This window comes from Pseudoalteromonas sp. GCY, assembly GCF_016695175.1.
Taxonomy (GTDB): Bacteria; Pseudomonadota; Gammaproteobacteria; order Enterobacterales; family Alteromonadaceae; genus Pseudoalteromonas.
Genome location: NZ_CP068022.1, coordinates 420,001 through 650,686, shown reverse-complemented (window position 1 = coordinate 650,686; position 230,686 = coordinate 420,001). Strand labels below are relative to the sequence as shown.

At 43.5% G+C, this 230,686-nt stretch carries 138 protein-coding genes, 1 tRNA gene and 4 pseudogenes (1 of these 143 cut by a window edge); 79 read left to right on the top strand and 64 right to left on the bottom strand.

Features of this window, described 5'->3' with window-relative positions; genetic code table 11:
* The 9 genes and pseudogenes from JJQ94_RS02430 to JJQ94_RS02390 all read right to left on the bottom strand — a co-directional run.
* Nucleotides 1-25 carry the 5' end (the start) of a PKD domain-containing protein gene (locus JJQ94_RS02430; protein ID WP_099030792.1) on the bottom strand. It extends 3,653 nt beyond the left edge of the window, so only the first 25 of its 3,678 coding nucleotides appear in the window; the start codon lies at nt 23-25; the stop codon falls past the left edge of the window.
* Between the two features lie 507 nt (nt 26-532).
* Nucleotides 533-1,069, bottom strand: coding sequence for a hypothetical protein (locus tag JJQ94_RS02425; protein WP_099030793.1), 537 nt, complete (start codon nt 1,067-1,069; stop codon nt 533-535).
* A gap of 304 nt (nt 1,070-1,373) precedes the next feature.
* Nucleotides 1,374-2,609 carry an ABC transporter permease gene (locus JJQ94_RS02420; protein WP_010377904.1) on the bottom strand — a complete coding sequence of 412 codons (1,236 nt, stop codon included), beginning with the start codon at nt 2,607-2,609 and terminating at the stop codon, nt 1,374-1,376.
* Nucleotides 2,609-3,799 (bottom strand): efflux RND transporter periplasmic adaptor subunit, encoded by a 1,191-nt coding sequence (locus tag JJQ94_RS02415; protein WP_099030794.1) that lies wholly within the window; start codon nt 3,797-3,799, stop codon nt 2,609-2,611. Before JJQ94_RS02415 ends, JJQ94_RS02420 begins: the two co-directional genes overlap by 1 nt.
* Nucleotides 3,796-4,950 (bottom strand): efflux RND transporter periplasmic adaptor subunit, encoded by a 1,155-nt coding sequence (locus tag JJQ94_RS02410; RefSeq protein ID WP_099030795.1) that lies wholly within the window; start codon nt 4,948-4,950, stop codon nt 3,796-3,798. The genes JJQ94_RS02415 and JJQ94_RS02410 overlap by 4 nt, the downstream gene beginning before the upstream one ends.
* Complete coding sequence (locus JJQ94_RS02405) at nt 4,940-5,890, bottom strand: HlyD family secretion protein (protein ID WP_099030796.1); 951 nt, start codon at nt 5,888-5,890, stop codon at nt 4,940-4,942. Before JJQ94_RS02405 ends, JJQ94_RS02410 begins: the two co-directional genes overlap by 11 nt.
* Entirely contained in the window at nt 5,872-6,558 is a 687-nt protein-coding gene (locus JJQ94_RS02400; protein ID WP_099030797.1) for an ABC transporter ATP-binding protein, read from the bottom strand. Before JJQ94_RS02400 ends, JJQ94_RS02405 begins: the two co-directional genes overlap by 19 nt.
* A 226-nt stretch (nt 6,559-6,784) precedes the next feature.
* Nucleotides 6,785-7,237 (bottom strand): NfeD family protein, encoded by a 453-nt coding sequence (locus tag JJQ94_RS02395; protein WP_099030798.1) that lies wholly within the window; start codon nt 7,235-7,237, stop codon nt 6,785-6,787.
* A gap of 5 nt (nt 7,238-7,242) precedes the next feature.
* A pseudogene (locus tag JJQ94_RS02390) lies at nt 7,243-8,178 on the bottom strand (SPFH domain-containing protein).
* Nucleotides 8,179-8,314: 136 nt separating this feature from the next.
* Here JJQ94_RS02390 and JJQ94_RS02385 point away from each other — a divergent pair.
* Nucleotides 8,315-9,602, top strand: a pseudogene (locus tag JJQ94_RS02385) (IS5 family transposase).
* Between the two features lie 282 nt (nt 9,603-9,884).
* Here the strand turns inward: JJQ94_RS02385 and JJQ94_RS02380 are convergent.
* The 5 genes and pseudogenes from JJQ94_RS02380 to JJQ94_RS02360 all read right to left on the bottom strand — a co-directional run bounded on the left by JJQ94_RS02380 (nt 9,885) and on the right by JJQ94_RS02360 (nt 17,210).
* Nucleotides 9,885-11,195 (bottom strand): sensor histidine kinase, encoded by a 1,311-nt coding sequence (locus JJQ94_RS02380; protein WP_099030801.1) that lies wholly within the window; start codon nt 11,193-11,195, stop codon nt 9,885-9,887.
* Nucleotides 11,188-12,544, bottom strand: a pseudogene (locus JJQ94_RS02375) (sigma-54-dependent transcriptional regulator). The gene JJQ94_RS02380 and the pseudogene JJQ94_RS02375 overlap by 8 nt, the downstream one beginning before the upstream one ends.
* A gap of 238 nt (nt 12,545-12,782) precedes the next feature.
* A complete protein-coding gene (locus tag JJQ94_RS02370; RefSeq protein ID WP_099030802.1) occupies nt 12,783-15,221 on the bottom strand; it encodes an ABC transporter permease in 2,439 nt (812 codons plus the stop codon).
* Complete coding sequence (locus tag JJQ94_RS02365; RefSeq protein WP_099030803.1) at nt 15,221-15,946, bottom strand: ABC transporter ATP-binding protein; 726 nt, start codon at nt 15,944-15,946, stop codon at nt 15,221-15,223. Before JJQ94_RS02365 ends, JJQ94_RS02370 begins: the two co-directional genes overlap by 1 nt.
* A gap of 16 nt (nt 15,947-15,962) precedes the next feature.
* Nucleotides 15,963-17,210 carry an efflux RND transporter periplasmic adaptor subunit gene (locus JJQ94_RS02360; protein WP_099030804.1) on the bottom strand — a complete coding sequence of 416 codons (1,248 nt, stop codon included), beginning with the start codon at nt 17,208-17,210 and terminating at the stop codon, nt 15,963-15,965.
* Between the two features lie 358 nt (nt 17,211-17,568).
* Between JJQ94_RS02360 and JJQ94_RS02355 the strand changes: the two genes are divergently transcribed.
* Both JJQ94_RS02355 and JJQ94_RS02350 read left to right on the top strand, forming a co-directional pair.
* A complete protein-coding gene (locus JJQ94_RS02355) occupies nt 17,569-18,669 on the top strand; it encodes an ISAs1 family transposase (RefSeq protein ID WP_099030805.1) in 1,101 nt (366 codons plus the stop codon).
* Nucleotides 18,670-18,748: 79 nt separating this feature from the next.
* Nucleotides 18,749-18,985, top strand: coding sequence for a hypothetical protein (locus JJQ94_RS02350; RefSeq protein ID WP_099030806.1), 237 nt, complete (start codon nt 18,749-18,751; stop codon nt 18,983-18,985).
* A gap of 972 nt (nt 18,986-19,957) precedes the next feature.
* Here the strand turns inward: JJQ94_RS02350 and JJQ94_RS24065 are convergent.
* From JJQ94_RS24065 to JJQ94_RS02325, 4 genes and pseudogenes are all read right to left on the bottom strand, one after another.
* A pseudogene (locus JJQ94_RS24065) lies at nt 19,958-20,395 on the bottom strand (ISAs1 family transposase); the annotation flags it as partial.
* A 129-nt stretch (nt 20,396-20,524) separates the two neighbouring features.
* On the bottom strand, nt 20,525-23,056 hold the full coding sequence (locus tag JJQ94_RS02335; RefSeq protein WP_099030809.1) for a penicillin acylase family protein: 2,532 nt from the start codon (nt 23,054-23,056) through the stop codon (nt 20,525-20,527).
* Between the two features lie 40 nt (nt 23,057-23,096).
* Nucleotides 23,097-24,755 carry a cyclic peptide export ABC transporter gene (locus JJQ94_RS02330; protein WP_172439951.1) on the bottom strand — a complete coding sequence of 553 codons (1,659 nt, stop codon included), beginning with the start codon at nt 24,753-24,755 and terminating at the stop codon, nt 23,097-23,099.
* Between the two features lie 28 nt (nt 24,756-24,783).
* Nucleotides 24,784-26,391 carry an MBL fold metallo-hydrolase gene (locus JJQ94_RS02325; RefSeq protein ID WP_099030811.1) on the bottom strand — a complete coding sequence of 536 codons (1,608 nt, stop codon included), beginning with the start codon at nt 26,389-26,391 and terminating at the stop codon, nt 24,784-24,786.
* Between the two features lie 411 nt (nt 26,392-26,802).
* Between JJQ94_RS02325 and JJQ94_RS02320 the strand changes: the two genes are divergently transcribed.
* The 14 genes from JJQ94_RS02320 to JJQ94_RS02255 all read left to right on the top strand — a co-directional run bounded on the left by JJQ94_RS02320 (nt 26,803) and on the right by JJQ94_RS02255 (nt 77,030).
* Nucleotides 26,803-29,988 carry a non-ribosomal peptide synthetase gene (locus JJQ94_RS02320; protein ID WP_099030812.1) on the top strand — a complete coding sequence of 1,062 codons (3,186 nt, stop codon included), beginning with the start codon at nt 26,803-26,805 and terminating at the stop codon, nt 29,986-29,988.
* Nucleotides 29,981-35,395 (top strand): type I polyketide synthase, encoded by a 5,415-nt coding sequence (locus JJQ94_RS02315; RefSeq protein WP_099030813.1) that lies wholly within the window; start codon nt 29,981-29,983, stop codon nt 35,393-35,395. Before JJQ94_RS02320 ends, JJQ94_RS02315 begins: the two co-directional genes overlap by 8 nt.
* Before the next feature lie 55 nt (nt 35,396-35,450).
* On the top strand, nt 35,451-36,476 hold the full coding sequence (locus JJQ94_RS02310) for a phytanoyl-CoA dioxygenase family protein (protein WP_099030814.1): 1,026 nt from the start codon (nt 35,451-35,453) through the stop codon (nt 36,474-36,476).
* 17 nt (nt 36,477-36,493) lie between these two features.
* The gene (locus tag JJQ94_RS02305) at nt 36,494-39,730 is read left to right on the top strand and encodes a type I polyketide synthase (RefSeq protein ID WP_099030815.1); all 3,237 of its coding nucleotides are present in this window, start codon (nt 36,494-36,496) and stop codon (nt 39,728-39,730) included.
* Nucleotides 39,727-46,233 carry a non-ribosomal peptide synthetase gene (locus tag JJQ94_RS02300; protein WP_099030816.1) on the top strand — a complete coding sequence of 2,169 codons (6,507 nt, stop codon included), beginning with the start codon at nt 39,727-39,729 and terminating at the stop codon, nt 46,231-46,233. Before JJQ94_RS02305 ends, JJQ94_RS02300 begins: the two co-directional genes overlap by 4 nt.
* Before the next feature lie 63 nt (nt 46,234-46,296).
* Nucleotides 46,297-47,760 (top strand): hypothetical protein, encoded by a 1,464-nt coding sequence (locus JJQ94_RS02295; protein ID WP_099030817.1) that lies wholly within the window; start codon nt 46,297-46,299, stop codon nt 47,758-47,760.
* A 15-nt stretch (nt 47,761-47,775) separates the two neighbouring features.
* The gene (locus JJQ94_RS02290) at nt 47,776-51,186 is read left to right on the top strand and encodes a non-ribosomal peptide synthetase (RefSeq protein WP_099030818.1); all 3,411 of its coding nucleotides are present in this window, start codon (nt 47,776-47,778) and stop codon (nt 51,184-51,186) included.
* Nucleotides 51,183-54,593 (top strand): non-ribosomal peptide synthetase, encoded by a 3,411-nt coding sequence (locus tag JJQ94_RS02285; RefSeq protein WP_099030819.1) that lies wholly within the window; start codon nt 51,183-51,185, stop codon nt 54,591-54,593. The genes JJQ94_RS02290 and JJQ94_RS02285 overlap by 4 nt, the downstream gene beginning before the upstream one ends.
* A 3-nt stretch (nt 54,594-54,596) precedes the next feature.
* Nucleotides 54,597-61,103, top strand: coding sequence for a non-ribosomal peptide synthetase (locus JJQ94_RS02280; protein WP_099030820.1), 6,507 nt, complete (start codon nt 54,597-54,599; stop codon nt 61,101-61,103).
* Nucleotides 61,100-67,696, top strand: a complete 6,597-nt coding sequence (locus JJQ94_RS02275; RefSeq protein WP_099030821.1) for a non-ribosomal peptide synthetase — start codon at nt 61,100-61,102, stop codon at nt 67,694-67,696. Before JJQ94_RS02280 ends, JJQ94_RS02275 begins: the two co-directional genes overlap by 4 nt.
* Entirely contained in the window at nt 67,693-69,504 is a 1,812-nt protein-coding gene (locus JJQ94_RS02270) for a non-ribosomal peptide synthetase (RefSeq protein WP_099030822.1), read from the top strand. Before JJQ94_RS02275 ends, JJQ94_RS02270 begins: the two co-directional genes overlap by 4 nt.
* Nucleotides 69,501-73,625, top strand: a complete 4,125-nt coding sequence (locus JJQ94_RS02265; RefSeq protein ID WP_172439952.1) for a non-ribosomal peptide synthetase — start codon at nt 69,501-69,503, stop codon at nt 73,623-73,625. Before JJQ94_RS02270 ends, JJQ94_RS02265 begins: the two co-directional genes overlap by 4 nt.
* A gap of 645 nt (nt 73,626-74,270) precedes the next feature.
* Nucleotides 74,271-75,632, top strand: coding sequence for a hypothetical protein (locus tag JJQ94_RS02260; protein ID WP_099030824.1), 1,362 nt, complete (start codon nt 74,271-74,273; stop codon nt 75,630-75,632).
* 972 nt (nt 75,633-76,604) lie between these two features.
* Nucleotides 76,605-77,030, top strand: a complete 426-nt coding sequence (locus JJQ94_RS02255) for a hypothetical protein (protein ID WP_141557614.1) — start codon at nt 76,605-76,607, stop codon at nt 77,028-77,030.
* A gap of 90 nt (nt 77,031-77,120) precedes the next feature.
* Here JJQ94_RS02255 and JJQ94_RS02250 read toward each other — a convergent pair whose 3' ends face one another.
* Together JJQ94_RS02250 and nudB are read right to left on the bottom strand one after the other, a co-directional pair.
* Nucleotides 77,121-78,242: an alanine racemase gene (locus tag JJQ94_RS02250; RefSeq protein WP_099030826.1), complete on the bottom strand. Its 1,122-nt coding sequence runs from the start codon at nt 78,240-78,242 to the stop codon at nt 77,121-77,123.
* 7 nt (nt 78,243-78,249) lie between these two features.
* Entirely contained in the window at nt 78,250-78,690 is a 441-nt protein-coding gene (nudB, locus tag JJQ94_RS02245) for a dihydroneopterin triphosphate diphosphatase (RefSeq protein WP_039491786.1), read from the bottom strand.
* A gap of 510 nt (nt 78,691-79,200) precedes the next feature.
* On the opposite strand from nudB, the gene JJQ94_RS02240 reads away from it, so the two are divergent.
* Both JJQ94_RS02240 and JJQ94_RS02235 read left to right on the top strand, forming a co-directional pair.
* The gene (locus JJQ94_RS02240) at nt 79,201-81,108 is read left to right on the top strand and encodes a M6 family metalloprotease domain-containing protein (RefSeq protein WP_099030827.1); all 1,908 of its coding nucleotides are present in this window, start codon (nt 79,201-79,203) and stop codon (nt 81,106-81,108) included.
* 197 nt (nt 81,109-81,305) lie between these two features.
* Nucleotides 81,306-82,604, top strand: a complete 1,299-nt coding sequence (locus JJQ94_RS02235) for a methyl-accepting chemotaxis protein (protein ID WP_099030828.1) — start codon at nt 81,306-81,308, stop codon at nt 82,602-82,604.
* Between the two features lie 523 nt (nt 82,605-83,127).
* On the opposite strand, the gene JJQ94_RS02230 is transcribed toward JJQ94_RS02235, so the two are convergent.
* Nucleotides 83,128-84,975 carry a choice-of-anchor I family protein gene (locus tag JJQ94_RS02230; protein ID WP_099030830.1) on the bottom strand — a complete coding sequence of 616 codons (1,848 nt, stop codon included), beginning with the start codon at nt 84,973-84,975 and terminating at the stop codon, nt 83,128-83,130.
* Nucleotides 84,976-85,293: 318 nt separating this feature from the next.
* Between JJQ94_RS02230 and JJQ94_RS02225 the strand changes: the two genes are divergently transcribed.
* The 4 genes from JJQ94_RS02225 (at nt 85,294) to JJQ94_RS02210 (ending at nt 92,352) form a co-directional block, all read left to right on the top strand.
* Nucleotides 85,294-87,210: a CHRD domain-containing protein gene (locus JJQ94_RS02225; protein ID WP_201435424.1), complete on the top strand. Its 1,917-nt coding sequence runs from the start codon at nt 85,294-85,296 to the stop codon at nt 87,208-87,210.
* Nucleotides 87,211-87,407: 197 nt separating this feature from the next.
* A complete protein-coding gene (locus JJQ94_RS02220) occupies nt 87,408-88,784 on the top strand; it encodes a glycerophosphodiester phosphodiesterase family protein (protein ID WP_099032053.1) in 1,377 nt (458 codons plus the stop codon).
* Between the two features lie 517 nt (nt 88,785-89,301).
* Nucleotides 89,302-91,047: a methyl-accepting chemotaxis protein gene (locus JJQ94_RS02215; protein ID WP_099032054.1), complete on the top strand. Its 1,746-nt coding sequence runs from the start codon at nt 89,302-89,304 to the stop codon at nt 91,045-91,047.
* Nucleotides 91,048-91,320: 273 nt separating this feature from the next.
* Complete coding sequence (locus JJQ94_RS02210; RefSeq protein WP_201435420.1) at nt 91,321-92,352, top strand: IS110 family transposase; 1,032 nt, start codon at nt 91,321-91,323, stop codon at nt 92,350-92,352.
* A gap of 347 nt (nt 92,353-92,699) precedes the next feature.
* Here JJQ94_RS02210 and dgt read toward each other — a convergent pair whose 3' ends face one another.
* Nucleotides 92,700-94,223, bottom strand: a complete 1,524-nt coding sequence (dgt, locus tag JJQ94_RS02205; protein WP_099032044.1) for a dGTPase — start codon at nt 94,221-94,223, stop codon at nt 92,700-92,702.
* A gap of 605 nt (nt 94,224-94,828) precedes the next feature.
* Between dgt and JJQ94_RS02200 the strand changes: the two genes are divergently transcribed.
* The 4 genes from JJQ94_RS02200 (at nt 94,829) to JJQ94_RS02185 (ending at nt 100,345) form a co-directional block, all read left to right on the top strand.
* Nucleotides 94,829-95,431 (top strand): class I SAM-dependent methyltransferase, encoded by a 603-nt coding sequence (locus tag JJQ94_RS02200; protein WP_099032045.1) that lies wholly within the window; start codon nt 94,829-94,831, stop codon nt 95,429-95,431.
* Between the two features lie 4 nt (nt 95,432-95,435).
* Entirely contained in the window at nt 95,436-98,414 is a 2,979-nt protein-coding gene (locus JJQ94_RS02195; protein ID WP_099032046.1) for a DEAD/DEAH box helicase family protein, read from the top strand.
* A gap of 28 nt (nt 98,415-98,442) precedes the next feature.
* Complete coding sequence (locus tag JJQ94_RS02190) at nt 98,443-99,201, top strand: hypothetical protein (RefSeq protein ID WP_099032047.1); 759 nt, start codon at nt 98,443-98,445, stop codon at nt 99,199-99,201.
* 65 nt (nt 99,202-99,266) lie between these two features.
* Nucleotides 99,267-100,345 (top strand): IS3 family transposase gene (locus JJQ94_RS02185; RefSeq protein ID WP_201435418.1). Its coding sequence is split into 2 segments (ribosomal slippage): nt 99,267-99,519 and nt 99,519-100,345, totalling 1,080 coding nucleotides; the frame shifts between segments, so codons are not numbered across the junction.
* A 35-nt stretch (nt 100,346-100,380) separates the two neighbouring features.
* Here the strand turns inward: JJQ94_RS02185 and JJQ94_RS02180 are convergent.
* A complete protein-coding gene (locus JJQ94_RS02180) occupies nt 100,381-100,896 on the bottom strand; it encodes an IS110 family transposase (protein ID WP_201435423.1) in 516 nt (171 codons plus the stop codon).
* 486 nt (nt 100,897-101,382) lie between these two features.
* Here JJQ94_RS02180 and JJQ94_RS02175 point away from each other — a divergent pair, with 486 nt between their 5' ends.
* Complete coding sequence (locus JJQ94_RS02175) at nt 101,383-102,624, top strand: UPF0149 family protein (protein ID WP_099030696.1); 1,242 nt, start codon at nt 101,383-101,385, stop codon at nt 102,622-102,624.
* An 87-nt stretch (nt 102,625-102,711) separates the two neighbouring features.
* On the opposite strand, the gene JJQ94_RS02170 is transcribed toward JJQ94_RS02175, so the two are convergent.
* The gene (locus tag JJQ94_RS02170) at nt 102,712-104,403 is read right to left on the bottom strand and encodes a hemolysin D (protein WP_099030695.1); all 1,692 of its coding nucleotides are present in this window, start codon (nt 104,401-104,403) and stop codon (nt 102,712-102,714) included.
* Nucleotides 104,404-104,789: 386 nt separating this feature from the next.
* On the opposite strand from JJQ94_RS02170, the gene lodA reads away from it, so the two are divergent.
* Together lodA and lodB are read left to right on the top strand one after the other, a co-directional pair.
* Entirely contained in the window at nt 104,790-106,874 is a 2,085-nt protein-coding gene (gene lodA / locus JJQ94_RS02165; protein ID WP_099030694.1) for a CTQ-dependent lysine 6-oxidase LodA, read from the top strand.
* Nucleotides 106,875-106,879: 5 nt separating this feature from the next.
* On the top strand, nt 106,880-108,010 hold the full coding sequence (lodB, locus tag JJQ94_RS02160; RefSeq protein WP_236596478.1) for a lysine-epsilon-oxidase maturase LodB: 1,131 nt from the start codon (nt 106,880-106,882) through the stop codon (nt 108,008-108,010).
* 72 nt (nt 108,011-108,082) lie between these two features.
* Here the strand turns inward: lodB and JJQ94_RS02155 are convergent, their stop codons facing one another.
* Nucleotides 108,083-108,388: a hypothetical protein gene (locus tag JJQ94_RS02155; protein WP_099030692.1), complete on the bottom strand. Its 306-nt coding sequence runs from the start codon at nt 108,386-108,388 to the stop codon at nt 108,083-108,085.
* 112 nt (nt 108,389-108,500) lie between these two features.
* Between JJQ94_RS02155 and JJQ94_RS02150 the strand changes: the two genes are divergently transcribed.
* On the top strand, nt 108,501-109,382 hold the full coding sequence (locus JJQ94_RS02150) for a LysR substrate-binding domain-containing protein (RefSeq protein ID WP_099030691.1): 882 nt from the start codon (nt 108,501-108,503) through the stop codon (nt 109,380-109,382).
* A gap of 119 nt (nt 109,383-109,501) precedes the next feature.
* Here the strand turns inward: JJQ94_RS02150 and JJQ94_RS02145 are convergent, their stop codons facing one another.
* The gene (locus JJQ94_RS02145) at nt 109,502-111,412 is read right to left on the bottom strand and encodes a S9 family peptidase (RefSeq protein WP_099030690.1); all 1,911 of its coding nucleotides are present in this window, start codon (nt 111,410-111,412) and stop codon (nt 109,502-109,504) included.
* A gap of 169 nt (nt 111,413-111,581) precedes the next feature.
* The gene (gene katG / locus JJQ94_RS02140) at nt 111,582-113,768 is read right to left on the bottom strand and encodes a catalase/peroxidase HPI (protein WP_099030689.1); all 2,187 of its coding nucleotides are present in this window, start codon (nt 113,766-113,768) and stop codon (nt 111,582-111,584) included.
* Nucleotides 113,769-114,281: 513 nt separating this feature from the next.
* On the opposite strand from katG, the gene JJQ94_RS02135 reads away from it, so the two are divergent.
* Nucleotides 114,282-117,107, top strand: a complete 2,826-nt coding sequence (locus JJQ94_RS02135; protein WP_099030688.1) for a TonB-dependent receptor plug domain-containing protein — start codon at nt 114,282-114,284, stop codon at nt 117,105-117,107.
* A 78-nt stretch (nt 117,108-117,185) separates the two neighbouring features.
* Here the strand turns inward: JJQ94_RS02135 and JJQ94_RS02130 are convergent, their stop codons facing one another.
* The 4 genes from JJQ94_RS02130 to aroQ all read right to left on the bottom strand — a co-directional run bounded on the left by JJQ94_RS02130 (nt 117,186) and on the right by aroQ (nt 121,537).
* Nucleotides 117,186-118,781 carry a PepSY-associated TM helix domain-containing protein gene (locus JJQ94_RS02130; RefSeq protein WP_099030687.1) on the bottom strand — a complete coding sequence of 532 codons (1,596 nt, stop codon included), beginning with the start codon at nt 118,779-118,781 and terminating at the stop codon, nt 117,186-117,188.
* A gap of 3 nt (nt 118,782-118,784) precedes the next feature.
* Nucleotides 118,785-119,039, bottom strand: coding sequence for a hypothetical protein (locus tag JJQ94_RS02125; RefSeq protein ID WP_099030686.1), 255 nt, complete (start codon nt 119,037-119,039; stop codon nt 118,785-118,787).
* A 531-nt stretch (nt 119,040-119,570) separates the two neighbouring features.
* A complete protein-coding gene (gene azu, locus JJQ94_RS02120) occupies nt 119,571-120,026 on the bottom strand; it encodes an azurin (RefSeq protein ID WP_099030685.1) in 456 nt (151 codons plus the stop codon).
* A gap of 305 nt (nt 120,027-120,331) precedes the next feature.
* Nucleotides 120,332-121,537, bottom strand: coding sequence for a gamma subclass chorismate mutase AroQ (aroQ, locus tag JJQ94_RS02115; protein WP_236596477.1), 1,206 nt, complete (start codon nt 121,535-121,537; stop codon nt 120,332-120,334).
* A gap of 217 nt (nt 121,538-121,754) precedes the next feature.
* Between aroQ and JJQ94_RS02110 the strand changes: the two genes are divergently transcribed.
* From JJQ94_RS02110 to JJQ94_RS02095, 4 genes are all read left to right on the top strand, one after another.
* On the top strand, nt 121,755-124,202 hold the full coding sequence (locus JJQ94_RS02110; protein ID WP_099030683.1) for a tetratricopeptide repeat protein: 2,448 nt from the start codon (nt 121,755-121,757) through the stop codon (nt 124,200-124,202).
* Entirely contained in the window at nt 124,186-125,007 is an 822-nt protein-coding gene (locus JJQ94_RS02105) for a carboxypeptidase-like regulatory domain-containing protein (RefSeq protein WP_099030682.1), read from the top strand. The genes JJQ94_RS02110 and JJQ94_RS02105 overlap by 17 nt, the downstream gene beginning before the upstream one ends.
* Nucleotides 125,008-125,297: 290 nt before the next feature.
* Nucleotides 125,298-125,972 carry a TorF family putative porin gene (locus JJQ94_RS02100; RefSeq protein ID WP_099030681.1) on the top strand — a complete coding sequence of 225 codons (675 nt, stop codon included), beginning with the start codon at nt 125,298-125,300 and terminating at the stop codon, nt 125,970-125,972.
* A 136-nt stretch (nt 125,973-126,108) separates the two neighbouring features.
* On the top strand, nt 126,109-126,558 hold the full coding sequence (locus tag JJQ94_RS02095) for a DUF4920 domain-containing protein (RefSeq protein WP_099030680.1): 450 nt from the start codon (nt 126,109-126,111) through the stop codon (nt 126,556-126,558).
* On the opposite strand, the gene JJQ94_RS02090 is transcribed toward JJQ94_RS02095, so the two are convergent.
* The 4 genes from JJQ94_RS02090 to JJQ94_RS02075 all read right to left on the bottom strand — a co-directional run bounded on the left by JJQ94_RS02090 (nt 126,532) and on the right by JJQ94_RS02075 (nt 128,885).
* A complete protein-coding gene (locus tag JJQ94_RS02090; protein ID WP_099030679.1) occupies nt 126,532-126,831 on the bottom strand; it encodes an AzlD domain-containing protein in 300 nt (99 codons plus the stop codon). The genes JJQ94_RS02095 and JJQ94_RS02090 overlap by 27 nt on opposite strands.
* Complete coding sequence (locus tag JJQ94_RS02085; protein ID WP_010607477.1) at nt 126,828-127,511, bottom strand: AzlC family ABC transporter permease; 684 nt, start codon at nt 127,509-127,511, stop codon at nt 126,828-126,830. Before JJQ94_RS02085 ends, JJQ94_RS02090 begins: the two co-directional genes overlap by 4 nt.
* Nucleotide 127,512: 1 nt before the next feature.
* Complete coding sequence (locus tag JJQ94_RS02080) at nt 127,513-128,313, bottom strand: AraC family transcriptional regulator (protein ID WP_099030678.1); 801 nt, start codon at nt 128,311-128,313, stop codon at nt 127,513-127,515.
* Between the two features lie 98 nt (nt 128,314-128,411).
* Nucleotides 128,412-128,885, bottom strand: a complete 474-nt coding sequence (locus tag JJQ94_RS02075; protein WP_099030677.1) for a nuclear transport factor 2 family protein — start codon at nt 128,883-128,885, stop codon at nt 128,412-128,414.
* Nucleotides 128,886-129,338: 453 nt separating this feature from the next.
* Between JJQ94_RS02075 and JJQ94_RS02070 the strand changes: the two genes are divergently transcribed.
* From JJQ94_RS02070 to JJQ94_RS02060, 3 genes are all read left to right on the top strand, one after another.
* Nucleotides 129,339-131,993: a glycoside hydrolase family 16 protein gene (locus JJQ94_RS02070; protein ID WP_099030676.1), complete on the top strand. Its 2,655-nt coding sequence runs from the start codon at nt 129,339-129,341 to the stop codon at nt 131,991-131,993.
* A 70-nt stretch (nt 131,994-132,063) separates the two neighbouring features.
* Nucleotides 132,064-135,015: a TonB-dependent receptor gene (locus JJQ94_RS02065; protein ID WP_099030675.1), complete on the top strand. Its 2,952-nt coding sequence runs from the start codon at nt 132,064-132,066 to the stop codon at nt 135,013-135,015.
* A 325-nt stretch (nt 135,016-135,340) separates the two neighbouring features.
* Nucleotides 135,341-135,919, top strand: a complete 579-nt coding sequence (locus JJQ94_RS02060) for a LysE family translocator (RefSeq protein ID WP_236596476.1) — start codon at nt 135,341-135,343, stop codon at nt 135,917-135,919.
* Nucleotides 135,920-136,191: 272 nt separating this feature from the next.
* Here the strand turns inward: JJQ94_RS02060 and JJQ94_RS02055 are convergent, their stop codons facing one another.
* The 4 genes from JJQ94_RS02055 to JJQ94_RS02040 all read right to left on the bottom strand — a co-directional run bounded on the left by JJQ94_RS02055 (nt 136,192) and on the right by JJQ94_RS02040 (nt 141,451).
* Nucleotides 136,192-136,731 (bottom strand): YqcI/YcgG family protein, encoded by a 540-nt coding sequence (locus JJQ94_RS02055; RefSeq protein ID WP_099030674.1) that lies wholly within the window; start codon nt 136,729-136,731, stop codon nt 136,192-136,194.
* 270 nt (nt 136,732-137,001) lie between these two features.
* Nucleotides 137,002-137,406, bottom strand: coding sequence for a DUF1801 domain-containing protein (locus JJQ94_RS02050; protein ID WP_010375302.1), 405 nt, complete (start codon nt 137,404-137,406; stop codon nt 137,002-137,004).
* 250 nt (nt 137,407-137,656) lie between these two features.
* Nucleotides 137,657-140,197 (bottom strand): glycoside hydrolase family 3 protein, encoded by a 2,541-nt coding sequence (locus tag JJQ94_RS02045; protein ID WP_099030673.1) that lies wholly within the window; start codon nt 140,195-140,197, stop codon nt 137,657-137,659.
* A 3-nt stretch (nt 140,198-140,200) separates the two neighbouring features.
* Nucleotides 140,201-141,451: a sugar MFS transporter gene (locus tag JJQ94_RS02040; protein WP_099030672.1), complete on the bottom strand. Its 1,251-nt coding sequence runs from the start codon at nt 141,449-141,451 to the stop codon at nt 140,201-140,203.
* 185 nt (nt 141,452-141,636) lie between these two features.
* On the opposite strand from JJQ94_RS02040, the gene JJQ94_RS02035 reads away from it, so the two are divergent.
* From JJQ94_RS02035 to ltaE, 5 genes are all read left to right on the top strand, one after another.
* Complete coding sequence (locus JJQ94_RS02035; RefSeq protein WP_099030671.1) at nt 141,637-142,980, top strand: GH1 family beta-glucosidase; 1,344 nt, start codon at nt 141,637-141,639, stop codon at nt 142,978-142,980.
* 69 nt (nt 142,981-143,049) lie between these two features.
* Nucleotides 143,050-144,057 (top strand): LacI family DNA-binding transcriptional regulator, encoded by a 1,008-nt coding sequence (locus JJQ94_RS02030; RefSeq protein WP_099030670.1) that lies wholly within the window; start codon nt 143,050-143,052, stop codon nt 144,055-144,057.
* A 6-nt stretch (nt 144,058-144,063) separates the two neighbouring features.
* Entirely contained in the window at nt 144,064-145,650 is a 1,587-nt protein-coding gene (locus JJQ94_RS02025) for a sugar porter family MFS transporter (protein WP_099030669.1), read from the top strand.
* A gap of 114 nt (nt 145,651-145,764) precedes the next feature.
* Nucleotides 145,765-147,513 (top strand): hemopexin repeat-containing protein, encoded by a 1,749-nt coding sequence (locus tag JJQ94_RS02020; RefSeq protein ID WP_099030668.1) that lies wholly within the window; start codon nt 145,765-145,767, stop codon nt 147,511-147,513.
* A gap of 120 nt (nt 147,514-147,633) precedes the next feature.
* Entirely contained in the window at nt 147,634-148,647 is a 1,014-nt protein-coding gene (gene ltaE / locus JJQ94_RS02015; protein WP_099030667.1) for a low-specificity L-threonine aldolase, read from the top strand.
* A 364-nt stretch (nt 148,648-149,011) separates the two neighbouring features.
* Here ltaE and JJQ94_RS02010 read toward each other — a convergent pair whose 3' ends face one another.
* The 3 genes from JJQ94_RS02010 to JJQ94_RS02000 form a co-directional block, all read right to left on the bottom strand.
* Nucleotides 149,012-151,174 (bottom strand): TonB-dependent siderophore receptor, encoded by a 2,163-nt coding sequence (locus tag JJQ94_RS02010; protein WP_099030666.1) that lies wholly within the window; start codon nt 151,172-151,174, stop codon nt 149,012-149,014.
* Nucleotides 151,175-151,290: 116 nt separating this feature from the next.
* Complete coding sequence (locus JJQ94_RS02005) at nt 151,291-151,452, bottom strand: DUF2256 domain-containing protein (RefSeq protein ID WP_099030665.1); 162 nt, start codon at nt 151,450-151,452, stop codon at nt 151,291-151,293.
* Between the two features lie 268 nt (nt 151,453-151,720).
* On the bottom strand, nt 151,721-153,988 hold the full coding sequence (locus JJQ94_RS02000) for an aminotransferase class V-fold PLP-dependent enzyme (RefSeq protein ID WP_099030664.1): 2,268 nt from the start codon (nt 153,986-153,988) through the stop codon (nt 151,721-151,723).
* A 255-nt stretch (nt 153,989-154,243) separates the two neighbouring features.
* Here JJQ94_RS02000 and JJQ94_RS01995 point away from each other — a divergent pair, with 255 nt between their 5' ends.
* Together JJQ94_RS01995 and JJQ94_RS01990 are read left to right on the top strand one after the other, a co-directional pair.
* A complete protein-coding gene (locus tag JJQ94_RS01995; RefSeq protein ID WP_099030698.1) occupies nt 154,244-155,146 on the top strand; it encodes a sulfite exporter TauE/SafE family protein in 903 nt (300 codons plus the stop codon).
* Nucleotides 155,147-155,415: 269 nt separating this feature from the next.
* On the top strand, nt 155,416-157,827 hold the full coding sequence (locus JJQ94_RS01990) for a TonB-dependent receptor (RefSeq protein WP_099030663.1): 2,412 nt from the start codon (nt 155,416-155,418) through the stop codon (nt 157,825-157,827).
* A 105-nt stretch (nt 157,828-157,932) separates the two neighbouring features.
* Here JJQ94_RS01990 and JJQ94_RS01985 read toward each other — a convergent pair whose 3' ends face one another.
* From JJQ94_RS01985 to JJQ94_RS01970, 4 genes are all read right to left on the bottom strand, one after another.
* A complete protein-coding gene (locus tag JJQ94_RS01985) occupies nt 157,933-158,808 on the bottom strand; it encodes an AraC family transcriptional regulator (RefSeq protein ID WP_099030662.1) in 876 nt (291 codons plus the stop codon).
* Nucleotides 158,809-158,929: 121 nt separating this feature from the next.
* The gene (locus tag JJQ94_RS01980) at nt 158,930-160,132 is read right to left on the bottom strand and encodes a response regulator (RefSeq protein ID WP_099030661.1); all 1,203 of its coding nucleotides are present in this window, start codon (nt 160,130-160,132) and stop codon (nt 158,930-158,932) included.
* 46 nt (nt 160,133-160,178) lie between these two features.
* Nucleotides 160,179-161,384 carry an EAL domain-containing response regulator gene (locus tag JJQ94_RS01975; protein WP_099030660.1) on the bottom strand — a complete coding sequence of 402 codons (1,206 nt, stop codon included), beginning with the start codon at nt 161,382-161,384 and terminating at the stop codon, nt 160,179-160,181.
* A 29-nt stretch (nt 161,385-161,413) separates the two neighbouring features.
* Entirely contained in the window at nt 161,414-166,012 is a 4,599-nt protein-coding gene (locus JJQ94_RS01970) for an ATP-binding protein (protein ID WP_236596474.1), read from the bottom strand.
* 166 nt (nt 166,013-166,178) lie between these two features.
* On the opposite strand from JJQ94_RS01970, the gene JJQ94_RS01965 reads away from it, so the two are divergent.
* The 3 genes from JJQ94_RS01965 (at nt 166,179) to JJQ94_RS01955 (ending at nt 170,961) form a co-directional block, all read left to right on the top strand.
* Nucleotides 166,179-166,664 (top strand): GAF domain-containing protein, encoded by a 486-nt coding sequence (locus JJQ94_RS01965; protein WP_099030658.1) that lies wholly within the window; start codon nt 166,179-166,181, stop codon nt 166,662-166,664.
* A gap of 504 nt (nt 166,665-167,168) precedes the next feature.
* Nucleotides 167,169-168,059 carry a cation diffusion facilitator family transporter gene (locus JJQ94_RS01960; RefSeq protein WP_010375246.1) on the top strand — a complete coding sequence of 297 codons (891 nt, stop codon included), beginning with the start codon at nt 167,169-167,171 and terminating at the stop codon, nt 168,057-168,059.
* A gap of 118 nt (nt 168,060-168,177) precedes the next feature.
* The gene (locus JJQ94_RS01955) at nt 168,178-170,961 is read left to right on the top strand and encodes a hybrid sensor histidine kinase/response regulator (RefSeq protein WP_099030657.1); all 2,784 of its coding nucleotides are present in this window, start codon (nt 168,178-168,180) and stop codon (nt 170,959-170,961) included.
* Nucleotides 170,962-171,005: 44 nt separating this feature from the next.
* Here JJQ94_RS01955 and JJQ94_RS01950 read toward each other — a convergent pair whose 3' ends face one another.
* The gene (locus tag JJQ94_RS01950) at nt 171,006-175,493 is read right to left on the bottom strand and encodes an EAL domain-containing protein (RefSeq protein WP_099030656.1); all 4,488 of its coding nucleotides are present in this window, start codon (nt 175,491-175,493) and stop codon (nt 171,006-171,008) included.
* A 481-nt stretch (nt 175,494-175,974) separates the two neighbouring features.
* Here JJQ94_RS01950 and JJQ94_RS01945 point away from each other — a divergent pair, with 481 nt between their 5' ends.
* Entirely contained in the window at nt 175,975-176,169 is a 195-nt protein-coding gene (locus JJQ94_RS01945) for a (2Fe-2S)-binding protein (protein ID WP_099030655.1), read from the top strand.
* 32 nt (nt 176,170-176,201) lie between these two features.
* On the opposite strand, the gene bfr (JJQ94_RS01940) is transcribed toward JJQ94_RS01945, so the two are convergent.
* Both bfr (JJQ94_RS01940) and bfr (JJQ94_RS01935) read right to left on the bottom strand, forming a co-directional pair.
* Nucleotides 176,202-176,666 (bottom strand): bacterioferritin, encoded by a 465-nt coding sequence (gene bfr, locus JJQ94_RS01940; RefSeq protein ID WP_010375235.1) that lies wholly within the window; start codon nt 176,664-176,666, stop codon nt 176,202-176,204.
* Nucleotides 176,667-176,680: 14 nt separating this feature from the next.
* Complete coding sequence (bfr, locus tag JJQ94_RS01935) at nt 176,681-177,148, bottom strand: bacterioferritin (RefSeq protein WP_010607507.1); 468 nt, start codon at nt 177,146-177,148, stop codon at nt 176,681-176,683.
* A 284-nt stretch (nt 177,149-177,432) separates the two neighbouring features.
* Here bfr (JJQ94_RS01935) and JJQ94_RS01930 point away from each other — a divergent pair, with 284 nt between their 5' ends.
* From JJQ94_RS01930 to JJQ94_RS01850, 17 genes are all read left to right on the top strand, one after another.
* The gene (locus JJQ94_RS01930; RefSeq protein ID WP_099030654.1) at nt 177,433-177,759 is read left to right on the top strand and encodes a DUF2946 family protein; all 327 of its coding nucleotides are present in this window, start codon (nt 177,433-177,435) and stop codon (nt 177,757-177,759) included.
* Between the two features lie 383 nt (nt 177,760-178,142).
* Nucleotides 178,143-179,252 carry an efflux RND transporter periplasmic adaptor subunit gene (locus JJQ94_RS01925; protein WP_099030653.1) on the top strand — a complete coding sequence of 370 codons (1,110 nt, stop codon included), beginning with the start codon at nt 178,143-178,145 and terminating at the stop codon, nt 179,250-179,252.
* A gap of 13 nt (nt 179,253-179,265) precedes the next feature.
* On the top strand, nt 179,266-182,394 hold the full coding sequence (locus tag JJQ94_RS01920) for an efflux RND transporter permease subunit (RefSeq protein WP_099030652.1): 3,129 nt from the start codon (nt 179,266-179,268) through the stop codon (nt 182,392-182,394).
* A 57-nt stretch (nt 182,395-182,451) separates the two neighbouring features.
* Complete coding sequence (locus JJQ94_RS01915; protein WP_099030651.1) at nt 182,452-183,333, top strand: cation diffusion facilitator family transporter; 882 nt, start codon at nt 182,452-182,454, stop codon at nt 183,331-183,333.
* Between the two features lie 107 nt (nt 183,334-183,440).
* Nucleotides 183,441-183,959, top strand: a complete 519-nt coding sequence (locus JJQ94_RS01910; protein WP_099030650.1) for a hypothetical protein — start codon at nt 183,441-183,443, stop codon at nt 183,957-183,959.
* Between the two features lie 14 nt (nt 183,960-183,973).
* Nucleotides 183,974-184,585, top strand: coding sequence for a superoxide dismutase (locus JJQ94_RS01905; protein WP_099030649.1), 612 nt, complete (start codon nt 183,974-183,976; stop codon nt 184,583-184,585).
* Between the two features lie 334 nt (nt 184,586-184,919).
* Nucleotides 184,920-186,278: a DNA-3-methyladenine glycosylase 2 family protein gene (locus JJQ94_RS01900; protein ID WP_099030648.1), complete on the top strand. Its 1,359-nt coding sequence runs from the start codon at nt 184,920-184,922 to the stop codon at nt 186,276-186,278.
* Nucleotides 186,275-186,736, top strand: a complete 462-nt coding sequence (locus tag JJQ94_RS01895; RefSeq protein WP_099030647.1) for a methylated-DNA--[protein]-cysteine S-methyltransferase — start codon at nt 186,275-186,277, stop codon at nt 186,734-186,736. The genes JJQ94_RS01900 and JJQ94_RS01895 overlap by 4 nt, the downstream gene beginning before the upstream one ends.
* Before the next feature lie 104 nt (nt 186,737-186,840).
* The gene (locus JJQ94_RS01890; protein WP_236596473.1) at nt 186,841-187,566 is read left to right on the top strand and encodes an amino acid ABC transporter substrate-binding protein; all 726 of its coding nucleotides are present in this window, start codon (nt 186,841-186,843) and stop codon (nt 187,564-187,566) included.
* Between the two features lie 56 nt (nt 187,567-187,622).
* Nucleotides 187,623-188,201 carry a thymidine kinase gene (locus JJQ94_RS01885; protein WP_099030645.1) on the top strand — a complete coding sequence of 193 codons (579 nt, stop codon included), beginning with the start codon at nt 187,623-187,625 and terminating at the stop codon, nt 188,199-188,201.
* Nucleotides 188,202-188,382: 181 nt separating this feature from the next.
* Nucleotides 188,383-189,780 carry an ATP-binding protein gene (locus JJQ94_RS01880; RefSeq protein WP_099030644.1) on the top strand — a complete coding sequence of 466 codons (1,398 nt, stop codon included), beginning with the start codon at nt 188,383-188,385 and terminating at the stop codon, nt 189,778-189,780.
* Between the two features lie 400 nt (nt 189,781-190,180).
* Nucleotides 190,181-191,437 carry an efflux RND transporter periplasmic adaptor subunit gene (locus tag JJQ94_RS01875; protein WP_099030643.1) on the top strand — a complete coding sequence of 419 codons (1,257 nt, stop codon included), beginning with the start codon at nt 190,181-190,183 and terminating at the stop codon, nt 191,435-191,437.
* 14 nt (nt 191,438-191,451) lie between these two features.
* On the top strand, nt 191,452-192,174 hold the full coding sequence (locus tag JJQ94_RS01870; protein ID WP_099030642.1) for an ABC transporter ATP-binding protein: 723 nt from the start codon (nt 191,452-191,454) through the stop codon (nt 192,172-192,174).
* Between the two features lie 3 nt (nt 192,175-192,177).
* Nucleotides 192,178-193,491 (top strand): ABC transporter permease, encoded by a 1,314-nt coding sequence (locus JJQ94_RS01865; RefSeq protein WP_099030641.1) that lies wholly within the window; start codon nt 192,178-192,180, stop codon nt 193,489-193,491.
* Nucleotides 193,492-193,509: 18 nt separating this feature from the next.
* Entirely contained in the window at nt 193,510-194,712 is a 1,203-nt protein-coding gene (locus JJQ94_RS01860) for an ABC transporter permease (protein WP_099030640.1), read from the top strand.
* Between the two features lie 107 nt (nt 194,713-194,819).
* A complete protein-coding gene (locus JJQ94_RS01855) occupies nt 194,820-196,160 on the top strand; it encodes a sigma-54-dependent transcriptional regulator (protein ID WP_099030639.1) in 1,341 nt (446 codons plus the stop codon).
* A gap of 8 nt (nt 196,161-196,168) precedes the next feature.
* Nucleotides 196,169-197,458 carry a sensor histidine kinase gene (locus JJQ94_RS01850; RefSeq protein WP_099030638.1) on the top strand — a complete coding sequence of 430 codons (1,290 nt, stop codon included), beginning with the start codon at nt 196,169-196,171 and terminating at the stop codon, nt 197,456-197,458.
* A 49-nt stretch (nt 197,459-197,507) separates the two neighbouring features.
* On the opposite strand, the gene JJQ94_RS01845 is transcribed toward JJQ94_RS01850, so the two are convergent.
* The 5 genes from JJQ94_RS01845 to JJQ94_RS01825 all read right to left on the bottom strand — a co-directional run bounded on the left by JJQ94_RS01845 (nt 197,508) and on the right by JJQ94_RS01825 (nt 201,449).
* Complete coding sequence (locus tag JJQ94_RS01845; RefSeq protein WP_099030637.1) at nt 197,508-198,146, bottom strand: 2OG-Fe(II) oxygenase; 639 nt, start codon at nt 198,144-198,146, stop codon at nt 197,508-197,510.
* Between the two features lie 63 nt (nt 198,147-198,209).
* The gene (locus JJQ94_RS01840; RefSeq protein ID WP_099030636.1) at nt 198,210-198,683 is read right to left on the bottom strand and encodes a low molecular weight protein-tyrosine-phosphatase; all 474 of its coding nucleotides are present in this window, start codon (nt 198,681-198,683) and stop codon (nt 198,210-198,212) included.
* A 128-nt stretch (nt 198,684-198,811) separates the two neighbouring features.
* Nucleotides 198,812-199,981 (bottom strand): NO-inducible flavohemoprotein, encoded by a 1,170-nt coding sequence (hmpA, locus tag JJQ94_RS01835; protein WP_099030635.1) that lies wholly within the window; start codon nt 199,979-199,981, stop codon nt 198,812-198,814.
* A 25-nt stretch (nt 199,982-200,006) separates the two neighbouring features.
* Nucleotides 200,007-201,224 carry an NnrS family protein gene (locus tag JJQ94_RS01830; RefSeq protein WP_099030634.1) on the bottom strand — a complete coding sequence of 406 codons (1,218 nt, stop codon included), beginning with the start codon at nt 201,222-201,224 and terminating at the stop codon, nt 200,007-200,009.
* The gene (locus JJQ94_RS01825; RefSeq protein ID WP_010374807.1) at nt 201,225-201,449 is read right to left on the bottom strand and encodes a hypothetical protein; all 225 of its coding nucleotides are present in this window, start codon (nt 201,447-201,449) and stop codon (nt 201,225-201,227) included. It lies immediately after the preceding gene.
* A gap of 161 nt (nt 201,450-201,610) precedes the next feature.
* Between JJQ94_RS01825 and norR the strand changes: the two genes are divergently transcribed.
* The 8 genes from norR (at nt 201,611) to JJQ94_RS01785 (ending at nt 212,267) form a co-directional block, all read left to right on the top strand.
* The gene (norR, locus tag JJQ94_RS01820; RefSeq protein ID WP_099030633.1) at nt 201,611-203,173 is read left to right on the top strand and encodes a nitric oxide reductase transcriptional regulator NorR; all 1,563 of its coding nucleotides are present in this window, start codon (nt 201,611-201,613) and stop codon (nt 203,171-203,173) included.
* A 241-nt stretch (nt 203,174-203,414) separates the two neighbouring features.
* Nucleotides 203,415-203,885 carry a bacterioferritin gene (bfr, locus tag JJQ94_RS01815; RefSeq protein ID WP_099030632.1) on the top strand — a complete coding sequence of 157 codons (471 nt, stop codon included), beginning with the start codon at nt 203,415-203,417 and terminating at the stop codon, nt 203,883-203,885.
* Nucleotides 203,886-203,888: 3 nt separating this feature from the next.
* Nucleotides 203,889-204,371 carry a bacterioferritin gene (bfr, locus tag JJQ94_RS01810; RefSeq protein WP_099030631.1) on the top strand — a complete coding sequence of 161 codons (483 nt, stop codon included), beginning with the start codon at nt 203,889-203,891 and terminating at the stop codon, nt 204,369-204,371.
* Nucleotides 204,372-204,524: 153 nt separating this feature from the next.
* A complete protein-coding gene (locus JJQ94_RS01805) occupies nt 204,525-205,754 on the top strand; it encodes an ABC transporter substrate-binding protein (RefSeq protein ID WP_099030697.1) in 1,230 nt (409 codons plus the stop codon).
* On the top strand, nt 205,751-209,062 hold the full coding sequence (locus tag JJQ94_RS01800) for a response regulator (RefSeq protein ID WP_099030630.1): 3,312 nt from the start codon (nt 205,751-205,753) through the stop codon (nt 209,060-209,062). Before JJQ94_RS01805 ends, JJQ94_RS01800 begins: the two co-directional genes overlap by 4 nt.
* Nucleotides 209,063-209,140: 78 nt before the next feature.
* Nucleotides 209,141-211,294, top strand: a complete 2,154-nt coding sequence (locus tag JJQ94_RS01795; RefSeq protein WP_099030629.1) for an exonuclease domain-containing protein — start codon at nt 209,141-209,143, stop codon at nt 211,292-211,294.
* Between the two features lies 1 nt (nt 211,295).
* Entirely contained in the window at nt 211,296-211,664 is a 369-nt protein-coding gene (locus tag JJQ94_RS01790) for a DUF1294 domain-containing protein (RefSeq protein WP_099030628.1), read from the top strand.
* Nucleotides 211,665-211,754: 90 nt separating this feature from the next.
* Nucleotides 211,755-212,267 carry an Mpo1 family 2-hydroxy fatty acid dioxygenase gene (locus tag JJQ94_RS01785; RefSeq protein WP_099030627.1) on the top strand — a complete coding sequence of 171 codons (513 nt, stop codon included), beginning with the start codon at nt 211,755-211,757 and terminating at the stop codon, nt 212,265-212,267.
* Nucleotides 212,268-212,315: 48 nt separating this feature from the next.
* On the opposite strand, the gene JJQ94_RS01780 is transcribed toward JJQ94_RS01785, so the two are convergent.
* Nucleotides 212,316-213,272: an FHA domain-containing protein gene (locus JJQ94_RS01780; RefSeq protein WP_099030626.1), complete on the bottom strand. Its 957-nt coding sequence runs from the start codon at nt 213,270-213,272 to the stop codon at nt 212,316-212,318.
* A gap of 590 nt (nt 213,273-213,862) precedes the next feature.
* Between JJQ94_RS01780 and JJQ94_RS01775 the strand changes: the two genes are divergently transcribed.
* Nucleotides 213,863-214,450, top strand: coding sequence for a CBS domain-containing protein (locus JJQ94_RS01775; protein ID WP_039491599.1), 588 nt, complete (start codon nt 213,863-213,865; stop codon nt 214,448-214,450).
* Nucleotides 214,451-214,583: 133 nt separating this feature from the next.
* Here JJQ94_RS01775 and JJQ94_RS01770 read toward each other — a convergent pair whose 3' ends face one another.
* Nucleotides 214,584-215,501 carry a M14 family metallopeptidase gene (locus JJQ94_RS01770; RefSeq protein WP_099030625.1) on the bottom strand — a complete coding sequence of 306 codons (918 nt, stop codon included), beginning with the start codon at nt 215,499-215,501 and terminating at the stop codon, nt 214,584-214,586.
* A 91-nt stretch (nt 215,502-215,592) separates the two neighbouring features.
* Nucleotides 215,593-216,000 carry a hypothetical protein gene (locus JJQ94_RS01765; RefSeq protein ID WP_099030624.1) on the bottom strand — a complete coding sequence of 136 codons (408 nt, stop codon included), beginning with the start codon at nt 215,998-216,000 and terminating at the stop codon, nt 215,593-215,595.
* A gap of 426 nt (nt 216,001-216,426) precedes the next feature.
* On the opposite strand from JJQ94_RS01765, the gene JJQ94_RS01760 reads away from it, so the two are divergent.
* Nucleotides 216,427-216,819, top strand: coding sequence for a hypothetical protein (locus tag JJQ94_RS01760; protein WP_017218137.1), 393 nt, complete (start codon nt 216,427-216,429; stop codon nt 216,817-216,819).
* Between the two features lie 125 nt (nt 216,820-216,944).
* On the opposite strand, the gene JJQ94_RS01755 is transcribed toward JJQ94_RS01760, so the two are convergent.
* Nucleotides 216,945-218,489, bottom strand: a complete 1,545-nt coding sequence (locus tag JJQ94_RS01755) for a methyl-accepting chemotaxis protein (RefSeq protein ID WP_236596471.1) — start codon at nt 218,487-218,489, stop codon at nt 216,945-216,947.
* 357 nt (nt 218,490-218,846) lie between these two features.
* Between JJQ94_RS01755 and JJQ94_RS01750 the strand changes: the two genes are divergently transcribed.
* A complete protein-coding gene (locus JJQ94_RS01750) occupies nt 218,847-219,548 on the top strand; it encodes a MauE/DoxX family redox-associated membrane protein (RefSeq protein WP_099030622.1) in 702 nt (233 codons plus the stop codon).
* 92 nt (nt 219,549-219,640) lie between these two features.
* Here JJQ94_RS01750 and iadA read toward each other — a convergent pair whose 3' ends face one another.
* From iadA to JJQ94_RS01735, 3 genes are read right to left on the bottom strand one after another with little or no spacing between them, the layout of a single operon-like run.
* Nucleotides 219,641-220,807 carry a beta-aspartyl-peptidase gene (iadA, locus tag JJQ94_RS01745; RefSeq protein ID WP_099030621.1) on the bottom strand — a complete coding sequence of 389 codons (1,167 nt, stop codon included), beginning with the start codon at nt 220,805-220,807 and terminating at the stop codon, nt 219,641-219,643.
* A 4-nt stretch (nt 220,808-220,811) separates the two neighbouring features.
* Nucleotides 220,812-222,215, bottom strand: coding sequence for a putative basic amino acid antiporter YfcC (gene yfcC, locus JJQ94_RS01740; RefSeq protein ID WP_099030620.1), 1,404 nt, complete (start codon nt 222,213-222,215; stop codon nt 220,812-220,814).
* Between the two features lie 36 nt (nt 222,216-222,251).
* Nucleotides 222,252-225,176 carry a TonB-dependent receptor domain-containing protein gene (locus JJQ94_RS01735; RefSeq protein WP_099030619.1) on the bottom strand — a complete coding sequence of 975 codons (2,925 nt, stop codon included), beginning with the start codon at nt 225,174-225,176 and terminating at the stop codon, nt 222,252-222,254.
* Between the two features lie 489 nt (nt 225,177-225,665).
* On the opposite strand from JJQ94_RS01735, the gene JJQ94_RS01730 reads away from it, so the two are divergent.
* Entirely contained in the window at nt 225,666-227,294 is a 1,629-nt protein-coding gene (locus JJQ94_RS01730; RefSeq protein ID WP_099030618.1) for a cyanophycinase, read from the top strand.
* Between the two features lie 99 nt (nt 227,295-227,393).
* On the opposite strand, the gene JJQ94_RS01725 is transcribed toward JJQ94_RS01730, so the two are convergent.
* From JJQ94_RS01725 to JJQ94_RS01715, 3 genes are all read right to left on the bottom strand, one after another.
* Complete coding sequence (locus JJQ94_RS01725) at nt 227,394-228,161, bottom strand: DNA/RNA non-specific endonuclease (protein ID WP_099030617.1); 768 nt, start codon at nt 228,159-228,161, stop codon at nt 227,394-227,396.
* A gap of 694 nt (nt 228,162-228,855) precedes the next feature.
* Nucleotides 228,856-228,932 (bottom strand) — tRNA-Pro (locus tag JJQ94_RS01720).
* 164 nt (nt 228,933-229,096) lie between these two features.
* Nucleotides 229,097-230,515 carry an alanine/glycine:cation symporter family protein gene (locus JJQ94_RS01715; protein WP_099030616.1) on the bottom strand — a complete coding sequence of 473 codons (1,419 nt, stop codon included), beginning with the start codon at nt 230,513-230,515 and terminating at the stop codon, nt 229,097-229,099.
* Nucleotides 230,516-230,686 lie beyond the last annotated feature (171 nt).

Sequence of the window (230,686 nt, the reverse complement as noted above, 5' to 3'; positions counted from 1 at the left end):
CGCACAGAGACTTTAACCCTTGCATGTTAACTCCATAATTATTTTGAAGATTCCTTCCCACTAAAACGCAACTACTCAATACATGAGATAAAAGAGCGAATGAGTGCGGCTGATTATTAGTGCTATTACTTTGAGCACAAACTCTAAGGTAATAAAGAATTTCAAATAAATAAATAACAAAAAATAAACAAAATAATAACGTCATGTTTTCGTTGGAAATTTAGGGGGAGATTTTATTTTTTGTTATTTTTATCTAACTAATTATTATTGTTGAATAAATCTAAATTTTTTTAGAGCTGAGAAAAAACTAAGAACAGCTCAAACGCTAGGGAGAGTAGTCATCATTTTGTAATGTAAGATAAATTTAAATGCTGGCGGGTTTACTGTTTGTTCTTTTATTAGGAACTTTTATGCAATATTGATGAAATAAAATGAATAAGAAACGTCGTTTTGGGTTGCTTGATTAAAGAGGGAATTGGTCTGGTAAAAAGTACCTAGCTGCTTTACAAGTACTAGGTACTTTTTGTGATCTTTATTGAACGGTTACATTAATGTAGTTAGTAACAAAGGGCGATATCTCAATAGTTCCTGTCGCGTAAACATCTTTACCCACATCTTCACCTTCAATTTTTATATAGTATTGTCCGGCTGGGATAACGATATCAGTGTAGTAATGTGTACCAAAGTGAATTGAATCGCCTTTTACTAACCAGCCCTCGGGTGAAACTTCGTATAAATAGCCTTCGCACTTAATTTTACCGATCCGAGGGTGTTTGCATTCGTTAAATTTAAGTCTGGTTTTACCATCTGGGTTTTTTGCCGTTTTTACAAATGCCAATGAGCCATAATCTCGAGCCGTTTTCGTTGCTTGATGAGGCCATACTTTTTCTTTGTTGATTGAGTAATCATTACTAGAGCCACTACCTGTCGCCGAAACCACGGTGCTTGAGCTGCCAAAAATACCGTTGATGGCACCGTCAACACCGTCGTTAACTACACGATTGATATCATTACTTTTACATGCGGTAAGAGAGATAAGTGAAAGTGCGATAAGCGTTACTTTTTTCATTATTTGTCCTTGAAGTTCCATTCGCATCAGCATTTTTACTTGTGTTAGCTGTTTTCTTCAACGCTCAGTAAGTAATATATTTAATGACTTACTAAGCAGTAAAACCAACACAAAGCAATACGAGCATTCTTTGCTCATACAATGCTTCCAGTTATTTTTGAGTTAAATCGCATAAAAGTTTACCTTGTGGCGAAAAAAAGTCCAACAAAAAGCATGCTATTTAATGACTTTGGTCATTGAACAGCATGCGAAAAAGTATATTAGATTTGAAATACAAAGAAGGCGTTAGTGCCTCTTTTATTGGTTAGTCACTTTGCAGCGCTTCGATTGGGTCTAGCTTTGAAGCCTTAATGGCTGGATATACCCCAAATGTTAAACCGACTAAGGCACAAATACTAAAAGATAGGAAAATAGCACTTAGAGACCAAGACACCGCCCAATTTGAGTAAAATGCAATTATCTCTGACAGTAAAATACCAAACACCACACCGAGTAGTCCGCCTAATATCGAGATGGTAAAGCTCTCTGTAATAAACTGGACTTGAATATTTTTCCGAGTGGCGCCTATTGCGCGTAGTAAGCCGATTTCTTTGGTTCGTTCAAGTACGGTTGCGAGCATGATATTCATAATACCAATACCACCAACAAGGAGTGATATACCCGCAACGCAAGACATCACCATATTAAAAATAGCCTGTGTTTGTTTTTGCTGAGCAAGCAAAGCTGCGGGAATGGTTAGCCTATAGTCATCAATATCGCTATGGCGATTGGTTAATATGTTAGTGATAGCTTGAGATGCCAAAATTGGACTCTGAGATTTGTCGATAGCGAGTTTCAGTTCGGTAACCTCTGGTTCAAGTAATCCTTTATTAAAGCGATGAATGGCGGTCGTTAGCGGAACAAAAATACGGCTTTGTTCACCACCTAGAGCAACGCCTTGAAACTCCTTTTTGTTCAGGTGCGGTGCTTGCAAAATGCCAACAACCTCGAACCATAAATGGTTAATTTTTACTTGTTGCCCAACAGCGCTCCCGAGGGGAAAGAGGGTTTTTGCGGTATTTGCGCCGAGTAATGCAACCTGCCTATATTCTTTGCTATCTTCTGTATTTAGCAGGCGACCCGCCGCGAGTTCATAATGCGCAAGGCTAAAATAGTTTGCTGTTACGCCCGCGGCTTCTCCTTCAAAGCTGCCGAATTCGCTAAATATCTGGTAGGTATCCACCAATCGCTCTGCCGAAAAGTCGGTCACAAAGGGCAGGGCGTCGACAATCACTTGGCCGTCTAATAGATTAAGACCTTGCGAGTGTTTTCGTTGTTCTTTTAGGTCATTCTCTTCAATGTCTTTGGCGCTGACAATAACATTATTGATCCCCATAGAATCGATCATTTTAAGCGCTTCTCGTTCAGCACCTTCACCTATGTTTAACATAGCAATAACGGCACCCACACCAAAAATCATCCCGAGCAAGGTCAATAGGGTTCTGAGCTTATGTTGCTTTAATTGCACAATGGCGTCGGTAAATAAATCTAAATATTTCATTACAGTTCCTTATTCGCGACGAGTGCAATTTGTTGCTTGGGAGATAACCCTGCCAATACTTCAGTATGGCTTAGGTTGCTTTGGCCTAATTCCACTTTTACGCGTTTAAACTGGCTACCGTCTTTAACTTGAACAAAAAATGCGTTGTTATCATTGATCACGCTATGTTTAGGCACGAGTAACGCTTGTTTATTTTCTTGGACAAATACCGTAGCGAGTACTTTATTGCCCGGCTTGAAGTGGGCTGGAGTCTCATCAAGGCTCGCAATGATCTCATAGTATTTTTGTGGATCTCCACGACGAATAGATTGTGGGTAAGGTGATACTTTTGTGATTTTACCATCAAAGCGCTCATCGCTATTGGAGAGCAGGGTAAACTCAACCTTTTGGCCAATCGCAAGGCCAAGCGCTTCTTTTTCATGAACGAAAAGCTTAGCTTGCAGGGATGAAATATCTGGTAACCCCCCGATCTTTTGCCCAGGCCATAGCGCTTGGCCTGATTTGGGTTTCTCTCCACGCCAATCGGCACTGAGGGTAAGTAAGCCGTCATGTGGCGCGATGACTTCAAGACCCTCTAAGTTTGCATTGTACATCGCAATTTTGCTTTCATGCTGTTTTGACTGCAGCTTTAACAATTCCATTTCTCCAAGAGCAGAAGATGAAAACTGCTCTGTCTGCCAGCCAAAATAAGCTTCTTTTGCATTGAGATACTCAACATTTTGCATTTGATCTAAAATGTCTAGCTTTGAGCGGATCCGTTCATCGTCAACTGAAAAGGTTTCGGCAAAGTGTTTCTCTTCACTAACGATAACCTTGTCGCTATCCAAATGGGACTTTCTCGTGGTTAAATCGCTATCGGTGACCGTAATGTCTTGTGCGACTTTGCCTTTGTCGAATTCACTAAAGCGTTTTCGTCTTTCTAATTGGCTGCCATCGAATCGTGCAATAACATCGCCTTTTTTTACCTGAGTGTACTCAGGCATAATCCATGCGAGCGTCTGAGCCCCTCTTGCTGAGGTTGGGGCGGATATGACGGTTTCACTTGCCGCTTCCAATTCGCCTTCTGCCTCCACTGTGATCGAAAATGGCTTCGACTCTACGGTATATAGGAGTTGCGCTGGCTGCTCAGGTGCTTCTTGGCAGCCAAGTAACCATAGTGAGACAATGACTGCGAGTGATGTTTTTCTCATAGTTTTACCTCCGCGCCTTGACTAATTCCAGAAGTAACGATGGCAAGCGTCGGTGTGGTATACGAGACGGTTACCTCTTTCTCTCCACTATTTGTGTCTATAAACACTTTATCCGCACTTTGTTTTAACGCGTTTAATGGCACGGTTAAGGCGTTATCGAGTTGTGCTGTCACTATCTCTACACGAGCGCTCAAGCCTGGCCGCAGCTTTTCGGTATCGACTTTGTCCAGCTCAATAATAGCATCAACAATGCGGCTTTTATCTTGATGCGACTTTTCTCTAAAAGCTTTTCCTATTTCAACGAGTGTTCCGCCGATAACATAACCGTCGGCGCTGTCTATGGTAACTTTGACCTTTTGCCCCAATGTAATCCGTCCAAAATCGGCTTCTTTAATTTGTGCTTTTACTTGCATTTGTTCAATAACTGATAGCTCAACAACAGGTTGACCAAATTGCATGGATTCACCAACACTGGGCTTTTCACCTTCCCAGTTTGCTCGATATGCAACTAACCCATCCATTGGCGCTTTTACTTGTAAACGCTCTATATCACGTTTTAGCTCTTTTACTTCAGCATCCGTTCGTGCAACCTTGCTTCTTGCCATTTGAATACTCAGCTCTTTGTTGTCTAGATGAAAAGCGAGTTTACTGCGGGCAAGCTCTAAATCATTGGTTGCAATGGTGAAGTCGATTTGCGCTTTTTTACGATCGTTGTCTGAGCGTGAGTTATCTATGATCTCTGCGCGTCGTTTTGCCTTATCAAAGTTCATTTGCGCTTCAGCGAGTGCGAGTTTGTATTCTTCTTCTTGCTTCTCGACTTGAGCTTGCTTATTTTCCAGTTCTTTTTGCGCTTGGCTTAGCTTCGAATTGTATTCCATCAAGCGATCTCTAACGGTTTGATCGTCAAATGAAACAACAATTTGGCCTTTTTGGACCGTGGTATTTTCAGGCATTAACTGTTTTATTTTGTATTGCCACATACGCTTGATTGAAGGAGGGGCTATCAACGCTCGGCTTTTTGATTCCAATTCACCATTCGCTTCTACTGTGATAGTGATTGGCTGTGCCTTAACGATATGTATATCACTGGGGGCCTGACTGCAGCCAAGTAAATAGAGTGGAATAATTATTGCCAGTAACTTAACTTTCATTTTTCTCTCCTGGCAAAGTTATGCTTCCGCTCATGCCTGGCAGTAGTGGCAAATCGGTGTTGAATGTGAACTTAGCTCGGTAATACATGCCTTGGCCCCAGTCTTGGCGCTTTTCAGGTTGTGTTGATAGCTCAGTGAGCGTACCAGTCGTTGGTGATGAGCGAAAGGCGTCAAATTTTAAATCGGCGGTTTGACCCTCTTTAATGCCAATAGCATCTACTTCATGGATCCATGCTTCTAGATACAGACCCGCTGTAGAAGGGATTTCTGCTACTTTCCAACCCGGTTGTACTGTTGCGCCAGCAAACAACTTGTTGCCATTCCAAGGGTGATCCGTATACAGAATTGGGCCGCTGTTACTAGCCGTTAGACTCATTTTATCGAGCTGCTCTTGGTTGTGCGTGAGGCTTGCTTCTAGACGCTTTATCTCTAGTCGCTGTTTCTGAGTATTTGCCTTTGCTTCAGTTTCGGCCTTGCTTAAACTGATTTCGGCTTTATGGTTTTCGATAATCGCTTTTTCTAACGTCAGCTGGTATTGCTCGTAGTCGTAGGTGCTGATATTGGCCTTTGGCACGCTAGCATCTATCTTGGCTCTTTCGACGAGCAAAATGGTTTTTTTCAGCTGAAACTGAGCTTCTAGTACCTTTTGGGCGCCGTCTTGCTCAATTCGTTTGTACTCATCTTTTGCAGCATCGAGCGCTACTTTATCTTGGTCGATTGAGGTCGCGATAGAGCCTGAATCATAGACGACGACGATGTCACCCTTATTAGCAACTTCACCCTCGGGCAGCATCCATTGAATTTGAATCTTCCAAGAGTCGCTCATCGGTGCGTGAAAGACCTGAGTTTCACCTGCTTTAATAAGACCCGAGACGATAATTGGTTTGGCAAAAGCCTGCAAAGAGGTGAGTAGGGCGATGCTTATAATACAGCTGCGCATTGGCTATCCTCCACTTTCTCGCCATCTTTCATTCTGATGATACGCTCGGCATATGCTGCAATATCGTCTTCATGCGTTACCATTACAATAGTGTGGCCTTGCTGGTGTAGCTGACATAGTAATTCCATGATCTCATGCGAGGTTTTACTATCTAAGTTACCGGTTGGTTCATCGGCAAAAATAACTTTCGGCTCATTGATAAGAGCCCGAGCAATAGCAACACGTTGGCGTTGTCCGCCAGACATTTCGAAGGGTTTGTGATGTGCTCTGCTATCAAGACCTACCTTTTTTAGCATGGCAAGTCCGCGATTTTTTGCCTCTGATGGGGAAGTGTCAGTGTACCTTAGCGGTAAGATGACATTTTCCAGTGCGGTCAGGCGAGTAAGTAGGTGGAATGTTTGAAAGATAAAGCCAATTTTTTGATTTCTAATTTGTGATAAGGCTTCATCTTCCACGGCTTGAATTTCTTGATTAGCAAGATAGTAAGAGCCGGAGGTTGGAGAATCTAAGCAGCCAAGTATATTCATTAATGTAGACTTTCCAGAGCCAGAAGACCCCATCACTGCGACAAATTCACCTTCCCTTACTTCCAGAGAAACTGATTTTAGTGCATGCACTTGTGTCTCTCCGCTTCCGTAAACGCGGCTTAAGTTTTCGACCCGAATCATTGTAGATTATAAACCCTTGTTTTTATTATATTTTATTTGTGGTTCAGAGGTGTTTAACCTTGTACCTAAATTTGAGTGTAACTGTTGTGCAGGATAGAGTAAACCGAGAAGGTACTAGACGAAAAGAGAATAAGGTAAAAAGTTGTTTCTGAATAACGCTGATTACAGAAAGTGCCTAACAAAATTGGTTGCTAGGCACTTTGTTCGCAAGGCTATACCAATTTGCTTAATTAGGCTCAACCCAAAACGCTCCAACCTCTTTTTTAATCACTTTGACTTCTGTTCCTGCGGTAATAGGTTGTTTACTTTTTAGTTGCCACGCAATACCAGAATAGGTATGAAAAATACGGCTATCTGCATTCAAGTCCTTTTCTAAAGTAAAGGTAAGCTCAGCAAAATCACTGGTTACTTCTTTGTTGTCGGTGACATCTTGCATGCGTCTTAGTGGTTTCCATAAAAACACAGCCAGTAATGTCGTGACTAACGCATTAAACCAAAGTGCAGTCAGCCAAGTTTGGTCAAGCATGCCTGCGTACATTAGACCACCGCTGATCACCAACGACAGACCCAAAAAGAACGGTACAAAGGTCGCAAAACCAAGCACAGCAACCTCAACAATTAGGCAAGCAATTCCTAGTACTACTAAGGTTTGTGCTAAATGCTCAAGTAAAAAGGCCATAGGCGTTACCCTTGCTTTTTATTTAATGTATTAATAATAGACATGCCTTGTGCCACAAGCGAACTTGCATCTGTGCCATTGTCCGGTAGTAATACCACAGAAGATTCTTTGGCTATTGCTTCTTTTGCTGCAATGGCTTTTGTTGCTAAGTCAAGCTGGATGGCTTTTTTGACCTTCTTCGGTATTTGCGGCTTCACCGACTTTACGAAGGGCTTCGGCTTGTGCGTCTGCAACGGCAATAATCGCTTTTGCTTCACCTTCAGCTCTTAGGATCTGCTCTGCCTTTTCGGCTTCAGCTGCAAGCACCTGCGCTTGCTTCTTACCTTCCGCGACATTGATTGCGGCTTGACGGTCACCCTCAGACTCTAGTATTTGAGCTCGTTTCACACGCTCAGCCTTCATTTGTGCTTCCATTACTGAGTTTGGTGGTATACAATCTCGTAGCGCAGTACTTGAATGCCCCAAGGATCAGAAGCTGAGTTGATCGCGGCGACGATGTTGGTATTAAGTAAATCTCGCTCTTCAAAGGTTTTATCCAACTCCATTTTACCCAGTTCGCTACGCATGGTGGTTTGCGCGAGCTGAGTTACCGCGAAGATATAATCGTCAACACCGTAAGTCGCTTTATACGGATCTAAAACTCTAAAATAAAGTACACCATCAACAATCAATGAAATATTGTCTTTAGTTATGGCTGATTGAGATGGTACATCAACGGCTTGCTCCTTTAAGCTCCTATCGGAGGCTACGCGGTCGATAAATGGCAGAATAAAGTTTAGGCCGGCTTCTTTAGTGGATTGATACTTACCGAAACGTTCAATAATCCACGCACGGTTCTGCGGGACAAATTTGATACTCCCTTTTAGTACCACAATAACGAAAATCAATAAAAACGCTTGGATGGTAAAAAGGTAATCAAAAATAAGTGTGATTGGATCCATGTTAGCTCCTACTACATAGTCGCTCCTGAAACCAATTTAATTTATTGAATTACTTGAAGATCTAAACGATCTTACTACCCTCTAATTGCAGCTTTTTTGAATCACACAACCAAAACATTGCAATTTGAGTGTAAAAATGAAACCAAAACCAACCGCGCAAACACCACAAAAGCACCAGTTTCAAATCGAGCTTATTGATATTGTTTCACCCCGTCATGAGCTAGTGAAGCTAGCAAAACTCATTGATTGGCAGCGCCTAGAGGTTGAATTTAAACAGCATTATGGCGATAAAGGCGCTGGCGCCAAGCCTATCCGTTTACTTGCGGGCCTCGAATACCTGAAACAAATTCACAAATTGTCTGACGAAAATACGGTAGCCATGTGGTGCGAAAACCCGTATTGGCAATATTTTTGTGGCATGCAATTTTTTACGCATGAACCGCCTTGCTGCCCAAGTTCAATGACACGCTTTCGTAAGCGAATTGGCGAAGATGGGGTTGAGTTAATGCTGTCGTTAACTGTTGATGCGGGCCTTAAAAGTAATACCATCAAGCCTTCAAGCTTACGGGAAGTGGTTGTAGACAGCACCGTCATGGAGAAAAATATCGCCCATCCAACAGACAGTAAACTACTAGAAAAATGCCGTGATAAACTGGTTGGTTTCGCTAAGCAAGCCGGTATTCGGCTTAGACAAAGTTATGAACGAGTCGGCCCTAAGACCGCGCAAAAAGTAGCGCGCTATGCCCATGCCAAGCAATTTAAACGCATGAAGAAAACATTAAAAAAACAGAAAAACTATCTCAGACGAGCGATGAAAGACATCTTGAGAAAAATCACTGAGCAGCCAAGCCAGGCGTTTATCCATGCCCTAGAACAGGCCGAGCGGCTGTTAAAGCAAGAAAAAGCGAGTAAAAACAAACTCTATAGCCTACATGAACCCGATGTTGAATGTATCTCCAAGGGAAAAAGCGCGAAGCCGTATGAGTTTGGTGTCAAAGTGAGTGTCGCGACAACATTGAAAGAGCAGTTTGTGGTCTGCGCTCATGCAATGCACGGTAACCCCTACGATGGTGACACGTTATGGGAAACGTTGAGAATAGTAGAAAACGTCACAGATAAAAGGCCATACAGCTGTTTTGTAGATAGAGGTTATCGCGGGCATTTTGCAGAACGTTATGTGTGTATATTGCTGGGCAAAAGCGCGGTGTGACACCGAGCATTAAAAAGAAGCTCAAGCGACGCAATGCGATAGAGCCAATCATCGGGCACATGAAACAAGACGGTCACTTAGGGCTTAACCGCTTAAAAGGAAAGCTCGGTGACAAACTGTAGGCCAAAACTGCCGTAAAATCTTAGCCCAACTGCGGCTTTTTTATGTCTGGATTTTATATCAGCTATTAGCGGTAAAAAGCGCAGTGCAATAACAGAACTGTCGATAAAGATAATGCTCAGACTGGACTGATTACTGATATGGTTCAGCCAGTCTGAGCATAAAAACGTCAATATTCAGGACCGACTACATAAGAATTGTTCGCATCAAATGCATGTTCCCAATATAGATGAATAACGTAAGAATAGCTATTGGTTTGTTTTCTCCTCAGTGTATCTATGATTTTTTGACGAGTGACTATCAGGTGCGCTTCGATAGATGCTTACGCAAGCATGGGTGATGAGGGGACTTTAACCTCGTTTGCTCCCTTTTCTTATTACTTGGCGGTTGCTGGTAAAGTGATTACTGCTCTAGCCCCATGCCCATCCGGTTTATTGGTTAATGTCAGTTCACCACCATGGTTACGAATAATTTCTCTGCTTATTATTAAACCTATACCGGTTCCACCTTGTTTGGTTGAATAAAAAGGCACAAACAAGTTCGCCGTGTTGTCGATACCGCAGCCATGATCTTCCAGCGTTAAGACACAGGTTTGTTTAATCCGTTCGATGGCAAGCTGTATAGTACTTTTACCTCGCAGAGCATTTGCCTGCTGTGCATTGTTGAGTAGATTAATAAGTGCTTGCGTGAGTTGTTCTCCATCGCAGAGCAGTTGGCTATCCGTTGCAAGCGAGACTTGCAGCTCTGGGTACAATGTTTGCCAATGCTCAACCAATTGTTGAACAGGTTGAGCGGATAGGCTCAACTGTGGCAACTGGGCAATAGATGCGTAGCTGGAAATGAACTTTTGCAGATGGGTAGCCCGGCTCGCAATAACTTCTAGCATTGTGTCCCGCATATCTGATGAAATAACTGCTGTGTCAAACCTAAGAGATTGTGCCATCGAGCAGATTGGTGTCAGGGAATTTCGCACTTCATGATTCATGACAGTGATCAACTTTTGCCAGACGAATTTTTCATTTTCTCTAAGAATCTGCTCAAGTGTAACAAACACCAGTATTTCATACGTCCGGCTGCCTCGATGTAAATGATGTGTAGCAAGTGTGTATCTGGATGCTTGTTGTTTGATTTGCCAGCGATTTGACTGATTTTCCAAATTCAAGTCACTACAGTGTAACCCCTGCAATGTAACGCATTTGAACAAGTCATGTGCAGCAGTGTTGGCATGGTAAACATGTTGATGTGCATCTAGAATCACCACGGGCAGCGAGAGTTCAGAGATAAAATGGAAAACAAAAGATTCATTTTTGACATACTCTTGTCGTTTCTTATGTATACGTTTTGACATCTGTTTGATATCGCTCTTTAAAGCCGCAACACGGCCACTCTTGTATTGAGCAAGTTGCCAAATGTTGTATTCCTCTCCATTAATACTATCAAGTTGAGTTGAAATGGCGTTTAGGAGGTTAATGACTATATTGTAACACTTTGTTAGCGCCGCTAACGTAGGTGCCAAAAGTACCACAGCGATGGATAGTGAAGATAAAGTCGAAATACTTTGGGTGTGGACTATGTAGACCATTACACAAAGTAGGGAAATAACGGGAATAGAACACAATATCAGGAATTTGAATTCTAATGAGTGTGCCAGTTGTTTAGCGCGAAGTGCTTGCATTGGGTTAGCCATGCTCTGAAGCCTTCAGGGAGAGCCCATGCTTTTCAAGTCTGCGGTAAATTGCTGATTTACTGAGCCCCAGAAACTCCCCTGCAGCGATCACATTACCAGAAAAGTGCTGTATCGCATTTTCAATCATGCGCTTTTCAGCTTCTTCGAGGTTCATCAGGGGCACGTTAGATTCCTCGATAGTGTTATACTCGAGCTGAATATCTTCATCGTCTATAGCGCAGCCTTCTGATAATATAACCGCTCTTTCAAGAGCATGTGACAGTTCTCGAACATTGCCCGGCCAACTGTGTCTGGTTAACTTTTGCATGGCGGTAGTGGACAACGTGATGTGATTGGTAGAGGCTTGCTCTAATTGTGAAGCGCAGTGCCGATTGACATGTTTATTCACAAAGTAATTGGCCAGGACTGGAATTTCTTCCAGTCTCTCTCTTAGCGGAGGGATCGTGAGTACGATTGTATTGAGTCGATAGAGTAAATCCTGTCGAAAATTGCCTTTCTTTACGGCTTCAAACAAGTTGCTATTTGTTGCTGATATGACCCTTGCTTGATTAAACTCTGTATCTGACTTTCCCAATACTTCATATTCACCTGTTTCGAGAACTCTCAATAGTTTTGCTTGCAAGGGAAGTGGTAAGCTACCGATTTCATCTAAAAATAAAGTGCCATTACCAGCCATTTTAAATCGGCCAATACGGTGCTCTTTTGCATCTGTAAAAGCGCCCTTACAGTGGCCAAATAGCTCACTTTCAAAGAGCTCAGCAGGTATTGCAGCCATGTTAACGCTGGTTAAGTTATGGCGCTGAGCGCGCGCTGTGAGTATGCAAAAAGTGCGCAAGTAAGCTTTTTCCACTCCCGCTTTCACCCAAAATGAGTACATTGGCATCAGTTTTTGCGACCTTTTTGGCTCTTTGTAATATGTTTTTCATCGCAGTGCTTGCGTATATATACTCTGAGTCGGATGACGCTATTTGTAATTTAGAGGGCAGATAACGCTTAACGGTGTTGATCAGGCGTTTATTGTCCCAAGGCTTTTCTATTAAGTCACAGGCTCCTAGCTGCATTGCCTCTACAGCCAGTTCTATCCTTGCCCAGGCGGTAATTATGATGACAGGCAAAGTAAAGTTATTATGTCTCATCCAGGTTAAAAATTGTAACCCTTCCTTCCCAGAGGTTGTATCATGAGTGAAGTTCATATCTAGCAAAACAAGTGAGATGTCATGTTTGCTCAATAGTGATTTGGCAAGCTCTGGATGCTCGGCTTCGATGCACTGTAAGCCGTGACTTTGCAATACGATTTGAGCAGACATCCGCACATCAGGGTTGTCTTCGATTATTAAAACAGCTGTCAAAGTTGTTGCGCCTCCGCTATATGTGCGGCATGAATACCAATTGATTTAATTCTCCAATCAATTTGAAGGGGGCAAATACCATATTAGCTTCGTTAAAAATTTCTTATTTAGAACAACTGATTCTTATTTAGAACGACTGAATAGTAATTTTTTACCTTGCTATTTAAGCTAATTCCCCGCTTCACAATAGCTTAATTACTTAATGCAAATGGTATAAGCCGCCATATAGCTTTTGAATTTATTGTTGTCTGAGTACCTTCATTGGAGATGATTTTATCAGTTTTCGCATTGGATAGTAGGCAACAACATATGCAAAAAGCAATAATAATGTGATCACAGGCACAAGCCAACTGATTTTAACGGACATCCAGTCAGTAAGTGAGTCAGCAAAACCGAAGTATAGGCCTGTAACCATCAAGCATGCGGTACTAATTGCAGTTATGATGGGCCCCATGGTATCGCACGTGAGCAAGATATAGAGCTGCTTCTTCTTGGCTCCGAGTGCCATTCGCATGCCAAATTCATATTTTCTATTGTGAAAGCTATAACTTAACACACCGTATATTCCTACGCCACATAGCAACAATGTGAATCCACACAATGTGAAGCCCAATATTAAGGTCATACGCTCCAAATATGTAACTGAATTGTAGGCTTGGCTCAAATTGGTGAATCGCCAGATACCGGCATTTCCATGAACACTTCGAATGGCCTTGAGTACTTGCTCTCTGGTGAGAGGCTTGTCTTGATCCATTTTTACAATATAGGGGTAACCAAGTGGCAGTGCGGGCCACCAAATCATTTTCCCTTGATGTTTGTCAAATTCACTTGGATGATTAAAATTTTCACTTATACCAACGACCTCAGCTGGCACATCGGGGTTAAAGCCGAAATAGGAATCACCGATCATGCTGCCATCGGGCTTGAGTAGATCGTTAACCGCTTTCGTAACAATAACCTCTTCAGTATTGCCTCTAATTGCACTCTCACTGAAGTTACGCCCTTCAATTAGTTCAAGCCCTGTCAAGTCAAAATAATCTCGCCCAACATTGCCAATTGGCATGGTGGGAGTAAGCTGACCTGACATATCACGCATCGCAGAAATGCGTTGAGACTCTTGTAAAGGACTTTCACCGTGCGCAACACCTTGCACATTGGGAACTTTCATTAGTGCTTGTTTAAATAGTTCAATTTTACCGAAGCGTTCCGGAAAAGGTGTCTGATCATTGGGTATGTGTAGCATAACACTGTACATATTCTGGACTTCAGTCCCGACTGGACGTAGTAATGTGTCTGTGCTTTTACTCAGGATTAGAGAAGCCCCCAACACTAGTGAAGTGGTAAAAAACAATTGTATCGATATCAGCACTCTGGTAGCAGTTTGATTTAACTGATTAGTGCTGCCTTTACCTGAGGATTGGGCTCCATGGCGAAGTTGTTCGAAATTGATCATACGTGTCGTGATATATGCAAACAAGAAGGCCAAGCTTAAAGTCAAGGTAAGCGCGCTGATCATAACCGTTGCATCGAGTGAAAGCGCATCTACTAACGGTAAATATCCTTGTGTCAGTGACTTGACCAACTGGATCTCCCATGCTGCTAGAAATAGAGCGACGAGAACCGATGCGCCCGTAAGTATCAGAGATTCAAAAAGAATGTTGTTAAATAACAGTCGTCGCTTGGCACCGAGCATGGCTTGTAATGCAAGTTGTTTCTGTATAGCTTGAGATCGGGAAATAAATAAGTTGCTAACATTCAAGATAGCAATGAGCACTAGGCACGTGATGCTTATCATGACGATAATGGCCAACTTATCTTTGTCACCCACTTCAACCTCTCGGAAGCTGCGCACTATGGGTTCTATTCTTACTAGTTCTGGTTCCGCCGCTTTCCACTCGGTTTGTGTTGAGATTATTTGCTGCTGCAGCTTTTCGGTGATGTGTGAGAATTTGAGCTCTGGCTTGACGATTGCCAGCAGTTTAAGGTCTCTTTGTCGACTACTCCAAGCATCGTATTGTCCGCGTTGATCTCCAAAGTACCTTTCGTCCTCAGAAAACGGTAGCCACAACTGACTCTTTCCTTGATTCAAAAAGTGTGGATCGCGAAACTGCTGTGCAGTTACACCAACTATGGTATAAAATCGGCCTATGATGCTCAGGCTCTCCCCTAAGACAGATTGCTTACCTGAAAAATAGGTTTGCCATAGCTCGTAGGAAATAAGAACTTCGGAGTGTTTCTGATTGATTTCTTCTGTTGGGCTAATATGGCGGCCAATTGCAAGAGGCATTTTGATCATCGCATAGTAATCATTCGATGCAAATGTGATGTCCAGTTTGGGCTGGCCTGGCAAGTTATCTACAACATCTGAGAAACTGTTGATCAGTGCTCGTGTCTCAAATAGATCTTCTTCGCGGTACCAGTCGAGCATGGCCTGCATGCTTTGATATCCGGCACTACTATTTTCGGTAAATAGGTTGCGTTGTTCAACAACTGCAAAGTGCGACTCATTCTGTATGTTGAGTGGCTTGATAAAGTAGCTACTTAAAAGGCTCATTGCAACGAAGAAGCAGCTGAGCGTAATAGCTAACGTCAATATGAGAGTAATGCAAAAGCTAGGTACCTGTGATAAATTTTTTAAAGCCAAATGGCTTTGGCTTTTGAGTTGTCTTAGGTTCATCAGGTTGCCTCCGATAAGCTAACTTCTTTGGCGGAAGAGGATTGAGAAACCAATTTGCCGTCAAGTAACTGTATCTGCTGTTTAGCGTAACCGGCATAACGAATATCATGTGTAACCATACAAATGGTGGTTCCGTTTTCATTTAGCTCGCTAAGTAATGCCATTACTGCATCTCCATTTGCTGAATCTAAATTACCGGTGGGTTCGTCGACAAGTAGGATGCTGGGTGAGCCTGCTAAAGCCCTTGCTATCGCCACTCGTTGCTGCTGGCCACCTGATAGTTGGTTTGGCTTGTGATTTGCGCGATGTGTCATTTCTACTTGCGCTAAGGCCCGCTCGACTCTTTGTTTGATGTCACCGCTGCTGAGCGCCGGCTCGCGATACTCTAAAGGCAAGGCGACGTTGTCAAACACATTTAAACTATCTAATAAATTAAAAGACTGAAAGACAAATCCAATATGTCGATTACGAAGCTCTGCTTGTGTGTCAGCATCCAGTGTATGGGTGTCGGTATCATGCACCTTGTAGCTACCACTGGTAATATTATCTAGCAACCCCAGAATACTCAGTAATGTCGACTTTCCTGAGCCGGATGGACCACTGATAGAAAGGTAATCGCCTTCTCGGATTGTCAGGTTAATATCACTTAATGCATGTGTTTCGACATCTTTCGTTCTGTACACTTTACTAACCTTTTGCAAAGTTAGGATCGGGCTCTTTTCCATTGATGATTCCTTATAATTAATTTTTGATTGGTACGGTTTTTAAATGTTTTATTTCATCTATATCAGAAACAACCACCTGGTCTCCAACTTGCGCATCACTCAATATTTCAATGACATTACCTGCCATACTACCAAACTGAAACTTTTTCTGGACCAGCGAGTAGTTGGCTCTATTGAATACAAAAAGCTGTGCACTTTTATGGGCTGATGCAGCTTGTGGAGTCTGTACGAATAAGGCTTCGTGTTTGACTGTTGTAACAATTTTCCCCTCGATAGTGAGAGCGGGTCGTGCATTGGCTGGTAATTCCCCTAGGAGCTCCATTTCAATTTCAATTCTCCCTTCTCTGACAACGGGTACAATGCGGGTTACTCGCGCATCGACATAACCTGAGAAGGTATTAATTACACCTTTCTGACCAATTAAAATTTGGCTAGCATCACGTTCAGGGACCATTAAGTCCGCTAATAGGTGTTTTTCACTGCCTACCAAAGCTAGCAACTGGCCGCGCTCAATCGTTTGACCCTGGTCAACATGTAATTCCTGAAGCATTCCACTGATACCTGCCCGAACTTGTAATTGTTCGACTGCTTCCTGTGCAGCCAGATAACTGAGTTGGTATTCACTCAATAACTCCTGCTCAATTTGAACTCTGCGTACGTGTAAGGCTTTTTGTTGCTCGAAGCGTTGTTTAGAGAATGCCAGCCTTTGTTCAAGCTGGGATACTCTTAGCTGGGAGCTTTTATGATCTAACGCGGAGACAATTCCTTTTTTTACTAACTGTCTCTCAGCCTGCTCACGTAACCTAGCGCTTTCAAGTTCACTATGCAGTAATGTGATCTCGCCTTGGGTGGTCAGCTCATCATTTCTTTGACTGAGCTTTAATGCTTCTAAATTTGCTTTTTGTCGACCTAGAGCAAGCCGTTCCCGATTGAGCTGTTGTTCCAGTTCAGGGTTAGAAAGGCGCAAAATAATGGTTTCTTTTTCGACTCTGCTACCTGGTAAGTGCACGACTTCTGCAACCTGAGCTGAAAATCCGGTGGTGATTTGGCGACGGAATTTAGAGCGTAGTTGACCGTAGCCCGAAACGCTGAGCTCCAAGTCGCCTTTTTGAACTGTAGCAAGCCTCAATTCATCAAAATAGAGGTTCGGCTCTTTGTGCTGGATCAGGTAAATTACCAAGATGAAAACAATGCTGAGAGTCACATAAGGTAACCACTTTAATTTACGCTTTTTGCTTTTTTCTAAACTTGCTTTAATGTCCATAATCGCTACCGCCTATTTTCAAGGAGATAACTACTAGCTAATTTTATGCCAATGTTTTATGGCTTATTATAAGGTGTTTTTACTTATTTATGATGTAGGAATTCCCATTTGTGGGAAACTTCGAGTCTTTAATGGGAACTTTTTGTATCGTAATTTTTTAAGCGGAAGCTTTTTGAATTTTATAGTGGTTAATTTAATTATTATATAAATATAAACATAAACATAAAACACCCACCCTGAAACCAATTTAATTTATTGAATTACTTGAACCCTAATTCAACTCTGAAGTGCAGGGCGGGATCGCACTTTTAGCTAATTTATGATCAAATAGCGCCAATCCCATTGCTAGGCGCAACCTATGAATCTGATTGAACACCTTACAGTTGTAGAAGAAACTCGCTCTGATATTAACAAAAAGCACGACTTAGTTGATGTCATTTTCCTTGTTATTAGTGCCATCATGGCAGGTGCTGAAGGTTGGCAAGATATCCAGCTCCATGGCGAGTCGAAGGAAGATTGGTTGCGGCAGTATCGGCCGTTTAAAAACGGGATCCCAAAGCGCCATACCATCGCTCGGATCCTCAAATCTGTGGTGGCAGAGTCACTGCTGGAAGCGCTGTTAAACTGGGTCAACGAGCAGCGACAAACCGCAGGCAAACCAGTTATTGCACTCGACGGCAAAGTACTGCGTGGTTCATATCGCGGCGATAAAAAGGCGGCATTACAACTTGTTACTGCATACGATACAGAGTCAGGGTTAGTATTGTCACAACAGTCCACCGAAACCAAGCAAGGCGAGATAAGTGTTGTGCGGCAAATGCTTGAAGTGCTTGATATTAAGGGCAGTGTTATCACAGTGGATACGCTACATTGTCAACGGCAAACACTAGAAACGATTGCTGCGAAAAAAGCCGATGTTGTGGTACAGGTTACAAAGAATCAACCCAAGCTACACCAGGCTGTAACCGAGCAATTTCAACGCGTATTCGATGCTGGTAAAGAGCAAGTCGTAACCGAGGTAAAGCAGCAGGCACATGGTCGCACAGAGACGCGGATAGTGTATCAACTCAAGCCAAAATTAGACGAAACGTTAGCGGCGCGTTGGCCGACAATCCGCAGCATCATCGCGGTAGAACGGCACAGAGCCTGCGGCGGTAAAACCAGTATTGATACCAGCTACTACGTCAGCTCAATGTCACCAAAACATAAGATGCTAGGCCACTACATCCGCCAACACTGGCGTATAGAGAACGGTCAGCACTATGTATTAGATGTTGTTTTTAAAGAGGATGCATCAAGAATTTGTCTCGATGGTGCGGTGGAAAATATGGCCCTATTCAGGCGTTTTGTAATGAATATGCTCAAGCAGTGTGAGTGCGGCTTACCGAGTCAACGTAGCAAATTGAAAACTGCTGGCTGGAACGACAAATTTAGGGCACAGGTGTTCTTTGGCTTATAAGTAATCAAAGTATGCTCCGCCCCTGGGGTGGCACTCGCATAATCGCGTTTTTTCTGCGACCTCTTCATAGCAACTGCGTGTGTCATATGCACCATCACTTGATACTCTGTCTATATTTCTGCGAATTGGTGAGGATGGGGTTGAATTGATGTTTTCATTAACTGTTGATGCTGGCCTTAAAAGTAATACCATCAAGCCTTCAAGGTTGCGGGAAGTGGTCGTAGACAGCGATGCCATGGAGAAAAATGTTGCCTACTCAACAGACAGTAAACTACTAGAAAAATGCTGCGATAAACTAGTTGGTTTCGCTAAGTAAACGGGCATTATGCTTAGGTAAAGTGATGAGTGATTGGGCGCTAAGGCAACGCAAAAAGTAGCGTGTTATGCTCATGCCAAACAATTCAAATACATGAAGAAACACTGAAAAAGCAGAAAAACTATCTCAGACGAGCGTGAAAGACATCTTGCGGAAAATCACTGGGCAGCCGAGTCAGGAGTTTATCCATGTCCTACAACAGGCTGAGCGGCTGTTAAAGCAAGAAAAAACGAGTAAAACAAATTCTATAGCCTACATGAGCCGAGTGTTGAATGCATCTCCAAGGGAAAAAACGCAAAGCCATATGAGTTTGGTGCCAAAGGGATTGTCGCGGCAACATTAAAGAGCAGTTTGTAGTTTTCTCTCATGCAATGCATGGCAACCCCTATGACGGTGGCACGTTATGAGAAATGTTGAGAATAGTAGAAAACGTCACAGATAAAAGGCCGTACAGCTGTTTTGTAGATAGGGGTTATCGAGGACACTTAGCATTATGATGTGTATATTGCAGGGCAAAAGCGCGGAGTGACACCGAGCATTAAGAAAAAACTCAGGCGACGCAATGCGATAGAGCCAATCATCGGGCACATGAAACAGGACGGTCACTTGGGTCTTAACCGCTTGAAAGGAAAGCTCGGTGATAAGCTTAAGTAGGCCAAAACTGCCGTAAAATTCTAGCCCAACTGCGGCGTTTTTATGCCAGGATTTTATAGCAGCTATTAGCAGCGCGAAGTGTTCTATAATAACGTAGTTGTCAATAAAAATAATGCTTAGTCTGGACTGATTTTGTGCGGCCAGTCTAAGCATCAAAACGCCAATATTCAGAATTGACGACTTACAGTGTCTTTCGGCTGCGACCAGCGAAGTAAGTCCCGGCGCCCATGGCTACTGCTGACTTGTACATCATCAGGCAAAACATTCTCTTCTTCAAAGGCTATTTCAAAACATGAAGTGACTGCTTTATAAAGTGTTATCTGATTTACTTTCTACTGTACGCGGATACAAAGTTAAACCAGACTCACAATCAAAAGCGGACACCACGTGTAAGTTATTCTTACGTTTTTTGCTGGCTCCATGCAGGGTTTTACCATCAAACGAAATTATCGGATCACTAGAATGAGAGTGCTGTTGGTTGACCCAACTGAACAAGATAAAAGTCAGCGAATCAGCTTCCACTGTTTTAAGAATACGTGCAATGCTATGTCGCGTTGGAATACCGTGCTTAAATGCTCTGAACTGCCGGAGCTACGGTAGTTTACCATGCCCGAACACTTCGATATCTTTCCAGCCTTCACAACTGGATAAAAGCGCTGAGATGATAAGAAACAAAACATCAGTAAGATCATGATGTTGGTTAATGGAAGAACGCTTACCTTCAACAAGTTCAAGGTGGCTAAATAACGACCTAATTAACACGTAGATAGTGATAATGTGGGCGTTATTAGATCAGAAAAGAGCTGGGTGTTAAATCCTTTTTACAAAGTGTGATCCGCCGTGTTATGAGGAGTTACACCTTAACAGGTGCAACTCCTTCCTAAGCTATTTATCAACCTGGAGGTTTGACTCAGAAATCAGAGCTAAGCTTATGTCTGCCGAGTTAAAAATAATAGGTCTGAGTATTGGCTGCTCAGAGTATAAGTGTGTTTGGTCATCATAGTGTTCAGACTGAGGGTTTGTAGACTGAGAGTGAGTTAATAGACCACGCGCTATAGGCCCATTTTCGTCCCACGAAACGACCATTATCCAGCTAGAACCAAACCCAACCTGATAACCTTGGCTGCCGAGCCCGGTGACAAGTGGCTGTTGAGTTGCGACATTGATACTGGCAGGGTAAATCTTTTTCTGATAGCTAGAAGAATCAAACTGGTAGAAGCTTTCAAATGTGTTAAAACCACCTTCTATTTCGTGAGTACCAGCCCAAGGCAAGCGTGTTCGTTGCTCACTACCATCTACATTGACGTTTTCAACGAACTGAACATCCCCCAGTTTGGCATCCAGTGGCCATTGTGCTGTTTGTACGTTCAGCATCGCAACTGCTAGCCCCGCAAGTGCGGTGCCATCTGTGGTTAGCGAATTAGGCGTATTAACAGGATCCGCTGGATCAAATGGTACTGTTAAATGAGGGATGTAGTACGCTACTGATGCCAGCTCTCTGACTAAATGCCCTGCGATACTGTCCTTGTCCTGCTTCATATTCCAAGCTTGCAGGGCTTTACATCCAGGAGCAACACTGATTGACAAGCCCTCAGCTACGGGAATTGGCATATCTCCTGCGGCTTTACATTGCATAATGACCTGAGGTACAACGGTTTCACCAAAATAGATACGATTGGAGAACAACGCATCTTCCACTTCTTGTCCTGAAAATTTGTTGTCATCGCCACGGCTGTCTTGCAACATGGTGAGGCTCATTCTGGTACGAAGAGACAGTTGTGTTTTCTCCGGACCATACAAAGGTGAATAGCCCTCAAGTAAGTTATCCAGGTTTGTTGCCCAGTGACTGTCATTGGAGTTTTGTACATAATGACTGCTGGTTAGCTGAGGTGTTTTATCAAAAGGGACTGCTTGTGTATGGAAGACTGTGCTCGAAAAAGCAGGCACAACGGCAATACCATTGTTCACGAGAATATCGTTAAGTACCGGGCTTTCTTTGATGGTAGTTAGAACTACATCAGAGAGAGCTGGCACGTTAGTATCATCAATATAAAATGACTGTCCCGATTTATCTGCATAAACCGTATTTGTATAACCAACCCCGTCGAATTTTTTGAATGCTGCTTTAAACGAATCGAGATCTTGAGCTGTATTTACCGCAAGCCAGTGATCAAGTAATTCGTTATTATATAAATTTGTGTCGTTGACTATATACGCATTTTGATCATTCCAGGGGATAATTCCTTGGGCTTCAATAAGGGGTCCGTGGTCCGTAAAGTAGAAGTCTTTTTCTAGAGTGACGATGGTACCGTTGATCAAGGCATCAACTTTGATCCTTTCAACCTCAATCTTATGTTCCTTACCATCCATTAGGTAAGTAGTGCGGTCGCCCGGCTTGAGTTGCAATTGATAGAAAGCGCGTGTTGTGGCATCTGACAGTGTATGAGTCCAGGCAATGTTGTCATTAAATCCTATATTCACTATGCCGGGGATCCCCATCAGAGACGCACCGGAAACGTTGAGTACTCCTGGAATTTCCATATGAGCTTGCCAGAAGCGATATGCGCCGGAATGTGGGTAATGGGGGTTGGCTAGAAGTATCCCTTTGCCGTTTTCGGTCGCTTCTTTTCCTAAGCCCCAGGCATTAGAGCCAAAACCTGACTTAGGTTTGTCCATAATACTGGTTATGTTTTTTGTCCGTAATCCTGACACCCTCGCTTTCTCTTGAATCGGTCTGGGTTGCCACTCTAGTGTGTCCCCAGGATTGGCATATGCCAGTGAAAAAATGCTGCCGCCAAGACCCGTTGAAATTGCATTGGCGTAGAGATAGGTTAAGACATCGACCTCATTAATTTGGCGTAACCAAGGTGCCGTAGCGCATTGTTCTGGTAACGTTTGTTTACTTTTAGCCTCAGCAAAGTAGTGGTTGTATCCCTTCACATACCCTTTTATAAGTGCTTGCGACTCTTGGCTCAGTTGTGGCAAATTTTCTTGTGCTTTTTCTTTTAGTTTTAGAAATTTGTAAACAAAGTCAGTCATCAAGTTGATATTATCTTCAAATGTAGCTAAATCTGGGCCGTGGTACTTTGAGCGCTCAGAATTGACTCTGACAATTTCGTCGGAAATAAAACATATGTTATCTTCAGCCTGAGCATAGCCATTACCAAAAGCGGCGCTCTCTAAATTATTCGCTTTTATATGAGGTACCCCATAGGTGGTGCGCTTAATCTCTACCTTATATTGGGCACCCTCCTCAAAAATTTTATCGTCTTGGATAATATAGCTAATTTTCGGTTCTGCTGGTTCTTCCACGCCTTGGTCATCAGGTGGTAATATTACAGGATGTTTATCATCGTCAGAGCAGCCTGATAGGCAGGTAAGTGCAATCGCCGACAACGAAATTAGGGTTTTGTTCATTTACTATGACCTCGTATTTTAGTGTTTATCGTTTTAATTATTAGGTTGAGCTGGTATTTTGTGTTTGCTCAGTTAAAGATGTGCCATTTTGATGTTTTTGTGTAATGTGGCTAACCAACTTACCTTGATCAAACTTAAAAAGGTTGTCAGCGACATGAAAGTACTGCTCATCGTGACTAATCACAAGAACCGTTTTGTTTTTGCGTTTGAGCTCAGGTAGTAACGTTTTATAAAACAACTCTCTGAAGTATGGATCTTGGTCGGCGGCCCATTCGTCTAGGATGTAGTAGGGAGAATCTTCCAGAAATACCAACAGCAAAGCTAAGCGCTTTCTCTGGCCATGAGAGAGTTTGGTGGTAGATAAACGTCCCTGATCAACTTTTACTTTGTCAGTTAACTCTAGCTTTTCAATAAGCGCGTTGATTTGCTCGTCGTCGGCTGGGTTACCCTGGCTATTGAGTGCGGTATCAAACAAGTAAAAGTCCGAAAAAATAGTACTGAACAACGCCCTATAGGCTTGAACATTGTGTGATCTTAAGGACCACTCACCAATTTCAATTTTACCATCATGTGGTAAATATAAGCCATTGATAAGTTTGGCAAAGCTTGACTTTCCGCTACCGTTTCCACCACATATAAACGACACCTCATTGGCAGGGAGTTCCATCGTGACAGGGCCAATTTGAAATGAGTAGTCATCTTCTTTTTGTGGGTAGCTGTAAGTCAGATTGGTGATTTTGATTGTACTGGGTAAAGGTGAGGGCTGCTCATGTTGGGGTAGGTCTTGGCTGACGGCAATCTGCAAAGATTTAATTTTTGAATATGCAACCTTGCCTCGCGCCAAACCCTCAAAGCTATTCATGATGGAGGTCAAAGGTCCTATCAAGTAGGTAATGACCAGCAAAAAGGCACTGATGATTTCAATGTTAGTGGGTAACCAGGTTTTTGCACTCAGTACGACACTGGCGAGTGCAAAAAACAGCATTGCATTAGCCCAGTTTCTGCTTAAACTCCAATATTTTGCAGCTTTTACATCCGCGTGGTAGACATCTGCCATGCAGGGTAAAGCTTGCTTGTTCAGAAAGAAATCACTGCGTTTTGCTGATAAACTAAGCTCTCTCCCGCCATCTACAAGCTGCTGCACGAAGCCAAACAGAGAGTCTTCATGTTCCCGCAAAATAGAGAAATAACGATTTCCCAATCGCATCATAAACCACGTGACCGTGACCGCGACGACCAAAATCGACAGTAATAGGAGCAGATGAACGACTGACAAGTAGCCTAGGTACAGGAAACAGAGCAACAGGGTTGTCAGGTTGAAAAACAGCATTGGCGCCATAGTGAGCGCATGCGCAATGCTAGCAACATCAGAATTCAGGGTTGCTAAGAGTCGGTGGCCACCAATTGTATCGAGTGTACTAAATTCAGTGTTGATAATACGCTGGAACATACTCTCCCGGAGGCTTCTTACAACCTTCGCGCCCAAGAGCGAAAAGATGAATTGTGACAAAAAGCCTACAAGAAACATCATTATGATTAGTCCCAGTAAATAGAGTGCTTGCCAGGCATCACTAATATCTGTGGTGATAGCATCATTTATAGCAGCAAGCACTCCAATACCCGCAAACGAAGCGCAGGTGCTAAGTATGGTAGATAGTATTAGCTTGCTCTTATGAGCTTTTGCTATTTCAACGATCAAGTTTTTTCTCCCATCATGAGCAAAGTAATCAATTAGTGGGTAGGGTAATTACGTTTCTTTCAACTAATCGTTGACAGGGTATGTCTTTTGAATCGCAGGATTTTATCAACTTGTCGGACTGAATAATCTGCTCAGCATCATCATCGTAATCCAAGCCCATAAAATATTTGTACCAAGGTTCAATACCCAGTGCGTAAATATAAACTTGTTTAGGAGAGAAGGTTTCAATCATATGCACTGCTTGCTCAAAATCTGCGCCGTTCAGGCGCCTGGACTCTTTTACTTTCCGGCTTACAGTCTGTGTATAAAGTGCACCATATAACCATGTGTATGGTGCGCCTATACATTCCATGCCGATAGCAAGTAAATCCACATCGCCAACCGTGTTTTGAATGTGCTTGTACATGGCAGGATCTAGATTAGATGAATCGGCGCCAAAAAACATTTTCTGACCAGCGCTTTCAATGAGCCAGGCTGTTTTCGAGCGAATGTTGAGATCACCATGCTCACCCAGAAACGGGATCGCCCTAATGGAACCGTCAGCAAACGGGAGTAACTCCATATCTTCTACTTCCATTATCTTAAAACCTAACTGAGAGAGCAGGAGTTTCACTGATGGGTCGGCAAGGCTACCTCCATTGTTTTTAGGCGCCAGAACTAGATCTGTTTTATGTCTTAGCTGAAGTAGGGTTTCTAAAGAAATATGATCCTGATGGTTATGTGTAAGGCAAATGTAGTCAATTTTTTCCGGTAATTCGGCAAAGGAAACCATTTTGTCTCTAGTATCAGGTGTTGGTGATGCTATGCTAGGATCGATCAGGATGGCAGAATTTGGTGTTTCAATAAGAAAGCCAGCATGGCCGGTATACTTGAGACGGACACCTTCAGTTGGCGGCGTTGAAGTTCGATGGGGTGGTGTTTCGGTGAATAAGGCTCTCCAATCTAACCCGCCACTGGCGTTGTACTTTTCCAGAATTTCCTTAATTTCATGCCCATATATGGGGGTTGTCCGGCATGCAAATAGGGTATCTAGATCTTTGTTCGCAAATTGGATATCGAATTGGCAATGGTTGTCGTCAGGTAATCTGGGGGTGCTTAGAACAAAAGGTCTTTCTTCCACCTTTTCGAGTGAACCGAAGGAGACACTCTGTAGATGAGGCTTGTAATAAGTGCTGTTGTACAGCAGTGGTTCTATCAGACGGTATCCCGCGTTATGGTACATGTCCATCGTTAGTTCCACGTACCCTTTTAGTGGTTCTGGAACTTGAGCATATAAGTGCTCTACGGATTCTCCACTCGTGTGAGACAGCAATAGCTCATCCAATTCCTTTACAGCTTTGGAAAGGGAGACAACATCGCTCAATTCATTATCTATTTTTGCTATTAGCTTCTTGATATCTTCTATTTGTGCTTCAGAACAGTTTAAAAACTCACCGCCAGTAAGTGCTGACTGACCTTTTGCTAATAAGTGTAGTTGGTAATTATTAACAAACGAACTCATTATTCTTCTGTGAGTGTTTGTAGTATGGCGCGCGGATGTGATTGGAGGGATTAAGTATGGCCACGCATACCAGTTATTGAATAAAGGTTCGAAATATACGCTTTCCTTAAGGTAAAGTTTGTTTTTATTGTTCATAGTCTAATTCCTTTATTATTATTTTCTTTTTATCATTTCATATCGATATGGTGATTTCAATATGTGGTGTGTTTAATAGTTTGTTAAATTAATTTCTTATATAAAATTATATTGAAGTCAATGTCTTTATTGTTATTTTGTGGATTGATGTTTTTTTTGTCATTTCGTTTTTCGGTTTAAATTTTTTCTTTTTTTGATGGTTGGTAACATTTAGTTTTCAAAAAGTGTGTTTTTATTATCATTTTAGGTGTTTTTGTTGTTATCGTTGTTGCATTTTTTGTTTTTTATTTTTCTTTTCCTTTGCTGATTTTTAAATTTTTAGCTTGACTAATGTGGCCTTTTTTGACAGCTTTAAAATAAAAAATACTTTGCTTATTCGTTATATCTTAGCAAAGGTAAAGAGTATAAAAATTGAAAAACCTTAATTCTTCTCAGCTTGAGATCTATTTAGATCAGTTAAAATCAAAATGCTTCTCTAGATATAATATAGGTGGTTACTCTGAAGTTAAGGAGTACGTAGATACCTCATTGTTGAAGTCTTCTTTTGAGGCGCTTGTAAGAGAAAACCCCATTTTTAAAACCCAGATTAAGATTATTGATGGCAAGCCATATCAGGATATGGATGGAGAGGTGCCGAATTTTGAAGTGTACGATCTTAGTTCCAATAAATATGCACTTGAAAAAGCAAATAGTCTTATTCAGTCTATTTTATCTGAGCCTATTTCTTTGCACGGTGGTGCTTTAGCTCGTACAGGTGTGATTAGGCTGAGTTCAGAGTGCATATGGTATTTTGGTATTGCTCATCACATTATTTGTGATGGCTGGGGCTTTGCAAACTGGTTACGCAGAATATTTGAGTGGTATGCCGCGTTACGGGCAGGTGCTAAGCAACCTTCTGTGCCTGCGCTTCATCAGTTTGATGAAACATTGCAGGAGCAAAGAGCGTGGTTAGAGGGTGAAAAGTATCAGCTGGCCGGTAGTTATTGGTGTGAGAAGTTAAATGAATTGCCTGGACTAAATTTCCCTGAAGCGACACATAATGAGCCACGCAAAAGTGGTTTCCGACGAACTCCAATAGATGGTGATTGCTTTGAGCGCCTTTCAAGGTTGGCGAAATTATATAATTTATCAGTTCAACACTTTGTCATTGCCGCTCTTTACGCTTATTTTTTGCGGGTTGGGGGGGGGAATACAAATGTGTTTGGTCTGCCATCTCACAATCGTCGAGGTGTCAAACAGAAAAACCTGATCGGTACGTTATTAGGCTACACTCCATTGGTTATAACTGGAGGAGAGTCTGACTCATTGTTAGATATTGCCCAGCAGGCAAGTGCTACTTCTCGTCGGGGTTTTCGCCACCAAAGATTCCCCCTGAGCCATTTGCATGATCTACTAGGCTTACATCAAAAAGGCCTGGATAAGCTCTTTGATATTCAGTTTAACTATCAGCCAATTGACTTTGATCTTTCTGATCTGAACTTGAAGTCGCAAACATACTATTACACCGGAGGTTATGTTGCGACTCCTTTGGTTGTAACCATATGTGATTATGGCAAGCAGCAGCCTGTTTTTTTGCAACTAGACTATCAACTCGATGTCTTTTCACACCTCGGGGCTGAACTGTTTGAATCGCGTTTCTTTCATATTTTAAAGCAGATTGTTGAAAATCCACAGCAAAGTATTTCCCAATTGAAGGTTATTACTGAGCAAGACTCTTTACACATTGCCCGCTCTGCAGGTCCGCAAGTCGAACCGCCTGCGTTTCATCCATTAGCCCAACTTAATGCCGTTATTGACTGTACTCCGCAAGCAAATGCCATTTTTGACAGTAGGTGGTGGAGCTATGCAGAAATTGGGCAGAAAATAGATTTGCTCAGTGTTCGGTTACAGCAGATGGGGGTAAAAGAAGGTGACCGCATTGCTATTTGTACCAAGCGTAACCATGGTCTGATAGTCGCAATGGCCAGTATCTGGCTCTGTGGTGCTGCATTCGTGCCACTGGATAGTAGCTGGCCTGATGCCAGGTTAAATATGATGCTAGAGGATAGTAAAGTATCCCTGGTCTTAGTAGAAGATGCGACATTCACGCGTTTTGAAGGATATGTTTGCCCGCGGCTAAATATCAGCAATATGCAAAACTCAGTGGAGAACACTCATTGGGATTTGGCTCTTGTGCCGGACCAAATCGCATACATTTTATTTACTTCTGGATCTACGGGGCGTCCTAAAGGTGTAGAAGTTGGTATGACAGCATTCGCCAATTTTCTCAACGCAATGGCATGCAACCCAGGAATATCGGCCTCAGACCGAATGCTGGCGTTGACTACTGTTGCATTTGACATCTCGTTGCTTGAGCTGTGGTTGCCGTTGGTCACAGGGGCGAGTGTGGTTATTGCGGCTGAGAATGTTCAAAAGAACCCTGAATTATTGAGCGATACCCTGCAAACCCATGACATTACGCATATGCAAGCCACGCCAAGCGGCTGGCGGCTACTTTTGAGTACCCAGTGGCGTGGTAAACAAGGGCTGACTGGGTTTGTTGGGGGGGAAGCTCTGGAGCCGCAATTAGGCGCCAAACTGCAAAAATGCTGTGAGCGTGTGTTCAATCTCTACGGGCCAACCGAGACAACGATATGGTCGTCAGTTTATGAGTTAGGCTCTGAGGTAAATAGCGCCAAGCGAGTTTCAATAGGCTGCCCGATCAACAATACAAAATTCCACATTCTAGATGAGCAAGGCCGTCAATTGCCGCCTGGCGTAACCGGTGAATTGCATATCTCAGGCGCAGGTTTGGCTAAGGGGTACTTTGATGCACCGGACAAAACGGCTGAAAAGTTTGCAAGCCGGGCAATGCTCAAAGGTGAGCGTACTTATGCAACTGGCGATCTTGCTCGGTTACTCGATAATGGCCAATACGAAATCCTTGGGCGCATTGACAATCAAGTAAAACTGAATGGTTTTCGTATCGAATTAGATGATATTCGAAATCAAATTCAGGTCATGCCCGAAATCGTGGATGCGGTGGTTGGAGTTACAGAACAAAAGGGGCTGCAAACTGCACTTGTGGCCTGGTACAAAGTGTGTGAAGCGCTGACGCCCAACGATATACGGCAGCGTTTAAGGCAAACACTACCTGCCTACATGATCCCGCAAATTTATATGTCTGTTGATGATTTCCCCATGACTGCTAACGGCAAGAAGGATTTAAAGCGCTTGCCACAACCTTCCGGGGAAGACTTTCTTATTACGCAGAGCAGACTGCCTGAAGGTGATCTGGAACTCATTATTTCTAAGACCATATGTGATGTGACAGGGCTGACACATATCGGAGCAGAGGATAATTATTTCGATGTTGGTTTGTCCTCAATGTCCCTAGTCACTATTGCTCAACGCCTTAACCAAGCTTTGGCGGACCACGTAGAGCAGGAAGTCGATACAACGACTGTATTTAGTTATCCCAGTGTTGCCCAGCTTGCAGAGTTTCTGGCTGGCAAAACGACACCAAAAGCAGACGCAGAACAGAACATAAGGAAGCGACAATCTGGAAAAAACCGTCTGAATAAAATGCTTAAAAAAAGGAAAAATTTAAATGCCTGAATGTAACTCATTAACTGGATTAGAAGTTGCCGTGGTTGGTATCGCGGGTCGGTTCCCACAAGCCGATAATGTCAATGAGTATTGGCAAAATCTATTGTCGGACTCGCATTGCATTAGCCACTTTAGTGAAGATGCATTGCGTGACGCAGGATTAAGCCGCGATAAGTTAAACGATCCGGCTTTTGTGCCACATAAAGGCGTATTGAACCGCACTTATGAGTTCGATCCTGCATTCTTTGGTTATTCTGCTCGTGAAGCTGCATGTATGGATCCTCAACTGAGGGGGTTTCATGAGGTTGTATGGCACGCACTGGAAGATTCTGGTTATGTTGCAGGACAATATTCAGGGCAAGTCGGTTTGTTTGCTGGTTGTGGTAACAATACTTTCTGGATGAATCGTTTTATTGCACAAATGAGCAGCAGTTTTGCGCAAAATTATGAAGTCAGTTCATTAAACAGTCGTGATTTTTTGGCAACCAGAGTGGCTTATGCGCTTAATTTAACTGGACCTGCGATAACACTACAAACGGCGTGTTCGACTTCTTTGGTTGCGGTGCACCAGGCGGTTCAGTCCCTGTTGTCTGGTGAATGCGATCTGGCAATCGCCGGAGGTGCCGCTATTCATGCAAATGGTGTAGACGAGCGAGCTGATGTAGATGGTTATACCTTCCAGGAAGGAATGATCTTATCGCCAGATGGTGTGTGTCGTCCTTTTGATAGCCAAGCTCAGGGGACTGTTCAGGGAGACGGTATTGGTGCGGTTGCTTTGAAACGGCTAGATGACGCTGAAGCGGATGGTGATAGTATCTTAGCCGTCATTAAAGGCACTGGTGTCAACAACGATGGTAACAACAAAGTGGGCTATACCGCCCCAAGTCCGCTTCGTCAGGCTGACTTGATCCGCACTGTTCAGGAGCTGGCGGAGGTGCCTAGCCATACAATTAGTTTTATCGAAAATCATGGTACAGGAACACCACTTGGCGATCCGATTGAGTTAGAGGCGTTACGAGCTGTATTTGCAGAAGACCCGCTGAACCAAAGTCGCTCTCGGGCATGTTTGCTTGGGTCGGTAAAAAGTAATATCGGGCACCTAGATGCAGCAGCAGGAGTGGCTGGCTTCATCAAAGCCGTATTGGCTCTCAAACATCGGGTGTTGCCTGCAAGTTTACATGTTGAGACGGTAAACCCAAAGCTCAAGCTGGAAGGATCTCCATTCGAGGTTAACACACAACGGACTGAATTTGACGACTCAGAGCACTTACGTGCAAGTGTTAGTGCTTTTGGCATTGGTGGAACCAATGCACATGTGATCCTCGAAGAGTACAAGGCACCAGAGCAGCAAAAAGTTGCGCAGCCTAGTCTTTGTATTTTGCCGATTAGTGCGAAAAGTGAAACTGCAGCAAACCGCTACCTGGAAGTACTGAAAGATCACATAACTGGAACAGAGCCAGTAAATTTGCCTGACGTTGCCGCAACACTGGCTCACCACCGAACGCCTTTCCCCTGGCGGAATTATCTTGTCGCGACGCAGGACCATAGTGGTCAGATTCACGTTGAGCAAGGTGCGCATGCCAAACTTGTACCAAATGCTAAAAAGACTCTCGTGTGGGCTTTTCCTGGTCAGGGGAGCCAGTATTCAGCTATGGCGCAAAATTGTTACCGTACTTTAGAAGTATTTAAACACACGGTGGATAGATGTCTGAAATTGGTACATCAGGATCTTGCAGCGCAGCTCAGACAATATTGGCTGGAAGCTGATGAGCCGTCTGGACAGTTAGACGACACCGAACTGGCTCAGCCAGCTTTGTTTATCTGTCAGTATGCATTAGCCAAGCAGCTTAAAGCTTGGGGTATTCCGGCAACTTCATTTATAGGTCATAGCTTGGGCGAATATGTGGCTGCTACTTTAGCTGAAGTTTTCAGTCTGGAAGACGCCCTGAGATTGGTTGTTGCCCGTGGAGCTTTGATGGCGCAGGCGAGCCAGGGGGCAATGACTTCGGTTATAGCCTCTTTGGCTGAAGTGGAACCATTACTTGGGAAACACTGCCATGTCAGTGCGTTTAACAGTGCCACTAACATTGTGGTCGGGGGAGGCTTTGAAGCAATAGCGGAGTTTGAGATACGGCTCCAGCGTGCGTCATTGGCATTTACACGGTTAAGGACATCTCATGCATATCATACTGACATGATGCAGGAAGCTGCCGAGGCATTTCGAGAATATATTTCCAAAGCAGTAAAGCATGCTCCTACAACGTCGGTAATCAGTAATGTAACAGGGACCTGGCTTACAGCCGAACAGGCACAAAGTGATGACTATTGGGTAGAACACATTCTAGCGCCAGTACAGCTTGATCAGGGATGCAAAACCTTGTTGAGTAAAGGCGCGATGTGTGTAGTTGAAGTCGGGCCGGGAAAAAGCTTGTGTACGTTGATTTCAAGCCACGCTGACTGGAACGAGCACTGTGATGCTCTTGCTTTATTACCGGGCAAAAAGCAGGGTGATCAGGACCTGAGTTCTATTTTTAGCCGTATAGGGGAACTATTTCAACAGGATCTGTTAACAGGGTGGGAAAACATCTGTGACAGTGGTCGTCGTGTTTCTGTACCCGAATATCAATTTTCTCCGACAGCATTCGACCCACCGGCGCTATCGCAGAAAGTCGTGAGACACCAAGCATTTAATACAGGTTTAATGACCTGGGCTTGGCAATCAGAGCTTTTGCTTGCTTTGGCATCAGAAGTCAGCGAACCGGGCCTCATCTTATTGTTTGCAGAGCAGAATGATGACAGTAGGCAGCTACGAGATGTGTTAATTGAACGAGGGTACGAAGTGATCAGTGCTTTCCCTGGGCACAGCTATCAACTCGACCGAGATACCTATTCACTCGACTTTGCTCAGGAATTCCATTTTGAGCAGTTAATTAAGTCGCTAATCAACCAGGATAAGTTACCGTCTCAGATCGTTTGGGCTAATGGTCTGACTGACTGCGATAGCTTAGAGCAGGCACAAAACACATTATTTTTTGCCCCCATTTACTTTGCAAGGCAGTGGGACGCCTTGGCACCAGACATGCTGCTCAGGATTAACTTTATCACGCAGTATGGCATACAGGTTCAGGCTAGTGAGAAAATAGTGCCGCACAGCGCATTTATTTCTGGCCCATTACGTGTGATACCCCAGGAGCTGGACAAAGTATCTTGTAGACATTTGGATATCCAGCTGCCGTCAACACCAGTTAAGCTGAAAAAGGCACTACATAGTCTTTGTGAGCAAATCGAGTCATCCTCAACTACTGATGCATATGCAATTAGATACCCATATCTTTGGAAAGCGAGTGTGGAGCCGGTAGCCGAGATCCCTGATGCTCCATTTTCGCCTGCTGGTCACTATCTGGTTGTTGGGGCTACCAGTGGCATTGGTTCAACATTGACGAAACATCTTGCCAAGCATCAAAAGCTACGCCTGAGTTTGACTGGACGTAAAGAGGTGCAAGGATCACAAACTATTTCAGGATTCATAAATGCGCTTAAATCATCTCAATGTGAAGTAAGTTACCAACAACTGGATGTGTTGGATCGCGAAGCGTTTGCAGAGGTTGTGTCATGTGCAGTTGCACAATTTGGTCCACTAACTGGGGTAATTTATTGTCCGGGGGTGCCAGACGGCACGGCAATTCATCGTCTATCAGAGCGCACTGTCGAACCTGTATTTGCACCGAAAGTCAGAGGGGTGGAGAACTTGTTTCATGCTCTACAGGGCAAGTCTGTAGAACAGGTTGTTTTGTGCTCATCTATAACGGCTTTACTTGGCGGCTTTGGACAGGCTGCTTATACCGCGGCGAATGCCTTTGTGGATGCGTTTGCGCAAGATAAAGCGCAGTCATTTGATGGGCAAATCATTTGTCTGAATTGGGACACTTGGAAAGAAACCGGGATGGCAACAGGACGCAACGGGCTTAGCCAGTTTAGTGACCAACATGCACTTGGTGAGCTGATCTTTGAAGATAGTAGCTCTGTGCACTACAAAAGCACCCTTTCGGCGCAACAAGATTGGTTGCTTAACGAACACTGGATCATGGGTAAACCCACTCTTGCTGGCGCAACTTACCTAGAGTTGGTCCGGGAGGCTGTGAGCAGGCAGACAGGTCAGGATGCCATGGTATTTTCTGACGTCTACTTTATGACGCCATTAGTGGCGCAAGACGATGGCGTTGTTACACTCATCACAGAATTAGCTATAAAAAGCGATGGGTTTGAATTTACAGTGAAAAGTGGCGCAAGCAGACAAACGGTTCATGCTCGCGGAAGCGTGAGGCTTGTCGGCAATGCTGCAGCACAGCGTAAGCAGGTTGACCTGAACCTCTGGCGAAATGATTGCCGCGCACGAGAAATAGAAAATCTTTCTGATATGGGTGCGCTGGCACGTATTAATACAGTTGAAGAAAACGACATGTCTGCGGAAGTCGTTACTTTTGGCGCTCACTGGCAAAATATTCAGGCGATTTCTTTAGGTGAATCAACGGGGATCGCATCCATGGCATTACCCAGCTCTTTTATCGCAGAAGTTGACAAATACCGCATGCACCCAGCCATGTTGGACGTCGCAACGGCATTTTTGCGGCCTTTCCATAAAGAAGGCATCTTCATCCCTCTTAGTTATGGTTCTCTTACGCTCTTACAACCACTCCCTGCGACCTTTGAGGCGAAAGCGACGCTTAAATTGGTTGCCTATGAAGGTGATAGTGGAGCGCAAAAAGCTAGCCTGTGTTTTGATATTGTCATGGTCGATGAAGAAGGTAGACACCTGATAGAGGTTACAGATTTTGTGCTTCGGGAAATTGATTTAGCGAGTCTCGAACAGTCAGTGAATCAAGGACAAGGCTTGGATAATCCAATGTTTAAGCATAACGCCTTGTCTAATCAGGAAGCGTTAGCGCTGTTTGAACGAGCGACTATGCAGCCATTTAGCCAGTTGATCATATCGAACGAAGGCTTGGAAGAGCGGCGGCAGCAATTAGAGGCGAGCAAAGCACGGGCACAGCAACCGAAGAGTAGACAACCCAGACCAGATATTGCGACAGCTTATATTGAGCCGAAGACAGAAGTTGAAAAAACAATAGCTGCGTTGTGGCAGGAATTGCTGGCATTAGAGCAGGTTGGCAGCCAAGACGACTTTTTTGAATTAGGCGGCAACTCGTTGCTGCTGGTGCAATTTCACAAACGCCTCAAAGGCGAATTTGAGAACGCAATGCCTGTGGTTGACTTGTACACACACACCACAGTGGCAGCACAGGCTGAGTTGTTAACGCAATTGCTTGAGCCGCAAGAAGATACCAGTCATAAACAAATTTCAGAGCGCGCTATGCGACAAAAGGCTGCGAGAAGTCGTCGTCGCAGCAAAAGGTAAATAGCAAATATTGCCGAGAGACAGTTTAAAAAATAATAAAATAAAGGAGTTACCCATGAATAATAATAATGAATTACCTCTCAGCCAGCGAGAAGGAGCTTTGACTGAGCAGCAACTACGAGAGTTCTATCAGGATGGCTTTATTGGCCCATTTGATTCACCTTTATCCGCAGAAGTTATCGATGAGTTCCACAAAGTACTGTGGGAAAAAATTGATGGTAAACCGGAAAATCCTTTATACGGGCGCTTCTCAGTGCGTGATACACACCTATTGGAAGAGGACGTCTCGAAGCTGATCACTGATCCAAGAGTCAGTGTCAAGCTCGAACAAATTCTAGGAGAAAACCTGACGCTGTGGCGTTCCAAATTATTCCATAAGCGCCCCCAGGATGCTGCCATTGAATGGCATCAAGAGTGGGGTGCATTCAACGGCGAAGAGATTGGCAATGACAAACCGAGTCTAAAACCTGCTTCTGATGTTGGGCCTGATGACTACTGGAATCTCACTATCTGGTTTGCATTGCACGATGTACCTGTGGAGTTGGGGGCCATGCAGTTTATTCGTGGTTCTTATCGCCACCGCTACCCAATTGACATGATCCCAATGGTAGAGTCTGCTTTCTGGCAGGACCCATTTTTGGATATTCAAGATAAATTCCAGTTGGTTGAACTGTGTAAATCCTCAAAGCTCATTCTGGATATCGATAGCTCAAAATTCTTAGAAGGTGTTGATATAGAGAAAACCTCGTTTGAGGAATTAAAACGCCACATTTATATGTGCTTCGCTGATCTAAAAGCAGCCATTACTCTGGACTTTCCAATTCAGGATACTGACCTTGTCACTATGCCTATGAAAAAAGGGCAGTACGTTATTTTCCCTGAGCGTACTATGCACCGTTCCGTTGCCAACACTTCTGATCAGCACCGTTTAGCAATTAACTTTCGCGTGACGCGTTCAGACACGCTTATTTACCCTTCAAGGCTGGATGGGGATATGATTGATGGTTCCAACCTCGACATCAGCAAGCATCGTAATGTGCTTGTTTCTGGTAATTTGATTGATATTCGCAATGTCTATTAATTGGTAAGGATGTTGAGATGGAACAAGACTTTGAAAATGATATCGCAATAATTTCAATGGCAGGCCGTTTTCCGGGAGCTGGCGGTAATTTAGAGAAATTTTGGCAAAACCTTAGAGAGGGGGTTGAAAGCGTTCAGTTTTTTGACCGTGATCAGCTCGCTGCAATGGGCATTGATGCGCATTTGTTAAATAACCCTAAATTCGTCGCTGCTGATGCGGTGCTGGACGATATAGAGCTTTTTGATGCAGAGTTTTTTAACTTCTCTCCCAGAGAAGCTGAGATCTTAGACCCACAGCACCGCCTGTTTCTTGAAGCCAGTTGGGAAGCTATGGAGCGCGCGGGTTATACCGCTGACAAATATGACGGCAAAGTCGGTGTCTATGCTGGTTCTGCGATGAGCGGTTATATGGTGCGTAATCTGAAGTCAAATCCTGGTTTGATTGAGCAGGTGGGTACGTTCAAGACGATGCTGGCGAACGACAAAGACTTTTTGTCGACTCGAGTATCCTACAAAATGGGCTTCACAGGCGCCAGCGTTAATGTAAATACATTGTGTTCCTCGTCGGCCGTCGCAATCCACCTTGCTTGTGAAAGCTTACTGAACCATCAAAATGATCTGTGTCTTGCCGGTGGCGTATCGTTGCAATTGACACGCAATGAAGCCTTTTTCTATCAGGAAGGGAGTATCGGCTCTCCAGATGGCCATTGTCGGGCATTTGATGAAAAAGCTGGCGGTACCGTCAGCGGTAGTGGTTTGGGTATTCTTATACTGAAGCGGCTGGAAGACGCGGTGGCTGATAGAGATACCATTCTGGCGGTAATCAAAGGGACCGCCATCAATAACGATGGTGCCGACAAAGCCAGTTACACTGCACCTAACCCCAATGGACAGGCAGAATGTATCGCAGAAGCTTATGAGGTGGCGGGTGTTAACCCGTCAGATGTTACTTACATTGAAGCTCATGGCACAGGCACTTTACTAGGCGACCCAATCGAAATTGCTGGGCTGACGAAAGCATTTCGTTACCACACCGAAGAAAAACAATTCTGTGCCGTGGGGTCGGTAAAAACCAATATAGGCCACCTGGTTACGGCAGGTGGTATTGCTAGTGCGATCAAAACGATCCTCGCGCTCCATCACAGACAGCTACCACCCAGTCTGAACTTTGATAAACCCAATCCGAAGATTGATTTTGAGAACAGCCCGTTTTATGTCAACGATGCCTTGCAAGACTGGCAAAGTCCCAATGGGCCTCGTACTGCGGGTGTTAGCTCATTTGGTATTGGTGGCACAAATGCCCACATGGTTCTACAAGAGTTTGAACAGGTTACGCATAGTAATACACCTAGTTATAGTGCGTATCCTATCGTGTTATCTGCTCCAAACAGCACGGCGCTGTTCAGTATTCGACAGCAGTTGCTGCAATATGTAAAAGCGAATCCGCAGACAAGTCTCAAAGATCTTGCTTTTACCTTACAAATAGGCAGAAAAGATTTTGCTTATCGTCAATCACTGGTTAGCACAAATCTTGTGCAGTTAGAGGAACAGCTCGAGCAAGCTGGAGATCATGAGCATTACTTCGTCCAGAGTAAATCTCAGGTTGCAATGATGTTTACGGGGCAAGGGGCTCAATATAGTGGCATGGCATCGGATCTCTACGTGGAGCAGCCTGAGTTTGCAAAGGCTATTGATCTGCAGTGCGAGTTATTGGCAGATAAAGTTGAGTTTGACATAAAGGGGTTGTTGCTAAACGCAAGTGAAGATAATGACACACTGATGACACAAACCCACATCGCACAGGTTGCTTTATTTGTCTATGAATACGCGATGTCGCAGTTGCTTATGAGTTGGAAAATAAAACCCAAAGCTCTGATTGGTCATAGCATAGGTGAGTTTGTAGCAGCTTGTCTTGCCGGCGTATTTTCTTTGGAAAGTGCGTTGCAGCTGGTTGCACAGCGAGGCAAATTGATGGCGGCAATGGCACCGGGTGCGATGCTTAGTGTCAATGCGCCGGTCGATGCCATAAATGAGTTACTTCTCCCTGGTGTTGAAGTTGCTGCGTATAACGCGCCTGGCCTGTGTGTTGTGACGGGCACAGTGGAGAATATCGATGCAATGGCAGCAGACTTTGCGACACATAACATTCAGTGTCGTAAATTACATACGTCACATGCTTTTCATAGCCACATGATGGCCGAAGCTGCCGAATCGTTCATGGCATCGGTATCAAAACATAGCCTAAACGCTCCTCAAATTACAGTAATTGCCAATCTGACTGGCCAAAAATTGACAGATGAACAAGCACAGTCAGCGAAGTACTGGGCCGATCAGTTGCGTCATAGTGTGATGTTCAATGAGGGGGTAAACACGCTTCAGGAGCTGGATGAATTTTGCTTTGTTGAAATAGGCCCTGCGGCGGTGTTAAGTACTTTTGTGCGCTCAGCAGGTGCTGAACGAGTAGTTGCTATGGCCTCAGGCGCCAAACAGCGAGAGCAAGGAGCGAAGTGCTTTATTGAAGGTATTGCGGCCCTTTGGCGCTATGGTATCGCAGTTGACTGGAACGCAGTAAACGAGCACGTACCGGCGAGACGGATCCCATTACCAACCTATCCTTTTAACCGCAAGAAGTACTGGATAGACGAAAAACGTAACTACGGAGGATTTGCCGGAGATCTGAGCGTGGCATCAGTCGAAGACTTTAACTCGAAAGTGGATCCTCAGCGTGAAATAGCGGCTACTAATCTGAGTCTTGATGTTGATTTCTCTAGCGTCAATGGGGAGGTGAATACGGCGGCTATGGCGCGTTTAGTTGCACTACGCGAGGACATTCAGGCCTTATGTCAACAAGCATCTCATGACGTTGGCACTGAAGTGAAAGTGTCGGCATTGAACCTTAATTATAAGAAACAGGAAAACCTTAACGAAGTCAGTGCGCTTGCCAGAGACACATTAAACAGTCGTTATCGTGCGCCTGAAAACGAACTGCAACGTACTTTGGTTAAATATTGGCAGCAAATACTTGGCGTCGAGCGCGTTGGCCTGGACGACAACTTTTTCGAGTTGGGTGGACACTCCTTACTCGCTGCAGCGCTGGCCAATAATTTGCGTAGCGAGTTTGATTTGCAGATCCCTCTGGATGAATTACTGCTTAATCCAACTATTGCTCAGCTCAGCGAACTTGTAGAGTTGCATCGCTGGAACCAAGCTGAAGTGGACAGTGAAGCGGCAGATGTTGAAGAGGGGGAGTTATGAGTGCTCTAGCCTTACTTTCACATTTACGTGAAAAGCAAATCAAGCTATTCGTCGATGGTGGAAAGCTGAAGTTTCATGCGCCTAAAGGGGCACTAAACAATGAGCTAAAGGGTAAAATCAGCGCAGCTAAAGAAGAAATCATCGCACTCTTAACTAAGCTGCAAAATACCGGAAATGCGGCCCAGATTACACGCCATGAGCAGCTTGAATTCCCTTTGTCACATGCACAGAAACGACTGTGGTTAATAGATAATATTGATGGGGGATCCAGTCAGTACAACGTGACAGCTGCGCTCAAATTAACTGGTGTATTAAACCAGGCCGTGCTAGAGCGTGCCTTCTCTCAGCTTATCGAGCGCCATCATGTGTTGCGTACCACATATCATCAGAACGATTTGGGGGTCGTGCAGAGAGTTAATTCAGCACCGACGTTTTCTTTGCCTCTTGTTCAAGTGGACGATCAGGGGCAGGAAATTATCGCAGAGCAAAAAAGCTTACCTTTTGACCTGAGTCGGGATTTATTGATACGGGGACGATTATTAGAGCTTAGCGAGCAGAATTACCTGTTGGTAGTCACTATGCATCATATTGCCTCTGATGGCTGGTCAATTGGTATTCTTGCTGCAGAATTAAGTAAGTTGTATAACGCGGCACTCACAAATAGCGCTTCATGCCTGGACGAACTGGCTTTTCAATATGGAGACTTTGCAGTTTGGCAAGGTGAACAGGCGCAAGTGGAGCGGATCAACCATCAGCTCACATACTGGAAAAACCACTTACAAAACAGTGCCCCGCTCTTAGAGCTTCAGCAGGATAAGCTTCGTCCTGCCCAAGTATCTTCGCGCGGCGCATTGGTTCGTAAGTGCATCGAGCCGCAGCTTAGTAACGCCTTTAAAGAGCTCTGTAATTCCTATGGCGTGACCTTGTTTATGGGCCTTCAGGCTTTGCAGTCTTTACTGTTTTGTCGTCTCAGTGGTGAAAGGGAAATATTGCTGGGAACCCCCTATGCCAATCGCCAGCCAGAAGAAACGCAAAGCCTGATAGGTTTTTTTGTAAATACATTGGTGTTGAAAACCCCCGTGGATCTGCAAGCAGGGTTTAGTTCGTTATTAGAACAAGCGAAAAAAGTGTCGCTGGCTGCATTCAATCACAGTGAAGTGCCATTTGAGGTACTGATAGAGCAACTAGTGGAAGAGCGAGATTTGGGCTACTCTCCTTTGATCCAGCACCTCCTGGTCGTTCAAAACAATGATGTGAACGAGTCGAATCTCACAGAGCATGTTCACCTGGAAGGCTTGTCTGTTGAGTTGATGACTTTACCAACCAATACCTCTATTTACGATACTGTGACTGAATTTACAGAGACCAAGGATGGGCTGCATATTCGTCTAGAGTATAGTACGGATCTATTTGACGAGCAGCGCATAGGTGCGTGGTTACAGTCACTTGAGCTAATAATGTCGGCAGTTGTCCGCTCCCCTGATACACCAGTTGGTAGTCTTAATTTTGTGGATGAAGATGCTAGGAAGCAGGTAGAAAGATTCTCGCATGGTGACGAGTTAATACTGCCTTTGAATACCACTTTGAGTGGTCACTTTGAAGCTCAGGTAAATAAAACACCAAATGCCATTGCGCTTTGCCACCGCGGGCAAAATTGGAGCTATGCAACTTTAAATGCTGAGGCCAATCGGTTTGCACACTGGTTGTTATCTCAGGGGATCCTGCCAAGTTCAAGGGTCGGTATTTGCCAGCCCAGAGGGAAAGAGATGGTCGTTTCAGTGCTGGCCATTCTTAAACTTGGCTGTGCCTATGTGCCGATGGATGCGAGTTTGCCACAAAGGCGTATTATGAATATAGCTAATAGTGCCAAGCTTGCTATTACCCTTGCTACCGGGGCTTGTAGTGACAACTTTTCTGATGAATTACCCGTTGTTTTACTAGAAGATATCAGAGGTCAACTGGATACACAGCCTACAAACAATTTAACCATTGCTTTACCTGAAGATCCTCCGGCTTATATGTTGTATTCGTCTGGAACAACAGGTCGTCCAAAAGGGATTTTGATGGGGAATCAGGCATTGTGTAATTTGATTTTTGCCATGCAACATGACCACCCGGATATGGCTCGACCACAAATCAACATTCAATTAGCTTCAATTGGATTTGATATGAGCTTTAGTGACTTATGTAGTATGTTCCTGTGTGGTGGGAAGTGTGTGCTCATTGAGCAGGATGATGTTCATGAATTGCCCCGTTTGGTGAATTATATTCAGGACTATGGCGTAACAGTATTAAACCTGCCCTACGCAATGTTGCAATCTTTATGTGACTATGTAGTAGCAGAGCAAGTTATTTTGCCAACGTTAACAACGATTTTCTCAACGGCTGAAGCATTAAAAATTACACCTGCGATCAGGCGGTTTTTCAGTGCACACAGTGGTTGTCAATTATTTAATCACTATGGACCGACTGAAACGCATGTTGTTACTTCGCTCGCGCTAACTGGAGACCCTCAGTCATGGCCTGAAATACCTAGTATTGGGAAGCCATTGGCAAATGTGCAATGCCATATTCTGGATGACAATATGCAGCCGCTACCCATTGGTGTATCAGGAGAGTTGTATATCGGTGGCAAAGCCCTCGCGCATGGGTATTTCGAGCAACCTCAGCTCAATGAAGCAAAGTTCCTGGAAAAGCAATCAGTAATGGGACGTTTGTATCGCACGGGGGATTGGGCTACCTGGCAACAAGATGGAACAATTCGCTATGTTGGCCGTCGTGATGGCTTGATTAAGCTTCGAGGGTTTCGAATTGAGCTGGCGGAGATTGAACAATGCCTTAGCCAGCATGAAATGGTTACTGATGTTGTGGTTGTATGCCGGGGTGAGGGTGAAAGCAAGTATCTTGTGGCTTTTTATACGACTTCACCAGGTACCACCTTATGCTCTATTGAGTTGGCCAATAAGTTACGTAAGTCCCTGCCAAGCTATATGATACCGAGTAACTTTGTGCATCTAGACAAAATGCCACTCAACGTGAATGGGAAAGTGGATAAACGTGAACTACCTAATGTCAGTGCGCATTCTCAAGCAATAGCAGGGGAAGCCCCTGCCACTAATGCGGAAGCACAGCTATTAGAAATTTGGCAAAGGCTTATCAAGAACCCCGCAGTGGGAGTTACAGACAACTTCTTTATGGTGGGAGGCAATTCACTGTTGCTATCACAGCTGGTGCACAGTGTGCATCGAGAAGCTGGAATTGAATTGAGCGTTAAGGCCTTGTTTGAACAACAGAATATTCGAGATGTATTACAAAGTCAGTGCGAAGCACTGCCCAAAATTGAGATGTTGGCCCACGACTTACCAACAGAGCTGTCTTATGGACAATATCGTATCCTTATCATAGAACACTTAACAGGGCCCTCAACGGTACATAATATGCCTGGTGGTGCTCTTGTTAAAGGTGCAGTAGATCTATCTATTCTGAAAAAAGCGCTTAATGTACTGGCCAAGCGCCATCATATGTTAAACACAAGACTGTGTCGCAGCAGCCAAGCGGAGCAACTGCAGGAATATGATCCAGATTATCAGCACACCATTGCTTATCTGGACCTTAGCCTTCGTACGTCAGATACTGTTGATGCACAACGAAAAGCGCATGGCGAAACACTGTTTAATCTATACAAATTGCCTTTGTGTCAGTTCAGCCTTGTCAAGATGGCAGATCAAGAATATGAAATTTGGGTCAACTTTCACCATCTTATTTGTGATGGATGGTCAGTCAGGCTGTTTATTACTGAATGGCTAAACTGTTATGAGCAGCTTATTCAAGGAACTGAGCCTGAAATACATCGCCAAGTTCAATATCGAGATTATGCACAGTGGCAGCGACAACTTTTGACATCAAAACTGGCTGATGAGCAAAGGGCATTTTGGCGAAAGTACTTGGATGCAGCCCCTGCAAATTTGACGTTCCCATTTGAAAAGAGCTGCACAGCTGACAACCGCTTTATTGGCGGTGTCTATAATATGTCTGTGCCTAAGCAAACTTTGCAACAGTTGGAGCAACTTGCCAGTAGGCATGGTGGAACTTTGTTCAATGTACTTCATAGTGCATTGGTTGTGCTGTTTTCTCGCTTGACCACACAGCGGGATATTGTCATAGGTGTTCCGGTAACTGGCAGACATGTGCCAGGTGTAGAGCACTTATTGGGTATGTTACTCAACAATCTTCCGTTGCGATCACAGCTGTCATTAGATTGTTCGTTTGAGTCTTTGCTGGAGCAGCAAATTGATAATGCCCGGCAGGTATTTTCTGCACAAGATACTCCTTTTGAAATGATCCTGGAACAGGTTCAGATCGAACGTGATACGTCTACGACTCCACTGTTTCAGGTTATGCTGAATGTGCTGAACCTGCCGGAAGCCCAGCAACAATGCCCCTCCCTCCAGGTTGAGCAACTGGATTGGACACCAGAACAAAGCAAATTCAATATGAATTTCTATATGGAACCAACAGACCAAGGTCTGAACATTAAGCTCAGCTATAACAGCGCACGTTTTTCCGCCGGGGAAATTGAGCGTATGGTGCATCAGTACATCCACCTGCTGGTCCAAATAACTAAAGCTCCGCATGTTAAGTGTTGTGATATGGCGCTAAGTGATGCTTGCAACAATTTGCAGCTAGAGCAGCCTGCAGCATGGCCGGGCAGCATATGTGAGCAGTTATCGGAGCAGTGCTTGTTACGTCCAAAAGCGCATGCATTGGTTTGTGGCCCTGAGCGTCTGACCTACATTGAACTGCAACAGCGGATCAATGCCATGGTGAAGGGATTGAAACAACATGGTATTCAAAAGGGTGATGTCGTATCAGTGATCGCGACACGCGATATTAATTTCGTTGTAAGTTTGTTTTCAATATTGTATTCGGGCGCTGCGTTCCACCTCATTAATGACCGTTTTCCGATTGAGCGAGTTAAAGAGCAGCTTTGTGTGACAAATAGCAGGTTAATTGTAGGGCCAAGACCAGATATTTGGGATGATTCGTTGCCGACTGTAATCAATATGGCCGCTGATTGTCTCGGTGAAGCTCATATACCTGACATCAATGCTATCGACCAACATACCCTGGCTTATATTGCTTTTACATCAGGTACAGAAGGTAAACCGAAAGCTATTGAAGCCAGTCATGGCTCGTTGAATGGGGTACTTATGCCCCTGATCCAAGAGTATGCACTTGGCCCTGAAATGCGATTTGGTCAGCTGTCATCAATTACCCATGATCCGATACTCAGGGATATATTTATTCCGCTTAGCATTGGTGCGTGTCTTTACATCCCAACTGACACTCAGTATTCGCAAGAGCAACTATCAGACTGGTTACGTGAGCACAGTATCAACAGCATAAATGTGACACCGACGATGGCCAATTTGATTGCAAGCAATGCAGAATGTTTGCAAAACCTGCAACGCGTCTTTATCTGTGGTGAGCAAGTAACGGCAGCCATTATTGAACGGTTGGAACAGTGCGCCTCTGATGCCTGGCTAGTTAATTTGTACGGTGCAACCGAAACAGCCCGTGCAATCTGTCACTTTCTTGCGACGGAATCCAACACCCGTGACAACCACATTGTTCCTATTGGCAAGGGGCTGCCCGGTGTTTCAGCAATAGTACTTAATGAGCAGCTCAGACGTTGTGATGATGGTGAGGTCGGTCAGATTGCCATTTTTAGTCCGTATTTGAGTCTGGGGTATCGAGGTAATGAGCAAGATACGGCTCAAAAATTCGTTACGATAGAGGGGAGAAAAGCTTATCTGACAGGTGATTTGGGGCGTGTTGATATACATGGTGAGCTACATTGCTTGGGTCGTAAGGATAGACAGGTAAAAGTATCTGGATATCGCATAGAGCCTGGAGAAGTTGAAACGGCTGTGATGCGCTATAGGGACGTAACAGCGTGCGCTGTGATACTTATCAATGGTGATGGTCAACCGCCACATCTGGCTGCGGTTGTGCAAAGTGCCAATAGTGCGCTTCACGCAGACGATATCACGCTTTGGTTACGCAAACAGTTACCCTATTACATGGTACCCGCTCAGATAGTGGTTACAGAGAGATTACCTATCACGGTTAACGGAAAGACGGATCTGGCGGCGGCAATGGCGCTGTGTGATGCTTCGTTAGCGGTGCGTAAACCCGAGACAGAGACTGAGGGATCACTTGTGTTTATTTGTGCCCAATTATTGGGCTGTGAGCCAGATTCAATCAACCTCAACGCAAGCTTTTTTGCATTGGGTGGCCACTCTTTGCTTGCTACTAAATTGATAAACGAGGTTAAGGCTAATTTGGGGGTAGAGTTATCTATGCAAAGTTTCTTTTCCGCCAATAATTTGCACGCATTGGCCACGCAAATTGATGCCCTTTTTGTGCAATTAAGCGAAGAGCAGCAATTGTTACTAAGAGCGACAAACAAAAAAGAAGGAGCGGCGCTTATAACCCTGTAGGCGCCACTTACAGAACAATAAAATAAATGTGAGATACCCACGGGACTGGGTCTAGGAGCAACAATGACAGAGTCAACAATACCAGCGGAGATCTATGCGGATATGCATTATTACTCCGAGCAAAATACCAAATTACTCGATTTGATTATGCAGGACGAGGGAGTGCGGGTTAAAACCCCTGTATTCACTAAAGATGCAGAGATCTTAAAAATCTACCACCAATGTAATGACTTTCTAACAGATACCGATCCGACTAGTGCTCAGTACAAAGACTTTCCGCCTACATTGTGCAGTTGGCCGATATTCTTTGGTCCGGAGGCACGGCAAGACATCGAGGATTTTATGGCTATGATGCCAGAAGCCTTAACTGAGGTCGTGCTCAACTTCACGGATAATGCCGAACACTTTAGTCAATACTTTGGTGTTCCCGGATTTTTTCATTCCTTGCTTAAATCTATGCGTTTTGAGCCTAAACGGCTGACCATGCGCCATGACATGATCCGTTCAGAGGGCGTGTTTAAGCTGATAGAGACCAATGTGGGTACCAATGTCGGTGGATGGGATCTAGCCCTGTTTCAGGAAGATTATCAGTTGCTGTTGGAAGATATAGGCTTTATGGCGCGAGATGAATCGCGAGCATTTGAGCCAATGTCATTGATTTTTAAAGAGATATATTCCTTTGCAAAGGAATATTGTGGAGAGGGGTTTTTAGGTAATGTTTTGTTGGTTCATGGCGGTGATCAGCATACGATTAATCACTCTGATTCAGTGGTTAAATATTGCTCCGACTCCTTTCACAAAACGCTGCCCGAAGAAGAATCGGCAAATATTGAAGTTATAACAAGCTTGTCAAATGTCGGTTTTGATCCTTCAGGCAAAGTGACTTATAACGGAAAACTGTTTGATTTAATCATGCTGGCTGATGCAACTGGTGACGAAGCCAGTGCATTTATTATGCGTTTAACTTCTAGCCATATCGCCAAGAAAGTTTTTTTCCTGGATAACCCGGTTCATCAGGTCTTTGGCTCCAAAATGATTATGGCCGCTGCACACCAAATGGCCAGAGAGGGACGTCTGCTAGATAAACATGCTCAGTGGATTCAACGCCATATTCCTTTCACCGCCAGTCTTTCAGACGAATATTTTTATTTTAATAATGAAAAACTAGAACTTACCGAGTTTGCAAAAAAATACAAAGACCAGTTTGTGTTTAAAAAGGGAGATTCGGCTCAGGGGAAAGATGTCATCCTCGGAAAAAATGAGACTACTCAAAGTTGGTTGGAGATTATACTCAAAGAAGACAGAAGCAGTGGCTGGATCTTCCAAGAATACTGTCAGGCAGAAAAAATCATAAATACCCATAAAGAGCTTGGTCTGGCCGAGTTCGACTTAATATGGGGACTTTTTTCTGTAAATAGTCATTATTCTGGTGGGTTTGGACGAGTTAGTCCTAGTAAATCTTGTGACGGCGTGATTAACTCGTGCCGTGGAGCAAAAGAAATTGCCATATTAGAAATAGAAAAATAATAAAAAGGAATAACGATGGAATTAAAATTGATTTTGGCTGAATGTATCAGCCAAGGGGTTTCACTGTCTTTGCAAGAAGAGCAACTTGGCCTGCATTTTGAGCACTCTCCCACTGCTGAGTTAATTGCACTGTTAAAAGAAAATAAGCCTGTGCTTATCGAACATCTAAAGTCTTTGCAATCACGTGGTGAAATTTTCGAGATTAAGCAAAGAGATACAGCCTCATGTGAGGTGCCGATGGCATTGGCGCAACAACGCATCTGGTCTATTGCTAAGTTAGAAGACAGCCACAACCAATATAATATGGCTCAGGTATTTCGTGTTACTGGTTTGTTTGATGTATCGCGCGCACAGCGTGTCCTCACAAACCTGATTGAACGTCATCAAATCTTGCGTACAACTTATGATGAAAAGGGTGACCAACCGGTTCAAATAATCAATGACGAATTTGTGTTTGATATTGCCCAGTTTGATCTGTCACATGAAAATACAGAAGTTCAGGAAAGCAAAATTAAACAGCAGCTTAGCGAGTTTAGCCAAGCTTCGTTTGATCTCAGCAAAGATTTAATGGTGCGCGCTGCATACATTCGGCAAAGTGAGACAAATGGAGTTTTTGCGCTCGTGATCCATCATATTGCGTCGGATGGGTGGTCAGTCGGTTTAATGGTGAAGGAGTTTTTACAGGCTTATCGTGATGGCATTGAAAGTCTTGACCCTGTTTCCATCCAATTTTCTGACTATGCGCAATCGCAACGTGACTGGATAGCATCGGGAAACCTGAGCAAACAACTTGCTTACTGGCAAAAGCAATTAGCGGATGTTCCCGTGGTGCATCAATTACCGTTGAATTTTGTTCGACCAAAATATCAGAAGTATCATGGACAACAGCATCAGCAATTTCTAAATGAGTCGCTCACTAAAAAACTGAAAGCTTTGGCTGTACGTTACAAAGTTACACCATTCATGTTAATGCATAGTTTGTTTGCGTTGACCGTTTCGCGCTTTTCCAATGAACCTATTGTCTCAATAGGGACGCCCGTTGCGAACCGTCAGGCGAAAGGCTCTCAGGACATGCTGGGATTTTTTGCAAACACCCTCGTTTTAAAAACCGATATCTCAGGTAACCCAAGTTTTGCTGACTTCTTGCAGCAAGTACGTAATGTCAATTTAGCGATGCAAGAAAATCAGGATGTACCGTTTGATTTGCTTGTTGAGACTTTGAATCCATCTCGCAGTGCCAGCCACACTCCGCTTTGTCAGCTATTCATCAGCCAGGATAGCACGGAAAAACACGTTACACGTTTGGATGGCGTTCGTTTCGAACCATTTGAAATCGATCATCAAAGTACCAAATTTGATATTGAGTTGAAATTATCTGAAAAAGAAGACGAACTTGATTTGACATTAGAGTACTCGACCTCCGTCTTTACGCAAGCAGCAATAATGCGTATCAGTGATGCAATCGTTACTTTAGCAGAACATGTGTGTGATGCACCGCAAACTCCTGTGCTAAGTTTGCAAATTGTTCCGTCACAGAGTCGAGAATTAATTGAGTCTCATAGTCATGGTGATACAGAGCATTTCGCTGATAGCCACCTTTTAATCCACGAGCTGTTCATAAAGCAGGTTCTTGATACACCTGATGCGACGGCGGTCGAGGATGAAAAAGGCGCAATGAGTTATTTATCATTGTTCAATGCAGCGGACACATTATCCAAGCAAATTGGCGAACTTGCCAAGGATCAATTAGTAGGTGTTTTGCTGCCAAAGGGTCGCGAGCAGTTGATTGCTTGTCTGGCGGTCATGATGTCTGGTGGGGCATACCTCCCATTGGATCTGGAATGGCCAACAGATCGTATTGAAACAGTATTACAACAAGGTCAAGCGAATACTCTGATTGTAGATAGGCATACAGGCGAACCTTTTTCTCATTATCAACTCCATTATGTTGATGGGCAGAGCGAACCGAGCTTTGAACGTCAGCAAGCACTATTAAGCTGCGCAAAGTTTGTCAGCAGACAGAGCAATCAGGATTTAGCCTATGTGATTTTTACTTCAGGCTCAACAGGTGTACCGAAAGGCGTTGCAATTGAACACCGTAGTGCCGTTAATACTCTGCTGGATATTAATAACCGGTATCAGGTTGGCGCCAAGGATGCCGTATTGTGTGTCTCTTTGTTATCCTTTGATCTATCGGTATATGATTTCTTTGGGTTGCTTGCTGTCGGTGGGCGGATCGTTATCCCAGCTCAGCAAGATTTGAAGGCGCCTCACAAATGGCGTCAGCTTATCGAGCAACATAATATCTCAATTTGGGATACGGTGCCCGCATGTGCTGAGTTGTTAGTCAACCAGTGTGAAATTGAGAAAATCTCTGAGCAATCTTCTCTACGCTTGTTTATGCTTAGCGGAGACTGGATAAATCCGGCCTTGCCACGGCGTCTATTAGAGGTGTTTAAACAAGCAGAATTGCACAGCTTGGGAGGAGCGACAGAAGGATCAATCTGGTCCATCTCTTATCCAATCGACTCCGCGACTAACCAACAAGCGAGCATCCCTTACGGAAGACCACTATCCAATCAGAAGATCTTAATTCTTAATGAAGCTGCAGAGCTTGTGCCGACTGGTGTGTATGGTGAAATTCATATCGGTGGTGTTGGGGTTGCACGAGAGTATTTTAACGCACCAGAGATCACTCAGAAGAGTTTCTTTGAGCATCCCAAATATGGTCGTTTATATCGCACTGGCGACAGTGGCAAGTATCGTGATGATGGTGTGGTTATATTTGCGGGGCGCATGGATCACCAGGTTAAGCTCCGTGGCTACAGAGTTGAACTTGGTGAAGTTGAATCTGTACTGATGAAACACAATGATATTACCAAAGTGGTTGTAAAAACTTGCGCTAATCACCAAAACCTCTCGCTGGTTGCCTATGTAACCTGCAGAGCCGAGTTAGCGGTTTCGCCAAGTCAGGAAGAACTAAAGCAAGAAGTCGCTAAAGCGCTACCTAATTATATGGTGCCTAACCATATTATACTACTTGATGAGTTTCCTCTTAGCAGCAATGGTAAAGTGGATATTGCTCGTTTACCTGACCCGGAAGTAAATCAAGTTCAGCATGATGAAGCACTGAGTGAAACTGAGTCAAAGGTTGCAAATATGTGGGCTCAATTGCTCGAAGTTGATAACTCTCAAATCGGTAAGGATAGCAACTTTTTTGAATTGGGTGGGCAGTCTATGCTGGTTATTCAGTTGCTTAGTCTTATCCGTCATGAGTTTGCAGTTGAAATCGAACCATTTCAATTATTCGAAGTGCAATCGCTTGCTGAGTTAGCAACATTGGTAGAGCAGCATGTGATTGAATCTAGCGTAACCCAAAATAGGCATGCTCAGGTCCAAAAAGATGAAATGGAGGTTGTGTTATGAGCAACCTAACAGATTTGTTTCGTACATTGAGTGAGAAAAGTGTGCGCTTGGCATTGGGCGAGCAAGGTGAGCTAGTTGTGCGAAGCAACAAGCAGACTTTAACCCCTGAATTGGTGGCACAAATAAAGCAATTTAAGCCTGATATCTTGGCAAAACTTTCAGAAGAAAGTCAGCGTGTTAATTCTATCCCCCAGCAGCCTCGAAACCAATTCAACTACCCTCTATCAGCAACGCAGAGACGATTGTGGTTTATCGAAAAATACCAATCATTTGCTGCGAACTATGCGACAACTGCGGCATTGAAATTGACAGGTCCTTTCGACGTGTCAGTGGCCAATCAGGCATTTAATTATCTTGTCAACAGGCATGAGCCACTCCGTACTCGGTTTATTGAGGAAGCTGGAGAGCCAAGACAGGTGATAGATACGGAGGTCAGTTTTGCTATTGCAGAACATGATCTGCGTCATTTTAGTGGCGCTGAACAGGATGTCGTTGTTCAGGAGCACTTAAACGAAGCCGCTAAGACGCGTTTCGATTTGGAAAATGAGCTGATGTTAAAGGTGGTTTTCTTACGACTGTCAGAAAACCAGGGAGTTCTTATTTCCATCATCCACCACATTACGATGGATGCTTGGTCAATGAACTTGTTCAGTCAAGAGTTTGTGCAGGCTTATGAGGCTTATGCTAATCAGGTTGAACCACGCATGCCTGAACTGCCCATTCAATATCTTGATTATACTCTGTTTCATCAGTCGCTTCTTGAAAGAGCTGCGCCCAAGCAGCTTACTTATTGGTTGAATAAGTTGAAGTCAGCACCGGCTTTTCATAGTTTGCCAGTAGTGAATTTTGTAGGCAATGAGACGGATAATGAATGTGCTTATGAATATCGTTGGTACTCTAAAGAAACTGCAGCAGGGTTGAAAGCGTTAGCGGGCAGAAGCGGTGTGAGCATGTTTGTGATGATGCATGCCATTATGAGTCTTATGGTTGCAAGGTATTCAAATCAGGATAAAGTGCTGGTTGGCACGACATTTACCAATCGTCAGCAGGATGAATTAATGTCGTTGATTGGCTTTTTTGCCAACACAGTTGCACTGTATAGCGACATTTCTGACAATCCTGAGTTTCAGGTTTATCTTGAGCGTATGCGCAAGACTTATATTGAAGCGAATGCAAACCAGGATGTTCCATTTGACGCTGTAGTAGATGAGCTAAATCCACCCCGTAGGGCTGGGCGCTCACCACTCTTTCAGATCATATTTGAGTATGAGCAAGCAGAGCAATTAGAAGCGCAGATGAATGAGCTGCATTTGGAACCAATGTATGGTGATAAGCAGCATGTACATGCCAACTTTGACTTGACTATGCGCGCTGAAACCTCTGAACGAGGATTGTATGTTGGGTTTGAGTACAATGCAAAAGTTATAGAGACAGCAACCATCAATGCCATGCTTGCCACGCTAGAGCCTTTGATTGCAGCCATTCTCAACGATCCTAAATGCGCCGTTAAGTCTCTTGATATGGGTGGCGTGAACGTCATTTCATCTGAGCGGCAGATAGCTCTACCACAGCAGTGCTTACATCAGAGGTTTGAGCAACAAGTACTGAATACTCCTCAAAGTACCGCCGTTGTGTGTGATCAAGGTAGTTTTTCATACGCTGAACTTAACGAACGAGCCAATCAATTAGCGCATTGCTTGCGAGCACTTGGGGTAGGGCCTGGCAGTGCTTTGGGTGTTTGCATGCTGCCAGATATTGACTTGCCCCTGGCTATACTCTCAATACTTAAAGCTGGTGGTCGTTATATTCCTTTTGATGCCAAGTTGCCACAGGCACGGATTTTGGCTATGGCCGAAGACGCTCAGTTAACCATTATGCTGACGCAGCAATCACTGGCAGAGTTATTCGAAGGGCAGCTGAACGTTGTACTGAGCTTGGATGAAAGTGGTCTACAGAGTGCTTTACAGGGGTACTCAACGCAAAACCCAGCAGTGTCATGTTCTACAACCGACCTGGCATATCAAATCTATACGTCTGGCTCATCCGGTCAACCTAAAGGGGTTTTGGTAGAGCATGGTAGTGTCGTACATTATCTCGACCAGGTTGCGTTACACTATCAGCCTCCGCTGAATAGTATTGTGACCACGTCGATTGGATTCGATGCAACGGTTACTTCATTTTGGTACCCACTGTTGAACGGAGGGTCTTGTGAGTTCCCAACGGAAGACTCGGTGACTGAACAGATCCGTCACCACCTTGCCGGTGCTCCCAAGCTCTTTAAGCTCACTCCCGCGCACCTTGAGATATTTAGTAAAGCCACTAAGAAAGCCCAGTTCGATGCCGCGCATTGTATCGTTATTGGCGGAGAGTCATTGACAAATCAGGTGCTTGCGCCCTGGCAAGCGATGTTACCTAACGCCGTTTTTGTTAACGAATATGGGCCTACTGAGGCCACTGTCGGATGTATTAGTCACTGCATAACACCAGCGGAAAAAACAGGCCACACAATTGATATCGGTCTGCCGTTGGCTAATGTTGAAGCTGTACTGGTGAATGATTGTGGTGCTTATGTACCAAATGGCGGAATTGGAGAGTTGTACATCGGTGGCCCTGGCTTGGCAAAAGGCTATCTCCACGGCTCGCCTGAGCAAAACGAACGTTTTACAAAATTACCGGGACTATCAGGTCGATTTTACAAAACGGGTGATATGGTTTGCCAGAAACTGAATCTGGATGGGAACACCCGAACACTCGAATTCATAGGGCGGGTCGACGAGCAGGTAAAGTTACGAGGATTTAGGATTGAAGTGGCAGAAATCAATGCATTGATTTGTACACATGAAGCGGTTGAGTTGTCATATACCTGTGTTCTTAATTCTGAAAACAATGAAGCTCGTTTAACCTCCTATTTGGTTACAGAAGCATTGCCTGAGGCAGAGTTACGTGAAGTACTGTTTTCGTTGAAAGCTTCTTTACGCCAGCAATTGCCTGATTATATGCAGCCTGTTGATTACATCTTTGTCACGGAGCTGCCGTTAACCGTCAATGGTAAAGTTGACGTTGCTGCGCTACCGGGCGCGGAAAAAGCACTTGCAGATAGCCACTTTAGGGCACCAAAGACTGAAGTTGAAAAGACAGTGATTGAGATTTGGAGCGAGGTACTGGGGATCCCTGCTGATCGTATTGGGCTGGACGATAACTTTTTCTCCCTAGGCGGTCATTCCCTGCTGGTAGTAAAAGTATTGGCCACAATACGTGAAAAGATCTATGCCGATTTTAACCCAACTCAGCTATTCGACCGTTTAACCGTTGCAGACCTTGCGACGGCCTTGAACGCTGCAATGGCACAAAACTCAGTTGCCCAGGCGCTGAGTACGGTCAAAGAAGCAGAAGAGCTGGAGTGGTAGTATATGGTAGTCGAGCAGTTACTTGTTGAATTGGCTGAGCGTGGTGTTCAGGCCTTTGTGGACAATGGAAAGCTTAAAACACGTTCTCATCATGGGGCGATTGATGCTGAACTTGCGAGCCAGATCAAGGCGCATAAGTCACAACTAATTGAGGTGCTAAGTAGCGATCAGGTTGAGTTTCCAAAAGCCGATATGACGCGTCAATGGCATCCCGTATCCAGTGCACAACAACGGATGTTGATTATGGCAGAGTTAGGGGACAACGCTCAGTATAATGTATCAATGTCAATCAATCTGTCCGGCGTTATTTGTGCTGATACGCTTGAGCGGGCGATGCAAATACTCATAGAACATAACGCGGCATTAAGGGTTAATTTTGCGCGTGTTGGTGGGGAGTATCAGCAGCAGGTGAGGGCTGAGCATGGCTTCAGGCTCACCCGGTTGTGTGAAAGCGATGAGTCTCGAATTGCACAAATGGAGTATGACGAAGCCAACACTGGGTTCAATCTACAAAATGATTTACTGATCCGCGCAACCCTGATAAAGCAAAATACACAGCAGTATGTATTATTGCTGACTTTGCATCACCTCCTTACTGATGGTTGGTCTCAATCATTGCTACTTAAGCAATTCTTATATGTTTATGAGCAGTTGTTGTCTGGTAAGCCGGTTAACCTGAGTGAAGAAGTCAATTATCTGGATTATTGCCACTGGCAACAGACACACCTTGGCTCAAAAGGAATAAAAGAGCAGTTGTCATGGTGGCGGCAAAAGCTGGAGGGGCTTCCTAAACTACATAGCATTCCGACAGATCTGCCAAGACTTGCAAAGCTGAGTGATGAAGGTCACAGTTTGGGACGTCAAATTCCGGTGCAACTACACGAGGCCTTAACACAGCTCGCAGTGACGAATCAGGTTAGTATGAGCATGCTGATGCAAGCTATATTTACGCTTTGGCAAGCGCGCATTAGTGGCCAAAATGATGTGGTATTTGCAATCCCGGTTGCCAATCGAGACTTGCCAGGTAGTGACAGCATTATAGGTCTGTTTGTAAATACATTAGTCGCCAGAGAGACACTAGACTGGCAGGACTCTTTTTTAACTTTACTGGCACAAGTCAGGACATCTTCTAATGAGATGCAGGTACGCCAGTTGGTACCCTTTGAAGCCTTAGTGGAAGCACTTAAACCTGAGCGAACTCAGGCTTATAGTCCTTTGTGTCAAATCGCTTATAGCTTTGATGCCTTTGCTGAAGTGACAGAAGCGCTGCCCCAGCAGTGGCAGCCTCGTCAGGTTGCTGCAAATCGAGCTAAGTTTGAACTAACGTGTGGTTTTGCCCGAGATGAAAATCGGTTACTTCTTGAATTTGAATTCAATATTAATTTATTCAGTGAAGCGCAAATAAATACATTGCTTGATAGTTTGGTTGCCCTTATCGAGTCGGTATGTAGCGCACCCCAATCTAAATTGAGCGAGTTCGCAATCACGACGCCGGAGCAGCAAAATCAAGTATTAAACTGGGGTAATGGGGCGACGCCGTACGATGAGTCTGACAATATCGTGGCGTTGATGGAGCTAGCTTACCAGAAATATGCCAAATCTCAGGCATTGGTAGTGAATGAGCAAGCGGTGACCTTCGAACAGTTGCAGAGAAATGTCGATTTACTAGTTAGTCAATTAATGCCATTGAATTTAGCGGGGAAAGCGATTGCGTCTTGTATGCACAATGGAATTGAAGCTGTCATAGCGTTACTGGCAACGCTTAAGCTCAATGCTATCTATCTGCCTATTGACCCCGAATTTCCGGCACCGCGCGTTGAATTCATTCTCCAAGATGCTGAAGTCGAACTCTTGTTAGTTGGACCCGGTACCATGGAGCAGCAACATGGACTTGCAAGTCAGTTAGTGGGTTACGATCCTTTATGTGCGTCGGTGTCGGTCTTGCCGCAACGAAGCATCAACCCGCAAAGTACTGCGTACATGATTTATACGTCAGGAACAACGGGCACTCCAAAAGGTGTTGTACTGTCTAATGGTGGTCTAGCTGCACACTGCCAAGGCATGAAAGACTACTATGGCTACACACATGATGACAAAGTCTTGCCATTTTTCTCAATGAGTGTTGATGGTTCCTTAGAACAGTTGCTTGCAGGTTTGCTCGCAGGTGCGACAGTACATCTTCGCAATGGACCTGTTTGGTCCGTTGAAAAGTTTTACGATTATGTGAGTAAACACGGGATCACAGCAACGGATATGCCGCCGGCTTATTGCCTGGAGCTGTTGACTTGCCTGGAAGTGCAAAAGCGCGCCCAATTCTGGGAAACAACCTCTTTACGCAGTGTCGTTACGGGCGGAGATGCAATGTCTGCCTATATTCCCGGGCTATGGCGTCAGCTTGGTTTGTTTGGCCGGATCCGCCTAATGAATGCCTATGGACCAACAGAAACGACGATTACATCAAGCATTGCTGAACTGTCGGAACAAGAGGCGACACAGGCTCCAGCAATTGGTGGGCCAACACCTGGTACGAAACTTTATGTGTTGGATGCCAACAAACGGCTCCAGCCGCCAGGGGTGATAGGAGAGCTATATATTGGAGGTCAAGGTGTTGCGCTTGGCTATCATAATCGCCCAGAACTCAGTAACGAGCGTTTTATGCCTGATCATATTGAACACTCTGGAAGAGTTTATCAAACCGGTGATCTGGTACGTTGGCGTCACAATGGGCAGCTGCACTTTGTGGGCCGCCGAGATGAACAAATCCAGGTGCGCGGCTTCAGGGTGGAACTGGCTGAAATTAAGCAACACCTATTAGAAATTGAGTCAGTTCGAGATGCGTTAGTGGTGGCGACTGCAGATACTAAAGGTGTGACACAGTTGGTTGCATATGTCGTCCTTGAGGAAGGGGCAACACTCAACGAGAAAGTAATTCTAGAAAAACTGCGCCAGAGCGTGCCGAGTTATATGGTCCCGTCGGGTCTGGCAATATTGCCTCAGTTGCCAACCAATGTTTCTGGATGGGTTGAACGTAAGGACTTGCCTAAGATCACACTGAATTCACACAGTATTCCACAAAGGCCTTTGCGTACACATACTGAACGTACTTTGGCTCATATCTGGCAGTCTATATTGCAATTAGATGGTGACCAGTTGGGTGGTGAAAGCAACTTGTTTGACTTAGGTGGGCATTCTTTAGTGGTTATTCGGCTAGTGGATCATATTGAGCGTGAGTTTGGCAAGACACTATCAGTACAAGCGGTTTTTGATTCGCCGATTCTGGCAGAGCAAGCACAATTGATAGACCAAGCATCTGAGACGACTCTGTTGCCGAAAATTGAGCGGCTTGATGCAGGACAGCTGGCGCCATTGTCTTATGCTCAGCAGCGGATCTATTTTATAGATCAAATGCTGCAAGGAGCAACTCAGTACAACATGATAGCGACGTTCAAATGCACACAACCTCTGACACAAAGCGTGTTAGAGGCCATTATACAAGGCCTATTAGCACGTCACCCAAGCCTGCGTAGTACAGTGTTACTTAACCCGGATGGGCTGTATTTACAAGTGTTGAATGAATGGCCGTCTCCGCTTCAGTACCATGACTTGGTTGCTTACTCTCATAATGAGCAGCAAGCCACAATTAAACGCATTTTAAGTGAAGAAGGTGCACGCAAGTTTAACCTGAACTCGGATATTCCTTGCAAAGTACATGTGTGCGCGCTTACACATGACAATACACAGCTGATCTTTAACTTCCATCATATCGCAACTGATGGTTGGTCTATGAATATTCTGATGCGTGAGTTTGCTGTGCTACTTGAAGCACACATGAGCGGGGTATCCGCTAAGCTACAGGAACTAACGCATACCTATGGTGACTTCAGTGCATGGCAGAAGCAGGCCTTGTCGGGGTCATATTTGGAGACGTTGCAGGATTATTGGAACAAGCAATTGGACGGGCTGCCGGAATTACACAGCTTGCCACTCGACTATGTCAGACCAGCTACACAGACGTTCAGCGCGAACACTGTAAGTCAGGTGCTATCAGTTGCAGACGCAGCAAAGCTCAGCACACTCGCCAAACGAGAAAACACGACTTTATTTACACTCCTGATGTCTGTATTCACTAATACACTCAGTCATTTTAGTGGGCAACAGGATATTGTTATTGGCACACCTGTTGCGAACCGGGCGATGCGTGAAGTCCAGGGTGTGATTGGGTGCTTAGTCAATATGCTTGTATTAAGGCAGGATGTTCCAGTTAAAGGTACTTTCAGGGAGTTTTTGCACAAGACTAGACTGGTTCACACAAGCGCATTACAGCACCAGCATATGCCGTTCGACATGCTAGTTGAACTTCTTTCCCCTGTGAGAAGCCAAGCCTACTCCCCTTTGTTCCAAGTGTTGTTCACGATGGAGTCTGAACAAAGAACCAGTAGTGAGGAAGACGGACTGTTGGTGCCTGTGGGTACAGAGGCTCAGAGCATACAATATGATCTTACTTTGAAAGTGGATGAATCAGATGAGCGTGGTTTGGTCTTTACGCTGGATTACAATTGTGCGCTATTCAGAGTAGAAACTGTTCAAAGTATGCTTGAGGCAATGATGAGGCAATTGTCTGTGGTTATGGATAACCCTGAACTGTCATTAACGGCACTCAATCAAGCTGCATCGGGGCACCACACTTTGTCTGAATTGAAGGCTCCCGGCTTGTTACCGCGTATTGATGAGCAGATCAGCGAAACTGCCAAGCTGAGCGCATCAGACACTGCGGTTGTATGTGGTCAAGATTCTTTGAGTTATCAGGCGCTGGAGCAACAGGCAACCTTGCTGGCTGGACAGTTAATAGCAGCTGGTCTAACGGTCGGTGCTCATGTTGCTGTAGGTTTACCTCGAGGAGTCGATTATATCACTGCGATGTTGGCAGTATTTAAAGCCGGTGGGGTTTATGTACCTTTGGACTTAAGCTACCCGACCGCGCGTTTGGCCCAGATGTTGGAGATAGCTAAACCACAGTTCATGATCACTCTAAGCGATATAGCTTTAGGCACGGGGCAAACCCCAAGAATTGAGCTCGATAAGTTGGATCTTATCCCAGCTACACAACTTCCAGATACTGAGCAAGATGCATTGGCCTATTTGATCTTTACCTCAGGTTCAACAGGCAAACCCAAGGCGGTCATGGTAGGCCATCAGCAATTGACCCACTCAAATCAAAGTCGCATACAGTTTTATGGTAAGCAGCCATGCAACTTTGCAATGCTTTCTTCATTTGCGTTCGATTCCAGTATTGCCGGCATTATGTCTACTTTGAGTTGTGGTGGAAAGCTGGTATTGAACGAACAAAGTGAAGTGCCTCTGCTTTCTCAGTTGCCTCAGATGATCCGGGGCCACGCTATCACACATTTGTTGGCCATTCCGTCGCTTTATGAAGCGTTACTCAAAACAGACAGCTTGCTTCCGGAACACGTTATTTGTGCAGGTGAAGCCATGGCGGGAGCAATTGCATCATTGCATTTCTCTAAAAACCACACTGGATGTTTGTATAATGAGTACGGGCCTACCGAAGGAACGGTTTGGAGTACTGCATATCGCGTGAAAAAAGAAGATGTTTCTGGTAATGTCCCTATAGGTCAACCAGTTGCGCACGCTGGCGTGTTGGTTTTAGACAGTCAGCACAACCCAGTTGCACATGGCGCTGTTGGCGAGCTGTTTATCTATGGGCATGGTATTGCTCAGGGATATCTCGAACGACCCGAAGAAACTGAAAGCCGATTTATCGAGCTGACTGTTGGCTCAACGAAGGTTAAGGGCTACCTCAGTGGTGATCTGGTTCGGTATCGTCATGATGGTGAATTGTTGTTTTTAGGTCGAAATGACGACCAAATTAAACTTCGAGGGTTCAGAATTGAACTGACAGATATACAGTCAAGTATGATGACCCATCAGGACGTGGAGCATACAGAAGTACTACTCAGCAAAACCAAAGAGCCTTACCTGTCTGCTTTTTATCACGCAGCAGCAGAGATATCGGAATCCCAGTGGCGTCAATATCTTTCGCCGCTGTTGCCTGAACACATGATCCCAACCCGCTTTACGTATGTAGATCGGATCCCTCTGACCCCTAATGGCAAGGTAAATAAGGAGCTGTTACTTAAACAGGAATCTTTGCCCTCGGCAGAGGGGGAGGCTCCTCAGACAGACGTAGAAATCAAGTTAGCACGCTTGCTGTCTGAGTTATTAGGCATAAAAGGGCCCGTAACACGAGAAACTGACTTTTTCTCATTGGGAGGACATTCAATATTAATCATGCAGCTTATTACACACATAGAGGAAGTCTTTGGTGTTAAGTTGTCAATTAAAGATGTATTTGAAAAACCACAATTAAGCCAGTTGAGTGCCGTAATTGAAAGTCAACTGAGCAGCCAAGATGATACGGAGCGATATAGCAAGTTAAAAAAAGCTGAACAAGCAAATAATAATTATAATAGTAAGGATATAATCATATGACTTTAGAGGAACTAATCGATTGGTGTATCGATAATGATGTGACGATACAGCGCGATGGTGAAAATATTAAATTTTCAGGTAACACCGATGCGCTGAATACAACCATAGTTGCCACGATAAAATCAGTAAAAGAAGAGTTGGTGACATGGTTAAAGGAGCAGGAATACAAACAAAGCCTGGAAATTTCCGTCAGGAACTATGACGGCAATAATCTGGTACCAGCCTCATTTGCTCAGCAACGGCTATGGTTTACTCATAAGTTAGACAGTGACGGCAATAAATATAACCTGAACGAGGTAGTCGGGTTAGAGGGGACATTTGAACTCGCTGTGGCTAACCAGATATTCACTCATTTGATTGAGCGTCATGATACAGTTCGGACCGTATTTGTAGAGCAGGATGGTGAGCTCTACCAGCGGCTGCTAGACAAACCCACATTTAACATTGATTACATTGATTTACGCTCTGTTGAGCCGACCCGGCGTGAACAAACGATGCGAGAGCAGATCGAAGCCGAACTAAATCATGCATTTAAGCTTGATCAAGACCTGATGCTGCGGGTCAGTTATTATCATCTTGAAGAGGGTCGTGGAGTACTACACTGCGTGATCCATCATATAGCAGCTGATGGATGGTCGTTACAGTTGCTCATGAATGAGTTTCAGCAAAGCTATAGTGCTGCAATAACGGGTGTGCCCTATCAGCTGGAACCTTTACCAGTTTGTTACAGGGATTACGCGCTGTGGCAAAAGGAGTATTTAACGCAAACCCGGCTGTCACAAAGTCTGGAGTATTGGCGCCAACAATTGGAGGATGCACCAGCACAACATAGTATACCGCTGGATTTTGCCCGAGGTCAGTCAACTTCAGCAGAGGGAGCCGGTGTGAGCTTCCACGTACCGGAGCAGGTCACGAATGCACTGGAAAAAATTGCCAGTGAAAATGGCGCAAGTCTGTACATGGTACTTCACAGCGTGATTTCACTGCTCATTGCCCGTTATGGTGATAGTGATGAGGTCGTGATAGGTTCGCCACATGCCAATCGGGATAACGCTAATCTGGCAGGACTGGTAGGCTTTTTTGTTAACACCCTCGCCCTTCGAAGTGATTGTTCAGGTAATCCAAGCTTCCTGGAATTCTTGCTGAAAAACAGGGAAATGATCCTTGCTGCTCAATCTCACCATCATGTTCCTTTTGACGTACTGGTTGAGAAACTCAATCCTTCGCGAAGCACCACATTAACGCCATTCTTCCAAATTGCATTTGCAATGGAATTCAATAATTCACAGATGACGCAAAGTAATAGCGATACTCGTGCAGGTAGCTTGGGCTTGAATACCTTTGCAGTTGAACAAGAAAATAAGCTGGCCAGCTATGAGCTTACTTTCCGTGTCACACGAGGTGCCGATGGTTTGTTTGTCACCTTGGAATACAACACTGGCGTATTTACACAAGACACCATTGAGCAATTAGCCAGAGGGTTTGAAACCTTATTGTGTGCTCTGACACCTGAGTCGCTCTCACAATCTATTCGAACTTTGCCCATACTGAGTGAAGTTGATAAATCGAAAATAGAGTGCCTGATACAGGGTGATGGCGCCTCTGTTGTATCGGAACAATTGGTTCACGAGCAGTTTACGCGAGTAGTGAAGCAGTTTCCTGAAGCTGTCGCAATATCCGACGAAAGTGAGGAGCTTAGTTATCAGGTATTGGATAGCAAAGCCAATCAAATCGCTAACTTCCTGCGTAGTGTAGGCGTATCAAAGGGAGAGCACATAGCTATCTTCATGGAAAGAAGCTGCGAGATGGCACTGGCAAAACTGGCCGTACTTAAGTCTGGTGCCGCGTATCTGTCAATTGAGCCTAATTATCCAGAAGAGCGTAGACAACACATTTTGGCAGAGGCACAGCCTAAACTGGTTTTGACTCAGGAACACCTACAAGGAGAACTGGATGGTGTTCTGGCAATTTCGGTGAGTTGTGATTTTGACGGTAGTGTATTTGAAAGTGCCTCAGAAAGTGCGCCAGAAGTAGACATTGCACCTGAGGATACGGCCTATGTTATTTTTACATCCGGTTCCACGGGCAAGCCAAAAGGAGTCATAAATACACATCGTGGTTTAGCTAATCTTGTTAGTTGGCATAAGCAGCGTTACGACTTAGACAGCACTTGTCATGCAACTATGCTCGCGAGTATTGGTTTTGATGCAGCCGTTTGGGAATTATGGCCAAACTTGTGTTCTGGTGCTCAATTGCATTGTGTCAGTGACGTTTTGCGGGTGAGTGAAGGGTTATTCCTCGATTATCTGAGCGAGTACCAGATTACCCATAGCTTCCTACCCACCGCATTATATGAAGCAATTGCTGAAAAGGGGCTGTTTAACAGCACGAGCCTGAGATATGTTTTTGTGGGTGGTGAAGCGCTGACAAAAAGCTTCATACCACAGCAATGTCAGTTTAGTGTTGTGAACCATTATGGTCCAACAGAAGCTGCGGTTGTGACTACCTCTTGTGACGTTATAAAAGGGTCACGCCAGACGCCAGCTATCGGTCATGCCATTGATAATGTCATTACAGCGGTGATGGATGAGTATGGTGAATTAATGCCCCTAGGATGTACTGGAGAGTTGTACATCGGAGGCGCGGGATTAGCTTCAGGGTATCTTAATAATCAAGAACTAACGTCTCAGATGTTTGTTGATACGCCCTATGGACGTATGTACCGTAGCGGTGACTACGTACATTACGATAAGCATAAACAGCATGCGCTGCGATTTGACTATCGAAAAGATTCACAAGTCAAAATCCGAGGTGTGCGCATTGAGTTAAATGAAATTAACAATGTCCTTATTGATCACCTTGCTGTTTCTGCCGCTGTCACGATAATTCAGGAGACGCCGGATCTTGGTAAAGAGCTGGTCGCATATGTTGTTGCAAATGATTGCGATATCAGTCAGTCAATCTTGGCAAGCGTGCTTCGAAATGATCTAAAAGCTAAGCTGTCAGCACATATGCTGCCAAGCGTATTTATTAAACTGTCTGTGTTGCCTAAAACCCACCACGGCAAAATAGACTTCAGAGCTTTACCATTGCCCCAAGCGACTGACAGGGTTGCAGAATATCAAGCGGCGCAGGGTGATACCGAAAACGCGCTGGTGACTATTTGGTCTGAGTTGCTCAATCTGTCTGAATCACTGCTTGGCAGAAACGCACGCTTTTTTGATTTAGGGGGCCATTCATTACTGTCGATTCAAATGGTTAACCGGATTGAAGAAGCCTTAGGTAAGCGGATCACGGTGCAGGATATATTTGAGAGCGATTCACTGGCCACATTGGCCGAGGTCATTGACAAAGCTGAAGCGGGTGGCGAGTCTATTCCTGTTTGCTCGCGAGAGCTGAACGAATTTCCTTTGTCTTATGCTCAGCAGAGGCTCTGGTTTATCGAAGAGTCAGGGCAAGGTGGCATTCACTACAATATTCCGGTGGTATCACGCGTTGATGGTCAGTTGGACAAAGCCGTGTTTGATCAGGCATTTCAGATCCTTTTTGAGCGTCATGAGATCCTACGTATGACTTTCCACAATACCCCTGAAGGGCCGAGGCAAGTTATTCAACCACCGACAAAATTTTCAGTTGAACACGTCTGGCCGAGTGACGAGGAAGCTCTTAGCGACAAAGCATTGCGTAGATTGATCAATGAAACCATTGAACACACCTTTAATCTCAGTGAAGAGCTACCTATCAGGGTGAAGCTTATACACCTTAACCATACAAGCGCAGTGCTGGTAATGAACTTACATCACATAATCACTGATGGATGGTCAACAACTCAATTGCTGAAAGAGTTCATGTCACTATATAAAACGTTATCCAATGGTGACGCTCCTGAGCTACCTGAGATGGGAATTCAATATGTAGACTATGCAACATGGTTACGGGCGGAAAAAACCACAAATAACTTTGATGAACAGCTTGATTATTGGCGTGTCCAGCTCGATGGGATCCCCGCAAGTCATAGTATGCCTCTGGATTATAAGAGACCAACAGAGCAGACTTTTTCTGGTGGTTATACTGGCTTTGTTTTAGATAGGCCCGTAACGGATTCACTGTATAAGCTGGCGCAAAAAACCGATTCAAGCCTGTTTATGATCATGCACGCAGCGCTGAGCATTTTATTAGCAAAATACTCAAAGCAAACGGATATTGTTGTCGGAACATCATTTGCCAACCGGGATAATAAACAGCTAGAACCTTTGATCGGTTTCTTTGTTAATGAAGTAGTTCTACGCACGAAAGTTGATTGGACTCAGTCATTTTGCGATTTTCTGAAGAGTGTGAAACAAGTAAACAGTGAAGCTCAGAAAAATGCGGATGTACCGTTTGAGTACTTAGTTGAAAAGCTCAATCCTGCGCGAGATGCTTCGGTTTCTCCCCTGTTCCAAATTGCTTTGAATCTCAACAGCCAATCGTTACCTGACAGAGAACAGCAGAACATTAAGCTATCTAGACTTGATGATATGGTGCCTACCGCAAAGTTTGACCTGACTTTTAATGTTGACACCAATCACTCTGATCTGATGCTGGCTCTGGAGTTCAATACTGACCTGTTTAAACCCGAAACGATTGAATACCTTGCTCAGAGCTGGGGTGAGTTATTAGCATCCATTGCAAAAAACAGCGAGTGCAGTTTGGGGGAGTTAAACCTGGTAAATCAAGAAGAATACAGGCAGCTGACTGTTGGAGCGAACAACAGGTTTGTACCTCACCGTACAGGTATGACGATTCATCAACAGGTATCTTCCTGGAGTGTTAAAACGCCCAATAAAACAGCGGTGTGTGATGATAACTCTGCGATTACCTACCGCGAACTGGATGAGCAGAGTGACATTGTTGCGATGGGTATTGCCGCCAGAGGGATCAAACCTGGTAGTCGGGTTATCATTTCTATGTCACGTGGTGTGGAGTTGATAGTCGGTATCTTGGGGATCTTAAAAGCGGGCGCAATTTATGTGCCTGTAGATACCAACGCTCCTGCTCAACGAGTACAATATTTACTGCACAATAGCGGTGCTGAAGTGATAGTGACGGATAGAGCACACTCAGCGAATTTCGAAAACGCAGTTTGCGTAGAAATTGAAACGTTGCTTGCTGAATCCAGCGAGCCACAAAGCCGGGTTGTTCATGACGTTACGCCAGATAGTAGCGCGTATATCATTTATACATCGGGGTCGACTGGCAAACCAAAGGGCGTTGTACAGTCACACAATTGTGTTAGTAGTTTGATCTCCGCTACGCGTCAACAATTCCAATTCGACCCGTCGGATGTATGGAGTATGACGGCATCTTATGCCTTTGACGCAAGTGTATGGGAAATTTTTGGTGCGTTACTCAATGGTGCGACACTTGCTATTCCGACATTCGAGCAGGTACGAGATCCACAGGCATTCTTAGACTTTAGTACACGATACAAGGTTACTAACTGGTGCTTGACTGTCAGCTTATTCCGACTTGTATCTGATTACATGCTCACCTACAACCGTTTGCCGGAAACTCTGAACTATATAGTGTTATGTGGTGAAGCCACTCAGACACATAGTTTGCGTAAGTGGTGGAATACGTTCAGTGAAGATAAGCCTACCCTTATTAACATGTATGGTATTACCGAAACCACGGTGCACAGCACATTCAAACATCTGCGCCCGTCCAGTATTGGCCGCTCAAATATCGGAGTCGCATTAGCAGATCAGGTTATCTACCTGCTGGACGAGCAGCTCCAACCTGTCCCACGCGGGGCTGTTGGTGAGATCTTTGTTGCCGGAGCCAGGCTGGCTAAAGAGTACTGGAATAACGACCGCACCCGTAGCGTATTCATAGAAAACCCTTATGCCAGTGAGCAAATGCGTCAATTGGGCTATGACCGCATGTATAAATCTGGTGACTTAGCTCGCATACTGGAAAATGGTGAGCTGGATTACTGCGGAAGGCAAGATCAACAGATCAAGTTTAATGGCTTCAGAATTGAACTGGGCGAGGTCGAATCTGCAATGCTGAGTGTACCGGGGATCGATCAGGCTGTTGCATTTTTGTCGGATTTAAAAAATGGTGAAAAGCAGTTGGTTGCAGCCTACGTTTCCGCTTCTGGTACTGACAGCTTTCAGATCAGACAAGCACTCTTCGAATCGCTACCAGTTTACTTAATCCCTAATGTCTTTTTCAAACTGGGTGTGATCCCCAAGAATATCTCGGGCAAGGTGGATTTTGAACAGTTATCGGTACTGGCACCGAAAGAAGCTGCCAAAGAATACATCGCGCCGGAGGGGGAAATTGAACAGAGGGTAAGTGCCCTATGGTCACAACTTTTAGACATTACTCAGGATAAAATCAGCCGCTATGACAACTTCTTTGAACTGGGTGGCCATTCTATGTTGGCAATTCAATTGTTAGGAGAGATAAATAGTTACGCAAATATGCGATTAACGATACAGCATATTTTTCAATACCCTGTGTTGGTTGATTTTTGCCAGTTCCTTGAGGTTTCGGCTTCGCTCGAAGAGCCTGTTTCGGTACTGGAAGGGGAGGAAGAGTGGTTATGATGGCTGGTACTCCAAAATTTCTCAAGCAGTTTGCCGACCAAGTCATAACCAGAGGATCGCATGTTGCGATCCTGGATACAAACGTGAGCATGAGTTATGAAACGTTAGATACACAAGCAAATCAACTAGCACATTACCTGATATCACAGGGAGTGGAAAGTGGGCAAGTTGTTGCAGTCAGCCTGGTTAAATGCCCCATGCTGTTTGTGTCGTTGTTGGCGATCGTCAAATGTGGCGCTGCGTTTGTTGTGCTGGATACAGAGCAACCACAGTCGCGTCTCGCTCTTATTATGGCACAGCTAGACCAGCCATTTTTACTTACAGCAGATGCGCAAGGTGGCAAATCAACCACTCAATGTGCTAGGTGGATAAGACTAGATCAATGGGTTGCAGCCTCCTGGTCTGTTTCTACCCCTGAGGTGCAAATTAGTGAGCAAGATCTGGCTTACATCATGTTTACTTCTGGCTCTACAGGCACCCCAAAAGGGGTGAAATGTAGCTATGGGAGTCTCGACTATTACCTGTCTGAGCTGGTGCGCCAAATTGAGCTTAAAGAAACAGAGAGATACTTACATAGCGCGTCTTTTGGCTTTTCATCTGCGATTCGCCAATGGTGGCTACCACTTGTGCAGGGGGCGACCCTGGTTGTGGCTACACCTTTCCAAGTTCAGGACACACAGATATTACTGGGCTTGATCCATGGCAGAAAAGTGACGGTTGTCGATACGGTTGCTTCTGTCTGGCGAAGTATGCTGGCAAGTAAGCGGCATAACCTGTCAGACAGTTGCCTTACCAAAATAATACTGTCAGGCGGGTTATTTACGGCGCAATTGCTTGAAGCACTTCGTTTAAACAAACCCCAGAGTACTCAAATATACAATTTGTATGGTCAGACAGAAACGCTCGGTGTGAGCTTATTTTGTGTCTCGGAGGATTATCAACCTATTGGAGAGTATGTGGCTGTAGGGCGAGTTTATGCTGGTACCCAAATTGCCATTAAGGGCGCATCGGGAGAAACCCTGGTGGATGGTGTAGCGGGTGAGCTGTGGGTATCTGGTGAGCAAGTCATGAGAGGTTATACGTGCGAATCAGAAAATGTTCGTGTGATACATCGAGACTCAGACAATCGCCGTTGGTACAAAACCGGAGACATTGCTCAGCGTTTGTCGGAGTGTGCAGGTAGTTTGCAAATTCTGGGGCGCATGGATTATCAGGTGAAAATATTAGGAGTGCGAATAGAAACGGCGGAGGTAGAGCGAGCACTAGAAAGTTGTTCAGAAGTTTTACATGCTGTAGTGACCGGACAAAAAGACGCGACCAACGAGACTCGGCTGATTGCTTATATAGTCCCTGTAACAGAGCAAAAGCGCTTATCTGCAACATTGCGTCGTAAATTACGAAGCATGCTTCCGGAGTCGATGATCCCGGCACGATTTATTGCTTTAACAGCGCTACCTATGACCATCAACGGTAAGCTGGACTTTTCAGCGTTACCTGACGTGGTCTGGGAAAGCTCCAGCGAACAGTATGTTGCGCCAGTTTCAGAAATGGAATGTAGTGTCGTGAATGTGGTAGAGCAGACGCTTGGACTCAATAGGGTAGGGTTACGGGATAACTTTATTGAAATCGGCGGCAACTCATTGCTAGCCATGCAAGTTGTGACAAGGCTCAACGAGCAGTATAGGTGTGGTCTAAAGCTACATAATATGATTGAGCTCGATAGTATTGCCGACCTCGCGGGCTTTATTGCCTCTGTGATTGGTGAGGAGGTTGATTGTGCTACGGACGGTGAGGATGGATGGTTATGAGTGTTAGTGAGTTAATTCTAAATGCGAAGGAGCAGGGAGTACACCTGTTTGTCAGAGAAGGAAAGCTGGGTTTTAAGCTCATCGGAGCACTGTTTCCTGAGCAGTTAAAAGCGGATATTCAATCGCGTAAGGCTGAGGTTATCGCCTTTTTAACTGCGATTGAAGATGCAAAGCAGAACAAGCAGTTGGATGGTGAGAAGTTGTGTGCCATTGCGCGTACGGAACCTTGTTATCCACTGTCTTACAATCAAAGAAGTATGCTGTTTATTCAGACGCTGGACACAGAAAGCGTAACTTACAACTGTCCTGGCTCGATAAAAGTAGAAGGCCATTTTAGACCTGAGATAGCAGAGCAGGCATTTACCTATTTGCTTAATCGCCACGAGGTACTTAGAACTGTTTATCGCCAAACGGATCAAGGCGGTATGCAATTCGTGCTGGAAGCGTTCAATTTTTCGATGCCTGTACATGATATATCAGCTGAAAAGAATCAATCAGAGCTAGTTTATCAGTATCAATATCAAGACTTTATGAAACCGTTTAACTTGGCTGAAGACCTTATGTTTCGGGCACAGTTTTTGAGGTTATCTGATAATGTAGGGGTATTGTTGTATAACATCCATCATATAGCGACTGATGGATGGTCTATGAAGTTGTTGATAGCAGAGTTCTCTGAAGTTTATCAGGCTCTTTCTGAGGGCAAGCCCATCCAGCTTCCAGAGTTACCTCTGCAGTATATTGATTACGCCTGTTGGCAACAAAAGCACCTAAAAGGCCCTTTTCTAGAGCGGCAATTACAATATTGGGAGCGACAGCTGGCTGGGGCGCCACAGTATCACTCTTTGCCTGTTAAGTGCATAAAGGGCGGGCTTGGAGACATCTCATCGAATTGTATAGTTCGGAGCCTGAGCGCAGAGTTATCCGCGCAATCTAAGCACCTGGCTACTGAATGTTCGGCTACATTATTCATGCTACTGCACGCTGTGTTTTCTGTGACTTTAAGTCGCTTTTCTGGCATGCAAGATATCTCTGTGGGTACACCCATAGCGAATCGCAGCTATAAGAAACTAGAGAATACAGTTGGCTATTTCATTAATGCATTGGTGCTCAGAGTGCAGGTTGATGAAACGCTGACGATGAGAAAGTTTATTAATGACGTACGTCAGGTAAATATGTCTGCTCACGCCAACTCTGATATTCCCTTCGATCTGCTTGTTGATAAATTTTGCCCAGATCGTGGAGCGTCCACATCTCCATTGTTTCAGTTCATGTTAAAGATAGAAGATGCCGAAGAAGAGATGCTGAAACAAGAAAGCCTCGCTATCAGCAACTATGAGCAAGTAGACGATACGGCAAAGTTTGATATTGAATTGGTTGGTCATGAGTCTCACGGTGAAATCACTCTGAGCTTTAAATATAATACGGAGTTATTTAATACTGTTTTCATGACCCGCATTATTGATAGCTTCTGTCATTTGTTACGCTGTGTTGTTGAACTGCCCGATGAAGCGATTGGAACTTTTGCAGCTCTGCCTGTAGATGGCAATGCATCTATGTCTATCTTATCTAAGCCTTCAGCCGTTGCGACACTGGATGAAGAAAACTATTACTATCATTTCCTTAAGTCTGCGCAAAAGCATCCATCACATACCGCAGTTAGTCACCAAGGAAAGCGGTGGAGTTATTCCCAGCTGTTAGGGGCGGTTAACGGTATTGCACACTCAATGCTAGATGAAGGTGTGCAAGTCTCAGAACGAGTTGCGGTGATGATTGCGCCCGGATTTGATCTGGTTGCTGCTCAACTAGCAATTATGGCGATTGGTGCAGTGTATGTACCAATTGATGTGACTCACCCGAAGCATCGTATTGAAGCCATTATAGAGAATGCCGGTATTCAACGAATTGTAGTCAACCAGGCCGACAGTTGTTGGCTGGAGAGCGTGAAGATAATTGATTGTACTGATATTGCTCCTCACTCTGACATTGTCTTCAGAAAGGTGAGTGGTCGGGAGCTTGCCTATGTAATGTACACATCTGGTTCAACTGGCAAGCCCAAAGGGGTTGCCGTTGCTCATCAGCAACTTACGAAATTTGTATTTAATGTTAATCAGAGAGTGTGCATGGGGGATAGCGATATTGTTCCTGCGATTGTTAGTGCCACTTTTGATATTTCGGTATTTGAAGTGCTGGCATCCCTTGTTGCTGGTGCAGAGGTCAGGATGGTTGACTTAGCAGCCCTGACACAGCCTGAGCTACTCATTGAACAAACGTCGGATGCTACCATATTTCACGCTGTACCTAGTTTAATGAGTGCCATTCTTGAAGTGCTTGAGGGTTGCAAATCTGGTTACCCGCGTTTAAAAACGGTGATGTCTGGTGGAGATAAAGTACCTGTACAATTGCTGCGAAATTTACGCGACCGTTTTCCTGCTGCGAGAATCTTGGAAATATATGGGCCCACAGAAACAACGGTGTTTGCGAGTATATATGTAATTGAGCCTGGTGATGAGATATTACCTGCTTGTATAGGAGACGCTCTACCTGGTACTCATCTCAGCGTAAGAGATAAACATGCGAAGTTAGTTCCTGTGGGTGTCGTTGGAGAGTTGTATATCAGTGGAGATGGTGTGACTGATGGATACTTAAATAATGCCGAGCTCACGGCACAAAGCTTTGTGGAAATGGAAGGTGTACGCTACTACCGAAGCGGCGATTTGGTTCATCAAGATGAACGTGGGCTATTGAGGTACATCGGACGTAAGGACGATCAGATAAAGATCCGTGGTCAGCGAATCGAGCTGCGGGAAATTGAGCGTTGTCTATTGGAGTGTGCTTCAGTATGCCAGGCACAAGTTTTTGTGTCTCAAGGAGAGCAGCCAAAGATATTTGCATCGGTCCGTAGCGACAGTATCTCGCAATCGGATACAAATGGCATATTGAACGAATTACGCCAAAAACTGCCCAAATATATGATTCCATCAGCAATTTATGTAACTCAGCAGTGGCCGCTTAACATCAACGGTAAGATTGACAAGAAACAACTTATGTTGGCCTGCGAAGCAATTAATAAAAATGTGGAACTTCAGAGTGCAGAGCCCTTAACTACTCAAACTGAGAAAGATATTGCTCAGGCGTGGCAGGCAGTTCTGCAGTTATCAGAGAGAACATTTTACAAAAATCACAATTTTTTTGAGTTAGGTGGCCATTCTTTATTGGTATTTAAAGTCGTTAAAAGGCTGACTGAGCAAGGTTACAAGATCGAAGTAAAGGATGTGCTTGAAACTCAGGATATTGCAGAACTTGCAATTCGAATAATCGGAGATGGCGCTGCAAGAACGGAAACATCTCCTTACGCGGTTCGGCTTAATCAGGAAGGAAATCGAGTGCTATTCGCTATTCACCCATTTGGGGGGGGAGTGGATAACTATAAGTATTTAGCCAACGACCTGGACGGAAGATTGACATTAATTGGTATACAGGCACCTTATTTAGCTGAAATATCTTTTAGATTTAACACAATGAAGGAGTTGGCTGAACATTATGTTGAGCATATTCAGCTTGTGCAGCCGCAGGGACCATATGCGTTATTAGGGTGGTCTGGAGGTGGAGGACTCGCTTATTTAATGGCTTTGTGTTTATTGCGCCGTGGTGAGCAAGTCGATTATTTGGGTATGCTGGACTCCTATGCTCCACAAGCACATAAGCTGCCAGAAGATATTGCAAGTGCAGTCGAGAAAATTCAGACGGCATTTGATTTGAACCTTAGTGCTGAGGAGCTTGTTCCAATACATGATGAGTCTTCATTGCTCGACTTAGTAAGAGGCAAGGCTCGTCAGGGTAATAATGAATTTGCTCAATCTGAACTGCTAGAAATAGGTATTGCATTTGGGCTAGATTTCCTTAACTCGCCATTTGAAGGGGAGGTGCTTTGCGGTGTTACACGATGCGACAATTTTTATGCGACCAAAAACCCAAAGCATTTGCGTAATTTGGCCCACTGGCAAGCTTGGATAAATGCTATGGAAGTGGCTGTTGACTGTGATCATGTGGATATTGTTGACGAGCCAAATAGCACTATAATAAGTCGGGTTTTGCTATCCGCTTTGGATTCGATAGAGTAAAGTCATGAAGTTGCTTTCAGGGGTTCCAGCCTGAAAGCAGCCAATAATAAAAAATAAAGAGGAAATTTATAAAAATTAATAGTTAACCTGATCTTTCTAAAAACTAAAGTTGGCAAATTTTGTTCTTATTTCTTCACTTGAAACGTATAAATAATGAATTCCGCTATTAAGTTCGTCATAAATGAAATGTAGCTACGGTGCCTTGTTAGGTCTATGTATGTAATGATCTAGAGTATATTAAATACCATTTAAATAATTAAATGCTTTGATATTTATTAATGGTAATGCGATTATTTTCGGAGTGGTTGAGGTGCCAAAATGCATATGGATAACATATTTTTCTATGCTAAAAAATTGATGTTTTGTTAAGTAAAAAGTCGACGCTAATTAGAATTAAATAACTGTAATACATGAACTAATAGATATACTCAATGTGAGCGTTTTTTGGTTTTTATTAATAGTGTTAAGTGAAGTTATACGCGAAAGGGATGAGGGAAAATTAAATTTATTTTATTGTATTAAATTCTTGCCTTTACAATCTAGTTCGACAGCCTTGCTACCAAGGCTATCAGTCCCCCCGAAAGTCGTTATAAGGCAGTGGGCTATTTATTAAAAAGATAAAACTATAATTATATAAGTAAAGTAATGAAAAGTACCTACACTAAAAAATTGATTGATTATATTTGTTTTACAAAAGATAGAGTTACAAGTAATATAGTAAACCCATATGAAAAAGAACTGGATTTTCAGAGCTCAGAAAACTCTTATTTTATTTTAGACGAAGAAATCACTCAGTTTGAAAAGTTTTATAGTGGTTTGTTCAATTCGTTGCAAAGTAGCTTGGAAATTTGCGCAAAAGACCGAGATGTATTCTTAGACTACTACAGTGATCCTAGATTATACCAAATATTAACTCATAATAAATTTGATGTCTTTAGAGGGATCTTCCGCCATGATGTATTAGAAGTAAATGGTACATTAAAGTTGTTGGAAATAAATGGTGGAGCTAATATTGGTGGCTGGGAGCTTGATATGTTAGCCCCAATGCAACTGGAATATCTTAGGAAAGCTAACCTATTCTCTCAAGAAGTTATTTCGTACCGCTCTGTTGTTGCGAGTATGATTGACTCTCTTATTGTTCAAATGGCCAGTTTGGACAAAGAAAAGTTGAGTGGAAATATAGGTGTTTTTATCACAAAAATGGACTATATTAATATTAATAAGAGAAATTTTTACGCGAGTTTCTTTGATGATATCTACCGTAGTTCAGCGCAATATAAGGAAGGTCAGGTTCACTTAATTTGTGAGGAGCAGTCACTTCAAATATCGGAGGACGGCGCACTGTGTTTTGATGAAATACCAATAGATGCTCTTTTAATGATGGAGCATAATATAAGCAGGGAGCTACAAGAGAAATTGTTGGTTTCTCATTTAACAAAAAAAATATTTTGTACGGACACATTATTAAATAACTTAGTATCTGACAAATCAACTATGGCTTTACTTCATGATATACGAATCTTTGATCTACAACCACAGTCTATTAAACAATGGATAACACAAAATGTCCCTTGGACTATTCGATTAGATCGCTATCTTAACGGTTGCTTCGAACATAAATCCAGCATTGACATTATAAAAAATCAAGCTGACTTCGTGATAAAGAAATGTCGCTCTTTACAAGGTAAGGACGTTTATATTGGTAGATTTATGACAGCTGAAAAATGGCAGTCGTTAATATTAAATATTGACGAGACTCAAGATTGGATAGTACAGCAATATTTTGAAAGCGATTTACTTCCTTCTATTGATGCTGAATTAGAGCCGATCTCAGTCCCCTTTGTCTGGGGAGTTTTTGATTTTAATGGTCAATATGGAGGTTCATTGATCCGCTCTTTTATTTCCAGTCAAGTCAACGATGGAGTTATTAATGCCGCTAATGGTGCCGTTGTAGTCACGGTGTTTGAAGAGCTCCAGATTGATGACCAACTTACACTAATACTATAAGTGGTGAATTGAAATAACTTTCTTGCATGTCCACGGAAGTTAGCATGCTGTTATATGTAGTCGATTCTAAATATTGGTGTTTTGATGTTCAAACTGGCCGAACAAAACCAGTCCAGACTGAGCATTAGCTTTATCGAAAGTTCTGGTATTACACTGCGCGTCGCACTGCTAATAGCTGATATAAAATCCAAGCATAAAAAGCCGCAGTCGGGTTAGGATTTTACGGGAGTTTTGGCCTACTGTGCTAAGTCTGTCACCGGGTTTTCCTTTTAAACGGTTAAGACCCAGTGACTATCTTGTTTCATGTGCCTGATGATCGGCTCTATTGCATAGCGTCGCTTGAGCCTCTTCTTGTGTAGTGGCTGTAGATCGCTACATGGTTCAATTAGGCTTAGACTGACCTGTTATAAATAGTCCATCCTGAAGCTAATTTAATTTATTGAATTTTTTGAAGATTTAAACGATCTTACTACCCTCAAATTGCAGCTTTTTTGAATTACACAATTAAAACCAATTATGCAAACATCGCAAAAGCACCTGTTTAATTCGCACGGCGGGATCACACTTTGTAAAAAGGCTTTAACACTCGGTCTTTTTCTGATCTAATAACGCCCATATTATCACTATCTACTTGTTAAGTAGTCGCTCCTAAAACAGCACACAGGTCGTAAAGATTCGATACGTGGCAAGTGCGTTCGGGCCAGCTTTGACGATGAATTCAGGGCAGAGCTTATCGTCGGTTAATGGTCGTTAACGAAGTATGCTCTCACCCTGGTTTAATCCGAGTTCATTGATATAGTTTCACCGCGTCATGAACTCGTGAAACTGGCAAAACTCATCGACTGGTAGCGCCTAGAAGTCGAATTTAAACAGCGCTACGGTGATAAATACACTGGCGGCAAGCCTATCCGCGGGCCTCGAATACTGAAAACAAATTCACAAATTGTTTGACGAAAATACGGTGGTCATGTGATGCGAAAACCTAGGGTGCGATTCCACCGTGTGCTCCAAGCCCCAAGCAAAGCTGATGACCCAATTCCCTTTACAGTTGAAGTGGTTCCACTGGAGGCGGTTTTGGCTCGAATAGAAAAAGAGGCTGAGCGCGCGAGCTTGGCGATGGAGCAGCTCGCACCGGATAGCTCAGAATATTACCGTCAGAGTTCGTTTTTTGAAGAGGCTAGATACAGTTTAGGAACTTTGGTATCACAGCATATTTATTCCATAAAAACCTACTATTTACCAGTGCTTCCAAAAGAAATACAAAAAGCGGTGAGAGAGAAATATAACCCGATATTTAAAGAGTTATATTATCGCTATCCAGAAACCGATTGTTGGAATTCAGTAACCTGCCAAGAACAAATTAAAAAACCAAGAGTATACGAGTATAATGGATTGTAGGCCAAAGTGTATAATATGACTTGTTTATTCTACTCTTATTGAGGTCTCAAGAGAGCAGTGCACCAAAAGAGCGTTGTAAGCAAGGGAGTGTCACCACCCCCCAAATCTTGGCCAAAACTCGATGTCATCATGACTTAACACATGATAGCCCGAGTGCTGAGCGGCTGTTGCACATGCATGATTTGGTAAAATACGTAGTAGGTCACCATGTTTCACGTCTGGTAAGGTGAAGCCGGGTTCACATTCAATAACGCCATGTTCTTGATTTGCTGAGGTTACTTTGAGCCCAGGCAGCAAATTACCCGCTTGGTCACAAACGAGGCCATAGCCACAATCAAACGCTTGACTCGCAGTACCTCTGTCTCTTGAAAGCGCCATCCAGCCGGCATCTATAAAGAGCTTATTTTCACTACGCTTGATACCAGTGACACGTGTTAGCACGCTAAGTGCAATATCTTCGATGTCACATATGCCGATACCAGCCATAACAAGGTCGAAGAATGTATAGACCCCAGCTCGTACTTCTGTTATCCCATCGAGGTTTTGCGTTGACAGTGCCGTTGGGGTAGAGCCAATACTCAGCACTGTTGTGGTGATCCCAGCCTCTTCCAGCATGGACGCGGCAGCTACAACAGCTAAGCGCTCTTTCTCAGCAAACTGTATTAGCTGCTCAGCTGTGCTACACGCGTATGAGCCACCGGCATGCGTTAGTAAACCCCGATATAAACCACTGCTTTCCAGTATGGTTGCGATGGTCACGATTTCTTTGTTTTTAGGGTTAAGTCCTGCGCGATGTCCGTCGCAGTCTATTTCTATCAAGCAAGGAATCGTGCACTCATTTTCCGAGCAAAATTGAGAGACAAGCATGGCTTGTTCCATACTGTCTAGCAGTATGGTTAGATTGACACCTTGGTTGATCAGGGCAAGAACGCGTTGTAGCTTATCTTCTGTGATCCCCACCGCATAAGTGATATTAGTGTAACCTTGTGCAGCAAATGTTTCTGCTTCTTTTAGGGTGGAAACCGTACATCCCGCTTGTTTGTCGGCCAAAATATAGCTTGCGGCTGCAATGGATTTTACCGTTTTCAAATGTGGGCGAAGGGCCACATTAAAAGCATCAAGATGCTTTTCCATACGCGAAAGGTTATGTAAAAAAGCAATTTTATCAACAACTAAACATGGTGTTTGTAAAGATCCTAATGTCGTAAACATAGCTCAATCATACTCCTATGAGTTCTATTTCCTGTCGATTGCTTGGAGACCAGACGCGTTCACAAGCGTGTGTTTTGTTAAGCCAAATAAAGTCTGTATGTTCATCTTCAGCGAGTACCACACTGATCCCTGACGGTACTTGGATACTAAAAACATGCTCAGTGTTTATGGTAACACCCGGCTCATAACGATGGCGCCACTGTGGTCTTATAGTGTATTGATTCGTTTTATTATGCGAGTGGATGGTGATCCCAAGCGCCGCAGCGTCAATACCGGTCTCTTCTTTTAACTCTCGATACGCGGTAGTGATTGGAGTTTCACCGGGATCTACTCCCCCAGTGACTGATTGCCAAAAGTGTTTATCGTCTGCTCTTTGTAATAGCAAAAACTCATTATGCTCGTTGTATATTACGACCAATACCGAAACGGGTTTACGTAGTGCCGACATGGTTTACATCAAATCAGGAACATGTGCTTTGAGTTTAACCAGTTGAGTTGCACTCGGCAATTGGTATAAAGCTTAGATGGCGAATTTTGGACAAAAAAAAAGCAGGCCATCTGGCCTGCATAAAAACTCCAATAGCAACAAGCTGTGCCAAGGAAATCCCAATAATGCCAACATCCCAGTCGGCAAGCTCTACTTCTCGGGAGTTCAATTGTGACTTTAGGCACGCCTAGATACGCAGGTAAAAAGGTGCAGCCCCAAAGGAACGAGACCAATGCTAATGTAATGTTTAGTACTTGTAAACCAAAAATTGAAAAAAATAGTTTAAACGAGCTTTTTTTGCTCACTTTGAAATATAAATGCTTCTAAAACGATTGAATTACAACCAGTGTAACTATTTGTTATTTATCTAGTTGATGAATTTTGTACCTTAAATGGTCCGATGGTTGTTGCAATTTTGTATCTGTTCTGTATGTTAATGGGTTGTACAACATGTAACCTAGGAAAGGAAAAATGAAATTAACATCAGCAATTATTGCAACGTCATTATTGGCAACCAGTGTCGCAGTAAACGCGGCGATACCTTATAAAAATGAACAGTATCAATTTACCCAACCAAGTGGTGAGGTGATCACTCTTGTTCTTAATGGTAATACGTACTTTGCTCAGCAGCGTACACCTGACGGCGAGCTTGTGGTGTATGATACCTCGCTCAAAGGCATGGCTTACGCTCAGGTTTCAGCTGATGGTGAGCAGCTTATATCAACAGGTAAGCTTGTGACCAAACGCAGTAAGCGGGGCATGCAACGTCACTCAGTAGATGCTATGCAGCAAGGATTATCATCCGCTGCTATTGCAAAAAAAGTAAAAGCGGCACAGCAGGTAATGTTGGGTCAAAACCAAGCACCTGTCGACTTGGTACATACGCATCAGTTTGAACGCAATAACAATGAAACGGCGTTGAATGCTGAGATCAGCGGTCAAGTAAAAGGGTTAACTATCATCATTGATTTCCCAGATGAGCGCGGCACTATCACAAAAGCGCAAGTTGAGCGCTTTTTAAATGACCAAAATTACAATGAATTTGGTAACGCGCAGTCAGTAAGAGGGTATTTTTCGTCGGTCTCTGGAGGCAAGCTGGATTATACCAATACGGTAACGGCTTATTACACCGCAAAGAAAAACAAAGCGTATTATGCGGATAGCGCATTAAGCTCAACGGTACGCTCGCAGGAACTTATAAAAGAAGCGCTAAATTGGCTTGAATTTCAACAAGGATTTGATTTTAGTTCACTAACTACAAATAGTAGTGGGCAGATCCGAGGGTTAAATATTTTTTATGCTGGCAACTCTGATAGTGCATGGTCTAAAGGTCTGTGGCCACATATGGCAAGACTCAGTCCGCGTTTTTGTGCTGATGGCGTGTGTACCGATCGCTATCAAATCACGGATATGGGAAATAGCCTTGCAATTGGCACCTTTGTACATGAGTCAGGTCACTTAATCACAAATTGGCCCGATCTTTATGATTATGATGGCAGCTCAGAGGGCTCAGTCGCAAGTTTTGGTGTTATGGGATTTGGCGCGATTGGTGCTTCCAACCGTTTTAAGCCGACGCCACCTGTCGCACACTTTAGAGCAATAGCTGGTTGGGATACGGTAACTGAACTTAATCCAGCCGTAAATGCTAATGCCCCAACGGGAAGGCTCAGTCATATTTCGGGCGCTAATAGCTCATATAAATGGACCAACCCAAGTAACGCGAATGAAGCCTTTTACATTGAGGCTATTCATCAATCGGGACAAAACTCAGAGCAACTCGATTCAGGTTTGGCTATTTGGCACGTTGATTCTGCGGGCAATAACTCGAATGAATGGTATCCGTATATCCAAATGGAGCATGGTGATGCCAAACGAGATCCTGAAAATGGTCGCAACCGTGGGGATAATGGCGATTTATTTGATGTGGCAGGAGAGTTTAGTGCCACACTGCCGAATGCGTTGAGTAGCAAAGGGACGAATGCGCTATGGTGGAATGGAAGCGACTCAGGCTTGTCCATCAGCAATATTTCTGATCCCGCTGCAGAGATCCAATTTACAGTGAGCGGCAGTACAACCCCACCTCCAGCGGGAGATGTTTATACTGGATACTTAGCGGACAAGCAACAAGCTATACAACCTGACGGCAGTTGGTTTCAGTACAGCGGTGGTACAATAGCACTTACTTTAGAGGGACCGACGAACGCAGACTTCGATTTAAAACTCGAAGCTTGGCAAGGTGGTGCATGGCAACAAGTTGCCATTTCGGAGACGCCAACCTCACAAGAGTCAATTAACTATACGGCAAATTCAGGTTATTACCGCATCTTGATTTACTCATACAGCGGTGCGGGTGACTACCGTCTAACGGTACAGAAGTAGTTAACCAAAGCGCTGGCTAGTCAATACAATTGATATAATGCCAAGTCGCGCTGCTTGTGTAGTAAGCGCGCGGCTTGTTTTTATTTTGGTGGGTATGCTAGAACGCCAAATTCCACTTTCTTATCTATATTCCATACTTTATTACCAAAATTATGATAATAATGCAGTCATGCATATTGTTTGTTACGGAATAGCTTATGAACTTTTTTCGAAAGCCAAATCAAGAAGTTGAAAATTTGACCGCTGAACTTAACCGTGCTCGGGCATTACTTTCTGCGATTGATAAAGCGATCGCAAAAATTGAGTTTACACCCGATGGCCAAATAGCAGCGGTAAATCAACATTTTCTCGCTGTCGTGGGTTACACTGAGGCTGAAGTGATAGGGCAGCACCATCGTATTTTTTGCCATAAGGACTATGTAAACTCTTCAGAATATCGCAGTTTCTGGGCAAGCCTTAAGCGTGGCCAAGCTCAGTTTGGTAATTTTGAGCGCTTTACCAAAACAGGTGACATAGTTTGGCTTGATGCTACCTATTTTCCGGTTGAAGAAAATGGCAAAGTCACCCGTATTGTTAAAATTGCGAATGACATCACAGCAGAAAAACTCACCATAACAGCACAAGAAGCGATAGCTAACGCACTCAATAAATCCATGGCGACCATAGAGTTTACACCCGAGGGCGTTATTTTAGATGCGAATCCAAATTTCACGGCAACTGTGGGTTATAAACTCAGTGAGATTAAAGGTCAGCATCATCGAATGTTCTGTGACGACAGCTTTTATAAAGAGCAGCCACATTTTTGGCAAGAGCTGGCAAAAGGCCAGCATAAAAGTGGTCGCTTTCATCGCTTAGGTAAACATGGCGAAGATATTTGGATTGAAGCAACATATAACCCTATTTTTGATGAACATGGCAAAGTCATTAAAGTGATAAAGTTTGCAACAAATATCACGGCGCGTGTGCAAAAAGCGCATCGAGTCGCAAAAGCTGCTGAGGTTGCGCAGGTGACATCAGAGCAAACCGAGCAAATAGCGGCCCGTGCGAGTTTGCTGCTGCAAGAGTCTGTCAGTACCTCTGGACTTATTTCTAATCAAGTACAAAGTGCAATGGCCGCAATAGCACAGCTTAATGAACAGTCAAAAGGGATTTCGGCAATTGTGTCTACCATCAGTGCGATTGCAGAGCAAACTAACTTACTTGCGTTAAATGCAGCGATAGAAGCTGCCAGAGCGGGTGAGCAGGGAAGAGGGTTTGCGGTGGTAGCCGATGAAGTAAGAAGTTTAGCCGCACGTACTTCGCAGTCGACCAACGAAATCAATGATGTGGTAAATCAGAATGAAGTGTTAACTAAAGAAGCCACCGCACTGATGAATACGGTGTCTGAAAGCACCGAGCTCGGTCTTGCACAAATCGACGAAGTGAATAAAGTGATGAATGAAATAAAGCAAGGCGCAGAAAACCTCACAAATACGGTCAAAGGATTGTCAGAATAACCTAAAGCTCGCCGCGTAAAGCGGCTCCCACCAAGGGTTTGAATGTGTTGTGGGAGCGGGTTCACCCCGCGATCTTTTCATCAAGATCGGCGCGTCAAGCACCTCCCACCAAGGGCCTGAATATGTTGTGGGAGCGGGTTCACCCCGCGAGCTTTTCCCCATTAATCGCCGCATAAAGTGGCTCCCATCAAAGGCTTGAATATGTTGTAGGAGCGGATTCATCCCGCGATCTTTTTCCCAATAATCGGCGCGTAAAGCGCATCTCACCAAGAGCTTGAATATGTTGTAGGAGCGGATTCATCCCGCGATCTTTTTCCCAATAATCGGCGCGTAAAGCGCATCTCACCAAGAGCTTGAATGTGTTATGGGAGCGGGTTCACCCCGCGATCTTTTCCCCAATAATCGCCGCGTAAAGCACCTCCTACCAAGAGCTTGAATATGGTGTGGGAGCGGGTTTACCCCGCGATCTTTTCATCAAGATCGGCACATAGAGCGCCTCCCACTGCAACATAATGTGAATGATTTATTTTTCAGCGATTTGCCATACCGCAACTGAGCCGGAAATTTCATTACCGATCACCAATAAGGCTTCGCCAGTTGCACTTTTGTCGGCAGGAATAAATGCCATGCCCTCTGGGGCTAAGTCGCCACTGATTTCGGCATCTTCAACTAATCCGCGGTTGTAAAAATAATCTTCAAACTTAACATCGTAAGGGTTGGTGATATCGTAAACCATGATACTACCCATGCGCTCTAAGCCAACGAATGCAAAAGTGCGTTCACCAATTTGACCTAGCGCTAGTGCTTCCGGCTCTGGGCCTTTTGCATCGGAGCGCGTATCGCCTTCATTGGTATCTTCATCATTGTTAAATTGTGCGCCATGCACGGAGGCTGTGATCCGCTCGATTTGATCGCCAGAGTCAAACACCACAAGGCCGTTGCTATCCCAAATGGTGAATGAACGTGCACCATAGGTGTACAGCGCTTCATATTGGCCGTCATTATTTTCATCGCCTTTCACCGTTGTAACTTTAAGGCGACCAATGTCGTCATCGTCATTATTGAGATAGGCAAAGTTGCTTGCTAAGGTAAGATCTTCGGCACGGCTCTCATCAATGTACGCTAAACAGCCATCGTCTTTATCGTAATCTAGGCCACCTTTTGCGGTGCAGTCGGCTTCATCGGCAGCATCAAAAAAGTATTCTCTACCATCACCTTCATTAGCAGAGACAATAAAGTTAGCGCCTTTCCACGTGTAGCTGGAGATAGTGTCTGGCTGATACATGCCGTAAAGACCGGGATACTTTTTAAAATTGATCTTTTTATCTTTATCCGAGGCATCCATGGTGTAATTAGACCAGTCTTTGAATCCCAAACCGACTAAATTAAGGCTATTGTCATTTAGATCTACGATAGCGAGTGCGTTGTTTTCTTGGATTGAAACATATGCGAAGCGGTTGTCTTTAGAGATGGTGACATATTCCGGTTCTAAATCCATCGCAACTGTCGTATTAATAAGTTTGCCATTGATAGTGCGACCAGTTGGATTGGCGAAGACAATGCCTTGTGCTTCTAGCTCAGCTTGCTTGGTGTTAAATGCGCTAAAGTCTAATTGTGTTGCTGTATTTGCAACTACGCCGTTTGTAATGTTGATAATGCTGATGCTACCTTCAGGATCAACGCTGTAGTCACCTGCGGGTTCCCCTTCATTTGCGACCACGACTTTGCTGCCATCATGAGTAAAGGTAACCATATCAGGTAATGCACCCGCCGTTACATTTTTAACAAAGGTAGGGGTTGCACCTGAGATATCATAAAAAGCGATTTGTCCTGCGTCACCCGTAGTCTTGGCAGCCATTGCAACCGCCAATAGTTGGTTGTTTTCGTCAACTGCAATGCTGTTAGCGTCGCCGGGGGTATTGTCGTTTAAGTTGATTGTCATGGCTGATGTTAAATTTGTAGCGGTAATAACACCTTCATTATTTTTGACCAGAGCGGCCGTATCAAAGCTGGTTGCTGGAATAACTTCAACCACAGCGGCACTGCCTGAACTATTAATGGCATATATCCATTTTTTGGAAGCTTGGTAAGCGACAATTTCAGCGGCGCCTTCAGGGCTTTCTGCATTAAGTACTGCGCGTCCCACAAGACTTATTTCAAGCATGCTATTGGCGTTAGTGCCATTGGTTCCGTCTTGTCCGTTTGCTCCATCTTGGCCGTCGGAGCCATTTGTACCATTTTGTCCATCGTTACCATCTTGTCCGGCAACGCCTTGTTGCCCTTGCGAACCCGTGGCGCCATCGTCACCATCAAGTGAACAGCCAGTGAGAAGAGAAAGCAAAGAGAGCGCGATAAGTGAGTGCTTAAACATAAAATATCCTGATTATTATTGTTAAAGCTGCTACTTAATCACAAAAAGATGACTCTTATATGGCAATGAGGTTTCACAATTATTGTGAGAAATTCATTGATATCACTGAGCTGGATGTAATGCCATTCAAGCGTTAGTACCATAGGTATCAATAGATGATCAGGCAAAAGTTGGTATTGCGATTGGTGCAATTAGGTACAGACAAAATATATACAATAATTTTGCAAATTTGATGAACTTTTATTCAAACCTGTTCGTAAGGGTTAGCTATGGGTGACAAAAGTCATTCTTTTTAACCGAGTCTACAGGATGAGTATAATGAAAAAGTTTATAGTAAGTGCCAGCCTCATGCTTCTAATGGCATGTAGCGATAACGACGATAACGATACGGTTACACCTCCGCCACCGCCGCCAGTCCAAGAGTTTTCAGCGACTAAGACCTTTGAATTGATGTTATCAGGAAAGCAAGAAGTGCCGATGAATACGTCAATGCAAACCGCTTCCGCAACAGTTGAACTTGATGAAAATCTGATGCAATTCAGAGCAACACTCGACTACAGCAACGTCGAAGGTTTTAGTGCTGCACATATTCACGATGGTGATTTGGGGGCGAATGGCGATGTGGCATTCGCCTTTGAAGCATCAGATGACAATAAGGTGAGTATTCCAATCACAGATCTATCTGAGGATCTAATTGAGGATATGCTGGACGGTGATTGGTATATCAATCTACACACCGAGGCCTTTCCAAACGGCGAGTTACGAGCCCAGATCGTGCCTGACACGGTAAGCGTGATCACCTTCAAATTAGATGGCTCACAACAGGTGCCAATGAATGAAAGTAGTGCCACGGGGTATGGTTATGCGTCATACGACAGCGCTGATGGCGAGCTTTACCTTCGCGCGGTCACTATGGGCGTTGATGATGCCACTGCTGCACATATTCACACTGGCCGCATTGGTATGAACGGCGATGTACTTGTGGTGTTAGAGCAGGACGACGAAGTAATGACAGATTGGGTAACGCCCGATGACACGATGATCGACGAAGCGACGTTGAATGTTTTGCTCTCGGGTGGACACTACGTCAATGTTCACACGCCAGAGCAGCCAAATGGTGAGATCCGAGGCCAAATTCTGACTGACAATTACGCAGTTGCTACGTTTGACTTATCCGGCAAACAAGAAGTGCCAGCAGTAGCAACAATGGCATCCGGTGACGGCTATGCCCTTGTTAACACTGATAACTATGAAGTAGAACTCAGAGTTGTCACTAGCGGTGTTGAAGATGCAACGGCAGCACATATTCATACTGGTCGAATTGGCATGAATGGTGATGTTTTAGTTGGCCTTGAGCAAAGCACCGATGATATGAATGTGTGGATGACGCCAGACAACACCATGATCAATGCCGAGATTTTTGCGGTACTCGCATCGGGCGGCCACTATGTTAATGTCCATACCCCTAGCAATCCCAGTGGTGAGTTACGTGGCCAAATTCTTACCAGCAATTATGCACTCGCTACATTTGCGCTTTCAGGTCAGCAAGAGGTTCCTGCGGTATCGACAATGGCTTCAGGGGACGGCTATGCCCTTGTTAACACTGATAACTATGAAGTAGAACTCAGAGTTGTCACTAGCGGTGTTGAAGATGCAACGGCAGCACATATTCATACTGGTCGAATTGGCATGAATGGTGATGTTTTAGTTGGCCTTGAGCAAAGCACCGATGATATGAATGTGTGGATGACGCCAGACAACACCATGATCAATGCCGAGATTTTTGCGGTACTCGCATCAGGTGGTCACTATGTTAATGTGCATACACCAGCGAATGCGAGTGGTGAACTCCGTGGGCAGATCCTCACTGACAACTACACTTTGGTAGCGTTTCCATTGAGTGGCGAGCAAGAAGTCCCAGCCGTTACAACCACAGCCACTGGTAGTGGATATGCTTTGGTAAATCGAAATGGCTTTGACCTTGAATTACAAGTCCTCACCTCAGGTGTTGCCGATGCAACGGCTGCGCATATACATACTGGTATTACTGGTGAAAACGGCCCTGTTTTACTAACGTTAATGCAAGATAGTAGTGATGCCAATCGTTGGATGGCTCCGGCCAATGCAGCATTGACAGCGGAAATATTTGCGATTCTGGCAGGCGGTGGTCACTACGTGAATGTACATACACCAGCAAATCCAAGTGGTGAGTTAAGAGGCCAAATAGTTAATTAATCGCTTAGATAATTATCTCGCATCAAAGAGTCTGTTAAGTGCAGGCTCTTTTTCTTTATATTCCAATTACAACCATTATCCAGTCAGGGTAGTTATATTTAGTTAAAAAAATGTAACAAAAAAATCATGATTTGTTCCCATAATCGTAATGCAAAGCGTCTAGCGTAAGCCTTCTTTAAAATAACATTGGTATTACAATGAATAAGATAAGCGTTTGTTCTGCGCTCGTAGCTGCATTATTACTGAGTGCATGTGATGATGATTCTGTGGAGGTTGTACAGGTTGAAAAGCCGGTGATCACAACGGAGACTGAAATAAAAGTAGTTGAAGTTCCGGTAATTGTGGAAGTGCCAGCAGGTAGCGCAAGTGCCATGCAAGTGGGCACACGTCCTGATTTCTTAATTCAAGATATGGAAGACAGTGCACTCAAAACCAAGCTTGAGCAGTGTGCTAACGGGCCTTTTTATAAAACAGACTTTTCAATTGGACACCGTGGTGCGCCAATGCAGTTTCCTGAACACACCAAAGAATCTTATATTGCGGCCGCTAAAATGGGTGCTGGGATTTTAGAGTGTGACGTTGCCTTTACTAAAGACAAAGAGCTGGTTTGTCGCCACTCACAATGTGATTTACACACTACAACAAATATTTTAGCAACGGATTTAGGCCAAAAATGTACGACCCCATTTGTACCTGGCGATCCTGAAAATGGGATTGCAGCCCAAGCTATGTGTTGTACTAGCGACATTACTTTGGCCGAGTTTAAGACATTAAAAGGTAAAATGGATGCCGCGAACTCAATGGCGACAACCGTAGAGGAATATATGGATGGCACGGCAAATTGGCGCACTGACTTATATTCGAGCCGTGGCACCCTAATGACTCATGCTCAGAGCATCGAGTTATTTAAAAGTTTAGGCGTGAAAATGACGCCAGAGCTGAAGACTCCGTCTGTCGCTATGCCTTTTGACGGTTTTACACAAGAAGCCTACGCACAAAAAATGATAGACGAATATAAAGCTGCAAATGTAGATCCAAAAAATGTATGGGCGCAGTCATTTAATCGTGACGATGTCGTCTATTGGATAAAAGAAAATCCAGAGTTTGGCGCACAGGCTGTGTATTTGGACGACAGATACGAAGCGCAAGCAGTAGACAATGAAACCATGGTATCAGCAGAGCAAATCGTGCATAACCCGGAGCTATTGTCACCAACGATGGAAGAGCTTGCAGCGGATGGCGTTAACATTATCGCACCGCCACTTTGGATGTTATTAACCGAAGAAGGAGGAGAAATCGTACCCTCACCTTATGCCAAAGCTGCAAAAGCCGCAGGGCTTGGGATCATCACTTGGACACTAGAGCGCTCTGGCCACCTAGCCAGCGGCGGTGGTTGGTACTACCAAAGCATCAACGGCAGTCTGTCAGGTGCGGCGATGATAAATAATGATGGCGATACCTTTAAAGTGCTAGATGTATTGGCCAAAGAGGTTGGCGTAATCGGCGTATTCTCTGATTGGCCTGCAACGACCACCTATTATGCAAGCTGCATGGGCATGCCTGCCAGTATTTAAGCGGTGTTAATTGTGGTACGAGCGGGTTCAACCTGTGAGCTCGTCTCTAATGATCGCCGCCTAAAGCAGCTCCTACCAAGGGTTTGAGTATATGGTAGGAGCGGATTTACTCCGCGATCTTTTTTTAATTATCCCGCGATCTTGTCTCTAATGCTCGCCGCCTAAAGCGGCTCCCACCACGGGTTTGAGTATATGGTAGGAGCGGGTTCATCCCGTGAGCTCGTCTCTAATGATCGCCGCCTAAAGCAGCTCCCACCACGGATTTGAGTATGTGGTAGGAGCGGATTTACTCCGCGATCTTTTTTTAATTATCCCGCGATCTTGTCTCTAATGCTCGCCGCCTAAAGCGTCTCCTACCACGGGTTTGAGTATATGGTAGGAGCGGGTTCACCCCGCGATCTTTTGATTTGGTTCTCACTGTTATTATGTTAACTCCGTTTGTTCCTAATTCTATGCTAGAAGAATCTCAACCCCTGCACTAGTCTTTATTATGAACGCTTCAATAAAGGCTAGAATCATGAAGTTAAACTCTATCCGTATCCTCATGACCGCTATCTTCGGTGGTATTATTGTTTTTGTCGTTATCGTTACCCTTTTGGTTGTCAACATGTATAACGCGTTGCTTGATTTCGAACAAATGGCAGACAACCGTTATAAAGCCTATCAACTGGCCGACGAATTAAGACAAAGCTCCGACGATTTAACGCGATTGGGCAGAACCTATGCGGTAACTGGCAACGATAAATACGAAAAGATGTATATGGATGTATTAGCGATTCGTAATGGTGAAAAGCCAAGGCCTGAAGGCTACCATAAAATTTATTGGGATCTGGTGCTTAATTATGGCGAGAAACCAAAACCAGATGGTCAACGGGAGGTATTACTCGATGCCATGAAAGCGGCGGGTTTTAGCCAAAAGGAGCTCAACTACTTAAGTGAGGCACAAGCCAATTCCGATGGCCTTGTTGCATTAGAAGTTGAAGCCATGAACGCCGTAAAAGGTAAGTTTAAAGATAGTGCTGGTAAGTACACCATTCAAGGCGAGCCCGATTTGAACAAAGCGGTTAAGCTTACTCACAGTGATGATTATCATCGCTATAAAGCCAACATTATGAAGCCGGTTGAATCGTTTTTCACTGAACTTGAAAACCGCACCAAGCAAAACGTTGTGCAAGCCCACAGTGCTGTAGAGTCTTATGTTTTGTGGGCTATGGTGATGTTAGTGATAACCGTATGCTTCAGCTTATTCGGTGTGTATTTAGTTCGTCGTCGTATTGTGAAACCGATAGAGTTACTTGGTAGAACTTTTGAAGAAATAGGTAGTTCAAACGATCTCAGAAAAACGGTAGACGAAAGCGGCGCGACTGAGATTAAAGCGGTAGCCAGTGTCGTAAATCGTATGCTTAGTAGTTTTAAAAATACGGTAAAGAATATCGGCTCAGCTGGTGGCGCGATGTCACAATCTTCCAAAGAAGTGGCGCACTTTATTCGCAGTAATAAAGAGATAAGTGAAGAACAAAACGCCCGTCTTGAAACCATCGCCACGGCTGCGGAAGAAATGACCGCAACACTCAATGAGGTCACGTCCAGTACAGTGAGTACCGCAGATTATGCCAATCAGGTTGAACTTGAAGCACAGCGGGGGATGGAAGTGATGTCGCAAACCAGTCAGCAATTTAGTGATTTGTCAGTGCGCTTTGACGAAACTGCGAATATTATCTCTGAGTTGACTGAGCAAAGTGACCAAGTGTCAAATGTAGTGAGCGTGATCCAGGCTATTGCAGAGCAAACTAACCTGCTTGCATTAAATGCTGCCATCGAAGCGGCAAGGGCGGGAGAGCAAGGCCGCGGTTTTGCTGTTGTTGCAGATGAAGTAAGGACCCTTGCACAGAGAACCCAAAAATCCACAGAAGAAATTCGCGATATCATCAACCAGCTGCAAACCAAAGCGGGGAGTGCGAATACCGCTATTCAGCAAAGCCAGCATCAAGTGCAAGCGACGGAAGAGCAGGTGATGGTATCTTCCGAAGTGCTTGATAGCATCTTTGAAGCTGTAAGCAAAATCAAAGACTTGACTCAAGGTGTTGCCACTGCTTCACAAGAGCAGTTATCGGTAACCGAAGACATTAACACCAATATCAATGGTCTGAGTGATATTTCTAAAGAAGCGATTAAGCGGATGAATGAGTTTATGGCCATTGTTGAGCAGTTAGAGCAAACCAGCCACCGCCTCAACGACAATGCAAGGGAGTTTACCGTTTAGCACGTAGGAAGCACTTTACGCGGTGGTCTTTTTTCTAATGCTCGCCGCATAAAGCGGCTCCTACTAAGAGTTTGAATATGTAGTAGGAGCGGATTTACTCCGCGATCTTTTCAACAAAATCGTGGGGTAAACCCACTCCCACCGCATATCATTACCGCTGGATAACTCCTCAAATGTCACCGCTGGTAGGAGATGTATGGACTCCTCCCCCTTATCGGGAGAGTACGGTATAAAGATATTGCAAAACACTTTTACCAAATAAGGAGTCCATACATGACACAGTCTAATTTAATTGCTATCGACTTGGCAAAAAACATTTTCCAGGTGGCACAGCTGAAAGGCAATAAACTCAAGTTTAATAAGCCAATGAAACGCGAACCTATGCTTGAGTTGCTAGCAAAAACCGAGGGTTCAAAGGTCGTGATGGAAGCTTGTGGTAGCGCCCAGCATATTGCTCGCAAAGCACTGTCACTGGGGCACGACGTCATGTTGCTTCCCCCTAAGTTCGTAAAAGCGTTTAGGCAAGGCCAAAAAACCGATGCAAACGATGTCCTCGCCATTGCCAGTGCAAGCCAAGCATACAACGTGAAGCCCTGTAAAATCATGACAGTTGAAGAGCAAACGTTGCAGTCACTGAGCCAAGCGAGAACCTTAGTAGATAAACAAAAGACCCAGCTTTCAAATCAAATACGTGGATTGCTATTAGAGTTTGGTGTTGTCATTAATCAAGGCGATGCAGCGTTAACACAAGCGGTTCCAGATATTTTAGAAGATGCTGAAAATGCGCTCCCTATCGCATTAAAACAAGCACTCGCGGTGAGTTATGACCTATATAAAACACAAAGCAACGCTAAAGCACAGCTACATAAACAAGTTGAAGCGATAACCAAGCAAAATGACAGTTGCCAGCGTTTAATGGCATTAGAAGGCGTTGGCCCAATTACCGCGATAGAGCTGCTATCCTTTTTAGGCAATACTTCACAATTTAGTGATGCCAGAGGGGCTGCAGCATGTGCAGGTGTTACACCGACCCAGCACTCATCAGGCGGAAAAGCCAAGATAGGGCATATCCCCAAAAGACGAGGCAATACATTAAGGAAAAACCTGTTTCTCGGTGCAAGAACGGTAGTCAGCAGGCTAAAACATAAAGAAGCGACCACAGAGAAAGAACGCTGGATAAAAAACCTACTCGCCAAGAAAAGCGTGAAATGTGTTGCCATTGCATTGGCCAACAAAACGGTTAGAACTGCCTATGCCTTACTTAAAAACGGTTCAACATACGAGCCAAAAATCTTAGCGGCATAGCACTGAGTAACAGAAGAAAAAATCAAGATAAACAGAAAAAGAAAGCAAAAAGTATACTGAGATTACCCCCAGTATTGAACAAGCCAAGATAGAGCATTAAGCGGTGAGACCCACCCTTGAGAGCCTGTTAAACCGCAGGTGTATACAAATACCGCGTAGGAGATAAGGCACAAGGGCGCGAATACATCAAAGAGGCCGAGGTAGCACCTCATCAAGAGCCCGGATATAAGCACGCAATCACACTAATAATGCTAAAAATGGCTTGTACAATTGGAGGAGTCCATATAAGCCGCTTTACGCGGCGATCTTTTCAACAAAATCGGCGATCACTCCCTCAAACATCAACCTCAATCCAACGCGGTCAAGGCACGGTAGGTATCATAAGCAAATTGGTCAGTCATACCGCTAATAAAATCCTGAATAAGGCGGCAGCGATAATAAAACTCAAAAATCGGCTCGGCTTGCTCAGCCTCACTAAGCTGCGCGACCGTCTCGCGGTATACCGCAACATACTTTTTGGAAATTCGATTAATCAATCGCGACTCTATCGCAAAGTCATGGTCGCCACTTAATGCTGCGTGAAACTCGTCGGCGTGTAAATCAAGCACCCGCTGATATTCATTCAATATGCTGCTGGTGATCTTATAGCCTTGAAGCTCTAACTGCTCGACTTCTTTATTCGAGAATACCTTGTTGGCCGCCACCGTTTTCAACGACTTTACAATGGCATGGAGGTGGCTGTTATCCTCCAGTAACGAAGCGTTAAAACTCCCTTCGTAGATCGCATCAAGGTTGTCGATAAAACGCGTTTTGGCATGTTCTGCAAGCGGGTGCAACAACCCCACGCGGAGCCAAATAAAAAACTCATTATCAAAATTCGCCATATGCTTGCTGGCTTTGTCATTGGCATAGTGCAGCTTTTTACTCATAAGCTCTAACAGCTTGTCATCGGTGATCCCAAACCCAGCGGCGATATTTTGATATTCCTCTATTAAACAGCCCGTTAACTCATCTACGCTAATAATGCCTTTTTCTACAGCGTCTTCCATATCAGCAAGGCAATAAGCAATATCGTCAGCCGCCTCCATGATATAAGTCACAGGGTGGCGATTACCCACTTGGATCTGCAATTTGTCGCACAGCTCACTGACAAAACCACTTTCACTAAAATAGTATCCCGCTTTCTTTTGCAGATAAGACTTATCGATGGCCACGGTTGATTTAGGTGTAGTCGCGCAGCGGGTATACTTCATCACAGTGGCACATTGTGAATAGGTAAGATTAAGTCGAGAAAGCGTATGAATAACGCGAATGGCTTGGGCGTTACCCTCAAAACTACAAATATCGAGCAGTAACTCCATTTCTTGATTCAGCACCGCCAGATCCGACGCTTTGCTCTCCTTTGAGCCATACCTAAGCGCCGCCCGAGCACTTTTTGCAAACTGTTGATGCTGGCTCAAATAGCGCTTAAACCAATCATTGATAGCGGCCTCGCCAAAGTGACCAAACGCAGGGTTACCAATATCGTGCATCAAACAGGCCATTTCAGACAGAGTAATCAAACACTCAGACAAATCCACCTGCTGGCAGTTTTTATCTTCATATTGCAGCAAATTTTGCTTACCTTGCAGTCCCAGCGCATCAACAATTTTTTTAGCAATGTAACGGCCGTTTTGCTGCACCTCCAGCGAGTGCGTTAAGCGCGAACGCACAGCCGCATTACGCTCAAGCGGAAACACTTGGGTTTTTTGTTGCAGTCGTCTAAGCGCAGCACTGTTGATAATACGCCCACGGTCGCTCTCAAGGCTACTCGCCTCACTACCACCGGTATTATAAGAACGCTCGTTTGTTATTTTATTTTTGAAGTGCATGCCACTTTCCTGTTGAAACCCAAGCTACATTTCCAATGTAGGTGAATGTGGAAAAGTTGTAAACCGAATAGACACCTTGCACAGTCGCTCTAAAAGTAAAACATCATACAAAGTAAGGTAGCGCAGTACCTCTGCACCGAGCTAACAGCAGCCAAAACACCAGCTAAGCCAGCAAAGTGATAAAACTAGCTGTAATGCGTTGTAATAGGCTAGCTCATCTATATTTGTTACTTTTATGGGTTTGGTTTAACCCTTGTGTTAATAGTCTGGCAAAAAATATCTAACACTTTGGTGGTAAAAACACCTGGATTTGACGCAAATCACTACAAAACGCACGGATTTTCGGGTTTAATACTCTCAGCATTCGTTTACATCTAATTTCAAATGAATATATACAGCGGTTAAGGATGAAGTAACCGCTCACGAACAGGATCTTTATGCGTTTGAGCGTTTACCTAACCATTTAGATTAGCAAGATTAATTACAGTGGTTTCGCATTGGCAACGGACGGCAAACGCGAACTCGCAGAGTTTTAGTGATGACATGGAAATCATACTTATCGTCATTTACACTGCGCCACAAAATGAAGTTACTTTAGGTAAAAGATGTCCGAAATCACGCTCGCTTATTACGACCAACATGCAGATGAATTTGCAAACTCAACACTTAATGTGGACATGCAACCGCTTTATCAGGAGTTTCTTCCAGAATTCCCAAAGCGTGATAAACGTCATATTCACATTTTAGACGCCGGTTGTGGTAGTGGCCGCGACGCTGTCGCGTTCAAACAACTTGGCTATGAAGTCAGCGCAATGGATGCGTGCGAAAAACTAGTGAAGATTGCCGCTACACAACTAGGCCAACCAGTGAGACACCAATTCTTTGAAGAGATACAAGATATTGCTGCTTTTGATGGTATTTGGGCTTGTGCCAGTCTTTTACATGTTGCAGAGAAAGACCTGTCCAATGTTTTTGTGAAGTTACAAGACGCGCTTAAACATCATGGCGTGTTGTATGTTTCGTTCAAATATGGTGCTGGTGAACGAGAGCACAATGGTCGCAGATTTACAGATCTTAATGAAGACGGATTATCAAAAGTTATCACCGCATGCCCAAATCTCAACATCATCAAGCTATGGGTGACGGAAGATAGAAGACCCAACCGCGATAACGAGCTTTGGTTAAACGCTCTGCTTCGGAAGGATTAATCAGGTGAGCAGCAATAACCAAGGAGGAAAACTTGCGCTGTGCACGGATAAGCAACTTTATATTGGGGGCGATGACCCTTTATTGCCTGCACTGCTCCATGCCATAGAGCAAGCTGACGAGATTGAAATAACCGTTTCATTTATTCAGCGCTCTGGTCTTGATTTACTTTTTGATGCTTTGTATGACGCCTTAACAAACGGCACCACCTTAAAGTTACTTACGTCGGACTACCTAGATTTTACTTGCCCGTTCGCACTTAAAGAATTGATGACACTACAGACTTTAGGGGCTGATCTACGAGTATATGAAACTCGCGGAAATGAGAGTTTCCATATGAAGTCATACATTTTTACCAAAACCAAAGGTGAAGATGGTCAAATTTATGAGGGGAGTGCGTTTATTGGTTCAAACAATATAAGTGCAGTGGCGCTAACTCAAGGGTTAGAATGGTCTTTTCGGCATGATTTTATAGCTAGTCAGAGTGGTAATAACAAGGCAACGTTTTTGCAGTTTAAGGCTGCGTTTGCCAGTTTATTTACTCACCCTCAAACAACATGTTTAAGCTACCCGTGGATACAGCACTATCAAAAACGTCGTAAGAAGCCACAGTTCAAAACTGTTAGCAAGGTCGATGACGACATAGATATTGAGCCGATTGGCCCTAGACCTGAGCAGCAAGAAGCCTTAGAAAAACTGAATAACTCAAGAGCACAAAGCTATAAAAGAGGCTTAGTGGTATTAGCGACAGGAATGGGCAAAACTTGGCTTGCTGCTTTTGATGTTCAACAAGTAGGTGCTAAAAAAGTCCTATTTGTGGCACATAGAGAAGAAATCCTCAAGCAAGCGGCCAAGACGTTTACGCGATTAATTGATTGTACTGCAGGGTTTTATACCGGTAAGCAAAAACAAAGTGATGCCGACTTTTTGTTTGCCTCTGTACAGAGCATTGGTAAAACAGAGAGTTTGAGGCAGTTCACTGTCGATTATTTTGACTACATTATTGTTGATGAATTTCATCATGCGAGCAGTAAATTATACCGAAATTTGCTGTCTTACTTTGAGCCGCAATTCTTACTTGGTTTAACAGCTACACCAGAGCGAACGGACCAAGCCGATATTTTAAGCCTGTGTGACAACAACCTCGTTTATGAGCGGAATATGGTGCAGGGGATTGACGCCAAAACGCTCGCGCCGTTTCACTATTATGGTATTTGGGATGAAAGCGTTGACTATACCGCAATTCCTTGGCGTAACGGCAAGTTTGATCCAACCAGTCTAAACAACCAATTTGCGACAGAGCACAGAGCAAAACATGCTTTACAGCACTGGAAACAGTTAGCGCAAACACGCACGCTGGCTTTTTGTATTTCGACCACACACGCCGACTACATGGCAAACTACTTTAATAAAGCGGGAATTAAAGCGGCTTCAGTACATGGAAAGTCAAGCATAAAACGCAGTGAAGCACTCGCGCATTTAGCGTCTGGAAAACTACAAATTATTTTTAGTGTTGACCTGTTTAATGAGGGCACTGACTTACCCAGTATCGACACTGTGATGATGCTGAGGCCCAGTGAATCAAAGGTTTTATTCTTACAGCAATTAGGTCGTGGACTGAGAATCCATCAACAGAAAACGCATTTGGTGGTATTAGATTTTATTGGTAACCACCACAGTTTTTTGAACAAGCCTTATGCACTTTTTGGTACACATTCGCCTAGAGACTTAGTTGCTAAGTTCAGTAAAGACAACCAAGTAGTTCAGCTACCTGAAGGGTGTTTTGTAAATTACGACCTAGAAATTACTGACTTTTGGCAGCTACTCGCTAAAGAACAGCGAACCACGGCTCTTGATGATTATCAAAATCTAGCAGATCAGTTAGGTCATGCGCCTGATGCTTGTGAGTTTTTCCATGAGTATGGTGAGTTTAAGAAGATAAAACCCTATGGAAGTTGGTTTGAGCTCGTTGTAAAAGCAAAGAGCGTTAGTAGTATTTCAGCTAAGTGGCTTGCGCCCTACAAGGTGTTTTTAAAAGAGGCTGTCGAAGTGACCAGCATGACAAAATGCTTTAAAGCCATTTTGCTTGAAGCCTTTGTTCAGCTCGATGGTATAGCTTATCCTCCCACATTAAGAGCGCTGGCAGATAAGAGTTATGATGTGCTATTGCACTATCCTCAGTTAAGAAAGCTAGACATATCAGAAAAGGACAGAAGCAAAAGCAAAGGCGGTAAAGCTTGGTTCAACTATTGGTTTGATAATCCGATTAATGCTTTCACAGAAGCAAAAAAGCCTGCACATAAGCGCAAAACACACCACTGGTTTTCAATTGAACAAGCACCAAGTCAATCCATTGAAGAAGCACAGTTCAAACTAAACCTTAAAGTTGAAACGCAAGATATTGAACAACTGACCGATTGTATATTGGAGTTAAGCCGCTATCGCCTTGCTAGATATCTTCACACCAAACGTGACAGGCTAGCCGAACCCGAAAGTACACAGGCGGTGACAGATGATGCGATACCAAGCCAGCTACAAAGTACAGATGTTGCGGAAAACGTGGTACAGCTGCCATATTTTCCTAATTTGAAAATTGCTTGTGGTCACTTTAAAACAGGTGACAGCAGCGAAATGTCCTTCGTGCCTGCACCTCCGGGGTGTGGGAAAGTCGACCCTGAAAAACACTTCTTAGCTCATGCTAGTGGTAATTCTATGAACGGTGGGAAACACCCTATCTTCGATGGGGACTTGTTATTACTCGAGCGGATCACTTCTAGCAATGCAGGATCAATTACAAATACCACTATCGCCATCGAGCGCTTTGACGCAGCTGGCGACGAACAATTTTTACTACGAGATGTAAGAAAACAGATTGATGCGCAAGGTGAAGTAACCTACTTACTTGTGGCAAGAAACCCAGAGTATGCAGTAATGGAAGCCAACGATGAGTTTGTGACGTTTGCGCGGTTGAGAACGAGTTTATAACAAATATCTAGAAAGGAAACTGACTATTATGAGTAGAGATTTTGAACTATTTTTCGGCCTAGTGTCACCCATTGGTGTTAATGTGGATGGGGCAATTAAGACACTAAGCACTGCTTTGGTTGATTTTGGGTGTAGGGTTGAAGTTATTAATATTCAAAGTTTGACTGAATCCTTGAGTCACGAGAAGAGTATTTGCAGGAAAGAAATTGACTCTTTGGTGTCTTCAATGCCTCGCTTGCGAAAGTTAGTGGATGATGCAGCTATTCAAGGTGTTGATTATGAAGATATATATGCAAGACTTGCGGTCAATAAAATCAACGAATTAAGAAGTGGTAGCGATCTAAATTGTTACATTATTGAAGGTTTTAAACACCCCTCTGAAATTGAAACGTTTCGTAATATTTATGACAAGTCTTTTTATGCAATAGGTTTAACTTCCTCTGTGTCTGATAGGATTAGATACCAAATTGGACCAAGTGTTAATGAGAGTAGGAGTTTCCAAGCAGCAAGAGAAGTATATGAGGACTTCGATTTTCGTATAGAAAGTCGTACGTCCAAATATAAAAATAACACGGCAAAGGCATATCAACTTTCAGACTTTTTTATAAATCTGACAAGTAGCGAACATAGTGACTATTGTGTTGATAGTGAAATTCAAAGGATTGTTGACCTTATCTTCGGTGCTCCCACAATTACACCGCGCGAAGAAGAACATAGTATGTTTATGGCGTATATGTATTCCACGCGTTCAGCTGATTTGTCTAGGCAGGTTGGCGCTGTAATGTAACTCCCCCAAAAAATGAAACAGTTTATAAGTAGAATTTTCCATTAACTAAAATAGGAAAATTTATGATGAGAAAAAGCAAGTTCACCGAAACCCAAATTGTCAGCATGATCAAAGAAGCTGAGGCGGGTATTCCTGTTCCAGAAATCTGCCGCAAACATGGTATCGGCCAAAGTACGTTTTATAAATGGCGCTCAAAATATGGCGGGATGGAAGCTTCAGACGTTAAGCGACTTAAAGAGCTTGAAGAAGAAAACCGTAAGCTAAAAGATATGTTTGCAACGCTTAGCCTAAAGCACTCGATGCTTGAGGATATCATCGCAAAAAAGCTGTAAAAACAAGTAGGCGCAGAGCTTGGGTAGAGCATTTAAGAGCTCAATTTAACGTCAGCGTCGCATTTGCTTGTGAAGTGGCAGGGCTAAGCCGCTCAGTTTTTTATTACAAACATAAACGGCCGTCAGATGATGAAGTTATCGACGCATTACTTGCGCTGGTAGAGCGCCATCCTAGGTGGGGGCTGCCTAAGCTATTCAAAAGGCTTCGCAATAAAGGTAAGCCGTGGAATAAAAAGCGTGTTGAACGCGTTTACAACATGCTAAAACTAAACTTGAGACGTAAGGGGAAGCGCCGTGTTCCAACAAGAACACCTGAACCATTAAGTGCACCGACACAATATAATGAATCGTGGTCAATGGACTTTATGAGTGACGCATTAAGCTATGGACATCGTTTTAGAACACTGAATGTGCTGGATGATTTCAACCGACAAGCACTGGCGATTGAGGTCGATACAAGCTTAACTTCTGAACGAGTTATTAGAACGCTACAACAAATTATTGCTTGGCGAGGAAAACCAAAGCAGATTAGAGTGGATAATGGTCCAGAATTTACTTCAACGGCACTCGAAGATTGGGCAATGAAAAATGACATCAAGTTGGAATTTATAGAGCCAGGCAGTCCTTACCAAAATGGTTTTGTGGAAAGGTTTAATCGGAGTTACCGTGAAGAAGTGCTAGATTTATACTTGTTTGAGTCACTGCAAGAAGTACGTGAAATCACTGATGAGTGGTTAGATATTTATAATTATGAGCGACCTCATGATTCACTAGGTGATATGACACCGGTTGGTTACCTTGAGGCTGCATAAAATTCTACGAAATAGCTGTACTAAATTGGGTGGAGTTACACTCTGGCATCACTAAATTGTGAAGTATTGCCTAAAAAGGATAGCAGCTCTATCGCGGTAATTGGGCCAACGCCTTCTAATGCCATTAAACGCTGGCAACTGTCATTTTGCTTGGTTATCGCTTCAACTTGTTTATGTAGCTGTGCTTTAGCGTCGCATTGTGTTTTATTTTGTTTATCTATTAAGGCTCTCGCTTGACTCAATGATTGTAACGTTTGCTCTTCAACCGTCATGATTTTACAGGGCTTCACGTTGTATGCTTGGCTTGCACTGGCAATGGCGAGGACATCGTTTGCATCGGTTTTTTGGCCTTGCCTATACGCTTTTACGAACTTAGGGGGAAGCAACATGACGTCGTGCCCCAGTGACAGTGCTTTGCGAGCAATATGCTGGGCGCTACCACAAGCTTCCATCACGACCTTTGAACCCTCGGTTTTTGCTAGCAACTCAAGCATAGGTTCGCGTTTCATTGGCTTATTAAACTTGAGTTTATTGCCTTTCAGCTGTGCCACCTGGAAAATGTTTTTTTGCCAAGTCGATAGCAATTAAATTAGACTGTGTCATGTATGGACTCCTTATTTGGTAAAAGTGTTTTGCAATATCTTTATACCGTACTCTCCCGATAAGGGGGAGGAGTCCATACATCTCCTACCTGCGGGGGGCTAGTGTGGTGGGAGCGGATTTATTTCGCGATTTTTTAAGTAGAGATCGCCGCGTAAAGCGCCTCCTACCTGCGGGGGGCTAGTGTGGTGGGAGCGGATTTATTCCGCGATGTTTTATGTAGAGATCGCCGCGTAAAGCGCCTCCTACCAGCGGGGGCTAGTGTGGTGGGAGCGGATTTATTCCGCGATGTTTTAAGTAAAGATCGCCGCGTAAAGCGGCTCCTACCAGCGGGGGCTAGTGTGGTGGGGGTGGATTTATTTCGCGATTTTTTAAGTAGAGATCGCCGCGTGAAGAGGCTCCTACCTACTTATCCAATTGTTAAAGGAATATTCAATATGACTCCAAGTGCGTTACGCAAAGCAGTTAATGCCTTTTCTAAGGATACTCAGCATCAACCAGATTATTATTTTGTTGAAGGCTATTTGATTGGCAAAGTTGCCATTAATGATATTGCTGAAATACACGAGTGGTTGCCTGAGCTCTTTGGTGATTACACGGCTATTTACCGTGCTCAGTTAGAGGCCTTAATGGATTTGCATGAGCAGTGCGTTTCAAGCTTGGATGGAAAAACTTATAAGTTGCCAAAAGAGTGTGCGCTCTCTAAGCAAGACTTTGCAGCATCATTAGTAGAAGGTGCTCCGTTACCGAGCTTTTGTCTTGGTCTGCTTAAGGCCTTGGATAAAGTATCTATTGAGAACTTGTCACTAGAGCAGAAAGGTGCGGTAAGTGAATTACAACAACAGCTCACCGGATTTACTAGCTTAGATGCAGCAAAGGCAGCGTTTTCATACGCTGAGCCTATGATGCCTTTTGAGCGAGAGGCTCATGACGTAAAGCGTTATTTGGCAGGCGCGATTATGGAGTTAGGGGATACTTTAATTTGGGATCCTGAGTTAGACAACGAGCTCGGAGCGTTTGAATTTGACGAAGATTTTGATGAAGAACAAGAAGAAATAAGAAACTCACTGATTGAGAACTTACTCAAATTGACTCACATTGATTCAATCCCTTTACTTGACCAGTTTATTCATAATGAAGAACAAGACTTTATTACGCCTGATTTCATAAAGGAAAATCAAGGCAATTTTTGGCTTATCCACGAAACCAGACCTTATATGTTTATTCGTTACCATAAAGCGTGGATTTACTTTTGGGCAGGCAGAGTACAAGCGGCGGTTGATGAGTTAGACGTGCTGCTGCGACTTAATCCAAACGATAATCAGGCCTGTCGATACCTGTATGTGAACGGTTTAGTCATCTTAAAACAGTGGGATAAACTACAAGCTTGCCTTGATGAATATGAAGAAGAGAGTATTTTTATGCTATCTGCAGAGGCGCTGATGCGCTTTGCACAGGATGGCGAGAGCAAAGCTTTGAATGAGCTAAAAGCGACAATCAAAGGGTACAATAAGCACTTTATCAAGATGCTTACAGGTCAAGAAAAGACTAAGCAAAAAGAGATATATGGCTACACCTTGGGTTCAAAAGAAGAAGTCTTAAGTTATATAGATTGTGGTGGCAAAAAAGCCTGGTTAAGCGTTGAAGGAAGCCTCTTTTGGCTGCGCAAGAAAAGTTAATCGTACTTTGTTTCAGGCATGCTGAGTGAGTCTATTTAGGAAAAGGCCCTAAATGATAGGGCCTGCTGGTTGGGGGATTGTGTTAAGTTATATGCTTTCAATCATCCACTTAGCGGATAACTGGTCCGGCTCGCCATGGCGATTTAACTCAGGTTGGTTTTGCGCTTGGTTAAACCAAATATATTGCTGCCAAAATTGATTTTTGATATTCCAAACACCACCTTGATAAATCAACGAGTAGAGTGCTTGCTTAGGGGAGTCTACGAGCTTGAGATAACCTGCGCTTGTGCTGCTGTAACTTAAAAACAGTGAAGGGGCCTGAGTGGTTCTAAAATAGTGCTGACCCTCAGCATTGGTTACCTGAATTAAATCGATAGGCTCAGTTGGGCTAAAGGTAATTCGGGATTCATTGTTCAGGGTCTGTGCTGCTAAATACTGATTATTTACGGGCGACTTTATCGTGATTTGTGTGCCTGTATCTGCACTTAACTGCGGATATGCCCAGCCGCTTGGTGGCGTTTGCCAGGTTAGAGATTTCCAGCGCCAATTGTAGGGAATATCTAAGTGTGGGTCGTTAAGATCTTCAAAACCAGGTTCGGCTTCGATATTAAAAAGACATTGGTTTCGCTCTGCATCTAGCTGTGCAACACGCTCTGTTTGGCTAGTTGTGCCTACATTTAGCTCTGCCATACACGCTTCGAGCGACTTCCCTTTTCCTGACTCATTAGGGGCCAGTACATAAGTATGGTCACGTTTACTTTCGTCCTCATACCAAGCCAGCATAGCGGCCTCGTCAAACGACAACCAGTTTTGTACTAGTCGCTGTGCTTCTTGCTCGGCTACGCTAAGTCTTTGTGCTTTTGGTATTGCCATTGTGCGAATAAACGCAGCCCAAAGATCTTTACTGGCCTCCAGCGCGACAATCGCAACCGGTTTCATGCTACTAATACGATAAGACTGCCAACCAGACTCTAAGCGTGTATTCGCTTGCCAAATTACATCGCCACTGGTGAAGTTGAGCACATCTTTGGTGTCGTGCGAATGCTGCTCAGCACCCTCTGAGCAAAGATAAGCTTTTACTTGCCAAACCTTTTCGTAGTTGTCTTGTGGGAGCCTTACCGTATGTTCTGGACTAAATGAGTCTTGAAATAGGTGAACGGCACGGCCAAATAAAAAGTAATTATGATCTACTTCCGCAAGGGCGGCGTGGCCACCACCATCCCACACTTTGAGGCGCTTTTCCTCAGCCATGGCTGCATCAATAAAATGTTGAACAAAGCGTTTTTGTGCGCGATAAGCTGCATCTACACCACCTTGGCCTGCAATATCGTCATAACGGCGCATAAAGTGATCTAGCTGAATGTCAGCCGGTTCTTGCGAGACTGCGCTAAAACAGTTTGGGCCGGCAGGATCGGTACTGGCATTGGTGACGTTAAATCCAGCAATATCAACCCAACGCTCACCGACGATGGCGGAATTCACACTGTCGTATCTTGGTTCATAGAGCGGATTGTTGTTTAACTGGGACTGGAGTCGAGTAATTTCATCTTGTGCGGTATGTAGCGCGATGTTCTTTGCCAGACCATAGCGCCAAGCGTGTCTGGGGTCGTTGGGATCTGGTTCGATAATATGTTCGGCATCCAGCACCTCAAGTGCTGCGGTGCGGGTTAACCATTCATGTCCCATGGGCATGATCCCTTGTCCACCAAATTGAGTGAACGCTTGAACTGTGCTGCTTAATGCAAGTCCTAGTGCAAATGTGAGAGGCTTTATTTTCATATCTACTCCTTGAAAATTAAAAGCAAAAAATAATGTTTTTACTCAACTGAGGGACAAGGATTATAGTTTGTGAAATAAATGTTTCAATTAATTTTTGTTTGTAACGAATAAGTTTTCTAATTACCTGATTTATTTTTTGAGTGTTAGGTTCTTACATGGTTTAAAAAGATAAAAATATTTTTCATTTAATATCAAATTATTGTGGATTATTTTGTTCGTGTTGTATGTTCTGTAATGAAGTGAAATATGCACATTTTATTGCTGGTGCTACAGTTAGTCTACTTAGCTGGGACTCAATTTAAGCGAAAGTTAGCGCACACTTGAATATATTTTGTTAACAAGTGTGCTGTTTTGTGCCGTGATTACTATATCTAAAGGATATAAATATGAACTATTCACTTCACCCCTCTGTCGGCGTCGCAAGGCTCGGTAATAGCGATGGTCAGTTTTATTTAGCACCAGACAAAATAGGCGGTTTACCATTTGAATCCGATGAATGGGGCAATAAGATAGACAGTCCTGTCAGTCAGTTTAAAGATGCAGAAGGCCGGATCCGCAGACAGGGTCAACCCTTTAAAATCATTGACGAAAATAACAATGAGCTAACGTTATCGAGCGATAACGTTAAATCAATTAATTGGACCGTACACGTCGCTAATAAAAAGGCGGCATGGTATGAGTTTAATGAATTACAAGGCAACTTACTCTATGGTCAAGATAATAGTTATAGCAATCGCAACACGCCTTGGCGTAATGCGGATGCAACGGATCGCCGAAGCTTAATTATTGATCCAGGTCCAAGAACGATATCTGGCGCAAATGCAAAAGCTGAATTTGACGCCGCTAGTGCACCGGCAGGGTATCCGGTTAGTTTCCCTCCCAAACCGTGCCAGGGCAGAGAAATAAAGTCGCTCGGAGATATTTTAACCGATAACGAAGGCCGCTTAGTGGTACTTGGCGGTAAAGGGAATGCGGGTGGCAACCAGCCTCTTGAATCTTACGGTGGTGCGGACACATGGCATGATGATATTGCGGACGGGACTGTGTATTGCACGGTTACGTTTGACGATGGTAAAACCTTGCAACTCTCTGCTTGGGTAATTGTTGGCTCTCCGGACTTTGCACCGGAAATCGTTAATATCTCCAACCTCAGTGATACTATGTTTGACGTTGCGGTGCGTGAACAAAACTTATGTCCTGAGCTTTACAGCAATGGTGAGTATCAGTCTTCTTATCAGGCAAATTATTACCAAGATATTGAGCCGATTATCCAGCGTATCAGCCGTTATCAGTGGGTATCAAATGTCCAATCTATGTCGGCATTTGTGTCCAATATTTTTGATTTTAAAGACAATTCGGAAGATAACAAAGCCAATCGTCAGGCTTACTTTAAGTACTTTAGACAGCCAGTAGACCCTGCCACAGTGCAGCAAACTCCGCCAAACGAGCAAACCAATCAGCAACTCTTTGAGTATGGTATTGAGGGTAATTTACCACTGATGCCAATGAACTCTGGCAGTAACTCGGTGAGTAATGCCGAAGACAATATTGTCGATAAGTTTTTAACGTTAACGCAGACTCAATACTTCTTACTGAGCCAGTGGGCTGCTGGTAACTTTTCAAGTGCTAAACCTTCAGCGCCACAGAGCGCAGTCGATGAGTTTGGTGTATTTTACGCAGATCAAGGTAGCGTGGGTAATTGCGTTGGCTTACCTATGTGTCCAGGGATAGAAGTAACTTGGAGCTTACAAAATCCAGCAGTGTACGCTGCGCCTTATGTCATCAAAGATCAAAGCATGGGTAATGGCTTTCCAAGTGGTTTAGATGCTGAGCGTGATGAGTGTGAAGGTGGTGGATGTCAGCCGGGAGATTTAACCAAGCGCATGGCATGCCCGTGGCAAGCAGACTTTTTCAACTGTACCATTCAAAATGTGAACTTTACCGAGCCAACGGTGAATAAAGTGAACGTTGGCACGGAAGACGATCCGCAAATGGTGCCCGCCGCCCCAACTTACTATAGTTACTGGTGGCCGCCGCAAAGCCCTTGGGATGTATTGACAAATCAATTTGATGATCAATCACTTACCCACTTGCCTGCAGGCCAGCAAGTCAATTATGCACGTGGCATTAATAGCTTTGTACAAATGGTTGAGCATTGGTCGGCGCTTGGTTTTATTCGCAATCAAAATAGTGATGAACCGAATTTCCCGTACTTTACGGAAACCGAACGCAATCACCAATTGTTTGCTTATAAGGATGTGCCTGTTTCGGATATTACTGGAAATATTCAAGACGACGGAACAGATATTCCGGTGTTTTATATTCCTGATGACCTTAAAAATCACTTGTCTTGCGGGTGCTCTAAGGCCAAAGCAATATTAAAAGGGCTTGAAGACAAAATGGCTAAGCCAATTACGCAAAAACGAGCTGCGAAAAAAGTGCCTCGCAGCGGTACTCGAACAAGACGGTAATGGATATGAATGGTACTCACGAATGTGATGTGCTAGTAATTGGTGCTGGCCCTGCCGGGGCTAGCACCGCATTAAACTTGCTCAATCACACAGACCTATCGGTCATTTTAATCGAGCAGTCTGATTTACAAAAATTAAGAATTGGCGAAAGTGTATCTGCAAGTGTGTTTTCGGTATTGGACTATTTGCAGATAGACAGAGCGGATTTCGGTCTGCACTGTTTTACTCCAACTCAAGGTAACAGTGCGTTTTGGGGGAGTGATAAATCCGCTAATCGTCACGCGATTTTTGCACCAGACAGAGCAACCTATCAAATTAATCGCGAGATATTTGATCTAACCTTGCTCGAAAGCACGATCCAGCGCGGTGGTACGGTATTCCCTCGCACTAAAAGCAAAGCAATCACTCAGTTGCAAGACGGTCGTTATTCTGTGGGGGGGAGTCATCCTGACTATGGTCAGTTTACAATTATCTGCGAGTATCTTGTTGATGCGTCAGGGCGCAACTCGCCCATTGGCAAATCTCTAGGGGCGGCTGTCCAGCAATATGACAGACTCACAGGGGTTGGTGCTTTCTTTAAAGCAAAGCAAGGTGCGCTTGAGCAACTACAACTAATTGAAAGCGATGAATTTGGCTGGTGGTACAGTGCGGCACTTTCTAACGATATGTTAGTTGTAACGTATTTCAGTGATTTTGAATTGCTCTCAAAACAGCGCTTAAATCGTTTGGCGCAATGGCAAGTGCACCTAGATAGCAGTAAATATATGTCACGGCGGGTAGAGGCCGCAAAGATGATGGACGAAAACTTATGGATCCGACCTGCCGGAAGCCATTTTAGTAGCTTTGCTCATCTCAAGAATTATTTACCTGTGGGGGATGCGGCTTGTGCGTTTGACCCTATTTCCTCTATGGGATTAGGGTTTGCCATGACATCGGGGTGCCAAGCGGCAGCCATTATCGGCAATACCAAAACATCTCAAGCATTTATGCATAGCAGCAAGGTATATCAACAAGACTTAGCGCGTCAGTTTGATCATTATTTAGCGCTAAAGCAGCAGTTTTATAATAAGGAAAAACGTTGGTGTGATGCACCTTTTTGGTTCAAGCGGCAGCAACTTATCAATCAGGTTGCTTAGCTGAAACTAAAACTAGCCAAAGAATAACAACTGCTAGCGCAAGTTGTTATTCTGATTTCGGGTTAGTTTATATTAAAGCAAACTTAAAATGTGTTTGGCGTTTTGTCGGGCAAGACAGCCTTTGACGGGATCGGTTGAAAACGTTTTAGCCGATATTTCCATAGGCTCCCCTTCATGAAGTACATCACCGCTATAGACCTTAACTCGACAGGTCGTTTTGTTTTGCTCTTCTGAATAAACAAGCTCCACTTTTTCGGCCTTCATGATTAAGTTTTTGTAGGGGTATCCCGCATCGGTAAATACTTTTTCAGTTTGTACCTGCTCTGATGTTGATGCGAGTGCTGTTAGAGGAAATGCAAGAATAATTGCGTATTTCATGATAAAGACTCCTTCCGTCTCTGATTTCATTGCTAAGTATTGTGTGCATTCATAAAACTGACAAACTAGAAATTCTGACTTATAGTTAAGTTTTAATTAAGTAAGATGGCGAATGAAATCACCTCCACTCAAAGGACTTTGGTATTTTAAAACGGCAGCCGAACTAGGCAGTTTTAAGCAGGCGGCGGAAGCCTTATTCGTGACACAAGCCGCCGTCAGTCAACAGATAAGAACGCTTGAGCAACAGCTCGGCTGCATGTTGTTCGAGCGGCAAACAAGAAAGGTATTGCTAACTCAGCAAGGACAAGACTTGTTGCCATACTTACACAAGGCCTTTGGGCAAATGGAAATGGGTCTATCGACGTTAAAATCAGATCCTAACCCAAACACCATTAACCTGTCGGTTTTGCCTTCATTTGCTACTTGTTGGCTTTTGCCTAGATTGGCGAGCTTCAACAAAGCATTGCCAGACTTCCAGCTACGTATTGATCCCACCGAGCAACTCGCCGATTTTAACCACGACGATATCGATATTGGGATCCGCTTTGGATTTGGTAACTATCCGGGACTGAAAAGCGAACTCATCGCTGAAGATGAGTTAGTTCTTGCCTACCGTCCTGGATTAATTGACCCAAACAAACCGCTGCGAGAGCAGCTATCAAAGCTCAATTTTATTTATGACGAAGGTCGAGATAATCAACATGCGTGGCTGGAGCTAAACAAGCAGCTGGGTTTAAGTGGTCATACATTCAGTAATCTCAAAATTGATAATGCGGCATTGGTGCAGCAGGCAACGGTGGCAGGGCAGGGTTTTTCTTTGTTACGTAGACGTTTAGTGAATCAATCTTTAGAGCTTGGCCAGTTAGAAATCTATCCCGATTTTGCATGGTTATGTGAATATCGTTATTTCTTGGTCGCACCTGAGCGCCACTTTGCGTGGCCTAAATTAAAGGCGTTTCGGGATTGGATAGTTGCCGAGCTTAGATCGTGCTGAATTTTACTATTTAGCTTTATCCCACGGTATAATTTAGGTCAAAGTATAGTCATAAGTAAACAGTTCGGATCCGAGCTAAATAACCTGAAGTTAGATACTCGGATCCGATAGCCTATTTGTTAAAGGTGCTTTTTAAGAAAGTCGAGATAGGCTTGAGAGGCCTCAATACGGTTTTCCTTTTTCGAGAATCCATGCCCTTCATCGTCAAATAACACATATTTGACAGGCACATTGTTTGAGCGAACGGCTTCGACCAATTCATCACTCTCCACTTGAAGTACACGAGGATCGTTTGCACCTTGCACAACCATCAATGGCTTAGTGATATTTTTGGCATGGAAAAGTGGCGAGATACGATGCAAACGCTCCTTATCTGTAGCCGGATCGCCCAGCTCATCATATAGAGACTTCCTATATGCTTCCCACCATGGTGGAATAGACTCAAGGGTTCTTACCCAGTTAGTGACACCAAAGATATTGATCCCCAATTTGAACTCTTCCGGCTTAAATGCCAGTGCCGCTGCAGTCATATAGCCACCGTAGCTCCCGCCCATTATGCCGATACGATCAGCATCGACCCAGTCTAGCTGTTGGAGATATTTTTTACTCCAAACGATGTCTTGTAAATCATCCTCACCATGACGTTTGTCGTCTAAATGGAAGAAGGTTTTACCATAACCAGAGCTGCCTCGGTTGTTTACGGCGAAAATCGCATACCCTTGATTGACCAAGTGCTGAGTAAGTGCACTATAACCCGTCATGCTTTGGCCTCCGGGACCTCCGTGAACAAATACAAGCGCGGGCACTTTATTTGTCGAACTAGCAAGTTTTGGCTTGTAGAGTACGCCTGGCACCTCCAAACCATCAAAACTGTTAAAGCGAGCGATGGTGCTCTCGACCAAATGTTCGGTATTGATTTTGTCGCTCAAGGTTGAGGTCAACTGCTTAACTTCATCACTGCCAACACGCCATACATACAAGTTATTTGGCGAGGTGTCCGAATTTAAATAAAAAGCCATCAGCTTTTCGTCATCGGAGAAGTTAACGCTGTTGATACTACCTGCAGGGAGCTTAGGTAGTTTAATGTCCTTGCCTGTTTTAAGATCGGTGATCGTGACTTTTACGCTAGAGTCTTCGTTTACCCCTACAACACGATAGCGGTTGGAATCGGAGAAATATAAGAACCTCACGTCCCAGTTTTTTTCTATGTATGGCGTGTGTTTACCCGTCGCGATTTCATAGCGCCAATTTTGATAAAATTCACCATGGGCATCGGTCCCATAATATAAATATTTGTCGTCTTTAGAAAATGCTGAAGCCGAAAAGTTTGCTTCGTGCGCCACATTTGAGATCTCAACTAGTGGGGTATCTGGATTTAGTAAATCGAGTAAGAATAAGTCGCTGTCTTTATTACCTTGCGCATTGATAAGTGCAAGGTAGCGATCGGTTTCACTCACCTGTTGGACATTTAAATTCTTGTCATTTTTATAAATAAGTTCACTTTCGTAGGTGGCAGCATCAAAGCGATATAGATCCATAAAGCGCTCGTCACGCTGATTGCTTAACACGTAAAAGGCGTTGTTATCGTTAGTAAAACCGATAAAACCGGCTCTCACTTTTTCTCCTGGCGTGAGATCTTTAACGTGGCCATTTTCGTCACGGACAAAAACATGAAAGCGCTCATTCCCACCGTTGTCTCGCGTGAATAAGATGCGGGGGTCATTTGGAAAATATCCGATTGGGTAGGTTGAATCGGTGGCATCGGTTATTTGTGCTCTTTCACCGGTTTTGACGTCAACTTCATAGAGGTTATATATTCCCGATTCGTCAGACGTGACCAAAATTTTCTGTGCATCAGGGCGAAACGCGCTGCCTTGAATATTTGTGGTATCAAAAAAAGTTTCTGCTGAATAGGTTTTAAAGTCCGAGACAACTTGGTTGGTTTGCGGCTTATCAACTTGTTGAGTAGTTTGGTTACATGCACTTAGCGTGGCGAGCAAGGTGCATGCAATGAGTGATTTTTTAAACATAATTTCCCTGCATTCATTTTTATTATTGATTTCTAGCATATAACGATAGGAAACAATGGCAAGCATATGGATAGGGTTTTGTGTAAACCAATGTAGTGGTTAGGATGTGATTGTCTGTCAACGTAAAGAATAATCACATCCTGAAGTGGCCAAGCTTACTTTGAAGCAGTTATTTTAGGTCAAATCGGTCTGCATTCATTACTTTTGTCCATACGTCAACAAAGTCGCGGACAAACTTCTCTTTGCTATCATCTTGTGCGTACACTTCGGCGTAAGCGCGCAAAATAGAATTAGAACCAAAGACGAGATCAACGCGAGTCGCGGTCCATTTTACCGTGTTAGTGTCGCGCGTTCTGATCTCATATAAGTTCTCTCCAGCAGGTTCCCAGCGATATGCCATATCGGTCAAGTTGACGAAAAAGTCATTACTCAAGGTGCCGACGTTATCGGTAAATACGCCATGCGATGTTTGGCCGTGATTGGTGCCGAGTACGCGCATTCCGCCAATCAGCACGGTCATCTCCTTGGCTGTAAGCCCCATCAGTTGGGCTCTATCAAGCAGCATTTCTTCTGGTTTTACGCTGTAGTGCTGTTTTTGCCAATTGCGAAAACCATCATGTACAGGTTCTAATACGTTAAATGACTCAATATCGGTTTGCTCGTCTGTGGCATCGCCCCGCCCAGCGGTAAAAGGCACTTGGATTGATACACCGGCATTTTTAGCCGCTTGTTCAACGGCAGCGCAGCCACCCAATACGATTAAATCAGCCATGCTTACGGTGGGCGTAAAATTACTTTGCACGGTTTCTAATGCCACGAGTACTTTCGCTAGACGCTCCGGCTCATTTCCAGACCAATCTTTTTGCGGGGCTAGGCGGATCCTCGCACCATTTGCACCCCCTCTGAAATCGGAATATCTAAACGTTCTGGCACTATCCCACGCGGTGGCAACTAACTCCGAAAGCGTCACATTAGTGGCAAGAATTTGTTGCTTAAGGGCGCTAATTTCACTGTCGTTTAGGGTGTAGTTAACGCTTGGTACGGGGTCTTGCCAAAGTAGCTCTTCATTGGGTACTTCAGGGCCAAGGTAACGACTTTTAGGGCCAAGATCACGGTGGGTGAGCTTAAACCAAGCTCTTGCAAAAACATCGTTAAAATAGTCAGGATCGGCATAGAACTTTTCTGAAATTTTACGATAAGCTGGGTCCATTTTGAGCGCCATATCAGCATCCGTCATCATCGGCATACGGCGTTTAGATGGGTCTTCTGCATCAACAGGCTTATCTTCTTCTTTAATATTGATGGGCTGCCATTGCCACGCACCCGCAGGGCTTTTGGTTTGCTCCCATTCGTAAGTGAACAGCAAGTAGAAGTAGCCATTGTCCCATTGGGTTGGATTCGTCGTCCAAGCGCCTTCAATACCACTGGTTACCGTATCAGAACCAATGCCGCGCGAGCTGTGATTCATCCAGCCAAAACCCTGTTCATGCAAGTCCGCGCCTTCTGGCGCCGGGCCTAACTCATCGGCGTTGCCATTTCCGTGCGCTTTACCCACAGTGTGTCCGCCAGCGGTTAGTGCAACGGTTTCTTCATCGTTCATTGCCATTCTAGCGAAGGTAACACGCATATCTTCAGCCGTTTTTAGTGGATCTGGGTTGCCGTCTACGCCCTCGGGATTAACGTAGATCAAGCCCATCATCACGGCTGCAAGCGGATTTTCTAAGTCGCGCTCACCGCTGTAACGGCTATTTGGATTATTTGAGGGGGCCAGCCATTCTTTTTCGCTGCCCCAGTAGGTGTCTTTTTCTGGATGCCAGATATCTTCTCGGCCACCGGCAAAGCCAAAGGTTTTGAATCCCATTGACTCATAAGCAACGTTGCCCGCCAGCACGATTAAATCGGCCCAAGAAATACGATTGCCGTACTTCCTTTTAATCGGCCAAAGTAAACGCCGGGCTTTATCTAAGTTTCCGTTGTCTGGCCAGCTGTTTAGTGGGGCGAAGCGCTGATTACCCGTATTTGCGCCCCCGCGACCATCCGCAACACGATAACTACCTGCGGCATGCCATGCCATTCGGATCATTAATCCGCCATAGTGTCCCCAATCGGCGGGCCACCATGGCTGCGAATCTGTCATGAGTTGTTCGAGATCTTTTTTCAGGGCTTGATAATCAAGACTTTTAAATGCGGTCTTGTAATCAAAATTGGCATCCATCGGATCGGTTTTTGTATCGTGCTGATGCAATATGTCTAGGTTCAGGCTATTTGGCCACCATTGGTGCTCAATATGCTCTGACGACGTATTTGCACCATGTGCAAAAGGACAAATCGATGGTGTGTTTTGCTTCTTATTCATGGGAGATCCTTGTTTATTCGATGACGGAAGATTGCTAGGGTCTAAATATCTTTCAAGTTTGTTTTTGCAGAAGTTTGATTGGTATCTACACAAGGCAAGTCGAACGCCGCGATCAAAACTCACTCAGGGAAATAAAAATCAAACAACAACAAAAACCAACAGATCCTAGATAAAGTTAGCTTCGATCAGTGTTTTTTACCAGATTTAGGATTGCTTGAAGGGGAGGCGCCGTTCAACATTGACTACGAAGAGATTGGTGATGTTTGTGACTTTTTGGGTAGTAAATACGCCAAATTTGGCTGAGTACATGGTTTTCAATTAGGTGCTTGAATATTCGATAAAAGTAAATAAATTTTGCGCAAATTGTCTGGAATTATTTGTTGGAACGATTTAATTGTGTTATCAGTATAAAAAGGCGCAATAAATAACCTATTTCACTCCCAGTAGTGATAATAAGAAACTCTCTATCGTCAGCGTCTAATTATAATTTGGAACGTTACAAAGGAAACCGTTATGACAATAACAAAACAAAAAACGACTTTGGCGTTGGCAATCGCCAGCTTGTGTGGATCGGGCGCTATGGTGTGGACGGCCCCAGTGTTTGCCGCGGAAGAAGCTTCGGAACCCGTTGAAAAGATAATGGTCACAGGGTCGCGTATCGCGCGGGCAAACCTGAGTAAACCCGGCGCGGTAACAACAATATCTAGAGCGGATATTGAGCAAACCGGGTTTAAAAATATTGGTGATATGCTGCAAAATCTAACGGTTTCCGCCAGTGCACCTAATGCTTCTCAAAATGAAAATACGTCGGGGGTAACAAACTTTGACTTACGTGGTTTAGGCGCGCAGCGCACGCTGGTCTTGCTAAATGGCCGCCGCTTACCAAACGGTGGTAATGGCGCGGATGCTGCGGTCGACCTGAGTGCCATTCCTACTGCGATTATTGAACGTGTTGAAATTTTATTGGATGGTGCCTCTTCTATTTACGGCTCTGATGCAGTGTCTGGTGTTGTTAACATTATTACTCGTCAAACGGGCGATATTTTTGAGGTGAGTGGCTCAATTGGTCAATCCGCTGAAGGCGATGCTGATACAACTTCTTTGGAACTCGTAACAGGCATTGTTGGTGATAAAGGGCGCTTTATGGTGAGTGCCAGTTACGATGAAAAACAAGAAGTGTATGCTGGCGACAGAGATTTTAGTCGTTATGATTTAACACTTAACCCCGATGGCAGTTACGGTCAAGGGGGTAGCTCCGCAATGCCTTGGAGTAACCTAAAAGTCACGGATGAAAACGGCAAGGAAATATTTGTTACCCGAGGCCCTGAATATGGCGAGTGGCGTGAAACTATCTCCGATGCGTCACTTGCGCAAAATGACTTATATAACTATCAAGAGCCGAGCTTGCTGCAAACGCCTTTTGAACGCTATAGCATGAGTGCATTTGGAGAATATGATCTTGGCAATTTGAAGTTTTCGGATGATGTGGTATTCAACTTCGAGGCGCTTTATTCACATCGAAAATCCACTACCAATGGCGCGCCTCAGCCATTAGTTCCAGTTTGGGGTGGATATTTGGATTTTACCTACTCACCTGATAACTATTACAACCAACAATTCGGTCCGAAAGACAAAGATGGTAACCCTTATGCCATCAATGACTGGCGTCGCAGAATGGTAGAAACCAATGGCCGTATGAATCATGTAGAAAACAGCCAATACCGTATCGTGATGGCGCTCTCTGGTGATTTTAATACGGATTGGAGCTGGGAGCTGGCCTACAATTTTGGTCGCAACTCAAACAAACGACTAAAAACTGGCATATTCAATTGGCCAGCGGCTAAAAATGCGGTTGGGCCTACCCATTTTGATGAGCAAGGCGTGCTGCGCTGCGGTGCTACACCGGATGCGCTAATTGAGGGTTGTGTGCCGCTCAATATTTTTGGTCAACCCGGCACTGACTCTGAGATTTCCGAGGACATGCTAAATTATCTCTCTGGGGATTGGCCGGGGATCCAACAAGGTCATAACCAGATTAAAATCGCCAGCGCGAATGTAAGTGGTGTCGTGGCGAGTTTGCCTGCGGGCGACCTAGGTGTGTCTTTTGGCATCGAAAATCAAAAGGTTGAGGCGCGCAATCAAACAGATGCCGTTTCTATTAATATTTTAGTCACGGATGGGTTAGGTAGACCAACTGGCGGCGAATACTCGCTCAATGAAGCCTACCTTGAAGCCGTTGTACCACTATTATCAGACCACGATTGGGCGGAGAGTTTAGAGTTAAACCTCGCGACTCGATATTCAGACTTTGATACGTTTGGGTCGACCACCAATTCCAAAGTGGGCGTATTTTGGGCGTTGAATGAGCAGTTGAGTTTTAGAGGCACTTGGTCACAAGCATTTAGAGCGCCTAATGTGGTGGAACTCTATAAAGGAAGGTTACCTGGTTTTGAAAATGGCGATGACCCTTGTGCTGTAGCCAATCCAAACCAAAACTGTGTCAGCACAGGCGTTCCCGCTGATGGTCGTTACCGAGAAACGATCGGACAGATCAGAACCAATACTGGCGGTAACACGGAACTTGAACCAGAAACTGCGACGAGCAAAACACTTGGGGTGATTTATCAGCCGAGCTGGCTTACTAACGGTTCGATCACCTTAGATTTTTATGACATCCAATTAAAAGATGCCATTGGTAACATTAGCGCGGTGACTAAATTGAGCGAATGTATGAATAATGGTTTGTACTGTGACTCTGTTCATCGTGTTCAGTCTGGTGAGTTTCAGGGAGTGATCACCGGCGTCGATGTATTTAATGAAAACCTCAATGCGTTAAATCGTCAAGGGGTGGATGCGGAAGTTCGTTTTGACATCGGGCAGTTTTCATTTGGTGATTTGAGTACTGCACTAAACTGGTCATTTGTAAGTAAACATGAAGTCATTGAACCGGGTCTTGCAACCAAAGATAGAGCCGGACAGCGCGTTAATGGCCAGATGGCGGTGCCTGAGCACAGAGTTAACTTTGCACTTAATTGGCAGCATGACGACTTTAGCGCAAGTTGGCAAAGTTACTACATCGACTCGATGTTAGAAGAAGTATCGGTTAAACAAGGCGACCAAATCGTTAACTTTACCAATACTGTTGATAGCACGCTGACACATAATGCTCAAGTAACCTACCATTTAGACTCTGTTGATACTCAAATTACGCTGGGCGTTAACAATCTATTGAATGAAGCGCCGCCTTTTGCGACCGGCAATGGGAATAACGCAGATCCCATTCACTCGTCTTTATATCTAGGCCGTGAATACTACTTAAGATTTAAGACTGAGTTTTAATTTCACATTGTTTCCCTGTGAGAGTAAGACAAAGCGGGCTATGTAAGCCCGCTTTTTTCATTATCTTATGCAGCTTGGTTAACTCATGGTTTGTTGTGGCTGCTGATCTTGCGAAACTGGCGCTGAAGTTTGTGCTGCCGCGTTGATCCGTGACACTGCTTTCCAACAAATCAAGGCCATTAAACACATAAGTGCAGTTACAATAGCAAAGTCAACTCTCGTTTGAGTGGGTAAAATATTGTACTGGCTAACAAAAGACGCCGCATTCATGACCGCGCTTAAGCAATAGCAAATGCCACTTAAACCTAATAATACTTTACTAAACGACAATACGTGCTTTGCGAATTGACTGCTAATTAGTGCAAAGAGAAAGGCTGAAAACATCGAAAACTTAACCGTCTCTAGTTTGTCTATGTGACTTGTCGATAGAAAAGTTGTCATCGCGAAACCAATGGCGATGGCCAGCAGCACACCGATAAAGCCACCTGATGTTAATCGTTTTACAAATAATAGACTTTTAGCACTTTGTTTTTTCTGCTTGGCACGCTTATCAATCCACATCAAATTACCGGTAACGATTAAATAGGCGGTTGCAAGGCCAAGACTCAAAAATGCCAGTCGCATGCCATATCCAGCAAAATCTCCAAAGTGAAGACTCGCGATGGTAGAGAGCCCAGCTCGAACAGCGTTGTCGTAGTTGTTTTCAGTGAGATAAATTTGTGATTGGTCGTTTAGCGTGTATTGTACTTCTTTGTAATTTGAAAAAGCATCGTTACTTTTCGCGGTAAAACTCACTACTGCGTTTTTGTCGCCAAAGTGGGTGATTTCCACCGTTGTGAGCGACACATCCCCTAACGTATCTAGTGCTTGTACTCTTAGTTGATCGACTCCGCGCATTGGTCGAGATTGCTCCATTGCTTCGATATTTGGTTCATTAAATCCAGCGGCTTGGAGCAGAGCCGTTTGATTGCCACCGTAAAGTAATACGGCGTATGAAATCTGATAAATAATAACGAGATTAAAGACTAATCCCGTGAAGGCATACATTAAGTGAAAAGGTAGGCCCATCGTGCCAATTAGGTTATGAGCATCTAGCCATTTGTCTTTTTTACCTTCGGCGCGATATTGGAAAAAGTTTTTGGCTATTTTGCGCCAGTGAATGATGATCCCGCTTAGCACAGCAACGAAGAAAAATAGGGTGATGATCCCAACAAAATAGAGTCCGGCGCGGCCAAGCCCTAAATCGTAGTGCAACTCATAGAGAAAACTCGCAAATTCAAATCTGTCGGCATCAGCAAGGACTTCTCCCGTCTTTGGTGATAGCAGAAGGTGCTGGTCTTGATGATCCTCGCCCGTGATCGGGTGCGGCTCGTCTAAATGGGTTGCAAAGTAAACTTCAATAAAAGGGTTATGTAGCGTTGGCTCACGCATAAAAAAACCATGGTGTGTATCGACATCGTATTGCTGCGCAATTGATGTAATCGCCTTGTCGTAGGAAATGGCGCTAAGTGACTCGTTAGACTGGGCGGCTAGGGAGGCACGTTCCCAGCCCGTGATGTTGTCTCTGAATAGGCTCAGAGATCCTGCAATAAAAACGATGAATAGCACCGTTGAAATAATGATCCCTATCCATGCATGTGCTTCGGTCAATGATTTTAGTATTTGATTTTTCATTGTTTATCTTATTAACAGTAATGCTATGTTTAGTAGCAAAGAGGGGATAAAGATAGCAAACAAAGGTTTGCACGCGGCTTTAGCGCTTGAAAATGCATAGCTCCAAACTAAGATCCCCGCCCATATCGGAAATGCCAGCACCAGACCTATCATCAGCTTTGTGGACTCTGAAAATGGCAGGAGTAAATTGAGGTTTAGCACCAAAGAAATAGATAGTAATAGCCCTAAGAAAAACCCAACTAACGTTTTAGGCCACATAACTTATTCCTCCAAAAAATAAAGATAGCAAAAAAACCAGTGTTGAGCATAGATAGAGGCGCTTTACTGAGTATCCACTTATTAGGGTCACCGACACTAAAGAAAACATGATTAAAACGAGACTGGCTAACATTGCAGAAATAATTGGGTATTGCAGAGTTAATATAATAACCCCAGACAAAACAAGGACTACAGCCATACTGTATGCTGTGGGCTTATGTATCGAAGAGGCCAAAAATCGTTGTTTAGGACTTGCTAAGTAGAGTAACACGGCGGTAAACCAAAACGGTATAATTGAGAAAAAGCTCATGATGGTGATAATCATTATTGTTTGTAATTGATTGTAATGATTATAGGTATGTTGTTCAAGGGGGAAAGTAATAATTGCAGTGAGAGAGATAGCCTAGCAGGAGTGGGGCGGCGGAATGCTTGAAAAAACTGCTTCTTCATCACGGTATAAAGCGCCCCGAGTGGAAAACTGTAAGAGCGGGTTTTTGAAAAGACTCAGTATAAACTCCGCTCTGAAAATGGCTAGCTAAGTGTAAAGGTGCCTTGCATAATAGCGAAATGGCCCGGGAAAGAGCAGAAGAACTTGTAACTTTCACCTTGCTTTAGCTGCTCAGTGGAGAAGGTCACCGTGGTTTGCTCGCCACCGCCAATCACCTTTGATACGGCTAAAACGCGGCTATCGTTTGGCTTTACATAGCTATTATTTGCACCTGCCGACATCCCATCGGTTGCAACGGCTTGAACATCTGCAGCTTTGCTCAACACCCAGTTGTGGCCCATGGTGGTTGCTGGCAGTTTGCCCGTATGCTTTAACGTGACTGAAATTTCTTTACAGCTAGATGGCGCACTGAGTGATTTTTTAGAAAACTGCATCATGTCGTTGGCTTCGATACTGAGCTCACATTCATTTGCTGATGCAGTATGAGAGAAAAGAAAGGCACCGAGACTTAGCAATGTGATGGAAAGAGAGGTTTTCATGTTTAACTCCTTAATTAAAAATCATTCTCATTATTATCTTTGCGGAAGTGAATGTAAATGGATGCAGATCAATAAAACGGGTCTTTACGCGAAGTGACTGAAATTAAAGAGTGAAAAGCAAAATGAAAGTTTAACAGGCCCAGATGTTCAGGCCATCAATGCAATGGAAAGCCGTCAAGCGGCAAGAACAAGGCTGTAGTTCTTTTAAAACCATTGTCTTATGGCTGATGTCGTCGGTGTAGTCCTGATCAGGCAAGACATCAGCTAATCCGGCTTGTTGCTATCGCAACAAGTCGCTAATTTGTTTATGAAGCAGTGATAGTGCAGTTATCCACCCTGCGCACCTTTTGCAGTGCCGAAAAGAGCCTAGTTTTGTCGGATGCAAAGAGCTGTTCGGTGTTTATTATTTGGTTAAACAAGCCTGCCAGTTCATCCGTGAGGTTACCGTGCTTGTCAAGATCTTGGGTCAGTGTTTCAAGAATGGCTGCACCAAGCTGATTTAATGTGCTTCTTAGCTGATCCAAGTTAGCGTCTTCGTTTGGTATGCCTTCAGCCAGCCATTGTGCCCGGTATCTGTATTGAATTGCCTTTGCAGCATCCATTTGTGCTTGGAAAAACGCCTCAACGCTTGCACTATCCAGACATTGCTGGCGGGCTTGCTCTAGCGCTTTTGAAAGTACAGTGGCTTCACGGGATAAGTCTTCAATTGGCCTGTGTTGTTGTGCTTTAAACAGTGCTACAGGCTGCATCTGAGCAAGGCGTTGGTTGATATGTGAGAATAACTCCTCTGCAGAGTCTGTTCGCGCTTTGACCAATGCATTCGCCTTTTCAACGATCTGTGCCAGCGCGCTGCGAGCTTCATCTTCACTTATCGGCTGAGATCGTTTTTCCATTTTCATCAGACCAAACAGCGTATGGTTATCCGCGTTATCCTGAACGCTTACTTCGCGTAGTGCCAGCTTTGGGTAAACCACTTTGAGTGTGCAGCTACCTACGGCAACGGTGTTTTGGTCAAATTGTCCATTTGCAAGTAAACGAGCCGCTTCGTTGGTGCCTTTGGGCACAGGCTTGGTTTGTATCTGATGAGCATTGAGCCAATGACCAATTTGATTCAGGGCTGCCGGGTGGGATGCAGCATGCGTAATTTTAGTTGTCTTGTTCAATCCGAAAACGCACATTTCGATGGGCATATGCACGGCGGCGCTCAGTTCAGTTACCTTGTAGTTACGCATCGCTTTGACAATCGCTGGAACCAGTTGCCCTTCAATAGTGGAGTTGGCCAGCGCGCTGAAAGCCCAGCTTTGCGTTTGCGCGGCATTGGCATAAGTATGCTCCGGGGTGCCCGAGTAAAAACGCTCATAGTCCTGCGACTGGCGGTTGGCGAGTAGGTCAAGTGCGGCATGATTAAAACTCCCCGGCCCGGCTTGTACATAGACAGACGCGGCATGGGTTGTCAGCGTAAACAGCAGCGCGGGTAACGCCAGTAAGCGAAACATAAATGACAATTTCAAGGGCTTTTCCAAAGGTTCTATAGGCAAAAAAACGAATCCTAACAGAACCACTACGCGCTGTCCTGCAAGTGGAGTGATTTATTGATAATTCATGCCAAACTTTGTTTTAATTTTAGCTTACTGATTTTGGTTTATTGTCTGCTAATTTCAATTTTCACTTTAGCTTAGAAGCCATATTCGTCTAAACTAAACTTGTAGCAATTGAAGGGAAGTCGAAATGAGTAAATGGCTAAGTAGGTATCCCATTACTGCTCGACAGTTCGTGTACTGGTTTTTGATATGCCTGAGCGCAACTAGTTGGGCAAACGGAGGCTCAGGTACCGTATTTAAAGGACGATTCGTTCTCAATGAACTACATGGTATCGGGATCGCAAATGTGCCAATTTCCGCCGATGCTGCGTCGCCAACCATGTCATTGAGCGACGGGAGTTTTAAACTGGTATTCAAAAAAGAGCCAGGAGAGCTGTTTCGACTCAGGGTGAATCATGGTGATTTAGCGGTGGTCAACCACATTCAGCTGGAAGGGTATTTACCCAAACCAAACAGTGCCTATTTACCATTGACGATTATTCTTGCAAAGCCTAACGAGCGTCAGAAGTGGGCGTTGCGGTTTTATCGTATAATGATTGATGAAATTATTGAACAACAATATCAGCACAAGCTGGGGCAGCTGACTGACCGCAATAGCAGCCAACAAGATATTGAGCAAAAGGTACGTAAACTTACCGAAGAAAAGCAAAAGCTGCAGGAGCAGGCAAGCATGCTGGCTCAATCCTTGTCTGAACACGAATCACCACCACAAGGCTTGTATAAAGAGGCAATACAACTCTATCTTTCTGGCGATTTGGATCAGGCGTTGGAAGTACTTAATGACGCCGAACTAGAGAAACAATATCAGCAACACCAATTCAAAAAAGGTCAGTTAGAAAAGCAGTTCAGGCAGCTGAAATTGAAAGAAGCTGAGCTGGAAGCACAATCTCGCCAGTATCAGCGCGAAGAAGCAGCACAAGCTAATGCAAACTTGCTTAAGGCGATTGTATACGAGCAACGGTTTGAAGCGGAAAAAGCGCTGGCGCAATATCGCACTCTGGTAAAGCGTTTTCCAAATCATGGTCATGCGCAATCTACCGCAGCGCGCTTTTTTAGCACGCATAATTACACGAAGGATGCGCAGCAGAGCTATGACAAAGCTTTGAACATATATCGTGCCAAGGCAAAAGAAGATCCGCAGGTGCATCTGCCTAATGTCGCGACAATATTAAATGGACTCGGGCGCCTACAAAGCCACCAGCTTAAACCTGATGAAGCCGAACGCAGCTATAACGAAGCGCTTGAAATTTACCGGACCTTAGCCAGCCAAGCACCATCATTAAAAAAAATGGCAGAAGATGGTGTAACCCTAGCTCAGCCGCAAATGAGCGCACAAGGTAACTCACCAAGTTCTGGTTTCGATCATGCTGTTCTGAACTTCCCCTCAGAAGACTCGTTGAGAGGAATTTCTATGGTGCTGAGTAACCTGGGAACTCTGCAAGTTAGATTGGGTAAGCATGACAGAGCTGAGCAAAGCTTGACGGAGGCATTGAGTATCAACAGGCGTCTCGCTGAACATTCACCAGAGCGCTATAAACCATCTATAGCTGCTGTATTAAATGGCCTGGGACACATGCAAGAGGCTGAGGGTCATTTTTCCGAGGCCGCGAAGTACTATCAGGAAGTCATTGATATATTTCGCGAGTATGCCAAGCAAGAGCCAGATTTATATCTGTCAGCTTTGTCGGGGGCATTGCAAAATCTGGGGGGGATAATGTTCAAAATACACCAGCTGGACGAGGCTGAGAAGAAGTTTGTCGAAGCGATAGAAATTAGAAAAACGCTGGTCAGTAAAGCCCCACGCTCTGTTCTGCCGAATATTGCCTCGGCGTACAGTAATCTGGGTATACTATATAGCAAGAAAAATGAGCTTGCTAAGGCTCAGGAGAGCTATCTGGAGGCGCTAAAAGCATACAGTATATTGGATGAGGATGCGCTGCCATTTTATTTACCTGATATGGGGAAGGTGCATCATAACCTTGGTGTTCTATATTATCAACAAAACGCACTGCAAGACGCGGTACGAAGCCATGAAGCGGCCTTGCAGGCTTATACTCGTTTGAATAAAAAGGTTCGCAACAACTATGTCCAGGAGTTAGCGATATCACAATTCATTTTGGGAGATTTATATAGTGAATTGGATATGTATGCACAAGCTGAGCAAACTTATCAGGGCGCGCTAAAAGAGTTTCGTACTCTGGAGGCGATATTTTCTCGCCCTATTAAGCCTTCTTTGGTTGCTGAGGTGCAAAGTAAAATCGCGGATCTGCAAAGTAAGCAAGAAAAATGGGCACTGGCTGAGGTGAGTTACGAAGCAACGCTGCGCACTCGTCGTCAACTGGCGCTTAGCGAGCCAGATACTTATTTACCCCGGGTTGCCAGTACTTTGTATAACTTAGGCGTTATTAATTATCAACAGGCGAATTATGCCAAAGCCAAACCTTATGCGCAGGAGAGTATGGAGATCAGAAAACGCCTGAGTGAAACACACGCTGAGCAGGACGACTTTCAAAAGTCGTCACATCTGATGGCGTTAATCATTAAACAGCAGGAACAAAATGAATCAACCAACTAATAAACCAGCCTATAAGCATGTGTGGGGGTTTTCGGCAGTTGCCCTGGTATTATTCTTACTTTTGAGTGCTGGCCTGATATATAACGCGGAGACGTTATTTACCTTTAGGCTGATATCAAAGGTGTGGTTTTTGATAGTGTTGGTTGTTGGACTGCTCTGCGCGATTTGTTTGTTTTCTCTCTTTAAGTCTTATGCTGCGTATTCTGGCAAAGCACTCGGTGGCACACTCCGTTTGGGGGGGCCGTGTGTACTGATGCTGGTAATTGTAATGTTGGGTATAAAACTTGCGCCCGACACTACAACGGATTTCTCATATACATTTATATTGGAAACCGCTGATGGTCAGCCTCTGAATGAGTCAAATGGACAGTTGCTGGTTGATCTGGACGCGCAAATAGTGCGTGGCGAGATAATTGGGCTGGGGGAGGTGACGTTAAAAAATATTCCACCTCGATTCCTAGGAGAAACTGTCAGGGTTCGTTTGTCTGGGAATGACCAATATCAATTGAGTGAATCTGTTAAGCTAGTTGGGCAATCAGCTCGCTTAACTGTTGAGCTCAAAGAGCAAATAGTGCAGGGCATTGTGAGGGACAGCCAAGGTCTACCTGTTGTAGGTGCAACAGTCATGGCCGGTGACCAAAGTGTGATGACATCACTAACCGGTCGATTTCAATTTACATTACCTGCAAATCTTAGTGAGACAGAGCTAGTGCTACATATAATGGCGGACGGCTATATGCCGTACAATACAGACTATGTATTTAGTGGTGTGCTGATGCAAGTTCAGTTAACAAAAATGAATTGAAAACATGCCTTACATCTATTGATGTGGCGTTTTCTCGGTACACGCTCTGGTTCCAATTGTGCTTCTATCAAATATAACAATAATATGGCTTTTTGCTATTGCTGTGTCAGTCGTTATATATCAAACAGATCATTGCAGCAATAGCGCTTCATTAAAAAGCCAGCCAGACGCTTATAAAACGAAAAATAATCATGCCAAGCATGTCAAAAAGCGGATGAAACTGTGCCAGTGACAGGGCGGGAACGGCGGTCTATGCTTGAAATGACTGCAATTAAAGAGTGATTTCAAAGATGAAAAAATACTGTCTGCTGCCATTGTTGTTTACTCCACTATTTGTCAACGCGTCGACATCCTCCACCGTAACATTAGCTTCCGACTATTTATTTAATGGCGTAAGTCAAACTAAGGAAGACGAAGCGCTTCAAGTCAGTTTAGATTGGTTTGGAAAAAGTGGTTGGTATGCTGGAGGCTGGGTGTCTCAAGTTGATTTTGGCGATGGTACGGATGTAGAAGGAGATCTGTATGGTGGCTACAAATTTACGCTAACTGACAAATTAAAGCTTGATGTTGGCCTCTCCCAATATACCTATCATGGTGATGATGTGAGTTCTGATTACAACTATGCAGAAGCCTATGCAAAGTTCAATTACGGCCAGACAAATTTAGACTTTTGGTATGCATGGGATTACTTTGGAACAGGGGCTGCTCACGGGATAGTGATGCTCACGCATAGTATCCCAATCACAGATCGTTGGTCACTGACGCTTGGGGTTGATCATTCAATGAGCTTTGATAGTGATAAATACCAATGGGAGTCGGGTGATGATGACTATACCCACTGGCATCTAACTGGAACTTACTCGATTAGTACTTGGTCTTTTTCATTGGGCTATGAAAGCAATGATATTGATTCCTATGCAGATTCTACATTTGTGGCGTCAATTTCAAAAACATTTAATTTTTAAATTTACCTTTTATTAACTTTTGTGTTGATTTTAGTTGCGAATTGTACTTTTATATAGCTATATGATTGATGCTCCATAACTTTTTATAGGAGTAAGCAATTGATGAGGTAATAGTGATAAAAGCTATGGAGTCGCAATGATGAAGGATACGATAAAACTAACAGCACTCTCTTTGGCGGTATTTTCTCGGTTTAGCTTTTCAAGCCCGCTAGAATTTGCCGGTGGTGCAGACATGTCTAAGTTAGTCGAGGCAGAGCACATATTGCCAAATCTCAATGACTACACAACAAACCTTGTGACCGTAAAAGGGGTGGTCACTCATGTTTGCAGAAAATTAGGTTGCTGGATGACGCTGCGAGTAGCAAATGGCCTAGACGTAAATATCGAAGTTGAGCAAGGTGATATGGTGTTTCCGCTTGCTGCGATTGGTCGTGAAGCCCATGTGACGGGGCGCTTCGAAGCGCTAAACCAGCGCGCTTTGGTTTGCGTGAGTGAAGCAGACGATGAAACGGCACTCATGCGTTTGGGGTTTAATCCAACGGCCGTAACCATTTCGCATTTAGTACAGCAAGTAAAACACAGCTAGGCTTGCAAACGTGGTGACATAGAGGTTTTTAAAGCGAAACGCCAGTATTACTGCGACCGTTGCGGCGACCAAATAGGGGTTGCTTGGCGTGATGGCAAGTTGCTTGTCTTGAATAAATACAATAGGTACCCAAATTGAGGTCAGTACGCAAGGGGCGCTAAAACTTAAAAAGCGCTGTAGTTTAGGACCGATAGTAAAAGGCAGTTGTTTTGCCATAAATAAATACCGAGTTGCAAACGTGACACAAGCCATGGCTAAAATAGTGGTGATCATACACGCTCCTTTTTACTTTGTAGCACATATCCTACCGACATTCCGAGCAAGGCTGAGGCGATTAAACCAAATTCAAAATGGATCAGTTTGAACACTAAGATAGTTACTGCCGACGTTAAACAAGCACATAACACGGGTAATGCGTTAATACTCGGGACCACTAAAGCAATAAATATTGCCGCAATCGCGAAGTCTAAGCCAAGGTTGGTCAAGTCAGGTAAAAACTGACCTGCGACAATACCAATGAGCGTCCACAGATTCCATGCAACATAAAAGCTACCACCTGCGATGAGCGCATATACGAGCCGAAGTTTGCCTTGATAGGCACGGTGATGATGGGAAAACGCAAACAATTCGTCAGTGAGAAAAAACGCAATGGGGCCACGCCATTTAAGGGGCTTATCTATCATTTTGTTGCGGATAGCAAGGCCATAGAGTAAGTGTCTCGCGCTAATAATAAAGGTAGTCGCAAGTAAGGTGATAAGCGCGGTGTCTTTGGCAATAAGCTCTATTGCCACTAACTGCGCCGAGCCTGCAAAAACTAATAACGACATTAACTGTGCTTCGAGCGGCGTAAAGCCGTTTTGCACGGCAAGGGAGCCACACAATATTCCCCAAGGAAGCACGGCGAGATTTAATGGCAACATATCCCAAAAGCCTTTGCATACTGCGACTTTCATATTAACAAGCCTTGCTATATTGACTGGGAGTGATCCCCATGTTCTTTTTAAAATGACGATTGAAGTGGCTTTGATCATAAAAGCCGACGCTTAATGCTGCATGGGAAACACTTTTCCCGCTGCGCAGTAATGCCTTGGCATGATTAAGCCGGTGTTGTATTTGAAAGGCATGGGGAGTGAGGCCAGTGTGGGCCTTAAACACGCGAATAAAGTAAAAGGGACTCATGCCGACAAGGCTCGCTAAGGAGTCGAGTGATACATCTTCAAATAAATTATCCAAAAGAAAATGGCGTGCTGTGGTAATTCGCTGCTTAACCGAAGGGATTTTTGTATCGAATGTGACTTTGCCTTGCTTATTGCTTAAATAAGATAGCAGAGCAATAAGCTGAGACTGCTTTTCAAGTACGCTGGTATCACATTCTAAGACGTTAAAAGTGGTGTTCATGAGTGCCGTAAGCGTTCGGTCGTGTACCACTGCATCATGGAAAAAAGGAGCTATTGCCTCGCCATCACCAAGAAACTGATTGAATAGTTCAGGCGTTGGGTAGAGTGAACGGTACGAAGACTTATCTTTTGACGCCTTTCTGCAATCGTGCACCTGCTCTGCATTAATCAAAATGACACTATGCTGACTAGCTAAGTGTTCACCGCCGCTGCGGTAGAATCGCTGCGCACCACTATCCACTAAGGCAAGCGTATAGCCGCTGTGGCTATGTCTACCAAAGTCTTCCTGCTTATCAATGTTGTGTAGAACTTCTAGACCACCGAGTTCACGATGAAAACTAAACTTTGAGTGTTGCATAATTCTCTCCCCCATTGATGAAAAGCGTATCTGTCTTCACTCAAAAAGTCTTGTACAAAATTGCACAATGCCATAAACAATAACCGGGTTAATAACGCCTAATGCCAAGTCTCTTTTTTAAGCACGTTAACAAGGCGGTGATTGATTAAGCATCGGCCATCGATTACTTTAAGCTCGTCTTCATACACTCCGTTAAATACGGTGATTGGGGCATCTGATTGAGATTTTGGCTGCTGATAAAGAACAAAATAGCTTTTAGCACTAAACTTATTTGCCTCCATAGGTTGAATATCGGCACTGGTTATCATGTGCATACTTTTTGTTGTTTTTATGGCTTGTTGCTGCCTTATTGTTATTTCTTCAGCGCCAGTAATATTGATATTGAGTGCTGGGATACTAAATGTTGCATCCTTTGTAAAAACACTTTGGTATTCTTGTGCTGAACCCGAATCGCGATATTTTATGTAATTGCGCAGTGTCGTCTCACAGAGGCGCTGGTTACTGCTTGGGTTGGTGGTCATGCAACCACTCATAACATATGCCGCTGCAACTAAAAGGAAATATGATTTCATAACATGACCCTAATTTTTTGTTAATAATCTCAGTGAATTTAACCGTATTGTCAACCAAGTTAAAGCGTATGATTTATCTTGACGTAATGATTGCGTAAACATGTAAAGCCCCTTTACAGCTTTTTCTGCTGCGGTTTTATTAGATGCTACTGATCTGTTAAGTCTGTATTTATAGCATGCAGATTTTCACCTTATGACAATTTAATATTGACGAATAAATTAACTTAGTTTACTTTTGTGAAAGCGCTTACATTTTGCGTGTGTTTTTTTAACGTCATTTGTAAGCGCTTACATTTGTTGTTAGGAACGCGCTGAGTAGTCTTTCAGCGTATAGCTAAATAACCTGATCTTAGAAACGATGAGTTAATCGACAGCTTATCTAAGCCTCAAGTTAAATAATAAAGTTCTTAGCATTCAACCATTTGACAACGACGTTTTACATCGGGGTAACTGATGAAAATTGCAGCAAGAAAATTAACAAGGCTATGCACCGCAATCTCTGTGGCTATCATAGCGGGATGTGGCGGAAGCGCCGAGACTGAAACTAATTATAAATCCGTTGATACCACAACGCCGGTTTCAGACTGGACGCTAGTGTGGAGCGATGAATTTGATAGCGATGCGATAGACACATCTAAGTGGACGCACGAGGTAAATTGCGACGGCGGTGGCAACAATGAAAAACAGTGTTACACCGACAGTGAACAGAACGCGTTTATTGCCGATGGCATGCTGAATATTGTAGCTACACCTGCGCAAGCAGGCGCACAACTGCCGTATACCTCGGCAAGATTGAACACCAAATACAAAGCTGATTTTAAGTATGGCAGATTCGAAATGCGGGCCAAGCTACCAAGCGGGCAAGGCAGTTGGCCCGCGTTTTGGATGTTGCCTACGGATGAGGTTTACGGTGGCTGGCCTAAGTCTGGTGAAATAGACATCATGGAAGCGGTAAACCTCAAGGCCGCTAATGAAGACGGCTCGGTTGAATCTAACGTGCATGGCACGCTTCATTACGGCCGTGATTGGCCTAATAATGTTCACACCGGTAAAGCATATGCGATACCTGATGGCGTAAATCCAGCTGATGACTTCCATACCTATGCTGTGGAGTGGCAAGAGGGTGAGATCCGTTGGTACGTTGATGGTTATCTCTATGCCACACAACGTCAATCGGAGGTTCGTTACAACTCAAAGCAAGAAGCGGTTGGTTTAAAACACCGTGGATGGTTTGCTGAATACTACGAGCAAGGCTCTGGCGAGCTGGTTACTCATTGGGATAGTGCGCCTTTTGATCAGCAGTTTCACCTTATCTTAAACCTTGCCGTTGGTGGTGATTGGCCTGAAAACGTTAATAATAAAGGTATCGACTCCGACGCCTTTGTGAACGGACAATCGTTTGTGGTTGACTATGTCAGAGTGTATGAGTGCGCCTCTAACCCCGAAACGGGCAAAGGATGTGAAACGGTGCGCCCAGGCTACGACGACCTTGAGGATGCGTTAGTCGAAGGCGAAGCACCTATTCCGTCGCCACCTTCTTCGGGTACCGCTAAAAACCTAACCATCTTTGATGATAATTTTAACGTTAACTGGCCAGCTTGGGATTGTTGTGGTGGTTCAACGCCTGCATTGGTTGCAGACGAAAGCCGTGGCAATGTTGTTGAGTTTGTGGTCGGTGAGACGCCAACCGTAAATGGCTTTACCAGCCGTGCCGAATTTATCACAGATCCAAGCGGTAAAGCCTCGCCATTTGATGCAACAAGCATGCTAGAAGCGGGCTATATTCGGTTCGATATGCAAGTGACACAAATGCCTTCAGATCCAAGTGCAGCATGGAAATTTAAAGTTGAAAGCCAAGGTGCTTCTAGCGCCGCTGAACTCGATCTTTTTGCAAGCGTTGAAGGACAATCACCAGCCGCAGGCTCGTGGCAAACTTATACCTTCCCACTACAGCAATTGTCCGATGCGGGACTTGATGTTTCAGCGATTGATGTAGTGATGATCTTCCCTGCATGGGGAGCCGGAAATGGTGCTATCTATCGTGTTGATAAGGTTGAGATTGCACAGGATACAAGCTTACCTTCGTTGACCTTATTTGAAAATGCCATTAACGCCGAGTGGCCGCTTTGGGATTGTTGTGGTGGCTCGACACCGACTGAAGTCTCTGACGATGCAACGCATGGTATTGTTGCTGAATTTACGATTGGTGACACACCAACGGTAATGGGGTTTTCGTCTCGAACAGAAGTGGGGGGAGCCGGAAAACCGTTTGATGCAACTGCAATTTTAGAAGGTGGCGTAGTACAGTTTGAAATGAAAGTCATGAGCTTACCGTCGACTCCAGATGCCCCTTGGCTACTTAAAATTGAGTCTGATAACGCCGCGAGTGCGGTTGAGCTACCACTATCTGAATCACAAGAGGGTGTAGCGCCACAGGCCGGTGAATGGCAAACCTATACTTTCTCAATTGAAGCTTTGGCTCAGGCTGGTCTTGACCCAAGTGCAATTGATGTGGTGATGATTTTTCCAGCTTGGGGCTCAGGTAGCGGCGCGGTTTATCGTGTTGATAACGCAAAAATCTTTCATCCTGACGGTGACAAGGCGAGTGGCGGTCTAAGCTTATTCAAAGATCAAGCTGCTGAGCAGTGGTCAATTTGGGATTGTTGTGGTGGCTCTACACCCACAATAGAAGTAGACGAAGATGCAGCCCATGGTCAAGTTGCGCAATTTGTTATTGGTGCAACCCCAACTGTGATGGGGTTTTTAGCGGATGACGATGTCTATTATGATGCTTCCCATTTACTAGAAACTGGCGTAGTTAAGTTTGATATGAAGGTGACTTCAACACCTACAAATATCGACGCTCAATGGCTGTTTAAAATTGAGTCAAATGATGCTAGTGCAGCGGTAGAGCTTGCTCTGAACCAAAGCGCTGAAGGTCAAGCTCCAGAAGTTGGCAAGTGGCAAACTTATACGTTTCCACTTCAAGCTTTGTACGATGCTGGACTCGACATTAGTGCCATTGATGTCTTGATGGTATTCCCCAGCTGGGGAATGGGCGAGGGCGCCGTTTACCGCATAGACAATGTTGAAATCGTCAGTCAATAAGCCAGTGTGGATCGCCAATAGTGCTTTGAACTCGGTGATCCAGCAGCAAGAATAGAATCGCAGGGCAGTCATGAATAACAAACAATTCAATAAAAGTAAGCTTGCCGTTCAGTTGTCGTTAGCAATAGCGATGAATGCGGGAATGGTTAGCATAGCTCAAGCAGAAGAGCAACAAACAGCCGAAAAAGTCGAAGTGATCGAAGTGAAAGGGATCCGCGGAAGTTTGATCCGTTCAATGGATTTAAAGCGCTCCGCATCGGGGGTCATGGATGCCATTTCGGCAGAGGAAATGGGGAAATTTCCAGATACCAATTTAGCTGAGTCCTTACAGCGGATCACCGGGGTCTCGGTTAGTCGAGCCAATGGTGAAGGCAGCCAGATAACGGTGCGAGGTTTTGGACCTGATTTTAACTTGGTGACGTTAAATGGTCGCCAAATGCCGGGCACAGGTAATACTCGTTCGTATAACTTGGAAAACCTAGCCGCAGAAGGTGTGAGTGCGCTTGAGGTATACAAAACCGGACGTGCTGATGTACCAAGTGGCGGTTTAGGGGCTTTGGTCAACATTGTTACGGCCAAACCACTACAGCGCCCAGGGCAACATTTTAGCGCTACAGCAAAGGCGATTGTTGATACCTCTAACGAAGCGGGAGATGATGTTACACCTGAGGTTTCCGCGGTTTATAGTAATACCTTTGCCGATGAAACCTTTGGTTTTGGATTTTCCTTCTCCCATCAGCAACGTGATTTTCAAAAGCAGCAAGCCAATATTCAAGGCTGGCAGGCCAATGTTGATCTACCTGATTTAGACCCGTCTAAAATCATTGATGGCCGTGCTGAAGATGCCGAGGGTAATAAAGTCGGAAATTACTTTTTTCCAAAAGACATGAACTACGGCATTGAAGATCTAGAGCGAGAAAGAACGAACGGTCAAGTTACCTTTCAATATGCACCGACTAACGGTTTTGTTGCCACCTTAGACTACACGGCAAGCCTTGCCGTAACGGGTTCTAATACGGTGGGTTGGGGTATTTGGAATGAGTTTGGCGGTAATATAAATGCCTATGAGTTAGATGCCAATGGCACTGCGGTTTATGCCGATATTGGTGGTAATGATGCGTCGTTCACTGCAAATAGAAATACGACGGAAGTTGAGGCGCGTTCACTTGGCTTAAATCTGGACTGGCAAATTAATGATAATTGGCATGTAGAGCTTGATTATCACGACTCAAAAAACGAAACCGATAATGGCGCAGATAAAGGCTTGGGTAGTGATGGTCAAATCATCTTAGGCTCAGATCAGTTGCTCACTAAGATTTATGATTATCGGCAGGGCGAAGTGCCACATGCAAATGTGCTTTGGAAAAATGGCACGAATGAACTCATGGCAAGTGAAATTGATTCTAACTTTAGCCAATTTATTCACTCTCCCGGAGAGGCGACGGTCGAGCAGTTGCAACTTGATACCACTTGGTTTAACGACAGTTTTGATATTGGCCTAGTAAGTGTGCAGTTTGGTGCCGCTCGCACTGAACAGTCAACTGGGGGGTATGAAGCGTGGAGTGGTCTACGAGGAGGACCGGGTTTTAATCCTTCGTTTAAAGAAATTTTCCCAGATAGTATGTTTACGCGCCATGAAACTGGTGATTTGCTAGACCAATTCGCTGGTGGTGGCAGTGACTTACAGCCGGGGTATTACTATACCTATGACTTTGATGAAGCTATTGCAAGGCAGCTTGCGTATCTTACAGAAGATGTGATCGGTGCTGACTACTACTCGGCGGACGCCTATTTTGATGGCATAGACAGCCAAAGTAGAGTTGATGAAACCACTGACAGCATCTACTTGCAATCTAAATGGGAGTTTGAATTTTCTGACTACTTTGTGCAGATCAACGCAGGCCTGCGCTATGAACAAACGGATGTGACAAGTGTGGTACGTCAGCGTGTGGAAACGCAAGTGAATTGGGACAGTCCATCTGAGTGGATTATGCAATACGCTGCAGGCGGTGATGACAACTTCTTAACGCAGCAAGGGGATTACGACATTCTATTACCGATGATCGATGTGCGTTTTGATCTCACCGAAGATTTAATTGCACGAGCGTCTTGGGGCAAAACAATGTCGCGTGCGCCGCTTAGTAATCTCGCTGGTGGCAGAAGTTTGTCAGGCAGCCCAAAACCGGGAGCGAGGACCGGCTCTCGAGGCAATACAAACCTATTACCGTTTGAGTCGACAAACCTAGATTTTTCACTTGAATATTATTACAACGAAGGAAGTTACGCATCACTTGGCTACTTTAAAAAAGAGGTCGATAACTTTATTCAAACCACAATCACGCAAACCACCATTGAAGGTCTTTACGATATTTACAATGGTCCAAGGTATAAACAAGCGATTGCAGACATTGAAGCCCGTGGAGAGCAGGCAACCAGTGATGCTATTTTTGCACAAATGATCGCCAATGGGCACGGTAATGCCGATGGCAAGATTGAACCAAGCAGTGACGATCCATTGATGGTATGGAACATCAGCCAGCCACAAAATACCGATAGTAAATCGGTTGATGGTTTTGAAGTGGCGGTACAGCACTTATTTGGTGAAACGGGATTTGGCCTTGGTGTAAACGCAACTTTTGTTGATGGCGATGTTGAGTTTGATAGTGAAAGCCTAGTGCAGCAAGCACCGCTGACTGGGTTGAGTGACTCAGCTAACTTCCAAGCATTTTACGAAAAAGACGGATTATCGGTGAAGTTAACCTACGCATGGCGTGACGCTTATCTTATCGGGGTAGGTCAAGCGCAAGGCTCAGCAGATGCACCACCGCAATATGCCAAGTCTTACGGTCAATGGGACGTTAGTGTGAATTACGATATTGATGAGCAGTTTACGGTGTTCTTTGAAGGTATTAACTTAAACAATGAAACCGAGCAAGGATATGGTCGTTATGAAGAGCAATTCTTATTTGCTCGTCAATACGGTCCGAGATACTCGGTTGGTGTGAGGTATACTTTTGAGTGATCTTTTGCGCATCCGTTCACTAATACTAATTTCACTTAATTAAGCAAATTGGCATAAAAATGCAGACCGACGAGTCTGCATTTTTTTGGCCCTAATTCAGTAGGTGCGACTTTATGTCGCGCTTATCCAAGAGTATATTGCATAGGGTAACGATGAGGCTGACTTTGAAGAAAAATATCATTGATAAACTCAGTACGTCGCTCCCACTTACCGCATATTACTTTGTGAAGTCATGATTTAGTGTGATGATGCGGTGAGTGTGATTAGTACGAGTATTTGCGGGGTTGATGTTTTGGACAATTATTTTCTGTTTGTGGGTGTCGCTTTGGCGACAATTTTATTACCAGGGCCTGCGGTGATGCTGACTATCAATAACTCAATTCAAAGAGGCTTCACCAAGTCTTTAGCTGGTATTTGTGGTGTCGCGCTCGGGATTTTGATTGTCGCCGCGGTATCGGCATCAAGTTTAGGTGTGATCTTAGCCAGTTCCGTGTTGGCATTTACGGTCGTTAAATTTATTGGCGCTGCGTATCTCTTCTATTTAGGCTACAAGATGTGGCGAACTAAAGGTGAAAGTAAAATAGGCAAGTCTATTGCTGCAAGTACGATGAAAAAGTGTTTTTTAGAAGGCTTTTTTGTTTCGATCACCAACCCTAAGGCTGTAATTTTCTTTATGTCTATCTTTCCGCAATTTATCAATGTGGACAATGCCTTTTTGCCGCAATTTATGTTGCTGGTTTTTACCTTTAGCCTGCTGGTGTTTATGGTGCATATTTCTTATGCGGTGTTTTCTGGCCTTGCTAAGACTAAATTGTCGTCACCTAAGAGCATGACGATGATGAACAAAGTAAGCGGTGGCGTGTTTTTTGGGTTTGGCGCCGGTTTAGTTGCCGCCGGTAAGTAGTTTGAGTGGCCTAAAAGTGTAAGCATACTCCCTTTTCCCGCGAGTAGTTAAAGGGAGCAAAGCTTGGGTTCGGCATCGCTTAGCTCCGCACTGCAGCAGGCTTACTCGCCTTAGTGCGACAGGTTGGGCTACTTAGATTTGAATAAGCGCTTGAAGCACTCATTAAGCAAAAACAACCCAAAGTTGTTAATATGCCAATGACGACGTAAATAATAAAATCGATTACCATGATGTTGCTCATATCTAGTTCCTCTCCGTTGGTACAATGTGCATTAAATTCTGTGGGTTTCTACGTGTGATTCGATGACACGGAAGCTCTGTGGCACCTCAAACTGAGGCATTAAGTTAAAAACAATCGCTGGGTACTTAAACTTTCTGTTTCTCGATGCGCTTGTAGGGCTTAAACAAGTGATATAAAGCGGCTCGCCATCCAAATTAAAATGAAAATTATTGCTGCAATCTGACGATTGAGAATGCGGCCCTCTAGGAGTGCTCTGCGATACTAGGTTTTGTAATTCCTGTAGTTTACGCCAAACAGACTTATTAAAGTCGCTGTCATCTAAGTGTTGGCTCTGCTCAAAAACCGCAACAAACGCGGCACTTTTCATACTGTCAAAATCTACCTTTTCGACAAAAGAATAGAGACTCGTTATTAAACTAAAGTTGTTGTGTCTTGAGGTAAGATCGCCAAAACCTAAAACCTCAACATGATTAAACGCTAATTCGGCTCTATTACTACCACAAATGCATGGAAATTGCTGCTTGTTCACGAAATCAATAAAACTATCTTGCAGCTCGGGTTGTGGTGTCATGTTTTATGCTCCTTGTGTTATTTGCGCTAGTTGGTTTTGGTGTTTTCCAATGCTGAATGGCGAAATACATCTACATTGATTATCTATCATTAAGTAAGCAAGGCTTGAACCATTAATTTATAAATATAAGCTATTGAATTTAATGTTATTTTATTTTATGTATTTTAAAGGGGTAATTTTTTCACGTTTTATTCAGGTAAGAAGTACACGGCTGTAAAAATTGGTAACGGTGGGTTTTTCGCTCCGGGCAAGGTTTACCTAGATTGGTTGTTACTGCCCGAGTAAAGGCAAGTTTTTGAGGTTTTTATAGTCCATTGCAATGGCGATACAACGGTAAAGTTGTGCTGTTGGCATGTCTTCTTCTAGTTTAAGGACAATCGCTCGGTTTCCTTCAAATTGTAACTCGTCGGAAAATAGTACTCTAAATGTATCAACTAGCTTCGTTTGGCAGTGAAAATAAAGGTGATAGTTAGTAGGCGTTTTGGCTTTCCAAGCCATACGGAAAGGGCTACCCGATTTAACACTAAAGCTTAACTCTCCCCACTTTATTGCCTCAATCACCGCGCCAAAGTTTTGCTCACTGGCAACCTGCATTACTAGGCTACGCAGTGCCCTGATTTTTGCTTGCGCAGCAGGTGGATAGGTACTAATCACTTGTTCGGCTATGTTTGACACTCTGGCTCTTCCTTGGTGTTAGCTCATTTAGCTCATAAAGTAGAGTATTAAATTGAACGGGTGAGGGCAAGTGTGCTCTTGGTGTGACTTTTTAAATCGCTTGTTTGTGCCCTGTAAAAAGAATAAACGAGCGCATCAGACAATTGGCTTATCTTAGATCTCTTAAATTCTAGTCCACATTAAAGTTGGTTCATTAGACACTAAAAAAACGATGTGAACACAGCTTGGTGCCCACATTGTGTTAAGGGGACTAATTGCAGCTTAGTGTTGGTGATGCTTCTGAAGAGATCTGTATCTCAGACAGCGTTACCTCTAGTATTCCAGCGGTTGAAAGCTCGAAAGGGACAACGGTTTTAGTGAAGTCCATGCCTTGGGTTGTAAAGCAATTGAGGTCAATGCTTAGTGATTGCCACTTGGCTAAAGGCATCGCTTGAAGTTGCTTAGCAATATCGACTTTTGCGGTGCACGAGCCGTTTGCATCCGCTTCGCCTTCACAGCTCATCGCTACCCAAACCGGTTTATCTGGCGCAGCATCAACTTGAACTTTAAATCTAAGGGCGCTGTCGGTCGGAATGCTTGGGCTTATGTCTTCCCTAAAGTAGCTTTCACTGGCGAGTCTAAAGCCGCTGCTTCGACTACCATCAAAAAGTAGCTGAATGGCGTCTTCTTGTACTTCTCTGTCAGTTGTACGATAGCTTATACCACCAAGCATATGGGTGTTGGCGTTTATCATTTGGTTTTGGGCACTGCTGAATAAGTGGCCTTGCCAAGGTTTATTGATTGACCTTACGAGTAAGTCTACGCCGCTGGCAAGATTTGCCTGAGCTTGTATTTGCTCTGGTAAATTATCTGCTAGTACATTTTGCTCTGCATAACTTAAGCCAAAACCATAAGGTAAAAGCGGGTCGTAATTTTCATCTTGGTAATTGACGATTTGTGTCGGCGTTTTTGGCCAAGAGTAACTAAGCTTGCCAGTAAAATCATACTTAACTTGGCCGTTTTTGTCGGCCAGTAATACGTCGCTGATTCCAATTCCTTCAGACCCCGGTAACCATGCCGCCACAAATGCATCTGAAGCGTTGAGTTCAGGGTTTACCCACATTGGGCGACCACTGATGAACACCGCCACCGTAGGAATTCCTGCTTGTTTAAAGCGTTTGAGTAATGCAAGATCGGATTTATCAGACGGCTTGTATTCAAGTGTTGCTCTATCACCGTGGCCCTCTGCATAGGGATCTTCGCCAAATACCACAATGGCAACGTCAGGCTTATCTTCAAAATCACCGCTAGTACTTAATGTGACGGTGCCACCAGCCGCTTCTGCTTGCTGTTTTATACCATCATAAATAGAGGTACCACCCGGGAAGTCGGCATTGGTGTTGTTGGTACCTTGCCAAGTAATGCTCCATCCGCCCGATTGTTTGCCGATGTTGTCGGCACCATCGCCGGCTAACAAAATATGTTGGTTTGGTTTAAGTGGTAATAGCTGATCTTTGTTTTTGAGTAAAACCAGTGACTCACGTACGGCTTGGCGCGCAACTTTACGGTGCGACTCTGCGCCAATGATTTCTGAGTTGCCAGCCAATGGACGATTCGCAGGACTTGGTTTTTCAAAAAGTCCCGCACGGAGTTTAACTCTTAAAATACGACTTACTGCATCATCAATGCGAGACTGCGCGATAGCACCGCTTTTTGCTTGCGCTAGAGTATTGTTGTACAAGGCTTTCCAGTCGTTAGGGGCCATGACAATATCAATGCCGGCATTAATGGCCTCTGCGCAGCTGTCGTTCGTACAGCCTTTTATTTGGCCGTGACCATTCCAATCGCTCACCACAAAACCATCAAAATTCATTCGCTCTTTGAGCACTTGGGTAAGCAAATAATGACTGCCATGCACTTTTTCGCCATGCCAACTGTTAAACGATGCCATCACCGATTGTGCTCCGGCTTCAAGTCCGCCTACGTAGCCTTGAGCGTGAAGTGCAATTAATGCTTTTTCAGAGGCGATGTTGTCGCCTTGGTCGTCACCATCAACTGTGCCACCATCGCCGACAAAATGTTTTACCGTGCTGATCACGCGATTCTTACCAAGAAAGTCCGCTTTAGGGTCGCCCTGTAAGCCTTTAACAATGGCTCTGGAATACGCTTTTACGATGTCGGGATGCTCAGAGTACCCTTCATAGGTGCGTCCCCAGCGATCATCACGTACCACTGCGACCGTAGGGGCAAAGATCCAATCAATCCCGGTGGCTAACACTTCTTTTGCGGTAATGTGGGCGATTTTCTCGATGAGATCTGGGTTATTTGCCGCGCCAAGGCCAATGTTATGTGGAAATAGCGTAGCGCCAATGACGTTATTGTGGCCATGAACCGCATCCGTTCCCCACATGGTAGGAATAGTGCTACCATCTAGGCTATCGTCAATCGATGCCTGATAAAGCGCTTCGGCAAGTTTGACCCAATCTGCAGGCGTTGCATGTTTGTTATTGTAAGGAAATGCACCGCCGCCATTGAGATATGAGCCGAATCCGTATTCTCGCATTTCTGCGACGGTAATATTTCGAATCTCAGGCTGGATCATCTGCGCAATTTTTTGCTCCAGGGTCATCTTAGCGAGTATCGACCGAATTCTTTCTTCTAGATTGTTATCGGTTTGGATAGCAGGAGTCAGCGCTGGCCAGTTTTCCACTTGGCGAGCTGCATCAACACTGGTTTTATTTGGGCTTTCGCTACATCCGGTTAAGGTTGCGATAGCCATTGCAAGACTTAGCATGGTTATTTTCGTTTTCATGTCTTAATTACTCTTGAAACGCTGTGGAGTTGCGCCTTTTAATCCAAAGTAGGCGATGTAGATATAGCATAAAGCAGGCAGTAAGAATGACAGCTGTAGATTAATTCCGTCTGCTAGCATCCCTTGAAATAGCGGGATAACTGCACCGCCGACAATGGCAAGACAGAGAATACCAGAGCCTTGTGCCGTTTGTTTTCCAAGCCCATTTAACGATAAGCTAAAGATAGTCGGGAACATGACGGAGTTACAAAGCCCGACCGCCAAAATGCTCCAAAGGGCGAGCTGACCGCTGCTAAATACTGCGATAAGTACTAATGCAAATGCACAGGCTGCATTAAAGGCAAGCACGGTTCGACCCGATATTTTCTGCATGACTAACGCGCCAATAAAGCGTCCGACCATGGCACCACCCCAATAATATGCGATGAGCTTTGCGGCTTGGGCTTCGGTCATATTGCCAATGTCCGGTTGATGTAAGAAGCTAACGAGCGTTGAGCCAATCGCCACTTCAGCTCCAACATAAACGAAAATACCGATTGCACCAAGCACCAAATGTTTATGCTGCCATGCCTTGATGTCACCTGTGGTGACTTCCTCAGTAGTACTACTTAGCTGGGGAAGTTTGATAAAGGCAAAGATCAAAGCCAATGACGCGAGCATGGCTGCCAACATCAAGTAAGGCAGTTGGGTTGCGCTGGCATTGCCCACCTCAACTGTGCTTCCCTCACTGAAGATGAGCATGGCGCCAAAAAATGGGGCGACAGTCGTACCGAGAGAGTTAAAGGCTTGGGTCATGGTGAGTCGTGCAGGGGCAGTTTCGGGAGAGCCTAGTACACTGACAAAAGGGTTAGCAGCAACTTGTAGCACTGTGATCCCTGCTGCTAGTACAAATAGCGCGAATAAAAACACGCCGTAGATACCACTTTCAGCCGCTGGGTAAAAAAGCACACAACCAACACCTGCGGTAAGTAATCCAGTTACAATGCCTTTTTGGTAGCCGATTTTTCCAACCAATTTGCCAGCTGGCACCGAAACAACAAAATAGGCGCTAAAAAAGCAAAATTGGATCAGCATCGCTTGAGTGTAATTAAGCTCAAACGCGCCTTTGAGGTACGGAATTAAAATATCATTCAAACAAGTGATGAAACCCCACATAAAAAATAGTGAGGTGAGGGCCCCCAAAGCAAATCGGTACTGACCGGTATGGCCCGTGGTGATTGCTGCTGAAACCTGCGGTTGAGACGGTACGCTCACGACAAACTCCTAGTTGATTTTTTTTGGTAAAGCGCTTACATTTATAGAAATGAAAGCGCTTACATTTTTAATGATGATTGCAGAAAGCGAACACGAATTCAAATAAAAAATGTTTTTGCCTTGCACTGTGACTAACACAACACGCCCGTACCTCGGCGTGAACACATAACTTGGAACGATTAACCATGAATAAAATTATCCTGCCAACACACTCGGCCATGTTGAAGGCAGACTATATTTTCGGCGTTGCGACTTCGTCATTTCAAATCGAAGGCGAGAGGCGTGGGCGTTGTGAGTCAATTTGGGATAGGTTTTGTGAACATGATGGCGCGATAAAGGATAAAAGTAACGGTGATATTGCCTGCGAGCATATATCCAGGTGGCAGCAAGATGTTGAACTCATAAATAGTTTAGGGGTTGATGCCTATCGCCTTTCTATTTCTTGGCCAAGAGTAATAAGCGATGATGGCACGGTTAACGATGTTGGCCTTTCATTTTACCAACAATTGGTCGATGCGTTGGTTGCTAAAGGCTTAAAAGTGTTTGTCACGCTATATCATTGGGACTTGCCGCAAGCACTTGAGGATAAGGGCGGATGGCTGAATCGAGAAACGGCTGTGGCTTTTGCACGATATACCGAGGTGGTATGTAAAGCGCTTGGCGATAAAGTGTATGCCTACACCACGCTAAATGAACCATTTTGTAGTGCACATTTAGGGTATGAACTAGGTATTCATGCACCGGGTCTGCGCTCTCAAGCGGCGGGACGACAAGCAGCTCATCATCTGCTTCTTGCTCACGGCTTAGCGATGCAAGTGTTAAGAGCGTATTGCCCAAATAGCCTTCATGGAGTCGTGTTGAATTTTGCCAATGCGGATCCTGTGTCTACAGCGCTTTGTGATGTGGAAGCGGCAAAAATCGCGGATGATTACTGTAATCACTGGTATATCAAGCCTATTCTTGAAGGACAGTACCCAGATTTACTTGCCCAGCTCCCCAAGGACGTACAACCAGATATGCTAGCCGGAGATTTAGAGATTATAGCTGCCCCCATTGATTATCTTGGCGTGAACTATTACACCCGAAATATTTATCAATCTGATGGTAATGGATGGTATGAACAAGTTGAGCCTAGTGCCGAAACGCTCACTACAATGGGCTGGGAAGTCGTGCCAGACTCATTTTGTGCATTGCTTCGGGAGTTACATGCTGAGTACCAGTTGCCACCACTTTATATCACAGAAAATGGTGCGGCCTTTGACGACAAAATGGAAAATGGCGAAGTATTAGACGCGCAAAGGCTGGCTTACTTCCAATCTCATCTGCTCGCGGTTAATCAAGCTATGGAGCTGGGCGTTGATATTCGTGGCTACTTTGCATGGAGTTTAATGGATAATTTCGAATGGGCAGAGGGGTATACGCAACGCTTTGGCATTGTGCACGTTGATTATCATACTCAGCAAAGAACCTTAAAGGCGAGTGCAAAAGCCTACCAAACGATGCTGCTTGAGCGTAAATCAAGTGTCTAAAACTATGCGCATTTTGAGCCAAAATTGGTATAGTGCGCAGATACAACTGATGGAATAAAAGTAATAGGTATGGCAACGATTTACGAAGTCTCAAAAGCTGCAGGCGTATCATTAGCCACGGTGTCACGGGTGATGAATGGCAATGCAAAGGTGAGTGACAAAACCAAAGAGAAGGTGCTCGCGGCAATGTCAGAGTTAGGTTATAAACCTAACGCCATCGCGCAATCTTTGGCTTCTAACCGCAGTAACAGTGTGGGGCTTATGGTATCTGAGCTACACGGTTCTTTCTTTGGTGACATGATGAGCACCATAGAGAGTACGCTGAGAACGGCGGGTAAACATGCCATTATTGCTGCGGGCCACAGTGATGAAGAAAAAGAGCAACAAGCCATCGAATTTTTATTGGATAGGCGCTGCGATGCCTTAATTGTGCATGCAGAAGCAGTCAGTGATGACTATCTCATTGAGCTTGCGGGACGAGATGTAGAACTGGTGCTGGTGAACCGCCACATTCCAGAGTTGGCAGAGCGCTGTTTTTATACTGACAACGAATTGGGTGGATACTTAGCGACTGAGGCGCTATTGCAGCGCGGACACCGAGATATCGCGTATATCAGTGGACCGTTATTTAAGCTTGACGCCAAAGCGCGTTTGGCTGGTCATCAAAAAGCCTTAGCTGAATACAATGTGTCATTTGATCCTAAGCTCTCATTTGAAGGCGGCTATCATGAAATCGACGGCATCGCGGGATTTAATCATTTAATGCAAACAGGGCAACGTTTTAGTGCCTTGGTTTGCGCAAACGATGAGATGGCATCAGGTGCGATGACTGCGGCCAGAGAAGCTGGACTCGATGTCCCATCAGCGCTTTCCGTTGTTGGCTTTGACGATGTGTTATTTACCAAATATCTTTATCCAAAACTCACCACCATAGATAACCCTATTCGTAAAATGGGCAATGCGGCCGCGCGTTGGGTACTTAAGCATGTGTATAAAGAGAAGCACCAACCCGATGTTGAAAATCTCTACCCACCAACCTTAATCTTGCGCGATTCTATCGCCGTAAAAGCAGAGTAATGAGCGATGACCAGCCTGTCGATATCCAATGCATTGAAGTACACCTTAATTGTATCGTTAGGCGGGTTTATTTTTGGCTTTGATGCGTCGGTGATTTCGGGCGCAATTGGCTTTATCAGCGAGGCCTTTAAGCTCACCCCATGGCAGCAAGGGATAGTCGTGAGTGCGCCTACCTTAGGAGGGTTGGTCGCAACACTTATTGCAGGGCCGGTGGCTGATGCCATTGGCCGTAAGCAAACATTGCTGATGACCGCGTGTTTGTATTTTGTCTCCGCGATTGGCTCGGCTTTCGCAACTTCGTTTGAAGCATTGGTGATTGCGCGTTTTATTGGCGGTATGGCATTTTGTTCCTTGATGGTGGCGCCTATGTATATTGCTGAGATCAGCTTAGCGGATCAGCGAGGGCGCTTGGTGTCGGTTAACCAGCTCAATATCGTCGTTGGCCTATTTATCTCCTATTTCACGAATTATTTCTTACTTCAGCTCAGCCATAGCGATGCAATGTGGGTGTCTGGTTGGCAAATAGATAGCCAAACATGGCGTTGGATGCTTGGTATTGAGGCGCTGCCAGCACTGGCGTGGATTTTGTTGTTACTGTTATTGCCGCGAAGCCCTCGGTGGTTATTGATGAAGGATCAGCAGCAAGAGGCTAAACGCACATTAACGCGATTATTTGGTAGCAACAATGCACAACAGCAACTTGATGCTATTCAAGCCGCGTTACCTAAACTGCAACTGAGTAGTTTGTCGCTTGCGCGCAAAATGGGCAGTTTGTTTAGTAAGCGACTTCGTGTACCTTTGCTGGTAGGCGTTGTGCTTGCCATCGCGCAGCAAGTCACCGGGATCAATGTGGTGTTTTTTTATGCCCCGACCATTTTTGAGCAAAGCGGTATTGGTACCGATGCTGCATTTATGCAAGCGATTTGGATTGGTCTTATCAATGTGGTTTTTACCATCGTTGCGCTACTGACCATAGATAAACTTGGACGACGGCCATTGTTACTCATTGGGTTAACTGGCATTTGCTTTAGTATGGCGCTGTGTAGCTGGGGCTTTAAACAAGCAACTTATCAGCTAAATACAGCGCATATTGCTGAAATTAAGACTGAAGTAGCCGATTTTCCTGCGCATGCATTAGCACCAATATTAGGCCAAACTTTCACCTCCGATGTTGCATTTAATGACGCAATAAAGCAGCGTTTAACTGCAGATGAGTACCGGCAATACAAGTCGGTGATTTTCGCACACGGCATTAATATGCCTGCAAAACTGGTTCTGCTTGGGATTTCCCTTTTTGTTGCGTCGTTCGCGATGTCGCTGGGGCCCGTCATGTGGGTAATGTTTTCGGAGATATTTCCAAATGCAATTCGAGCCGTTGCGATTTCCGTTGTCGGTGTGATTAATAATGCCGCCAGCTTTACTGTACAACTAGTGTTTCCGTGGGAGCTTGAATATTTAGGTGCAAGCACCACCTTTTTATTGTACAGCCTGTTTTCATTGCTTTCGTTTGCGCTGGTATTTTTGTTTGTGGAAGAAACCAAAGGTAAGAGCTTGGAGCAGCTAAGCGAGGCTTTGGAAGCGAAACCTGGTTAGCAAAACCCCGCGATAAAATATTTTCCATGTAATTTTTTTGTAAACGATCTTTCATGTTTGGGATTTATTATCTTCCTTGGACTAGTCCAGAAAATCACATTTAAAGGAAAGATAATGAAATTACCCGTGCTTAGCAGTGCATTATTTGCACTTTCATTTACCGCAAGTGTTGATGCACTTGAAAACAAAGTATTGCTCATTGGTATCGATGGCCTGCAATACGAAAAAATTGGTGCCAATAATACGCCGAACTTTGATCGCCTATATCTAACTCAAGCCTACACTGGCGGGATCGCAAAAACACAAACACAGCAAAAAACCAAAAGTGGCCCAGGTTGGGCGACAATTTTAACTGGGGTTTGGGTGAATAAGCATCAAGTGCCGAGCAACGACTCAGGCCTAGCAAACAAAGCCTATCCCAGTCTTTATCGTTACATCGCTGAACATGATGCTAACGCCGATATCTCAAGTTTTAGTACTTGGGGACCCATTCATACGCAATTCTTCAGTGACGATGTTGCCTTGATGGACAGGAGATCGGAGGGAGGCAGCGATGATGATAATTTAAATAAAGCGCTGGCTACATTAAATAACGGCTCACCAGATTTTGTCTTTTTACATTTAGATGAACCGGACGCTGTGGGCCACAGCTTATGCTTTGGTTCTGCCTACAATAAATCGGTAGAAGATGCAGACAAGCGACTGGGTAAACTGCTCGACGCGGTTGAAGCAAGAGAGCAAAACGGTGAGAACTGGTTGGTGATGGTCACGACCGATCATGGCCGTACACCGGTTGTTGGCTGTCATCACGGTGAGCAAACCGAGCCTGAGAAAACCATATTTATTGCCACTAACAAAGTGTTGAATAAAGAATTTAGCTCCAAAGATGTTAATCCTGCTAATACCGACTTCTCTGGTTTATATGGCTATCCAGCACAAACAGCGATTGTACCGACTATTTTATCTTACATGGGCATTGAAACAAATGTGCAAGCGGGTTTTGAAAGCACGCCGATGTACGGTGACTTAGGAATTCGTAAACTCAATTATGCCAATAAACTATTTACGTGGCTAAATGGTGCGAATGCGCAAACGCGTGTTTATCGAAATAACCAATTGATTGAAACATTGCCTGCTGGTGTTGCCCAGTGGCAAGACCCTCAGCCCGTATCTGGCATCAATAACTATAGCTTTGAGCAACAGGGTGTGTATGTTGGCTATCGAGTTACCGAGCTGAAACTCAGTGCGGCGCATCAGTGGCATAATACTAAAAGCTACTTTTTCTCTGAAGATGCGCGCTACTGGCGTTACGATACCGTGCTAGATAAAACGGATGATGGTTATCCGGTATCGGTAACCAATGGCAACTGGCCGGGACTTGGCGATTATGCAGAACAAATTCGTGCGAGTTTTTATAAAGACAGTGATACGGTGTACTACTTCCTATCGGATGGTCAATACCTGAGCTATGACGTACAGAGCGATAAGGTACGAGCAGGTTACCCTAAAACAATTGATAACAATACTTGGCCGGGACTTGCTGCCTACGCAAATAAAATAACAGCAACCCTTCGTTGGACGTCCGATAAGGTGTATTTCTTCCTAAATGATGGTCAATACTTACGCTATGACTTGGGAGATGACCGAGTGGACAGTGGGTATCCCAAAGCTATCAACGATAATACTTGGCCGGGACTTGGTGCCTATGCGACAAAGATAAGTGCAGCATTAAAGTGGAACGACACGCGTGCTTATTTCTTCTTAACTGACGGTCGCTATCTAAGATATAGCATTACTTTTGACAAAGTGGATGCGGGTTATCCTAAAGCCATTGATAACGGTACTTGGCCCGGGTTGCAGTAACCCGTGCAAAAGTAACGGATCTTGAAGGGAGTGAACAACTCCCTTTTTCATCTTGTTTTATACTTCAATGCGCGTTTTTCAGTTATGCTGTGTGCTCCTCTTTTGACAAGGATAATATTGATGGATTTTAGATCTGATACGGTTACGCAACCGACCCCCGCCATGAAACAAAGCATGTTTGACGCGCCGCTTGGTGACGATGTTTATGGTGATGATCCAACAGTAAATGCACTTGAACAGTTTGCGGCTGAGCGTCATGGTTTTGAGGCTGCGCTGTTTACCAGCTCAGGCACGCAAGCAAACCTGCTTGCACTGATGAGCCATTGTGAAAGAGGGGATGAATATCTTTGTGGCCAACAGGCGCATAATTATAAATTTGAGGCGGGTGGCGCGGCTGTACTTGGCTCTATTCAGCCGCAACCATTGGAAAACGAGGCCGATGGCAGTATTTGCTTAGAAAGGATTAAGCAAGCGATTAAACCTGATGATTTTCATTTTGCGAAAACTAAGCTGCTTAGTTTAGAAAACACCATTGGTGGCAAGGTATTAAGTCTAGAATATATCGCGCAAGCCAGGGCGCTGTGTGATGAGCGTGGCTTAAAGCTTCATCTTGACGGTGCAAGAGTCTACAACGCTGCAGTCGCGTTAAAGGTTGATATCACAGAAATCGTAAAGCATTTTGATTCATTTACTATTTGCTTATCTAAAGGGCTTGGCGCGCCGATTGGCTCTTTACTGCTTGGTGATAAAGCATTGATAGAAAAGGCGAGAAGGCTTAGAAAAATGCTTGGTGGCGGTATGCGTCAGGCGGGCATGCTCGCGGCGGCTGGTCTTTATGCTTTGCAACATAATGTAGAGCGCCTAGAGGAAGATCATCAAAACGCGCAATATTTAGCTGAAAAACTTGAGCAACTGCCTGGGTTTAAGCCATGCAAGCACTTAGTACAGACAAATATTATCTTCGCTGAAGTGGAAGCCAGCATTGATCTTTTTGCGATAGCAAAGCGGTTAAAGGCAAAGGGGATTAATATCACTCCAGGATATCAGGGCATGCGATTTGTGACGCATTTAGGCATAACTAGAGAGGATATAAATACTCTAATTTTTGAGCTAGATACACTACTCAAACGCTAGTTTGATAGCCAATTCTTGAACTCACGTCATTTATTCGCCAGTAAATTGGAGGTTGAGCTCGGTGATAGTGATGAAAGTAAAGTTATCAGCACTTTAATACTTATCACAGGCCCAAGTTTAGGAATTAACCTGAGTTTAGGGTAGCTCATACCTCTTTAGTCGCCTGTTTTACGCTACCTACATTGAATTAACCTTGTCTACATTTATGTAAATCTTCATCCATGTAGACAAGGCAAAAGTGTTGCTATTTTTCGGCTGCTAAAGATCGTTTATTTTGAGGATGGACTTAACTTGTATACACATATGGAGGAGTTCAGGGGGAAAGGCGGTCAAAAATGAACCGCCTGACAAAATGCGAAGACAATTAGAACTTATACTTTACGTTGGCGCTGATGGTTCTGCGCTGTCCGTAGAAGCAGTCTCCACGGAACAAACAGCTGGTAATAACCGTTTTATCGCTGACATTATCGACTTGTAAACTGAATTGATATTGTTCAATGTCATAGCCAATCATCATATCAATAAGCGTAAAGTTGTCGGTCACTAATTGCTGATGTAGTGTTTGGCCGTTTAGTTCAACTGTACGACTGCCATCGTAGGTTTCTCCCACATGTCTGATACCGGCACCAAATTTAAGCCCAGGAAGCCATTCGTCGGCGCGGTACGTTGCCCAAATTGAAGCTAAGTGCTTAGGTGTTGCTGAAAGTTGTGCATCATCTGTGATTAACGTGACCAAGTCCTGTGCTTCATAGAGTTCTGTGGACGATAGCGGAGAAATATCTTGTTCCGTATCTAAATAAGAATATGCCGCATAAATATCAAGGTGCTGCCACTCAAGCTGGGCTTCAAGCTCGAATCCTTTTACTGCAATTTCACCGTCTTGTACTTCAAACTCAGGGGAAATCTTTCGTATTTGATTTTTGTCTTTAATTTCAAATATAGAAGCAGTGATAAGGTGTTCAGTACCCGTTGGCTGATATTTCAAACCAAGTTCAACTTGTTCACCCTCAAGCGGTTTATATGCACCACCTTGTGGTTTTTGTCCAAATACGGCTTTAAATGATTCTGAATAGCTAGCATAGGGTGCTATGCCATTTTCAAATTGGTAAAGCACACCGATCCTACCTGTTGTGGCATTCTGACTATTTTTGATTGCACCTGTTGTTTGCACTTGATTTGAAACGTCATCATAGCGAAGTGCCGCATTGAGTACCCAGCTGTTTACTTCCGCAGTAACTTGCGCATAAGCACCAAGCTGCTTGTTGTTTAGCGTATTTTCGGGGTTATCGACAACCGCTGTTGGTAACTCAGTGCTTTGTCCATAAACAGGGTTATATAAGTCTAGTGGTGCAGCAACGCCGCGGCCACGATCAGAATCAGTATCCGCATTTTGGTAATCAACACCCGAAACCATAGTGAGTTTCACCGTATCTAGTTCCAAATATTTATGGAATTGAAGATCCATCGTCACACTACGTGCACTTGAATCGGTGAGGCTGGCGATACGCTTAACAGTGCGTTTGTCGGCTTCAAATTTTGGTGGCCAAGAATAAATGGTACGGTACTCGGATGAACTATCGCTGTAGCGACCGGAGAATTTAATATGCGTGTCTAAATCAAAGCTGTGCTCAACGATAGCGGTGATCGCTTGTTGCTCAGTGTCATATTTATCCCAGCCTGGCTCGCTGACGAAACGCTCACTGGGAATTTGGCCATATTTTGCAGGCAAAATAGTGCCTTCATGCGGGAAGAATTGCGTTGAAGAGCCTGACTCATTTCTCTGAAGGTTAGCAAGTAAGGTAATTTTAGTGTCATCTGAAGCAAGCCAGCTAAAGCTTGGTGCAAGCATCAGGGTGTTGTCATCAACATAATCGGTTTGCGTGCCGCTGTCTCGATACATGGCAACAGCACGTGCTTGATACGCTTGCTGCTCACCAAACGTAGTGTTGTAATCAAGAGCGAGCTGCTTGCGGTCGTAGTTGCCCACTTGTGCCCAGATCTCACCTTCGGTGTCTGCTTTTGGTAATTTTGATACTGCGTTGACGATACCACCTGTAGACCCTTGGCCGTATAGTACAGACGAAGGGCCCTTTAAGATCTCAACGCTTTCAAGTGCATAAGGGTTAGTACGGGTATTGTTGTAATTGCCGAACAATTTTTGCAGGCCGTCAACATAGAGTAGGGGGTCGACGCCACGAATTTTAGACCAGTCGCCTCGAGTATCAACACCATATGGTCCATTATAAACACCCGCAACATACCCAATCGCATCTTGCAGCGTTTCGGCACCTAAATCAGAAATACGTTGGGCGGTTAATACTGAAACCGAAACAGGCGTTTTGACGATAGGTACTGCTGTTTTTGACGCGGTAGCACTAACGTATGAAATCAGACCTCTTGGGCTAACTTCTATGATTTCAATGTCATCTTTATCTTGCTTGGTTTGTTCCTGTGCAATCGCAGAGCAAGACAACGCCAATGCAACACTGGCAATTAAGGTTGGATATTTGTATTTAAATGAGCGCATGATTAATCCCTATGATCTAAGTTTGCGCAAATGATATTGTAGATGAGAGTGATTATCAATATTATTGTTCTGTAATTTGCAAATATTACAAAGCTTTATTCTAGTTACAACATTCACTAAGTATTGTTGTGCCTTATACTTGAGCGGCGCTCAGAAGCACAGCGCTTTGAGCAGTACTTAACGTTATCCCAGTCTCTTTGCCATTTTTTCCGCCAATAAAAGGGACGTTCGCAAATAGGGCATACTTTATAAGGTAGGTTTGTTTTCTTATAAGCCATTTAAGGTTGATACCAATTAGTCTTAATACTTGCTCAATTTGAAGGAGCAAATCTGACGCTAACTGCGGTAAAAATTTATCATTTAGAACAACTAAATAGCAAAATTTTCGCCTTGTTATCGACAAGATTTTCTCGCCTCAAAATAGATCACTTAATTAAGCTAATTGGTATTAGTCATTTTTAGTATTCGTACGGTAGTGATGAAAAGTGAGATCAAAAAAGCCCCATAGCAAGCGCTGTAGGGGCTTTAGAAAGGAAATAGGGCAGGTTATGCTGATGGGATGAGTGCATATCCTCCTTTTAAATGTCCGATATTATGAAAGCCAAGCCTCGCCAACGCTTGTGCGGCAACTTGTGAACGGCTGCCGCTGCGACACACCAACACCAATTCTTTCGACTTGTCTTGACTATGTTTGCAAATAAAGTCAGTAAGGCGGGTGAGGGGCACATTTTGATCAAATGCTCTGTCGTGGTTTAGGGCATATTCATGCGGTTCACGTATATCAATTAACAGCACACCTTCGTTGTTAGCGATGTGAGCATTGAGCTCTTTTGTGGTGTACTCGTGCAGTTCAAATTGGTTTTTATTACAAACCGTTGCGCCACACATGATCTCACTGCCAGCCTCATCAACAATGTTTTTGTCTATTAGTGCCTTTTTCTCGACAAATATATCAACTGCAACGTCATGTTGAAGTACACTATTTAATAGCAAATTGCGATTACACTCTGCCGCTAGGGTGGTTGCAAACTCATTGTTGTAGTCGTGGCTTGGACATAACAAAGTATCGGTTTCGATAAGTTGAGCAAGTAGCTGGATACTGTGTAGCATCGCTTTTGATGAGCTGGTGGAGAAGTTGGTTCTACCTAGTGCTCCCATCAGGATTAGATCACCACAAAAAACGTACCTAATGGTGTACTCACCTTGTCGTTGCTCCAATAGCATAAAGGTGACGCTATCTTCCGTATGTCCTGGGGTGGCTAGTTTTGCAAGACGGTAGTGACCAATAGCTAGCGCTTCAAGTGACTGGCCTTTAAATTCAATGTGTGTAGCTTGAGTTGGCCAGCCTAAATGATCGCATGTTTGCTTTGGTAAATTCAGTGCGGTTCTACTCGACTCGTGATCGGCGTGCCCATGAGTATCAAGCGCGGCGAGCAGTGTTAGCTGCTGGCATTCCAATATCGTATTAAGACGTTCTACCAACTCAGGAAGCGGATCGATAATAATCGCCGTTTTTGATTGCTTATCTGCAAACAGCCAACAGCATGCACCACCCACTTTGAATTGTACTAGACCGTCAAGCGCTTCTTTATTATTAACGCCATTCGCCGCTTGCATGAGACAGCTGTGACCGAGTGCCTGAGCACAATGGAGAATGCGCTCACACGCCGCGTCTATTTCAGTTTGGGTTGTGGCAGGACCAAAAGACAGTCGAATAGCCGATTCGCTTTGCCATGCAGGAAGTCCCATGGCATCTAGCACAAAACTGCGCGTTACCTTTGAACTGCACGCTGAGCCCGAGCTGACACGGATGTTTGCTGCGTCGAACAAATCCATGATTTCTTTTGAGCTAAATCCCGGAATTGCAAAGTTTAGTGTAGTTGGAACGCTATTACTGAATTGATTATTAAATACAATTGTCGGGAACGCATCTTTGAGCGTTTGCGCCAGCTGATTTCGAAAATCGTGTAGTTTATCTACGCTTGCAAATTGGCTGTCATTTTCTTTTAGCAGTTCGTCAAAAATCACATTCAGTGCGGCAAGGCCAGGCAAATTTTCTGTCCCCGAGCGTAAACCGCTCTCTTGACCGCCTCCTGCAATAAATGGCGTAAACGGCGCGGTTTCTCTAATATAAACAAAACCGATGCCTTTTGGTGCATAGAGCTTATGGCCGCTAAAAGGTGCGTAGTCAATTGTTGTTCTCGCTAGGTTTAAGCTGCGTTTGCCCAGGGCTTGCACACAGTCAACCATCCAAAAAATATCTGAATTATGCTTTCTTATTACTTCTTCTAATTTGTTCAGGTCTTGATATACACCGGTTTCATTATTAACAGCCATAGTACAAATCATTAGCGCATTAGGCACTTCATTTGCGATAAACGCTAAATCCAGATTACCTGCACCATCAACCGGAATGGCTTTGACATCAGCATTAATTTCTAAAATTTGATTCCAATGTTTGAGTGATTCTGGTACCGCTTTGTGTTCAGTTGCCCCGTAAAGTAGTGTATATTTTGTGTTTGGCTGTATCTTCTTTTTTGCTTCACAAAGGGCTGATAGTATGCCGGTTTGGATGCCCTCGGTTGCACCACTGGTGAAGATCACTCGACCATGACCAGAACCTAAAACAGCACGTGCTTTTTGGCGAGTGTGCTCCATCAGTTGCTTCGCTTGAAGGCCTGTAATATGGCTGCTGCTGGGGTTGCCAAACATGGTTTTCATGGTAACCAATGCTGCGTCTGCTGCTTGCTCTAATACAGGGGTTGTTGCATTAGCATCTAGATATATTTGAGGTAACACCGTTTCTACTGTCATGACTGAGCCTTTAGGTATAAGCAAATTACCGATATAACAAAAAGTAATAAGTAATTATTTATAGTTATAATAAGGGAGATAGGCGTACGTTTCAACTATTGAGGATGTGTTTCTTGCAGACTAGATAGAGTGATGTTTAATGTAAAATTAATTTGAAAAAAATGTATTCATCATGTTTAATTGCGTTCGCTCAAAGGCAAGGCGGGCAAGGTAACTGTAATGGTAAGGAAAGGCTCTTAGAGTAATGGATGAATGATGTTGCAACGAATAACAAAACCGACAATGTGGCCGTTATTTTTTACACTGGGTGTGTACGCTACGTTGATCTGGGTACAAGGCTTTTATCAGGCGCTTGGCCAAATTATCAGTGAATCCCATATTGCGCTTACCATGGCGTTGGGATCGTTTGTGGCAGGTGGAACGGCATTAGGTGGTGGCGCCGTTGCATTTCCTGTGATGACTAAATTATTGGACATAGATCCCGCTACTGCCAAGGTATTTTCTCTCGCGATACAAAGCTTTGGTATGACAGCGGCGACCATTACTATTTTCTGTCGCCGTATTCCAGTATATAAAAACGTTATTTTAATGGCGTTGCCAATGGCTGCGCTTGGTGTAACGCTCAGCCTATTATATATCGCGCCTCTGGCACCAAGGCTGCTCGTTAAGTCTATTTTTAGTTTCTTGCTGCTCTGCTTTGCGCTAACGCTGATGTTGAGATGGTGGCGTAAGGCACATCATCAACCTAGCAGTGAGTATATCCAACCTAAAATGCTACGCTTTATGGTCGTAGCATTAATCGGAGGTATAGCGAGTGGATTAGTAGGGTCGGGTGCAGATATTGCGCTCTTTGCCTTGTTGGTGATTGCTTATAATGCAGATGTGAAAAAGGCGACGGCAACCTCTGTCGTGGTGATGACGTTTACCTCATTGATTGGAAGTAGCATCAATGCATGGCACCTCAATACGATCACCAGTGAAATAAATAGCTATTTGCTAGCGGCAATACCGATTGTGGTCGTTGGTGCCCCATTAGGCGCTTATGTTTGTTCAAAAGTAAAAGTAGGGCATCTGGTCAGTTTTCTTTTAGTCTTGATTGGGCTTGAAGTGAGCTTTACCTGTTATGAGTTATATCCGACGCTGCTAGGATTGTTTTAATCTAATGCGGTTTACAAAATTGGGTAAGCCGCGAAGCGAGGAAATAACGAAGTTAGATTATTCTTGCTTAATAAAAATATCCATCCGTTACACTTTATTATCATCTTTGCGTGTATTGCAAAAAACATTACAAATTTAAAATGTAAATGATAGTTGTTATCATTACTATTGTTTTGCTAAACTTCGCCCCCTCTCTGATAAATTATTTTCTGAAATAGGTATCCGTGGCTATTTCAGAAAGATCCAATTGCGTAGTTTGGAGTTAAAAAATGCAATACACTCGCTCTTCTGTTCTTTCCGCCTCATGCGTTGCGGTTAAGTTGGCTTTACTAGGTGCAAGCACAACGGCATTCGCTTCTGAAGACATAGAAAAAATCAGTGTCTATGGCAAACATAATAAAATTATTTTGCAATCTGGAACTGCAACTAAGTCTAATATGGATCTTATGCAGACCCCCGCAGCGGTTGTTGTTGTTGACAAAGAGCTACTAGATTCGCAAAGTGCAGCGACTTTACAAGAAGCACTACGCAACGTAAGTGGTTTATCTCAGGCAGGTAATAACTACGGCATTGGTGATTCACTAATGGTTCGTGGTCTAGGCGTAAACTATACCTATGATGGTATGTATGGTGGTGCTGACTTAGGAAACAGCTTTAACCCAACACGCTCCTTAACCAACATCGAAAGTATTGAAGTGTTAAAAGGTCCTGCTACCGGCCTTTATGGTATTGGTGCAGCAGGTGGTGTAGTCAACTTAGTCGAGAAAAAGCCACAATTTGAACAAGCGCTTGCAATTAACGGTAAAGTGGGCGCATGGAATACTTATGGCTTGGGCGTTGATTTTACAGATGCAATTACTGACCAGCTTGCCTACCGTCTTGTCGCAAACCATGAGCGTAGCGACGGCTATCGAGATCTAGAATCAAATAGAGACGAAATCTATGCAAGCTTACGTTTCGACCCAAGCAGCGAGCACTCATTTTTACTTTCAACGGCTTATATTGATGACTCACAACAAGTAGATTCAATCGGCGACCCTGTACGCATTATTAACTGGGATAGCATTACAGGGCAACCAGGACAGGTTACAGCTGAACGCTTGCCAAATGACCCGCAATATGATGCCGAGAAAGGTAAATGGTTAGGTGTACAACTGAATGATGAACAGCGCGCGCAACTTGCCGAGTCAATCCGTATTGGTGATGGCTTAAAGCCTTTCAATCTTGGCGATGGGAATCTTATTTCTCCTTTATCTCGTCCTAATGAAGGTGAAGAGTTACGGATAAAGCTTCGTCACGATTGGTACTTAAATCGCAGCTCAAAGCTAACCCAGCAGATATTATGGCGCAGTTACGATTCGGATTTTGTTCGCCAAACAGGTGCTTATAATTATGTTTATTGGGAGCGCAATGGTGTGATAAATGCAAACCCAAGAGCCCCGCTTGTGATTGATGATGTGCTATATCCTTATGCGGCTCGCCGTCAAGAGTATCGCCGTCAAGTTGCCAGCGAAAAAACTTGGCAGTACTTTGCTGATTTACAGTTAACTTGGGATATGGGTTCTTTGAGCGGTGAGCACTTAGTTAGCGTTAACTATGAAAATCGTGATATGCGCTTAAAAAGTTGGTCTGCATATGATGCCGATGGTAAAGGTTCAATTCCATTTATCTTAGATATTCGCGAGCCAAACTGGCCGACAGGCGAGTTCGAGGATTATAACCCATCGCTACGTAGTAACTACGATAAAACGCTTACGGCGTATGGTATTAGTGCACAAGAAGTGGTGTATATCACCGATGCGCTAACTGCTCGTGCTGGTCTTGCATATACTAGCGTTGAACAAAAATATCAGCATTTAGGCACTGACCGTTCACCTGAAGAGAGTGAAGAGTTGGACACGGATGATGCTGGTATGACGTATAATATTGGCTTGAATTATCAAGTGACTCCTCAGCTTTCTGCTTTTGTAAATATGGCAAAAGGTCGTACTGCCTACAGTGTGCTTGGTAGTCTAGAAAATGAAGCTGATGCGAACCGTAAAAATAGGCCTGACTCGGAATCTGAAACGTTAGATATTGGTTTGCGTTTTACTGCCTTTGACGAAGATTTATTGGGTTCATTAGTGTGGTTTGAAACAAAACGCACAAACCTAATGTATAACAATCCTGAGTATAATGAGCAGCCAGGTGACGACTACAATGTCAGTGTTCCGCGCTATTTCTTCGATGATGAAGATGAGTCAAAAGGTGTAGAGCTTGACTTAAATTTAGCACTGAACGATCAAATCAGTGTCAATATGAACGCAACCTATCAAGATGCTGTTGAGATCCGTTCGAGTGAGCGCTCAGGTCAAATGAAAGGGGTACCTAAGAAGTTTGCTAGCACTTGGGTGAAGTATACTCAACCAGTGGATTGGTTTGGTGGTGCGTTGGAGTACAGTCTTGGTATTAACTATGAGAGTGAACGAACAATTAACTCTGTTTCTTTCGGTCTGCCTACGGCAACCATTGATGGTTATACCCGCTGGGATGCGGCAATTAAGTTCGATGCTGAACAGTTCGACATTCAGCTAAACCTAGAAAACCTAACCGACGAGCGCTATTACAGTAAAGCATTGTTCTTAGGTGGTACGCCTGGCAATGAGCGCAATGCTAAGTTGAGCTTTAACTATAGGTTCTAATTGTTTCACAAAGAAAAAGGAGGGAAGTCCCTCCTTTTTCTTTCTAAGCAGTCGATACTTAGTCACGTTTAGATTAGTTAACCCCTGAACAGGATAAAAAATCAGTTATTTAATGTAACAAGTGATACGAGTGAGAAGCTCGTGTGGTGGTGTATCTCTGACATCATTTAAGTATTCTTCGATGACAGGTACATCGGCAGGCTCAAACTCGCTATTGGGTAACCATTGTCCAAACAGATACTCGTAAGGTGTTTCAAGAGAAGCATAGTCACCTTGATAGAGTAAATTAGCTGTTTTGCCTTTTGGGATGGTGAATTCACAAAACCCCTCTGGGAGAGATGCCGTTGTCTTTGGCACTAAAATTGTCGCTATTGATTTCAGTTTGCTTTCCTCGACGGTTTTTGGGTCGTCAAAATACACACCAAAGAAACGTGTATCTGCATCTAATAAGCCTTGTTGCTGCGCCAGTAAGTTTAACTTTTCAAACGCTTGACCGATTTGCATGTAATCGCCATGGTGCTCAAGTCCGATTAACATCATTTGCTCATTACTGCCTAATTCTACATTAAACATATTCGAATCCTCATCTACCTTAATGATATAAAACTCGGCCGCACAGCCTTTTGCCTTGGCCTGTTCATGTTGGCGAAATAGGCTAGGTGGTTGCTTATATCGTTGAGAAAATGCGCGGCTAAACGCTTCAATACTTGCATAGCCGGTCTGCTCAGCCACCTTTCCAATGGAGTCTTGGGTACGAATTAACATACCTGCGGCAACATGTAGTCGCATTCTTCTCACGGTTGCATTGATGGTTTCCCCAGCGATTGAGCGATAAACACGGTGAAAGTGATAAGTCGACATATGGCATTGATCAGCAAGCGTGATCACATCAAGTTCGCGATTAATATTGTTATAGATGTAATCAATAACAATATTTAAGCGAGTAGTGTAATGGCTCAAGGTCGTTGCTTTTCTAGTCATCGTTCACTTCATTGTTGGTTTATGCGGCCAATTACAACTCCGTAACTAACGTTGGAGCTGATATGGCTTATCATGGCAGAACTCGATTTGATAATGTTTGCTGATTTGTACTTTACGCAACTTATTGGTTTTCCGTAAGTGCTTTTGCCACAGCTTTTAAAATAGATGATTTGGTAGAGGGTTTGGTGATGTACCCAGTGAGCCCCAAAGATGCCCACTTTCTGATTATATCTTTGTTTTTATTGCTGGTTAGCGCAATGATAGGAAGTTTTTTGCAGTGCGGAATGTTGCGAATATTTTTGGTTGCATTGTAACCATCAAGCTCGGGCATAAATAAATCCATAAACACCATAGAAAATCTGTGCTTTCGCAGCTTTTTAATTGCGTTCAACCCACTGGTGACACTTTCTACTTTATATCCCTCATCACGTAGGATCTTGGCTATCATCTCTCGATAAATTTCGTTGTCTTCCACCACCATTATTTTTACTTCTTCTTGCTTGGCTTCAACCGCTTTTGGTTCGCTGACATCAACCTCACCCGTATCACCTACTGGCAAAACATTTTGAGCTAATTGCGCACACTTTGAATTGTCCTTTTCAGCGAGTAAAGCTGTGAACTCTGCTATGGAGAACTGTTTGTCTTTTAATCTTCTTGTTAATTCATGAACACTTTCGGCAAGCTGGTGTTCGAGCTCATCCAAAAGTGGCGATAAGTGTTTTTCTTTTAACTCGTTTAACAAATCATCTTGAACTTTATTAATCCCTTTTTCATTGTCTAGATTACGTCTTACTGTTTGTAGTGTCTCATCCGCTTTTTGATGGTACAAGGCTGCATCATCAATCAATTGCTTTAGCTTGTCGTCTATGCGACCGAAATGCTCTTCTCGGATTTTGGCAACTTCAGAAGTACCCTCTGTGCGAACCAAGGCATTATGTAGGATCATTCGAAAGCGGTAGTTCTCATACATAGGTTTGTAGACAAAGTAATCGGTAAAAATACCTTTCATACAACACCGAAAGGCCACGCCAGATTCTTTATTTTCACACAGTAAAATATTTTCATGAGCATAGTTAAGTAAGCCGTGCTTGGCGAGCAAGCTATAAATTTCGACACTTTTTGCGACTGTCTTTCGAGCAATAACGATGACATCTGGTGGAGACTCTGTTAGCACTTCTGCAACTTCTTTATGACTAGTGAGAGTACGGTATTCATTGACTTGAGAAGCGACAATATCGACAACGCCAGTCATTTCAGCTGGATCGTCGCAAACAATAATCACTTTTGGATGTCGTTGTGCGTGTTCAACGTCTTTTTTATGCATAGATCCCCTCTGACTATGGGAGTACAACAAAGCCCATTAATTTTAATTATTTACTAGAATGAGACTTTTGCAATGCGGATCCTGAGACAGTTTGCAAAAACTCCGATGGCGTACAAGGTGGGTAGTAATAGTAGCCTTGAACCGATTCTACTTCGTAACTCTGTACAACGAGGAGGTCCTCAACCTCTTCGACACCCTCAGCGACGACCTCTAGTCCAAGTTGGTGAGCCATCTCACAGGTGCTCGCGATAATGATGCGTTTGTTTGGTTGCGTTGAACAGCCATCAACAAAGCATCTATCGATTTTGAGTTCATCAAACGGCAACTCGTTAAGTTGCTTAATAGAAGAATACCCTGTACCAAAGTCGTCAATAGACAGCTTAAAGCCTTTGAGTTTTAAACGCAGCAACACATCAAGCGCTCGCTTGATGTTATCTAACAAGTGACTTTCAGTTAACTCTAAAGTGATTTGAGAGGTGGGTGTACAATACTCTTCGCAAATGGACTCGAGTTTTTCTGGGAGTTTTATGTCTTCTAGCTCTTTCACGCTCAAATTAATACTGAATTGAAGCGCTTTAAGAATATCTCGATTATAGCTAAGCAAGGACAAGGTTTGTTTCAACAGGCTATAGGATAGCAGGTGAATTAATTCGTTCTCTTCCATTGTCGCGATAAACTGTGAAGGAGGTACTGTGCCATCGGTACTATGATGCCACCTAGCGAGCACCTCAGCGCCAATAATTGCACCGGATGGACTTGCGACTTTTGGTTGGAAATAAGCACAAAACTCTTCTCGCAATAACCCCTCATAGATCTCATCTTTACTATAGTTTTGTAGTGCGTGTTGGGACTTAGTGGATGTATTTTGAGACTGGAGCTGACTGTAAAGTTCTTTTAGTTTGGTTGCAGAGAGTGGCTTTTCTAAACTAGATATAATGGTGAGGCCATGAAGCTCAGCCAGTGCTGCGGTATTTTTGATGAATAGGCCTTTTTCGCCACTTAGTAATGCGATAGGTGCTTGGATGCTTAGTTCGGCAAATTTCCGCAATATCTCTACACCATCCATTTGCGGCATGTTGATATCAAGCAAAATAAGGGAAGCTTGATGGAGCTCTTGACTTTCTAATGCAGACAGGCCGCTGTTAAACCCTTTAAAGGTGCATGGTGTCTGGTTAGAAATCAACAATTGCAATTGCGTAAGAATAAGCTCGCTATCATCAATCGCAATAATAAGGTGCTTTTCATTTATCATACATACTAGACCTGAATTTTTAGCACGTGTTACGTTAGATCTTCCACGTTAAGTATAGAAGCGATTTCAGCTTGTGCGTTATCAAAAAGCATCAAACATTGATTCAATAAATTTTCAATTTTTATCTGCTTACCTTCACTTGCTGTATGCTCAAGTTCTGCCATTTTTTCAGAGAGTTGTGTTGCGCCGACTGCTTTTGCCGAGGTTTTCCCTTGATGTGCAATATTCTTGACACTTTCAGGATGTTCTAGGTCTACCCCTTGTAAAAGTTTTTTCGTGTCGTCAACAAAGCTTCTTAAGAAAATACTCTGTAACTCTTTATCTGTACCTACATATTCACTGAGTATCACCAAGTCGATATGTCTGGCTGGCGCGTCTAGTTCCTCCATCAGTGAGGTAGCATTCTCCGCTTCTTGGCTGTTTGTTGGAATGTTGCTCGAAAACCATTTTTTTAGCTTTTTGTTTAATTTTTGCAAGACAATGGGCTTTGCAATGTAATCGTCCATCCCGGCGTTAAAGCAAATATCTTTCTCACCGTCTAACGCATTAGCTGTTGCTGCAATGATAGGAATGTGCTCTAGATTGCGTTCACGTTCATGCTCGCGACGCTGTTTTGTGAATTCATAGCCATCCATCACTGGCATATGGCAATCCGAAATAATAAGCGAAAAGTGATACTGTTCGAGTAGCTGTAAGGCAACTTTACCATTGTCGGCGATAATGCATTGATAGCCTAGCAGTGCCAGCTGTCTTTTGAATAAATCCTGATTATAAACATTGTCCTCAACGACTAAGATAAGCTTGTTAAGTGCTTGGGCATCACTAATTGTAGGCAGTGTCTTAGATTTACTATCGCTGTCGTCATTTGTTGATTCACTGTCGATTAGCCCTTCTAAGGTGGCGATGTGTGAAACGACTTTATAAGCGTAATAAGGATATAGCGCGAGGTTTGAGACGTTGATATTATTTGCATGCGGAAGCTTATCCTGATTATTGTCTAGCAAAATATACTTGCACTCGCTTTCCGCGATGAAAACTTCTTTTCCTTCTGTAGTGAGTTGTTGGAAGGCTTCAGCAGTGATAACGAGATAATCAAATTGTTGACTATCAATTAGCTGCGCATTAAAAAGTTCTCGAGGGAATATTTCACATTGGGCTTCATAGATGCGTAGTTGATTTTGCAGATCTTTTTCAAATTTGTCCTCGTCGCCCACCACTGCAATTTTTAGTCTGTCTAAGGTTAAGCTAATATCGCTGGTTTGTTTTGGCACTTCACAGTATGGCAGAGTAACAATAAAGTTGCTGCCGAAATCCTCGAGGCTTCTACAGTCAATTTCCCCCTCCATCATGGCTACAAGTTTGTGGGTAATGGAAAGGCCCAGTCCGGTACCGCCATATTGGCGTTGAATACTGCTATCTGCTTGAACAAATGGCTTAAAAAGGTTTTCTACTTGTTCTTCGGACATACCTTTACCATTGTCTTTCACGCTAATTTCCATATAACCATCATCGGGAGAGCGCCCAATAGTCACTTCTACAAAGCCGGAGGCAGTGGCGGTAGTTTTGGTGAATTTTAACGCGTTACCTATTAGGTTTAATAAAATTTGGCGCAGTCTAACTGGATCACCTAATTGCCAGTTCGGTAACTGTGGCGAAAGGTAAAAGGCAAGCTTGAGCTTTTTAGAGTCCGCTTGATATGCAAGGAGCTCCGCGAGTTCTTTAATAATTTCTTGCCAGCTAAATGGTGTCGATTCAAGTTGCATTTTTCCTGCTTCGATTTTTGAAAAGTCTAATATGTCGTTAATTATTCGAAGTAGTACCAATGCTGAGCTTTTTGCGACTTTGGTGAGGTGAGATTGCTCATGATCAAGGTTAGATTGGGCAAGAATATCCAGCATGCCTACCACGCCGTTCATCGGCGTTCTTATCTCGTGACTCATTGTTGCTAGGAAACGAGACTTTGCTTCACTTGCTTGCTCTGCTTTTATGCGAGCTTGCTCAAGCTCTGCAGAAAAGTTGATACTTTTAGTGATATCATTCTGATAGATGAGGGTGTATTTCCCTGAATCTGTGGTGATGTTTTTCACTAACACGTTGAACCAGTACAGGATATCTTCACTGACATACTGGCACGTCGTCAGTGCTTGATATTGTTCCTTGCCTTTTGCCTTTTCTAACATGGACAGTAATTCGCTGTTGTCTGTCATTGGAAGTTGGGTAATAAATGCTATAACGTCAGAACCGTTGTTGAGAGAGCTTCCCATGAATTGGTATTCGTTGTGATCAGTTCTTTTTATGTGTTCGTTAAACTGATTCAGCATGGCTATATGCTGGTCTTCATCAATTAGCAGAATAAATGCTGGAAATGAATCAATGGCTTCTTGAAGCAGCTTTTCTGTAGACTTTTGGACTTTGAGTAAATGCTGCGCTGACATTCTTTCCACATCGGCCTCATGCATTTTTTCTAAGGCCTCTTTTCTCGCGGCGACGAGCTCCTTCTGTATTCTCTTTTGGCGATTGCTCTCATTAACTTGACTCGTTACATCTTTTACGACCCCGACAACAAACTGCGAATTTTCACTTGAGTAGTATTTTAAATTGAGAATGACATTTAGATATCTAGTTGAAGACTCGTCTCTTATCGTTAATTGAAGTTCACTAGATTGATCGTGTGTTAAGGAACGTAAGTTTGATTGTAACTTCTTCCTATTGTCACTATCGAGTAACTTTATAATTGGTTTTAAATTATGGTACTCAAGTTCGGGAGTTAAGTTAAATAGCGTCCTAAAGCCTTCAGAGGTATGCGCTAGGTGTTGTCCAACAGCCACCTCAAAACTGCCGATGGCGGCAAGCTTCTCAGATGAGTTCAATAAAGTTTGGCGCTTTTGAATAGCGTCTTTTGCAGCTTGCTTGTCTAATTTTGCTTTTTGTTGGGCGCGATAGCTAATTGCTAAACCAAATAAGCAAAATGCAACTAATGACAACACCTGCCAGATAAACTTAATTTCTAAAGTGTAGAAGATATCTTGATTAAACGATTCACGTGAATAGGCATAAGTACCCACTTGAAGCTCCTGATCCCAGATTTTTGCACTTAGAAAGTCGGTTTGGTCACTATTATTAGTAAGCAGTAATTGGCTTAGTGGAGTATGTGAGCCGCTAATTTTAATCGTCTCGACTTCCTGCTTAGTGTAGTAACCCGATGCGTTTTTTAGACGAGTATCAAGGCTGAGTTCTAGGCTGCCGAGTAACACATCTAGTTGAGCTTCGTACCAATACAGTGTTTCCGTCAGCCCCTTATCGGACAGCCCAAGACCCGTCATAATTAATATACGGTGACCATCATTACCCTTTATAATTTGTGTAACTATCCCTCCACGGTGCAAGCTTTCTTGATGATAAGAATAAAATGACGTGATCTGGTTTTTATCTACATACTGAGTGTTATTAAGATTATTAACGGCTAGCGTTTGCAACTGAGATGGTTTAGCGAGATCGGCATTGCTGCTAATACTCGCATATCTAAGGCTTTCTATATGTGGCTTATACCATAGCGTTTTAAGGAGGTTTATACGCTCTAATGAGTGGTTGTTTAGCTGCCTAAGAGTTTGCACTTCCGAGAGATATAATAGCTGCTTTTGGCTTGCAAAATGTTCCACAAATAGCACGGCAAGTACTGACGAAAATATTACAATGAGCTGTGCAGTTTGTGTTCTAAGCGGTGCCGTTTTATATATTTTTAATTCGGTAAACGCTCTAATCAATAGGCAAATTAAAATGATATAAAGCAGTGCAATAGTTAAAGAGATAATGAGTGAGGTTTGAGCTCGCTCTTGTGACTTTTGCATAGATGCAGCAGCAGAGTCTTTCATATATTTAAGTAAATTCAGGCTGCCACTAGCGAGCAAGTTCAAATAGGCAGTACTGTTATCCCACCACACATAGTGTGGTAAGTTGGTTTCAGCTCCACGGCTAAAGCGGTTTAGGGCTGAGGTGACATAGTCATACTCTCTAGACGCCGTAGCGGCATTGTATAGCTGTACGGTATTTTGATTATCTTTGAGGCTGTCCATCAGTGTGACATGAGTGGCGTAGTATTGTAGCGCGCTTCTCATTGCACTTAATCTAGTGGCCTCTTCATCTGCCGTTAGGTATCGGCTGATCTTAGCTCTGAGTCTGCCCCCTAACTCAATTGCTCTGATAAGTGTGTGAATATTCTGGTACTGTGTTTTGTCCTCATTACCACCAAAATTATGGATGAAGGACTGCTCAGTTTGTATGGTTCGGACTGTATCGATTAAGTGATTTATCAAAATTGTGTAGCGAAGAAATAGTTGCTCGTGGTTGATATTTGCTTGTCTATTGAGCTTTCTCAGTGTTTGTACATCGTCTTTTATGGTCAATTGAAACTGATCGAAGTTATTAATGCTCGTGAGTTTTTCAGCAGTGAGTCTTATTATTTTTTCGTCTGTTTCCTGATAATATGCAAGTAGTCGCGCGTCGTGTTCTTCTTCGGACTTAAATCCCGTTGACATGCCGCGTTCACGTTGCAGACTAAAGATCACTTCAATCGCTTTATCTAGGGCGGAAAGGTTGTTGTAGTACAAAGTCAGACTCTGGTGAACCACACGATTTTTATTAAACTCGTTAATTTCGAGGTAAAAACCACTCAAGCAGACTAGGGAAAAAAGGGTTAGGGAGATTATGTTAAAATACTTGCTCACATTTGCCACCTGCGTTATCTCACAAAACAAACTATAGTAGAAATATAAACACTGTCTAATTAAGTAGATTATGAAAATCCCTGAGTTACCTAAAAACGAACCCGCTAGGTTACATGCGCTTAGGGAGCTTGCGATACTCGATACAAAACCAACACTTGAATTGGACCGAATTACTCAATTTACTGCCCATGTTTTTGATGCTCCAATTGCATTGGTGAGTCTTGTTGACAAGGACAGGCAATGGTTTAAATCCCGCTTTGGATTAGATGCTGAGCAAACGTCTCGTGACGTTTCATTTTGCGGCCATGCAATATTAGAAGACACGGTTTTTGTAGTTTCTGATACGCTCGAAGATCCCCGCTTTATGGATAACCCTTTGGTGTTAAATGCCCCTAATATTCGATTTTATGCTGGTGCGCCTATCATATTGTCCAGCGGTTTTCGCGTTGGGACCGTGTGTGTTATCGACATAGAGCCCCGAGAGTTGAGTGAAGCTGACTGTGAAATACTAAGGCAAATCGCAAACGACGTTGTGACTCAACTGGAGAAAGTCTGATTGTACTTTTCCGCAAGTAAAAGCGATAAGCGCTAAAATTTTCCATAAAGTCGGCCGTTACAGTCGCAAATTTAGTGCATTTAGCTCGTGGAAACGTTACAATTGAGACTGTATATCATTGCCATTTAGGGCAATGTTTAAACGATAACTAACCTGAGGTTTGGATAAGAAATGAGGTAACTCATTGTTTCTAAAGTAACATTAAATTACTTCTTTATCTAGCCAGAGAGTTTTCGTGATAACTAGGCGAATTTACGCACCAATAGCTTGCTATTGGAAGTGAATTCAACGCAGTTAGCGCTAAAACTGGCTGCTAGAAAGGCATTAATTATCCTAAGCTCAGGTTAACTACGTATATTTCTAAATTTATTTCTGTATTTTTGAATCACGGCTTTTTCCTACACGGTATAAAAGATAAGGTGAGGTGCATTTAGTCAAATGGCTCCATCTTATGTTGTGGTTGTACGTAGCATCTTATATTAAATTAGGTACACGACTCATTTCATGACAGATATCACTACGCATCAAGCTTCTCGTCGAAGACTACTGATTGCGCTTGCAATCACTTGCTCTTTTATGATCATTCAAGTTATTGGTGCTTATTACGCTAATTCTCTCGCAGTATTGGCTGATGCTGGACACTTGTTTGTTCACAATAGTTCTTTGTTTATCGCGTTGATAGCATCAAGTGTGGCAGTTTATCTTGCTAAAACATATAACGATGGTTACAAACGGGCTGAATATACTGGCGGGCTTATCAATGGAATCCTCTACCTTTCAATTGCGGTAATTATTTTACTCGAAGGGAGTGAGCGGTTGTCTCATCATGCGGGCGGTCATGACCTAGAGGTGAACAGCTATTTAATGTCTATGATTGCTGCAATTGGGTTTTTGTTTCACGGCGCTTCCGCTTGGGTGTTGTACAAAGGCCGTAAAGACAGTATTAACGTCTATGCTGTTTTCTTGCACTCATTTTTTGATTTACTGTCTACCATATCGACATTTATCGCAGGTGTGATCATACACCTTACAGGCTGGGAAGTGGTTGATATTCTCTCGAGCATGCTGATTTCCGTCTTTGTATTGTTTACAGGTATTAAGGTGATAATTGCTTGTCTTAAAGGGCTTGCTACACCTCCAGAAGTTTTGCCTACGGTTCAAGAAGTTGAGAGAACGATTGTGTCTACCGAGCATGTTGAAAGCGCCCATAATATTACAGTAAGCAAAATTGATGGCGCGGTTGTCGTTGGTGCACATGTAGTATTAAAGCATCACTGTACTATCGAATCTCATGATTCAGCGTGTCGTGTAGAAGTGGAAGAAGCGTTGAAAAAGTCCTTTAATGTACTAAGTAGTGTGCTACAAATAGAGAGCCATGACTGCCCTCATCATTAGGGTAAACAGACCCTAATGTGTGATATATTTTTTAGTTATTTGTTACACTACCTTGGCAGGTTTTAAAATATTTTTTATTGTTATACATAGGCAGTATTACAAACCGGTGGTGTAACATTTGAATCAAAAGCAAGCGCTCATCATAACTTTAGTCTTAGGTGTACTAGGCGGGCTGGCCAATCTGTTGCCAATTTGGTTTTTGGATAGTTCTGAGTTTCTTTTTGGCCAACTGTTTGTACTATTTATCCTGCTACTATGCGGATGGCGCTATGCCATTATTGCTGTGATTATTGGTGCCGGCTTTATTTGGTATCGATGGGGGCATGCTTGGCCCTCTATGGTTTTTTTCTTCGAAGTGTTATGGCTTCACTTTGTCTGCGTCCGTTTCGCCAAGCCATTTTTTGTTCGGGGTATCGTTTATTGGATTTTGCTAGGTTTACCTGCATTATTTATTTTTGGCTATTTCACCCTTGAACTTCCGTTACTCGTTATATTTACTGCACTGGCTAAGTACCTTATCAACGCATGTATTTGTCTTGCAGTGGTCGACCTGCTGAGCTTTTTCTTTACTCGCAGCAAGTGGCAAGGGATGCCGCTCAATCAAATTCTAAATTCTACCGTCAACCTTGTTATCGTTTTGGTTGTATTGATGACAACCGTCGTGCTGACAAACAATTACTATAAAAGAATTGAAGCTGAGATAAAAACACAGCTTGAAGAAGCCTCTGGTTCTATTGTCGCTCAAATTGATGACTACCTTGATGCTTACCGTCGCGCGATGGTGATATCCGCAACGGATGTATCCTTAGGGATTGATGCCGATTATGTTATCGAGCGTTTGCTGAAGACTCACGCAAATTTTAGAACCGCTATTGTCGCGGACAAACATGCTAATGTTACTCACCTTTACCCGCAGCATTTTGCTGAGACGATGAAGGGAACAAATGCCAATGTGTCAGATAGAGATTATTTTATTAAAGCACCTGAATACCCCGAAGGATTCGTTTCAGGTATATTTCAAGGCCGTGGTTTTGATGAAGCTCCTATCGTGGCAATTTCAGCGCCAATCTTTATCGCCGAAGAGTTTAAAGGGATTGTGGAAGGGTCTTTAATATTTGGCTCATTTGAACGCTTTATTCCAAAAATTCTTGCTGAAGACGCCAATTTGATTGTGCTGGATAAACACAAAAGGGTTGTCTATAGCTCGTTAAAGACCGAATTTAAAACCTTGGATATGCCAAGTGATGTGGTATTAAAAGCGTTATTTGACAAAGAATCCTCAACTTATGAAGACTCGACTGAGCAGATCTTATTTAAACAAACTGCGGTATCTAAAAAATATAAATGGTCAGTTATCACCATGCTCGACCGTAAATATCTTAACTTAGTTGCTGCTGAAGCTTGGTCAGATGCACTGGGACTTGCGCTTGCGATTATTGTATTGAGCTCTATTTTTGTCCGTCAGCTCACTCGGTTGTTGGTGCGTCCAATTGTGGCGTTAAGTCATGATATTCGGGCTTACGAGCCTTCAACCTTAATCGAAAATTCGGCTAATGCAGATAGTAGTTTTTTAGAAATAATTGAGTTGCAGCAGCAGTTCAATCAGTTGGCTTTTAAGCTAACACTGAGTTTTACAAAACAAAACCAAGCCAGCTTAGAAAACGAAAGGCTTAACCGCAAGCTTACCGACTTCAATCACGAGTTAGAGCAGCAAGTTGCTGAGAAAACGGAAGAACTTACTAAAGCTGTAGAAGCCGCTAACGCTGCCAATCATTCAAAGAGCCGATTCCTCGCAAACATGAGCCATGAAATTAGGACGCCGTTAAATGGAATCATTGGTATGGCGGATAACTTGATCAGAGAAGAGAGTCTTAGCAATGAGATGGCAGACCAAATAACAATTATACGGCAGTCGGCGAAGAACCTAATGCTCATCCTCAATGATATTTTGGATTATTCTAAAATCGAGGCTGGGGCATTGAAAATTGAACGTCGAGCCGTGAATTTACAAGAAATGCTTGATAGTCTGGTCAGCATTTTTAAAATTTCTAACGTTAGATATGGCGTTGAATTTAAGTACGAAAAGGGTGCTGAGCTACCCACATATCTTGAGTTAGATGAACTACGTGTATCGCAAGTGGTAAATAATTTGCTGAGTAATGCTGGGAAATTTACCAATAAAGGACACATAAAACTCTCAGTCCACTATGAGAGTGGGGTGTTAAAGTTTACCGTTGCTGACACTGGAATTGGCATTTCAAAAGCGCAGCAGGAAACGTTATTCCAAGAGTTTACTCAGGCAGATCTTTCAACCACAAGAAAATTTGGTGGTACCGGACTTGGCTTAGCCATTTCTAGAAAACTAGTAGAAGCGATGAATGGTGAGATAAGAATTCACAGCGAACTTGGGCTTGGCAGTCAATTCTATGTAGATATTCCAGCCTCAAAAGGGCTAAGGGTTAAGAGGGAGCAACAAGAAGTTGGGGCTCCTGATTTCAACGGCCTTGATATCCTATTGGTAGAAGATAATAAAATTAACCAAGTGGTTGTTGGTAAGTTACTAGAGAAAACGCACTGTCTGCTAGAGAAGGTGGACGACGGAGTCGAAGCCTTAGTCGCGATGAAGTCGAAGAACTATGCATTGGTTTTAATGGATTGCCAAATGCCGAATATGGATGGTTTTGCTTGTACCAAAGCAATCAGAAACGAGCCAAATATTTACGGCAATCCACATATTATCGCGATAACAGCTAATGCCTACGAAGAAGATAAACAAAAATGTATTCAGGCGGGCATGGATGATTTTATTGCAAAACCCATTGATATTAATGAGCTCTATCAAAAACTTAGCGAATGGCAGCGCTCAGAACTGCCCGATAGTGAAACGGTAGGTAAGGGCTAACTCTTATAGCCCAAAGTAACTAAATTAACGCACTAAGCCCGAGCTCAAGCTCGTGAGCGTTCGTGTTGCTCATAAAATGCGAGTAAATCGTCAATCGCCATGGGCTTTGCGAAGTGATAGCCTTGCATATATTCACAGCCTACGTCTCTTAGGTAATTAAGCTGAGATTCTGTCTCGACACCTTCTGCAATACACTTCATGTTTAAGCTTTGCGCCAGTAAATAAATGGTTCTAATGATAGATTTATTCGCGGGTTTTGCGCTCATATTACGTACAAACCCTTGATCAATTTTTATAATATCAAGAGGGAACTCATTCAGATACGTGAGTGAAGAAAAACCTGTGCCGAAGTCATCAAGTAGCAATACAAAGTCTGCCCGCTTCATTTCGTTGATAGTTGCCCGCGCCTTAACCATATCAGACATAAAGATTGACTCGGTGATTTCAAGTCTTAAACACCGATTAGTAAGACCATGCGCTTTTAAAATCTCAGTGAATTGGTGCGCAATGTCTGAGCGTAAAATATGAACTGCGCTTAAATTAAGAGATAGATAAAAGTCGGGTTCTTGTGTAAACAATGGACGCAATTCTATTAAGGCTCTGATAAGCGCTTGTTCAGTCAAGGTTTCAATCAAACCGCTTTCTTCTGCGATTGGAATAAAATCGCATGGAGGAATCAACATGTCATTATTGCGCCAGCGCATAAGTAGTTCGACGCCTGCAAGCTGACCTGTAGTGGTATTGATGATAGGCTGATAGTGATTGAAAAACTCACCGTCTTTAACCGCCGTTTTCATTGCGGTTTCTAACCGAAGCTTTTTACTGATCTCTTCATTCATTGACTCAGTAAAGAACTTGAATGCATTTCTTCCCGACTGCTTTGCATGGATCATGGCGATATCAGCGTTACGGATCAAGGATTCTGAGTCCGGAGCATCGAATGGATAAACCGCAACGCCAATACTGGCAGATACACTCATGGTGATCCCATCAATTTCGATACGTTCGGGTATGTGCTTCACTAAGCGGGTAACTACTTCGCTCACATATTCGATGCTAGGGAAGGACTTAATTAGTACGAGAAACTCATCGCCGCTCTGTCTTGCTAAAATACAGTTATTATTTATTTGCTCACGGATCCGTTTGGTTATCGCGACCAGTAATTTATCGCCGATATGGTGTCCGTAGGCATCATTGATTGGTTTAAATTTATCTAAATCTATAAAGAGTAGGGCGCAGCTTTGCTGTGTGTTGTTTGCGTTAAACAGTGCAAATTCAATATGCTGTAGCATCAAGCTGCGATTTGGTAGCTCCGTCAAAGCGTCGAAATTGGCGAGATATCTAAGTTCATTCTCGGCTTTTTTCTGCTCTGTCAGATCGGTAACAACGACCACGAAGTATTGGAGGTTCACATTGTCTTTGGAAACCGCGCTAATGCTAAGTTGAACCGGATGCACTTTATCCCAGCCGTCTGTAACTTGAACTTCCTGTCTTAGATATTGATTCGGTCCAAGAGATTTTAAATTTGCAATTAAACCGTGGAACTTCTTTTGCCCGATAGCATTAACAAAACGCTCAGTCGTTAAGTCGTTTAACGCTTCGTTTTCCTGCAGTTGAAACGCTCTACAGAAGCTACTATTGACTGAAATGGGTTGTAAATTAGGGTCTAAGATCAAAATCCAATCGTTCACTTGGCTGAAGGCCTCGCCCAGCATATTTGCGCGCATCTGGTTCGCTTTTTGCGTGGTTACATTGGTATAAATACCGTGTAGTTCAGTGGCTTTACCTTGTGAATCAAATTCTGCGACTTGACCAAAGTCGTGAAACCAATGCCAATTATTGTCAGCGCAGCGCAGTCGATAAGATAGGGAAAGCTGCTCTTTAGTTGGGTTAGAAATAAATTTCTTCCAAGCACGTTCGACGAGTTCTCTATCATCCGGGTGAATGGCGTTATAGTGCTCTTGCAGTGTCATCGTATCACTCTCAAAGCCAAGCGCTTCGGCCCGCTGTTGTGTGATCTGGCGTGCAGCGAGATCCGCCGACCAAACACCGCTTTTGGTTGATTTCAACGCCAGTTTTGTCTGTCTTCCTGCATGAGTAACGGCTCTAAGTGCCGTTTCAAGCTGACGTTGTTTTTGTTTGTGCTTAATAACGATGAGCAATATCAGCGCGAATGCACTTAGACTGTATAAGCTTAATGCAAAAGGCGAGCGCCAAGGAGAGTGGGCAACATTAAAGCGCAAGTTGAGAGCGTTGCTAAGGTCTTCACTATAAAGTGAACGCGGTGCAATGATTAACTGATAATCACCAGGGAGTAATTGATTTAGAAATACTTTATTTCGTTTTAAGCTTGAAAACGTAAGTGCACTTGGGCCATGCAAAGAAGCTTGGTATTGAATGTGATGATCGGCATTGAAGTCAAAGTCAGAAAACTGTAGCTCTATGCCCATGTCGTCAAACTTAAAATCAAGTGCTTGCAAAATTGCGTCAGGGGCTAAGTACGTTTGATCTCTGCTTAAGATATCCATTTGAGTGATCAGTAATGGGCGGCGCTTAACTGCACTATCTGAAAATTGTTCCGGATCGAAAGTGATAGAGCCGTTGACTGTACCGAACATCAGCTTGCCAGATTCAAGTGCTGCTGCAGCGCCGCCGTTAAACTCGAGCGTCGGCAGGCCTTGATTCGTACCGAAGGTTTCCAATACTTTATTTATTGGGTCAAATTTAAACATGCCGCGTTGACTGCTGGCCCAAATCATTCCATCTCTATCTAACAGGAGATTGTAGATAGCATTACTCATCAAACCTTGTTCAGTCGTTAGCTTGTATTCTTCGTCGTAAGTATTTTTATTGATCCCGACAAGACCTTCGGTTGAGGTTGCCAACCATAGCGTTCCAGCTCTATCTACTACCCAACTATTAACGGCTGAGACCAAGTGTTTATCCGACTTGTTGTAAATCGTTGTTAGGGTATCTGTTGACTCATTATATTTGACCAAACTGATGTCCGTACTTATCCAATATTCATCATCGGTCGCATCCAAAGGCGGCAGGACCAAAAAGCTTTGTGCCGCTGCCAGCTGTTTTGATAATCCCTCTAATGCACGTACAGTATTGGTGGCTGCATCATATTCGTAAAATCCATTGCTATTGATAAATGGAAACTTACTTTCTGAGTACTTAGCGATACCCCAACTATATGGCCCAAGTTTGTCACCACTTTCAAGCGTAATTGGGCTTAGCTGTTTGGTGTCGATGTTAAATAGCGCGGTCTCTTGAGTTGTTTGGATTAGAAAGGTATTTTCGTCGAAATGTGAAGAATTAAAAATAGAGAATACGGCATCTGCTCCGTACATTGCTTTTGAATCTCTATTTTGCAGGTAGCTAGATTTCAATTGGCGGGTGCTTAAATCAAACTCGTTAATGCCGTTATCTGTACCAAGGAGCACCGTGTTTTTGCTGGTAGGACGAATTGACCAGATATTGTTATTGGCAAACCTGTCTTGATTACTAATGAATGTGGTAAAACGTAGCGAGCTGGAAGGCCATAAATATGCGCCATCGTTATATGTACCCATCCATAGGTTGTTGTTTCTATCTGCGTAAAGCTTAGTGATACTGGGGTTGGTGAGGCGATACTGTCCCTCGGTTAAGGAAAGGACTTTGGAGCTGGTTTTTTTTCTTCTGTCAATAAGAAACAATCCATGCTCCGTAGCAATAAACTCGCCATAGGGAGTGATTTGGTGTCCCCAAATATTTTTCTCAGGAACAAGCTCATAGCTTTTTGAAGCAACCAGTGTTTGGTTACTGACTGGAATGACAAATAAGCCTTCTACAGTACCAACAAGCAGTCCCAACGATGGGTCGCGTTTGAGTAATTTAACATCATGACTGAGTTCTGATGTTGAATCAGTGTAACTTATTCGCTCTACATTACCGGTTGCAAGAGAATAAGTGAACAGGCCTTCTGTTGTACCAATAATCACAAAGTTACCGATAACGTTTATGGCGCGAATGTAACTACTTGGTTTGAAGTGAGTGAGTAATTCAGATTTTAACGTACTGCTGTCTAATGTGTAGAGGTCGCTTTCAATGGAGAAAATGATATTTTCTCGATGACCAATAGCTGTGGCGATGGGTTTTGGAACTGCGTTACTGTCTTGGCGTTTACCGTCGTAGATTTGTTGAATTGTATAGTCATCAACATTCAGTAAAAACGCGCCGCTGGCACCTGTAGAGATTAAAAGCTCATCATTCGAGATATTGAATAACCCAACTATTTCTTGTTCATCAAGACCCCTAGAAGCGGCAATATTAATGAGTTGATTGCCGTCATAACGGTTTAACCCTTGGAGAGTACCTATCCAAATGAAGCCATGTTTGTCTTGTGTTATGGCTGTGATTGCAGACTGGCTTAACCCTTCCTCCACAGAGAAACGAGAAGTATATTGGCCGAAGTTATGGGCGTGGCTAGGCGCGACTATGCAACACAAAGAAAATAATATAAAAAAACACAATAGCGCTTGCTTCATTAAAAGACCTTTCTCTATCCAATCTCATTTAGTCCTTTAACAACATGTTACCAAATCAAACTAAGCTGATCCGCGCTAATAAAACTGTTAGCGGTGACGCGCAGTCTAGCGGAAATACTAGATTGAAATCAACTTAAACCTTGGTTTTTATGCAATGTATTTAACAATTTATACATGTTTAAGGTTTGTGATTTGTAGCAAATAAAACAATCTACTTGGATGCAAGAGCACCTTCACTCTTATGTGTAAAGTAACGCTTATCAAGTTAATTTAAGCGTAGCAGTTTTATTGGATTTTTCTTAATTTTATAGAAATAAACGTCGGCTTGAGTACGACGTTTTACGAAGCGTGAATAACTAAGTCTTTGCAGCAGCTTACAAAGAAAAATAATTCGCATTTATAGCTGAGGTATGTGTTGATAATTGTTATCGTTTAGATTAGACTTGTTTGGAGTTAATGAGTTTGATATTGGTTTTCATTTATGTACGTATGCATTTGTCATGGTGTTACAGATAAAAAGATTGCAGAGACGATAGACAGTGGTGCTCGTTCGATGCGTGATCTTAGCCAGACATTATCTGTTGGTAAGCAGTGTGGAAAGTGCTGTAACTGTGCGAAGAAAATTTTAAATGAAAAGCTGATTGCAATTGTTGACGTCACTGATCAGGTTGCGTAACAATAAATTATCGCGCAACCTCAATTAAATACTTATAGTTGAGACTGTAAGTAGTTTTCTATTCCCATCACCTTAATTAGATGCTGCTGAGTTTCAAGCCAGTCAATTTGCTCTTCTTGCTCATTTTGAATTTTGTCTAGTGCTTCACGGCTAATGTAATCTTGCTTTTCTTCACACAACTTAATTGCTGCTTGCAGGTCGACCAATGATGCTTGCTCAAATGCCATATTGCAATCAATCATCTCAGCGCTATTTTCACCAATTTTTAAACGACCTAAATCTTGTAAATTAGGAAGGCCTTCTAAGAACAAAATTCGCTCGATAAGGCGGTCGGCGTTTTTCATTTTTTGTATTGAGACCTTATAATCCGCTTTATCTAACTGGCTAAAACCGAAGTCTTTAAACATACGTGCGTGCAAAAAGTATTGATTGATACCCACTAATTCATTGGCCAATACTTTATTAAGCGCTACGATTACTTCTCTATCACCTTTCATTTGTAGAGTCCTTATTAAAGCTGAGATTGGATATAATTCGGGGCACCGATAAGATCAATCAGACGAATTTGCTGCTCTAGCCAGTAAACATGATCTTCTTCCGTATCAAACAACAGCTTTTCAAGCGTTTCTCGAGACTGATAGTCTTGCTCTTCTTCACAGATTTTGATTGCTTCTTTAACACATTCGACGACTTCAAGCTCTAGTTTTAAGTCGTTTTCCATCATAGACTTAACATCTTGGCCGATGAGTAGATCACGACGTTTTGTCATGTTAGGTACCCCTTCCAAGAAAAGAATGCGTTTGATCAACCAATCCGCATGCGTCGTTTCTTCTTCACGTTCGTGCTCAAGGCGTTGGTATAGTTTGCTCAAACCCCAATCTTCGTACATACGTGAATGGATGAAATATTGATCGATAGCTGCAAGCTCATTGGCTAATAGCTTATTGAATGCGTCGATGACTTTTTGTTTACCTTGCATGCTGTTACCTCAAACTGTGAATATGCGGCTAGTCTAACGGATTTCTTTGATGTGTCAATGAAAAATCTTTATAAAACATAGTGTTATATATTGATTATAATTCGCATTTAAGTTGATGTTTTGGCCTAACAATGCAAATTATTGTTATTTCATTTTGAGTGTATTAGGTAGAGGTATTTAGTAACGTAAGCAAAAATAAGACTTAAAGCTTAGCGCTACTATTGACAGGACAGGTGCAGGTGGTAAATTGAAAACGATCTTTTGTTTTAAAGAGAAATGTAGATTTGAATAAGCTAATCCTGATTTTTGTGATGCTTCTACTCGCGGTGCAATCTGTGAGTGTATTCGCGTCTGAATCTAGCTTCCATCAAATCGAAGTGCCTCACCTCCAACATACTCACGATCATGCTGAAGATGCGCAAGCAGACCCCAGCGGACATCATACAAAAGATTGCCACCACTGTGGCCATTGCAGTGGGACGCATTTGAATTTAGTGATTTTAAAATCTTTTATCCCCTTTGAAATGCGACCAAATAGCGAAATTTATCCTCAATCTGATACCAAAGTGCGCGCTTTTGTAGAGCAAGCACATCGTCCACCGATCGCTTAAGTAGCGGTTATCATTGAAGGCGTGACCTCAATTTAACTTAACTAACCTGAGTTTAGGTTAATGAGTAAATTGATAAACCCAACTTAGCGCAAATTCGTGCTTGTGAGTAAGCAACTAGGCCCGTTTTCTATGCTTATGTGTTTTGCTTTCAGTGATACTGCCTACTCCGTTTATACCAATTGTATTAAGTAAATGAGCTACTTTAACACGGATTGGTATTACTCCTTCTCAGTTATTGACGTTGATTACAGATAAATCACGTCTGCTTGAGAAGCGCATTCTTGTCCGCGAATTGGCACTGTAAAAGCAATGCTTGGTGCAATTCGCTACACAAGCTAACGGTTTTGAACGTCAACTTACGTTCTTGAGTAAAAGAGTATCGAATGACAAACTTTAAAATTTTCTCCATTTATTTCGCGGTGAACGCGCTTTTTAGCTCGCTGGCATATGCCGGCGACGGTCATGAAGAACATGAAGAGGAAGAAAATGCCATCGTACTAACGCAACAGCAGATGCGTTTTGCCGGAATTCAGACCAAAGAAGTCAAGCTGGAAAGCCATGAGCGCTTTTATTTTGCTCCTGGGGAAGTAAAAGCCAATGGTTATACCAGCTATTTAGTATCGCCAAGAGCCGATTCAATCGTGTTAAAGCGACACACTACGCTTGGCTCTATGGTTAATGTTAATGATCCACTTATCACCTTATTCTCAGAGGCAATGGCGCAGGCCCAAGCGCAGTATTTGGTCGCTTCAACAGAGTGGGATAGAGTTAAACGCTTAAGCAAAGAAACCATCAGTGAGCGTGAGCGCGTTCAAGCAAGTGCCGATTTTAGTTCGGCTTATTCAAAGTTGTTGGCACTTGGGGTCACAGAAAAAGAGATTAAAGAAATAGCCACTAAGCCCGCCAGTGAACTTGGCCAATATACGCTCGTTGCTGAGCGCGAGGGGGTGGTAACTCAAGATGCCTTTACGCAGGGCCAGCATGTAGCATCCGGCACAACTTTAATGGCAATCACTGATGAAAGCGAGCTATGGGTGGAAGCCCGTTTACAACCCAACTCTCAACTTTCGTTAGCGGTTAACTCTAAAGCATTGATTGGCATAGAAGATCAGCAATACACTGCTCGTGTTATCCAAGAAGCGCATACTATCGATCCCATTACTCGAACCAGACAGATCCGCCTATTGGTTGAAAATAGTGACGACAAGCTACATGCAGGGATGTTTGTAAACGTCAACTTTATCATACCGTCAAAGGAGTCAATCATTGCGTTACCTGCAGATGCGTTAAGTCGTGGCCCTGACGGTGATTGGGTGGTGTACATTGAAGAAGCGCCCGGTGAGTTCCATCCCAAAGAAGTGACTTTAGGTGAAGACTTTGGCGCTCAGGTTGAAGTTATCGGTTTGGCTGTGGGTGAACGCGTGGCCGTAACTGGGGCTTTCTTTATTGCGTCAGAGCAAGCCAAAGCTGGCTTCGATCCGCATAACCATTAAAGGGGGCCTTACCATGTTTAATCGAATTATCGATTGGTCTGTAAACAATCGGCTTCTAATTATTCTTTTTTTACTCGTTATCACAGCAACTGCTAGCGTGACGATCCCAAAGCTCAACTTAGATGCGTTTCCCGATGTAACGAATGTGCAGGTTGCGGTGAATACTGAAGCGCCTGGACTGGCAGCGGAAGAGGTTGAGCAGTTAATCACCTATCCAATTGAGGCTGTGATGTATGCCTTGCCTGATGTGCAGCAAGTGCGTTCAATTTCTAAAACAGGTCTATCTGGCGTTACGGTGGTATTTAAGGAAGGCACGGATATCTATTTTGCCAGACAGTTGGTATTTGAGCGCCTCCAAGCTGCAAAGGAGTTGATCCCAAGCGGTGTGGGTACGCCAGAAATGGGGCCAAATACATCAGGGCTTGGTCAAGTATTTCAATATATGCTGATGAGCGATCCGAACTCTGAATATGATGCAATGGCCTTACGTAGTCTCAATGACTGGGTGGTTAAGCTGTTAATTATGCCAATTGACGGAGTAACTGATGTATTGGCTTTTGGCGGCGATGTGCGTCAGTATCAAGTCAATATCGACCCAAATAAGCTATTGGCTTATGCACTCACTCAGCAAGATGTGGTGAGTGCCATCGAGCGTAATAACCAAAATGTCGGCGGCTGGTATTTAGAGCGCGGTCAAGAGCAGTTGGTGATCCGCGGAACTGGCTGGTTTCAAAGTGGGGAGAAGGGGATCGAGGAGATTGCCAACGTGCCCGTCAAAACCATTGATGGCACGGTCGTGACAGTGGCTCAGGTTGCCACTGTATCGATTGGTGGAGAAATCCGTCAAGGCGCTGTCACGATGTCTAGAAAAAGCGCCTCTGGTGAAGTGGAACAGCTCGGTGAAGTCGTAACAGGTATAGTGCTCAAGCGAATGGGAGCAAACACCAAAGCAACCATTGATAGCATTAACAACCGCGTGGAACTTATTAATAAAGCACTACCTGAAGGGGTAAGGTTTGAGCCTTTTTACGATCAGTCTGACTTGATTAGCAAAGCAGTACAAACTGTCGTTGAAGCCTTGGCACTGGCATTTATTTTTATCGTTGTGGTGCTCGCGCTGTTTTTAATGAACCTGAGAGCAACTTTTCTGGTGCTCATCTCAATTCCTATTTCAATTGCCATTGCACTTGTGGTTATGGCGTGGCTTGGCGTCTCGGCCAACTTAATGTCGCTAGGCGGTATCGCAGTCGCGATAGGGATGTTAGTTGACGGCTCAGTGGTGATGGTAGAGAACATCTTTAAACACCTAACAAGGCAAAAGGAAAGTGATGACTTTTCTGTAGGACTCATTGTTGAGCTCGCAGGAAAGGAAGTGTCAAGGCCAATCTTTTTTGCTGCCAGTATTATCTTAGTGGTGTTCACCCCGTTATTTAGTTTTGAAGGAGTTGAAGCTAAATTATTTCAGCCTATGGCAATCAGTATTATTTTGGCTGTTATTGCGGCGATATTTGTAGCGCTTATCATTGTCCCTGCGCTTGCGACCTACTTATTTAAACATGGTGTTAAAGCGCGAGAGAGTATTATTCTCGTTGCGCTAGAAAAAGGCTACCGCTGGACGTTAAATCGAGTGTTGCATAGGCAAAAGTTATTGATGGCAATCGTCATATTATTGATGGCGACGGCCGGTTTTACGTTCACTAAAATTGGCACCGAATTTGTCCCGGAGCTTGAAGAAGGCACCATCAACCTAAGGGTAACGCTAGCACCTTCCGCAAGTCTTGAAACCGCGCTTAATGTTGCGCCTGAGATGGAAAAAATGCTGCTCACTTTTCCTGAGGTAAACTACGCGCTAAGCAGAATTGGTAGAGCTGAGATAGGTGGCGATCCTGAACCGGTAAATAACATTGAAATCTATATTGGCCTTGCGCCAGTAGCACAGTGGCAAAGCGCAAATAATCGCTACGAATTACAAGCTTTGATGGAACAAAAACTATCGGCTTACCCCGGCTTACTGTTTAATTTTTCACAACCTATTGCGACGCGTGTTGATGAATTACTCTCAGGTGTTAAAGCGCAGTTGGCGATTAAGTTGTTTGGCCCAGACTTAGCTGTGCTTGCAAAAAAAGGAAAGGAAATTGAAGCGGCCGTGGCGCAAGTTGAAGGGACAGAGGGCGTACAACTTGAGCAAATAGCAGGTGAGTCACAGCTGATCATTACTCCAAAACGTCAAGCGTTATCTCGCTACGGTTTAGCTGTCGGGGACGTTATGGCATTAGTGCAAGATGGAATTGGTGGCAGTAAAGCGGGGCAGGTCATCAACGGTAACGAACGCTATGATATTTATGTCCGCTTGGCACCTCAATACCGTCAAAGCAAACAGACCATTGAAGAAATACGCTTACAATCGAGTTCAGGGGCGTGGATCCGGTTGGCTGATGTTGCGAATGTTGAATATCAATCTGGTCCACCGCAAGTAAGACGAGATGACGTTCAACGTCGAGTGGTGATCCAAGCTAATGTGCAAGGTCGGGATATGGGCAGTGTAGTGAGTGATATTCGCGCGGCTATTGATAGTAAAGTTGACTTACCAACAGGTTATGGTGTTGAAATCGGTGGTCAATTTGAAAACCAGCAACGAGCACAAAAACGCTTGGCAATCGTGGTGCCGCTATCTTTGGCGCTAATAGCACTCTTGCTTTACTTTGCATTTGGCTCAATGGCTCAGGCTGCGCTTATTTTAGTGAATGTGCCGCTTGCGGTCATTGGTGGGGTATTTTCTTTATATATCTCAGGACAATATCTATCGGTCCCAAGCTCGGTTGGGTTTATCACCTTATTCGGTGTCGCGGTACTTAATGGTGTAGTGATGGTTGAGAGCATAAACCAGCGATTGGCTGCGGGAGAATCGCTTCATTCAGGTGTCTTTGAGGGAGCAATTTCAAGGCTTAGACCCGTACTAATGACTGCGATCACCTCAGCACTGGGACTTATTCCCATGCTGTTATCGACAGGAGTGGGCGCTGAAATTCAAAGGCCGCTTGCCAGTGTCATTGTTGGTGGATTATTAACGTCAACCTTGCTGACTTTGTTTGTATTGCCAGCACTTTATCCACTATTCTCAAAGCAAATTAAAAATTCGTAATGCCCGTGGGGGCCGTTGAGAGTGGCCCCTTCTTCGGATCAATAAATAGGATTGAGTATGTCTCACGCACATCATCATCATGGAAACAAGCTCGGTTGGGCCGTATTTGTTAATATTCTACTGAGTGTCGCGCAGGTCGTTGGTGGCATTCTCTCTGGCAGTCTCTCTTTGGTTGCTGATGCGCTACATAATTTAAGTGACGCCGGTGCGCTTATTATCGCGTTAGTCGCGCAAAAAGTTGCAAGAAAGCCTGCCTCACTTGAACTCACTTATGGCTATCAACGTGCTGAAATAATTGGGGCGTTAATTAATAGCGCGACACTCATTGTTGTTGGGGGTTATCTGCTATTCGAGGCGATTTCTCGATTTTTAAATCCAGAGCCAATTGATGGCTGGATAGTGGTGTGGCTCGCGGCCTTAGCGTTAGTTATCGATGTTATCACAGCACTTATTACTTATTCTGCAGGTGCAAAAACCAGCCTAAATATTCGTGCGGCATTTATTCACAATGTTTCTGATGCTGCGGCTTCCGTTGCGGTGATCGTGGCTGGAACATTAATCATTTTATATCAATGGTACGTGGTGGATCTTATCGCCACTGTGTTGATCTCCGCGTACGTGATTTACCATGGCGTTGAACTGAGTAAAAGTAGTATTAGAATTCTCATGCAGGCAACACCAGATAATATGAATATTCAAGAGGTTAAGGAATATCTTGAGACTCAAGAGAATGTTAAGACAGTAAGCCATATTCATGTTTGGCAGCTCAATGAGCATGAATATATTTTAGAGGCGCAAGTTGTAATTACGTCCTTGAGCAACCAAAGCACGCTAGCGCGGTTAAAAGAGGGTTTACAGTTGCGGTTTGGATTGTCGCATACCACACTTGAATTAACCGAGGACTCTTTGGTAACACATCAGTGTGTAGAAATTAAATAAATACAAATGAAAATGGTTTGCATTAATGTTTATGTGATCGTATAGTGCCCCAATAGCTCATACTGGTTTGCTTGCACAAGTAAGCTAGTTCGGTAAAAGGGTAGAATATGAAAAATCGCATGGACCTTAGTGCAAATCGCTTAGCCAGCGGAGCTTGCGCGTTATCTTCAGTGCTGTCACCTTGGCAAGCTAAAATACTCTCAGGTAATCAAGCATATCAAGCGCAAATTTTTCTGCGTGCCCGTGACGAATATCAGGTTGCATTGACACTTGCGACAGGTATTTTAGATGGGTTTTTATTATGCCAAAAAGACAGTGTCGTGATGAGTGCCATAGAGCACAGTTTGCCAGCTGTCGTGGTATCCGCGCATAATCTAGCTGACACTTTTATTGCGCTTGACCAACCAAATAGAGCGTGCCAGCAACTTATCTCAATCCATCTGAAGATACATGCAACCTACCTTGAATATAACAACGAACTTGCGCCTATCGTCTTGCATCATTTGCATAAAACTCGGCATGAGCTGATCCATTTTGCAAAACGCTATCCTCATTTACCTGAGCTTATTCATCAAATTAACGAAGCGATGCTGGTAACGCACCTGCATTCTCGCGTTTTACATTAACATTTGGAGGTCGAATGGCTTATACCTTACCTGAGTTACCGTACGCATATGATGCACTGGAACCACATATCGACGCGAAAACGATGGAGATCCATCATACTTTGCATCATCAGACATATATAAATAAAGCAAACGCAGCATTAGAGGGGACGGAGTTCGAGGGTAAAGACACCGAAACGTTGCTGAGAAACATTAAAACGTTACCTGAAACCTTACAAAAAGCAGTGCAAGAACATGTCGGCGGGCACAATAACCATAGTTTGTTCTGGCAAATTATGACTCCAAATTATGCGCCTTTATGTGATGGGCCGTTAAAACAAGCGATAGAAAGTGAGCTCGGCGGTTTTGATAGCTTTAAAACTGAATTTACAAACGCTGCTGTCAGTCGATTTGGCAGTGGCTGGGCATGGTTAGTTGTAGATGAAAATGGCAAATTAGCGGTGACGAGTAGTCTCAACCAAGACAGCCCTTACATGGAGGAGCATACCCCAATATTAGGTTTAGATGTGTGGGAGCACGCCTATTACCTCAAGTATCAAAATCGTCGACCAGAATACATCGCCGCTTTTTACAACGTCATCAATTGGTCTGAAGTTGAGCGAAGATATAATCAAGCAATAAGTTAGTACTTTTTCCTCAGTTATTTAACCTGAGGTTTGGGTAAGTAATGAGCTAACATATAGTTTTAAAATTTATCTTGAATGATTTTCTGTCTAGCCAGAGAGTTTTAGGGATAACAAGGCGAATTTACGCATTAATAGCGGGCTATTGGAAGTGAATTCAACGCAGTTAGCGCTAAAACTGGCTGCTAGAAAGGCATTAGTTATCCGAAGCTCAGGTTAGAAAGCCCCTCGTGGGCTTTTTTCATGAGTACTCCAAATATGGTTGAGTACCAAAAATGGCTAGTTTGGTGTCGTGATAGCTATTAGACTGAGTGAAAACGAAGTACGAGCTAAAGTCATGTATACACCAGAGGTTTGTTCTCAGGCTAGAAATAGCCGCGATGCTAGATTTGATGGGTTGTTTTTTGTTGCGGTAAAGAGCACCGGCATTTATTGTCGGCCAATATGTCCAGCACCTGCTGCAAAAGAAAAGAATGTAGAGTATTTTCAATTTGCCCACAATGCTGCGCAAGCAGGCTTTAGACCTTGTATTCGCTGCCGTCCCGATAGTGCACCTGGTAGTTATGCATGGCTTGGCACGGAAACAACCGCAGTCAGAGCCAAAAAGTTAATCGATGAGGGAGCCTTAATACGTCATTCGACAGAAGACTTAGCCGATAGGTTAGGCATTTCGGTCCGTTACTTAAATAAAGTATTCAATCAATATTTTGGTACCAGCCCCAAACAATATGCACTTTATAAGCAATGTGACTTAGCTAAGCAGCTATTACAGCAAAGTGACCTTCCTGTCACGCAAGTCGCGTTTGCCGCCGGGTTTAACTCATTGCGACGCTTTAATGATGCATTTCAAAAGCTGTATCAGTTATCACCAAGCCAACTCAGGAAAGACGCGGGTAGTGGCTCTGCCATTGCGATTTACTTGTCCTATCGACCACCATACAACTGGGACAAAATGCAGCAGTTTTTAGCAATGAGAATTGTGCCAGGTATCGAGTGGTTAACAGAAAAAAATTATGGGCGAACCGTGACGATAGAAGGTGAAATAGGGCGCTTCACCGCGACTATCGAGCCTGAAAAACATCGCTTTAAAGTGGATGTCGAGCTCTCCGATTTATCCTTGTTAGTTCCGATGATTGCACAGATCAGACGTGTGTTAGATTTAGATGCGGACACCTGTTTTATTGAGTCTCATCTTCATGAAGCCGCGCCTGATTTGCCGCTACAAGAGGGGCTCAGATTACCCGGGATCTGGAGTGAGTTTGAAGCGGGAATGAGAGCTATTTTAGGTCAACAAATCAGTGTTCAAGCGGCGAGAAACTTACTTGCCTTATTGGTTGAAACACTCGGTGAAACGGCTGAAGATGGCATGCGTTACTTCCCCAAACCCAAGGCTATATTAGATAGTGATCTCGCCTTTTTCAAAATGCCGGAGCGACGAAAAGCCGCTATTCAAGCTTTTGCTGAGCAATATGTTGGTTCGGAACATGTTGAACTTGATAACTGGTTAAATATTAAAGGTATAGGTCCTTGGACTGTCGACTATGCAAAAATGCGTGGATTGAGTCACCCAGACATTTACTTAGGCGGTGACTTGGGTGTCAAAAAAGCAATGGAAAAATCCTTAAAAACAATAGATATCGAAAAGTGTGCTCCTTTTCGTTCTTATTTAACTTTTCACCTATGGCAACAATTATGATTGAAACTACATTAGCCTCGCCCACTGGAGAGTGGATAATACAAGCATCCAATGATGGTTTAAGATATGTCGGCTTTTTTCCAAAAACGCGCTGCGAGCAAGGGGAAAATCGGCATACAGAAATGGCAAAAAAACAGCTAACTGAATACTTTGCTGGCAAACGCCAACACTTTGATGTGGTACTTGATGTGGATGGTACACACTTTCAAAAGCAAGTCTGGCAGGTGTTGGCACAAGTACCATTTGGTGAAACGCATAGCTATGGCTGGATAGCTGAGCGCTTAGGTAACAAAAATGCCGTTCGTGCGGTTGGCGCTGCTAACGGCAAAAATCCAATTAGTATCATCGTGCCTTGTCATCGCATTATTGGTGCAAATGGCAAACTAACAGGATATGCTGGCGGACTTGAAGCGAAAGAGTGGTTGTTGCAACACGAGGGAATGAGCTTCAAAAAATAGAGTATACTAGTGGTTAATCGTTGTTATTTCGATTGACCATATGTTTGGAGTGAATGTTGAGACTGCTATTTATTGCTTTTTGCGTTTTTACTTCGTGGGCCAGTATGGCAACAGAGATTCGCTTTTGTTATGAAGATAAACATGCTCCACCCTTTATCCATGGTGCAGGACAAGCTGTGCCATCGGCAAATCCAGGCGTCACCATCCAGATTGTACAACAGCTTGACGAGCACGTAAAAGAGGTGAGCTTCACCTACACTCGAAAGCCATGGAGCCGTTGTTTGCATGAGCTGGAAAATGGCAAAGTTGATGCTGTGGTGGCAAGCCACCGAGCGTCTAGAGAAGGGCAAATGGCGTATCCAAAAAATCCTGATGGCACTATTGCACAGCAATATGCAATTAATCGGATCAGCACTTGTTTACTCAAAAGCAAAACTAATAAAGCAACATTAAATCTGAGCAAAGAAATAGAACTCGCTATTCCTCGTGGCTATGCTATTAGAGAAAGTATGCCCCGGCATTTTTCCATATTCGAAACCGACTCGTTGGAGCATGCTATTGCACTGGTTGAAAATGAGTTACTTGATGCGACCATTGGCCTTTGCCAAATCGGTAATATGCCAATCACATTATCGTCCCCCTTTAACCACTTAGAAGCGGTTTTTCCACCTTTAGAAACGTCGTTTGGTTTTATGGCATTTTCTGAGCAGTTTTATCAGCTGCACCCTGAATTAAGCTGGAAAGTGTGGCGTGCAAGTCAGCTTATTAACCTCGATACTTTATATAGTGAGTATTTGCGTTCACAACCCACCCAAATGGATAAGCAATAGATCTTTTAATCGTTAGCCAGTAAACTAGCGCGAATTTTTATTTCGAAATATCTATTATGGCCCAGCTTTATTTTTACTATTCGGCAATGAATGCCGGTAAATCTACGACTCTATTGCAGTCGGCATTTAACTACCGAGAGCGAGGCATGCGCCCGTTTATTATCACTGCTGCAATTGATAACCGTGCTGGTGTGGGCAAAGTAGCGTCGCGTATCGGCTTAGAAGCTGAGGCGCAAGTTTTTGAAAGCCAAACAGATGTTAAAGCACTGCTGATGTCTGCTCATAGCGAAAGTAAAATTGACTGCGTATTAGTAGATGAGTGTCAGTTTCTAACAAAATCCCAAGTTGCAGAGCTGACGGATATCGTAGATGAGCTGCGGATCCCGGTATTATGCTATGGTCTTAGAACCGATTTTCGTGGTGAACTGTTTGAAGGCTCGCAATATTTGCTGGCATGGGCCGATAAATTGATTGAGTTAAAAACCATCTGTCATTGCGGTCGCAAAGCGAATCGAGTGCTTCGCACCGATGAGCACGGCAAGGCTATTGCGGATGGCGATCAAGTTGTGATTGGTGGTAACGATAGGTATGTTTCTCTTTGTAGAAAACACTATAAGGATGCGCTAAGCGCATAAGCATATTTAAACCTGATGTACCGCAAAGAGCAGATTTTTAACAGTACACATTCTGCTCTATAGTCACTCAGTATTTCTTCCTACCATAGTGCTAAATTTATACGATTTTTTGGCTCGAATAATTTGGTAAACCTGCAGATTTGTACCATCCTTAAGAAATAGGAGTAAGGGTGTCATTTTAATGAATCAGCAACAGCCATTATCTTTCTTAAACGTTTCAGATCCTGATGAACAAAACTTAGATGAGTCTACATCTCCTTGGGTGGTGTTGATTGTTGATGATGAACCTGAAGTGCATGATGTGACTAAACTTGTGTTAACGGCTTATCGGTTTGAATTAAAACCGCTCGAGCTGCTTCATGCCTATAGCAAAAAAGAAGCGATTGATATTTTAAGCAATCGAGATGATGTTGCATTGATCTTGCTTGACGTCATCATGGAAAGTGAAGAAGCGGGTTTAGAATGTGCTCAATACGTACGTGAAGAACTTGGCTATCATAACGTGAGAATAGTACTTCGTACCGGTCAGCCCGGCAGTGTGCCTGAACATGAAGTCATGCTGCGGTATGATATCAACGACTATAAAAATAAAACTGACCTCACCAAATCTCGTCTATTCACTACGTTGACTAGCTCGCTGCGCTCTTACCGAGATTTAAATCGACTTGAGTTGTTGACCGACGAACTAACCAAACTTAACGAAGGGTTGGAAGAAAAGGTCAAGCAGCGCACGCATGAACTTGAATCGTCAAATGAAGCCTTAAGAGAGGCGTATAACCGTATTGCTGAGCAGCAGCAAGCCTTGATCCAATCAGAAAAACTCGCGTCGGTAGGACAGTTTGCTGCGGGTGTAGCCCATGAAATTAACAATCCGCTTGCGTATTTAAAAAGTAACTTAGAGTTTGTACAAAGTTCGTTGGTTAAGTTGTATCGAGCTTGGCAATTTTTGGCAAATAATTCGCAACTCTCTCCTGAATGTGCAAAATCGCTGACTGAATTGGAACAAGAGTATCAGCTAAACTGGGCTTTGAGTGAAAGTGATGATGTGATGGCAGAAATGCACTCGGGACTTGACAGAATTCAACTGATTGTTAAAGAGCTAAGCGTGTTTTTTGAGAGCAATCAAACCCAGTTTCAGCAAGTAGAGTTCTATTCTCAAATTATGGATTCTGTGATGATTAATTTGGAGTTGGATGGGACAAACTTGAGCCTGATTGAATTTGAAAAGGGAGAACGGTTTGAATTGCACTGTGCCCCAGCACTCCTAGAACACAGTATCTACTGCCTCATAAAGAACGCCTTGGAAAGTACGGGTAGAATGCGAAAGGCCATTAAAATCACCACGAAAGTTGAGAGTAAAACGCTCTCTATCGATATCTTCGATTGTGGTGAAGGGATTGCGGATAAGCTGCTACATCGAGTATTTGATCCGTTTTATACCACTAAAGCCTCAGAAAAACACGTGGGACTTGGGTTAACTATCGCATCTAATATCATTAAATCTCACGGGGGTGAACTGACCTTAAAATCTACGATCGGTAAAGGCACCAGAGCGACTATAAATTTGCCACTTATTTGAGTTCCATTCTGTTTAATGCACTCTCCAGCTATTAAATCTGAGCTTAAAGAAATCAGTTAGCTCGTTATCTATCCAATCCTCAAGTTATCTCTTCAGTCGATATATTAAGATGCAGAAATGTGACGACTAACACCTATAGCGCTATAACTTTAGGTGTAGAGTGTCCGATGCGGACACTTTTTCCGTCCGCGGACACATTTTCTCCTCTTTTAAAATCTAATAATTCAATATAATCAACATCTTAAGTTTTGGCACAAAGTTCGCCTCTATTACTGCATACAAACTAATAAAGAAGATACGTTATGTGGTTAAGTACTGCTTTTTTAATTTCACCCTTGATGATGTTGGCTGTAGCAACGGTCGTGGCGGTATTTGACTCGTTAATTCGAGGAGAATCATTATGATTAAAGACACAAGCGGACAAGACGAGGTGCTCCAAACTGGTAAATCCAAAAAGAAGCTTGGTCTTGTAATAGCGGGTGCTGTAATTATTGCAGTGCTTACCGCACAGGTCGTGTTTGGTGGACCCAATGCTAGTAGCTCCGTGGCCAAAGATAGAGTACAAATTGCAGCCGTGACTTCCGGCGAGTTTACCCGTGATATTGCCGCCACAGGTTTTGTCGTTGCTGCAAATGCACCACAAATTTACAGTCCGGAGCAGGGTTATGTCTCTTTACAAGTTAAAGCGGGCGATAGCGTGACTCAAGGTGAAGTGCTGGCCACGGTCAAAAGCCCAACCTTAACTAACCGGCTCCAACAAGAAGAAGCTGAGCTGCAAAGACTGAGTGGTGAGCTTGAAGGGAAGAAGTTGGATGTCAGACGTCAAAATTTGGCGTTAAATCGCTCCTTAGATCTCGCTCGCGTCGAACTATTAGCGGCAGATAGAGAAGACCGACGAGCTCAGTTGTCTATCCAAAAAAACCTCATCAGCCAAATTGATTTAGAAGAAGCGCAAGACGACCTAGCGCGGGCAAAATTAAACTTCAATCATGCAGAGCAAGAAGTTGCGCTAGGCAAAGATACCTTGGCCTTTGAACTTAAATCTGTTGAGAATCAGCTTGAGCGGCAACGTTTAATTGTTGAGGAATTAAAACGTCAAGTTGCAAGCTTAGATGTGATAGCACCCGTTTCAGGCATAGTCGGTAATTTATTAGTTGATCAGAATGCGCTTGTGAACGCCAATCAGGGGTTGATGAAACTCGTTGACCTAAGTGCTTATGAAGCCGAGCTTCAGGTTCCTGAAAGTTATGCGGCAGAGCTTGGACTCGGGATGGCTGTCGAGCTCAGGATTGGCAACCAAAATATTTCTGGCGTGTTATCTGCGATTTCTCCAGAAGTAAATAACCGTGAAGTCACCACTCGAGTACGCTTTTCGGACGAAAACATTGATGGCATTAGACAAAATCAACGTTTGTCTGCTCGGATTTTACTAGAACACAAAGAAAACACCTTAATGGTTAAACGTGGTGCTTTCATGAGTGAAGGTGGGCACATCGCTTACAAGCTAAGTGGTGATATCGCTGAGCGAATTGAGATCACAACCGGTACCTCAAGCATCAGTGAAGTTGAAGTGCTTAACGGCTTAAAGCAAGGCGATCAAATCATCATCAGTAGTTACGACGCATTCGAACGTGCGCCCAGCATCTTATTAAGATAAGAAGGAAAATAATAATGTTAGTTATGAATAATATCGGCAAAGTATACCAAACTGATATGGTGCAAACACACGCACTCAGAGATTTTAACCTGCAAGTAAATGAAGGAGAGTTTATCGCGGTAACTGGCCCTTCAGGCTCAGGTAAAACGACTTTCTTAAATATTGCAGGGATGCTAGAGGGGTACTCTAGTGGCCAATATATGCTAGATGGAATTGATGTTGGTAAGCTTAACGACAACCAAAGAGCTGATCTGCGAAACCAAAAAATCGGTTTTATTTTTCAGGGCTTTAACCTTATCCCAGATTTAAACTTGTACGAAAATGTTGAAGTGCCACTACGCTATCGTGGTATCAAAGCGGCTGAGCGCAAGCGCAGAATTGAAAACTGTCTAGAGCAAGTTGGCCTTGCTGGCCGTGCAAAACATTTGCCACAACAGTTGTCCGGTGGACAGCAGCAACGTGTGGCTATTGCAAGAGCACTTGCTGGTGAGCCACGCTTTTTACTCGCCGATGAGCCAACGGGTAATTTAGACAGTTTAATGGCGCGTCAGGTAATGGAGTTACTAGAACAAATTAACCGTGACGGCGCAACGATAGTTATGGTTACCCATGATCCGGAACTCGCAAGGCGTACACCAAGAAATATCCAAATTGTAGACGGACAGGTTGCGGATTTTACTTTGTATCAAGGTAAAGGTGCGGCTTCACAAGCGTTGAAATCTCAGGTAGGAGCGTAAGTTATGTTTGCGCATTACCTTGATTTAGCTTGGCGTAGCCTAAAAGCCACGCCGCTTGCGACTAGCCTAATGGCGCTGGCCATTGCCATTGGTATTGGCGTCACTATGGTGAGTTTGTCTGTGTATCACATGATGTCCGCCGATCCAATTCCAAGCAAAAGTAGCAAACTCTATGCTGTACAGCTACAAGTGATGGATGAGGGACAAACCTATCATTCAGCTGATGATATTCCCTTTCAGCTGACATTTTTAGATGCGAAAAACCTGTATCAAACGCTAAACATAGACAAAAAAGTCGCGATGTTTAAATCTGGTTTTGCGGTTCATGTAAACAACCCCGAAGTGAGCCCCATGTTGCAAACGACACGGCTAATAACCCGAGAGTTTTTTGCCATGTTTGAGTTGAGTTTTTTGTATGGTGGAGTGTGGAGCCAAAGCCAAGCTGACAATGCTGCACCCGTGGCTGTTATTGATGAAACTATCGCACAAAAATTATTTGGCCGCAGTGATGTCGTGGGAGAAAGTATTTATTTGGCGCAGCGCAGATATCAAGTAGTAGGGGTAACTAAGGAGTGGCAGCCAAACGTCAAAATGTATGACTTAAACAATGGCGCGTTTGCTGATGCCGAGCGTATCTTCATTCCCTTCAGTCACGCGGCAGCTTATGAGATTGATACTTGGGGAAATACGAATGGCTGGAAGAGGGAAGAGATTAACAACTTCACGGACAAAATGAATTCAGAAATGCTTTGGACTCAGTTTTGGGTTGAATTAGAGAATGAAAAAGAACAACAAGCGTTAGAAACACAACTAGATAATTACATCCAAAGCCAACAAGATTTGGGAAGATTTAACCGTAAAACACGAGAATTTTCACTTCGAAATGTCACTGAATGGCTTGAGTACAATAATGTGGTTAGTGAAGATAACAAAGTCATGATTGGTTTAAGTTTTATGTTCCTTGCCGTTTGTTTAGCCAATATTCTTGGATTGTTACTTGCGAAATTTCTTAAACGTGCCCCAGATGTTGGCGTAAGAAGAGCGCTTGGTGCAAGTAAAACGCAAGTGTTTTACCAACACTTGGTCGAAGTGGCGTTGCTTGGTTTTATGGGGGGAGTGATAGGGATAGTTTTTGCTCAGCTTGGCTTATGGGGGATCCGCAAAACTAGCCATGTATACGAAAGTCTTGCAACGATGGATGTCTCTATGCTGTTAGCAGCGCCGAGCATCGCTATTGTGACTTGTATTCTTGCAGGGCTTTACCCAGCTTGGATAGTGTGTAAAACATCACCTGCTATTTATCTAAAAGTGCAATAAGGCAATAAGGAGAGTCCCATGTTGGAATTAAAACCCATTATCAATGCGTTATTGCGCTCTAAAGTCGGTGCCGTACTTGCTATCCTACAACTTGCCTTGACGTTGGCAATTGTCAGCAATTCGCTGTCCATTATTAGTGAGCGCGTCACCTATCTCAATAAGCCAACTGGCTATCCAGAAGAGTCGATAATTACCTTCAGTGTCATGTCGTTTGACGACAAGATAGATGCAAACCAGCAGCTTATAGTTGATGAGAGAATATTAAAAAGTATCCCAGGTGTTATAGAAGCCGTTGGAGTGAGCTCGGTCCCGCTTTCCGGGGGAGGTAGCAATTCGGGATTTAGCTTAACCCCAGAAGACGATGGTAAACATACAAACTCGGGACATTTATACGCCAATGAACAAGTGATTCGTACCTTGGGCGTAAAATTGATAGAAGGTCGTGATTTCACATCTGGTGATGTCTTGATCTCAAGTGAATACGCTAAGCAACCAGACGTTGTTATTGCCAGTAAGGCTTTTACGGACGAGATATTTGGTGAGGGTAAAGGACTGGGCGAAACGATTTACTATGGGGGCGGCCCGTTAAAAGTCGTGGGGATTGTTGAGCGTATGACTAATGCTTGGCCGCGTTTTAAAAATGCTGATCGCTTAATTATTTTTCCCATGGTGAATGCGAATGGATTTCAAGATTTCTTAGTTCGCACTGATCCTAGTTTGCGTGACGAAGTAATGAAAAAAATAGAGTCGGCGATGCTTCAAGAAAATCCTAGTCGTGTGATCACAGGCATTAAAGGGCTTGATGACGTGAAAGGAAAGTACAATTCTAAAGACTTATTGATGCTAAGAATGTTGCTAGTGTTAATCACAGCATTAGTCGTCGTGACGGCGCTGGGAATATTTGGTCTTACTCAGTTTAATATCAGCAAACGTACTAAACAGATTGGTACTCGCAGAGCTTTAGGTGCGCGTAAGTCTGCAATTGTTCGTTACTTTGTGGTAGAAAACCTCATTGTTTGTGCAATTGGCTTAGTACTTGGCACCGTGGCTACGGTTTTCCTAGGACAAAAGCTAATGTCTTTGTATTCAGTGCCGCCGCTAGAAGTAAGCTATATTTTGATAACGGCGCTCGGGCTTATCGTGCTCTGTATCGCGTCAGTTATTTTTCCTGCTAAAAAGGCGGCGAACATTTCACCGAGTATCGCGACAAGAAGTGTATAACCCTTATGCTAACTAGGTTGTGTGAGCAACCTGGTTGGTATTACTTTAACTTGCGTTGTATTAGTTGTGCTAGTATAGGTAACACGTAATAACAAGAATAAAATCATATGGATAAAATCTTAATTGTGGATGATAACCCCGCAGTGCTTGATGCACTGTCATTGTTACTAGAGCTGCATGATTATCAAGTGGTTACTGCGTGCTCACCGTTAGAAGCAATTAAAGTGGTGTCGTTTCAGCAAATTGCACTAGTTATCCAAGATATGAACTTTAGTGCAGACACCACCTCAGGAGAGGAGGGGGCAGCGCTATTTCACCAATTGAAAGCATTAAATGCAAAACTCCCTATTATCTTATTAACGGCTTGGACTGAGCTCACCACGGCGGTTGAGCTGGTAAAAGCTGGAGCGGCAGACTATCTAGCTAAGCCGTGGGATGATCAAAAGTTACTCACCACGATTGCAAACCTCGTAGCGCTTGGCGAGGCACACAAGCAAGTTGCAAACTTTGAACGGGCTGAACAAGAACGCCAACAGTTTAATCAAGGTGCGGATTTATGCGGATTTGTATATAAGTCGGTGGCCATGCAGCGAGTTATAGATATGGCGCTGCAAGTCGCCAAATCTGATGTGTCAGTGTTAATAACCGGTCCAAATGGTAGCGGTAAAGAAAAAATTGCGGAGATCATTCAAGCGAACTCACCACTAAAAAACCAACCCTTTGTAAAAGTGAATGCGGGCGCGCTCCCAAGTGACTTAATCGAAGCTGAGTTATTTGGCGCTGAGAGCGGTGCTTATACCGGTGCGAATAAGCAGCGTATTGGTCGCTTTGAAGCCGCTGATAAAGGCACGTTATTTTTGGATGAGATTGGTAATTTACCTCTCCCAGGGCAAACAAAATTGCTACGTGTTTTGCAAAGTGGTGAGTTTGAGAGGTTGGGTTCAGTCGAGACAAAAAAAGTATCGGTTCGTGTCATCTCAGCAACGAACGCGGATCTGCTAGCGGATATTCGAGGGGGAAAATTCCGTGAGGATCTATATTATCGCTTAAATGTCATCGAGCTAAACTTACCCGCGTTGTCACAGCGAGTGGATGATATTTTACCTTTGGTCGCGCACTTTTTACCAGCAAGAGGGCTTACTTCGGATGCCCAGCAAGCATTATGTGAACACCCTTGGCCTGGTAACGTACGAGAGCTTGAAAATGCCTGTAAACGGGCAGCGGTATTGAATCCTGATGGCGAGCTCAGTGCGAAGGATTTTGGTCTTGATGTGCAGGCAAATACAGCACAAGTTAGCGCCTCGCAAACCATACGAGAACCCAGTAGAGAAGAATTGGAGCAGGCGCTCAAGACTCATCTTGGCGTGATTGCGAAAGTGGCGCGACATTTTAACATGAGTAGACAAGCGCTTTATCGTCGATTGCAAAAGTTTGGCATTGAATATTAAGGACAATAATGACGACCTCGCAGCAACATGCATTGATCATTGCCATCAGTATTATTATTGGCCTTATTCCTTTATGGTTCTTACTCGATGACCACCGCGGTTTCATTGCAATAGTACTGGGCTCCGTCAGTGTTTCACTAGTGCTGTATAAACTATTAATGCGTGAAAATAAAGCGGGGTGGGAGGCGTTAGAAGTCGGCTTGATGAACTTTAAGGATGGCGAATTTTCTACGTCCATTACCTATAACGCTAACAATGAACTTGGTAGACTGTGTCAGTTATTCAATGAAACAGCAAAGCAGTTGAGAGATGAAAAACAATGGATTTATCAGCGTGAGCTGATGCTAGATAAAGTGCTTGAGTCGTCACCTCAGGTACTTGTCCTCGTCGACTCACAAGGTGTGGTGGTATTTGCCAACAATAGTGCAAAAACGTTTTTTAACTGTGAGCATCGCCTTGAAGGTGAGCGTTTTAGTAAGTTGTTATCCAAAGTCCCTGGTGAACTTCAGCAAGCTGCAAGCAACCAACTTGATGGCTTGTTCTCAATACAAAATAGCAGTGGTGAGTCGCAAATGTGGCATCTCGCCAACGGTGAGTTATTACTCAACAACCACTTTCACAAATTATATATTTTTAAGCAATTCACTCGAGAGTTGAGCCGCCAAGAAGTGCAAGTTTGGAAGAAAGTGATCCGCATCATTAGCCATGAGTTAAACAACTCGTTAGGGCCTATTTCATCTATGCTGCACAGCGGACAGATCTTGGCTGAACGCGTGGATGAACCTAGGCTAAGTCGAGTATTTGCGACGATAGAAGAGCGTATTGTGCACCTTAGCGAGTTTGTTCAGGGTTATGGTAAGTTCGCCAAACTTCCTCAGCCAAACATTGAACCTGTGGATTTGCAGGTTTTGTGTGAGCGGCTGCAAAGCCATTGGTCATTTCAATATCAGCTTAATCAAATGCAATTACAGGCAGACACGACACAGTTAGAACAGTTACTTATTAATTTGATAAAGAATGCGACCGAGTCTGGCTCTGAGATAGAGGAAATTTGTGTTCAATCTGAGCAGCGCAACGACGAAGCTTATATTTGGGTGCTCGATAGAGGCGAAGGCATGAGTGACACAGTGATGGCGAACGCCTTAATTCCATTTTACTCTACCAAAGCTTCAGGAACAGGGCTTGGTTTAGCGCTGTGCAGAGAAATTGTTGAAGCACACAACGGCCAGATCAGCCTCTATAATCGCGAAGGTAAAGGTTTGTGCGTCGAAATTCTGTTACCGAACAAATTACCCTGAATTTAGTTAGCGAAACTCAGGATAATAAACTTAAGGCTGAGCTCATCAATTATTTTGGTGGATCAATCGAATGGTTAATGCTGGTATTAACCCTAAACCACCCTGCAATTGAATAGCGCTTTTCGTTGGCAACCAGTACTTCATGAGGAAATTCATCACTTAAAAAGGTAACTAGTGTGCCGTAACTTGGCAGTACCGTTGTGAGTATCTCATCGTGATTATCGGGATTGTAAACGACAAGTTCGCCGCCATTGTCTGACGTCCAAGACTGGTTTAAGTACAATACCGTGGTCAAAATTCGGTTGGTCTTTCCCTTAAAGGCGTCCATATGCTTTTTGTAAAACGCCCCAGGAGGGTAAATGGCAAAGTGGCTTTCATAACTAAAGAGTCCCATAAATAGCCGTCTGTTTAAGTAGGTCTTTAGCTCGCCCATGTAGTTGAGCCAAACAGATTCAAACTCATTGCTGGTATCTAACCAGTGAATTTTATCTCTGCGAATTTTCTTATTTTGCTCGTGAGAGGCTAAACGACCAATTCCAGCTTGCTTGAAGTCGTCACTGCTGAGCTCTGCTATTCTCAATTCTAACTTGGATAAAATGTCGGGACTGACGAAATTTGGCAAAATACTAATGCCTGTGGTTTGTAAGTCCTGAGCTAATTTCTCGAACGGAAATTCTAAATCTAACAATAGCGCTGCCTCTGAAAAAGGTCTTTTTACCGCTTTGTTTGGTACCGATCCAGCGAGTTAATTTCACCTTGTCGATAAGCGAATTTTGTTAATGATGTTTTCGCTGGCGGCTTCGATTAAATCAAGTACATATTCAAAGCCATGTTCACCACCATAATAAGGATCAGGCACTTCATGCTCACTCATGTCACCAAACGCTAAAAACAGCTGAACTTTATGCGCCAAGCCGTTAGGACAAATGGAGAGTAGATCGCGGTAATTTGAGTTGTCTGCACATAAAAGTAAGTCGTAATCTTCAAAATCGCTGGGTTTTACTTGCTGCGCTGATATGCCTGAAAAGTCATATCCTCTTGCGCTTCCAGCTGCGACACTTCGTGAGTCCGGTGGGTTGCCTTGATGATAGCCAATGGTGCCTGCGGAATCGATACGGGTTGTTAACTCTGTTGCTGCGAGCTTATGCTTTAATACCGCCTCCATAGTTGGAGAGCGGCAGATATTGCCCATGCAGACGACTAAGATACTAGAAATTGCGCTCATATTGTTGTCCTTCAAGTACGCTTTTATACCAATAGTATTCATTCTCCAAGTCTACCGATTTTTTAATTCAGAGCAAAATATAAGGCGCCAGCTAATACCAATAGTATTAGGACGCCAAATTTAAATCGTTAGTTTGGAAGATTTTCGTGAGGACCGAATACCTCATAGAATATTTGCTCGGCTTTTACACCGGCATTCATCAGTTGGGTTTTGATAAAGCGCATAAAGGCAACCGGGCCGCATAGGTAGAACTCTCCGTCTGTGAGAGGCAAAGTATCTTTGATTGTGTTGATATCCATCAGTCCGGAATGTGCACCGTCGGCTTCTGATTCCAACCAAGTAACCACATTAAAATCTCGGATATTGCTACCAAGCTCATTGATTTCTTGATTGAAACCCAAGTCACGGTGGGTTTTATTCGCATGTAAAAAATGTGCTTCGACTTCAGGTGAATGTTGGCTATGAACACCAAGCATGCAAAGCATAGGGGTTATTCCAACCCCTGCGCTAATGTATACCTTCGGACTGGCTGTGTGTTGTCTGACAAAGTCTCCAGCGGGGGGAGTGAGCTTGAGGGTGTCGCCCGCCCTAAGCGTATGAAGGTATTGCGATACAGCACCGTCGTGTTTAGTGGAGATCCTAAGGTACGAACCATTGGGCGCAACAGACAAAGAGTATTGGCGGATCTGCTGAAGCCCTGCCACTTCTTTTGGTATAAAAATAGAAACAAATTGCCCTGCTTGGTAATGAGGTAGGGCTTTACCATCGACTGGTTTGAGATAAAAGCTTTTAATATTTTCAGTATTGCTTGTTACCTTTTCAATTTTAAATGCACGAGTTCCTTGCCACCCACCTTGCTGCTCAAGTGCGGTTTGATACAGGCCATGCTCTGCGGTGATAAATAAATCGGCTAAAAACTGGTAGGCACTAATCCAAGCTTGCTCTATTTCATCAGTGAATTGATCGCTGAACTCGGCTTTGAGCGTTGCAATTAAATGCCGGCCAACAATAGCGTATTGCTCAGGTAAAATCCCAAGGCTAACGTGTTTATGGTTGATACGTAAAATGGCGTCACTGAGTACTTCTGGTTGATCGATGTAATTGGCATAGGCCGCTAATGCTGCAAATAGTGCCAACGGCTGTTTTCCCGAAGCCTGATGGGACTGGTTGAATACCCCTTTTAGCTCAGGGTGTTGATTGAACATGTTATGATAAAACTTGGCAGTGATCTCGGGACCGACCTGAGCCAATAGCGGTGCACTTTGTTTTACCAACTCAATCGTATTGTGTGTAAGCATTAATATCTCCAGTTTGAGAGTAGAGTTAACCCATTCGCCCATCGACGCGTTTTTGTATCAGCATGGGCGCGAAGGTAATGAAAAAAAGCATAAAACCAAAAACCCAAGCCACGGCACTTAACAGCCATGCATTGTGCGGGTTTATAAAATGAATAAGGAAGGCGCGGATAAGACCTGATACCGCGATACAGATAAATGCCAGTGTAGTTGTCTTGCCTACCTGTAATAGTCGACCAGTGTGGCCCAAGGTAACGCGAGTCATCATAGCTAAGATCATTAATCCCATGCCATTAATTGCCACTAAGTGAAGATGGCTGCGCAAATGCTCTGGTGCAAAGGTGTTGTTGTATGCGCTAAGTATTAAACCCACTGCGATTGCACAATATGAAAGATATAATGACCAAAGCAGTGGTACGTTAAATAATTTACTGTTAAACCAATAAATTGCTCTTATCGAATGCAGTAGCCCAAGGAGCAGAAGTGCAGCACTTAAATAGTGAGTATTTTGTATCGTAAACTGCAGGATATAGGTGAAAACGCAGATGATGGCGAGATAAAAGATCGTCCTATCTAACCTTGGAGTATGTGGTTTTTGTGCTTGCTGCAATCCTCGGGCAATAAAAAAGGGAATAACTCGGCCACCCACTACACCAATCAATAACATGTAAGCAATAAGCGTTGCTTGGCTTATAGCGCTTAGCAATAAGAAGTATTGGTTGTGAAGTAAAATCAAAAATACGATGTTGCAGCCACACAACATACTTACAGCGAAAATAAAAACACGATTGTTTTTGGATTTTGCATCAACAATTACGGTCGTTAAATTGAATAGTACAATGAGCCAAAAACTCAGTTGTAGTAGCAAGGTGATGATGATTGATGAATTTGCCACAAAAAAGCTCAGCCTAGCGGCACACCAAATAATACAGAGTGACAGCAGTGCGCCACCATGTAATGTCTGTCTTTGCGTCCAATTTTTTGCTGCGGTTAGCAAAAATCCGGCGACGACAGCACCGCCAAAGCCAAACAGCATCTCGTGGGCGTGCCAATAGGTCGCTGGGTAATCATTACCCCAAACAACATTGCCATTGAGCAATAAAGCCCACACAGAAATACTCACGACAGCGAATAAGCCCGCGAGTAAAAATAGTGCTCTAAAGCCGAGCATCAACACGGGCCAAGTAGATGGTGTATACCAACACACTGCTTTTGGACTGGGCTCTTCTAGCTGGATTAAGCTCATTTATTTAACCTCCAAACCTAGGTGGTATAGACAAACAAGGCGGATGACGTAGGCAAGCTTAATCAAGGCAGCCAATACGATAGTACTAATATGTGCTGCAATTTGTGAGAAGAGGCTGAAGCTTTCAACGCTAAAAAAACTCACTTGCAGTGACAGCATAAACGCTGCGAGAGAAGTGAAAATGGCGATGTTGCTATATCTTAAAAGCTGGTATGCGCGGCTCATCGTTAGCTCTGCGAATGTTGATACATAGACTGCACATTGCAGGTGTCACGCCAACTTTAAAATATTATATAAATCATAGTATTAGTATTCTATTATTGATGTTTGAGTCAAATTGACCTATCTTAAATAGTGTTTATTTGAATAAGTTGAGTCTTTTTGACATGAATTCGTTAGCGCTCTCCAAATTGCTTGAGCTTAGTATGTCGTTGTCACGACTTTCGTTAGCGCAAGAGGGTCGTGAGGTTAAGCAATACGCTAACTCCTTGCTATCAGCATTGAGTCAATCGGTTACCGCTGATGCCATCGCCATTCTTTATGGCGATCAGCATGCATTAACGATTCTAGCTTGTAATGGGCTGAGTGCGGACGCTGTTGGGCGGCAATTTTTGCTTACAGAGCAACCTAGATTGATGTCCATTTTCGAGTCTGACGAACTAGTTAGTTTTCCTGCCAATAGCGACTTACCCGACCCTTACGATGGTCTGTTGCTCGCCGAAGAAAGTCGCTTACCAGTGCATGCCTGCATGGGGTTTAAGGTCGCACTGCAAAGTAGCGTCTTATTGGTGACGTTTGATTGTCTTAAACCTGATAGCTTTGAGCATTTGTCTGAGGTTTATATGAAAACCCTACAAGCAATTGTCTCAAGTAGTGCGTTACGTATGTTTGAGGCTAAGCACCTCTATGAGCAAGCACGTTCATCTATACATACCCAATCCCAAAAGTCCGTTAAAAGGCAAATCTTGGTAGGAGAGAGCGCTGTGATACACTCACTTAAATCAGAAATTGAACTGGTTGCTGGTTCTGAATTTAATGTGCTTATTCAGGGTGATACGGGAACGGGTAAAGAGTTGGTAGCAAAACACGTTCACTTTAACTCCCGACGAAATGACAAACCGTTTGTACAAATTAACTGTGCGGCGCTTCCTGACTCGATAGCAGAAAGTGAACTCTTTGGTCACAAAAAAGGGGCGTTTACTGGGGCCGATAAAGACCGATTAGGCAAATTTGCAGCCGCGGACGGAGGCACGCTGTTTTTGGATGAAGTTGGCGAACTGAGTCTGACTTTACAGAGCAAACTATTACGTGTGCTGCAAAGCGGTGAGGTGCAAGCGGTAGGTGCTGACCGCATTCATATTGTTGATGTTAGAGTGGTTGCTGCCACTAATCGTGATTTAAAAGAAGAGGTGAAACGCGGAAAATTTAGGGCTGATCTTTATCATCGCTTGAGTGTGTATCCTTTATTTGTTCCTCCACTGACCGAAAGGCTAGATGACATCCCGCTGCTTGTTGGGTTCTTTTTAGAGCAGCTAAGAGGCACGCTCAACGTAAAACAAGTGGTGATGGATAGGCAAGCACTTAGCCGGTTAATGCATTACGACTGGCCGGGTAATGTTAGAGAGCTTGAACATTGTGTCAGTCGTGCAGCGTTAAAAGCCAAGCATCAACAGTGGCAGGCTAATATCATCGAGATCCATGACATAGATATCGTGCCAAAACACAATCAACAAATTCATCAGGCTGAACGCCTTACCACGAAAAAGAAAGCACATCCTGTCGCCATGAAATTTGCCGTTGAGCTACTACAAAAAGACATGATCGTTAACGCGATGGAACGTCATGGGTTTAATTGGTCGGCAGCTGCGAGAGAGCTGGAAATGGATAGAGCTAATTTGGTTCGACTAGCAAAACGTTTAGGGTTAGATGTTAAAAAGCAGATGAGTTGAGTAACCAGAGCTGCTTTTATGAGTTTCAATAACTTAGCATGTTTCTTATTCTGAGTTCTGATTGAATACAACCTGTTCAAAAAATGAAATCCTAAATGTAATGAAAATTGTTATTAATACTCTTATAAGTTGTTTATTTTAAAAGGGTATATTAAGAAAACTGTTATTTTTATTTAATCTTGCGAAGAATAAATATTGAACTAGGGTTATAGGGCGTCACTCGACATTATTAGGGGGCCCTATGCAGGGTAATAAGCAAGTAATAACAGCGCTAAATCAAGTGCTTACGCTAGAGTTAACATCGATAAACCAGTTTTTTCTACACGCAAGAATGTACAAAAATTGGGGCTTGGAAGAGCTGAACGAGAAAGCGTATAAAAAATCTATCAAGGACATGAAACAAGCTGATGATCTTATCGAGCGCATATTATTCCTTGAAGGGTTACCAAACCTCCAGCATTTAGAAAAGTTACGAATAGGTGAGCATACTGAAGAAATGATGGCGTGCGACTTAGCGTTTGAACTCGATCAGCTTCCAACACTGCGCGATGCAATTGCGCTGTGTGAACACGAACAGGATTATGTTAGTCGAGAGCTACTTGAAAATATTCTTGAATATGAAGAGCGCTATGTCGATTGGCTCGAAACGCAGCACTTCTTAATCAAAAATACCGGTATTGAAAACTATCTGCAATCGCAGATTGAGGGGTAAGTTATGCAAGGCCATTCTACCGTTATCGACTTACTAAACAAACAACTTACGCTTGAGCTTTCTTCCATGGATCAATATTTGGCTCATGCCAAAATGTATGAAGATTGGGGACTTGAGAAGCTACACCATAAGTTATCTCACGAATACGAAGAAGAACTTGATCACGCAAAACGTATCACCGAGCGCATTTTGTTTTTGGAAGGCACGCCGGATACCGCTACTCGTGCGCCAATTCACGTCGGTGCTGACGTAAAAGAAATGCTAGAAAATGACTTGGCAGCGGAAATTCAGGTAAAAGATCATTTGAAAAAGGTGATAGCAGTGTGTGAGCAAGTGCAAGATTATGTTACGCGCGAAATGCTTGAAACCCTGTTAGATGACACCGAAATGGATCACATTTATTGGCTTGAACAGCATATCAATTTAATCAAACTAATTGGTTTACCAAACTACATTCAGAGCCAACTTGCTAATAGCCCTGAATGATCCCAACCACCGCGCCTACCTTTTGGGTGCGGTTTCTTTGTGCGCCATGCATTGTCTTGGTGATTTATAACGAGCAAGGTATTCGCTATAAAATTAAGCAATCACAATGATTTGAACTAAAGTTTAGTTATGTGTTGGGTGATTAGTAATGCGATGAAAATATTATTATTGTTTTTTTGCCTCTTTAGCTCGGTTTGTCTCGCAGCAAACTCTGAGAAAGTGTTTCGTATTTATCATGACGCCGATTATTCCAATTTAAATGAGTCAGCCGAGGCGATAAAAATGGGGTTTTTAACCGCATTAGATGAAGTAGATAACCAAATCCAAGGTTATAAGATTGAATTGGTAGCCAAAGACCACCGTGGTAATAGTAATCGTAGCTTGCTTCACTTTAAGCAGTTTTTAAAAGACCCGAATGCCTTACTCGTGCTTGGTGGTGTACATTCCCCTCCTTATATTAAATTTCGTCAGTTTATCAACGAGAATAAAGCGCTGCTATTGGTTCCTTGGGCCGCTGGTGGATCAATTACAAGATACCCGAGTAAGGAAAATTGGATTTTTAGACTGTCTGTGGATGACACCAAAGCAGGTAAAGTACTCATCAATTATGCAAAGCAACGAGGCTGTGTCGCACCCCATTTACTCCTTGAGGATACCGCATGGGGGCGCTCCAATTACGACACATTGCTAGAGGAATATAAGAAGACCAAGCCTAACAACGCGCTGCCAGTATCTTGGTTTAACTGGGCAACTAAGGAAAATGAGGCGCGGATCATCATCCATAATATTATTGAAAGTGAACCGCAATGTATCATTTTTGTTGGTAATGCGATTGAAGGCGCTGAGTTTGTAAAAGCCATGGCGAGTATTGATAAAGCCCAACGATTACCAATTGTCAGTCACTGGGGGATCACGACAGGTAACTTCTTTGAAGTTGCTGGAGATAAGCTATCTGCAGACGTCTCATTGGCGGTGCTGCAAAGCTGTTTTTCTTTTGAGACTAAGCCGTTAAGTGCGTTTTCTGAGCAGGTGTTTAGTCGTGCAAAACGGCTTTTCCCTACTCAGTTTGCAACACATGGATTTGTTCAAGCAGCACCAGGGTTTATTCATGGCTATGATATTGCCAAGCTTCTCATTGCGGCAGCTGAGCAAATAAAACTGACAGATTCAGTCGCTACAAACAGAGCCTTATTAAAAAGTGCTTTTGAGGATTTGCAATCGCCGGTCAGCGGTTTAGTAAAAACTTATCAACGACCTTTTAGTGTGTGGAGTAAAAAAAACGATTCAGCCCATGAAGCGTTAACGGTGCAAGACTTGTGTATGGGGCAATACCAGTCTAATGGCAGTATTAAACCAGTTTATAGTTACCCGGGGTCGCTTTGAAAACTAAATTCACCTTAACGAGTAATCGCGCTTTTTACACCTTTTTAGGGTTAACGGCTATCGTTTCACTTCTGCTCAGTGCTCTTTTTGTTGGGTTGAGAGCAAACATTATTGTCGAAGACTTAGTAAGAGAAACGAATGAAACTCAAGCTCAACTCGCGGTTAACAACTTAACTCAGTATCTTGAGAGCCGCAAACAAATACTATTCGATCTATCTTCACACCCTATTATTGTAAATGGTGCGATGGGCACGGGACTCTCCGCAGCGAAGTTACGGGATTTTTTGCGCAGCTTTCAAATTATAGGCAAAGAAGAAAAGCTGATGGTAATCAACATTCTCGGAGATGTAGTGTATGCAAACTTTGACTCCCATGAAGTGTTAGACCAAAAACCAAAATGGCTAGATAAAGTGATTAACGCTGAAATTGGTAATGCGATTGATTTAACCACTGTCACCAATGAGCACTTTTTTACTGTAGCGGTACCTATTTATTATAACGGCTTTGCTGAGGGAGCTTTGATTGGTGAGTTTTCGACCAGTCTTGAAACCTTATTGGCAACCTCCTTAGACCATCAACTTCACAGTATCTCGTTAAAAGGGCAGTGGCTGGAATTCTCTGATGCCGAACGCGTAGAAGATTACTTTAGTATTAAGTCACTAGCTATCGGGACTACCGGGCTTCAGTTAGACTATCGCTTGCGAAAAAGCTTGGTCACTGACGAAGTGAAAATATTTGTGTGGGATCTTATTGGTGCTATTGCCTTTGGGTTGTTCCTATCATTTGGTTTGCTCTATTTGTTTGGCAAGCAACTTTTGTTAAATCCGTTCAAAAAGCTAGAAGAATCGAGAACAACACTCGAGCGCAGTGAAGAGCGATTTAAACTTGCAATATTTGGTAGCGATGATGGTCTTTGGGACTGGGATCTTGAGCGGAATGCGGTGTTTTATTCAGACAGATTTAAATCTTTACTAGGTTTTTCTCAAGAGACACAAGCCTTATTCTCTGCGCATATTTCCAGTTTATTTGACCGAGTCCACCCAGAAGATCTCCCCAATTTAGAAAACTCACTTAAGTTTCACATGACGGAAGAAGAGCCTTTTGGAGTAGAGTGCCGAATAAAAACGAGGCAAAACAGCTACCGCTATTTTTGGCTAAAAGGCGCAGCTGCACTTAAAGATGGACAGGCAAAACGGATAGTTGGGTCGCTTTCAGATATTACCGATCAAAAGCTTCATCAAGAAGCACTAAGAAAGGCAAAGGAGCAAAATGATTTACTTGCTCAAGCAATAGAGTGCGCAAATGTAGGCATAACGATTGTTGACGTGACTAAGTCGGAATTGCCAATTGTATTTGCCAACAAAGCATTTCAACAAATCACCGAATATGGAGATGAGATACTTGGTAAAAATTGCCGCTTTTTGCAAGGTGAAAACACCCAACAGCAAGCTTTAGACGAAATCAGAGAAGCAATAAAAGCTCACGAATTCGTCAAAGTTGAATTGATAAACTACACCAAATCTGGAAAGGCATTTTGGAATAGTTTACAGATCTCTCCGGTGTTTAACGAACAAAATCAATTAATGGCATTCGTCGGTATCCAACAGGATATTACCGCTGCCGTTGAGGCGAAAAAAGAGCTAGAACAAGCGAAGCAAGCGGCGGAGCAGGGCGCGCAAGCTAAAAGTGAGTTTTTAGCTTCCATGAGTCATGAGATCCGCACGCCAATGAATGGTGTAATAGGCATGCTAAGTCTGCTAGAAGATGAGCATCTTACTCAAACTCAATTACATAAAGTGAGTCTAGCAATGGGGAGTGCCAAGTCGTTATTAAATCTCATCAATGATATTTTAGATTTTTCTAAAATTGAAGCGGGTAAGCTTGAGCTTGAGTCACTAGATTTTGATGTAAGGGCGTTACTTGGTGAATTGATTCAGTCCGTTGCCCTGCAAGCCCAGAAAAAGGGACTTGAACTTATTCTAGATGTTACCCAACTTGAAAAGCCATTGGTGCAGGGGGACCCAAGCCGCATTCGACAAATCATCACCAACTTAATTAGTAACGCAATCAAGTTTACCGAGCAAGGCGAGATCATCATCCGAGCTTGGTTCAGTGAGGTAGACAATAAACTGAGATTTCATTGCTCAGTTGAAGATACCGGCATAGGTATACCAGAGGACAAAGCGGATAGACTTTTTACCAAATTCTCTCAAGTTGATGCCTCCACCACTAGAAAGTATGGGGGTACAGGACTGGGGCTTGCCATTGTCAGGCAACTCTGTGAATTAATGGATGGCGATATCACCGTAAGTAGTCGATTTGGACATGGTAGCCAATTTGAATTTTTCGTTACTTTGACTCATGGCGACAATACTCAGTTAGAGGCTGCAAAAGTTGATTTGCAAGGGATCAAAATACTACTAGTTGACGATAACCTCTCTGCCTTGACGAGTTTGGAATCTCAATTGAGGCACTGGGGTGCGGATGTGTATAAAGCTAGCTCTGGAATACAAGCTCTATCACTGTGTGAAGCTGAATACCAACGTGATAAAAATGTGTTTGATATAGCCTTATTAGACATGACGCTGAGAGGCATGTCGGGCGAGCAGCTTGGTGCTGAACTTAAAAATGATAAGCGATTCAAAGCGATAAAACTTATCATGATGACGCAAATGGGTACCAAGGGGGATGGACAGTTTTATGCGGATCGTGGCTATTCAGGCTATTTTCCAAAGCCCGTGACAACCAAAGACCTTTTTGATGCGTTAACCATTTTAGCTGAAGATGGCAAGGCGCTGGCGAATGCGAAACCACTAGTTACGAGTCACTATCTGAAGCTGGTAAGAAAAGCGAACGAAACCGAATTTACGTGGCCAAAACCTTGTCGTATTCTACTGGTTGAGGATAACAAGGTGAACCAAGTTGTCGCATTAAGTATGCTCAAAAAATTGGGTATAACCCATATTGAAGTTGCCGAAAACGGACTGCTTGCCATTGAGCTGCTCAAGTCACATCAAGATGAATGTCAATTTGAGCTGATCTTAATGGATTGTCAGATGCCAGAAATGGATGGCTATCGGACTACCGAGTTAATCCGAGACGGAGCCGCGGGCGAGAGTTATCAGGGAGTAAAGATATTGGCCATGACAGCCAATGCAATGTCCGGTGATAGGGAAAGGTGTTTAAATGCAGGCATGAACGATTACCTCACAAAACCCATTTCGGAAGAGCCATTGAGCGAGAAACTACAATATTGGCTATACAAAAGCGAATATGCTTCCACTGACGATACAGAAGAAACGACTTAAGGGGGTAACTGAAGCAAATTGGCAATATTTACTATCTATGATAGTCTTTACTGTATATAAAAACAGTTGTCTAGATTTGTGTTGAGAAAAGAGTTACCCGCCAAATATTACTTAAGCCACTTTAGTGAGTTTAGCGATTATTTACTTAAAGTATGTCAACCGCTATTAAGTAGTGCACAGCGTGAGCTGTTAGCAGAGCTACATCGCTTGCCTGAAGATGAATTGTGTTTGTTAGTGCGGTTTATTTCCCGCAAAACTCCTTTTCTGGATATCAATTCACTGCGCTATGAAGAGATCAATAATATTTGTGAAGTCGCGTTTTCATTAAAAGCAAAGGGATTACTTCGTCAGGTACAACAAGACGACTTTCAAGTACTGCTACATTGCTTAACTAAACCATGTTTAATTGAACTTGCCGAGCGAGAGAGCTTAACTACACTGCCAAGTAAATCGGCAAAAAAATCGCTCTGGGTAGCGCATTTATATCAATCTGTCAGCGTTGAACATCTAAATACACAAGAATTCTTATCCCAGTATCTCACGCTCTCATTTCAAGCAGATATCGACTACTTTCTATTTTTGTACTTTGGTAAGGTAGGCTTTAGCTTAGCGCAATTTTCGATGCGAGATCTTGGTGTAATGAATACCCGGAGCGCTGACGCCGCTTACCATGCACATTTTGAACAAAAAGCAGAAGCCGTGAGCGCGTTTTATTATGCAAATGCACTCAGTGAGCTTAAAAACACCTCTGAAGATGAATTAGTACAGCGTGCTAGACAGGCCGCAGCGCAACAATTGCCTAAGGTCGATGGGCAATATGCAGCGACAGCACATGCAAAGTACCTGTTAACGCTTGCTAGAAAATTAGGTCCTGAATTTTCCCACTTTAAAACCTTACTGTGTATGAGTGAGCACCCTCAAGCTCGTGAGATGTTGATACGACATAATTATAAACAAGGTGAAGTTGAGCTGGTGCGTGAGCAATTAGAGCGCATATTACAGGGTGAAAATGATGAAACATTGATGATCTTCGCCGAAGACTTTTACCAGCGTAAATTTAACCAAAAACGCACTTCTGTACTCACGGATATACTAAGAAAAAGTCAACCAGCAATCCAAATTGATGAGGCTTTTAAGGGACAAACAGAAGCTGGCGTCATTGCTTATTATAAACGTCATGGCATCGAGGCCTATCATGTTGAAAATGAAATTTGGCTGGCCTTATTTGGATTGACCTTTTGGCAAGAACTGTTTTATCACCCAAAAAGTATCGTTGCTAATGGGTTTTCTAGAACTCCGCTGGCGTTAAAAGAAAATCGCTTTTATAGCGAATTTGAGGAAGAGATTGAATGTCGCTTAGCGAATTTTACAGATACTTCTGCTTGGATGAACTGGCTTCTACGCCAGGTGAGCGAACATTATGGAGAACCCAATCGGTTGTTTATTTGGCACGATAAGATGCTCGACTCAATAAAAATATTGTTGTCTAACTTGTCAATTGAGGATGTCAAATCCGTTTTAAGGCTAATGTGTAGTGACTTTCATCTGATGAAATCTGGTTTTCCCGATCTGATGATAGTCGACAAAAAAGCGGGCTTAAGGTTTGAAGAAATCAAGGCACCAGGTGATAGCCTTAGCCGAAGTCAGCTAGTTAACATTTCTAAACTCTTGCAATGCAATATTCCCACGCGACTGCAAACCGTTGAATGGCATATTTGCAAAGAGCAACCTTATGTCGTTGTCGATATTGAAACCACCGGTGGCAACAAAGAGTTTGATCGCATTACCGAGATCGCCATGGTAAAAGTCGTTAACGGCGAGGTCGTTGCTAAATGGCAATCACTTGTTAATCCGATGCGTCGTATCCCACAAAAAATCACTGAACTGACAGGGATCACTCAGGCAATGGTGAGTGATGCTCCGAGGTTTTTTGAAATTCTGGAACAAGTTGAGCATTTTAGCCAAGGTGCTATTTTTGTCGCGCATAATGTGAACTTTGATTATGGCTTTATTCGGCAGGAGTTTGCTCGAGTCGGCCGAGAGTTTACTCGTGCGAAGTTATGTACTGTGCAGTTAGGCCGAAAGTTTGTACCAGGCCTTCGTTCTTATGCGCTAGGTGCGTTTTGCCAAGCGATGAATGTACCTTTGGTTAATCATCACCGGGCGATGGATGATGCTTATGCTTCCGCTGAAATTTTCATTCAAATCAACACAATAAGACAGGAAAAGTAGCATGTCGGCGGTTCGTTTAATGCATCAGCAGATGGGCTTATTTTGGGGGGCTGGCGTGTGGTTAGGGGCGCTTTGCGTATCTAAGCTACCTTGGCAAGCGGTTATTTCTGCAGTGGTGTTGTTGGTTATCAATTTATTTATATTTGCACTTTTTTGGTGGGATAAGCGCGCTTCAACACTTGCTCAATCGCGCATTTCTGAGCGTAATTTGTTACTGTGTGGGTTACTTGGGCTCAATATTATCACACCAGTGGCAATGTATATGCTCAGGCATAAAACCATTAAACCTAGCTTTAATTTTAAGCTGTTGATGGTGCTCATAATGCAGACTATTGTATTCGGTATGCTGTTTATTTGGTTGTTTATATAGGTCCTAATACGCGAATAGAATTTTTTATTGATAAATTCACTTTGTTGACTAATTATCAGTAGGATAATTGGTATCAATGAGAGAACAATAATGAACAAACTAGAGACACTATTAAGCCAATATGCCATGTATCATCGCAGCAAAAGGAACATTCTGACTCACTTTTTTGGGATCCCGTTAATTGTCATTGCTGTTGTGGGTATGACTTTTATCCCGCTATTCAGTGTATCAGGAGTAGCTATCACCCTTGCCGCGCTGATAGGGGTAGTTTTATGTGGCTATTACCTGATGCTATCCCCCATTTTCGGGCTAATGATGAGCGCCATCATACTGGCTTTTTATTTCCTTGTTCAAACGTTGAATCCACTCATAGTTAATGCAGGAATAATGACCGTATTGTTTTGGGCTGGTGTTTTCTTTGTAGGTTGGGTGATACAGTTTATAGGGCATTATTTCGAGGGAAAAAAGCCTGCATTTGTCGATGATTTGATTGGTTTAGCTATTGGACCACTGTTTGTACTTGTGGAGCTTTTATTCGTATTGGGGCTATGTAAAGAGCTCGAAAACAAAATAGTGAATTATGCTGGAGAGTATAAAGCATAGGCAAATAGTTGGGCCGAAATGCTATTTCTGCCCAACTAACAATATCGCTTAAGTTGTCATGCGAGTTTCTAATTTAGAGCCTTTTATTATCGTGATATCTTGGCAATTTAATCTTACTCGGCCACAGCGAGTTTCTAATAAAAAGGTTGCTTCTGGGTAATCTTCGCCACCGGAATCGACAAATTGCTTCCGTGCGCGGTGAACCATAATGTTCATATGGTTTGTTTGTACGCCGAGCGCTTTTGCTAAGTCATCACGATAAACCCAACCTTGAACATCCGATTCAAGGCCAGCATCTTTATCTTGGATCCGAGTTCTGGCAAGCAGCAACAGTAAGTAGTGATGACTTCTGACACCTAAGTCTAGGTGTTTATCGTCAACACTTAGTGTTAGTTGAGTATCTTCTTCGTCTTGACTTACATTGAACTCTAGTGCCATTGGCTTGGCAGCTTTTTGGCATTCAAGGTGCTTAGTTACCGCGATTGTCGTGGCAGAAAAAAACATCCATTGGTCGTTCATCAGCGATACAATACTGCCATCTATTAAGGCTTGTCGATCTGAGGTATTCAGATCTTCTAAAAACCAATAGTTGAGCAATTTATCATAGTAAATGATGTGTTTAGCGTCATCTTCACTAGGAAGTAGAAGTTGATTCGTTACTTCTACTACTTTTTGGTTATTTGACTGAGAAACTAAATATTGACACTCGGTTTGCAAGTTCGCTGCCACAAACGAGTTTTGGCCAGGTGCTGCAAAATCAATCTTATCATTTTCGAATAGCTGATACGGAAGGTTCTTGTCGAGCTTTTTATCGTTTATCCAGATCCCGTTTGTACTCACATCTCTGATAAACCATTTGTTTTCATTGAGTTCGATAATGGCGTGATGTCGCGACACTCCCGGCTTGTCTATCAAGGTATCTACACTATATTTATAGCGGCCTACCGTATGATAGCTTTTAAGATAGACTCGTTCGAGTTTCTGTTCGTCGATTAAATAAGCCATAGTTAGTTCCGTATAACTTTGATGAAAATTACATGCTTATACAAAATAGATATCACAATTCAGCAAGGCGTAAATTTCATCTATATCAATGTATAAGTGCCGTGAAGCATACAATTTTATTTCCTTCTACTCAATGATAAAGACCCACGAGGTGGGTCTCGTTGAGGGAAGAATTCACCAGCACTTACGTACCGGCTTGGTCTAATTTGGAATTACAGTTTTTCTAGTTTGACGCGGAATTCCAATGCCTAAACCAATTGTTTGATATTAGGGTGATAAATCCTAGCAAACATCTTCAGTCTAATTCGTTTACTTAAATTTAGCTATTACACGGCATTACACTGAGATTACAGGAGTTTTAGACTTCATTGACTTGAATATATTCACGGTATAAACCATATTTTAATTAGAGAGGCTTGAGATTAGCTCTCATGTGCTCGAGCTTTCGTGATCTCTCTTACTTTTCCAGTTACCTAAAATAATTTTTTACTGCCTTTACACTGGTTGTTCTTTTTATTTTTAGTTGTGGATTGTTCACAGCAACATAAAAACCAGACTTTCGAAGGGCTTTATAAAAGCAGGAGTATAAAATGGGCCAATACAAAGCGTTAAAAACCGTTAAGTTGGAAGGGGTATTTCAGCTTTGTGATCACTTCGATTCAGAACCTTTAAATATGGACAGTAGTGCGGTTAAGGTGGTGACCGACTTTACTCGCAGGCAGCCTCAGGTGATAGCAAAAGACGTCGATATTGATCATGCTTTATACATGATGAAAAATGGCCATGTGCGCTCAAAACTCGTTGTTGACGAAGATGATAATTTCTTGGGAGTGGTAAATTGTCGTGACCTCACTGGCAGAAAGGTCTTAAGTGTTGCACAGAGAAAACAGGTGTCGAGAGAAGATGTGTGCGTTGAAGATGTGATGGTGACTAAAGAAGAGCTCTATGCTGTTCCCTATGAAATGGTTGCTAAAAGTACGATAGGAGATGTGCTTGAAACATTACAGAGTCTAGGATTGCAGCACGTTTTATTGGTTGGTCCGGAAGGGCTCAGGGGTATGATCTCTGCTAGTGATATCGCAAGAGCATTGCATATTCCAGTGAGTATTTTGCAAAAACCGACTTCATTCAAAGAAATCTTTGGGGTCGTCAGTGGGAAGGAAGATTTAGCGAATTAAGCACTAAACTGAGATGATCAGCTATGTTATTTATAACGTAGTGTTTGTAACACAGCCAGACAAAACTAATAGGCCGATGTGATTGATTGAAGTAGATGTAGTTTACGAAACCACATCTACCTAAGCTTAAGCGCTAAAGACCTTCGCTTTGTAAGTACTTAATGGCCCCTCTAATTGCTGCCACTTGACCCGCGATACAGTTTTCTGGTGTTGCGTTTTGACCATCAGGGTAAACTTCAGTTGTTGTTACAAAAGCGGCATCTGTCATGCCCATACATAAGCCTAGCGCAGTGCCATCATAATTAATTACACCGTGCTGCTCTAAATCAACACCGATTAGCTGCCCATGATCATCGGCATCGGCAATTTGCGTTACCGCAGCCACTTCTTCGATAATACGTTTTTGAAATTTAGCTTCCGGTTTTTGAGTATGTCCGACTAAATAGAAACCGTCAGGAATATTCCAATTGTGATTCTCTTTACCATCTCTTGCTGCCAATGCAGGGCGGAATTCAGAATTATCAGAATCTGTGGTTTCGTGTAAATCAACATGACACAGAATATCTGCTGTTTTCTTATTGACAAAGTCCATTGCTGATCGAGACTCCGGTGCTGGACTATCCGCATAAAAAGAGCGATTAGGGTCAACGGCTTCTGGATTCCAACGATTTATCGTTTCATAGCCCCAAGGACTCAAGCAAGGCAAGATAATGAAATTATAAGCCTGTTCATATTGTTGTGCTTCTGATTTTGCAAAAGCGAGCGCACCATGTACACCGCTTGTTTCATAGCCATGCACGCCACCGGTAACGAGTATGGTTGGTTTGTTTTGCCGCCAGTTTTTTGTTGTTAATGCATATAGAGAATAAGTTTGGTTGGGGTAGTCAAGCTGACCATACTCGGTGACGTCAAAAGCGTGCTTGAGCGCTTCAATTTGAGTTACGACCTCTTCAGAGTATGAGCGTTTGATCGATTGGCTTTCTAACCACACTGTTTTTTCTTTGGAAGTCCAAGGTACGCCGGGCGTACCTATCGCATATTGTCTTTGCATAATAACCTCGTTATAAATTTAGGTTATCTTACTCAATGCCTCGTTTTGAAAGCAACTTTATAAGGCCTACTACACACCAATAAACTTGGGATTAAATATATCCCAGTAGTTTAAGGCTTTGCTGTTGCGCAAGATTGGGTTTGAAAGACCAAATTCTTAGTACACCGCTTGTCAGATAAAGTTTGGTATAACTGAACCAAAGTAATCGTTCCACCGAGATTTTTTCCACTTCTTCTGCTGGAATATAGTGCTTTTGGCCTAACAGGCTGTGATAAACCACGCCTTGATTGCAGATGATTACTCGGCTTTGACCACTGAATATTGCCCATAACCCTGTAACAATATAAAACATGATTGCTGCAGATAGCGTTAATTGGACAAAAGAAACCATGCTAATTCTTTCTGACACGATTACGGTATCTAGAACAAGTAAGGTAAACGCTATAATAGAAAGGGAAATGAAAAATGATAAGTTCATTCCTAGTTTTAACTCTTTCATTGTTGTTCCTATTTTTCTTTAATTGATTCTGAGAGTGTGCAAATTATTTCAACAAAATGAATCAATTGTGGAGGTAATGATCTTTTCTTACTAAATCAAACTTTATAATTGATGTTTTCTCTAAAGGCTGCTTCTTTAGTCGTATGTATTAGAGGTGTTGGTTAGCAGGCATAACGCTGTTTAGCGATAGAGGTAATAGTATTGGCAGTGTTTGGGAACTTTTTAATTGTGAAAAGTGAAATGTAATAAGTGAAGCCTTCTTATTTTTTCGACTTTTTTACGGTCTGCTGAGCGAGGTGTAATTGAACTTGCACTTTTTTAATATGACAAATGGAAAAAGTTAGCATATGTTTAAATCTTAGCGTTTTTTGTTCCGTCTTGAAATATCTGTGATCTTGTCTTGCAGAAAAGGGTTAAGGAAGAATTATGAAATTTGAACAGCTACTCAATCACTTTGACACAGGCATTTGTGTCGATCAGATGCAAAAAGAAGCCCTAATTGATATCGCATTACTATTTATTGGTGTTGATGGCGTCATCAGTGAGAGTGAAAAACATGTTGTGAGAAAGTGGGCAAAAAGTCTGCAGTGGAACTCTGCAATCGCATTAGATGATTACATCGAAGATAGCCTTTCAAAATCTGTTGTTGCGATAAAAAATAATGACATTGAAGCTTATGTGCAACACCGCATGAATAACATTATCGATGAGCCGATGCGTAAACTTGCGAAAGATTTAGCCGTGCGTGTTATCGAAGCCGATGGCAATGTGAAACAGGCAGAAAAGGACGCACTCGCCATTCTTGAGGCCGAGCTATAATACTGTCTTTAGCTGCAAGGTCAGTGGACCCAAGGTATCCAATTAAATACTGAGGTCCACTGATATCTAAGCGTCTTTTTGGCTCTGATCTACGCACATAATAAGTTGTGGTCTATTTGGTTTTCTCATGTTTGAGAAAATTGCTGTATTAGGCGTGTTTGCTGCTCAATTTGACTTAGTAATTCTTGACTTAAAGTAAAAGATTTCTCGCCATGTTCCGTGCCTCTCTCTGCGAGCGTAGTCACGCTGTCAACGTTTATACTTATTTGTTTTACCACACAACTTTGTTGTTCAATGGCGGCGGCAACACTGCGATTTAAATCGGCTAAATGCATGACATGGCTTTGAATGGTATCAAGGCTTGAACCGTTATTCTTTGCAAGGTCAACACTTTGATTTGATAGACTATTACTTTTTTGCACTGACTCAACAGCGGAGCTGGAAATATCATTTAGTTCTTTAAGTAATTGCGTGATTTCTTCTGTGGAAGTTTGTGTGCGCTGTGCAAGTGTGCGAACTTCATCTGCTACAACTGAGAATCCTCGACCATGATCGCCCGCTCGGGCGGCTTCAATTGCGGCATTTAACGCAAGCAAGTTGGTTTGATCGGCAATAGAGTTGATAACACTAAGAATATTTTGAATTCGATCATTCCCCGAGACTAAGCGATTTACGGCATTGTTCACCTCCATTAAATGCTTATCAAGATAGTGAATAGAATCGATAACATCCTTTACTGCGGCTTTACCAAGCCCTGCCTGGTGCTCTGAGTTATTTGCTGCATCTGCAGCATGGTTTACGTTTTCTGAGAGCTCATCAATGGTTTGCGAAAACTCGTCCATGCAAACAACCATTTCTTTTGCCTCGCTTGTTTGCTGTTTTAGTAACTCGGCAACAAATTGACCGCTTTGTGTGGTAAGTTTTGCATTTTTACTTACTCGAACAGATACGTCGTTCACTCTGCCTACTACCGCAGAAATTTTCGCCTTTTGCATTTCGAATGCCAGTGTAATATCGGCAACTCTGTCTCGAGATTGACCATATATCACAGACATTAAATCATTATCAAAAATTGTTTTGGCTTGTGTGAGCAAAGCTTTATATTTCGTGCGAAAACGTGCGGTTAACGCAATCGTGATACATAACAGAGTCAATGGTAGCAGGGTAAACCAATGGTTGCTTAATAGAGGGGCTAGAGGCAAAGTTATCGCGACGAAAAGCAATAAAATAAATGAGAGTCGAGTGCTGTCATAGCGGCTCGTTTTTTGTTGGCTATCAAGAGTGCGATAAGCAGTTTCTGCGCGTTTAATTACCTCGGGAGAAGGGCAAGTTCTTACAGATTGGTATTCAACTATGTTGCCTCGCTCGTCTTTAATTGGAGTGACGAAAGCGTTTACCCAATAGTAATCCCCATTTTTTGTTAAGTTTTTAACAGGTCCCATCCAAGATTGGCCGTTTTGAATGGTAGACCACATGTTTTTAAAAGCCGCTTTTGGCATATCCTGATTACGCACTAAGTTGTGGGGCTGACCAAGCATTTCTTCAATGCTAAAACCCGCGATGTCACAAAATGACTGATTTGCGTATGTAATTCGACTGTCCAGATCCGTTGTTGAAAGCAATACACTGTGCTTGCCTAACTTTATTTCCCTACCCATTATTTTTGACATTTGTTTTTATCTCGGTAGCTAAAGACAAGGCGAAATATAAATCTAAGACTTTATAGTCAGAAGGTTTTTTTAACCAAACCTTGATTTAATAACGGGTTTGCTGACCAAGATCAGGTTTATCTATGGTTACCTCAACCGAGATTAATTTGGTTGTGGTACATCAATAAATTCAACCAGCTTTCATGTTATTGAGTGTAATTAAAGGTGGTATGAAATTCGCTTTAGTTACAATCATTAAGCTGAAATTGCAGTAATGTCGGTAGATTTTTCTTAGCTGATTTACTCGGTTGGTAATTTCTACTTATGTTTGTAATGAAATAGGGGGAGCCACCAGTGAAAAATGCGACACTTTATCGAATGCATACCTCATCGCACATTTGCCCTTTTGGTCTCAGGGCTAAGGATTTGCTTTCACGAGAGGGTTTTTGTGTAGACGACAGAGTACTCAAATCAAGGAAACAGACGGATGATTTTAAAGCCACTCATAACGTTGACACTACGCCACAAATATTTATTAACAATCAACATATTGGTGGCTATGAAGCGCTACGCCGATATCTAGGCAAGCCGTCACATAAGGAAAAGAAAAACGTATACTGGCCAGTACTTTCGATATTTTTAGTCGCGCTGCTGGTCACATTCGCGACACAATTTCCTGTCGATAATCTTGTCGAATGGGTAATGCCCTTTATTGGGTTTTCTATGCTGTTACTCGCTGTACAAAAGATACGGGATGTTCATAGCTTTACAAACTCCTTTATCACTTACGACTTGTTAGCGATGCGTCATCTAAAATACGCGTATGCTTACCCCTACTTGGAGTTATATGCCGGCGTTTGTATGCTAACAACTTTGCCTGCCATTTATTATGCGCCAGTGGCAATATTCATAGGGTTTATAGGCGCAATCTCGGTGTTTAAGGCCGTATATATTGATAAAAGAGCGCTCAAATGTGCATGCGTTGGTGGTGACACTGATGTGCCTTTAGGCTTTATATCATTAACAGAAAATGTGGTTATGTTTAGCGCTGGGGCACTTATGTTGTACAGCTATTTTTGAATTATCCTGAGGCTCGGATAAGGTACGAGCTGGTTGATTACTTTTAAAACTCCTCGTAAATTAGCAGGCAGCATAGTGCTACCTGCCAAACTTTAAGAGAAGAAACCAGTGACTAGTGGCTTATGACTTTCAACCATTTTTTGACCGTTACACCAAACGCTATGTGGCGTTAGCGTGTTTGCGTCGAGCAAAACAAGGTCGGCATCACTACCGACAGAGATCTCACCTTTATTTAATCCTAAAATCCTTGCTGGATTGGACGTAATAGATTGCAGAGCTAAGTCAAGCGGCACATTAAATTGCTGCACTGCTTGCTGGAACGCACCAAGCAGCGAAGACTCGGAACCCACTTCAAATCCAACTAAATGATTTTGTTCATTATAAATTGGCAAGCTCGCATGTCCGTCGGAGCTCATGGTCAGTTGTTGTGAGTTCACGCCTTTGTCTAAGCAATATGCCAACGCTTCGGCTGCTGCTAGCTCACCATTGGCTAAGTCGTACTCGGTGGTGCTAGTGGTAAAGTCGATGGTTCCGCCAGCTTTGCAAAATGCAATCCCCGCAGTTAGCAATTCGGCATTTCGATTCATATGAGTTGGGTAAAACTGACTGAGCGGTATTTCACTAGACTGTGCTACTCCATGGAGAAGCTGTAAGTGCTCAACACCTGTTCCAACGTGAATGGAAACGGTACCACGTTTGCCACTCAATAGACCTGCAGTTCTCGCTTCTGCTGCAATGGTTGTAAGCTCTTTTACCGAAGGTTGCGTACCTCGATGATCGGCGATTGCAACTTCCCCAACACCGATGATTTCGTCGATATACATAATGTCGTGACGGATACTGTGACCAAGCGTTTTTATTGGCAAGTGGTAAGAGCCTGTATGGCAAAAGGCGTTCAACCCCTCTTGTTTTAACCCTTTCGCTTTAGCAACTAGATCGGTATGTGTTCGGCTGACATCGTCGGTGCCCAGTGCACCAATGACAGTCGTGATCCCATATAGCGTTGCATCAGTGAGGTTCATTTGCGGGGTACGGCTCGCAAAACCGGCTTCGCCACCACCGCCACTAAAATGCACTAAAGAGTCGACAAATCCGGGGGTTAATATAAATCCCTGTCCGTCAACGATGGCGAACTCCAAGTTGCTGTTTATTTCGATATCCTCCTCGATTGCGAGGATTGTTTTCCCAGCAAAAAGGACATCACGCTTTCCGAGCTTTTTCGGCGTAAAAAGCTCAACATTTTTAATAAGTGTTAGCATAAATTTATTGGTAATTTGTTAAGTGAGCAAATATGGTGACCACACTTGCTAATGTGAAAAGAAGTAACATAAAGCGCCAAATAAACTGCACCCAATCGTTCCAAGAAAGTTTAACAACCCCTAAGCAGCCAATTAAGCTTGCTGAGGTTGGGATAATGATGTTGCTCAGTCCATCTCCTAGCTGAAAAGCCAGTACAGAAGTTTGCCGAGAAACACCAATTAAATCTGAAAGAGGTGCCATAATGGGCATAGTAATAGCTGCTTGTCCGGAGCCCGAAGAAACAAAGAAGTTGAATAGAGATTGGAATACATACATAAACCAAGCTGCCAACGCATCAGGGACTTGGGTTATTAAGGTAGCCGCATAATAAAGCACAGTATTTAAGATTGAAGGTGTTTGAAGATCGCTCCCGCCTAGTAATAGTACAAGCCCTTTGGCGAGACCAACTAGCAAGGCTGCAGGCAGCAGATCTGCGCTTCCTGTTTTAAATGCTGCCACTGATTGGCTAATAGACTGGCGCCCTCCCAATTTAGCTATTAGGGCGATGACCAGCCCCAGAACAAAAAACTGAGTGGCAAGTTCGGGGATGTAGTATCCTTTTGCAGTCACACCGTAAATGACCCAAATAATTACCATGAAAAATGCAAGCAATAACGCCTTATCAACAAGCTGTAGCTCTGTGGGCGAAGTACTTGCAATGATATCCTCACGCTTTTTTCGTACTTTCGCAGCGTAGCGCACCGCAAAAACCAGTCCGACGAATGTGAATAGGGTGGTGAGAGCAACCCTAAACTCTGCGCCTGAGAATACCGGTAACTGGGCGATACTTTGCGCAATGGCAATACTAAAAGGGTTCATGGGGGAAGTTGCAAACCCGATTTGCGTTGCGACATAAGTCACAAGCACGGTAACTTGGGCGTTATAGCCAAGCCTCATCATGATAGGGTAAAGCACAATACAAAATGCGATAGCCTCTTCACCCATGCCGAATATGGCACCACCCAAAGCAAAGGTGATGAACAGACTAGGGATAAATAGCCAATCAATCCTTTGTGTAGAATTGATCAGCGCCATAATGCCATTGTCTATTGCTTTGGTCTGCATTAACACGCCAAATGCACCACCTGTTATTAGGATAAAAGCGATAACCCCAATAGCGGCTCCATTTCTGTCGCCACTCACGAGTCCCTCAAATAGTACGTTGAACAATCCTGCTTCACCTTGAGTGGCAAACAAAGGTAAAGGTGCGGGTGTTTGTGCTTGTGAAAACTGTGAAAGTGCAACGGTATCACTAGTTCCTGCTATCTCGAACGAGCCGGGCAAAATAAAAAGTGACACCACATAGCACAGCCCTGCAATCACCAGCAAAATAACGAATGCGTCAGGCATTTTTATAGTTTTTCGCATATAAAGAACGAAAATGGGGTTACCCCCATTTCTCCATTAGAACTGGTAAGTTAATCCGAGAGTATAGTTAGTGCCTAATGCATTGTGATTGATTGAGTCGAAGCCTCGCGATGAGCCATAAACCACTGGCGGCTTTTTATCGAAAAGATTATCAATACTGAGCCTCACTTTTAGGTGCGCTGAGAACTCATAACCCGCACTAACATCAACCACTGTCCAGCTATCAACATCTCGTTTCCCTTCACTATCGAGTTGCCCAAGTTCAGCTAACTCGTTGATTTCTCGACCACGTAGCCCTTCGATGTCGTCCTCATAACTGTCAGTATAGTTTGCACCCAGCGAGACATAAAAATTATCAGCGTTATAAGTCACTGAAACTCTGCCTATATTTTCAGGGTATCTAAAGGTACCAACAAGTTCTTCACTCAGATCAGAACCAGGTTTATTGCGTTCGTATTCAAGGTAATGAGTTGCATCCAGTTTCACGGTTAAGTCAGCGTTATCAAATCTAAATCTATGATTAAATTTAATGTCCAACCCAGCAATATCTTGGCTACCTGTGTTCTCTAATTGAATAACATGATCGCGATATAGTTGTAGGCTTTGAGCACGAGGGTCAAATTCATCGATATAAGCCACCAAAATTTCGCTTAGATCAGCGCCGTTTTGATCTATGCTCAAACCTTGTGTATCGGTTACACTACACACATCTTCATCATACGAAATGCCCATCTGACCATCGGGTACAAGGCCACAATGACGCAACGACGGATCTGTAATCGCACGACTGAGTACCGCGGTCATATTTGTATCAATAACGTCGGTATATTCAAATTGCCAGTAATCAATCGCGATAGTGGTATCTTGAGTTGGGCTCCAGGCTAAACCAAGAGAAATAGATTCAGACTCTTCTGCATTAAGTTGGCTGTTACCAAGCTCTAAGGAGTTAACCGTAACTTGCGTGCCATCACCCTCACAATACAGATCGGCGACAGCTTGATTCGTGCCGCAATCGAAGGTCGAAGTCGTTGTTCTCAACTTTACCCCCGCCTGCGTTAAAGACGGTGCTCTAAAAGAAGTAGACCAACCGGCCCGTAACATTAGGGCATCAGTAGGGCGATAGCTTATGCCGATTTTTGGATTAAAAGTTGAGCCAAAGTCGTCAAAGTGGTCATATCGTCCAGCCACCTGCATTTCTACTGTTTCTGTTACTGGAATGTATAGCTCTACAAATGCACCTAGCTGCGTTCTTTTTGCGTCCGCGATGCTAGAGCCATAACCAAATACATCAACTAAGTAATCGTTGGCAGCATCTGCAACCGCATCATTTGAAGGGGTGTCCGACAGCTCTTCTTTTCGTGCTTCGACACCAAACGAGGACTGTACCGCGATATCTTGCCAAGAAAAGAGCTCACCCGATACAGTAAAATCCCAGCTGTAAATGCGGCTTGTACCTTCTCGGGTTGGGCGTGCTTTGGTAAGTGCAAGTGTTGCATCGTTAGTGGTATTGCCTACTAAGAATGGGTTATAAAAGTCGAGAAGGTTACTATTAGTACAGCTTAACTGGCCGTCGTTAATGTTGGCAATGTTCCCGTCACCACATAACTCCCCGGCCAAAGCTGCATGAAACTTATAACGATTGTATACCCCATCGGTGGCCACCTGATCTGATTTAGATTCAGAGAACATAATCCCAGACACCCAATCCCATTCGCCTAGTTGCCCTTCTAGGCTCGAAACCAATCGCATATTTTGGCTTTTGACTTCAATGGTGCGGGGTGAGGTAAAGCGAGCATCAAACTGAAACCCCCATTGCTCCTGTCCAAGTAGTGTGTTGAATGGGTCGATGTAAAGTGAATCAAGTAGCGAGTTGTTACCGCTTGCGTCGCTATAAATGAAGAGGGCATCCTCTCTCACCCATGGACCTTCACTGTCATCAATCTGATTGATTGCAGCTGGGGTTGAATAAGCCGTCGATTTTGTTTTACTGATAAAAAACTCACTTTTCCAAGTTAACTCGCCAACCTGCTGATTGAACATCGCACCACCAGACATACTCTCAAATGGTGTGCTTAGCACATCATCTTGATTACCATAGTAAGCACAGATCTGCTCCCCATACTCAGTGGTAACCAGCTGGCTCATACAGCCAGGTGCTGGAAGCTCATTACCGTCGCGACTGCTGTAATAATAAATATTGGGCGTATTGTTGAGTTTAGGAAGGTAAGAATATCCGTTAACTAAGTTGGGAGTTGCCAAGAAGTCTCTATCCGTTGCGTTAAATTGGTTTCGGTCGTAAAAATCTGCAAACAACATAACGCTGCCATTACCAACTTCAGTTCCCCAAATTAGATTGACTTGTGTTTTGCCCTCATCAGAGCTTACAAGACTGTTACCATAGCTAACCTCAAGTTCTGCACCATCATAATTGTCTTTAAGAATATAGTTAATCACACCCGCAACGGCGTCGGCTCCATAGATTGCGGACGCCCCAGTCGCTAAGATCTCAACTCGTTCGATTGCCGCCAAGGGGATGGCGTTTACATCAACAAAGTTTTGTGTGCCCGCCGCAAAAGAGCTTGGCGCGACACGACGACCATTGATCAAGGTTAACGTCGCTGAAGGACCCATGCCTCGTAAACTGGCTGCTGCTTGCCCCGCGGGTGTTGAGGTTGACGTACTGCCACTTTCGCTTGTTGAGAATGTGCCAGAGCCACCTTTTAATTGAGGAAGGTCTTGAAGTAACTCGAAAATTGAGGAAGCACCTGAGCGATCTATGTCTTCTGAGCTCAAAATAGTAATGGGCTGTGTGCCTTCTAAATCAACGCCTTTTATGCGAGAGCCCGTGACTTCAATCCTTTCAACGGCTTTTACGTTTTGATTTGTTTGTTCTTCTGCATGAGTATTAAAACTTGAAGCAGCCAAGGCTGCTGAAATTGCTACGAATAGTTTGTTGTACATTACTTCACCTACTTTCTGTTGATGAGCGGCTTGGTACAGGCGAATGGCGTTGCTGTAGAATTTATTTGTTGTGTTTATTGCTCTACCGCATTGAAACTTCGCAATCGTCAGTGCTTAAAAAGCGTTAAAAACAATAGGTCAGTTTCAATTGGACAGATAAAAACCACGCCACTACGAAAAATAATCGCGATAGTACGCCTTAAGCCAGCCGTTTAATTTTTATAGAAATCAAGAGGTGGGGTTGCAATTAATAGACAACGCCACGGCTTTACACCGTGTGTCTACTCGTCGAACCACTCAGAAAGGTAGTGAGGTGAGTAGAAGTAGCAAACAAATTTGAACGCATTCTTCAACATATTTTCATCTCGTGTTTTTTGACAATGCAAACCAGCGTGTGCTAGCTTGCGCTTCGCAATGTTCATTAAAATTTATAGCACAAGCGTTTTTGTGCTGACAAGTCGTTTTTAACAAATTTGTTTGGAATTTATCATGAATGTTGTGTTTTTTATAACCGCAGTGTTAACTGTGGGTACGCTTTTCTTCAGCTTAACCTCTTCTGCGCAAACACTTTATCTGATTGGCGGGGCACTCAAAACCTGCTCTAGTATGGCTACAAAAAATTGTGCAGAAAATGTCGAATTTTCAACGGCTGTGAAAACACATTCGTTGTTTTCTGTTGATGAAAAAGCAATAAATAGATTCACTAAAGGTTGGCCAACTAACAATCGCGCGCACCTAAGGCGCACCCTTAAACTGCTTGAGAAATTACCATCGAACAAAGTCTTATATAAACTACAGCTTGCGCAGCATGCGAAACAATTTGATGAAGGCTTATATCGCAGTTGGAGTGATAAAGAATATAACTTCTTCTTCGATATGCTTGAACTGCCCTTGCTGTATCAGCATAAACGTCTACCTGAAATAGTTAATACTAACGGAAATAATGAGCCAGCGAGTACTGAAATCATAGAGGATATTGCTAAGCGCATTGGCAAGACAAAAACCAAAAGACTGCTGCTTGTCACTGCATCATCTCGTGATCCTTATGAGTCTGCTGATTTCTATGAAGGACTATTTCAAAGCTACGATGTTAATGCTCAATGGTTCCCCCTTACTCCAGCATTAGCCGCGGCGCTTAGTCGCAATGACTGTGAAAACCTAGATAGGTATCGTAACCAGCTCAATGGGGTTTATAATCGTGAAGTCATTTATCCAGATAGAACATTAACCGAATATAATCTTTGCCAGCAAGGGATTGAGAAGGTGAAACAGCAGTTGGTAAATGCGGATGCGATCATGTTTAACGGCGGTGATCAATCACTCACTAAGCTAGTAATGTATGCTACCGATAAGCAAACGCCTTATCCTTGGACTGAAGTCCTAAAGGAGATACCGATAATTATCGGTACAAGTGCCGGAACAGCGGTGCAGGCTGGCGGAAAAAATGCCTTCGGTTATGTTCCCATGATCACCAATGGTAGCAGCATCGAAGCTATATTAAATGGCGCGATAAATGCTTCTGCTCCAGTACAACACTGCGAAAAGCATGGTAGATGTGGCAAGCTAAATGCCGATGCATTAACTTATGATGCTACAGGTGGCTTAGGAGTCTTTTCCTTTGGCGTTTTAGATACGCATTTTAGTGAAAGAGGCAGAAGTTTTAGGCTTGCGGTGTTAGCACTTAAAAGCGGCCAAAAATTTGGTTTTGGTGTGGATGAAACCACAGCACTAAAATTTGAAAGTACTGAAGAGGAGTTCTCGGTACTTGGTAAGCAGGGCGTAGTTGTGATTGAAACCCATAAGCCACAGCATTTCTACTATTCGTTTTATCCTGCAGGCAGTACGTTTTCAATGCCCAAGTTACATTCAAAGAATAAAAGCGAAAGTAATGTAGTGAACAGGAAAAAAGGCAAACGTTTAGTTGAAAATCTAGTCGAAGATAATGCGCTCCGTGAAGTGACCCAACTTATGTGTTTAGAGCAACTTAGTGAAGTGGAAGCCTCGCAGGTAGACCTGCCAAACATTCATATTGAACGTACCAACCAGAGCCACTGTGACAGGCAGGCCAATGGGAAATTCCGAGTCAAAAACATAACCGTAAAATGGCATGAAAAGTAATGTAACTTAAACCTTAAATGAGGCGAGTATTCATCGAGCAAATGCCTTGATGCAAATTACAAAGTGAATTAAAGGGCTACCAACTGGTAGCCGTCATAATTAGCAACCTAGTTGTGAGCTAAGACCGCCGACTCGACCCTCAATGTCGGTGGCTTTATAGCTTGGCAGGCTAGGTAGGATATTCAGGCCTGCTCTTTGTTCTACTTCGTCAATGGTTACTTCTGTTTTGCAGTAATCAAGATATCTACCAGAAGTTTGCTCCATGATAAAAGCAGAAGCCTTCACATTTGAGCCAGCTATTGTGACAACGACCTTAAAATAGCCTGACGGAATAGTGTGAGATTCATCAGCACCAGGCAATGTAGCAAAGTAATATTCATACAAGGGACCCGTGAACACATAGGCATTTTCGCCCGTTCGCACTAAACTTCTCACTGCATTCTCTAATTTAACCCATGGGCCTTGATTAAGGTTTGATGATTGTGGGGTAATGTTCGAGAGGTAGTTAGTATCGCTCCAATTGGGTGTATTGGAAAACGACGCCAAAGGCACTTGATGACCTCTATCTGTATGGATAGTTGCCCACGCATCGCTATAGTCACTCGGCTCTAGCGTGTATCTACTTGCAATTTTAGGGTCTGATTTCCAAGTCCTCGAACGGCTTGGTCCATCAATTGTGCTTGGTGTGACTTTGTATGCTACCCAGTCCGCAAACTTTGTTGCGCGATTATTGCTAAGCACATATATAGGTCGTTCAACGATATCATTACTTGATGGTGTGCCAGTTGGGCAACCGTAGTTGCTACATATGTTGGTGTTTGCATTTGCAGTCGCACTGACTGCAAGCATAAGTATTGCGAATTTCATTTTAATCTCCGTGCTTAATTGAAAGTCACGCAATACTAGGTAGGTTATTTGTCAGTATTATTACTTTAATGTAAATATATTGTTTTTGTGATTGCTGCTGTTAGTTGAAAACTACTGTGAAATAGCCGATTTATAAGGCGTTATAGCTATAAAGTATGTTAAGAGTCCCTCATTTTCATTTTACTAATTAACTGGAAAATAGAGACTAGGAGCAGAGCCGACATATTGGAACAGGCACAAATAATCCAAACCTGAGTAATGCATGCCTTTTGGTCTGGTCACGTAGAGTACTGGAAGTAGAAATTACACTGTTTGAAGTTTAAAGTTTAAAGTTTAAAGTGAGAGGTTGTGACGGAAGAAAACACTTAACAGCCTATATCAGCAATCTATTTTTAGTGTTCTTATTTCGGCAAATCTATTCAAGCTGAATTAGCCGTCAGAACTATTTCGTTTTTTAAGGCTTTGTTTCTGGATAGGAATTTTTCTTACATTGTTTTAAGGCGTCGACATTGAAAGGAGTCGCTAACGATGCTCATTGAGGTTAGTCACTAGTACGTTAAAGAAAACAAAGTTCATAAGTATAAACAGGAATAACGAACGAAAATCGGAAAGTTACAATACTACCGTACTAATACCGAGTATTTTGTGAAAGGAAATTAATGAAGTTAACTTATTGAATAGGGTAAGGAAAAGCTGGTCGGCATAGCAGGATTTGAACCTGCGACCCCTGACACCCCATGACAGTGCGCTACCAAGCTGCGCTATATGCCGACTTGTGCTTTACTATACGGATTTTTTTTTGAAAGGCAATAAGTGGTTGGTTTGTTTGGACATTAAATGAACTCAAGGGCGTATTTTTGTGTTCTTCTTCATTAAAATTGGGTTTTATTAAGAAGAAAGCGCACTAAATATAAGCATTAGTGCGCTGTATTGGTCTATTTAGTCCAAATGCCTTTTGGTAGTGTTTTTTCTACTTCAGGGTTGGTACTAGGATCAAACTCTGGGGTTACGCCAGCTTTAAGCTGCTCTTTATAATCGTTGGCAAGCCATAGCACGACTTTGCGAAGCATAAAGAGTGCAACCACGTTAACTACAGCCATTAAACCCATTGAAATATCAGCGAGTGTCCAAACCAGTCCAAGTTCGCTTACCGCACCAAACATTACCATACCTAATACACAAGCTCTGAATACCATCATGCCTTTCTTTGAATGGTGATCTAAGAATAGTAGGTTGGTTTCTGCATAACTATAGTTGGCAACAATGGAAGTAAAAGCAAAAAATAGAATAGCTACCGCAACGAAAATTGCGCCCCATTCCCCTACATGATGAACCAATGCAGATTGCGTTAATTCAATGCCAGTTAAACCTGAGTTTGGCTCGAGCTGACCAGATAAAAGAATAAGCGACGCGGTCGCGGTACAGATCACTATGGTATCTACAAATACACCTAGCATTTGTACATAACCTTGTGATGCTGGATGGTTTGGATTTGGTGTTGCACTAGCAGCAGCGTTTGCAGCGCTACCCATACCGGCTTCATTTGAGAATAAGCCGCGCTTGATCCCTTGAAGCATTGCTTGCATTACCGCGTAGCCAATAGCACCAGCACCCGCTTGCTCGATACCCATTGCACTTTTTACTATTAACATGAATATGTCTGGTAGCTGCGCAAAGTTCACAGCACAGACGTAAAGTGCAAGTATAAGATAAGCAACGGCCATAAAAGGCACGACAAGTTCGGCAAAGCGTGCAATAGTTTTTAAGCCACCGAAGATGATAATCCCAGAAGCTGCTACTAACGCAATACCCATCACATATTTAGGCACATCAAAGGCAACGTTAAATGCTGCAGCAATGGAGTTGGCTTGTACTGCATTAAAGACGAAACCAAATGCAAGGATAAGGCAAAGTGAGAATAACACCCCCATCCACTTACGTTTTAAACCTAGCTCCATATAATAAGCAGGGCCACCACGGAAGTTTCCGTCATCATCTTTTGTCTTATATAGCTGCGCTAAGCAACTTTCAGCAAAACTGGTCGCCATACCAATCAAGGCAATGAGCCACATCCATAATATAGCACCAGGACCGCCTAAATAGAGCGCGACACCAACACCTGCCATATTACCGGTACCAACCCGTGCGGCGAGTGAAGTACAGAATGCTTGAAAAGAGGAGATACCATCTTCAGCACCTTCGCGGCTTTGCATCATTACCTTCACCATATATGGGAATTGAGTGAATTGAATAAAGCCAAGCCTAATTGTGAAGAATACACCTGCAGCTATTAAGAGGTAGATAAGTAGATGACCCCATAAAAGACCACTTATCGAGTTTAAGATATCAGCCATGTATTTAGCCTTTTTCTAAGAACGAGTAAATAATGGGGCGGTAATCTACCACAAAGAAAAGCAAAAGCCGAAATTCCTGTGGGTTATCCACAGAAAATGTGGATAAGTTGTTAGGATTCGGTGGGCTAAAAAGCATTTGAAAAATAAATAGAAAAAACCGAAAAAAAGGGT

Coding starts and splice junctions, on each gene's coding strand:
- JJQ94_RS02425 (WP_099030793.1), bottom strand. CDS start 1,069: ATGAAAAAAGTAACGCTTATCGCACTTTCACTTATCTCTCTTACCGCA.
- JJQ94_RS02420 (WP_010377904.1), bottom strand. CDS start 2,609: ATGAAATATTTAGATTTATTTACCGACGCCATTGTGCAATTAAAGCAA.
- JJQ94_RS02415 (WP_099030794.1), bottom strand. CDS start 3,799: ATGAGAAAAACATCACTCGCAGTCATTGTCTCACTATGGTTACTTGGC.
- JJQ94_RS02410 (WP_099030795.1), bottom strand. CDS start 4,950: ATGAAAGTTAAGTTACTGGCAATAATTATTCCACTCTATTTACTTGGC.
- JJQ94_RS02405 (WP_099030796.1), bottom strand. CDS start 5,890: ATGCGCAGCTGTATTATAAGCATCGCCCTACTCACCTCTTTGCAGGCT.
- JJQ94_RS02400 (WP_099030797.1), bottom strand. CDS start 6,558: ATGATTCGGGTCGAAAACTTAAGCCGCGTTTACGGAAGCGGAGAGACA.
- JJQ94_RS02395 (WP_099030798.1), bottom strand. CDS start 7,237: ATGGCCTTTTTACTTGAGCATTTAGCACAAACCTTAGTAGTACTAGGA.
- JJQ94_RS02380 (WP_099030801.1), bottom strand. CDS start 11,195: ATGGCTAACCCAATGCAAGCACTTCGCGCTAAACAACTGGCACACTCA.
- JJQ94_RS02370 (WP_099030802.1), bottom strand. CDS start 15,221: ATGAACCTAAGACAACTCAAAAGCCAAAGCCATTTGGCTTTAAAAAAT.
- JJQ94_RS02365 (WP_099030803.1), bottom strand. CDS start 15,946: ATGGAAAAGAGCCCGATCCTAACTTTGCAAAAGGTTAGTAAAGTGTAC.
- JJQ94_RS02360 (WP_099030804.1), bottom strand. CDS start 17,210: ATGGACATTAAAGCAAGTTTAGAAAAAAGCAAAAAGCGTAAATTAAAG.
- JJQ94_RS02355 (WP_099030805.1), top strand. CDS start 17,569: ATGAATCTGATTGAACACCTTACAGTTGTAGAAGAAACTCGCTCTGAT.
- JJQ94_RS02335 (WP_099030809.1), bottom strand. CDS start 23,056: ATGAACAAAACCCTAATTTCGTTGTCGGCGATTGCACTTACCTGCCTA.
- JJQ94_RS02325 (WP_099030811.1), bottom strand. CDS start 26,391: ATGAACAATAAAAACAAACTTTACCTTAAGGAAAGCGTATATTTCGAA.
- JJQ94_RS02315 (WP_099030813.1), top strand. CDS start 29,981: ATGCCTGAATGTAACTCATTAACTGGATTAGAAGTTGCCGTGGTTGGT.
- JJQ94_RS02310 (WP_099030814.1), top strand. CDS start 35,451: ATGAATAATAATAATGAATTACCTCTCAGCCAGCGAGAAGGAGCTTTG.
- JJQ94_RS02305 (WP_099030815.1), top strand. CDS start 36,494: ATGGAACAAGACTTTGAAAATGATATCGCAATAATTTCAATGGCAGGC.
- JJQ94_RS02300 (WP_099030816.1), top strand. CDS start 39,727: ATGAGTGCTCTAGCCTTACTTTCACATTTACGTGAAAAGCAAATCAAG.
- JJQ94_RS02295 (WP_099030817.1), top strand. CDS start 46,297: ATGACAGAGTCAACAATACCAGCGGAGATCTATGCGGATATGCATTAT.
- JJQ94_RS02290 (WP_099030818.1), top strand. CDS start 47,776: ATGGAATTAAAATTGATTTTGGCTGAATGTATCAGCCAAGGGGTTTCA.
- JJQ94_RS02285 (WP_099030819.1), top strand. CDS start 51,183: ATGAGCAACCTAACAGATTTGTTTCGTACATTGAGTGAGAAAAGTGTG.
- JJQ94_RS02280 (WP_099030820.1), top strand. CDS start 54,597: ATGGTAGTCGAGCAGTTACTTGTTGAATTGGCTGAGCGTGGTGTTCAG.
- JJQ94_RS02275 (WP_099030821.1), top strand. CDS start 61,100: ATGACTTTAGAGGAACTAATCGATTGGTGTATCGATAATGATGTGACG.
- JJQ94_RS02270 (WP_099030822.1), top strand. CDS start 67,693: ATGATGGCTGGTACTCCAAAATTTCTCAAGCAGTTTGCCGACCAAGTC.
- JJQ94_RS02265 (WP_172439952.1), top strand. CDS start 69,501: ATGAGTGTTAGTGAGTTAATTCTAAATGCGAAGGAGCAGGGAGTACAC.
- JJQ94_RS02260 (WP_099030824.1), top strand. CDS start 74,271: ATGAAAAGTACCTACACTAAAAAATTGATTGATTATATTTGTTTTACA.
- JJQ94_RS02255 (WP_141557614.1), top strand. CDS start 76,605: ATGCGAAAACCTAGGGTGCGATTCCACCGTGTGCTCCAAGCCCCAAGC.
- JJQ94_RS02250 (WP_099030826.1), bottom strand. CDS start 78,242: ATGTTTACGACATTAGGATCTTTACAAACACCATGTTTAGTTGTTGAT.
- nudB (WP_039491786.1), bottom strand. CDS start 78,690: ATGTCGGCACTACGTAAACCCGTTTCGGTATTGGTCGTAATATACAAC.
- JJQ94_RS02240 (WP_099030827.1), top strand. CDS start 79,201: ATGAAATTAACATCAGCAATTATTGCAACGTCATTATTGGCAACCAGT.
- JJQ94_RS02235 (WP_099030828.1), top strand. CDS start 81,306: ATGAACTTTTTTCGAAAGCCAAATCAAGAAGTTGAAAATTTGACCGCT.
- JJQ94_RS02230 (WP_099030830.1), bottom strand. CDS start 84,975: ATGTTTAAGCACTCACTTATCGCGCTCTCTTTGCTTTCTCTTCTCACT.
- JJQ94_RS02225 (WP_201435424.1), top strand. CDS start 85,294: ATGAAAAAGTTTATAGTAAGTGCCAGCCTCATGCTTCTAATGGCATGT.
- JJQ94_RS02220 (WP_099032053.1), top strand. CDS start 87,408: ATGAATAAGATAAGCGTTTGTTCTGCGCTCGTAGCTGCATTATTACTG.
- JJQ94_RS02215 (WP_099032054.1), top strand. CDS start 89,302: ATGAAGTTAAACTCTATCCGTATCCTCATGACCGCTATCTTCGGTGGT.
- JJQ94_RS02210 (WP_201435420.1), top strand. CDS start 91,321: ATGACACAGTCTAATTTAATTGCTATCGACTTGGCAAAAAACATTTTC.
- dgt (WP_099032044.1), bottom strand. CDS start 94,223: ATGCACTTCAAAAATAAAATAACAAACGAGCGTTCTTATAATACCGGT.
- JJQ94_RS02200 (WP_099032045.1), top strand. CDS start 94,829: ATGTCCGAAATCACGCTCGCTTATTACGACCAACATGCAGATGAATTT.
- JJQ94_RS02190 (WP_099032047.1), top strand. CDS start 98,443: ATGAGTAGAGATTTTGAACTATTTTTCGGCCTAGTGTCACCCATTGGT.
- JJQ94_RS02175 (WP_099030696.1), top strand. CDS start 101,383: ATGACTCCAAGTGCGTTACGCAAAGCAGTTAATGCCTTTTCTAAGGAT.
- JJQ94_RS02170 (WP_099030695.1), bottom strand. CDS start 104,403: ATGAAAATAAAGCCTCTCACATTTGCACTAGGACTTGCATTAAGCAGC.
- lodA (WP_099030694.1), top strand. CDS start 104,790: ATGAACTATTCACTTCACCCCTCTGTCGGCGTCGCAAGGCTCGGTAAT.
- lodB (WP_236596478.1), top strand. CDS start 106,880: ATGAATGGTACTCACGAATGTGATGTGCTAGTAATTGGTGCTGGCCCT.
- JJQ94_RS02155 (WP_099030692.1), bottom strand. CDS start 108,388: ATGAAATACGCAATTATTCTTGCATTTCCTCTAACAGCACTCGCATCA.
- JJQ94_RS02150 (WP_099030691.1), top strand. CDS start 108,501: ATGAAATCACCTCCACTCAAAGGACTTTGGTATTTTAAAACGGCAGCC.
- JJQ94_RS02145 (WP_099030690.1), bottom strand. CDS start 111,412: ATGTTTAAAAAATCACTCATTGCATGCACCTTGCTCGCCACGCTAAGT.
- katG (WP_099030689.1), bottom strand. CDS start 113,768: ATGAATAAGAAGCAAAACACACCATCGATTTGTCCTTTTGCACATGGT.
- JJQ94_RS02135 (WP_099030688.1), top strand. CDS start 114,282: ATGACAATAACAAAACAAAAAACGACTTTGGCGTTGGCAATCGCCAGC.
- JJQ94_RS02130 (WP_099030687.1), bottom strand. CDS start 118,781: ATGAAAAATCAAATACTAAAATCATTGACCGAAGCACATGCATGGATA.
- JJQ94_RS02125 (WP_099030686.1), bottom strand. CDS start 119,039: ATGTGGCCTAAAACGTTAGTTGGGTTTTTCTTAGGGCTATTACTATCT.
- azu (WP_099030685.1), bottom strand. CDS start 120,026: ATGAAAACCTCTCTTTCCATCACATTGCTAAGTCTCGGTGCCTTTCTT.
- JJQ94_RS02110 (WP_099030683.1), top strand. CDS start 121,755: ATGAGTAAATGGCTAAGTAGGTATCCCATTACTGCTCGACAGTTCGTG.
- JJQ94_RS02105 (WP_099030682.1), top strand. CDS start 124,186: ATGAATCAACCAACTAATAAACCAGCCTATAAGCATGTGTGGGGGTTT.
- JJQ94_RS02100 (WP_099030681.1), top strand. CDS start 125,298: ATGAAAAAATACTGTCTGCTGCCATTGTTGTTTACTCCACTATTTGTC.
- JJQ94_RS02095 (WP_099030680.1), top strand. CDS start 126,109: ATGATGAAGGATACGATAAAACTAACAGCACTCTCTTTGGCGGTATTT.
- JJQ94_RS02090 (WP_099030679.1), bottom strand. CDS start 126,831: ATGATCACCACTATTTTAGCCATGGCTTGTGTCACGTTTGCAACTCGG.
- JJQ94_RS02085 (WP_010607477.1), bottom strand. CDS start 127,511: ATGAAAGTCGCAGTATGCAAAGGCTTTTGGGATATGTTGCCATTAAAT.
- JJQ94_RS02080 (WP_099030678.1), bottom strand. CDS start 128,313: ATGCAACACTCAAAGTTTAGTTTTCATCGTGAACTCGGTGGTCTAGAA.
- JJQ94_RS02075 (WP_099030677.1), bottom strand. CDS start 128,885: ATGAAATCATATTTCCTTTTAGTTGCAGCGGCATATGTTATGAGTGGT.
- JJQ94_RS02070 (WP_099030676.1), top strand. CDS start 129,339: ATGAAAATTGCAGCAAGAAAATTAACAAGGCTATGCACCGCAATCTCT.
- JJQ94_RS02065 (WP_099030675.1), top strand. CDS start 132,064: ATGAATAACAAACAATTCAATAAAAGTAAGCTTGCCGTTCAGTTGTCG.
- JJQ94_RS02055 (WP_099030674.1), bottom strand. CDS start 136,731: ATGACACCACAACCCGAGCTGCAAGATAGTTTTATTGATTTCGTGAAC.
- JJQ94_RS02045 (WP_099030673.1), bottom strand. CDS start 140,197: ATGAAAACGAAAATAACCATGCTAAGTCTTGCAATGGCTATCGCAACC.
- JJQ94_RS02035 (WP_099030671.1), top strand. CDS start 141,637: ATGAATAAAATTATCCTGCCAACACACTCGGCCATGTTGAAGGCAGAC.
- JJQ94_RS02030 (WP_099030670.1), top strand. CDS start 143,050: ATGGCAACGATTTACGAAGTCTCAAAAGCTGCAGGCGTATCATTAGCC.
- JJQ94_RS02025 (WP_099030669.1), top strand. CDS start 144,064: ATGACCAGCCTGTCGATATCCAATGCATTGAAGTACACCTTAATTGTA.
- JJQ94_RS02020 (WP_099030668.1), top strand. CDS start 145,765: ATGAAATTACCCGTGCTTAGCAGTGCATTATTTGCACTTTCATTTACC.
- ltaE (WP_099030667.1), top strand. CDS start 147,634: ATGGATTTTAGATCTGATACGGTTACGCAACCGACCCCCGCCATGAAA.
- JJQ94_RS02010 (WP_099030666.1), bottom strand. CDS start 151,174: ATGCGCTCATTTAAATACAAATATCCAACCTTAATTGCCAGTGTTGCA.
- JJQ94_RS02005 (WP_099030665.1), bottom strand. CDS start 151,452: ATGGCTTATAAGAAAACAAACCTACCTTATAAAGTATGCCCTATTTGC.
- JJQ94_RS02000 (WP_099030664.1), bottom strand. CDS start 153,988: ATGACAGTAGAAACGGTGTTACCTCAAATATATCTAGATGCTAATGCA.
- JJQ94_RS01995 (WP_099030698.1), top strand. CDS start 154,244: ATGTTGCAACGAATAACAAAACCGACAATGTGGCCGTTATTTTTTACA.
- JJQ94_RS01990 (WP_099030663.1), top strand. CDS start 155,416: ATGCAATACACTCGCTCTTCTGTTCTTTCCGCCTCATGCGTTGCGGTT.
- JJQ94_RS01985 (WP_099030662.1), bottom strand. CDS start 158,808: ATGACTAGAAAAGCAACGACCTTGAGCCATTACACTACTCGCTTAAAT.
- JJQ94_RS01980 (WP_099030661.1), bottom strand. CDS start 160,132: ATGCATAAAAAAGACGTTGAACACGCACAACGACATCCAAAAGTGATT.
- JJQ94_RS01975 (WP_099030660.1), bottom strand. CDS start 161,384: ATGATAAATGAAAAGCACCTTATTATTGCGATTGATGATAGCGAGCTT.
- JJQ94_RS01965 (WP_099030658.1), top strand. CDS start 166,179: ATGAAAATCCCTGAGTTACCTAAAAACGAACCCGCTAGGTTACATGCG.
- JJQ94_RS01960 (WP_010375246.1), top strand. CDS start 167,169: ATGACAGATATCACTACGCATCAAGCTTCTCGTCGAAGACTACTGATT.
- JJQ94_RS01950 (WP_099030656.1), bottom strand. CDS start 175,493: ATGAAGCAAGCGCTATTGTGTTTTTTTATATTATTTTCTTTGTGTTGC.
- JJQ94_RS01945 (WP_099030655.1), top strand. CDS start 175,975: ATGTACGTATGCATTTGTCATGGTGTTACAGATAAAAAGATTGCAGAG.
- bfr (WP_010375235.1), bottom strand. CDS start 176,666: ATGAAAGGTGATAGAGAAGTAATCGTAGCGCTTAATAAAGTATTGGCC.
- bfr (WP_010607507.1), bottom strand. CDS start 177,148: ATGCAAGGTAAACAAAAAGTCATCGACGCATTCAATAAGCTATTAGCC.
- JJQ94_RS01925 (WP_099030653.1), top strand. CDS start 178,143: ATGACAAACTTTAAAATTTTCTCCATTTATTTCGCGGTGAACGCGCTT.
- JJQ94_RS01920 (WP_099030652.1), top strand. CDS start 179,266: ATGTTTAATCGAATTATCGATTGGTCTGTAAACAATCGGCTTCTAATT.
- JJQ94_RS01915 (WP_099030651.1), top strand. CDS start 182,452: ATGTCTCACGCACATCATCATCATGGAAACAAGCTCGGTTGGGCCGTA.
- JJQ94_RS01910 (WP_099030650.1), top strand. CDS start 183,441: ATGAAAAATCGCATGGACCTTAGTGCAAATCGCTTAGCCAGCGGAGCT.
- JJQ94_RS01905 (WP_099030649.1), top strand. CDS start 183,974: ATGGCTTATACCTTACCTGAGTTACCGTACGCATATGATGCACTGGAA.
- JJQ94_RS01900 (WP_099030648.1), top strand. CDS start 184,920: ATGTATACACCAGAGGTTTGTTCTCAGGCTAGAAATAGCCGCGATGCT.
- JJQ94_RS01895 (WP_099030647.1), top strand. CDS start 186,275: ATGATTGAAACTACATTAGCCTCGCCCACTGGAGAGTGGATAATACAA.
- JJQ94_RS01890 (WP_236596473.1), top strand. CDS start 186,841: ATGGCAACAGAGATTCGCTTTTGTTATGAAGATAAACATGCTCCACCC.
- JJQ94_RS01885 (WP_099030645.1), top strand. CDS start 187,623: ATGGCCCAGCTTTATTTTTACTATTCGGCAATGAATGCCGGTAAATCT.
- JJQ94_RS01880 (WP_099030644.1), top strand. CDS start 188,383: ATGAATCAGCAACAGCCATTATCTTTCTTAAACGTTTCAGATCCTGAT.
- JJQ94_RS01875 (WP_099030643.1), top strand. CDS start 190,181: ATGATTAAAGACACAAGCGGACAAGACGAGGTGCTCCAAACTGGTAAA.
- JJQ94_RS01870 (WP_099030642.1), top strand. CDS start 191,452: ATGTTAGTTATGAATAATATCGGCAAAGTATACCAAACTGATATGGTG.
- JJQ94_RS01865 (WP_099030641.1), top strand. CDS start 192,178: ATGTTTGCGCATTACCTTGATTTAGCTTGGCGTAGCCTAAAAGCCACG.
- JJQ94_RS01860 (WP_099030640.1), top strand. CDS start 193,510: ATGTTGGAATTAAAACCCATTATCAATGCGTTATTGCGCTCTAAAGTC.
- JJQ94_RS01855 (WP_099030639.1), top strand. CDS start 194,820: ATGGATAAAATCTTAATTGTGGATGATAACCCCGCAGTGCTTGATGCA.
- JJQ94_RS01850 (WP_099030638.1), top strand. CDS start 196,169: ATGACGACCTCGCAGCAACATGCATTGATCATTGCCATCAGTATTATT.
- JJQ94_RS01840 (WP_099030636.1), bottom strand. CDS start 198,683: ATGAGCGCAATTTCTAGTATCTTAGTCGTCTGCATGGGCAATATCTGC.
- hmpA (WP_099030635.1), bottom strand. CDS start 199,981: ATGCTTACACACAATACGATTGAGTTGGTAAAACAAAGTGCACCGCTA.
- JJQ94_RS01830 (WP_099030634.1), bottom strand. CDS start 201,224: ATGAGCTTAATCCAGCTAGAAGAGCCCAGTCCAAAAGCAGTGTGTTGG.
- JJQ94_RS01825 (WP_010374807.1), bottom strand. CDS start 201,449: ATGAGCCGCGCATACCAGCTTTTAAGATATAGCAACATCGCCATTTTC.
- norR (WP_099030633.1), top strand. CDS start 201,611: ATGAATTCGTTAGCGCTCTCCAAATTGCTTGAGCTTAGTATGTCGTTG.
- bfr (WP_099030632.1), top strand. CDS start 203,415: ATGCAGGGTAATAAGCAAGTAATAACAGCGCTAAATCAAGTGCTTACG.
- bfr (WP_099030631.1), top strand. CDS start 203,889: ATGCAAGGCCATTCTACCGTTATCGACTTACTAAACAAACAACTTACG.
- JJQ94_RS01805 (WP_099030697.1), top strand. CDS start 204,525: ATGAAAATATTATTATTGTTTTTTTGCCTCTTTAGCTCGGTTTGTCTC.
- JJQ94_RS01790 (WP_099030628.1), top strand. CDS start 211,296: ATGTCGGCGGTTCGTTTAATGCATCAGCAGATGGGCTTATTTTGGGGG.
- JJQ94_RS01785 (WP_099030627.1), top strand. CDS start 211,755: ATGAACAAACTAGAGACACTATTAAGCCAATATGCCATGTATCATCGC.
- JJQ94_RS01780 (WP_099030626.1), bottom strand. CDS start 213,272: ATGGCTTATTTAATCGACGAACAGAAACTCGAACGAGTCTATCTTAAA.
- JJQ94_RS01775 (WP_039491599.1), top strand. CDS start 213,863: ATGGGCCAATACAAAGCGTTAAAAACCGTTAAGTTGGAAGGGGTATTT.
- JJQ94_RS01770 (WP_099030625.1), bottom strand. CDS start 215,501: ATGCAAAGACAATATGCGATAGGTACGCCCGGCGTACCTTGGACTTCC.
- JJQ94_RS01765 (WP_099030624.1), bottom strand. CDS start 216,000: ATGAAAGAGTTAAAACTAGGAATGAACTTATCATTTTTCATTTCCCTT.
- JJQ94_RS01760 (WP_017218137.1), top strand. CDS start 216,427: ATGAAATTTGAACAGCTACTCAATCACTTTGACACAGGCATTTGTGTC.
- JJQ94_RS01755 (WP_236596471.1), bottom strand. CDS start 218,489: ATGTCAAAAATAATGGGTAGGGAAATAAAGTTAGGCAAGCACAGTGTA.
- JJQ94_RS01750 (WP_099030622.1), top strand. CDS start 218,847: ATGCATACCTCATCGCACATTTGCCCTTTTGGTCTCAGGGCTAAGGAT.
- iadA (WP_099030621.1), bottom strand. CDS start 220,807: ATGCTAACACTTATTAAAAATGTTGAGCTTTTTACGCCGAAAAAGCTC.
- yfcC (WP_099030620.1), bottom strand. CDS start 222,215: ATGCGAAAAACTATAAAAATGCCTGACGCATTCGTTATTTTGCTGGTG.
- JJQ94_RS01735 (WP_099030619.1), bottom strand. CDS start 225,176: ATGTACAACAAACTATTCGTAGCAATTTCAGCAGCCTTGGCTGCTTCA.
- JJQ94_RS01730 (WP_099030618.1), top strand. CDS start 225,666: ATGAATGTTGTGTTTTTTATAACCGCAGTGTTAACTGTGGGTACGCTT.
- JJQ94_RS01725 (WP_099030617.1), bottom strand. CDS start 228,161: ATGAAATTCGCAATACTTATGCTTGCAGTCAGTGCGACTGCAAATGCA.
- JJQ94_RS01715 (WP_099030616.1), bottom strand. CDS start 230,515: ATGGCTGATATCTTAAACTCGATAAGTGGTCTTTTATGGGGTCATCTA.